The 224,171-nt window shown below is 57.5% G+C and carries 222 protein-coding genes and 2 pseudogenes (2 of these 224 cut by a window edge); 140 read left to right on the forward strand and 84 right to left on the reverse strand.

The features are described 5' to 3' along the window. The 7 genes in view from lepA to pdxJ are tightly spaced (at most 26 nt apart) and all read left to right on the forward strand, a layout consistent with a single transcriptional unit that may run on beyond the window. Positions 1–527, forward strand: partial view of a translation elongation factor 4 gene (gene lepA, locus HP15_RS03920; protein ID WP_014576285.1) — the 3' end only. 1,276 nt of this gene lie to the left of the window's left edge; 527 of the gene's 1,803 nt are visible here — the last part of the coding sequence; its start codon lies beyond the left edge, outside the window; it ends in the stop codon at positions 525–527. Between the two features lie 12 nt (positions 528–539). After that, a complete protein-coding gene (gene lepB, locus HP15_RS03925; protein WP_014576286.1) occupies positions 540–1,346 on the forward strand; it encodes a signal peptidase I in 807 nt (268 codons plus the stop codon). A 26-nt stretch (positions 1,347–1,372) separates the two neighbouring features. Beyond that, complete coding sequence (locus HP15_RS03930; protein ID WP_008176189.1) at positions 1,373–1,762, forward strand: DUF4845 domain-containing protein; 390 nt, start codon at positions 1,373–1,375, stop codon at positions 1,760–1,762. After that, the gene (gene rnc, locus HP15_RS03935; protein ID WP_008176185.1) at positions 1,759–2,448 is read left to right on the forward strand and encodes a ribonuclease III; all 690 of its coding nucleotides are present in this window, start codon (positions 1,759–1,761) and stop codon (positions 2,446–2,448) included. The genes HP15_RS03930 and rnc overlap by 4 nt, the downstream gene beginning before the upstream one ends. Continuing rightward, positions 2,448–3,365, forward strand: coding sequence for a GTPase Era (gene era / locus HP15_RS03940; protein ID WP_008176182.1), 918 nt, complete (start codon positions 2,448–2,450; stop codon positions 3,363–3,365). The genes rnc and era overlap by 1 nt, the downstream gene beginning before the upstream one ends. A gap of 7 nt (positions 3,366–3,372) precedes the next feature. Continuing rightward, positions 3,373–4,101, forward strand: coding sequence for a DNA repair protein RecO (gene recO, locus HP15_RS03945; RefSeq protein ID WP_014576287.1), 729 nt, complete (start codon positions 3,373–3,375; stop codon positions 4,099–4,101). Then, the gene (gene pdxJ, locus HP15_RS03950) at positions 4,091–4,831 is read left to right on the forward strand and encodes a pyridoxine 5'-phosphate synthase (RefSeq protein WP_014576288.1); all 741 of its coding nucleotides are present in this window, start codon (positions 4,091–4,093) and stop codon (positions 4,829–4,831) included. Before recO ends, pdxJ begins: the two co-directional genes overlap by 11 nt. Positions 4,832–4,843: 12 nt before the next feature. On the opposite strand, the gene HP15_RS03955 is transcribed toward pdxJ, so the two are convergent. Then, a complete protein-coding gene (locus HP15_RS03955; RefSeq protein ID WP_014576289.1) occupies positions 4,844–7,717 on the reverse strand; it encodes an ATP-binding protein in 2,874 nt (957 codons plus the stop codon). A gap of 225 nt (positions 7,718–7,942) precedes the next feature. Here HP15_RS03955 and cysM point away from each other — a divergent pair, with 225 nt between their 5' ends. The 5 genes from cysM (at position 7,943) to HP15_RS03980 (ending at position 13,842) form a co-directional block, all read left to right on the forward strand. Next, complete coding sequence (cysM, locus tag HP15_RS03960; RefSeq protein WP_014576290.1) at positions 7,943–8,836, forward strand: cysteine synthase CysM; 894 nt, start codon at positions 7,943–7,945, stop codon at positions 8,834–8,836. Between the two features lie 26 nt (positions 8,837–8,862). Further along, positions 8,863–10,212 carry a 23S rRNA (uracil(1939)-C(5))-methyltransferase RlmD gene (rlmD, locus tag HP15_RS03965; protein WP_049784457.1) on the forward strand — a complete coding sequence of 450 codons (1,350 nt, stop codon included), beginning with the start codon at positions 8,863–8,865 and terminating at the stop codon, positions 10,210–10,212. A gap of 57 nt (positions 10,213–10,269) precedes the next feature. Beyond that, positions 10,270–12,507, forward strand: coding sequence for a GTP diphosphokinase (relA, locus tag HP15_RS03970; protein ID WP_008176168.1), 2,238 nt, complete (start codon positions 10,270–10,272; stop codon positions 12,505–12,507). Further along, positions 12,504–13,361 carry a nucleoside triphosphate pyrophosphohydrolase gene (gene mazG / locus HP15_RS03975; RefSeq protein ID WP_008176166.1) on the forward strand — a complete coding sequence of 286 codons (858 nt, stop codon included), beginning with the start codon at positions 12,504–12,506 and terminating at the stop codon, positions 13,359–13,361. Before relA ends, mazG begins: the two co-directional genes overlap by 4 nt. A 136-nt stretch (positions 13,362–13,497) precedes the next feature. Next, entirely contained in the window at positions 13,498–13,842 is a 345-nt protein-coding gene (locus HP15_RS03980) for a hypothetical protein (RefSeq protein ID WP_008176163.1), read from the forward strand. A gap of 32 nt (positions 13,843–13,874) precedes the next feature. Here the strand turns inward: HP15_RS03980 and HP15_RS03985 are convergent, their stop codons facing one another. After that, positions 13,875–14,108: a hypothetical protein gene (locus HP15_RS03985; RefSeq protein ID WP_008176161.1), complete on the reverse strand. Its 234-nt coding sequence runs from the start codon at positions 14,106–14,108 to the stop codon at positions 13,875–13,877. Positions 14,109–14,212: 104 nt separating this feature from the next. Here HP15_RS03985 and ppc point away from each other — a divergent pair, with 104 nt between their 5' ends. The 6 genes from ppc to HP15_RS04015 all read left to right on the forward strand — a co-directional run bounded on the left by ppc (position 14,213) and on the right by HP15_RS04015 (position 21,224). Continuing rightward, a complete protein-coding gene (gene ppc / locus HP15_RS03990) occupies positions 14,213–16,858 on the forward strand; it encodes a phosphoenolpyruvate carboxylase (protein WP_081449815.1) in 2,646 nt (881 codons plus the stop codon). A gap of 78 nt (positions 16,859–16,936) precedes the next feature. Beyond that, positions 16,937–18,307, forward strand: a complete 1,371-nt coding sequence (locus HP15_RS03995) for an HDOD domain-containing protein (protein WP_014576294.1) — start codon at positions 16,937–16,939, stop codon at positions 18,305–18,307. Positions 18,308–18,508: 201 nt separating this feature from the next. Beyond that, on the forward strand, positions 18,509–19,162 hold the full coding sequence (adk, locus tag HP15_RS04000) for an adenylate kinase (RefSeq protein WP_008176153.1): 654 nt from the start codon (positions 18,509–18,511) through the stop codon (positions 19,160–19,162). Between the two features lie 31 nt (positions 19,163–19,193). Beyond that, positions 19,194–19,889, forward strand: a complete 696-nt coding sequence (gene tsaB / locus HP15_RS04005) for a tRNA (adenosine(37)-N6)-threonylcarbamoyltransferase complex dimerization subunit type 1 TsaB (RefSeq protein WP_008176152.1) — start codon at positions 19,194–19,196, stop codon at positions 19,887–19,889. Positions 19,890–20,022: 133 nt separating this feature from the next. After that, a complete protein-coding gene (locus tag HP15_RS04010; RefSeq protein ID WP_008176150.1) occupies positions 20,023–20,385 on the forward strand; it encodes a hypothetical protein in 363 nt (120 codons plus the stop codon). Beyond that, positions 20,385–21,224, forward strand: a complete 840-nt coding sequence (locus HP15_RS04015) for a class I SAM-dependent methyltransferase (RefSeq protein WP_014576295.1) — start codon at positions 20,385–20,387, stop codon at positions 21,222–21,224. Before HP15_RS04010 ends, HP15_RS04015 begins: the two co-directional genes overlap by 1 nt. A 6-nt stretch (positions 21,225–21,230) precedes the next feature. Here HP15_RS04015 and plsB read toward each other — a convergent pair whose 3' ends face one another. Beyond that, on the reverse strand, positions 21,231–23,699 hold the full coding sequence (gene plsB, locus HP15_RS04020) for a glycerol-3-phosphate 1-O-acyltransferase PlsB (protein WP_014576296.1): 2,469 nt from the start codon (positions 23,697–23,699) through the stop codon (positions 21,231–21,233). 153 nt (positions 23,700–23,852) lie between these two features. Between plsB and nudC the strand changes: the two genes are divergently transcribed. Together nudC and murI are read left to right on the forward strand one after the other, a co-directional pair. Then, the gene (gene nudC, locus HP15_RS04025; protein ID WP_041645010.1) at positions 23,853–24,668 is read left to right on the forward strand and encodes an NAD(+) diphosphatase; all 816 of its coding nucleotides are present in this window, start codon (positions 23,853–23,855) and stop codon (positions 24,666–24,668) included. Next, complete coding sequence (murI, locus tag HP15_RS04030) at positions 24,665–25,528, forward strand: glutamate racemase (RefSeq protein WP_041645011.1); 864 nt, start codon at positions 24,665–24,667, stop codon at positions 25,526–25,528. Before nudC ends, murI begins: the two co-directional genes overlap by 4 nt. On the opposite strand, the gene HP15_RS04035 is transcribed toward murI, so the two are convergent. From HP15_RS04035 to HP15_RS04050, 4 genes are all read right to left on the reverse strand, one after another. Continuing rightward, on the reverse strand, positions 25,506–26,513 hold the full coding sequence (locus tag HP15_RS04035) for a DUF2156 domain-containing protein (protein ID WP_014576299.1): 1,008 nt from the start codon (positions 26,511–26,513) through the stop codon (positions 25,506–25,508). The two genes, murI and HP15_RS04035, sit on opposite strands and share 23 nt — an antisense overlap. A 48-nt stretch (positions 26,514–26,561) precedes the next feature. Then, a complete protein-coding gene (locus HP15_RS04040; protein ID WP_041645012.1) occupies positions 26,562–27,215 on the reverse strand; it encodes a class I SAM-dependent methyltransferase in 654 nt (217 codons plus the stop codon). A 233-nt stretch (positions 27,216–27,448) separates the two neighbouring features. Beyond that, positions 27,449–29,623: an EAL domain-containing response regulator gene (locus HP15_RS04045; protein WP_014576301.1), complete on the reverse strand. Its 2,175-nt coding sequence runs from the start codon at positions 29,621–29,623 to the stop codon at positions 27,449–27,451. Between the two features lie 24 nt (positions 29,624–29,647). Further along, positions 29,648–31,633, reverse strand: coding sequence for an HDOD domain-containing protein (locus tag HP15_RS04050; protein WP_014576302.1), 1,986 nt, complete (start codon positions 31,631–31,633; stop codon positions 29,648–29,650). A gap of 281 nt (positions 31,634–31,914) precedes the next feature. On the opposite strand from HP15_RS04050, the gene HP15_RS04055 reads away from it, so the two are divergent. The 4 genes from HP15_RS04055 to HP15_RS04070 all read left to right on the forward strand — a co-directional run bounded on the left by HP15_RS04055 (position 31,915) and on the right by HP15_RS04070 (position 37,887). Continuing rightward, entirely contained in the window at positions 31,915–33,168 is a 1,254-nt protein-coding gene (locus HP15_RS04055; RefSeq protein WP_014576303.1) for an AAA family ATPase, read from the forward strand. 217 nt (positions 33,169–33,385) lie between these two features. Then, entirely contained in the window at positions 33,386–34,921 is a 1,536-nt protein-coding gene (locus tag HP15_RS04060) for a fatty acyl-CoA reductase (protein ID WP_008176127.1), read from the forward strand. Positions 34,922–35,227: 306 nt separating this feature from the next. After that, positions 35,228–37,177, forward strand: coding sequence for an acetate--CoA ligase (gene acs, locus HP15_RS04065; RefSeq protein ID WP_014576305.1), 1,950 nt, complete (start codon positions 35,228–35,230; stop codon positions 37,175–37,177). 44 nt (positions 37,178–37,221) lie between these two features. Then, positions 37,222–37,887: a response regulator transcription factor gene (locus HP15_RS04070; protein ID WP_008176124.1), complete on the forward strand. Its 666-nt coding sequence runs from the start codon at positions 37,222–37,224 to the stop codon at positions 37,885–37,887. A gap of 74 nt (positions 37,888–37,961) precedes the next feature. Here HP15_RS04070 and HP15_RS04075 read toward each other — a convergent pair whose 3' ends face one another. After that, the gene (locus tag HP15_RS04075) at positions 37,962–38,945 is read right to left on the reverse strand and encodes a D-2-hydroxyacid dehydrogenase (protein ID WP_169702130.1); all 984 of its coding nucleotides are present in this window, start codon (positions 38,943–38,945) and stop codon (positions 37,962–37,964) included. 239 nt (positions 38,946–39,184) lie between these two features. Here HP15_RS04075 and HP15_RS04080 point away from each other — a divergent pair, with 239 nt between their 5' ends. From HP15_RS04080 to HP15_RS04090, 3 genes are read left to right on the forward strand one after another with little or no spacing between them, the layout of a single operon-like run. After that, the gene (locus tag HP15_RS04080; RefSeq protein ID WP_008176120.1) at positions 39,185–40,411 is read left to right on the forward strand and encodes a pyridoxal phosphate-dependent aminotransferase; all 1,227 of its coding nucleotides are present in this window, start codon (positions 39,185–39,187) and stop codon (positions 40,409–40,411) included. A 9-nt stretch (positions 40,412–40,420) separates the two neighbouring features. After that, positions 40,421–40,612, forward strand: a complete 192-nt coding sequence (locus HP15_RS04085) for a CPXCG motif-containing cysteine-rich protein (protein ID WP_008176119.1) — start codon at positions 40,421–40,423, stop codon at positions 40,610–40,612. Further along, positions 40,605–41,177 (forward strand): DUF1439 domain-containing protein, encoded by a 573-nt coding sequence (locus HP15_RS04090; RefSeq protein WP_014576308.1) that lies wholly within the window; start codon positions 40,605–40,607, stop codon positions 41,175–41,177. The genes HP15_RS04085 and HP15_RS04090 overlap by 8 nt, the downstream gene beginning before the upstream one ends. 7 nt (positions 41,178–41,184) lie before the next feature. Here the strand turns inward: HP15_RS04090 and HP15_RS04095 are convergent, their stop codons facing one another. After that, a complete protein-coding gene (locus HP15_RS04095; protein ID WP_008176115.1) occupies positions 41,185–42,339 on the reverse strand; it encodes an isocitrate/isopropylmalate dehydrogenase family protein in 1,155 nt (384 codons plus the stop codon). Positions 42,340–42,532: 193 nt separating this feature from the next. On the opposite strand from HP15_RS04095, the gene HP15_RS04100 reads away from it, so the two are divergent. Together HP15_RS04100 and HP15_RS04105 are read left to right on the forward strand one after the other, a co-directional pair. Continuing rightward, positions 42,533–43,303 (forward strand): EAL domain-containing protein, encoded by a 771-nt coding sequence (locus tag HP15_RS04100; protein ID WP_169702131.1) that lies wholly within the window; start codon positions 42,533–42,535, stop codon positions 43,301–43,303. 29 nt (positions 43,304–43,332) lie between these two features. Next, positions 43,333–43,689, forward strand: coding sequence for a hypothetical protein (locus HP15_RS04105; RefSeq protein ID WP_227499699.1), 357 nt, complete (start codon positions 43,333–43,335; stop codon positions 43,687–43,689). A 3-nt stretch (positions 43,690–43,692) separates the two neighbouring features. Here the strand turns inward: HP15_RS04105 and HP15_RS04110 are convergent, their stop codons facing one another. Further along, positions 43,693–44,586, reverse strand: a complete 894-nt coding sequence (locus HP15_RS04110) for a LysR family transcriptional regulator (RefSeq protein ID WP_008176107.1) — start codon at positions 44,584–44,586, stop codon at positions 43,693–43,695. Between the two features lie 153 nt (positions 44,587–44,739). On the opposite strand from HP15_RS04110, the gene HP15_RS04115 reads away from it, so the two are divergent. The 5 genes from HP15_RS04115 (at position 44,740) to HP15_RS04135 (ending at position 49,551) form a co-directional block, all read left to right on the forward strand. After that, positions 44,740–45,951 (forward strand): acyl-CoA dehydrogenase family protein, encoded by a 1,212-nt coding sequence (locus HP15_RS04115; RefSeq protein ID WP_014576310.1) that lies wholly within the window; start codon positions 44,740–44,742, stop codon positions 45,949–45,951. 188 nt (positions 45,952–46,139) lie between these two features. After that, entirely contained in the window at positions 46,140–46,958 is an 819-nt protein-coding gene (locus HP15_RS04120) for an SDR family oxidoreductase (RefSeq protein ID WP_014576311.1), read from the forward strand. 51 nt (positions 46,959–47,009) lie between these two features. Further along, entirely contained in the window at positions 47,010–48,074 is a 1,065-nt protein-coding gene (locus tag HP15_RS04125) for a phosphotransferase family protein (protein ID WP_014576312.1), read from the forward strand. Then, on the forward strand, positions 48,074–48,763 hold the full coding sequence (locus HP15_RS04130) for a histidine phosphatase family protein (protein ID WP_014576313.1): 690 nt from the start codon (positions 48,074–48,076) through the stop codon (positions 48,761–48,763). Before HP15_RS04125 ends, HP15_RS04130 begins: the two co-directional genes overlap by 1 nt. Before the next feature lie 17 nt (positions 48,764–48,780). Further along, entirely contained in the window at positions 48,781–49,551 is a 771-nt protein-coding gene (locus HP15_RS04135) for an SDR family oxidoreductase (protein ID WP_014576314.1), read from the forward strand. A gap of 61 nt (positions 49,552–49,612) precedes the next feature. Here the strand turns inward: HP15_RS04135 and HP15_RS04140 are convergent, their stop codons facing one another. After that, a complete protein-coding gene (locus tag HP15_RS04140; protein WP_014576315.1) occupies positions 49,613–50,491 on the reverse strand; it encodes a DUF6279 family lipoprotein in 879 nt (292 codons plus the stop codon). Positions 50,492–50,635: 144 nt separating this feature from the next. On the opposite strand from HP15_RS04140, the gene HP15_RS04145 reads away from it, so the two are divergent. Then, a complete protein-coding gene (locus tag HP15_RS04145; RefSeq protein WP_041645013.1) occupies positions 50,636–50,875 on the forward strand; it encodes a DUF2798 domain-containing protein in 240 nt (79 codons plus the stop codon). A gap of 154 nt (positions 50,876–51,029) precedes the next feature. Continuing rightward, positions 51,030–52,445 (forward strand): DUF4397 domain-containing protein, encoded by a 1,416-nt coding sequence (locus HP15_RS04150; protein WP_041645014.1) that lies wholly within the window; start codon positions 51,030–51,032, stop codon positions 52,443–52,445. A 48-nt stretch (positions 52,446–52,493) separates the two neighbouring features. Here the strand turns inward: HP15_RS04150 and dacB are convergent, their stop codons facing one another. Further along, the gene (dacB, locus tag HP15_RS04155; RefSeq protein ID WP_169702132.1) at positions 52,494–54,050 is read right to left on the reverse strand and encodes a D-alanyl-D-alanine carboxypeptidase/D-alanyl-D-alanine endopeptidase; all 1,557 of its coding nucleotides are present in this window, start codon (positions 54,048–54,050) and stop codon (positions 52,494–52,496) included. Between the two features lie 329 nt (positions 54,051–54,379). On the opposite strand from dacB, the gene HP15_RS04160 reads away from it, so the two are divergent. The 4 genes from HP15_RS04160 to HP15_RS21640 all read left to right on the forward strand — a co-directional run bounded on the left by HP15_RS04160 (position 54,380) and on the right by HP15_RS21640 (position 57,458). Beyond that, positions 54,380–54,853: a sterol desaturase family protein gene (locus HP15_RS04160; RefSeq protein ID WP_041645015.1), complete on the forward strand. Its 474-nt coding sequence runs from the start codon at positions 54,380–54,382 to the stop codon at positions 54,851–54,853. Between the two features lie 32 nt (positions 54,854–54,885). Continuing rightward, the gene (locus HP15_RS04165; RefSeq protein ID WP_041646130.1) at positions 54,886–55,656 is read left to right on the forward strand and encodes a glutathione S-transferase N-terminal domain-containing protein; all 771 of its coding nucleotides are present in this window, start codon (positions 54,886–54,888) and stop codon (positions 55,654–55,656) included. A gap of 192 nt (positions 55,657–55,848) precedes the next feature. Continuing rightward, positions 55,849–56,784 (forward strand): aldo/keto reductase, encoded by a 936-nt coding sequence (locus HP15_RS04170; protein WP_014576321.1) that lies wholly within the window; start codon positions 55,849–55,851, stop codon positions 56,782–56,784. Then, entirely contained in the window at positions 56,781–57,458 is a 678-nt protein-coding gene (locus HP15_RS21640) for a hypothetical protein (protein WP_169702133.1), read from the forward strand. The genes HP15_RS04170 and HP15_RS21640 overlap by 4 nt, the downstream gene beginning before the upstream one ends. Here the strand turns inward: HP15_RS21640 and dkgB are convergent. After that, on the reverse strand, positions 57,427–58,236 hold the full coding sequence (gene dkgB, locus HP15_RS04180; protein ID WP_014576322.1) for a 2,5-didehydrogluconate reductase DkgB: 810 nt from the start codon (positions 58,234–58,236) through the stop codon (positions 57,427–57,429). The two genes, HP15_RS21640 and dkgB, sit on opposite strands and share 32 nt — an antisense overlap. 121 nt (positions 58,237–58,357) lie before the next feature. On the opposite strand from dkgB, the gene HP15_RS04185 reads away from it, so the two are divergent. After that, positions 58,358–58,771 (forward strand): GFA family protein, encoded by a 414-nt coding sequence (locus HP15_RS04185; RefSeq protein ID WP_014576323.1) that lies wholly within the window; start codon positions 58,358–58,360, stop codon positions 58,769–58,771. Here the strand turns inward: HP15_RS04185 and HP15_RS04190 are convergent. The 7 genes from HP15_RS04190 to HP15_RS04220 all read right to left on the reverse strand — a co-directional run bounded on the left by HP15_RS04190 (position 58,765) and on the right by HP15_RS04220 (position 67,090). Further along, positions 58,765–59,886 carry a PQQ-dependent sugar dehydrogenase gene (locus HP15_RS04190; RefSeq protein ID WP_014576324.1) on the reverse strand — a complete coding sequence of 374 codons (1,122 nt, stop codon included), beginning with the start codon at positions 59,884–59,886 and terminating at the stop codon, positions 58,765–58,767. The two genes, HP15_RS04185 and HP15_RS04190, sit on opposite strands and share 7 nt — an antisense overlap. 251 nt (positions 59,887–60,137) lie before the next feature. Next, the gene (locus HP15_RS04195) at positions 60,138–60,959 is read right to left on the reverse strand and encodes a (2Fe-2S)-binding protein (RefSeq protein WP_014576325.1); all 822 of its coding nucleotides are present in this window, start codon (positions 60,957–60,959) and stop codon (positions 60,138–60,140) included. Continuing rightward, positions 60,946–62,976, reverse strand: coding sequence for a Fe(3+)-hydroxamate ABC transporter permease FhuB (fhuB, locus tag HP15_RS04200; protein WP_041645016.1), 2,031 nt, complete (start codon positions 62,974–62,976; stop codon positions 60,946–60,948). Before fhuB ends, HP15_RS04195 begins: the two co-directional genes overlap by 14 nt. Next, on the reverse strand, positions 62,966–63,901 hold the full coding sequence (locus HP15_RS04205; protein WP_014576327.1) for an ABC transporter substrate-binding protein: 936 nt from the start codon (positions 63,899–63,901) through the stop codon (positions 62,966–62,968). Before HP15_RS04205 ends, fhuB begins: the two co-directional genes overlap by 11 nt. Further along, positions 63,891–64,664 carry an ABC transporter ATP-binding protein gene (locus tag HP15_RS04210; RefSeq protein ID WP_014576328.1) on the reverse strand — a complete coding sequence of 258 codons (774 nt, stop codon included), beginning with the start codon at positions 64,662–64,664 and terminating at the stop codon, positions 63,891–63,893. The genes HP15_RS04205 and HP15_RS04210 overlap by 11 nt, the downstream gene beginning before the upstream one ends. 68 nt (positions 64,665–64,732) lie before the next feature. Beyond that, entirely contained in the window at positions 64,733–66,535 is a 1,803-nt protein-coding gene (locus HP15_RS04215) for an ABC transporter ATP-binding protein (protein WP_014576329.1), read from the reverse strand. 102 nt (positions 66,536–66,637) lie between these two features. Then, on the reverse strand, positions 66,638–67,090 hold the full coding sequence (locus HP15_RS04220; protein WP_014576330.1) for a YaiI/YqxD family protein: 453 nt from the start codon (positions 67,088–67,090) through the stop codon (positions 66,638–66,640). 284 nt (positions 67,091–67,374) lie between these two features. Here HP15_RS04220 and HP15_RS04225 point away from each other — a divergent pair, with 284 nt between their 5' ends. Both HP15_RS04225 and HP15_RS04230 read left to right on the forward strand, forming a co-directional pair. Further along, entirely contained in the window at positions 67,375–67,947 is a 573-nt protein-coding gene (locus HP15_RS04225) for a histidine phosphatase family protein (protein ID WP_014576331.1), read from the forward strand. A gap of 40 nt (positions 67,948–67,987) precedes the next feature. After that, on the forward strand, positions 67,988–68,326 hold the full coding sequence (locus tag HP15_RS04230) for a zinc ribbon domain-containing protein YjdM (RefSeq protein ID WP_014576332.1): 339 nt from the start codon (positions 67,988–67,990) through the stop codon (positions 68,324–68,326). Positions 68,327–68,329: 3 nt separating this feature from the next. Here the strand turns inward: HP15_RS04230 and HP15_RS04235 are convergent, their stop codons facing one another. Continuing rightward, positions 68,330–69,049: a tellurite resistance TerB family protein gene (locus HP15_RS04235; protein WP_014576333.1), complete on the reverse strand. Its 720-nt coding sequence runs from the start codon at positions 69,047–69,049 to the stop codon at positions 68,330–68,332. 226 nt (positions 69,050–69,275) lie between these two features. Between HP15_RS04235 and HP15_RS04240 the strand changes: the two genes are divergently transcribed. Then, entirely contained in the window at positions 69,276–71,552 is a 2,277-nt protein-coding gene (locus HP15_RS04240; RefSeq protein WP_014576334.1) for a putative bifunctional diguanylate cyclase/phosphodiesterase, read from the forward strand. Between the two features lie 95 nt (positions 71,553–71,647). Continuing rightward, the gene (locus HP15_RS04245) at positions 71,648–72,157 is read left to right on the forward strand and encodes a copper chaperone PCu(A)C (protein WP_041645017.1); all 510 of its coding nucleotides are present in this window, start codon (positions 71,648–71,650) and stop codon (positions 72,155–72,157) included. A gap of 40 nt (positions 72,158–72,197) precedes the next feature. On the opposite strand, the gene HP15_RS21855 is transcribed toward HP15_RS04245, so the two are convergent. Together HP15_RS21855 and HP15_RS04250 are read right to left on the reverse strand one after the other, a co-directional pair. Beyond that, positions 72,198–72,374 (reverse strand): DUF2897 family protein, encoded by a 177-nt coding sequence (locus tag HP15_RS21855; RefSeq protein WP_075267673.1) that lies wholly within the window; start codon positions 72,372–72,374, stop codon positions 72,198–72,200. A 64-nt stretch (positions 72,375–72,438) separates the two neighbouring features. After that, positions 72,439–73,269, reverse strand: a complete 831-nt coding sequence (locus HP15_RS04250; RefSeq protein ID WP_014576337.1) for a M90 family metallopeptidase — start codon at positions 73,267–73,269, stop codon at positions 72,439–72,441. A gap of 146 nt (positions 73,270–73,415) precedes the next feature. Here HP15_RS04250 and HP15_RS04255 point away from each other — a divergent pair, with 146 nt between their 5' ends. From HP15_RS04255 to HP15_RS04270, 4 genes are all read left to right on the forward strand, one after another. Further along, positions 73,416–74,087, forward strand: a complete 672-nt coding sequence (locus tag HP15_RS04255; RefSeq protein WP_041645019.1) for an SDR family oxidoreductase — start codon at positions 73,416–73,418, stop codon at positions 74,085–74,087. Between the two features lie 114 nt (positions 74,088–74,201). Then, complete coding sequence (locus HP15_RS04260) at positions 74,202–75,242, forward strand: GGDEF domain-containing protein (protein ID WP_014576339.1); 1,041 nt, start codon at positions 74,202–74,204, stop codon at positions 75,240–75,242. A 24-nt stretch (positions 75,243–75,266) separates the two neighbouring features. Continuing rightward, positions 75,267–75,722, forward strand: a complete 456-nt coding sequence (locus HP15_RS04265) for a CopD family protein (RefSeq protein WP_014576340.1) — start codon at positions 75,267–75,269, stop codon at positions 75,720–75,722. 25 nt (positions 75,723–75,747) lie between these two features. Next, the gene (locus HP15_RS04270; protein ID WP_014576341.1) at positions 75,748–76,218 is read left to right on the forward strand and encodes a MaoC family dehydratase; all 471 of its coding nucleotides are present in this window, start codon (positions 75,748–75,750) and stop codon (positions 76,216–76,218) included. An 18-nt stretch (positions 76,219–76,236) separates the two neighbouring features. On the opposite strand, the gene HP15_RS04275 is transcribed toward HP15_RS04270, so the two are convergent. Further along, entirely contained in the window at positions 76,237–77,091 is an 855-nt protein-coding gene (locus tag HP15_RS04275; protein ID WP_041646135.1) for a PA4780 family RIO1-like protein kinase, read from the reverse strand. Between the two features lie 106 nt (positions 77,092–77,197). On the opposite strand from HP15_RS04275, the gene HP15_RS04280 reads away from it, so the two are divergent. Both HP15_RS04280 and HP15_RS04285 read left to right on the forward strand, forming a co-directional pair. Then, positions 77,198–78,058, forward strand: a complete 861-nt coding sequence (locus tag HP15_RS04280; protein WP_014576343.1) for a DUF6544 family protein — start codon at positions 77,198–77,200, stop codon at positions 78,056–78,058. Next, on the forward strand, positions 78,058–79,026 hold the full coding sequence (locus HP15_RS04285) for a M23 family metallopeptidase (protein ID WP_014576344.1): 969 nt from the start codon (positions 78,058–78,060) through the stop codon (positions 79,024–79,026). The genes HP15_RS04280 and HP15_RS04285 overlap by 1 nt, the downstream gene beginning before the upstream one ends. A 6-nt stretch (positions 79,027–79,032) precedes the next feature. Here HP15_RS04285 and HP15_RS04290 read toward each other — a convergent pair whose 3' ends face one another. The 4 genes from HP15_RS04290 to HP15_RS04305 form a co-directional block, all read right to left on the reverse strand. Continuing rightward, positions 79,033–79,452 carry a universal stress protein gene (locus HP15_RS04290; RefSeq protein ID WP_014576345.1) on the reverse strand — a complete coding sequence of 140 codons (420 nt, stop codon included), beginning with the start codon at positions 79,450–79,452 and terminating at the stop codon, positions 79,033–79,035. Between the two features lie 138 nt (positions 79,453–79,590). Further along, on the reverse strand, positions 79,591–80,973 hold the full coding sequence (locus tag HP15_RS04295) for a sodium-dependent transporter (protein WP_014576346.1): 1,383 nt from the start codon (positions 80,971–80,973) through the stop codon (positions 79,591–79,593). 56 nt (positions 80,974–81,029) lie between these two features. After that, positions 81,030–82,217: an amino acid aminotransferase gene (locus tag HP15_RS04300; protein WP_014576347.1), complete on the reverse strand. Its 1,188-nt coding sequence runs from the start codon at positions 82,215–82,217 to the stop codon at positions 81,030–81,032. Further along, positions 82,210–85,728 (reverse strand): indolepyruvate ferredoxin oxidoreductase family protein, encoded by a 3,519-nt coding sequence (locus HP15_RS04305; protein WP_014576348.1) that lies wholly within the window; start codon positions 85,726–85,728, stop codon positions 82,210–82,212. Before HP15_RS04305 ends, HP15_RS04300 begins: the two co-directional genes overlap by 8 nt. A 157-nt stretch (positions 85,729–85,885) precedes the next feature. On the opposite strand from HP15_RS04305, the gene HP15_RS04310 reads away from it, so the two are divergent. Beyond that, the gene (locus HP15_RS04310; protein WP_014576349.1) at positions 85,886–86,365 is read left to right on the forward strand and encodes an Lrp/AsnC family transcriptional regulator; all 480 of its coding nucleotides are present in this window, start codon (positions 85,886–85,888) and stop codon (positions 86,363–86,365) included. A gap of 68 nt (positions 86,366–86,433) precedes the next feature. Here the strand turns inward: HP15_RS04310 and HP15_RS04315 are convergent, their stop codons facing one another. The 3 genes from HP15_RS04315 to HP15_RS04325 all read right to left on the reverse strand — a co-directional run bounded on the left by HP15_RS04315 (position 86,434) and on the right by HP15_RS04325 (position 91,718). After that, complete coding sequence (locus HP15_RS04315) at positions 86,434–86,640, reverse strand: cold-shock protein (protein ID WP_008176018.1); 207 nt, start codon at positions 86,638–86,640, stop codon at positions 86,434–86,436. A 202-nt stretch (positions 86,641–86,842) separates the two neighbouring features. Next, positions 86,843–90,604, reverse strand: a complete 3,762-nt coding sequence (locus tag HP15_RS04320) for a DUF1631 family protein (protein ID WP_014576351.1) — start codon at positions 90,602–90,604, stop codon at positions 86,843–86,845. A 142-nt stretch (positions 90,605–90,746) separates the two neighbouring features. Beyond that, the gene (locus tag HP15_RS04325; protein WP_014576352.1) at positions 90,747–91,718 is read right to left on the reverse strand and encodes a ribonuclease Z; all 972 of its coding nucleotides are present in this window, start codon (positions 91,716–91,718) and stop codon (positions 90,747–90,749) included. A 138-nt stretch (positions 91,719–91,856) separates the two neighbouring features. Here HP15_RS04325 and HP15_RS04330 point away from each other — a divergent pair, with 138 nt between their 5' ends. Both HP15_RS04330 and HP15_RS04335 read left to right on the forward strand, forming a co-directional pair. Further along, positions 91,857–92,702 carry a crotonase/enoyl-CoA hydratase family protein gene (locus HP15_RS04330; protein WP_014576353.1) on the forward strand — a complete coding sequence of 282 codons (846 nt, stop codon included), beginning with the start codon at positions 91,857–91,859 and terminating at the stop codon, positions 92,700–92,702. Between the two features lie 30 nt (positions 92,703–92,732). Then, positions 92,733–93,323 (forward strand): CPBP family intramembrane glutamic endopeptidase, encoded by a 591-nt coding sequence (locus HP15_RS04335; RefSeq protein ID WP_008176009.1) that lies wholly within the window; start codon positions 92,733–92,735, stop codon positions 93,321–93,323. Here HP15_RS04335 and HP15_RS04340 read toward each other — a convergent pair. Genes HP15_RS04340 through HP15_RS04350 form a run of 3 tightly spaced genes read right to left on the reverse strand, consistent with a single transcriptional unit; the run spans position 93,314 to position 95,027 of the window. Then, entirely contained in the window at positions 93,314–93,733 is a 420-nt protein-coding gene (locus HP15_RS04340) for a DUF2721 domain-containing protein (RefSeq protein ID WP_008176008.1), read from the reverse strand. The two genes, HP15_RS04335 and HP15_RS04340, sit on opposite strands and share 10 nt — an antisense overlap. Before the next feature lie 37 nt (positions 93,734–93,770). Beyond that, a complete protein-coding gene (locus HP15_RS04345) occupies positions 93,771–94,124 on the reverse strand; it encodes a gamma-glutamylcyclotransferase family protein (protein ID WP_014576354.1) in 354 nt (117 codons plus the stop codon). A 21-nt stretch (positions 94,125–94,145) separates the two neighbouring features. Then, on the reverse strand, positions 94,146–95,027 hold the full coding sequence (locus tag HP15_RS04350) for a LysR family transcriptional regulator ArgP (RefSeq protein WP_014576355.1): 882 nt from the start codon (positions 95,025–95,027) through the stop codon (positions 94,146–94,148). Positions 95,028–95,115: 88 nt separating this feature from the next. Between HP15_RS04350 and HP15_RS04355 the strand changes: the two genes are divergently transcribed. After that, positions 95,116–95,721: a LysE/ArgO family amino acid transporter gene (locus tag HP15_RS04355; RefSeq protein ID WP_014576356.1), complete on the forward strand. Its 606-nt coding sequence runs from the start codon at positions 95,116–95,118 to the stop codon at positions 95,719–95,721. Positions 95,722–95,820: 99 nt separating this feature from the next. Then, the gene (locus HP15_RS04360; RefSeq protein WP_014576357.1) at positions 95,821–96,294 is read left to right on the forward strand and encodes a DUF4442 domain-containing protein; all 474 of its coding nucleotides are present in this window, start codon (positions 95,821–95,823) and stop codon (positions 96,292–96,294) included. A 20-nt stretch (positions 96,295–96,314) separates the two neighbouring features. Here HP15_RS04360 and HP15_RS04365 read toward each other — a convergent pair whose 3' ends face one another. Continuing rightward, positions 96,315–96,815, reverse strand: a complete 501-nt coding sequence (locus HP15_RS04365) for a C40 family peptidase (RefSeq protein WP_041645024.1) — start codon at positions 96,813–96,815, stop codon at positions 96,315–96,317. A 174-nt stretch (positions 96,816–96,989) separates the two neighbouring features. On the opposite strand from HP15_RS04365, the gene HP15_RS04370 reads away from it, so the two are divergent. Further along, positions 96,990–98,018 carry an Acg family FMN-binding oxidoreductase gene (locus HP15_RS04370; protein ID WP_014576359.1) on the forward strand — a complete coding sequence of 343 codons (1,029 nt, stop codon included), beginning with the start codon at positions 96,990–96,992 and terminating at the stop codon, positions 98,016–98,018. Between the two features lie 14 nt (positions 98,019–98,032). Here HP15_RS04370 and HP15_RS04375 read toward each other — a convergent pair whose 3' ends face one another. From HP15_RS04375 to HP15_RS04385, 3 genes are all read right to left on the reverse strand, one after another. Continuing rightward, positions 98,033–98,413 carry a ribbon-helix-helix domain-containing protein gene (locus tag HP15_RS04375; RefSeq protein WP_014576360.1) on the reverse strand — a complete coding sequence of 127 codons (381 nt, stop codon included), beginning with the start codon at positions 98,411–98,413 and terminating at the stop codon, positions 98,033–98,035. 50 nt (positions 98,414–98,463) lie between these two features. Then, entirely contained in the window at positions 98,464–99,033 is a 570-nt protein-coding gene (locus HP15_RS04380) for a DJ-1/PfpI family protein (RefSeq protein WP_014576361.1), read from the reverse strand. Positions 99,034–99,119: 86 nt separating this feature from the next. Further along, positions 99,120–99,788: an SOS response-associated peptidase gene (locus HP15_RS04385; RefSeq protein ID WP_041645028.1), complete on the reverse strand. Its 669-nt coding sequence runs from the start codon at positions 99,786–99,788 to the stop codon at positions 99,120–99,122. A 72-nt stretch (positions 99,789–99,860) separates the two neighbouring features. Here HP15_RS04385 and arfB point away from each other — a divergent pair, with 72 nt between their 5' ends. After that, a complete protein-coding gene (arfB, locus tag HP15_RS04390) occupies positions 99,861–100,274 on the forward strand; it encodes an alternative ribosome rescue aminoacyl-tRNA hydrolase ArfB (protein ID WP_014576363.1) in 414 nt (137 codons plus the stop codon). Here the strand turns inward: arfB and HP15_RS04395 are convergent. Then, positions 100,271–101,341, reverse strand: coding sequence for an alpha/beta hydrolase (locus HP15_RS04395; protein ID WP_014576364.1), 1,071 nt, complete (start codon positions 101,339–101,341; stop codon positions 100,271–100,273). The two genes, arfB and HP15_RS04395, sit on opposite strands and share 4 nt — an antisense overlap. 106 nt (positions 101,342–101,447) lie before the next feature. Here HP15_RS04395 and HP15_RS04400 point away from each other — a divergent pair, with 106 nt between their 5' ends. From HP15_RS04400 to HP15_RS04435, 8 genes are all read left to right on the forward strand, one after another. Beyond that, positions 101,448–101,774 carry a putative signal transducing protein gene (locus tag HP15_RS04400; protein ID WP_014576365.1) on the forward strand — a complete coding sequence of 109 codons (327 nt, stop codon included), beginning with the start codon at positions 101,448–101,450 and terminating at the stop codon, positions 101,772–101,774. Between the two features lie 66 nt (positions 101,775–101,840). Then, positions 101,841–102,533 (forward strand): SDR family oxidoreductase, encoded by a 693-nt coding sequence (locus tag HP15_RS04405; RefSeq protein ID WP_041645030.1) that lies wholly within the window; start codon positions 101,841–101,843, stop codon positions 102,531–102,533. A gap of 30 nt (positions 102,534–102,563) precedes the next feature. After that, positions 102,564–103,322 carry an SDR family oxidoreductase gene (locus tag HP15_RS04410; protein WP_041645032.1) on the forward strand — a complete coding sequence of 253 codons (759 nt, stop codon included), beginning with the start codon at positions 102,564–102,566 and terminating at the stop codon, positions 103,320–103,322. Between the two features lie 4 nt (positions 103,323–103,326). Then, positions 103,327–103,869 (forward strand): RNA 2',3'-cyclic phosphodiesterase, encoded by a 543-nt coding sequence (thpR, locus tag HP15_RS04415; RefSeq protein WP_014576368.1) that lies wholly within the window; start codon positions 103,327–103,329, stop codon positions 103,867–103,869. A 72-nt stretch (positions 103,870–103,941) separates the two neighbouring features. Beyond that, positions 103,942–105,510: a bifunctional GNAT family N-acetyltransferase/carbon-nitrogen hydrolase family protein gene (locus HP15_RS04420; RefSeq protein WP_014576369.1), complete on the forward strand. Its 1,569-nt coding sequence runs from the start codon at positions 103,942–103,944 to the stop codon at positions 105,508–105,510. A gap of 23 nt (positions 105,511–105,533) precedes the next feature. Next, on the forward strand, positions 105,534–107,054 hold the full coding sequence (locus HP15_RS04425) for a YdbH domain-containing protein (protein WP_227499700.1): 1,521 nt from the start codon (positions 105,534–105,536) through the stop codon (positions 107,052–107,054). A gap of 38 nt (positions 107,055–107,092) precedes the next feature. After that, the gene (locus HP15_RS04430) at positions 107,093–107,275 is read left to right on the forward strand and encodes a YnbE family lipoprotein (protein ID WP_014576371.1); all 183 of its coding nucleotides are present in this window, start codon (positions 107,093–107,095) and stop codon (positions 107,273–107,275) included. Between the two features lie 29 nt (positions 107,276–107,304). Beyond that, positions 107,305–107,649 (forward strand): YdbL family protein, encoded by a 345-nt coding sequence (locus HP15_RS04435; protein WP_008175984.1) that lies wholly within the window; start codon positions 107,305–107,307, stop codon positions 107,647–107,649. A gap of 27 nt (positions 107,650–107,676) precedes the next feature. Here the strand turns inward: HP15_RS04435 and rluF are convergent, their stop codons facing one another. Beyond that, positions 107,677–108,615 (reverse strand): 23S rRNA pseudouridine(2604) synthase RluF, encoded by a 939-nt coding sequence (gene rluF / locus HP15_RS04440; protein WP_014576373.1) that lies wholly within the window; start codon positions 108,613–108,615, stop codon positions 107,677–107,679. 134 nt (positions 108,616–108,749) lie between these two features. Between rluF and HP15_RS04445 the strand changes: the two genes are divergently transcribed. The 3 genes from HP15_RS04445 (at position 108,750) to HP15_RS04455 (ending at position 110,822) form a co-directional block, all read left to right on the forward strand. Further along, a complete protein-coding gene (locus tag HP15_RS04445) occupies positions 108,750–109,145 on the forward strand; it encodes a hypothetical protein (protein WP_014576375.1) in 396 nt (131 codons plus the stop codon). Positions 109,146–109,192: 47 nt separating this feature from the next. Then, on the forward strand, positions 109,193–110,179 hold the full coding sequence (locus tag HP15_RS04450; protein ID WP_014576376.1) for a CobW family GTP-binding protein: 987 nt from the start codon (positions 109,193–109,195) through the stop codon (positions 110,177–110,179). 103 nt (positions 110,180–110,282) lie between these two features. Beyond that, complete coding sequence (locus HP15_RS04455; protein ID WP_169702207.1) at positions 110,283–110,822, forward strand: class I SAM-dependent methyltransferase; 540 nt, start codon at positions 110,283–110,285, stop codon at positions 110,820–110,822. On the opposite strand, the gene HP15_RS04460 is transcribed toward HP15_RS04455, so the two are convergent. The 4 genes from HP15_RS04460 to HP15_RS04475 all read right to left on the reverse strand — a co-directional run bounded on the left by HP15_RS04460 (position 110,819) and on the right by HP15_RS04475 (position 114,869). Next, positions 110,819–111,769, reverse strand: a complete 951-nt coding sequence (locus tag HP15_RS04460) for a PA2778 family cysteine peptidase (RefSeq protein ID WP_041645033.1) — start codon at positions 111,767–111,769, stop codon at positions 110,819–110,821. The two genes, HP15_RS04455 and HP15_RS04460, sit on opposite strands and share 4 nt — an antisense overlap. 59 nt (positions 111,770–111,828) lie before the next feature. Then, on the reverse strand, positions 111,829–112,230 hold the full coding sequence (locus tag HP15_RS04465; RefSeq protein WP_041645035.1) for a PA2779 family protein: 402 nt from the start codon (positions 112,228–112,230) through the stop codon (positions 111,829–111,831). A 106-nt stretch (positions 112,231–112,336) separates the two neighbouring features. Beyond that, the gene (locus tag HP15_RS04470) at positions 112,337–113,401 is read right to left on the reverse strand and encodes a carboxysome shell carbonic anhydrase domain-containg protein (RefSeq protein WP_014576380.1); all 1,065 of its coding nucleotides are present in this window, start codon (positions 113,399–113,401) and stop codon (positions 112,337–112,339) included. Positions 113,402–113,420: 19 nt separating this feature from the next. Then, the gene (locus HP15_RS04475) at positions 113,421–114,869 is read right to left on the reverse strand and encodes a phospholipase D family protein (RefSeq protein WP_014576381.1); all 1,449 of its coding nucleotides are present in this window, start codon (positions 114,867–114,869) and stop codon (positions 113,421–113,423) included. A 159-nt stretch (positions 114,870–115,028) separates the two neighbouring features. Between HP15_RS04475 and HP15_RS04480 the strand changes: the two genes are divergently transcribed. The 3 genes from HP15_RS04480 to HP15_RS04490 are packed head-to-tail and all read left to right on the forward strand — an operon-like array spanning position 115,029 to position 117,797. Beyond that, entirely contained in the window at positions 115,029–116,681 is a 1,653-nt protein-coding gene (locus HP15_RS04480; RefSeq protein WP_014576382.1) for a serine/threonine-protein kinase, read from the forward strand. Continuing rightward, positions 116,681–117,436 carry a protein phosphatase 2C domain-containing protein gene (locus tag HP15_RS04485; protein ID WP_014576383.1) on the forward strand — a complete coding sequence of 252 codons (756 nt, stop codon included), beginning with the start codon at positions 116,681–116,683 and terminating at the stop codon, positions 117,434–117,436. Before HP15_RS04480 ends, HP15_RS04485 begins: the two co-directional genes overlap by 1 nt. 10 nt (positions 117,437–117,446) lie before the next feature. Then, the gene (locus tag HP15_RS04490) at positions 117,447–117,797 is read left to right on the forward strand and encodes an FHA domain-containing protein (RefSeq protein ID WP_008175962.1); all 351 of its coding nucleotides are present in this window, start codon (positions 117,447–117,449) and stop codon (positions 117,795–117,797) included. A gap of 21 nt (positions 117,798–117,818) precedes the next feature. Here the strand turns inward: HP15_RS04490 and HP15_RS04495 are convergent, their stop codons facing one another. Beyond that, a complete protein-coding gene (locus tag HP15_RS04495) occupies positions 117,819–118,565 on the reverse strand; it encodes a glutamine amidotransferase (protein ID WP_041645039.1) in 747 nt (248 codons plus the stop codon). Between the two features lie 37 nt (positions 118,566–118,602). Then, entirely contained in the window at positions 118,603–119,328 is a 726-nt protein-coding gene (locus tag HP15_RS04500; protein WP_014576385.1) for a YebC/PmpR family DNA-binding transcriptional regulator, read from the reverse strand. A 204-nt stretch (positions 119,329–119,532) separates the two neighbouring features. Here HP15_RS04500 and HP15_RS04505 point away from each other — a divergent pair, with 204 nt between their 5' ends. Further along, positions 119,533–120,150, forward strand: coding sequence for a tetratricopeptide repeat protein (locus HP15_RS04505; RefSeq protein ID WP_227499702.1), 618 nt, complete (start codon positions 119,533–119,535; stop codon positions 120,148–120,150). A 173-nt stretch (positions 120,151–120,323) separates the two neighbouring features. Beyond that, on the forward strand, positions 120,324–120,776 hold the full coding sequence (locus tag HP15_RS04510) for a hypothetical protein (protein ID WP_169702134.1): 453 nt from the start codon (positions 120,324–120,326) through the stop codon (positions 120,774–120,776). Between the two features lie 86 nt (positions 120,777–120,862). Here HP15_RS04510 and HP15_RS04515 read toward each other — a convergent pair whose 3' ends face one another. The 3 genes from HP15_RS04515 to HP15_RS04525 form a co-directional block, all read right to left on the reverse strand. Continuing rightward, entirely contained in the window at positions 120,863–121,663 is an 801-nt protein-coding gene (locus tag HP15_RS04515) for an oxygen-binding di-iron domain-containing protein (protein ID WP_008175954.1), read from the reverse strand. Positions 121,664–121,810: 147 nt separating this feature from the next. Continuing rightward, on the reverse strand, positions 121,811–122,239 hold the full coding sequence (locus HP15_RS04520; RefSeq protein ID WP_008175952.1) for an SRPBCC family protein: 429 nt from the start codon (positions 122,237–122,239) through the stop codon (positions 121,811–121,813). 103 nt (positions 122,240–122,342) lie between these two features. After that, positions 122,343–123,218 carry an AraC family transcriptional regulator gene (locus tag HP15_RS04525; protein WP_008175950.1) on the reverse strand — a complete coding sequence of 292 codons (876 nt, stop codon included), beginning with the start codon at positions 123,216–123,218 and terminating at the stop codon, positions 122,343–122,345. 162 nt (positions 123,219–123,380) lie between these two features. Here HP15_RS04525 and HP15_RS04530 point away from each other — a divergent pair, with 162 nt between their 5' ends. The 12 genes from HP15_RS04530 to HP15_RS23030 all read left to right on the forward strand — a co-directional run bounded on the left by HP15_RS04530 (position 123,381) and on the right by HP15_RS23030 (position 137,462). Further along, positions 123,381–124,874, forward strand: coding sequence for a CoA-acylating methylmalonate-semialdehyde dehydrogenase (locus HP15_RS04530; protein ID WP_008175948.1), 1,494 nt, complete (start codon positions 123,381–123,383; stop codon positions 124,872–124,874). A gap of 93 nt (positions 124,875–124,967) precedes the next feature. After that, positions 124,968–126,134 carry an acyl-CoA dehydrogenase family protein gene (locus HP15_RS04535; protein WP_014576391.1) on the forward strand — a complete coding sequence of 389 codons (1,167 nt, stop codon included), beginning with the start codon at positions 124,968–124,970 and terminating at the stop codon, positions 126,132–126,134. A gap of 62 nt (positions 126,135–126,196) precedes the next feature. After that, the gene (locus HP15_RS04540; RefSeq protein WP_014576392.1) at positions 126,197–126,976 is read left to right on the forward strand and encodes an enoyl-CoA hydratase; all 780 of its coding nucleotides are present in this window, start codon (positions 126,197–126,199) and stop codon (positions 126,974–126,976) included. Between the two features lie 33 nt (positions 126,977–127,009). Then, the gene (locus HP15_RS04545) at positions 127,010–128,080 is read left to right on the forward strand and encodes an enoyl-CoA hydratase/isomerase family protein (RefSeq protein WP_014576393.1); all 1,071 of its coding nucleotides are present in this window, start codon (positions 127,010–127,012) and stop codon (positions 128,078–128,080) included. Between the two features lie 27 nt (positions 128,081–128,107). Continuing rightward, the gene (gene mmsB / locus HP15_RS04550; RefSeq protein WP_014576394.1) at positions 128,108–128,995 is read left to right on the forward strand and encodes a 3-hydroxyisobutyrate dehydrogenase; all 888 of its coding nucleotides are present in this window, start codon (positions 128,108–128,110) and stop codon (positions 128,993–128,995) included. Between the two features lie 3 nt (positions 128,996–128,998). Beyond that, positions 128,999–129,331 (forward strand): hypothetical protein, encoded by a 333-nt coding sequence (locus HP15_RS04555; protein ID WP_014576395.1) that lies wholly within the window; start codon positions 128,999–129,001, stop codon positions 129,329–129,331. A gap of 132 nt (positions 129,332–129,463) precedes the next feature. Then, positions 129,464–131,584, forward strand: a complete 2,121-nt coding sequence (locus HP15_RS04560; protein WP_014576396.1) for a type VI secretion system Vgr family protein — start codon at positions 129,464–129,466, stop codon at positions 131,582–131,584. Continuing rightward, the gene (locus tag HP15_RS04565; protein ID WP_041645042.1) at positions 131,581–132,375 is read left to right on the forward strand and encodes a DUF4123 domain-containing protein; all 795 of its coding nucleotides are present in this window, start codon (positions 131,581–131,583) and stop codon (positions 132,373–132,375) included. Before HP15_RS04560 ends, HP15_RS04565 begins: the two co-directional genes overlap by 4 nt. Beyond that, positions 132,375–134,492 carry a LysM peptidoglycan-binding domain-containing protein gene (locus HP15_RS04570; protein ID WP_014576398.1) on the forward strand — a complete coding sequence of 706 codons (2,118 nt, stop codon included), beginning with the start codon at positions 132,375–132,377 and terminating at the stop codon, positions 134,490–134,492. The genes HP15_RS04565 and HP15_RS04570 overlap by 1 nt, the downstream gene beginning before the upstream one ends. A 12-nt stretch (positions 134,493–134,504) precedes the next feature. Continuing rightward, positions 134,505–135,464: a formylglycine-generating enzyme family protein gene (locus HP15_RS04575; RefSeq protein WP_014576399.1), complete on the forward strand. Its 960-nt coding sequence runs from the start codon at positions 134,505–134,507 to the stop codon at positions 135,462–135,464. 32 nt (positions 135,465–135,496) lie between these two features. After that, positions 135,497–136,372: a hypothetical protein gene (locus HP15_RS04580; RefSeq protein ID WP_014576400.1), complete on the forward strand. Its 876-nt coding sequence runs from the start codon at positions 135,497–135,499 to the stop codon at positions 136,370–136,372. Between the two features lie 841 nt (positions 136,373–137,213). After that, a complete protein-coding gene (locus HP15_RS23030) occupies positions 137,214–137,462 on the forward strand; it encodes a hypothetical protein (RefSeq protein WP_373274851.1) in 249 nt (82 codons plus the stop codon). Positions 137,463–137,517: 55 nt separating this feature from the next. On the opposite strand, the gene HP15_RS04590 is transcribed toward HP15_RS23030, so the two are convergent. After that, on the reverse strand, positions 137,518–138,369 hold the full coding sequence (locus tag HP15_RS04590) for a formylglycine-generating enzyme family protein (protein ID WP_049784459.1): 852 nt from the start codon (positions 138,367–138,369) through the stop codon (positions 137,518–137,520). A gap of 211 nt (positions 138,370–138,580) precedes the next feature. Here HP15_RS04590 and HP15_RS04595 point away from each other — a divergent pair, with 211 nt between their 5' ends. From HP15_RS04595 to HP15_RS04650, 12 genes and pseudogenes are all read left to right on the forward strand, one after another. Beyond that, positions 138,581–139,279 carry a DUF3592 domain-containing protein gene (locus HP15_RS04595; protein WP_041645046.1) on the forward strand — a complete coding sequence of 233 codons (699 nt, stop codon included), beginning with the start codon at positions 138,581–138,583 and terminating at the stop codon, positions 139,277–139,279. A gap of 141 nt (positions 139,280–139,420) precedes the next feature. Next, the gene (locus tag HP15_RS04600; protein WP_041645048.1) at positions 139,421–140,524 is read left to right on the forward strand and encodes an AI-2E family transporter; all 1,104 of its coding nucleotides are present in this window, start codon (positions 139,421–139,423) and stop codon (positions 140,522–140,524) included. A gap of 100 nt (positions 140,525–140,624) precedes the next feature. Next, a pseudogene (locus tag HP15_RS04605) lies at positions 140,625–141,768 on the forward strand (zinc-binding dehydrogenase). Continuing rightward, positions 141,768–142,829, forward strand: coding sequence for a proline racemase family protein (locus HP15_RS04610; protein ID WP_014576406.1), 1,062 nt, complete (start codon positions 141,768–141,770; stop codon positions 142,827–142,829). Before HP15_RS04605 ends, HP15_RS04610 begins: the two are co-directional and overlap by 1 nt. 173 nt (positions 142,830–143,002) lie before the next feature. Next, the gene (locus tag HP15_RS04615) at positions 143,003–144,652 is read left to right on the forward strand and encodes an AMP-binding protein (RefSeq protein ID WP_014576407.1); all 1,650 of its coding nucleotides are present in this window, start codon (positions 143,003–143,005) and stop codon (positions 144,650–144,652) included. After that, positions 144,649–145,065: a PaaI family thioesterase gene (locus HP15_RS04620; protein WP_008175922.1), complete on the forward strand. Its 417-nt coding sequence runs from the start codon at positions 144,649–144,651 to the stop codon at positions 145,063–145,065. The genes HP15_RS04615 and HP15_RS04620 overlap by 4 nt, the downstream gene beginning before the upstream one ends. Before the next feature lie 129 nt (positions 145,066–145,194). Then, entirely contained in the window at positions 145,195–145,872 is a 678-nt protein-coding gene (locus HP15_RS04625; protein WP_014576408.1) for an alpha/beta fold hydrolase, read from the forward strand. A gap of 78 nt (positions 145,873–145,950) precedes the next feature. Beyond that, positions 145,951–146,754, forward strand: coding sequence for an ABC transporter ATP-binding protein (locus tag HP15_RS04630; RefSeq protein ID WP_008175919.1), 804 nt, complete (start codon positions 145,951–145,953; stop codon positions 146,752–146,754). After that, a complete protein-coding gene (locus HP15_RS04635) occupies positions 146,751–147,473 on the forward strand; it encodes an ABC transporter ATP-binding protein (protein ID WP_008175916.1) in 723 nt (240 codons plus the stop codon). The genes HP15_RS04630 and HP15_RS04635 overlap by 4 nt, the downstream gene beginning before the upstream one ends. 72 nt (positions 147,474–147,545) lie before the next feature. Next, positions 147,546–148,757: an ABC transporter substrate-binding protein gene (locus tag HP15_RS04640; protein ID WP_008175914.1), complete on the forward strand. Its 1,212-nt coding sequence runs from the start codon at positions 147,546–147,548 to the stop codon at positions 148,755–148,757. 105 nt (positions 148,758–148,862) lie between these two features. Next, on the forward strand, positions 148,863–149,750 hold the full coding sequence (locus tag HP15_RS04645) for a branched-chain amino acid ABC transporter permease (RefSeq protein ID WP_041645051.1): 888 nt from the start codon (positions 148,863–148,865) through the stop codon (positions 149,748–149,750). A 2-nt stretch (positions 149,751–149,752) separates the two neighbouring features. Then, positions 149,753–150,748 (forward strand): branched-chain amino acid ABC transporter permease, encoded by a 996-nt coding sequence (locus tag HP15_RS04650; RefSeq protein WP_008175909.1) that lies wholly within the window; start codon positions 149,753–149,755, stop codon positions 150,746–150,748. 81 nt (positions 150,749–150,829) lie between these two features. Here the strand turns inward: HP15_RS04650 and HP15_RS04655 are convergent, their stop codons facing one another. Continuing rightward, positions 150,830–151,357, reverse strand: a complete 528-nt coding sequence (locus HP15_RS04655) for a hypothetical protein (RefSeq protein WP_014576411.1) — start codon at positions 151,355–151,357, stop codon at positions 150,830–150,832. A 113-nt stretch (positions 151,358–151,470) separates the two neighbouring features. On the opposite strand from HP15_RS04655, the gene HP15_RS04660 reads away from it, so the two are divergent. Together HP15_RS04660 and HP15_RS04665 are read left to right on the forward strand one after the other, a co-directional pair. Continuing rightward, positions 151,471–152,640: an efflux RND transporter periplasmic adaptor subunit gene (locus HP15_RS04660; protein WP_014576412.1), complete on the forward strand. Its 1,170-nt coding sequence runs from the start codon at positions 151,471–151,473 to the stop codon at positions 152,638–152,640. Continuing rightward, positions 152,637–155,741: an efflux RND transporter permease subunit gene (locus HP15_RS04665; RefSeq protein ID WP_014576413.1), complete on the forward strand. Its 3,105-nt coding sequence runs from the start codon at positions 152,637–152,639 to the stop codon at positions 155,739–155,741. The genes HP15_RS04660 and HP15_RS04665 overlap by 4 nt, the downstream gene beginning before the upstream one ends. Positions 155,742–155,753: 12 nt before the next feature. Here the strand turns inward: HP15_RS04665 and HP15_RS04670 are convergent, their stop codons facing one another. Both HP15_RS04670 and HP15_RS04675 read right to left on the reverse strand, forming a co-directional pair. Beyond that, entirely contained in the window at positions 155,754–156,527 is a 774-nt protein-coding gene (locus tag HP15_RS04670; protein ID WP_014576414.1) for a DODA-type extradiol aromatic ring-opening family dioxygenase, read from the reverse strand. 24 nt (positions 156,528–156,551) lie between these two features. Next, positions 156,552–156,992 (reverse strand): DoxX family protein, encoded by a 441-nt coding sequence (locus tag HP15_RS04675; RefSeq protein WP_014576415.1) that lies wholly within the window; start codon positions 156,990–156,992, stop codon positions 156,552–156,554. Between the two features lie 105 nt (positions 156,993–157,097). On the opposite strand from HP15_RS04675, the gene HP15_RS04680 reads away from it, so the two are divergent. Next, positions 157,098–157,988, forward strand: a complete 891-nt coding sequence (locus HP15_RS04680; RefSeq protein ID WP_014576416.1) for a LysR family transcriptional regulator — start codon at positions 157,098–157,100, stop codon at positions 157,986–157,988. 24 nt (positions 157,989–158,012) lie between these two features. Here the strand turns inward: HP15_RS04680 and HP15_RS04685 are convergent, their stop codons facing one another. From HP15_RS04685 to HP15_RS04705, 5 genes are all read right to left on the reverse strand, one after another. Then, positions 158,013–158,840, reverse strand: coding sequence for an ABC transporter permease subunit (locus HP15_RS04685; protein WP_014576417.1), 828 nt, complete (start codon positions 158,838–158,840; stop codon positions 158,013–158,015). Further along, the gene (locus tag HP15_RS04690) at positions 158,833–159,762 is read right to left on the reverse strand and encodes an ABC transporter permease subunit (RefSeq protein WP_041645054.1); all 930 of its coding nucleotides are present in this window, start codon (positions 159,760–159,762) and stop codon (positions 158,833–158,835) included. Before HP15_RS04690 ends, HP15_RS04685 begins: the two co-directional genes overlap by 8 nt. A gap of 4 nt (positions 159,763–159,766) precedes the next feature. Further along, positions 159,767–160,885 (reverse strand): polyamine ABC transporter ATP-binding protein, encoded by a 1,119-nt coding sequence (gene potA / locus HP15_RS04695; RefSeq protein WP_014576419.1) that lies wholly within the window; start codon positions 160,883–160,885, stop codon positions 159,767–159,769. Between the two features lie 3 nt (positions 160,886–160,888). After that, the gene (locus HP15_RS04700) at positions 160,889–161,995 is read right to left on the reverse strand and encodes a polyamine ABC transporter substrate-binding protein (protein ID WP_014576420.1); all 1,107 of its coding nucleotides are present in this window, start codon (positions 161,993–161,995) and stop codon (positions 160,889–160,891) included. 302 nt (positions 161,996–162,297) lie between these two features. Further along, entirely contained in the window at positions 162,298–162,624 is a 327-nt protein-coding gene (locus HP15_RS04705; protein WP_014576421.1) for a hypothetical protein, read from the reverse strand. Between the two features lie 255 nt (positions 162,625–162,879). Between HP15_RS04705 and HP15_RS04710 the strand changes: the two genes are divergently transcribed. After that, positions 162,880–164,244 carry a glutamine synthetase family protein gene (locus HP15_RS04710; RefSeq protein ID WP_014576422.1) on the forward strand — a complete coding sequence of 455 codons (1,365 nt, stop codon included), beginning with the start codon at positions 162,880–162,882 and terminating at the stop codon, positions 164,242–164,244. Positions 164,245–164,319: 75 nt separating this feature from the next. Here HP15_RS04710 and HP15_RS04715 read toward each other — a convergent pair whose 3' ends face one another. Further along, positions 164,320–165,837, reverse strand: a complete 1,518-nt coding sequence (locus tag HP15_RS04715) for an aldehyde dehydrogenase (protein ID WP_014576423.1) — start codon at positions 165,835–165,837, stop codon at positions 164,320–164,322. Positions 165,838–166,018: 181 nt separating this feature from the next. Between HP15_RS04715 and HP15_RS04720 the strand changes: the two genes are divergently transcribed. From HP15_RS04720 to HP15_RS04735, 4 genes are all read left to right on the forward strand, one after another. Next, positions 166,019–167,302 carry an NAD(P)/FAD-dependent oxidoreductase gene (locus HP15_RS04720; protein WP_041645057.1) on the forward strand — a complete coding sequence of 428 codons (1,284 nt, stop codon included), beginning with the start codon at positions 166,019–166,021 and terminating at the stop codon, positions 167,300–167,302. A 345-nt stretch (positions 167,303–167,647) separates the two neighbouring features. Continuing rightward, positions 167,648–169,105, forward strand: a complete 1,458-nt coding sequence (locus HP15_RS04725; RefSeq protein WP_014576425.1) for a fibronectin type III domain-containing protein — start codon at positions 167,648–167,650, stop codon at positions 169,103–169,105. A gap of 89 nt (positions 169,106–169,194) precedes the next feature. After that, positions 169,195–169,431, forward strand: a complete 237-nt coding sequence (locus HP15_RS04730; protein ID WP_008175874.1) for a hypothetical protein — start codon at positions 169,195–169,197, stop codon at positions 169,429–169,431. Continuing rightward, complete coding sequence (locus HP15_RS04735) at positions 169,428–170,753, forward strand: sensor domain-containing protein (RefSeq protein ID WP_014576426.1); 1,326 nt, start codon at positions 169,428–169,430, stop codon at positions 170,751–170,753. Before HP15_RS04730 ends, HP15_RS04735 begins: the two co-directional genes overlap by 4 nt. A gap of 46 nt (positions 170,754–170,799) precedes the next feature. Here HP15_RS04735 and HP15_RS04740 read toward each other — a convergent pair whose 3' ends face one another. From HP15_RS04740 to HP15_RS04755, 4 genes are all read right to left on the reverse strand, one after another. Continuing rightward, positions 170,800–171,228 (reverse strand): DUF7282 domain-containing protein, encoded by a 429-nt coding sequence (locus tag HP15_RS04740; RefSeq protein ID WP_014576427.1) that lies wholly within the window; start codon positions 171,226–171,228, stop codon positions 170,800–170,802. Positions 171,229–171,348: 120 nt separating this feature from the next. After that, positions 171,349–172,077 (reverse strand): anti-sigma factor, encoded by a 729-nt coding sequence (locus tag HP15_RS04745; RefSeq protein ID WP_014576428.1) that lies wholly within the window; start codon positions 172,075–172,077, stop codon positions 171,349–171,351. Then, positions 172,074–172,682 (reverse strand): sigma-70 family RNA polymerase sigma factor, encoded by a 609-nt coding sequence (locus HP15_RS04750; RefSeq protein ID WP_014576429.1) that lies wholly within the window; start codon positions 172,680–172,682, stop codon positions 172,074–172,076. Before HP15_RS04750 ends, HP15_RS04745 begins: the two co-directional genes overlap by 4 nt. Positions 172,683–172,789: 107 nt before the next feature. Then, positions 172,790–173,800 (reverse strand): AraC family transcriptional regulator, encoded by a 1,011-nt coding sequence (locus HP15_RS04755; protein WP_014576430.1) that lies wholly within the window; start codon positions 173,798–173,800, stop codon positions 172,790–172,792. Between the two features lie 88 nt (positions 173,801–173,888). On the opposite strand from HP15_RS04755, the gene HP15_RS04760 reads away from it, so the two are divergent. Both HP15_RS04760 and HP15_RS04765 read left to right on the forward strand, forming a co-directional pair. Further along, entirely contained in the window at positions 173,889–175,502 is a 1,614-nt protein-coding gene (locus HP15_RS04760) for an FAD-dependent oxidoreductase (protein WP_014576431.1), read from the forward strand. Between the two features lie 58 nt (positions 175,503–175,560). Further along, positions 175,561–177,219 carry an acetolactate synthase large subunit gene (locus HP15_RS04765; protein WP_014576432.1) on the forward strand — a complete coding sequence of 553 codons (1,659 nt, stop codon included), beginning with the start codon at positions 175,561–175,563 and terminating at the stop codon, positions 177,217–177,219. Between the two features lie 112 nt (positions 177,220–177,331). Here the strand turns inward: HP15_RS04765 and HP15_RS04770 are convergent, their stop codons facing one another. The 5 genes and pseudogenes from HP15_RS04770 to HP15_RS04790 form a co-directional block, all read right to left on the reverse strand. Beyond that, the gene (locus HP15_RS04770) at positions 177,332–177,577 is read right to left on the reverse strand and encodes a hypothetical protein (protein WP_014576433.1); all 246 of its coding nucleotides are present in this window, start codon (positions 177,575–177,577) and stop codon (positions 177,332–177,334) included. A 177-nt stretch (positions 177,578–177,754) separates the two neighbouring features. Further along, positions 177,755–179,061: pseudogene (locus HP15_RS04775) on the reverse strand (short-chain fatty acid transporter). Between the two features lie 106 nt (positions 179,062–179,167). After that, on the reverse strand, positions 179,168–179,881 hold the full coding sequence (locus HP15_RS04780) for an SGNH/GDSL hydrolase family protein (protein ID WP_014576436.1): 714 nt from the start codon (positions 179,879–179,881) through the stop codon (positions 179,168–179,170). 26 nt (positions 179,882–179,907) lie between these two features. Next, on the reverse strand, positions 179,908–180,240 hold the full coding sequence (locus HP15_RS04785; RefSeq protein ID WP_014576437.1) for an SMR family transporter: 333 nt from the start codon (positions 180,238–180,240) through the stop codon (positions 179,908–179,910). A 97-nt stretch (positions 180,241–180,337) separates the two neighbouring features. Beyond that, positions 180,338–181,363 (reverse strand): DUF2235 domain-containing protein, encoded by a 1,026-nt coding sequence (locus tag HP15_RS04790; protein ID WP_014576438.1) that lies wholly within the window; start codon positions 181,361–181,363, stop codon positions 180,338–180,340. A 459-nt stretch (positions 181,364–181,822) separates the two neighbouring features. Here HP15_RS04790 and HP15_RS04795 point away from each other — a divergent pair, with 459 nt between their 5' ends. The 19 genes from HP15_RS04795 to HP15_RS04880 all read left to right on the forward strand — a co-directional run bounded on the left by HP15_RS04795 (position 181,823) and on the right by HP15_RS04880 (position 192,753). Continuing rightward, complete coding sequence (locus HP15_RS04795; RefSeq protein WP_014576439.1) at positions 181,823–182,305, forward strand: hypothetical protein; 483 nt, start codon at positions 181,823–181,825, stop codon at positions 182,303–182,305. 452 nt (positions 182,306–182,757) lie between these two features. Beyond that, positions 182,758–183,447, forward strand: a complete 690-nt coding sequence (locus tag HP15_RS04800) for a VIT1/CCC1 transporter family protein (protein WP_041645062.1) — start codon at positions 182,758–182,760, stop codon at positions 183,445–183,447. 79 nt (positions 183,448–183,526) lie between these two features. After that, positions 183,527–183,982, forward strand: coding sequence for a DUF6998 domain-containing protein (locus HP15_RS04805; RefSeq protein ID WP_041645064.1), 456 nt, complete (start codon positions 183,527–183,529; stop codon positions 183,980–183,982). Positions 183,983–184,061: 79 nt separating this feature from the next. After that, positions 184,062–184,400, forward strand: coding sequence for a barstar family protein (locus HP15_RS04810; RefSeq protein ID WP_041645065.1), 339 nt, complete (start codon positions 184,062–184,064; stop codon positions 184,398–184,400). Between the two features lie 83 nt (positions 184,401–184,483). Next, entirely contained in the window at positions 184,484–185,236 is a 753-nt protein-coding gene (locus HP15_RS04815) for a hypothetical protein (protein ID WP_014576443.1), read from the forward strand. A gap of 102 nt (positions 185,237–185,338) precedes the next feature. Continuing rightward, positions 185,339–185,773: a hypothetical protein gene (locus tag HP15_RS04820; protein WP_014576444.1), complete on the forward strand. Its 435-nt coding sequence runs from the start codon at positions 185,339–185,341 to the stop codon at positions 185,771–185,773. Positions 185,774–185,839: 66 nt separating this feature from the next. Further along, positions 185,840–186,139 carry a hypothetical protein gene (locus HP15_RS04825; RefSeq protein ID WP_014576445.1) on the forward strand — a complete coding sequence of 100 codons (300 nt, stop codon included), beginning with the start codon at positions 185,840–185,842 and terminating at the stop codon, positions 186,137–186,139. Further along, a complete protein-coding gene (locus HP15_RS04830) occupies positions 186,136–186,504 on the forward strand; it encodes a hypothetical protein (protein WP_041645067.1) in 369 nt (122 codons plus the stop codon). Before HP15_RS04825 ends, HP15_RS04830 begins: the two co-directional genes overlap by 4 nt. 83 nt (positions 186,505–186,587) lie before the next feature. Then, positions 186,588–187,034 carry a hypothetical protein gene (locus HP15_RS22290; protein WP_014576446.1) on the forward strand — a complete coding sequence of 149 codons (447 nt, stop codon included), beginning with the start codon at positions 186,588–186,590 and terminating at the stop codon, positions 187,032–187,034. Between the two features lie 116 nt (positions 187,035–187,150). Then, positions 187,151–187,771 (forward strand): hypothetical protein, encoded by a 621-nt coding sequence (locus HP15_RS04835; RefSeq protein ID WP_014576447.1) that lies wholly within the window; start codon positions 187,151–187,153, stop codon positions 187,769–187,771. Positions 187,772–187,854: 83 nt separating this feature from the next. Next, complete coding sequence (locus HP15_RS04840; RefSeq protein ID WP_041645069.1) at positions 187,855–188,331, forward strand: hypothetical protein; 477 nt, start codon at positions 187,855–187,857, stop codon at positions 188,329–188,331. Between the two features lie 31 nt (positions 188,332–188,362). Beyond that, a complete protein-coding gene (locus tag HP15_RS04845) occupies positions 188,363–188,878 on the forward strand; it encodes a hypothetical protein (protein WP_014576448.1) in 516 nt (171 codons plus the stop codon). Positions 188,879–188,981: 103 nt separating this feature from the next. After that, positions 188,982–189,287 carry an NIPSNAP family protein gene (locus tag HP15_RS04850; protein ID WP_014576450.1) on the forward strand — a complete coding sequence of 102 codons (306 nt, stop codon included), beginning with the start codon at positions 188,982–188,984 and terminating at the stop codon, positions 189,285–189,287. Between the two features lie 98 nt (positions 189,288–189,385). Next, entirely contained in the window at positions 189,386–189,964 is a 579-nt protein-coding gene (locus HP15_RS04855) for a hypothetical protein (protein WP_206076548.1), read from the forward strand. A gap of 102 nt (positions 189,965–190,066) precedes the next feature. Next, a complete protein-coding gene (locus tag HP15_RS04860; protein WP_041645071.1) occupies positions 190,067–190,351 on the forward strand; it encodes a hypothetical protein in 285 nt (94 codons plus the stop codon). 99 nt (positions 190,352–190,450) lie between these two features. Next, the gene (locus HP15_RS04865; RefSeq protein WP_014576453.1) at positions 190,451–190,783 is read left to right on the forward strand and encodes a hypothetical protein; all 333 of its coding nucleotides are present in this window, start codon (positions 190,451–190,453) and stop codon (positions 190,781–190,783) included. Between the two features lie 93 nt (positions 190,784–190,876). After that, positions 190,877–191,650 (forward strand): HNH endonuclease, encoded by a 774-nt coding sequence (locus HP15_RS04870; protein ID WP_081449817.1) that lies wholly within the window; start codon positions 190,877–190,879, stop codon positions 191,648–191,650. 104 nt (positions 191,651–191,754) lie between these two features. Then, the gene (locus HP15_RS04875; RefSeq protein ID WP_014576455.1) at positions 191,755–192,219 is read left to right on the forward strand and encodes a GNAT family N-acetyltransferase; all 465 of its coding nucleotides are present in this window, start codon (positions 191,755–191,757) and stop codon (positions 192,217–192,219) included. Positions 192,220–192,381: 162 nt separating this feature from the next. Next, a complete protein-coding gene (locus tag HP15_RS04880) occupies positions 192,382–192,753 on the forward strand; it encodes a hypothetical protein (RefSeq protein WP_041645074.1) in 372 nt (123 codons plus the stop codon). Positions 192,754–192,771: 18 nt separating this feature from the next. Here HP15_RS04880 and HP15_RS22815 read toward each other — a convergent pair whose 3' ends face one another. Then, positions 192,772–192,900 carry a hypothetical protein gene (locus HP15_RS22815; protein ID WP_257903149.1) on the reverse strand — a complete coding sequence of 43 codons (129 nt, stop codon included), beginning with the start codon at positions 192,898–192,900 and terminating at the stop codon, positions 192,772–192,774. Between HP15_RS22815 and HP15_RS21865 the strand changes: the two genes are divergently transcribed. Continuing rightward, positions 192,872–193,078, forward strand: coding sequence for a DUF1272 domain-containing protein (locus HP15_RS21865; RefSeq protein WP_227499753.1), 207 nt, complete (start codon positions 192,872–192,874; stop codon positions 193,076–193,078). The two genes, HP15_RS22815 and HP15_RS21865, sit on opposite strands and share 29 nt — an antisense overlap. Before the next feature lie 33 nt (positions 193,079–193,111). Here HP15_RS21865 and HP15_RS04885 read toward each other — a convergent pair whose 3' ends face one another. Both HP15_RS04885 and HP15_RS04890 read right to left on the reverse strand, forming a co-directional pair. Further along, complete coding sequence (locus HP15_RS04885; protein WP_014576457.1) at positions 193,112–194,311, reverse strand: MFS transporter; 1,200 nt, start codon at positions 194,309–194,311, stop codon at positions 193,112–193,114. 121 nt (positions 194,312–194,432) lie between these two features. Then, entirely contained in the window at positions 194,433–195,281 is an 849-nt protein-coding gene (locus HP15_RS04890) for an MOSC domain-containing protein (RefSeq protein WP_041645076.1), read from the reverse strand. Positions 195,282–196,153: 872 nt separating this feature from the next. Between HP15_RS04890 and HP15_RS04900 the strand changes: the two genes are divergently transcribed. Then, positions 196,154–199,129, forward strand: coding sequence for a DUF3857 domain-containing transglutaminase family protein (locus tag HP15_RS04900; protein ID WP_014576461.1), 2,976 nt, complete (start codon positions 196,154–196,156; stop codon positions 199,127–199,129). Positions 199,130–199,320: 191 nt separating this feature from the next. On the opposite strand, the gene HP15_RS04905 is transcribed toward HP15_RS04900, so the two are convergent. Continuing rightward, positions 199,321–199,824 carry a lactoylglutathione lyase family protein gene (locus tag HP15_RS04905; protein WP_014576462.1) on the reverse strand — a complete coding sequence of 168 codons (504 nt, stop codon included), beginning with the start codon at positions 199,822–199,824 and terminating at the stop codon, positions 199,321–199,323. 94 nt (positions 199,825–199,918) lie between these two features. On the opposite strand from HP15_RS04905, the gene HP15_RS04910 reads away from it, so the two are divergent. The 4 genes from HP15_RS04910 (at position 199,919) to HP15_RS04925 (ending at position 203,386) form a co-directional block, all read left to right on the forward strand. Further along, positions 199,919–200,788 (forward strand): LysR family transcriptional regulator, encoded by an 870-nt coding sequence (locus tag HP15_RS04910; protein WP_014576463.1) that lies wholly within the window; start codon positions 199,919–199,921, stop codon positions 200,786–200,788. A gap of 77 nt (positions 200,789–200,865) precedes the next feature. Continuing rightward, positions 200,866–201,252 (forward strand): GFA family protein, encoded by a 387-nt coding sequence (locus HP15_RS04915; protein ID WP_041645078.1) that lies wholly within the window; start codon positions 200,866–200,868, stop codon positions 201,250–201,252. Continuing rightward, positions 201,249–202,463, forward strand: a complete 1,215-nt coding sequence (locus tag HP15_RS04920) for a serine hydrolase domain-containing protein (protein WP_014576465.1) — start codon at positions 201,249–201,251, stop codon at positions 202,461–202,463. The genes HP15_RS04915 and HP15_RS04920 overlap by 4 nt, the downstream gene beginning before the upstream one ends. After that, the gene (locus tag HP15_RS04925) at positions 202,460–203,386 is read left to right on the forward strand and encodes a M14 family metallopeptidase (RefSeq protein WP_014576466.1); all 927 of its coding nucleotides are present in this window, start codon (positions 202,460–202,462) and stop codon (positions 203,384–203,386) included. Before HP15_RS04920 ends, HP15_RS04925 begins: the two co-directional genes overlap by 4 nt. Before the next feature lie 22 nt (positions 203,387–203,408). Here HP15_RS04925 and HP15_RS04930 read toward each other — a convergent pair whose 3' ends face one another. Then, positions 203,409–204,218 carry a substrate-binding periplasmic protein gene (locus tag HP15_RS04930; RefSeq protein ID WP_156484286.1) on the reverse strand — a complete coding sequence of 270 codons (810 nt, stop codon included), beginning with the start codon at positions 204,216–204,218 and terminating at the stop codon, positions 203,409–203,411. 167 nt (positions 204,219–204,385) lie between these two features. Between HP15_RS04930 and HP15_RS04935 the strand changes: the two genes are divergently transcribed. Continuing rightward, complete coding sequence (locus tag HP15_RS04935) at positions 204,386–204,694, forward strand: hypothetical protein (protein ID WP_008170638.1); 309 nt, start codon at positions 204,386–204,388, stop codon at positions 204,692–204,694. Between the two features lie 27 nt (positions 204,695–204,721). On the opposite strand, the gene HP15_RS04940 is transcribed toward HP15_RS04935, so the two are convergent. Beyond that, on the reverse strand, positions 204,722–205,813 hold the full coding sequence (locus HP15_RS04940) for a TauD/TfdA dioxygenase family protein (RefSeq protein WP_014576469.1): 1,092 nt from the start codon (positions 205,811–205,813) through the stop codon (positions 204,722–204,724). A gap of 231 nt (positions 205,814–206,044) precedes the next feature. On the opposite strand from HP15_RS04940, the gene osmF reads away from it, so the two are divergent. From osmF to HP15_RS04965, 5 genes are all read left to right on the forward strand, one after another. Beyond that, positions 206,045–206,911 carry a glycine betaine ABC transporter substrate-binding protein OsmF gene (gene osmF / locus HP15_RS04945; RefSeq protein WP_049784460.1) on the forward strand — a complete coding sequence of 289 codons (867 nt, stop codon included), beginning with the start codon at positions 206,045–206,047 and terminating at the stop codon, positions 206,909–206,911. Between the two features lie 36 nt (positions 206,912–206,947). Then, the gene (locus tag HP15_RS04950; protein WP_014576472.1) at positions 206,948–208,102 is read left to right on the forward strand and encodes an ABC transporter permease; all 1,155 of its coding nucleotides are present in this window, start codon (positions 206,948–206,950) and stop codon (positions 208,100–208,102) included. Positions 208,103–208,122: 20 nt separating this feature from the next. Continuing rightward, positions 208,123–209,070: an ABC transporter ATP-binding protein gene (locus HP15_RS04955; protein WP_014576473.1), complete on the forward strand. Its 948-nt coding sequence runs from the start codon at positions 208,123–208,125 to the stop codon at positions 209,068–209,070. Further along, entirely contained in the window at positions 209,070–209,813 is a 744-nt protein-coding gene (locus tag HP15_RS04960; protein ID WP_014576474.1) for an ABC transporter permease, read from the forward strand. Before HP15_RS04955 ends, HP15_RS04960 begins: the two co-directional genes overlap by 1 nt. Positions 209,814–209,899: 86 nt before the next feature. Beyond that, positions 209,900–211,171: an MFS transporter gene (locus tag HP15_RS04965; RefSeq protein ID WP_014576475.1), complete on the forward strand. Its 1,272-nt coding sequence runs from the start codon at positions 209,900–209,902 to the stop codon at positions 211,169–211,171. An 18-nt stretch (positions 211,172–211,189) separates the two neighbouring features. Here the strand turns inward: HP15_RS04965 and HP15_RS04970 are convergent, their stop codons facing one another. The 10 genes from HP15_RS04970 to HP15_RS05015 all read right to left on the reverse strand — a co-directional run bounded on the left by HP15_RS04970 (position 211,190) and on the right by HP15_RS05015 (position 223,547). Beyond that, the gene (locus tag HP15_RS04970; protein ID WP_014576476.1) at positions 211,190–213,175 is read right to left on the reverse strand and encodes a hypothetical protein; all 1,986 of its coding nucleotides are present in this window, start codon (positions 213,173–213,175) and stop codon (positions 211,190–211,192) included. A gap of 21 nt (positions 213,176–213,196) precedes the next feature. After that, on the reverse strand, positions 213,197–213,883 hold the full coding sequence (locus HP15_RS04975; RefSeq protein WP_008170621.1) for a DUF2959 domain-containing protein: 687 nt from the start codon (positions 213,881–213,883) through the stop codon (positions 213,197–213,199). Positions 213,884–214,035: 152 nt separating this feature from the next. Continuing rightward, positions 214,036–215,724 carry an AMP-binding protein gene (locus HP15_RS04980; protein WP_081449819.1) on the reverse strand — a complete coding sequence of 563 codons (1,689 nt, stop codon included), beginning with the start codon at positions 215,722–215,724 and terminating at the stop codon, positions 214,036–214,038. 52 nt (positions 215,725–215,776) lie between these two features. Next, positions 215,777–216,352 carry a peroxidase-related enzyme gene (locus tag HP15_RS04985; protein WP_014576479.1) on the reverse strand — a complete coding sequence of 192 codons (576 nt, stop codon included), beginning with the start codon at positions 216,350–216,352 and terminating at the stop codon, positions 215,777–215,779. A gap of 14 nt (positions 216,353–216,366) precedes the next feature. Then, positions 216,367–217,272, reverse strand: a complete 906-nt coding sequence (locus tag HP15_RS04990) for a hydroxymethylglutaryl-CoA lyase (RefSeq protein ID WP_014576480.1) — start codon at positions 217,270–217,272, stop codon at positions 216,367–216,369. After that, on the reverse strand, positions 217,272–219,266 hold the full coding sequence (locus HP15_RS04995) for an acetyl/propionyl/methylcrotonyl-CoA carboxylase subunit alpha (protein ID WP_014576481.1): 1,995 nt from the start codon (positions 219,264–219,266) through the stop codon (positions 217,272–217,274). The genes HP15_RS04990 and HP15_RS04995 overlap by 1 nt, the downstream gene beginning before the upstream one ends. Before the next feature lie 2 nt (positions 219,267–219,268). Next, positions 219,269–220,075, reverse strand: a complete 807-nt coding sequence (locus HP15_RS05000) for an enoyl-CoA hydratase-related protein (RefSeq protein ID WP_014576482.1) — start codon at positions 220,073–220,075, stop codon at positions 219,269–219,271. A gap of 14 nt (positions 220,076–220,089) precedes the next feature. After that, positions 220,090–221,697, reverse strand: a complete 1,608-nt coding sequence (locus tag HP15_RS05005; protein WP_014576483.1) for a carboxyl transferase domain-containing protein — start codon at positions 221,695–221,697, stop codon at positions 220,090–220,092. A gap of 207 nt (positions 221,698–221,904) precedes the next feature. After that, entirely contained in the window at positions 221,905–223,074 is a 1,170-nt protein-coding gene (locus HP15_RS05010) for an isovaleryl-CoA dehydrogenase (RefSeq protein WP_008170605.1), read from the reverse strand. 29 nt (positions 223,075–223,103) lie between these two features. After that, positions 223,104–223,547 carry a MerR family transcriptional regulator gene (locus HP15_RS05015; RefSeq protein WP_014576484.1) on the reverse strand — a complete coding sequence of 148 codons (444 nt, stop codon included), beginning with the start codon at positions 223,545–223,547 and terminating at the stop codon, positions 223,104–223,106. Positions 223,548–223,651: 104 nt separating this feature from the next. On the opposite strand from HP15_RS05015, the gene HP15_RS05020 reads away from it, so the two are divergent. Next, on the forward strand, positions 223,652–224,171 hold the 5' portion of the coding sequence (locus HP15_RS05020; RefSeq protein ID WP_014576485.1) for a 3-hydroxyacyl-CoA dehydrogenase. 242 nt of this gene lie beyond the right edge of the window; only the first 520 of its 762 coding nucleotides appear in the window; the start codon lies at positions 223,652–223,654; its stop codon lies off the right edge, out of view.

Raw genomic sequence — 224,171 nt, forward strand, 5'->3', positions numbered from 1 at the left:
GTGAGGAAAAGCGTGGCGTCCAGAAGAACATGCACTTCATGACGACCCAGGTCCAGCTCACCTATGAGCTGCCGATGGCCGAGGTGGTGATGGATTTCTTCGATCGTATCAAGTCAGCCAGCCGCGGCTTTGCGTCCCTGGACTACCACTTTACCCGGTTCCAGACCGCCAACCTGGTTCGCCTGGACGTGCTGATCAACGGCGAGCGTGTAGATGCCCTGGCGCTGATCGTGCACAAGGAGCAGGCTCACCACAAAGGGCGCCAGTTGATTGAAAAGATGAAAGAACTGATTCCGCGGCAGATGTTTGATATCGCGATTCAGGCCGCCATTGGTAATCAGGTTGTGTCGCGGGTCACCGTGAAGGCGCTACGCAAGAACGTAACCGCCAAGTGCTACGGTGGTGACGTTAGCCGGAAGAAGAAACTGCTGCAGAAGCAGAAAGAAGGTAAAAAGCGTATGAAGCAGCTGGGTAATGTCGAGGTGCCTCAGGAAGCGTTTCTTGCCGTACTGAAAGTGGATAAATAAAAGGCCTCCTGGATGGATATCGATTTTCCCCTGGTACTGGTGGTACTGACCTTTGCAACGGGTCTGATCTGGCTGGCGGACAAGCTGTTTCTTCGTGAGCGTCGTCTGGCTGCCTACCGTGCCAGCGGCACCGGAGACGCAGTGGATGAAGGCTCCCCGGCGGAATCGGAGGAGCCAAAAGAGCCCTACCTGGTTGACCTTAGCCGATCGTTCTTTCCGGTGCTGGCGATTGTTCTGGTCCTCCGGTCCTTCCTGGTTGAACCGTTCCAGATTCCGTCGGGATCCATGTTGCCCACCCTGGAAGTCGGCGATTTCATTCTGGTGAACAAATACGCCTACGGGTTCAGGCTGCCGGTTGCCGGCACCAAAGTGATTCCGGTCGGCGATCCCCAGCGCGGCGATGTGATGGTTTTCCGCTACCCGGAGGACGGCCAGACCAACTACATCAAACGGGTGATCGGTTTGCCCGGCGACCATATCCGCTACCGTGACAAGCAGCTGTTCATCAATGGCGATCGGGTGGAAACCCGGTTTATCGCGCGGCTACCGCCGATGGAACTGCGCCGCGAGGATCTCGGTGAAGTAGAGCACGACATTTTCCTGACCATGGGCCGGTCTGGCGGCGGTGGTGAGGGCGAATGGCTGGTGCCCGAGGGTCATTATTTCGTCATGGGTGACAATCGCGACAACAGTAATGACAGCCGCTATTGGGGCACGGTCCCGGACGAGCTGGTGGTGGGCAAGGCCTTCGCTATCTGGATGCACTGGAAATCCCTTACCAGTCTGCCATCCTTTGATCGTGTAGGCGGAATCGAGTAACTCGGACTATCTGGAGCGCAGTCGTAATGAAGAAAAATAATCTTTCCGGCATGGGCCGTCAGCGCGGTGCCTCGGCATTGACCATGATGGTGATGGTGCTGTTTTTTGGCGGCCTGCTGACGCTGGTGATCAAGCTTGGTCCCGCCTATCTGGATGACATAACCATTCAGGAAGCGCTGGAAAGCCTTGATGGCACCGAAGGTCTCTCCCAGATGGGGCCTGCCCAGGTCCGTACGTTGATCAACAAACGGCTCAGCGTGAACAATGTCCGGGGATTCGACGCCAAGAATATTTCGGTCGATAAAGACGGCGATCTGGTCGTCATCAATGTTGATTACGAAGTGCGCAACAACCTGTTCAGCAATGTGGATACGGTGGTTCACTTCAAGCACAAATATGAGATGAAGGGCAAGTGAGTTCACAACCGGATCTGGATCAGTTACAGCGGCGCATCGGCTATCAGTTCAAATCGCCAGAGCGGCTTCTGCTGGCACTCACCCACCGGAGTTATGGAAATCAGAATAACGAGCGCCTAGAATTCCTCGGCGATTCCATTGTGAATATGGTGATTGCCGAGTATCTGTTTCTGCACTTCGAAAAAGCCCGGGAAGGCCAGTTGAGTCGTCTGCGGGCCCGGATGGTAAAAGGCGTTACACTCGCCGAAATTGGTCGGGAGTTCCAGCTCGGCACATACCTCCGATTGGGCTCAGGAGAGCTTAAAAGCGGAGGCTTCCGCCGGGAATCCATCCTGGCCGACGCCGTGGAGTCCATCATCGGCGCCATCTACCTGGACAGTGATTTCCATACCTGCCGGGAACAGGTATTGCGCTGGTTCGAGCACCGTCTGGAAAAGCTCGACCTGCAGGATACCCAGAAAGATCCCAAGACCCGTTTGCAGGAATATCTCCAGTCGCGTCAGTTTCCGCTGCCACGCTATGACGTCATTTCCGTGGACGGCGAGGCCCACAACCAGACATTCCATGTATCCTGTGCGCTGCCGTCGCTGGACCGAAAGACCACCGGGACTGGCAGTAGCCGCCGGGTGGCCGAGCAGCAGGCAGCCCGTAACGCCCTGAAAGAACTGGGCGTGGAGAACCAGTAATGAACGATATCACCCGTCCGGAAAACCCGGATAGTCGCTGCGGTTTTGTGGCCATCGTTGGCCGTCCGAACGTGGGCAAGTCCACGTTGCTGAACCATATCCTCGGGCAGAAGCTGAGCATCACTTCCCGCAAGCCGCAGACCACCCGTCATCAGGTGCTGGGTATCAAGACCGTGGGGCCGGTGCAGGCGATCTATGTGGATACACCGGGCATGCACGAGGAGGAGCCCCGTGCCATTAACCGCTACATGAACAAGGCGGCCACGTCGGCGCTCATTGATGTCGATGTGGTGGTGTTTGTGGTGGATCAGCTTGCCTGGACGACCGCGGATGAGATGGTGCTGGAGAAACTCAGTCGCCTGAAATGCCCTGTGATCCTGGCGGTGAACAAGGTCGACAAGATCGAAAAACGGGAAAGCCTGCTGCCGCATCTGGATATGCTCTCGAAAAAGCGTGAGTTTGCCGAGATCATTCCGCTTTCGGCCCTGAAAGAGACCAATCTGGAACCTCTGGAAGAGGCCGTGGGGCGTTTCCTGCCGGAGAGTATTCATTTCTATCCGGACGACCAGATCACCGATCGCAGTGAGCGATTCCTGGCCTCCGAGATTGTCCGGGAAAAGATCACCCGGCAGCTTGGAGCAGAGCTGCCATACTCGGTGGCGGTGGAGATCGAGGAGTTCAAGCGCGAGGGCAAGACCCTGCACATATCCGCCCTGATCCTGGTCGAGCGCGAAGGTCAGAAGAAGATCATCATCGGCGAGAAGGGCGAGCGGATGCGCCGCATTGGTCAGGAAGCTCGTACGGATATGGAGCGTATGTTCGACAGCAAGATCATGCTGAGGCTCTGGGTAAAGGTGAAGCGTGGCTGGGCAGACAGCGACCGGGCCCTGAAAAGCCTGGGCATGAACGACCTCTGAGGCAGCTATGAAGGGGCCTGAGCTGCAGGAGCCCGCCTATGTCCTTCACCGACGTCCCTGGCGGGAAACCAGTCTCATGGTGGATCTGTTTTCCCTGAACCATGGCCGGATGACCGTCATCGCCCGGGGAGCCAACAGCGCCAAAAGTCCCCTGAAGGCCCAGCTACAACCTTTTCAGCCTCTGATAGTGGATTGGGCTGGCCGGGGCGACCTGAAAACCCTGACCCAGGTCGATGTTCGGGCCGGCCCCACAATTACCCGGACAGTGTCGCTCTACAGTGGCCTTTACCTGAATGAACTGTTGCAGCGGATTCTGCCAGCTGCAGATCCCCATCCCACGCTCTTTGCAGCCTACATCGATGCCATCGGGCAACTGTCTGACACCAGGGATGTGGAGCCGGTACTTCGGCGGTTCGAACTCGCCTTTGCCTCCGCCCTCGGCTATGACTTTGCCTGGGATCGTGCCACGGATACCGGGCAATCCGTCGAGCCCGGCGGGGAGTATTGTTATGATCCGGAGCAGGGCATAGTGTCCGGGCTGTCGCCCGGTGTGCGCCTGCGACATCTTCCGGGCGATGTTTTGCTCAATCTGGCCGCGGAAGATCTGCAATCTGAGCGCTGTCGGCGACTGGCGAAACGGGTCATGCGAGTCCTGATCGATTACCTTCTCCAGGGGCGTCCCCTGAACAGTCGCAGCCTTTTCATTCATCTTCGGGGAGAATCCCATGAATCCTAGAGTACTGCTTGGCGTCAATATTGATCACGTTGCCACCCTCCGTCAGGCGAGGGGTACCCGGTACCCTGATCCGGTCCAGGCAGCGCTGATGGCCGAGGAGGCCGGTGCAGACGGCATCACAATCCATCCCAGGGAAGACCGCCGTCATATTCAGGATCGGGACGTGCTGCTGCTCAAAGAGGTGCTCCAGACCAAGATGAATCTGGAAATGGCGGTAACCGATGCGATGCTGGCGTTTGCCGAACAGGTGCGGCCGGAATGTGTTTGCCTGGTGCCAGAGAAGCGTGAGGAATTGACCACCGAGGGCGGTCTGGATGTCGAGGGTCAGGAATCCCGGGTTGCCAAGGCCTGTGAGCGCCTGGCCCGGATTGGTGCCGAGGTGTCACTGTTTATTGATCCGGATCCGGTCCAGATTGATGCCGCGGTCCGCTGTGGCGCGCCGGTAGTGGAGCTGCACACCGGAGAGTATGCCGAGGCCGAAACACCTGACGCCGAGAATGCCGCCTTCAAAACCATTGCCGACGCCGTCGCCTACGCCCGCAAAAAGGGTTTGATTGTGAATGCGGGCCATGGCCTGCATTACCACAACACAGAGCGAGTGGCGGCAATCCATGGCATCAATGAACTGAATATCGGTCACGCCATCATAGCCCGCGCGGTCTTTACCGGTCTCAAAGAGGCGGTCCGGGATATGAAAGCCATCATCGATCAGGCCCGAAGCCGGGTCTGAGACGGGGCAGCCTCAGGTCGTTTCGGCGGCCTCATGGCGTTCCCGGAACAGCTGCTGCCAATCGGTCTGGTCGCTCCAGATCTGCAGGCGCTCCATGGCCGAGAGCAGCTGGTCTTTCTGGTGCTCCAGATCCGGAGCAGAGCATTTGATGGCCGTTTCCAGATGGTTGGCTGCGGCTCTCAGTTCCGGTACGCCGCAGTAGCGGGTAGCGCCATGGAGCTTGTGAACACATTCCAGTAGCTCATCCATGCTGTGGCTGGCCCAGAGTTCCGAAATCCGCCCGCGATCCACATGTACCTGCTCCAGCAGCATGCTGAACAGCTCTTCGGCCAGGTCCGCCTTGCCGGCGGCCAGTTGGATGCTTTCGTCCACGCTGACGCAGTCCTGCTGCATTTTGCGTGTTGAAGGCCGGAGCGCCCGACGGGTGTCGCGAACTTCCGGAACGGGAAGCCGGCCGTCGCTGCCGTTCTTCGGGCACACGTAGCCGGTGTACTCATGAATGATGTCGTTGAGCTGGCCACTGCTGATGGGTTTGGGCATGTAGCCATCGAAGCCCTGCTTTGTCAGTCGTTCCTGCTCGTCTGCCAGGGCATGCGCAGTCAACGCAATGATCGGGGTCCGGTGATTGCCGGTATCCATCTCCCTCAGCCTTGCAGTGGTTTCCACCCCGTCCATGCCGGGCATCTGAAGGTCCATGAAGACCAAGTCGAAGGGTTTCTGTCTGGCCTTGCTCAGGGCTTCAAAGCCGCTGGAAGCGCTTTCGGCATCCAGTTGGCAGTCTTCGAGCAGTGTCATCACGAGCTTGAGGTTGGCATCGTTATCGTCCACGGCCAGCACTCTCGGCACATTGGCGGTCGTTGCACGGTTGGCGGAAATCTCGTACTCGGGGACCCGCCCGCCGGAATTGATGCCGTGCACCAGCAGCAAAAGCTCATCGTACAGGGAATCCCGGCACACCGGTTTGGTGAGGTGGCCGCTGGCAAGTCCCGATAGCGGTGTGTCGTGGGTTTCAAGGGTGGGGGTCAATAGCAGTGTCCGGCAATCCCGTTCAATCTCGAGGGTACGGACAAGCCCGCAGTACTGGCTGGAATTGAGAAGGTGTCGGGTGATGCCCAGAATCGCTACGGCATAGCCCGCCTGGCTTTTCTGGGCCTCTTCAATGTGTTCCTGCAGGGCGCCCGGTGACGCTACCCGGTCGACCACCATGCCCCAGTCCCTTAACAGGTGTTCCACGGCCAGCCCGGTGGTTTTCTGTTGCTCCAGGTAAATGACCCTTTCCCCTCTCAGGGCATCCCTTGGGGCAATGGCTTCACCGCTGGTGGCAAGCTCCGAGGTGAGGGTAAACCAGAAGGTGGAGCCTTTACCCAGCTCGCTTTCGAGCCCGATCTTGCCCCCCATTTCTTCCACCAGACGCTTCGAGATGGCCAGCCCAAGGCCGGTGCCACCATATTGACGGGCGGTGGAGGCATCGGCCTGGCTGAAGGCGTTGAACAGGGATTGCTGTTGGGCCCGGGACAGGCCCACGCCGGAATCGGTAATGCTCAGGCGCAGGGTAACGCGGTTGGTGTCAGCTTCTTCCTCTTCCAGGCTCGCCCGCAGGACCACCTCACCGGTCTGGGTGAACTTGATGGCGTTGTTGACCAGGTTGGTGATCACCTGTTTGACCCGCAGGGGATCGCCCATGATGTTGTCCGGCACATCGTTATAGACCAGTGGCACCAGATCGAGATTCTTGGCGTGTGCCGCTGGCGCCAGCATGACCATGACTTCCTCGACGATATCTCGTAACTGGAACGGTACCCGGTCGAGGATCAGCTTGCCGGCCTCAATCTTCGAGAAATCGAGGATGTCGTTGATGATAGTGAGCAGGATCTCCGACGATTTCCTGATGGTGCTCAGGTGGTCCCGTTGCTGGCGTGGCAGCGGACTCTTCAGGAGCAGTTCGGTGAAACCTATGATGCCGTTCAGCGGTGTGCGGATTTCGTGGGACATGTTGGCCAGGAACTCGGATTTGATCCGACTGGCCTCGAGTGCTTCTTTTCGAGCGAAATCGAGCTCGATGTTCTGGATTTCGATGGTCTCCAGCGTTTCCCGCAGATCTTCGGTGGCCTGATCAATGTTCTGCTGCATTTCAGCCTGGGCCTTGCTCAGCTCCTCCGCCATGGCATTAAGGCCGGATTCCAGTTGCTCGAACTCAGGGCCTGCGCCGGTATAGACGCGGGTATCCAGCTTACCTTCCTTGAGCCTGGCTACGGCTTCGTTGAGTTCGAACACCGGATTGGTGAACGCCCGGCTCAGCCGCAGCGCAATGGCCATGCTCAGAATCACGCCGCCGAGAATCAGCAGCAGCGAGATCAGCAGGGCTTTGTAGGTCTCTTTTTCCGTGCGGATATGGGACATTTCCACAACTACCCAGCCCAGAGGCTCCCGCAGATTCGACATCGACTGGCGAGCATCCGGGTCCAGCATGCTCTCGATCATCAGATCCTGGAGAAAAACGGGGGTAATGAAGCGGGTGCTGTTTTCCCGGGATATCCGGGTTGCGTGCTCGGCAGTGAGTTCAGTGGCTTGCACGGTCTCGGAGCTACCCGGCCCGGTATGGAGAAGTCGGGAGCCGTCGCTGCCAAAGAACGTGATGGAGCGGACGTCCTGCTCTTCCAGAAGGGCATTGGAGAGGCTGCTGAGCAGGCTGCGATTGGCGGTAAACAGGCCATATTCGGAACCGGCGGCGAGCTGACGGGAGAGTGATTCGCCCCGATCCTTCAGCAGGCTTTCTATATTGTTAACCCAGCTGTAGGTGAAGAACAGCCCCAGCATCAGGGTGGTCAGCAGGGTGGGAACCAGCGTTACCACCAACACTTTCTTGCGAATGCCCCAACGTCGCATACCGTGATCCTGAATTATTGCTTTTGTCCGCGTCGCAGAGCGGAAAACGTCCGTGTTAAGAATAGCTGATCCGGAAAGGGATAACTGTGGTATCAGTCCCGACAGTACCGGAAAATCCCGTGGCGGATATAGCCGCCGGTCATGGATATAGCGAGAAGCTGTATTGGGAGACCGGGGCGATAACGCGTATCATGCGAAGCCAAAAGTGTACCACAGGGTTATCATATGCATTTTCCCACCATTGAAGATTATGTCGGGCACACCCCTCTGGTTCGCCTGCAGCGTCTCCCCGGTGAGACGAGTAACGTGATTCTGGCCAAGCTGGAGGGCAACAACCCTGCCGGCTCGGTTAAGGATCGCCCGGCCATCAGCATGATTCAGGAAGCGGAGCGCCGGGGCGACATCAAGCCAGGGGATACCCTGATTGAGGCGACCAGCGGCAACACCGGCATCGCTCTGGCCATGGCGGCGGCGATCAAGGGATACCGCATGGTGCTCATCATGCCCGCGAACATGAGTGAGGAGCGCCGGGCATCCATGCGCGCCTATGGTGCGGAGATTGTCACGGTCACCAGGGAAGAAGGCATGGAAACGGCCCGTGACCTGGCCCTCAAGATGCAGGCGGAAGGCAAGGGTACCGTGCTGGACCAGTTCAGCAACCAGGACAACCCCCTGGCGCACTACCGTACCACCGGCCCGGAAATCTGGGAGCAGACCGGTGGGCGGGTTACCCATTTTGTCAGCTCCATGGGCACCACCGGCACCATTATGGGGGTGTCGCGCTACCTCAAGGAGCGCAACCCGGATATCCGCATCATCGGTTTGCAGCCAAAAGAGGGCGCCTCGATCCCCGGTATCCGGCGCTGGCCTGAAGCTTACCTGCCGAAAATCTACGACGCGGCCCGCGTCGACCAGGTGCTGGACGTAGGTCAGGAAGAAGCAGAGACCACGATGAGGGCCCTGGCTTCCGAAGAGGGCATTTTCTGTGGCGTATCCTCCGGCGGTTCGATTGCAGCCGCGCTCAAGCTCTCCCAGCAGGTTGAAAACGCCATCATCGTGGCCATTATCTGTGACCGCGGCGACCGCTATCTTTCCACCGGTGTGTTCCCCGGCGCCTGAATACGACTTTATCAAGAGACCCAAGTATGAGCAGACGACGCAGGAAGGTTCTTCCAAAAGAGCCCGTGCGCTGTGAGATTGAAACCCTGAGCCATGATGGCCGGGGTATTGCCCGTCAGGACGGCAAAACCCAATTTGTCGATGGCGCCCTGCCAGGCGAAACCGTGATGGCGAAAGTGGTGTCCAGTCGAAGCAAGTTCGATGAATTGCGTACCGAAGAGGTTCTGGACGCTGCCCCCGGTCGCCAGACTCCCCCCTGCGAGTTTGCCGACCTGTGTGGTGGTTGCAGCCTTCAGCACATGAGTGGCGATGCCCAGATCGAGTTCAAGGAAAACACCCTGCGGGAACATTTTGCCCATTTCGGGGGCATCGAGCCCGAGGAATGGATTGCCCCCCTGCGCTCGGAAGAGAGTCTGGGGTACCGTCGAAAGGCTCGCCTCGGGGTTCGTTACGTCAAGGCCCGGGAGTCTGTCCTGGTTGGCTTCCGGGAGAAACGCAACAGTTTCCTGACCGACATCGATCGATGCGTGGTGCTGGATCCGCGCATTGGCGAGCGGATATTGCCGCTGCGCAACATGCTTCACGATCTGGAGGCCTACAGCCGAATCCCTCAGGTGGAAATTGCCTGTGGCGACGACGTTGCCGTGATGGTGTTCCGTAACATGGATGAGCTGTCGGTTGGTGACCGGGAAAAACTCATCGCCTTTGGTCAGGCCCACGAATTGCATATTTACCTGCAGCCGAAAGGGCCCGACACCGTCCATCGGATCTGGCCCGAGTCAGCGGGCCGGGATGAGGAACGGCTGAGCTATCGACTGGATGAATTCGACCTGACCATGAGATTTCATCCCATGGACTTTACCCAGGTCAATGCAGGCATCAATCGCGCAATGGTACACAGGGCCGTGGAATGGCTGGATGTCCAGCCTGGCGAGCGAGTCCTGGATCTGTTCTGCGGTCTGGGGAATTTCACTCTGCCGCTGGCCACGCGAGGCGGGCAGGTTGTTGGCGTGGAAGGCGACGAGACCATGGTCGTACGGGGCCGGGAAAACGCGGAACTAAACGGTCTCGACAATGTCGCTTTTCACGGTGCCGACTTGCACGGTGACTTCACGGGCCAGAGCTGGGCCAAAGAAGGGTTCGACAAGATTCTGATTGATCCGCCCCGTTCCGGTGCCGAGGAGATCTGCAAGTACCTCACGGCCTTCGGGGCACAAAAGATAGTCTATGTCTCCTGCAACCCGGCCACCCTGGCGCGCGACGCAGGCGTAATGGTGCGCAACGGCTATCGACTGGTGCGCGCAGGTGTGATGGATATGTTCCCCCACACCACCCATGTGGAATCCATCGCGTTGTTTGAGAAGGATTCCGGCTGACGATGTTGCGGGCAGTCAGGGATGGCTGCGGAAACCATCAGGAATAACAAGACCGATATGGTAAAAGTTCGCGAAGACTACGCAATGACTGGCGATGGCCAGGTGGATATCGAGGGCTGGGTAAACCAGATAGCCTCGCAAACGCACCTGGACGACGCTGACCAGTTCCGGTTGGCCTGCGAAAAGGCAGCGGAAATCGATCTTCAGGCTTTCCGGCAGGATCGCCAGTGGGCACCTGGTTCCAGCAGCTTCCGGATTGGCATCGAGATGGCCCAGGTTCTGGCGGAGCTGCACCTGGATCAGGCCAGTCTGGTGGCGGCGATCCTTTATCGGGCCGTGCGTGAAGAGCGCGTTCCCCTGGAGACAATCCGCAAGGAATTTGGCGATGAGGTGGCAGGCCTGATCAACGGCGTGCAGCAGATGGCGGCCATCTCGTCCATCCACCACCCGCTGAAGGGTAACGTTCTGGGCCAGAGCGAAGGCCAACTGGACAACGTCCGGAAGATGCTCGTCACCATGATTGACGATGTCCGGGTTGCCCTGATCAAGCTGGCGGAGCGTACCTGCGCCATTCGGGCGGTAAAGGATGCTCCGGAAGAAAAGCGCATGCGCGTCGCCCGGGAAGTGTTTGATATCTACGCGCCCCTGGCCCACCGGCTCGGCATTGGTCACATCAAGTGGGAGCTGGAAGATCTTTCTTTCCGGTACCTGCATGGTTCCGCCTACAAAAAGATCGCCAAACTGCTGGACGAAAAGCGCCTGGATCGCGACGGTTACATCAAGCGGGTAATTGAGACCCTGCAGACCGAACTGAAAGCCTATGGCATTGAGGGCGAGCTGTCCGGACGTGCCAAGCACATCTACAGCATCTGGCGAAAGATGCGCCGCAAGGGCATCGACTTTTCCCAGGTTTACGATGTTCGCGCCGTACGTATCCTGGTTCCGGAGGTTCGCGACTGTTACGCCGCACTGGGTATTGTCCACACGCTGTGGCGCCACATCCCCAATGAGTTCGACGATTACATTGCCAACCCGAAGGAAAACGGTTACCAGTCCCTGCATACCGCCGTGATCGGGCCCGAGGGCAAGGTCATGGAAGTGCAGATCCGAACCCACACCATGCATGAGGAGGCGGAACTGGGCGTTTGTGCCCACTGGTTGTACAAGGGCATGGACAAAGGCAACAAGTCGACGGGCTACGATGCCAAGATCAACTGGCTGCGCCAGGTTCTGGAGTGGCAGGAGGAGTTGGGCGACCTGTCCGGGCTGGCCGACCACCTGAAATCCGATGTCGCATCGGATCGGGTGTATGTATTCACACCCGAGGGCCACGTGGTGGATCTGCCCCAGGGGGCAACGCCGGTGGATTTCGCCTACCGGGTTCACACGGAGATCGGCCACGCCTGCCGCGGTGCGCGGGTGAACAGCCGAATCGTTCCGCTGACCTATCCACTGAAAACCGGCGATCAGGTGTTTATCCTGACCTCCAACAATCCGGCCCCAAGCCGCGACTGGCTGAACCCGAGCCTTGGTTACATTCAGACTTCCAGGGCGCGCGCCAAAGTAACCCACTGGTTCAAACAGCAGGATCGTGGTCGCAATATCGTTGACGGTCGTGCCATTCTCGAGGACGAGTTCAGGCGTCTGTCCCTGTACGATGTAGATCTTGGTGAGCTTGCCAGGAAGGTTAATTATCAAAGTGCGGAGGACATGTTTGCAGCTACTGGAGCCGGTGACCTTCGCCCCACGCATGTCGCCAATGTGGCCCAGCAGATGCTGGAGCCCAAGTCCGAACAACTGGATCTGAAACTCAGCGCCCAGCGCCGCAAGCCCTACGATACGGAATCAGACATCCAGATCCTGGGCGTCGGAAAGCTCAAGACTCAGGTGGCGAAATGTTGCAAGCCGCTGCCCGGAGACGCGATCGGTGGCTACATCACGGTTGGCCGTGGGGTTACGGTCCATCGCCAGGACTGCCTGACGTTCCTGAATCTGCGTGAGTTCGAGCCCAACCGGATTATTGAGGTCAGCTGGGGTGGCCGGCAGGCTGCTGTTTATCCTGTCGACATTGAAATTGAAGCCTATGACCGATCCGGGCTGCTGAGAGATATTACCCAGGTGTTGTCGGCCTCCAAGAGTGATGTGCTGTCACTGAATACCCTGAGCAACAAGGACGAGAACACGGCTACCATGACCGTGACGGTGGAAATTTCCAGTCTGGAGCAGTTGGCGCGGTTGCTGGCGCAGATTCGCAACCTGCCCAATATCATTGATGTAAGGCGTAAACGCGGATGAGCTATACCATCGAGGATCTGAAAACCCTGATGGCCAGGCTTCGGGATCCGGAGACGGGCTGTCCATGGGATACCAGGCAATCCTACAGGACCATCGTGCCGCACACGCTGGAGGAGGCCTACGAAGTCGCCGATGCCATTGAGCGAGAGGATTACCCGCATCTGAAAGACGAGCTGGGGGACCTGCTGTTCCAGGTCATTTTCTACACCCAGCTTGGTCGGGAAGATGGCCATTTCGATTTTGACGGTGTGGTCGATCATCTGGTGCGCAAACTGGTAAGGCGGCATCCACACGTTTTTCCGGAAGGGACCCTGGAAAGCAGCATTGATCCGGATAATCGGCCGGATGAGGCCTGGATCAAGGAAAGCTGGGAGCGCATCAAGGCCGAGGAGCGGGCAATGAAGCCGGCACCGGAAGCCAGCGCCCCAGTAAGTCGGCTTGACGGCATTGCCCGGACCCTGCCTGCAATGGCTCGGGCCGAGAAGCTCCAGAAACGGGCAGCCAGGCACGGTTTCGACTGGCCAAATGTTGGCCCGGTTTTCGACAAACTTCACGAGGAAATCGACGAGCTCAAGGAGGCGTGGGAAGCCGCACAGACGGGCGCCGGTGATCCCGATGCCGTTGAAGATGAGCTCGGCGATCTCCTGTTCGTCTGTGTGAACCTGGCACGGTTCATGAAGGTTAACCCAGAGCAGGCACTCAATCGAACCAACCATAAATTCGACGCCCGGTTCCGGGCGATTGAACGTGTGCTGGAACGGGAGGGCCGCGATATGGACGAAGAATCTCTGGAGGCGCTGGATGCCGTGTGGCAGGCGGTGAAAGGCGTGGAGCGGGGAGAGAACGAGCACTGAAAATGGCGGATCGGTAAGTACAATCCGTTACCAATTTTCTCGCCCCCGGACCGACGGCTTCGTCTACACTTCCGGAAACGGATGCACAGTTTTCGTGCGCCGTGCGCCATCAATAAGATGCAGGAGTGAAGGCACCATGAAAATCAAAGATCTGGTCAACTACTGGGACAAGCATGCACGTGGTCGGCTTACCCGAGACGCCTACTTCATGGCGTTGTCTGACCAGCATCACAAGCGTCTCGAGAAACTCGCAGCGCTCTATCCGATGAAGTCACCTCAGGATCTGATGCGGGATCTGATTTCTGCAGCACTGGACGAAATGGAGACCAGCTTTCCGTATGTTCAGGGCACCAAAGTGGTGGCGTACGACGAGGATGGCTTCGAGATCTACGAGGATCAGGGCCTGACTCCCAAGTTTGTCAGCCTGAGCCAGAAGCACATCCAGCGCCTCAAGGCCCGTCAACTGGAATCAGTCGCCTGACGACACGGGCAGCGAAAGCTGCCCGCCGCTATTTACTTGTCTTTCCCTTCCAGCTTGTCCTTCAGTGGGCTCTGGCGTACCAGATCGTCCAGAGCTGCACCAATCATGTCGTTCAGAATATCGCTTTCACTGCGGTCCGGGTAAAGTTCCGCCAGTGCAGCCACGCGTGCGGCATCTTCCAGCGGCAGGCGCAGGTTATAATCGTGGGTACGCTCCACGGGCTCTTTTTGCTGTTCCCAGTGTTTGGGCAAATCAGTGACCTTCATGATAACTCCTTGCAGCTACAGGCTTGAATCGCCAATAGACTTTCTCGACTGTTCCTTAGTATCGTAAGTTTACTTCGCCTCCGTCAATTCAAAAGGACGTCAATGTGACTGAGCTACATCCCGAACTCCGAGAAAACGTACGAATGCTGGGTGAACTTCTGGGCCAGAGCATACGGCGGTATCCCGGACAGGAATGCTACGAGCTGATTGAGGAAATCCGGGCGGCTGCCAAGTCCGACCGTCGCCAGGAAAGCGGGTCCGGCCAGCGACTGGTCAATCTGCTGCGCAAGTTGAGCGATGATGAGCTGCTTCCGGTGACCCGTGCTTTCAACCAGTTCCTGAACCTGGCCAACCTTGCCGAGCAGTACCATGGTATTCGTCGCAAACGCGGGCACCAGTCTGACCTGATGGTCGAATCGCTCGGGGAGGTGTTTGAGCGGCTCAAGCAAGGTGATGTCACGCCGGAGGAACTGCATCAGAGGGTGGCGGATCTGCGAATTGAGTTTGTGCTCACGGCCCACCCCACTGAGGTGGCGCGTCGCACCCTTATTATGAAATACGACGAGATGTCGGACTGCCTGGCGCGTCTGGACCATGACGACCTCATGCCCGCTGAACGGGAGGAAATCGTCAATCGCCTGTCTCAGCTGGTTACTGAAGCCTGGCACACCGACGAGATTCGTCAGGAGCGACCAACCGCAGTGGATGAGGCCAAATGGGGCTTTGCGGTCATTGAAAACAGTCTGTGGCAGGCCCTGCCACAGTTTCTGAGGAGCCTGGATACGTCGCTGGAAGACGCGACCGGAAAGGGCCTTCCCCTGCAGGCATCCCCCATCCGCATTGCATCCTGGATGGGCGGTGATCGTGATGGCAATCCGAATGTCACCCACAAGGTGACCCGCCGGGTCTTCCTGCTTGGCCGCTGGATGGCAGCGGATCTCTATCTTCGTGATATTCAGGCGCTGCGGGCCGAACTGTCCATGTGGCAGGCCAGCGACGAGCTCAAGGCCGTTGTTGGTGACTCCCGGGAACCCTACCGCCATGTGCTCGCCGAACTCCGTGAGCGGCTGATCAGAACCCGGGACTGGGCAGAGGCGAGCGTCAACGGCGAGACCGCGGATGCCAACGGTATTCTCTTTGAGAACGAGGATTTCACCGGTCCCCTGGAGCTCTGTTACCGATCCCTGGTTGAGTGCGGACTCGAGGACATCGCCAATGGTCCGCTGCTGGATACCATCCGCCGGGCGCATACTTTTGGCCTGCCTTTGATTCGTCTGGACATCCGCCAGGAGGCCAGCCGCCACGCGGAGGCGGTTGCCGAAATGGTCGATTATCTTGGCCTGGGGGATTATCTGTCCTGGTCAGAACAGGAACGCCAGGCATTCCTGGTGAAGGAACTTCAGGGCCGGCGCCCACTGGTCCCCCGAAATTGGGAGCCCTCCGAATCGGTCGGCGAGGTGCTGGCAACCTGTGAAGTGGTGGCGCAGCAAACGCCGGAAGCCCTCGGGTCCTATGTTATCTCCATGGCCAGCAAGCCCTCTGATGTATTGAGCGTGATTTTGCTGCTCAGGGAATCCGGAATGAAGTTTCCGATGCGGGTCGTGCCTCTGTTTGAGACCCTGGATGACCTGCGTGGTGCTCCAGACAGCATGTCTGCGCTGTACGAGGTTGAGTGGTATCGGGAGTATTGCCAGGGCAGGCAGGAAGTGATGATCGGTTATTCGGATTCCTCCAAGGATGCCGGCCAGCTGATGGCGGCCTGGGCCCAGTACCAGGCCCAAGAGAAACTTACCCATGTTGCCCGCCAGTATGGCGTACATCTGACCCTGTTCCACGGCCGGGGCGGTACCGTTGGCCGTGGCGGCGGACCAGCCAACAGGGCGATACTGTCCCAGCCGCCGGGCTCGGTAAACGGCAGTTTCCGGATTACCGAGCAGGGCGAAATGATCCGCTTCAAGTTCGGTTTGCCGAGGCTGGCGGTTCAGAGCCTGACGCTCTACACCACGGCGGTTATCGAAGCTACCCTGGCCCCGCCACCCCAGCCCGAAGACAGCTGGCGTGAAACCATGGACTGGCTTACCGAGCGGTCCTTGAAAGCCTACCGCGATGTGGTCCGGGAAAATCCCGACTTCGTGCCCTATTTCCGCCAGGTCACGCCGGAACAGGCGCTGGGGAAACTGGCACTCGGAAGTCGCCCGGCCCGGAGGAAGGCCACCGGTGGCGTGGAAAGCCTTCGGGCCATTCCGTGGATATTCGCCTGGACCCAGATGCGGCTGATGCTGCCCAGTTGGCTGGGCAGTGACGTGGCGCTTGAAGAGGCGGCCCGGGACCACCGGCTTCCGGTATTGCGTGAGATGATGCAGGGCTGGCCGTTCTTCCGTACCTATGTAGATATGCTGGAAATGGTGCTGGCCAAGGCAGACCTGCGCATCGCCAGCTATTATGAGCAGACGCTGCTGGACGATGATCGGTTGAAAGCCCTGGGGGAGAGTCTTCGCGTGCGCCTCCAGGGTTGTATCGAGCGACTTCTGGAACTCAAGGAGCAAACGGATCTGCTGGAGGGAGAACCCGTCTTTGCGCATTCGATGAGGGTGCGTAACCCATACACGGATCCGCTGCACTACCTTCAGGCCGAATTGCTACGGCGGGACCGGGAAAGTGAAGGCAAGGGCGAGGTGCCGGAACTGGTGGAAAGAGCACTGAAAGTCACCATGGCAGGTATCGCTGCGGGCATGCGGAATACTGGCTGACCTTGCAGCAGAATAGAAAAAAGCGCCGGGACAAGGCCGGGTAGTCTGGCCACCGACCAAGAACAAAGGGAGTAAGCTGTGGCTCTGGCTGCACGATTGGAACGTTTTCTCGCCCGCAAGGGCATCACTTATCGGGAGTTGCCGATAGATCAGATCACCAGCCTGGATGCGGCAGTGATTGCCTCGGGGATGTCTCAGGACAGCTTTGTACAGGCCACTCTGCTGATCGACATTACCGGTGTCGTGATGGCCGTGCACAAGTTCGACAGTTCCCTGGACCCGGATGCCGTTCACCAGCTGACCGGTCGCCGTCTCCAGCCGCTGACCGCACGGCAGACCATGCGCCTGTTCAGTGACTGTGATCCCGGCTTCACCCCGCCCATCGGACAGGCTTACGAGCTGCCCGTTATCGTGGACGAGGATGTGATGCTGGCGGATCAGGTCGTGTTTTCCAGTGGCACTGATCATTCCCTGCTAGAGATGGATGGCCGATCCTTCCGTCTGGCCCTGGCCGGTGCCAGGGCGGGCCACCTGGTTATCCGGGGGCCGGGTAACGGCAACCGCGAGGCGCTGACGCTCGAGGAAGTGGCCGACAAGCTACAGAAACTTTACCGTCTGCCCCCCATGCCGGCCCTGGCACTGCGTATTTTGCGGCTGACTGCCAACACCGATGCGACGGCTCGTGAGCTGGCAGAGCTGATCGAGTTTGATCCCAGTCTCACGGCACAGATCATGCGTTACGCCCGTTCTGCACTGTTCAATTATCCCGGCCAGGTCAATTCGGTGCAGGAGGCGGTCACCCGTGTGCTGGGCTTCGATCGTGTGGCCCACATCGCCCTGGGCATCGCCTCCGTTCGTGCCTTTGAAGTACCCCGTCACGGCATTCTGGGCATGGACAATTTCTGGCGCCACTCCCTGTACTGCGCGTTCCTTTGCCAGATCATTGCGCCGCGATGTGGCGCCGAAAAGGGGCTGGGCTATCTCTGCGGCCTGTTGCACAACTTCGGCCTGTTGCTGGTCGGGCATCTGTTCCCGGCCGAATTTGATGAGCTCAATGAGCTTCGCGAAGCGAATCCTGAAGCCAGCATGCACTCGCTTGAGCAGCAGGTGTTCGGGCAGGGCAATGGCCAGGAAATCCTGTCGGTGGGCCATGGCGCTATCGGCGGTATCCTCCACCGTTTATGGCAACTGCCTGATCCTGTGGTCAAGGCGGCCGGTGTGCATCAACAATCAGGTTACCATGGCGAGCACGAGAACTATGTTTTGATGGTACAGCTGGCCAACGCCCTGTTGAAGGACCGCGGTATTGGCGATGAATTCAATGCCGACGACGTGCCCGCTTTGCTGGAAGGCCTGGGACTGACGCCCAATGTTGTGGAAGAACTGAATGCTGAACTGGATCGTGTGGCTCCGGATCTGGACGCACTGGCCAGCTCCCTGTCATCCTGACACCCTGTCGTTATTCGCTGGGAAATACGGACTTCCGGTGCATGATACGGAGGTCGACTTTCTCTGACGTGGCTGACTTCGTATAATGCGCCTTCGCCGATTTCGGCTGACACCTGTTCCGTGCAGGAGAGGCTGTCGCAAAGGCACGGGTTTTTGCCACAGCTTTTCAAATGATAATGACTAAAACGGGAGCACAGCGTTATGCGAATCATCATGTTAGGCGCGCCGGGCGCAGGCAAGGGAACTCAGGCCCAGTTCATTACTGAACGGTTTGATATTCCCCAGATCTCCACCGGTGACATGCTGCGTGCGGCGGTGAAAGCCGAGTCCGAGCTGGGCAAGCAGGTAAAGGAAGTCATGGCAACGGGCGGCCTGGTGTCTGACGACATCATCATTGCGCTGATCGAAGAGCGTATTCAACAGCCTGATTGCAAGAACGGTTTCCTGCTCGACGGTTTCCCGCGGACCATCCCCCAGGCTGAAGCTCTGAAAGACCAGGGAATTGCCATCGACTATGTGGTCGAAATTGCCGTGGATGACGAAGAAATTGTCAGCCGTCTGTCCGGTCGCCGGGTGCACGAGGGAAGCGGTCGTATCTACCACGTGAAATACGATCCGCCCAAGGTCGAGGGTAAGGATGACCAGACCGGAGAACCGCTGGTTCAACGTGAGGACGACAAGGAAGAGACGGTTCGCAAGCGTCTGAAAATCTACCACGACCAGACTGCACCGCTGGTTGGCTACTACCAGGACTGGGCGTCGAAAGAGCCGGCCGCGGCACCGAAATACGTCCGTGTCGAGGGCGTTGGCAGTCTGGACAGCATTCGCGACCAGATCCTGTCTGAACTCAAATAAATTGGCATCCTGACCTGAGGTTTTCACACCGGTGAAACTGTTGGCACTGGATACGTCATCGGAGGGCTGCTCGGCAGCCCTTCTTGTTGATGGCGAAATCTCCGAACGCTTTGAGCTTGCCCCCAGAGGCCATACCCGGCTATTGATGCCGATGGTGCGGGAGCTTCTGGCGGAGAAGAATCTTGCTCCGGCAGAGCTTGATGCCCTGGCCTTTGCCTGCGGGCCGGGCTCTTTTACCGGTGTCAGGATCGCGACCGGTGTTGTGCAGGGTCTTGCCTGGGGGCTGGACATTCCGGTGGTGCCGGTGTCTTCACTGCAGGCCGTGGCGCTGGGTGCCATGGATGCTCTGGATCCTCACGAGGAAACCGGTATTGCGGTAGCCTTTGATGCCCGCATGGGCGAGGTGTATTGGGGCTGCTTCGCTGCCCGGGCAGGACTGCCTGAGGCGTTGGCTTCGGAACAGGTCTGTCCACCCGAGGCAGTCACACTGCCAGCGGGCCCCGAGCGCTGGTGCGGAGCAGGGCCGGGCTGGCAATACCGCTCCGCCATGCCAGCGGAGGTGTCAGGGCGCGTTGATCCCGTCGATGAAACCCTGGTGCTGCGAGCAGCCTGGGTTGCGCGCCTGGCGGTGATCGCATTCGGGCAGGGCAAGGCGGTGCCGGCGGAGCAGGCTCAACCTGTCTACATCAGGGATGAAGTGGCCTGGAAAAAACTGCCTGGTCGATAGTGACCCCGGCCGCCCGGTCTGATCCGGGCAATCCGCTTTGGGTAAAAGCTGACCAGCTGTCTTTTCTTCCGTGCGATAATCTTCCATACTTCCATTTCACGTTTTCCTGTCATCCGGCCAGCGGTATCTGAACATGATTGGCGGAATTAACCCGGGTAACAATTTCAATTTCCAGACCGGCAACAACAGTCTGGTCAGGGAGCGCAGCGATGCGGCCCGTGCGCCGGCATCAACGCCCGAAAAAACACCTGACGCGGCCCGCCGTGACCTTGCCGATGGCAATCAGGGTGTTGTCAGCGACCGCAATGCGACCGAAAGCCTCGAGCGGCGTGTAGAAGCCCGTCGTGCCGCTGAAGACGCCCGTCTGGAGCGGTTCCGAGCAGACGAAGTGTCCCTGCCAGCCGCCAGGGCGCTGTCGACCTTTGCCTCTGTTGCCGCAGCCGGTCAGGAAACTGGCGGCAATGGTAGCCTGGCCGGAATTGATATTCTGGTCTGATGCCTGACTCGTCCCCGTCCGCTCCGTACGCCCGCTCTGAACGTTTCCAGAACATCGTCGCTGTTGCCCGCAGTGCATTGGGTGACCGATTGCAGGCCGATGCTCTTGCCGATTCGCTCGGGGTCCCGAATCTTGGTGTCGTCCGCCCCAGAGACATCCGCGACTTCCCGGTTTTACTGTTCCTGGATGAGCAGGGCCTTGGCCTGCAGATGACTGGCAAAGGTGCGCCGGGACCGGTGCGTGCAGAATTCGTGACCGGCAAGATGGGGTATCGGCGGGAGCACGGCGGTGGCGCGGGCCAGTTGGTGGCCAAGGCGGTCGGCTTGCAGAAAACACGGGCCGCATTGCATATCGTTGATGCGACGGCAGGGCTTGGCCAGGATGCCTTTGTGCTTGCCAGCCTTGGCTGCACGGTTACCCTGTTCGAGCGTAACCCGGTCATTCACGCTCTCTTGGCCGATGGTCTTGCGCGCGCAGCCCTGAATGTGGATTGTGCGGCCATTGTCGAGCGCATGCGACTGCTGGAGGGCAGCAGTATTGACTGGCTGGCCCGACCAGGCACCAAGGCGGCGGATGTTGTCTACCTGGACCCGATGTTTCCGCATCGGGACAAGTCGGCCCTGGTAAAAAAGGAAATGCAGGTTTTCCGCACTATCGTAGGAGACGACGAGGATTCCGCACAATTACTCGCGGCCGCTCTGGAGCGCGCCCGTTACCGGGTGGTGGTCAAGCGGCCCCGTAAGGCATCGGCCATTGAGGGGGCGGAGCCAACCACCCGCATCGAGGGCAAGAGCAGCCGCTACGATGTGTACGCCATCCGGGCGCTGCCACCGCAGTAAATGCCATCAGGCACCCAGCATGGTGACCTGCTGGATTGCCTGTCGCTTCTCGACACTCAGCACCAGGCGGGCATCGTCCGCCACCTCATCCAGCCCCTCCCCATAGCAGAGCAGGCCATTGTCATCGGTGGTGATAACGCCATTGTTCTGCATATTGGCAATGAAGTTGCGGAACAGGCTCTTGTCGAAAAACTCCGGCGCATTCAGGCCGAACAGGATCGACATCCGCTCGGCCAGCAGCGCGCTCTGTTCCTCCAGTTCAGCGGCGCTGATCTTGCCCGAGCCGTATTTGCGGAGAATGCCCAGAGCGATGTGGTAGCGCTCAACCGTCTGGATGATGAAGCGGGACAGAACCCTGAGCCTCAGCATGGCTTCGGTACCTTCCTCGGGTCGACCGATCCGGTCATCTTCCAGGGGCTTCAGCAAGTCATGTTCGATGAGAACATCAATCCACTGATTGATGACCTTCCTGGCTTCATCGGGCTGGTATTTCAGGAACAGTTCCGATTGCAGGTAGGGGTAGGCTACGCTGGCGAGGAACACAATCTTGTCCCGGCCCAGCGAATCCTTGTTCTCGAAAAGGCTGGCGATCAGTGAGGGCAGCGCAAACAGGTGCTGGATGTTGTTCCGGTAATAGGTCATCAGGATTGCGTTGCTGCCTTCGAGGGCAATAATGTCGCCCAGCTTCTGCGGCTGGCGCGTCACCAGGCCCATGCCTTCACAGTAGGCGATCCAGTCTTTGCCGGACCCCTCGGGCAGGGTTACCGTTTCCGCATACGGGAAAGCCTTTAGCAGGGCGGCGTATTGATCCATCAAGCGGATCAACTGTCCCTCGTCCATGGCCAGTCGCTCGGTACCAAGAAGAACCGTGGCGGCCATGCCGATCGGGTTTACCGCAACCGACGCGTTGATGTTCGACGCTACCCGGAAGGACAGCTCTGAAACCGCGCTGTTAAGCCACTTCGGACGATACTCGGCGTCGTAGGCCTCGTCGCGCCAACTACCGTGAACATCGTCCAGAACCTCAGACAAATGAATGGCTTCGCCAAAGTTGACTGAAACCCGACCAAAGGAGTTACTGAGTTTGCGAACGGTCTTGGCAAGACCGAATACGCTTTCTTTTTCCTTTTTCTTGCCACGAAGTTCACCCAGGTAGGAGCGGCCTTCCATCACTTTCTCATAGCCGATGTACACGGGCACGAATACGATGGGTTTGCGATGGTCCCGAAGGAAACTGCGTACGGTCATTGCCAGCATGCCGGGGCGGGGCTGCAGCATGCGGCCTGTGCGGCTTCGGCCGCCTTCGATGAAATACTCGACGGAATAGCCCCGGGAGAACATCACGTGCATGTATTCATTGAACACGGTGGCGTACAGCGGGTTGTCCTTGAAACTGCGGCGCATAAAGAACGCCCCGCCACGGCGCAGGATCGGGCCGACAATGGGCATGTTGAGATTGATCCCTGCGGCGATGTGCGGAGGCATCAGGCCATTCTTGTAAAGCACGTAGGACAGCAGCAGGTAGTCGATGTGTGAACGATGGCAGGGCACGTAAACCACGGCATTGTCTTGCGCCACTTCCTTCACCACCCGGATATTGTTGATGGCAATGCCGTTGTAGATCCGGTTCCAGAGCCATGACAACAGCACCTCCATGAATCGAATCGTGACAACGGACATGCTCGCCGCAATCTCATCCGCATATTTGTAGGCCTTGGCGCGGACTTTCTCAGGTGGTATGTCGTCTCTGGCAGCGGTCTCCCGGATGGCTTCCTTGACCGCCTGGGTGCGCACCAGACCTGCCACCAGGGTACGGCGATGGGACAAGTCTGGCCCCAGTACCGCCTGGCGAACCCGGCGGAAGTGGGTTCTCAGGATCCGGGCCAGCTTGCGGTTGGCCCGCTCCTCGCTGTGCCGGTATTCGTCGATCACCTGTTTCAGTGAGAGCGGCTGGTTAAACTGAACGTAGGTGTTGCGACCATGAACCATGATGATCAGTAACTTCTGAAGCCGGCCGGCGATGGACCAGGTGTCGGACAGCAAAAGTTTTACCAAGGACTTTTCCTTGTCCGGGGAGCGCCCCCAGAACAGGGACACTGGAACAATCTGTACGTCCTGGTCCGGATGTTCGAGACCGTAGCGAACCAGGGCCTGAAACTCGTTCGTGGGTGCCGGCGCCTGACGCCCCCTGAAAAAGCCACCGATCCGGCGATAGAGGAAAAAGAAGGAGTGGGACGGGCCGTTCTTCACCGGAAGGGCTTCGGTGGCGCCAGGAAGTCCTGCACGGATAACTTCCTGCTCCAGAACCAGGCGGCTCGACAGCGAGCTGTATTGCAGCACGTAGCAAACCGGTTTGTCGGGATCCAGAGCGAGGGCTTCAACGCTGTTGCCGCTGACATCAGTCCGGACCCAGATAAACAGTATCTTGCGAAAAAGGGTCAGGATCAGGCTGCGAATGCCCTGGTAAAGACGCATAAATGGCAACTCCGTTGACGAAACAGGTGCCAAGTTTACTTGGTTGAGTAGAGGGCGGAAAGGTGGACCTTTCATTCTTGGCCGGTGCGGCAATGTGGTACATTCTCGATTGATCTTCCAATAACCCAGTTGATGCATCGAATGGTGATCGCAATGACTCAGTGGATACCGGGCTGGACGACCCGCCGGCCGGAAAACGGCGATCTGATCCTCGCGCTGTCGGGTTCGGGTGTGGTCAAGCCCGATAACGGCTGGCTGCACAGCGGCGACAGCAGCCTTTTCCGGGGCGAATTGTCCGATTCCGTATCTCTGGGCAGTTACAATGGGCGCGGTGTATTCGTGACCGAACTGCCGGACACCGACGTCGGTAATCAGGAGGTTGTACCGCTGCGGGATGCGCTTTTGATGGTTAGCGATGCGCCGGCGGATATGCTCAGTACCGGCTTTCAGGTCTGGCAATGGTGGCGCGACCACCGATTCTGTGGCCGCTGCGGCGAGGAAACCGGTTTCCATCCGCGTGAGCGGGCCAAGTGGTGCGAACCCTGTGGCATTCCCTGGTACCCGAGGCTGGCGCCCTGCGTGATTGTCGTCATACGCCGGGATGATCGGCTTCTGCTCGCGAAGTCCTCGCGGGTCAAACGGCACTTCTACAGCCTCATCGCCGGTTTTGTTGAACCGGGCGAGAGTCTGGAAGGCGCTGTGCACCGTGAAGTGAAAGAGGAGACCGGGCTGGACGTCACCAATATCCGCTACCACGCCTCGCAACCCTGGCCATTCCCCCATCAGCTCATGGTCGGCTTCTTCGCCGATTACGCCGGAGGCGAGCTGGTTCTCCAGGAGGACGAGCTTGCCGATGCCGACTGGTTCCTGCCGGGCGATACGCCACCGGTACCACCGGAAACCACCATCTCTGGCCGATTGATCCGGGCCATGGAACACGAGATTTCCCGGGGAGGCATTCCGGTTTGAGCAGGCAGTCACCTCCAAGGGTTCTGGTGTTTGACTCCGGTGTCGGTGGTCTGAGCGTTGCGGCCTGCATTCACCGGCAACTGCCGGGACTGGAGATCGTCTATCTGGCAGACAACGCAGGCTTTCCCTATGGCGAAAAATCCGAGGCGGTTGTGATCGACCGTTGTTGCAGTCTGATCACCAGAGCGCTCGAGCTCTACCCGTCAGACGCCATCGTGGTTGCCTGCAACACCGCCAGTACCGTGGTTCTGCCGCATTTACGTGCGATGACGGCGGTGCCGGTTGTGGGGGTGGTGCCGGCCATCAAACCGGCGGCAGCAAAGTCCGTGAATCGGCGAATGGGGCTGCTGGCGACACCGGCAACGGTTCGCAGGCCTTATCTCGACAGGCTGGTCGAGGAATTCGCTGGCGATTGCAGGATTGAGCGTATTGGCCATCCGGGGCTGGTGCGCTGGGCAGAGGACCTGGTTTCCGGAATCGAGGTTCCGCTTGCCGAGCTGAGCGAAGCCATGAGGCCTTTTAAAGAGGCCGGTGTGGACACCGTGGTGCTTGGTTGCACTCACTATCCACTGTTACTGGAGAGTCTGAGGGCGAGTCTGCCGACGGTTCGTTTCTGGGTGGACTCGGGTGAGGCCATTGCCCGACGGGTAGCCTGGCTGCTGGAACAGACCGGTCGGCTTGATGTTGCTCAAGGCCCAGTTGCCAGCGCAGGGAAACAACCTGTGAGCGCTGCGCTGTTTTCAGGGCCGGCACCGAAGGGCATCGCGCCCTTCATGGCGGGCCTGGGGCTGGAGGCCAAACGGGTGAGCGAACAATGGCCGGGAGAGCCTCTGGGGGCTACAGCAACCGGGTCAGCTTGAACATGGCGAGAAACTCCAGCGCCGGAATCGACCGTTTGTGACAACAGTAGGTCTTGAAGTTGTCTCCCCTAAAGCGCGACTTTGTAAACTCCAAGCCTTTGAAGTTGTATAGAAAATTGCCCTTCTCGTAGAGCCCGTGCAACAGGCGTTTCAACAGCCTGCTCTCCTGATGCTCTGTTGCAGGATCCAGTGAAAGGGGTATCAGTCCGAGATCCAGATAAGGCACGCCTTCCGCCTTGAAGACCTCCATCGCATGAGCCATCAGGGTATAGAAAATGCCCTGTCGGAAATCGGCGTTGGCCCGGGAGATATTGGGCACGTAGCTGATAATCTCGTTGTTGCGATAAATCGGGTCAAAATAGATAAACCCAACGGCCTTGCCGTCCTGATAGGCGTAGAAATGCCGTTCGTTTTCGCGATAGTCCATTTCCATGGGACGTATCAGAAAGCGGATTTCATTGCTCTTGCATTTGCGGGTTCGAATCCAGGCCTCGGATATTTCACGGGTGTGATCGTCACTGAAACGCTCTTTCACCGTAATACCGTTTTTTTCTGCCTGGTTCAAAGCGGTCCGCAGGATCTGTTTTTTCTTTCCGCTGAGGGACCAGCGGCCCAGATCGATACGGGATTCGCTGCCAAACTGGGTGCCGTAGAGACCAAATCGCAGGTGCAGGAAATCGACGACGGGCTTGGAGACCTGGATGTAACTGGCGTTTGGAAAGCGCTGGTGGAAGCTCTCCAGCAGGTTGCCAAAGTCTTCCGGCGCACAGACGGGATCCGAGAGCACGAAGGTGCCGCCCCATTTGCGCATGTAGGCGATATACCCCATGCCCGGTACATCAAAATATTGCATGCCCGGTTGGAGCGTTGAAAACGATTGGGAATGGGTACCGTACTTCTTCAGGAAGCCGACCCGCTCGGTAAACGTGAATGAGCCGCTCTCAAGTGTGCCAACCCTGTCCAGTGCGAGTATCTGATCCGACATGCTGCTGCTCCCTGATTGTTTTTGTTGGGTGAATCTCTAGCAAAGTGCTCAGGCCTGCTTGCGTCCGAGAATGGACCAGTAGCAGTTCATGTTCAGGAGTTTGAAGTGCTTCTTGTCCGTGACCTGAAGGCCCAGCCGCTGCATGTGCTCGGGATAGTTGTAGATTTTGTGGAAGGCATTGTTGGCGAACAGCCAGAAAATGAAGACGGCCATGTACCAGTAAAGCTTCTTGAACATTCTGGAAAGCAGGTTGCCAGTAGGGTAGGAAAAGTCACCAACAACAACCCGGGCGTCGGCTTTGCCCAGCCGTATCAGATGTTCGAGGACCCGGACCATCATGTCTTCATCGAACACGTTCAGGAAGAAATTGGCCACGACCATGTCGTACTGCTCGAACTCATCCACTTTCATGATGTCGCTGTGGATGCGTCGGATCGTGAGGTGTGGCGCCTCTTTTTCCTGAGCTTCGGCAAACTTCCGCAGCATGGTTTCGGACAAATCCACCACGGTCACGTCTGCACCCAGCTCGGCCGCCCGAATGGCGTCCCGGCCATGGCCAACTCCGGCAAACAGAATCCTGTCTCCGGGCCGGACTGTTTCCACATCCAGCATGGCGGTTTTGCAGCGGTGAATATTCTTGCCGCTATAGAGATTGCTGAGAAAATCGTAGACGGGACCGATGTATTTGTACTTGTCGCGCATGATGACTGCTGCCTGTTCTTGTTCCTTGGATGCTGTCACCGTTTTTGTCGTTATTGGTCCGAGAATGTCGGACATTCCGGTAATCAGCGCCTATGGATTCGAGCTTAGAGAACAGGGTGGGAGAAATATGTGCAGTAATGCGCATTTCAGGATACACAACGTAACGTACTGCAATACTTTGCAAACCCTATCGCGCTTTTATATCGGAGTGTCTGACAATCGATAATCGTATGTCAGAATGAGGCAGCTTTGGCTCTGGTGGATCCGAGAGTTCTGGAAATCTCGGCGGCGGGCCTGGCAGGGCCGTAGAAGAAACCCTGGACCTGATGGCAACCCAGGCTCCGCAGATAATCCAGTTGCTCGTCGGTTTCTACGCCCTCAGCAACGATCTCCAGCTTGAGTCCATGGGCCATGGCGACAATGGCGTTTACGATGCACGCACCGTCGTCGCCACTGCGGATGGCTTTCACGAAAGACTGGTCGACTTTGAGGGTGTGAATGGGTAGGCGATGCAGGTAATTCAGTGACGAATAGCCTGTGCCGAAATCGTCGATCGCGATCCGGACACCCAGAGCTGCCAGTTCCCGGAGCTTCTGGGAGATCTGTTCCAGATCGTTCATGATCACGTTTTCAGTGATTTCGATTTCCAGGTTGCCGGCCGGGAAGTTGTGGGCCTTTACCTGCTGCATCAGGGTTTCTACAAACCGCGGATGCTCAACCTGTATGGGGGACAGATTGACGGCCAACCGGAGGTGGGTGTGGCCCTCCTGGATCCAGCGGCCGACATCCTGGCAGGCCTGGTCGAGAACACGCTCACTGAGCTGGCCTATCAATTTGGTTTCCTCCGCCAGGGGCAGGAAGTCTCTCGGGTAAAGCAGTCCCCGCTCCGGGTGCTGCCAGCGAACCAGGGCCTCAAGACCCACGACCCGGTTGGTTGTTGAGCACACCTGGGGCTGATAGAACACTCGCAACTCGTCCCGTTCAAGGGCCTGACGCAGATCCCGCTCGAGGTTCAGCCTGTTGGCTGTATCGATACTCATGCTGTCAGAATAGAAGCGGTAACCGTCCTTGCCCTTGCCTTTGACGTGGTACATGGCAATGTCGGCGTTCTGGATCAGCTGATCCATGGTCTCGCCGGCCTCGGGGAAGATTGCGATGCCGATACTGACACCCACAAAGACTTCGTGATCCCCCAGTTGAAACGGTGCCCGCAGGGCATCAATCAGCTTCTTGGCGATCTGTCTCGCGTCTTCGTGATTGTGGATGGAGGGCAGGAGCAGGGTAAATTCGTCGCCACCGAACCGGGAAAGGGTGTCGCCCTTGCGCAGGCATTTCTCGAGCCGGTGAGTCACTGCCTGCAACAGCCGATCTCCCATCGCGTGGCCGAGGGTGTCGTTGATGACCTTGAAACGGTCAAGGTCCAGAAACATAACCGCCAGCTTCTGGCCACCACGGTTGGCGTGGGTGATCGCCAGCTCAAGTCGGTCCTTGAAAAGTGCACGGTTCGGCAATCGCGTTAAAAGGTCATGGTAGGCCTGGAAATTGATGAAGGCCTCGGCTTCCTTCCTCTCGGTAACGTCACGAGCGGTCCCATAATAGGTGGCGCCGTTGCCACTGCCGCCTCCTTGCGTGTTACCGGAGTGCGGCCAGGTTTGCGGATCGATGGGAAAAGCGGTTATCTCGAAATGACGGGTTGCTCGCCGGCTGCCACGGGTTTTAAGGCGGACTTCCAGGGTTCGAGGGTTATCTGCAGTGATGTTTGGTCCCTTCAGGGCCAGTGTCCCACGGGTCACGTCCCGGTCGTCGAGAATGTGGCGGAAATGCTGGCCGCAAAGTTCCGCTGGCTTATATCCGAGCAGGCTTTCTACCTTGCTGTTCACGAAGCAAAAGTGACCGTCCTGATCAAGCATGAACACGATGTCAGGAGAGCTGTTAACGATGTAACGATGCAGCGCCTCGGATTTCTCCAGCCGCATCTGGATATGCTCGTGGGCTTCGAGGAGTGACTTTTTTCCGATCACGCTCTCAACGGTGGCCAGCAGTTCCTCAGGATCAAAGGGTTTACGGATGTAGTCCAGGGCGCCCCGCCGCAGTGCGCGGCTCACAGCACTGAACGAACTTTCGCCGCTGACCACGATCACGCCGCAATCCGGCTGCCCGATGGCAAGGTGTGCCATAACGTCGAAACCTGTGACCTCGGGCATCCGGAGATCCAGCAAGGCCAGGTCGAAGGTTTGCTGGTCGATTAGCTCGCAGGCTTTTCGGCCCCCGTGAGCTTCCGCAACGTCATAACCCCGGCTACGCAGCAGCGAAGCCAGTGTATTGAGCAGGCGGGGTTCGTCATCTGCTACCAGTATCCGTGCCGTTAACCCGTGACTGAAAGGCTGATCAGTATGTTCAGGTGCCATCGGTCTGTGTCCGTTGTTTCTGCGTCAGTCGGTCTCATTCTTTTTGTGGCTGGCCGCTGGCAGCAGAATCCTGAAGGTGGTCCCTTCCTGCCCCGTGCGACAAGCAATGATGCCCTCCATGTCATCAACGAGCTGTTTCACAATGCTCAGGCCCAAACCGCTGTGGCCCTCTCCCTTTGTGGTTTTCACCGGTGAAAACAGGGCGTCCCTGACCTCACCGGGTATTCCTCTGCCTGTGTCCGAGATTTCCAACTCAACCCAGGTTCGGTGGTTCTGCCACACTGGCGAAGACGTCCGTATTTCAACCGTGCCGCCATCATCCGCCAGGCTCTCCGCCGCATTTCGAACCAGATTGATCACAATCTGCCGAATCCTTGTGGGGCCAGCCGCAACCCGCGTTGGCTCGCTGCAAAGCGATAACCGAAGGCTGCGGCTATCTGAGCTGAACAGACTATCTTCAAGGATACGAGCCAGACTTTCCAGTTCGGCATTTAGCTCAACCCCGTCATCGCCCTGATCCACGGTGTCAGTATGGCTCATTTGCAGTAAAAGATTGCCCGCCCGATCCAGCTCATCCCGGATTACGTCCAGCTCCTGCTGGACACCCGCATCTTCAAGCCTGCCTCGCAGCTGGTAAATATACTGTCGGATTATGGTCAGTGGGTTGCTGACTTCGTGAACCTGTTTACGCAGCCGGTCGCGGGCGATCTCCTGATCCAGGCTCTCTGTACTGGCTTCGGCACCGGTTTGGGCCGGCACCCGGTCTGCCAGTACCGATGCCAACTGAGCCGTGAAGATATCGGCCAGTTCCAGGGTTGTTGGCAGATGCTCGTTGTCTGTGCCCAGGGCGAAGACACCAGGGCAGTCCCCGCCATTGTTAACCGGTACTGCAAGTATGGAGGGCGTATGGAGCAGTGACAGCAACTGTCGGTCGAGTACTGTCGGGGATCGATCACCAAGGCTGACTGGCAGGCCAGAAATAAAGGCTTCCGTAAGGACGCTGCCGCCGGGCTTGGCGGTGACCGCCAGGTCAGGAATGTCGCCAATGGTCCCGGACAGGAGCACAAGGTTTTCACCTGTGTGCCCAAAGCACAGCGCCGGCAGGCCGGTGATCAGCGTTAGACTGTTGACCGTCTCGGCGAGAATGTCCTCGGTTTCTCCGGTCAGATCGGCAAGGTTGATCGCCTGGTTCGCCATGGCCTGGCGCAGAATTGTCTGTTTCAGCTGTCGAGAGGCGCTCTCGCCGCAATAATTCTCGTCCAGAGGAATCCCCAGCGATGCAGCCATACCCGAGACTTCGTGGCCGATGCGGCGATTTATCTCCCGGGTCAGCTCCTCGTTCAGCCCGAATACCGTGCCTGCCGCTGCAATGCCGGCGGCATCGGAGAGTGCCAGTCGGGTGGCCAGGCTGATCAGCTTCACCAGATGTCCGGCATCCCGTAGCTCCGAGGGCAGTGCCTGCTGGTAGCGCATGGCATCGGAGGCCATTGGCCCGAGGCCCCAGGAGGCAACGAGTTCGGCTGCGATGTCGGACTGATGATCAAGATAGTGTTGCTTCGCCTCGGTGGCTGGCGTTTTAATAGCGATCAGCTCGCCAATGTTGTGAAGCATGCCCAACATAAAGGCTTCGTCAGGCTCCGGATAACGGGTCAGCGTTGCCAGGGCCCGGGCGGTCAACGCGGTGGTCAGCGAGTGTCGCCAGAAATCTCTGAGTTGTTGCCATTCGTCACCGCCCAGTTCGAAAAGCAGTTGGCGCAGGGCTGCGGTCAGCACCAGCGTGTGGAAACGTCGGGTGCCGAGTCTCAGGAGTGCCTGGTCAACAGAGCGGATCGGAGTAGAAGGGCCATAAAGTGCGGAATTGGCCAGCGCAAGAATACGAGCTACCAGCGCGGTATCAGCAGAGACAATTTCGCTGATTTTTCTGTAGCTCTCGTCCTGATGACAAGCATCGAGCGCCCGCAAGGTAACTTCCGGGAGACTCGGGAGCTGTAAATCAGGCGCAATGTGCATGGGCTTACCTGCCGTGCTGCGAAACAAGTCAGTAACTGACGGAGCGTTCATTCTTATTGTCCGAAAAGAGCTTAGACAATAATCCGTCGTTATTAAATACTTATTGCTCTTTTTTTAAGCAATATATTATCTGATTCGTGATATGTGTAGAATTTTTACAGGTTAAAATACAGAAAACCGAAAAATCAGGGACCTAGATTGCCGGTGATGAACGCCAGAGAACCTGTCAAGCACAATCCGAACCAACCTCGCACCATGGCCATAACGGGTGGCAAGGGCGGGTGGGCAAGACCTCGGTCGCCCTGAATCTTGCGCTCACCCTCGCAAGGCAGGATAACCGCGTTCTGTTGCTGGATGGCGACACCGATCTGGCCAACGTCAGCATCATGGTTGGCCTTTATCCGAGAAAAACCCTTGCCAATGTGATGGCCGGAGAGTGCCGTCTTGAGGATATCATCCTGGAGACCGACTACGGCCTGCATATTGTTCCGGGGGCCTCCGGCGTGCAGGAATGCATGGATATGGGGCCAACGGAGAGCCTTCGCATACTCCGGGCACTGTATAACCTGGAAAACCGCTACGATTACGTCATTACCGACACGGCTGCCGGGCTGCAGGCTGCCGGGCTGCATATGATTGCCGCGACAGAGCTGGCCTGCATGGTCGTGACCCCGGACCCCGCGTCCCTGACCGACGCCTTCTCCCTGATCAAGGTTCTCCGGCGCAGGGGCTATAACCGGATTCCGAGCATTCTGGTTAATATGGCCCAGGGCGCCAGCCAGGCACGGTCCGTGTTCCAGCGCCTGGACGCCGCTGCCCAGCGCCACCTGGGAATCTCGCTCCACTACATGGGTGGGATCTGGCGGGACGAGACCCTTCGGCAGTCGGTTCTCAACCAGAAGCCGGTCGCGCTTCTGCCAGTTTCAGACCCTTCCTGCCGCCAGTTTCATACCCTCGCAGATATGCTTGATGTGCGGCTGTCCCAGTTGCCGAGACGAAAGGCTGGCATTGCAGCCTACTGGCATAAGGTGTCCAAACGAGGATCCGAGAGCCCGCTCAAAACAGTGACCAAGCCGGAGCCTGAAACCGAAAGTGAGGCTCATACCCTGAAAGATCGGTGCCTGCAGGCCGTAGGCGAGATTGAGTCTGTTTTCAATGCAGGGCCGATCGATCCCATGCTGCGTTATGAAGCATTTACCCGTCTTTTTGCACTGCTGGGGAGCACGCTGGACAGTGATGCCGTCGAGATTGTGCAAACCGGTCTCGGGTCGTTCCAGTGGGAGAGTCTCAGCCCCGAGCGAAAGAATCATCTGGCCATTCATCTTCGCGAGCTGGCGGACCAGATTTCACCCCTCGAACATAAAGCGGAGCCTGCCGAGCCGCCCCAATCACTACTCCGCGAGCCGTTTTACGATCGGATCAGCTTTGGTGAGCAGGATCGCCTGGTGCGCGTACTGAAGGAACAGCCTGCAGATATCTCGCTGGATCAGCTTCTGCGATCTCTCTCCGGCAATGACCAGGGCGGCTCCCGATAGGCAGAAATACCCACCCTTTTTTCCGTCATTTTTTTACGTTTTTGTAGCGTAACTTTGCTGTGTGTCACCGCTCTGTCACCGAAGTTGTGCAAGGATTGAGCATAAATCTGAATCGTGGCCCGCAATATGCAGCACATCTGTCGAATCTGATTCGCAAACTTTCCTCTGGTTGGCGGGTGTGCGGCGACAACGAATTGAAATGAGAAGGAGTTCTCCCATGGCAACACAGCAGCTGAATCCCGATGCATCATCAAAAGTACTTGAGCGGCTCCGGGGCAAGCACGTTCTGATTACCGGCACCACGGGCTTTCTCGGCAAGGTGGTTCTGGAAAAGCTCATTCGCGCCGTTCCGGACATAGGCGGCATTCATCTGCTGATCCGTGGAAACAAACGTCACCCCGATGCGCGGGATCGTTTTTTTGAGGAGATCGCCACGTCGTCAGTCTTCGATCGTCTGCGCCAGGACGATAACGAGGCTTTTGAAACCTTCATTGAAGATCGTGTGCATTGCGTAACCGGGGAAGTGACCGAGCCTTTGTTTGGTCTGTCCGCTGACCGTTTCCGCAAGCTGGCTGGCGGCATCGATGTGGTTGTCAACTCCGCAGCCAGTGTGAACTTCCGGGAAGAGCTTGATAAAGCGCTTGCCATCAATACCCGTTGCCTCGACAACGTGGCCGAGCTTGCGCGACAGAACAAGTCGCTGGCGGTGCTGCAGGTTTCCACCTGCTATGTAAACGGCATGAATTCCGGACAGATCACGGAGACCGTGATCAAGCCGGCAGGTGAGGCCATACCCCGGAGCACTGAAGGTTACTATGAGATCGAAGAACTTGTCCGGCTGCTGGAGGACAAGATAGCGGACGTGCGTTCCCGCTACTCCGGCAAGGCACTGGAAAAGAAGCTGGTGGACCTTGGCATCCGTGAAGCCAACCATTATGGCTGGAGCGATACCTATACCTTTACCAAATGGCTCGGTGAGCAACTCCTGCTCAAGGCCCTGTCCGGGCGGGCACTGACCATTGTGCGCCCATCCATTATTGAAAGTGCACTCGAGGAACCCGCGCCAGGCTGGATTGAAGGTGTGAAGGTGGCGGATGCCATTATCCTTGCGTATGCCCGCGAGAAGGTCACGCTCTTCCCTGGCAAACGCGCTGGCGTCATCGATGTTATTCCCGTGGATCTGGTGGCCAATGCCATCATCCTGGCGGCGGCTGAAGCCGTTGCTGATTCGCCACGTCACCGGATTTACCAGTGTTGCAGTGGCAGCTCCAACCCGGTTTCTCTCGGGCAGTTTATTGACCACCTCATGGCGGAATCCAAAGCCAACTTCGCCGAATACGATCAGCTGTTCTACCGACAGCCGACCAAACCCTTCATTGCAGTCAACCGCCGGCTGTTCGATGCCGTCGTAGGCGGGGTGCGCATTCCACTGAGCATTACCGGGAAGGTTTTGCGCATGCTGGGCCAAAATCGCGAGTTGAAAGTGCTCCGGAATCTGGACACGACACGCTCGCTGGCGACCATTTTCGGTTTCTACACCGCGCCAGACTATATCTTCCGGAATGATGATCTGCTGGCCCTGGCATCGAGGATGGGTGAGCTGGACAAGGTGCTGTTCCCGGTAGATGCCCGCCAGATTGACTGGTCGGTCTATCTGCGCAAGATCCACCTGGCAGGCCTGAACCGATACGCCCTCAAGGAGCGCAAGGTATACAGCCTGCGCTCTGCCAAGGCCCGAAAAAAGGCAGCGTGAACCCAGGAGCCCGGTCGCAACGACCGGGCTTTTTTATGCGTGGTCGTTTCCTTCCCGGGTTTGCCATCGGCTCCAATCCAACTATCCTTTAAAAAGCTTCTCGTTCGGCGCAATTTACCGTTGTTTTCTTGCGGGTTACCGACCTTTTTGGGCTAAAAGTTCAGGCGGATTAGGACGTTAGTCTAATTCATTGTGTAGTGGCTAGCATGGTGAACTACCACTATCCGTCTAAAGGGCCGGAGAGGCCTCAACGTCTGAATTCCAAAACCGACAATGACAACAGACTCTGACTAAAGGGGGAGCACAATGACTGGTAAACAGGTATATCCGGTAAGCCCGGAAGTGGCCAAACAGGCCCTTCTGAACCGGGAACAGTATGAAGAAATGTATCGTCAGTCAGTCGAAGACCCGGATACCTTCTGGGGTGAGCACGGCAAGCGCCTTGAGTGGATCAAGCCTTACACCAAGGTGAAAAACACGACCTACGATTACAACAATCTGTCCATCAAATGGTTCGAAGATGGCCAGTTGAACGCCTCAGCCAACTGCCTGGACCGTCATCTGGAAAAGCGCGGCGACCAGACAGCCATCATTTTTGAGGGCGATGATCCCGCCGATTCACGCAACGTGACCTACCGCGAACTGCACGAGGAAACCAGCAAGTTCGCCAACGTCCTTAAAGGCCTGGGCGTGAAGAAGGGCGATGTTGTTACCATTTACATGCCGATGATTGTTGAGACAGCCGTCGCCATGCTGGCCTGCGCACGTATCGGCGCGATTCACTCGGTGGTGTTCGGCGGTTTTTCTCCGGAAGCGCTTGGTGCCCGGATTGTGAACGGCAAATCCCGCTTCGTAGTCACCGCTGACGAAGGCGTTCGTGGCGGCCGCAAGATTCCGCTGAAGAAGAACGTGGATGCGGCCCTGAAGAATGAAGATGCCGCCAATGTCGAGAAGGTGGTGGTTGTTACCCGGACCGGCAATTCCGAAGTGCCCTGGAATGAGGCCCGCGACGAGCGTTACGAAGACCTGATGAAGTCCGCCTCTGCCGACTGCCAGCCAGAGCCGATGAACGCCGAAGATCCGCTGTTCATGCTGTATACTTCGGGTTCCACTGGTGCGCCCAAGGGCGTTCTGCATACCACCGGTGGCTACATGGTCTATGCCTCCATGACCCACGAGTACGTGTTCGATTATCATGAAGGTGACGTGTACTGGTGTACTGCCGATTTCGGCTGGGTCACAGGCCACAGCTATATCCTGTACGGCCCGCTGGCTAACGGTGCCATCACCGTTCTGTTCGAGGGTGTGCCCAACTATCCGGACAGCTCTCGTATGGGGCAGGTTGTCGACAAGCACAAGGTCAACATCCTGTACACCGCTCCGACCGCAATTCGCGCCCTGATGGCGGAAGGCGAGTCCTGCATGAACGGCACTACCCGTGAAAGCCTGAAACTGCTGGGCTCCGTGGGCGAGCCGATCAACCCCGAAGCCTGGGAGTGGTATCACCGGGTTATCGGCAACAGCAAGTGCCCCATCGTGGATACCTGGTGGCAGACTGAAACCGGTGGCATCCTGATTTCCCCGCTTCCGGGCGCGATTGATCTGAAACCCGGCTCAGCCACGGTACCGTTCTTCGGTGTTCAGCCGGCACTGGTAGACAATGACGGCAACATCCTTGAGGGCAAGACCGAGGGTAACCTCGTCATCCTGGACAGCTGGCCGGGCCAGATGCGGACGATCTATGGGGATCACGAGCGTTTCGCTCAGACCTATTTCAGCACTTACAAGGGCATGTACTTTACCGGTGACGGCGCCCGTCGCGATGAAGACGGCTACTACTGGATCACAGGTCGTGTCGACGATGTTCTGAACGTGTCAGGTCACCGTCTGGGTACCGCCGAAGTCGAAAGCGCCCTGGTTTCCCACGAGAAGGTCGCAGAAGCTGCCGTTGTTGGCTATCCGCATGACATCAAGGGTCAGGGCATCTATGTCTATGTAACCCTGGTACATGGACAGGAACCTTCTGACGAGCTGAAGAAAGAGCTTGTCCAGTGGGTGCGCAAGGAGATTGGCCCCATCGCCTCTCCAGATGTGATCCAGTGGGCACCTGGACTGCCTAAAACGCGTTCTGGCAAGATTATGCGGCGTATTTTGCGTAAGATTGCCGCTAACGAACACGACCAGTTGGGTGATACCTCTACGCTGGCAGATCCGGGTGTAGTCGATGACCTGATCAGCGGTCGTGCGAACCAGTAACGCCTGTGTGTTACCAGGCCATGTACCTGTAAGGAATCTGTTGAATGGCACAAACAATTATCGTCGCTGATGATCACCCGCTGTTTCGCGCAGCATTGAAGCAGGCGGTCAGTCAGGCGGTGCCCGATGCCGAGACGGTGGAAGTCGACAGCATCAAGGCACTGCAGGCGGCGGTAGAGTCGCACCCGGATGCGGATCTGGTTCTGCTGGATCTCAATATGCCGGGTGCCCACGGCTTCTCGGGGCTCGTCTTCATGCGAGGCCAGTACCCGGGGCTGCCGGTGGTGGTTGTGTCAGGATCCGAGGAATTGCAGGTAATGCGTCGCTCGATTGACTACGGTGCTTCCGGTTTCATACCGAAGTCAGCGCCGCTGCCAACCATTACCGAGGCGATTCAGGCGGTTCTGGAAGGCGACGTCTGGTTGCCGCAGGGAGTGGCCGACAAGATCGAGCGAATGCATTCAGATGCCACCGACTTTTCCGAGAAGCTGGCATCGCTGACGCCTCAACAGTTCCGGGTGCTGGGTATGCTGGCCGAGGGGCTTCTGAACAAACAGATCGCCTATGATCTGGATGTGTCGGAAGCCACCATCAAGGCCCATATCACGGCGGTGTTCCGGAAGCTTGGGGTGCGGAACCGCACTCAGGCGGTGATTGCGATCCAGCAGATGGAGATTGATCCATCGGATCAGTCCTTGTCTGGTAGCTGATTGGTTTTGATGGTTCGAATATAAAACGGGAGCCCTTTGGCTCCCGTTTTGTTTTGGATGAGTGCCAGGCACGGTTATTTGCTGCCAGCGTAACCCAATTCCTTGTCGACCAAATTGAACAGCTCGTCACCCTTGTGCCAGCGGTCGAAGTTCTCCAGGAACTGATCCGTCAATGCACGTTTCCAGCCGATGAAGTCGCCGGCCATATGGGCGGTCATGGTGACATTCTCCATGTCCCAGAGCGGATGATCTTCTGCCAGCGGTTCCTCTTCGAAGACATCGAGTCCTGCGCCGGCAATTTCGCCATTTTCGAGGGCCGTGATCAGGTCATCGGTTTTGACGATCGGGCCACGTCCAATGTTGATCAGACGGGCAGAATTTTTCATGGCCTTGAAGGCTTTTTCGTCAAACAGGCCTTCGGTCTGGGGTGTTAGTGGCGCCGCAATCACTACAAAGTCCGCATGCCCGAGCTGCTCGTAAAGATCGTCATTGCCGTGTACCGCCACAAAATCGGGGTCCTCCTTCCTGGGCTTGCGAGCGATGCCGTGTGCTTTTAAACCGGCGGCGCCGACCAGGCGGCCGATCTGCCGGCCGATCGAACCTGCGCCAACAACCAGAACCTGCTTGCCCTCTGCCCGCTCTGTGTCCCGATGTTTCCACTGGTGCTTCATTTGCAGCCGGATGGAATTCGGGAAATCCTTGGCGAACATGAGGATGGTGCACAGCACGTATTCGGCAATGGTACGGTCGAAAATGCCCCGCGCGTTGGTGACGGTTACATCGCCCCTGATCAGATCGGGGAACATCAGGGCATCGACGCCGGCACTGGTGGCGTGGATCCATTGGAGCTTATCTGCGGTGTGCCAGGCGGCCGCGAGGGCCTCCGTGCGAAAGTCCGTCACCATCATGATATCGGTGCCCGGCAGGGTGTCGCGAAGGGTTGGCTCGTCACAGGCAAAGCGCACATCGGCGCGGGCCCTGACTGCGTCCATTCCCGGCGGTTCCTGCTCTCCCGGCGCGGTGAGAACGGTAACAACAGGTTTGCTGTGCTGAGTCATTGAGCCTCCGCCTTTTTGATGAATGACTTCGTTGAACTGGTCGTTGCCCCGAGGGGTAATAACAGTCTGGTCGGCAGGCTCTGTCGGGTCAACTTGCGAGGCACCGGAATTTCCACTCACAGCGTTGATGGCGGTACTTTCACGTACATCATCTATATGATTTTTTGTCTTGTAGAGGCCATCCATACTGACTAACCTGCAGGGGTAGATCTTATTTGCCCCGTTTGCAGGAGGTGTTTATGGCAGAAGCCGCCAACAAAGAAACTGGTCAGGAAAAACCGCGTAGAGTGAAGTACCGGAAAACCAAGGCCAGTTGGAACCCTGCCATGCAGGCGATCCCGGTGCCGGGTATCCGTCGCATGGTGAATATGGCGGCCACCATGAAGGATGTTATTCATCTTTCCATCGGTCAGCCTGATCTGCCGACCCCAAAGCACGTCATCGATGCCTACATCGATGCGCTCAACGCGGGGCAGACCGGCTATACCATGGATGCCGGCCTGCCTGAATTGCTGGTTGCCCTGCGCGACTACTACGGCAAGCGCTACAACCGGAAACTGACCCGGGACAATATCCTGATCACCAGTGGCGCTACAGAAGCCATGTACCTGGCTATTTCAGCCACCTCTGCGCCCGGGCGGCAGTTTATCGTGACGGACCCGTCGTTTTTGCTCTATGCGCCCCTGATTCGCATGAACGGTGGTGAAGTAAAGTTTGTGCAGACCCGGGCAGAGAATAACCACCAGCTGGATCCGGATGAGGTCATCAAGGCCATGGGGCCCAGGACTTATGCGCTGATCCTGAACAACCCCAACAACCCGACCGGAGCGGTTTACCCGCGTAGCACCGTGGAGACCATCCTGGAGGAATGTGCCTATCGGGGAATTCAGGTGTATGCCGATGAAGTCTACGACCACCTGATCTTTGATGACGAAGACTTCGCCAGCGTGCTGAACTGCTCGATGGATCTGGACAACATCATGTGCATCAGCAGCTTTTCAAAAACCTACAGCATGGCGGGGCTGCGGGTTGGCTGGGTGATTGCCAGTCAGGCGGCCATCAAGTCTCTGCGTCGCTTCCACATGTTCACCACCTCCGTGGCTAACACGCCGTCCCAGTTTGCCGGCGTCGCTGCACTGACCGGTGACCAGCAGTGCGTTCGCGATATGGTAGATATCTACCGTGAGCGCCGGGACAAGGTGGTCGAGCTGGTCGATCAGACCCCCTACATGACCGGTTATAAGCCTGGCGGTGCCTTCTTTGCTTTCCCTGACCTTCCACCTCATGTCGATGGCTCTGATCTGGCCTTGCGAATGCTGAAGGAAACCGGCGTCTGCATGGTGCCCGGTGACGCCTTTGGCGAGGGATGCACCAACGCCGTTCGGATCAGTTTCTCCACGACCTGCGAGAAGCTGGAAGAGGCGTTCGATCGCGTCATCCCCTGGATGGCCAAGCAACAGTTCTGAGGTGATGCCATGTCCGCCCTGGATTCGGTACTGATTCAGTGCCCGTACTGCTGGGAGACGCTGGATGTCAGCGTCGACCCGTCGGTACCGGAACAGGAGTATGTCGAGGATTGCCAGGTCTGCTGCAGACCCATCTTGATACACGTGGTTTTTGACGACACTCTTACGCCTCATGTCGAGGCCCGGGCCGAAAATGAATAGAACGCCGATTTACGCCCTCCGTGCGCTTCTGGCCCTGCTGCTGGTGCTCGCCAGCGGTTGCGCCAGTCTGTCGCCCTATTCCATCTCCGAAGGCGAGCTGGAACGGCACCTTCAGGATGTGGTTCGCGACTTCGACCGCAACCAGCTGAATAGTGGTTCGCCATTGAGTCTGAGTCTCGACGACGCCGACATTACCCTTGGGCCAGATGGTCGCGATGTGGCGGTGATCGATGTGAGAGGTCAGGTGGCACTGAATGCGCTGATGGCGAAGCTGCCCGTGGACATTGCCTTGAAGGTCGAAGGGGCGCCGGTTTACGACAGCACTGAGAAAGCCATCTTTATCCGGCGGTTGCAGCTTCTTGAAAGCAGTATTGACTCTCCGTTCTTCAAAGGGGATTTGAAGCCTGTAACCGATACGGTCATGCGGCTGGTTGCCCAGATGCTGGAGACCATGCCGGTGTACCGACTGGACGAAACCGACTTCGCCCAGCGTATGTTCGGTATGATGCCGGTAGATGTGCGGGTAGCGCCTGGCCGGCTCGAGTTTGTCATGGCCGACCAGTAACCCGGATCTATCGGGACAGCCGCTCGCAGATCGCAGAGCCGATTTCGTGGGTGCCTCGTCGGCTGCCTGAGTTTTCGGCAAGGTCTGCAGCCACTGCATCGAACAGCTCCTTGCCAGCTGCGGCAATGGCAGGGTCCTTGCGGCCCAGCCACTCGAGCATGCGGGCGGCGGTAAAGAGCATGGCGGTGGGGTCAGCCAGGCCCTGGCCGGCAATATCCGGCGCGCTGCCATGGGTAGGTTCGAACATAGACGGCATATCCGGATCCGTCGGGTTCAGGTTGCAGGAGGGTGCCACGCCCATGCCACCTGACAGAACCGCAGCTAGGTCGGTAAGAATGTCCCCCTGGAGGTTGCTCGCGACGACCACGTCAAAGGCCCAGGGGCTTTGCACGAACTTCATGCAGGCCGCGTCCACCAGCTCATGATGCGTGGCCACGTCCGGGTATTCCTTGCTTATCTCGTCGAACGCTTCGGTGTACATGTCGCCCCAGTAGCGCAAGGCATTGCGCTTGGTGACCAGGCACACCTGGCTTTCACAGGTTCTGCCATCCAGGGTCCGGAATGTCCGTGTGCGGCCCTCCGAAACCCGGTCCGCGGCTCGGTTTCGGGCCTGTTCAAACCCATAGCGGATGATCCGGTCGGTTGCCTTGCGTGTGAACACCTCCATCTGGGTGGCCACTTCATCCGGCGTGCCCTTGCGCAGACGTCCACCCTGGCTGACGTACTCACCCTCGGAGTTTTCCCGAATCACCAGCATGTCGATGTCCTTGGCGCGCTCATCGGCCAGGTACTGGCGGGCACCGGGCAGAAGCCGGGCCGGACGTTCGCAGACCCACTGGTCGAACCCTTTGCGCATGTCCAGCAGTGGCGCCAGTGAGATGCTGTCTGGAAGCAGGTATCGGTCCGGATCGTCCATAGGGCCCGGATCGCCAAGGGCACCCAGAAGGATGGCATCGTACTTCTGTAACTGCGCCAGGGCATCCGCGGGCATGGATTCGCCATGCTCCTCGTGCCAGGCGTGGGATGGCCAGGGGAATCGAGTCCACTCAAGGTCCAGGCCGTGTTTGGCGCGCAGGGTCTCGAGGCAGCGCACAGCCTCGGCCACCACTTCAGGACCTATGCCGTCGCCCGGGGTTACAGCGATGCGGGTAGTTTGGGCCATTAGGGAAACTCCTTTTGTGGACAGACACGTATAAACGACAAACCCCAGTTTAGTCATGTAGGCAGGGGATGCCACCGTTTGACACGCTTTAACCAGAAAGTGGTTTTACCGGGGAGGGGATCGCGGCTATATTGGGTGAAAAATACGCCATATAAACATAGCAAAACCGCCAGAAGTGAATTCAGGAGTTGAAGTGAACCAACCCGCCGTACTGTTTGACGAGTCTCATTGCGAGCAATGTGCATGTGGAGAGGGGTTGGATTTTTCCTTTACCTTCGCGTTCCAGCCCATTGTTGACGTTCTCAACAAATCTGTTTACGCCTACGAGGCGCTGGTGCGAGGCACCGAGGGTCAGGGGGCGATGAGTGTCCTCTCGAAGGTAACCGAGCAGAATCGCTACGCCTTCGATCAGGTTTGTCGGGTCAAGGCGGTCAAGCTTGCCGCCAGGCTGAACATGGAGCCGATGCTCAGCATTAATTTTATGCCCAACGCGGTGTACCGGGCCGAGTACTGTATTCGCACGACCCTGGCGGCTGCCAAGACCTACAATTTCGATACCCGGAAAATCATTTTCGAGCTTACTGAGGACGAACAGCTGACCTCCACATCTGTCGACCACCTCGTGTCGATTATCGAGGCTTATCAGGAGATGGGTTTCAGCACCGCCATTGATGATTTCGGGGCCGGTTTCTCACGGTACAATGTCATGATGGCCAGCCCACCCGATCTGTTGAAGCTGGATATGGCATTGATCCGTGATATTGATCGGCAGCCGAACAAGCAGGCCGTTGTTGCAGGCATCATTACCATGATGACTCAGCTTGGCGGTCAGATCATCGCTGAGGGCGTCGAAACCAAGGAAGAATACTTCTGGTTGCGCTCCCAGGGGATCAATCTCTACCAGGGCTATCTATTCGCCAAACCGGGGTTCGAGTGCCTTCCGGAGCCCGTGTTTCCGGCCTGACGGGCCTCTAAACTGACAGGAACGACACCTTGCTATACCGAATGATCACCATTGTCGGCGGACTGGTTTTTGTCATCATCCTGTTCGCCCTGATCTGGTTTTTCTGCAAGAAATTTCTTGAGCACCACGGTGTTACCGACCAGGTCAAAGACCGGGCCATGGTTCTGGCCACCTGGACCTTTGCCGGTATCAGCGTCGGACTGGTATTTGCGGTGGTTGGTGCATTTGTCCTGGGCCCCTGGGCTTTCTACCGAACCCTGAGGGGCCACGATGTGGAGATATCCGATGGTGCCGCCGTCTGGTGGGGCCTCGGCATCGTAATGGCGTCCCTGGGGATCACGGCTATCGGATTCTTCGGTTTCCTGATGGTGGTTGGCGCCTACTGAGGCTCAACTGATTGCCTTCAACTGCTCCCGGAACCAGATCAGCGCCGGCTCCCGCTCGTAAGCCTTGTGCCAATACAGGTGTACGTCGATAGACGGCAGGTCCGCCGGCGGATCCATAATCCGGATGTTGGCCCGCTCGGCGATAATTCTGGCGTAAGCTTCCGGCATGGTCAGCAGCAGATCGGTCTCTTCCACCACTCTGCAGGCGGCATAGTAGTGCTGACACCTCAAGCGGATACTCCGTTGTACCCCCAGTCGCGATAGTTCAAAGTCCTCGATCCCGGGTCCTTCGGTCCGCGAGGATACCAGCACGTGTTTTGCGGACAGGTACCCCTCCATATCCAGCGACTCTGTTGCCAGCGGGTGCCCCTCCCGGGCCAGAACCACCAGGCGGTCGCGCCTCAGCAGTTCGTGGGACGTCTGGTTACTGACGGGCAACAGCACATCCACGGCAAAATCCAGTTTTCCGGCCGCCAGTTGCGTCTCCATGTCGCGCCTCGCGATCCTCTGGCTGACAATTTCCAGTTCCGGATAGGCGTCCAGGCGCGCCATCAGGCGGGGCAGGAAGGTCGATTCCAGAATGTCACGTAGCCCGAGCGAATAGGTTTTACGCTGGGTGGCCGGATCAAAGGCATGAAACTGGTTTACCGCGCCCTGGATCTGGGTGAGGCCCGGCCGCATGGACTCAAGGAATCGCCGGGCCAGTGGTGTTGGCACCATCTGGTTGCCCTGACGGGTAAACAGGGGGTCGTCAAAATGGTCCCTTAGCCTCGACAGGGAATGACTGACAGCCGGCTGAGTGAGATGCAGTGACCTGGCTGCACGAGTCAGGCTTCCCTCCCGGTAGATGGTGTCGAACACGTGCAACAGGTTCAGGTCCAGGCGGTTGAGGGCCATGAGCGGGATCCGTTTCTGGAGAATTTGAATAAGTTTGGTTAATAATAAACGATAAGAATAATTCAGTCGCGTAATAGTTAAGTCATCCCTAGACTGGTCTCAACGTGATGATTCCGTGCACGCCACCGTGCAACCGTTAGCGAGGAGACGGCGATGGATTTCAATATTTCCGAGAAAGGGCAGGATTATCTCAACCGCGTGAAGCAGTTCATGAAGGATGAGATTTTTCCCATCGAAGAGCAGTACCACAAGGAGCTTGCTTCTCTGGATAACCGCTGGGTTGTGCTGCCGATCATCCGGGAGCTAAAGGAAAAAGCCAAAGCCCAGGGCCTCTGGAACATGTTTTTCCCGGATGAAAAATACGGCTGTGGCCTGTTGAACTCCGACTACGCCCTGATTGCCGAGGAAACCGGCCGTAGCTTCATTGCCCCGGAGATTTTTAACTGCAACGCGCCAGACACCGGCAATATGGAAGTATTGATCCACTATGGCTCTCAAGAGCAAAAAGCCGAGTGGTTACCGCGTCTGCTGAGCGGCGAGATCCGCTCCGCCTTCTGTATGACTGAGCCGGCGGTTGCCTCTTCCGATGCCACCAATATGGAGGCAACGGCCGTTGTTGAAGGCGACGAAGTGGTTCTGAACGGTCGCAAGTGGTGGAGCACCGGTATCGGGCATCCCGACTGTAAGGTTGCCATCTTCATGGGTCTGACGGATCCGGATGCGCACAAGCATCGCCGTCATTCCATGGTGCTGGTGCCTCTGGACACGCCTGGCGTCAAGATCGAGCGTATGCTGCCGGTATTCGGTGAATATGATGAGCCCTATGGCCATGGCGAGGTGCTTTTCGACAACGTGCGTTTGCCCAAGAGCGCATTCATTGCCGGTCCGGGTCGGGGATTCGAGATTGCCCAGGGCCGTCTTGGGCCGGGCCGAGTGCACCACTGTATGCGGGCGATTGGTGCGGCAGAGCGCACGCTGGAGATTCTGATCAAGCGGGCAACGACTCGTGAGGCCTTCGGGCGGCCGATCGCCAAGCTGGGCGGCAATCCGGATATCATTGCCAATGCCCGCATGGCCATTGAGCAGGCCCGTCTGCTCACGCTGAAATGCGCCTGGGCACTGGATACCAAGGGCATCATGGGGGCGCTTCAAGAGGTCTCCATGATCAAGGCGGTGATTCCATCCATGCTGCAGACCATTGTGGATCAGGCCATTCAGATTCACGGTGGTGCCGGAGTCAGTGATGACGATTTCCCGCTGACACAGCTGTTTGCCTATGCCCGTGTTTTACGCCTGGCGGATGGCCCGGATGAGGTGCATCGGGCTATGGTGGCCCGTCTTGAGCTGCGTAAATATAAAAATTGAGAATCTGAATCGGGAGTCTGGATTCGGCGGAAGGGTGTTTCTGAAACACGCTCCTTGCGGCACGTCCCTGTGACGCTTGGGCTCCGCCATCCATCGCTCCGCACAGTTTCAGAAACACCCTTCCGCCAAATCCGTCGTACTTCGGAGTTGGTTTCAGTTTTTAGCAAGATAACAGCGGGGAAGCATTGATGACTCAGAGAGTATTCATAACCGGAGGCGCCAGCGGACTTGGCCGCGCCATAGCACTGCGTTATGCCAAAGAAGGCGCCAAAGTCTGCATCGGCGACATTAACCCGGAGCAGGGTGTTGGCGTCGAGAAAGAGATTAATGCGGCCGGAGGCGAAGGCTATTTCGTCGAATGCGATGTTCGACGCCTGACCGATTTCGAAAAGGTCCGGGATGATCTGGTGAAGAAGTGGGGTGGCGTTGATGTGGTGGTGAACAACGCTGGCGTTGCCTCTGCCGGTTCCATTGAAGATACCACAATGGCGGATTGGGAGTGGATTCTCGATATCAATGTGCTGGGGGTGGTTCGCGGCTGTAAGGCGTTCACGCCGCAGTTCAAGCAGCAGGGCTCCGGGGCATTTGTGAATGTGGCCTCCATGGCCGGGCTGATGCTGGCGCCGTTGATGGATAGCTACAATGTGACCAAGGCCGGGGTGATTGCCCTGTCTGAAACCCTGAGTCAGGAGCTTCGGGATGCCGGTATTCATGTGAGCTGTGTGTGCCCCGCATTTTTCCAGACCAATCTGACCAGCAGCATGCGTTCAGATATCCCTGGCATTCAGCAGAATGTGAACAAGCTGATGAAGCGCTCCACGGTAACCGCCGAGGACGTGGCCGAGGATATTTTCCGGTCGGTGGAGAACAAGAGCTTCTGGGTATTGCCCCATGCCAAGGAGCGCCGCATGTGGATGCTCAAACGCCATGCGCCCAAGGCCTTCGACTGGCTGATGCATCAGGAAAGCAAGCGCTGGATGAGCAAGATGGGTGGCAGCAAGGCCTGAGGGCGCGGTTTTTTACTGTTTTAAACTGAAGATTCAAAAGGAGAGTCCTGAATGACCCAGATCGACGAGGCCGTGGACATCCGGGAAGGCGAGGAACTGGACACTGGCGCCGTAGACCGGTTCATGAAAGAGGCGATCCCGGATCTGCAAGGCGAGCCAGAGATTCGTCAATACCCGGGTGGCGCCTCAAACCTGACCTATCAGGTGGATTACGGCGACCGGTCCTACGTCTTGCGCCGGCCGCCGTTTGGCAAGATTGCCAAGTCTGCCCACGACATGCTGCGTGAGGCGAAGGTCATGCGGGCGCTCAAACCGGTTTATCCCTACGTACCCAACATCATTGCCATTTGCGATGATCACGACGTGCTGGGTTGCGATTTCTACGTGATGGAACGGTTGAAGGGCATTATCCTGCGCCAGGACTTTCCCAAGGATTTCGAGCTCAGTGAAGCCGATACCCGCAAGCTTTGCCTGAACGTGATCGACAAACTGGTGGATCTTCACCGTGTGGATGCCAAGGCAGCAGGCCTGGACAAGCTGGGCAAGGGCGAGGGCTACGTTCAGCGCCAGATTGGCGGTTGGAGTGACCGTTTCCGCAAGGCCCGCACCGACGATGTGGGTGACTTTGAGCAGGTAATGAGCTGGCTCAATGACAAGATGCCAGAAGACATTGCCCAGGTGGTGATCCACAATGATTTCCGCTTCGACAACGTGGTGCTGAACCCGGACAACCCGTTCGAGGTTATTGGCGTACTGGACTGGGAGATGGCCACCATCGGTGATCCGCTGATGGATCTTGGAAACAGCCTGGCCTACTGGATTGAGGCGGACGACGAAGGCCCGTTCCAGATGCTGCGCCGCCAACCGACCCATCGCCCGGGCATGCTTACCCGCAAGGAAGTGGTGGCATATTACATGGAGCAGTCCGGCTTCAAGGTCGACAACTTCGACTTCTATGAGATCTACGGCCTGTTCCGGCTGGCAGTGATCATCCAGCAGATCTATTACCGTTTCTACCATGGCCAGACCAAGGACAAGCGTTTCGCCGCCTTTGGCCATGCCGCTAATTATCTCGAAAAGCGCTGCCAGCGGTTGATTGCGGAGAGCTCCCTGTAATGGCGACGATTTATCTGGTTCGTCACGGCCAGGCCAGTTTCGGGAAAGAAAACTACGATCAACTGTCTCCCACGGGCTGGGAGCAGGGTAGGGTGCTTGGCCGCTGGCTGGCGGGCAAAGTGGAACCGGCAGCGGTTTTCGGAGGCGATCTGGAACGCCACCGCGAAACCGTTGAAGCCATCGCCACCGGGTACGGATCCAAACTGCCCGATATGCAGGTGGTTCCCGGCTTCAACGAGTTTGATCACACCACTGTGGTGGCCCGGTACCGCCCGGAGTGGAGTGACCGCGCGGTGATGGCGCGGGACCTCAAGGCGTTTCCCAAACCGGCCAAAGCGTTCCAGGAGGCCTTTGTGCACGCGGTGCATCGCTGGGCCTCGGGCGAGTTTGACCACGAGTACGAGGAAAGCTGGCCGGACTTCAAGGCCCGCGTTCTGGCGGCCTTCGAGGAAATGATTGACTACGCCGATGGCGGCGATGTGCTGGTGGCGACCTCCGGCGGACCAATTTCCGTGATCGCCCAGCACCTGCTCGGTCTTGATGACGCCCGGGCACTCGGTCTGAACGAGGTGATCGCCAACACCAGCGTGTCGCGGGTCCTGTATTCCGGCCCCCGGCGAAGCCTGGCCGTTTTTAATAACTACAGCCACCTGGAAGCGGATGATCCCGCCCTGGTGACATTCCGATAGTGAATCGAGGTGAACGAATGAGCAGCAAGAACCTGTTTGATCTGACTGGCAAGGTTGCCCTGATTACCGGTGCCAGCCGCGGCATCGGCGAGAGCATTGCCCGGACCCTGGCCGAGTATGGCGCCCACGTAATCGTCAGCAGCCGCAAGATTGATGGTTGCGAAGCGGTTGCCAGCAGCATCCGGGATGCCGGCGGTAGCGCCGAAGCCTATGCTTGTCACATTGGCGATATGGATCAGATCGAAAGCATCTGGGCGCACATTGACCAGACCCACGGCAAGCTGGATATTCTGGTGAACAATGCTGCTGCCAACCCTTATTTCGGGCCGGTGGAAGACACCGACCTGGGCGCGTTCAACAAGACCGTGGATGTGAATATCCGGGGCTATTTCTTCATGTGCGCCCGCGGCGCCCAGATGATGAAAAAAGCCGGTGGTGGCTCTATCGTGAACGTGGCTTCCGTGAACGGCGTCAATCCGGGGCACTATCAGGGCATTTACTCGGTCACCAAGGCCGCCGTAATCTCCATGACCAAGTCCTTTGCCATGGAGCTGGGTCAGCAGAAAATCCGCGTGAACGCGCTGTTGCCAGGGCTGACCGATACCAAGTTTGCCAGCGCCCTGACCACCAACGAAGCCATCAAGAAGCAGGCCATGGCCCATATCCCCATGAAGCGGGTGGCCGATCCGGGCGAGATGGCGGGTACGGTGCTGTATCTGGTTTCCGATGCTTCCAGCTACACCACGGGCGCCTGCATCAATGCCGACGGTGGCTACCTGACAGTCTGAGTAATCGTTGGGGTCGGATGACCGCTTTCATCCGACCCCGCTTTCACTACGTCCGAGCCTGTCAGGCCGGCGAACAGGTCAGTGCCGCGAAGTCATCGTTCAGCTCCACCGCCCGATCCTGGAGCTGGGCCAGTGTTTCCCTGTCACCTGCCATAATCAACTCGTGCATCAGGGAGGACATGGCAGCCCGACTTTCTGCCATCATGACTTTATAGGCCTCACCACGCACCTCTTCGGAATTCAGAATCAGGTATTCCAGCTCCGCCTCGAACGTCGGCGCGTTTCTTTTTTCCAGCAGTTCCAGCAAGACCAGTTGCCAGTTCCTTCGACCCCGCAGCCAGATCTCAGTCTGCTCGCCCCGATTGGCGGACCATTGCCGCACGATGTCGCGCTGCTCGCTGTTCAGGTCCCCCAGCCATTGCTCAACCCGCTCTGCGGTTCTCTCTGCGCGTGCTTCGGCTGTTGCCTCCGGGGAGTCGGCCAGGAATTCGTCTTCCATTTCCCGCTGGCTTTGCGCCATGTTGTTCGCCAACTCCTGCACCTGTTCATCGCTCAGGCTTGAGAGAAGGTTTACCGCGACAGGCGTTGCCTTTTCCAGAAGACTCGGGAAGAAACTGAAAAGCTGTTGTTGATGGTAGTCGACGGTGGCCTTGTCGGGTGGGTTGCTGGAAACATCAGACTCGAGTTCATCCAGCCAGGCCTGGTAGCGGGGCAATTCGGCACTGCAATGCCATTGCCGCAATTGAACAATGTCGCTGTTGAGCTGCTGTTTCTGGTCGGCCGTCAGTGTCACGTAGTCTTCTACCCACCACACGATGCCCCAGTCCGCGTATCGATAAGCCATCTTGGTCGAACTGCAGCCAACCAGTCCAAGGGCCAGTAACAGAATGAGGACAAACGGTTTGATAAAGCCGGGTGTCCAGTCTTTGGCAGTATTCATGGCGCACCTGTCTTGGTAAAAAGGCTTATCGAAAAAAGATTGCAAGCTCACTATCATTTCAGCTTTGAGTGATATCAGTGTACGACATATCACGCCTTTCAGATGCTGCTCCGGGGAACCCTGGAGCATTGTTCAGGAGAAGTCATGAGCAAAATGAGACTTTCACGTCTACGCCAGCTGATCTTTGGCTTTTACATGTCCGGAATTATGTCGCTGCTGATGTCCGGGGTGATCACCTTCATCAACACGGGCATCGACGGCGAATTCCACTACCGGTGGGGGCCGGCTTTTCTCGTTGCCTGGGCCGTTGCTTTTCCTCTCGTGACCTTCATCGCGCCGCTTGCCGGGAAGATGACTGAGTTCACCATGCGCCGGTTTGATTAATTGCGTACATCTGTAAGCTTAAATGTCAAAAGATGCAAATCCGTTCTTTCTGACTCCCCGTAAATGCATTGACGCATGATTCATGGACGGAAATTGTGCAGGTTCGAACCACTCAAATCCTGGTAAACAACCTCAAAAGTGGGGAGTTTGAAAAATGAAGACAAAATATGCTTTACCGATGGTTTTGGCGGGTAGCGTTGTGCTATCCGGGTGTTGGCTTGATGACGATGATGATCCAGCAACAACCAGTGTTCGGGTCCTGCATGCGTCCTCTGATGCACCTGCGGTGAATGTACGGGTGAACGGTGATGTTGTCGTTTCAGGTGCTGATTATAAGCAGGCTGCCGTCCTCACTCCGGGTGCCGGTCTTGCCGATATCGCGGTTGATGGATTGCTGCCGGGCGGCGCGACCGCGACTGTAATTTCCGCTGACGGCGTGTCGCTGCGTGCGGATACCAACTATGACGTGATCGCAGTTGGCAAAGTTGGTGACGAGACCATTGAGCCGCTGATCTTGACGGATGATGGTGCTCGTGACGATGCCAACAGTGCGCGCCTGAGGGTAGCGCATTTGTCGCCTGATGCTCAGACAGCTGCAGGCGGTCCAGTGGATGTATATGTGACTGCGTCCGGTGATCCGCTTCCTGCCGAAGCTACCTTTAGCTTCTCCTTCAAGGAAAGTGTAGGTCCACTGGAGCTTCCCGCTTCAGACGATTACCAGATTCGGGTTACCCCTGCGGGTTCCAGTACCGTTGTTTACGACAGTGGCCAAATTGGCTTGCCAGCCGGGTCTGATCTTCTGGTCGGCGCCGTTGACAACACGGGTGCAAACGGCGATGCAAGCCCAATCAGTCTGGTCGTACTGAATGGCAGTGAAGTTGCGGAGATTTTCGACGCAGGTCAGGACGCAGGAGTACGCGTTGTGCATGCCTCTTCTGATGCACCTAACGTAGATGTTTTTGTTGGTGAAACAGGTCCGGCGGCATTGTCCGATATCCCGTTCGGCAGTGTTTCTCCGTTTGCCTTCCTTGATGGTTATGCTGCTTTGCCGGCCGGGGATACCCGGGTTCGGGTAGCGGCTGCTGGAACCGGCCTAGGTGGCGGACAGGTTGTCATTGATGAGACATTGCCCCTTGCCAACGGCCAGGGTTATAGCGTTCTTGCGGTCGGTCAGTTGGCGAACATCGAGGCGCTTGTCGCAGAGGATACGGTGCGCAGCATTGCTACCCAAGCCTCCCTGAGAATCGTTCATGCTTCAACTGCGGCCGGCAATGTCGACATCTATCTGGTTCCGGGCACTCAGAACGGTATCGGTAACTCAGCCCCGGCGTTGTCAGACGTTCCCTTCAAAGCGGTAACTGACTATCTTCCGATAGCTGAGGGCACGTATAACGTCTACATTGCACCGACAGGAACGGGCACACCGGCAATCACCGCCGAAGGTGTTGAGCTTAATGCAGGTGGAGTCTACACGGTAGTTGCACGGGATGCGGATCCAGCTAATGCAGATCCGGCATTGCAAGCGCTAGGGCTGATCTTGTTCGATGATTTCGTTGGGCAACCTCAGTAAGGCACACTGTTAAATCTTTGAAAAAGCCCCGGCCACGGCCGGGGCTTTTTATTGAATGCTAGTCTCAGAAGTGCCGGAAGCCGCATGTGAAATAGCGGTCCCGGTCGGCGGCCTGAAATGCAGCGAATACAGAATGCGGTCCAGCACGGCCTGGCCATTCCAGGCAGGATCGTTATTGACCATCCCGACCACGGCCCAGGTGGTGTTATTGGAATCGCGGGTGAATCCGGCGATCGATCTCACATTTTCCAGGTAACCGGTCTTGATGCGACCCTCGCCATCCATGCCGGTGTTGCGCAGGCGGCGTGCCATGGTTCCATCCATCGCGATGATAGGCATTGAGGCCATGAGGTCTGCCGAGTAGGCGCTGTTCCAGGCGTGTTCCAGTATTTGAGCGCCCTGGCGTGCGGTGATCCGCCCGTGTCGGGTGAGGCCAGCGCCGTTGTCGATCACCATGCCGGCGGTATTGATGCCCTTGTTTTCAAGCCAGTCGTAGATCACCCGTATACCGGCAACCCGGTCATCGCTTTCATCTTCCTGGCGGTTTTCCGCACCAATGGTGAGGAGCAGTTGGCGCGCCATCACGTTGCTGCTCCACTTGTTGATGTCCCTCACCATGGTAACCAGGTCCGGCGAGGTGGTTTTCATCACCAGTCGGGCATCCTCAGGCGTTACGCCATTCAGGTCTCCACCTGACACTACGACGCCAAGGTCTGCCAGCAAGGAGCGAATCAACGAGGCGCTGTACTGATCATGGGACAGCAATGAAAGATAGGTGGTGGTTCGGCAGCCCTGGGGAAGTTCACCGATTACCCGAACGGTCACCCGGTGGTCTTCATGAATGATGGGCTCCCATTCAAAGTTTCTTCGTGATGGGCACGGGCCTTCTGCAGTGGCAACCACACGGTTGTCGATGACAACTTCGCCCAGGGAGGGCGTGCTCCAGGCCTGGGTGCCACGCTCATCGGCACGAACCTGGAAATGCATCAGGTTCAGGTTGGTCAGATAGGCGGACGGTTCCACCAGAAACGGCGCGTGGGGGTTGTCGCCGTTGTCTTCAAACGCAGGAAAACCACCGTCTACCTGAAAGTAGGAACCATCAAGGATCAGGTCTCCCTCGATTCTGGTAATTCCCATGCTGCGAAGCTCACCCAGTGTGGTCCAGAGGCGTTCAATAGTGAGCTTGGGATCGCCTCCGAAGCGGACGTAGAGATTACCCTTGAGAGTGTCGCCGACCATGACACCGTCGGTCAGGAAATCGGTATCCCAATGGTGGTTGGGCCCGAGAACCTCCAGCGCCGCAAAGGTTGTCACCAGCTTCATGATGGAACCGGGGCTCATCAGCGCATCGGCATTGATGTACTGATTAATGCCGGGACCATTCAGCGGAATGGCGGCCATGCTCATGGCATCTTCATTGTGGAGGGACTTGAGCGCGTAATCCTGAAGCTGGTTCGTCCAGAGGCGATTTCCCGAGAAACCGGAATTATCGTCTTCGGCGAATACAACGGACGGGGTGGTAATCACGGCAAGGGCCGTGAGGGATGCCAAAAGAGACCGTCTGAATCCAGAACCTGTTTTTTCTCTACTTTCAGAACGCCGCATACCCGGGGCTACCATGATCGCTATCCAGTGAGTTCCTATAGTCCAACAATAGCCCATCCTGCCGGTTTGTACTATGCAGAAAAGCTCTACATGACGTTAAAAAATGGCAGTAGTGTCGTTGTTTGTATTGAACTTTTGTGACGCGATGTAAGTGCCCTTGCGAATCATGGAGTTAGGTGGATAAAAATTAACCTTCGGGTTGTCAATGACTTTGCTATCGGATTTATGGGTCCTTTTTCCGGCGTTTGAGTCATGGAATTCGCGGCCGAAAAGGCGTTTCCTGATGAATGTGTAACCAAGTGTTCCGAAAACAACAAAAGGAGGACACCATGATTGGTATTCCACTGGGTCTTTTGACCGCCAATGGCGTGGAATGGGTATTCCATAAACACGTTCTTCATGAGCTGGGCCGGAACCGGGCAAGTTTCTGGTCGTTTCACTGGCATGATCATCACCGAAACGTACGCCGGAATGGCTTCCTGGATGATGACTATCGCAGACCGCCCCTGACCTGGAATGCCCAAACCAAGGAGGTGGCTGCCCTCGTTGCGGGGGCTGCAGCAGTCACCCCGCTGCTGCCATTCGCACCATTTTTTGTGGGTACTCTCTACTACAGCGCCTGGAATTACTACCGGGTACATAAGCGCTCACATCTGGACCCGGAATGGGCGAGAAAGAACCTGCCCTGGCACTATGATCATCATATGGGACCCAACCCCAATGCCAACTGGTGCGTGACCAAACCCTGGTTTGATCACATCATGGGTACCCGGGAGCCAATGGAAAATCGTCAGATTGCGTGATAATGGCGTGGTCTCCAAAAAAAGGTTTGTTTATGTCGAATATGCTTTCTCATAACGTCCACGTGCTGGGCTCGGTCGCCACATCGTCGCTCACTGCCTGGCGTGGTTGCCTGGTGGTAAAAAATGTTCCCCAGCCGGAAAAGCCGATCGTGCTCTATGACATGGAGGGCTGTCCGTACTGCCGTCGTGTTCGTGAAGCCCTGACTGCCCTTAACCTGGATGTGGAAATCCGGCCCTGTCCGAAGGGCGGGTCGGTTTTCCGGGCCCAGGCGGAGGCGCTGGGAGGCCGGCAACAGTTCCCTTTGCTGGCGGACCAGAACACGGGCATGGTCATGTACGAATCCGAGGAGATCATCGAGTATCTGTTCCGGCAATATGCCGGCCGGTCGGTACCGTCCTACTATCGTGGTCGGGTCTGGCAGCCGGTCCTGGGCTCAGTAGCCTCGGTAACCAGCGCCATGCGGGGGCTGAGGGTCAGCCAGGGCAAGCGGCCGGAGCGGCCTTTGCACCTCTGGAGTTTCGAGGGCAGCCCGTTTTCACGTTTGGTGCGTGAGCGGCTGTGTGAGCTGGAAATTCCGTATACCTTGCACAACCTCGGGAAGGAGCACTGGACAGAGATCGGGCCAGCGAAGCAGCGCATCAAGCCGGGGCCTTTTACGCCGATTCCCGGTGGCAAGCGGGATGCGTTTTTCCAGGTGCACAAGCGGGTTCAGGTGCCCTATCTTGAAGACCCCAATACCGGGGAAGGCCTGTTCGAGTCTGCCCGTATTCTGAAATATCTTGATGCCCACTACGGGAACTGAGTTGTTGGTAAGACTGTCAGCCATGTAGCTGCCGCCCGGGTGGGTCATCCCTTCTCCAGACACGCCGTAAATACTTCCATGTAGGCTCGGTCGGGCCATCCGTGGCCCTTCACGGTCTGGAGAAGGGATGACCCACCCGCGCTGTTTGAACATCATGCTATTCGCACTGAAATTTCTGTCAGTGGGGGCGCTATGGCGAATCAGATTACTCGAAGGAAGTTCCTGATCAGTTCCGGCCTCGCCGGAATTGCTCTCAAAGCCCCGATGCTGTTCGCAAACACATCGGGAAGCACTGCATTATCTCCCATCATGCGCCGGATTCCCGGCACAGACGAATCCATCCCTGCAATCGGTATGGGCACGTGGATCACCTTCAACGTTGGTGGTGACGAACAATTAATCACCCAGCGCACTGAGGTTTTGAAAACCTTTTTCGAGCTCGGAGGCACGGTGGTCGATGGCTCGCCGATGTATGGCAGCGCTGCAGATGTAATGGGCGAGGCGCTGAACGCTCTGGACGGCCACGACCGGATTTTTGCAGCTACCAAGATCTGGACCGGCGATGAATCAGCAACCCGGGCGGAGGCGGCGCGTTCGAGCAGGCGTTGGGGTGTTGATCGGTTCGATTTGTTGCAGGTGCACAATCTGTTGGGGTGGCAGGGGCATCTTGAAACGCTCAAGCAGATGAAGGCGAACGGTGAGGTTCGGTATATCGGCATCACCACATCCCATGGTCGTCGGCATCGGGAATTCGCGCAGATTATGGAGCGGGAGCCTCTGGATTTTGTGCAGCTGACCTACAACGTTCTGGACCGGGAGGTTGAGGACCGGCTGCTGCCATTGGCCCAGGAGCGCGGAATCGGGGTGATCGTCAATCGTCCATTCCAGGGCGGTTCGCTGTTTCGGCGATTCCAGTCGGAGCCACTGCCCGATTGGGCCGGGGAGGCCGGTGCTGGCAACTGGGCGGAGTTTTTCCTCAAGTACATTATTTCCCACCCGGCGGTGACCTGTGCCATTCCGGCGACCAGTAAGGTCGAGCACATGAAGGAAAACATGGGGGCGATGTACGGTGCATTGCCTGATGCCAGCCAGCGCCAGCGGATGGCGGGTTACGTGAGGTCGCTGTGAGTGGGGCTGACTGGCTGAGCTACTCGCTACAGGATTTTGTGATGTTCGGGCCGCAGGTGTTTCTGCGGCTGTTTGTCCGGATCAACCAGGATCTATGGCCCTGGCAGTTGCTGGCGGTGGTGATCGCCATTTTTATACCGGTGCTGATCTCCAGACAGAGCAGGGTGGCACGGCGTTTGGCCGTCGGCCTGATGTCGCTTGCCTGGATTGTCAGCGGTTACGGGTTTCTGGTGGGCTATTTCGGCCCCATTAACTGGCCGGCGGCGTGGTTTGGGTGGGCCTTCGTGGCCCAGGGCGCGTTGCTTGCGGCTGCCGTGTTTTCAGGCGGGGTTCATGACAGCAGGCTAGCGATCGGAAGACTTGCCGTACTCTGGCTGCTTGCTGTCTGTGTCTTGCCCTGGTTTGCAATGGCTGATTCCGGCCAGTGGGAGGCCGTCGGATTGTTTGGCGTAGCACCCGGCACCACCGCAGCGGCTGGCGCGCTCGCTCTGGCACTCGTGACCAGGACCTGGCGCTGGGTCTACCTGCCGCTGCTGGTGTTGTGGAGTCTGTTCAGTGCCGCCCTCTTATGGGTGCTTCAGACCTGGTGGTTGCTTGTCACCCCGGTGGCTACGCTCTTGCTGGTTGGAGCCGGGTTCTGGCTCAGTCCCAGGACGGCGCAAAGTCCGGATTAGCGATGCGTTCGTTACGGTCCAGTTCGTCAATCGCGCGGATTTCCTCCTCGCTCAACTCAACCTCCAGCGCCTCCAGGTTAGCCTTCTGGTGGCCGGGCCGTGTTGAGGAGGGGATCGGCACAACGCCTCTCGATGCCACCCAGGCAATAGCCACCTGGGCCGGCGTCAGGTTTCGCTCAGCGGCAATGCGCTGCAGTGTTTCGTCCTCCATCACCTTACCGACTGCCAGCGGCATATAGCCGGTCACGGTAATGCCGAGCTTCTGGGCATGTGCCACCACCTTGCGGTTGGCCAGGAACGGATGCACTTCTACCTGGTTGGTGAAGATGGGCGTGTCGCCCAGTATGGCTTTCGCCTCATCCATCTGGGCACAGGTAAAGTTCGAAATGCCGATGTGCTCTGCCAGACCCTCGCGCTGGGAATCCCTCAAGGCACCCAGATACTCCTTCATGGGCACTTCGTCACCGGGCGATGGCCAGTGGATCAGCGCCAGATCCACATGGTCGGTTTTGAGCCGTGCGAGGCTGTCATGGAGGCTGTTGATCAGGTCACTTGCGTGCAGCTGGTCGTGCCAGATTTTGGTGGTCAGGAAAATTTCCCGGCGCGGAATACCACTGGAGGTAATGCCATCACCAACTTCCGCTTCGTTTCCATACATCTGGGCAGTATCGATATGGCGGTAGCCCAGGGACAGGGCGCTCTTGACGGCGTCCCGGGCGTCGTTGCCCTTGAGCCGGAACGTTCCCATGCCGATCTTCGGAAGTGCGCTGAATGACATAATGTCCTCCTTAGCGAGTGGTGTGTTCTTAAAGTGGTGCCGGCAGACTGGTTCTTCAAGTGGCCGCCCGGTATCATCGCGCCTGAATAAACCTCTGAGCCGAACCAGTGAGGCCCGCACCATGTACACCGGTCGTTGCCTGTGTGGCGATATCTGTTTTGAATACGATGGCCCTATCGGCCCGGTTGCCCTATGCCACTGCAGCCAGTGCCGGCGCGCCCACGGTAGCGCGTTCTCGGCCAGCGCGCCGGTGCAGAAGGTGAGGTTCCGGTTCGTAACCGGCGAAGACAAGATTACCGAGTTCGAATCGCGTCCCGGCAAGTACCGGGGCTTCTGCAGCCGTTGCGGCAGCCAGCTTTACAGCCGTGTTGACGCCATTCCCGGCATACTGCGCCTGCGGGTTGGCTGTATCAACGAACCCCTGAATAAGGGGGCGGCCCACCATGTGTTTGTGGGCTCAAAATCCGACTGGTTCGAGATTACCGACGAGCTGCCACAGTTTGAAAAGACTGAACGAACCAACGATCCTCACTGAAGCGGTACCATCCGATAGACCTTTCCCCTTGGTGAATCTGTCAGTAACCAAAGGGCGCCGTCGGGGCCCATGCGTACGTCACGAATACGCTCGCCGAGATCGGTCAGCAGATCTTCCTCTTCTGTCACTTTGCCATCCTGAATGCGCAGGCGAACCAGCTTGCGCATTTTGAGTGCTCCCACGAACAGATCCCCCTGCCATTCCGGGAACAGGTCACCGGTATAAAACGCCATGCCAGATGGCGCAATGGACGGATCCCAGTAATGAAGTGGCTGGGCCATGCCTTCCTTTTCGGTGTCGTCAGTGATGGGCAGGCCAGAATAGTCGATGCCGAAGGTGATTGTCGGCCAGCCGTAATCGGTTCCTGCCCGGATGATGTTGATTTCGTCGCCACCTCGGGGACCATGTTCGTGGCTCCATATTTCGCCCGTTTCCGGGTGGATCGTCATGCCCTGGATATTGCGGTTACCGGTTGTATAGAAGGTATCGTTAACGCCGCTGGTGTCGAGGAAAGGATTGCCGGGCGCGGGACCGCCGTCAGTCGTAATCCGGTGAACGCCACCGGCATCATCACCATTGTTCTGGGCCCGGTCCATCTCGCCACGGTCTCCAACGGAGATGTAAAGATTGCCTTCCCGATCAAATTCCATCCGACCTGCAAAGTGCCTGCTGGTGTTCGAGCGGGGTAGCGCTTCAAAGATGACGTCAACGCCGGTAAGGCGCTCTCCGTCCAGTCGGGCGCGTGCCACGCGGGTGGTCATGCCGTCCCGGTTTCGATGGGCATAGCTCAGGAATAGAATCTGATTCTGTTCAAATTCCGGGTGCAGAATCACGTCCAGCAGCCCGCCCTGGCCGGATACAACGAGCTCTGGTAGCCCGCTGATAGGGGTACTCAACAGCGCACCGTTACGGATCATTCGCAGCCGTCCTTCCCGCTCCGTCACCAGCATGGAGCCATCCGGCAGGAACGCCAGGCTCCAGGGATGCTCGAGGCCTTGTGCAATGGTCTCGAGCCGGAAATCGGTTTTGTCGGAGGAAAAGGTCGGGTTTGCCATGCTGGTAACGGCAACCAGCATTAAACTGCCTGTCAGTACAAGGTGTTTGAGTATACCCATTGGAGCCTCCGTTCCTACCGGTGCCGTGTGAACATTGAGAGTAGCAGTTGAAGCGGGCTTCGCCGAAGCGTGTCCCATTACCAAGAGTATAGGGCTTCCTTTGGATTACAGATCAGTGGCCTTCTATTTCAAATAATAATGATTCGCAATAAAGTAAAGGCCACTGGGTTCACCTCAAACGGGAGAAAAAGGAATGGCACCCGAACAGGAAATGATCGAAGGGTTGAAACTGGCGGCAGGGGCTGGTGTGCTTATTGGCCTGGCTGCCATTGGCCTGGTGTTGTCGTCCGCTCTTGGGGCATGAGTGCGGCGAATCGTTCCTTGCGATGTACGCCACAGGTACCGCAGTAACCGCCCTCCGGCAGCAGGTATTTCAGGCAACACCCCTTTCGCTGGGGGATTGCCGTGGCCTGCTCACCGAACACCGCAGGAATCCAGTCAATAAACTGGTTTGCATCGTTTTGAAATTGCTCCAGCCAGCCTTGCGCCAATTGGCAAAGCGCTTGCGGTTCGACCCGGTTCCACACGGCTGAAAACGGCGCCCCCAGTCCAAGACCTGTACTGCTCCAGTAGGCGCCCGGGCTGACTCCCAACTGGCGCCGGAAGACAGGGTACCACTCAGCTGTCAGAGCTCCTGCTGACCTGACAAACGTTTCTTCATCAACACCCTCGCCACCCGGCAGCTGAAACCAACGGGATACCGGTTGTTTCGATTGGTCGGCCGGAGCCAGGAAGATTCGTTTGGCATCCGGTAAAGGCGCGTGGCCGTCGCGAAATAGCCTTAGAGTCAGAGGTGCAATCACGCTGAGCGCCAGATCCTGCTGAAGCACAGAAACAAACGCGCGCACGGCCCGGGGCCCGGCATTGTGGGGGTATTCGATGCCAACCTGGCGTCGCAGTAGCGACGGTTGCTCCAGGCACTGGGCCAGAGAAAAGAGGCCGCTTCGCGCACCAGCTTGCGTTTGGAGAGCCTCGCCAAGAACTGTTTCACCATCCAGCCCTGACTGACTCAGCAGACGGTAGTATTCCCGACCCCGGGGACCGACTCCCGGGTTACGCTCAGGCTCTGCCATGGCGACTCAGCCCCCAGAGGAAATACAGGCCACCGACCAGAGCTGCCAGAAGTCCCGCCGGAAGCTGATTGGGGTAAACCACAATCCTGGACAGGTAGTCTGCCATGCCGAGCAGAAGACCGCCGGCAAGGGCAGCAACAACGAGCTGCCGCCCAACGGTCTGCTGGCCCAGAACACGGGCCAGGTGGGGTGCAATAAGGCCCACAAAACTCAGTGGGCCGATCACGACCGTCGCCGAAGCGGTCAGCAGCGCTGCCAACAGAAGCAACATCAGACGGACTTTCGTCACCGGCAAGCCCAGTGAGCTGGCCGATGTTTCTCCCAGGGGAAGAATGCTCAGGGGCCGGATAATCACCAGAAGGCCGGCCGAAATCAGCACAATGAGTGCCAAAAGCCCCAGGGCTTCGACTTCTGAAACCAGCCAGGTGGACCCGTACATCCAGTTGAGAAGCTGCGAGGCGACCGTGCCACCGGAAGCCATGACCAGGCGAAGGCCCGCGTCCATGAACACGTATAACGCGAGCCCGCCAAGCAGGAGCTGGTTGCCGGCAAACCGGTGCTTGCGGGCAAGCATAATCAGCAACCCCAGCGCAGCTGCCGCACCCAGGGTGGCCGCGCCCAGCTGTCCAGCGCGCCCAATATCGGCACCAAGCAGCACGATTAGAACCATGACCACCGCCGCGCCGCCGCTGATGCCGAGCATCTCCGGGCTGGCCATGGGGTTGCCTGTCATGCGTTGGATCAGTGTGCCCGCAAGGCCCAGGGCCACGCCGGCAAGAATGGCGGCCAGTAATCTGGGGCCGCGCCAGACCCACGCCTCGTGCCACTGGGCGGTCGGAGTCCAGCTCCATTCGTCCAGTCCCGGAGACCACCCCATGGAGATTACAATGGTGGCCAGCAGAAGAGCCGCTATGCCCCCAGCAGTCAGAAAAATAGAGCGCCTCTTTGGCAGGAAACCGGCGGGGCTGTCATCCTGCCCTGGCATATGATGGGTGTTCTTCAAACTCTGCAGGGCCAGCAGGATAATCGGCCCGCCGATCAGGGCGGTGGTCGTGCCGGTTGGCACCAGCGATCCGTCGCCCCGGGTGGATGCCCAATGGGCGAGGGTATCTGCCAGCAACAGCAGACCCGCGCCTAGGAGACTGCTCCAGATCAGGCGCTCAGAGAGGGTGCGAGCGCCCAGGAGCCTTGCCAGCACCGGTGCCGCAAGACCGATAAAGGCCACGACACCGACCCGGCTGACGACGGTAGCACTCATCAGGACCACCAGAAATAGCGCCAGCACCCGAATCAGACCGACCTTGGCACCGAGGGACCGGGCAGAGGTCTGCCCCAGTTGCATGATCTGCAGCGGGCGCATCAACAGGACCATGAATACGCCCAGCACCAGCACCCGGGGCCAGAGTTCCATAAACGGTTGCCAGTTGTTCTGGACCAGCGAACCCGCGCCCCAGATAAACAAGTTCCCCAGCCATTCGCCTTTGAGTAACAGGAACGCCATGTTTACGGCGCCGAGGAAAAAGGTGACAACAAGCCCGGCCAGTATCACGGTGACCGGTGAAAAGCCCAGGCGCCAGGTGAGCGCGATGACCAGCCCGATGGCCAGTAGCCCGCCGGAAACCGCCACAAGGTCTGGACTGAAGGCGAGCAGGCCGGGAAAGAACATGGTCGCCACCGTTATACCGAACTGGCCGCCTGCCTCCACGCCCAGGGTTGTGGGGGAGGCGAGAGGGTTACCAAGGATCTGTTGGGTAACCGCGCCGGCGAGACCAAGACCAAAGCCAATGAGGACCGCAATGGCGACCCGGGGGGCCCAGCTGTAATGGGCCAGTACCGAAGCGTAATCGCTGCCCTCAAACGTCCAGAAGGCGGCGATGAGAGCGCCCGGGTTGAGCTGACCAAGCCAGGGTGCCGCACTCGCGAGAAATGCGCCACACCAGATCAGTGCTGCCGCCACTGGTAGTCTTGCCGGTAGAGAAGGCTTTGCGACCGGGTTGTTGGCAGACTCAGCGTACATTGTCTGATCCTCCTGCCAGCAGGCCTTCGGCGAGTAGTGTCGCCAGTCGCTTGACCGGGAATACCCCGCCAAACGGCCAGACCGGATCAATCTGGTACACCTGATTGCGTTGGACCGGTGGCAGATAAGTCCAGAAAGGGCTGTTGGCCAGGGTGTCAGACAACCCGGGCAGGGTCGGAGAAATCACCACAATCCGGCTGTCCTGATAGGGCGCAATTGCCTCAAGCCCGACGACCGAGAACCCCCAGTAATTCCCGGTATGGGGCCAGGCGTTCTCAAGGCCAAGGGCGTCCAGGGCACTCTGGAAAAGGCCGTTGGGTGCGTATACGCGAACGTGGCGGACGTCCAGAAAGTTTACGAGTGCTACCGGTCGTTCGGTGAGGCCGGCATTTTCAAGACGACGGCGTTGGGTCTGAAGTGTCTGGTCAATGTCGTTAAGAACTGCCTTTGCGCGTTCCTCCCGGTTCAGCATCTCACCGAGAGTTGTAAGCATACCGCTGGCCTTTTCGAACGGTCGGGAGCCCTGCTTGTAAACGCTGACAACATAGGTGGGCGCAATGCGCTCTAACAGGTTGGCTGCGGGCGCCATCTCGGAGCTGGTGACGATCAAATCCGGTTTGAGCTCGGCAATGGCTTCCAGACTTGGCGCCACGCGGGTGCCGATGTTGGCGACCCCCTCTGGCAGTTCCGGTTCCCTGACCCAGACGTTATAGCCATCCCGATCGGCAACGCCGATGGGCGTGACACCGAGTAACAAGAGCGCCTCGGTGGCGGCCCAGTTGAGAGCGATCACCCGTTCCGGAGTCTTGTTCAGGGTCAGGGTGCCCTGTTCGTGCTGCCAGCTTGCAGCGCCGGCAAAGACCGGCAGCAGACTCAGCAGCAGCGCCGCGCCGTATCGCCAGGAGCGTTCAGACCTAGTGAACATAGGAGACCCACTGTCCGGGCGCGCGCTCCATCACGCCCATGGGCACGCCATATATGGATTCCAGGATGCCGGAATCCATGATGTCCCGGGGGCTGCCATCGGCAACCAGTTGCCCGGATTTCAGAGCGACCAGACGGTCGCAGAACCGGGCCGCCAGATCCACGTCGTGCAGCACCACGATAACCGTAAGATCCCGCTGTTCTGCGAGACGATGGACCAGGCGCAGGGTTTCCACCTGATGTTTTACATCCAGGGCGGATATGGGCTCATCCAGCAGCAGGCATCGTGTTTGCTGAGCCAGCAGCATGGCAATCCACGCGCGCTGGCGTTCACCACCGGAGAGCGTGTCGACAGAGCGATGCTGGAACTGGCCGAGTCCGGTGTCCTCAATGGCCCGGGTTATCAGCCGGTGGTCTTCCTCGTTATAGCGTCCCAGCGGTCCGCGCCAGGGGTAGCGCCCCAGGGCAACCAGCTCGCGAACCGTCAAACCGTCGGTTCCTGGCGGATGCTGGGGCAGGTAGCCCACATTGCGGGCAAATTCCCGTGCACCCGTGCTCCGGAAGGATTTGCCCAGAAGCCGGACATTGCCGGTTGAGGGTGCAAGCTGGCGGGCAAGCACCTTGAGCAGAGTGGACTTGCCGGAGCCGTTATGCCCGAGCAGGGCTGTTACCTCACCCTCACCGAAACCGAGGTTCAGGTTCTGAAGTATGGTGGTGTCTCCAATGCGGACATCAAGATTGGAAACGTCGAAGAAAACAGGCATGCAGGCTCCCGAAATGCTGAGGGCCTGCAGAATAATTTAAATGCGAATCACTATCAATATATATTGCGTTAAATGGCTGCCTGTATTTGCCCGGTCTGCACCCGCCATTGGTTGGCATAAGCGCCGTCCTGGTCGAGCAGCTCCCGGTGAGTTCCCTGTTCCAGCACTTTGCCGCCTTCGATGACCGCGATGGAGTCGGCATCAACGATGGTGGAGAGCCGATGGGCAATCATGATCACGGTCCGGTTATGGCCGATACGCTTCAGTGACCGCTGGATGGCGGCTTCTGTTTCGTTGTCCACCGCGCTGGTGGCTTCATCAAGCACCAGTATCGGCGGATTTTTCAGCAGTGCACGGGCGAGGGACAGTCGCTGGCGCTGTCCCCCGGACAGACGAACGCCCCGTTCACCCACCGGTGTGTTCAGGCCCTCGGGCAGCGCTTCAATAAACGACCAGGCTTCCGCGGTTTTCGCTGCATCTATGATCTCGGTATCGGACGCCGCCGGATTTCCATAGGCAAGGTTTTCCCGAATGGTGCCCTCGAACAGGTAAACATCCTGACTCACCAGCCCAATTGCGCCGCGCAGGGATTGCAGGTTGAGATCCCGAATGGGTTGTCCATCGATTCGGATTTGGCCGTTGCTCGGATCGTAGAACCGCAGCAACAACTTGATCAGAGTGGATTTGCCGGAACCGGTTGCGCCGACCAGCGCAAGGGTATTACCAGCTGGCACGGTCAGGCTGATATCCTGGATTCCTGCGCCGCTGGAGGGATAGTGAAAGCTTACTTTGTCCAGCTCAACATCGCCTTTCACCGGCTCTGCCAGTGCCTTGCCACCCTCGTCACGCACGTGCACGGGCTCGGCCAGAAGGTCCAGAATCCGACGGGTGCTTGCCATGGCCCGTTCGAACAAATCAATCACTTCGGCAAGCCCGGTCAGGGGCCACAGCAAGCGCTGGGTAAGAAAGACCAGAACGCCATAGGCACCCACGTTCAGGTTTCCTTCAAGGGCCATCATGCCCCCCACCGTGAAGGTGGCCAGGAAGCCGGCCAGAATGGCCATCCGGATCACCGGAATAAACGCAGAGCTGATGCGGATGGCCCGGCGGTTGGCCTCCACGTAGGCTTCGCTGCTTTCTTTCAGACGCTTTGCCTCTCGCTGTTCAGCGGTAAAGCTCTTGATGGTGGCGATGCCGCCCAGATTGTTGGCCAGCCGGCTGGACAGGTCACCCACTTTTTCACGAACGTCGGCGTAGAGCGGCCCCGCTTTGCGCTGGAAGTAGAAGGCGCCCCAGATAATCAGGGGAATGGGGGTGAATGCGAGCAGTGCAATGAGCGGCGAGAGCACGAAGAATACGGCGCCGACGGCGACCACGGTTACCAGCACCTGAATCATGGCGTTGGCGCCGCCGTCGAGGAAGCGCTCGAGCTGGTTCACGTCGTCGTTCATGGTGGCCACCAGTTGGCCGGAGCTGCGGGCCTCGAAGAAGCTCATGTCGAGGCGCTGGGCATGTTCGTAGGCATCCTGCCGGAGGTCCGACTGCAAACGCTGGGCGAGGTTGCGCCACAGGATCTGGAACAGGTATTCGAACAGGGATTCGCCGGCCCAGATGAAAAAGGTGAGTACGGCCAGAATGGTGATTTGCTCCTGGGCCGTTTCAAAGCCGAGGCCAGCCACAAAGCTCTCTTCCTGGTTGACGACCACATCAATGGCGACACCGATCAGGATTTCCGGGGCAATATCAAAGAGTTTGTTGATGATCGAGCAGGTGGTGGCAGCGATGATCTGTCGGCGATATCCCCGGGCGTATCTCAGCAGGCGGGCCAGCGCAGCAAAGCTGCTGGTGGTTTGGTGGCTGTGTGAGGACATACTCCGCTTCTCTCCCTTGAATCAGGCAGGCCCGCGTTGAGCCTGAAAATAATAAGGCGGGAAGGGTAGCGGATCTGCCCGGGTTTTAAAATAGAATCATTATCAACTGCGTTTGTTTCTTTGCAGCCAGCGGTCAAGCTTGTCGGCAAATTCCTTGCGGTCGGTCTGCCTGAAAGGGGCGGGGCCTCCGGTGACCTGGCCGGCATTGCGCATTTCTTCCATAAAGTTGCGCATGGCCAGGCGCTGGCGAATATTCTCTTTGGTGAAGGCCTGGCCGCGTGGATTGAATACGTCGGCGCCTTTTTCAATGGCTTCGGCGGCCAGGGGGATGTCCTGCGTGATCACGAGATCGCCTTCGTGCATCTGGTCCATGATTTCGTTGTCGGCCACATCAAAGCCCTGGGGGACCTGTCGGCGCTTGATGTAAGGGCTCGGTGGCAGGGTGATGGCGTGGTTGGCAATGAAGGTGGTGTCGATTTGCCAGCGGGTGGCGGCGCGGCAGAGGATCTCCCGGATTGGAACGGGGCAGGCGTCGGCGTCGACCCAGATTGGCATTATGGTTCCTTCTTTTGGCTTGGCTCTGCTGGGAGTTTACCTTTTGTTTATATGAGCCTGATAGGTATTGTCCGCGTATCTCTTGGTAAGCCTTCGAGGTTGGTGCTGGAGGCATTGGGAGAGCCCTTCCAAAAACCGCTACGAGCACGTCCATGTGCGCTTGTTTCAGGCCATCCTTGGCCTTCAACATTTTTGGAAGGGCTCTCCCAATGCCTCAAGCGGACATCGTCAGTTCATCCGCGCATTGCACAGCTGCATAGGATTTTTTTCAGGAGGTAACAATTATGCTTGCCAGATCTATCCTAACCGCATTTCTGGCGGTCGCCATGTGTTTCAGCGTTTCCGCCGCCGATAACAACGAAGAAGCCTGGGAGGCTCTGAGAGACGGGCGGGCTGTTCTGATGCTCCGCCATGCCTTGGCGCCTGGAACCGGTGATCCGGGCAACTTTGATATCAACGATTGCAGCACCCAGCGGAATCTGAACGACGTCGGTCGTGAGCAGGCTCGGGCGTGGAAGCCGTTTCTGGCGGACCATGGTATTACGGAGGCGCGGGTGTTCAGCAGTCAGTGGTGCCGTTGCATGGATACCGCAACCGGGATGGACATGGGGAAGGTAACGGAGTGGCCGTCGCTGAATTCTTTCTTTCGCAATCGTGGCGATGGTCCGGCGCAGACGCGGCAGACGATTGCTCTGGTGAATGAGTTGGAGGACGGGGCACCGGTGATCATGGTGTCGCATCAGGTGAACATTACTGGCCTGACCGGGATTTTCCCATCGTCGAACGAGGGCGCGATTATCGCTTTGCCTCTGTCGGAAGATCCGACGGTGCTGGCGAGGGTCTCGCCCGGGCGTTGATGGTATAATCCGGCGCCCATTCAATTAACAGGAAATGATAATGTCGCAGCTTCCGCCATGCCCGCAGTGCAGTTCCGAGTACACCTATGAGGACGGCGTTCAACTGGTTTGTCCCGAATGCGGGCATGAGTGGTCTGAGGCGGAGGCTGCGGCGGCTGACGCCGCGAAGATGATTCGCGACGCCAACGGCAATGAGCTTCAGGATGGTGATACGGTTACGGTCATCAAGGATCTGAAGGTTAAGGGCTCCAGTTCCGTGGTTAAAGTTGGCACCAAGGTGAAGAATATCCGCCTGGTAGACGGCGATCATGATATCGACTGCAAGATCGACGGTATTGGTGCCATGAAACTGAAATCGGAGTTCGTCAAGAAAGCCTGACGACTACCCCGCTGTTGCGCTCCGGATCTGTTGTTCCAGTTCCCTGGCAAGACCCGGGTCGAGCTGGAGGGCGCTGGCGAGTTGATCCAGCCAGGCCCGCTCCATGGGGTTCTGTTCGTCGATCATGACCGCGCTGACGATGTAGATTTCCCGGCTGGCCTGGGGCGAGTCGGCATTGCGTGCCAGGGCAGTGGCGTCCAGCGGGGCGTCGAACTGCTGCTGAATCCAGGCGTGAAGTTCGTCATCTGGCCCCAGTTTTTCAATCTCCTGGGTAAGCAGCGCGCGTTCGTTGGCGTCTATGTGGCCGTCAGCGCGGGCTGCCATGATCATGGCCTGGAGTATTTCAAGTCCCCGTTGTTCCTGCGCCTGGCCCTGCAGTTGCTCCAGTGGCTGGCCCTGCTGTGCCAATGCCGGTTGCGCCGGGCTCTGACTGTTGGTCTGATAGTTCTGATAGGCTTTCCAGGCAAGGACACCCACGCCTGCAAGGGCACCGTATTTGAGGGCTTTGCCGCCCATCTTTCGGCCGCGCTTGGAACCCAGCATCATGCCGAGGGCTCCGCCGCCCAGCAGGCTCTTTACGTCGATGCCTGAACCGGATCCCTGGCTGCCCTTGAGTTGACTGCCAAGGCTGTTCATCATTTTGTTGACGTCCATGCCACTGCCCTGGGACTGGCCACCCTGAGCCTGCTTCATTACCTGGTTCAGTACAGACATCACGTTCATAAACACACTCCTGTAAGATCGACAGCCGTTCAGCTTTTCAGAATAGTACACCCGATACCCTGATCGGTGATGGACGCGGAATTACTCTGTTGTCACGAATCGACGCATTTAGTTCCATGGGAATTAACAGCCTACAAATTAGCGGTAAATAGTAATGCGCTTTTCAGGCTCTCCCGTATACTGACGCGAAGCCGTTGTTCAACCTCCTGAATTTCTGGAACTGCTTTTGGCAATTCTCAAACGCAATCTTTGGACACTCTTCGCTCTTATCCTCCTCGGTGGTGTGTTGCTCCTCAGTGCCGTTCTGTTCTTTCGTTGGCAGGGCCTTATTTCGGACGAGAAGCTTTACCAGACCGCCCGTGTCGAGCTGGTTGCTCAGTCTGTCGACAGTATCCTGAGAACCCAGGAGCTGGTTCTCGATGTAATTGGCCGCGAGTTGCTCAATCAGGACAACCTCCTGTCAGGTAGTCGACAGATCCCCTTGCTCGACAGCATCCTCGCCGCCAACCCCATGCTCGTGGGCTTTGGATTGGCCAGGCCGGACGGCACGCTGGTTCGTGTCAGCACCAACCTCGATCTGTCGACTCTTCCAAATCTGAGAACCGATCCCGAGACCCGTGACAGTTTCCTGGGAGCACTGTCTTCCGATGCGATGGTCGTGGGCCGGACCTATTTCGTAGACGCCCTGGGCGCGTGGGTTATACCGATCCGAAAAGCGATACGTTCCCCGAGTGGGGAAGTCGTTGCCGTCATGACAGCCGGCATGCGGCTTGATGGCCGTGGTTCGGTTTTCGGCAAGACACTGCATGACGGCGACTCTGACACCGTAATGTTGTTCCGGGAAACCGATGGCTATGTTCAGTTCATGTCGGCTGACGGCATTGGCCCGCAACAGTATTCGCAAATCCGGGTGCCGATGGACCAGAGGGAGATAAATCGGGCAGCGTTTGAAAAGGAGCTCGGCAAGAGCGTAGAGGAGGTCATGCAGGGCAGTGATTCAGTGGTTATCCGAACCCGACGCCAGGGTGAGGATTATCTGACGGCTGCTGTCTTCAACGCCCGTTACCAGTTGTGGTCCATCTCGGAAACCCGGTTCGCTCCGCTTTACCGGGAATTTCTCCAATCCCTGTTGCAGTATCTGCTGACTTTCCTGGTTTTCGGGATTGTTTTCTACAAGGGGTTCCGGATTATCGACAACGCCGAGAAGAAGCGGCGTCTGGAGCTTTCTTACCTCTCACGGCACGATGATTTGACCGGGCTGTTGAATCGCAATGGGCTGCTGGACCGCCTCGACAACCTGGTTCCGGATAGAAAACCGTTCTGCCTCATTGTGATCAACATTGATAACTTTAAAGGCATCAATGACCGGTTTGGGCTGGAGACCGGCGATGAAACCCTTCTGGAGTTCGGTCGTCGGCTCGCCGAACTGGTTGAAAGCCGGGACGATCTTGCCCGGCTCGGTGGCGACGAGTACGCCATTGTGACCCCGAACACCAATCTCGACGATGTTGAAAAAGCCTGTGTGTCGCTGGCCGGCAACCTGTCCCGCACCTTCGAGGTGGGCCGACTGAGGTTGCAGGTAACGGCGAGTATTGGTGTGGCCTGTTTTCCGAATGACGGAGATTCCCTCAGCAAGCTGATTCGAAGTGCCCATCTTGCGCTGTACGAGGCGAAGCAGAGCCGGAACGACGTCTGCATTTACCGCAGCGAGATGGAAATGGCCTATCTTCGCAGGCTGTCGGTCGAGCAGCGTCTCAGGTATGGCCTGGCATCGGGCTCACTGTACATGGTCTACCAGCCTCAGGTAGATCAGACCGGAAAAGCGGTCGGGCTGGAAGCGCTTGTTCGCTGGCAGGATGAGGAACTCGGCTTTGTTTCGCCCGCGGAATTTGTCGAGGTCGCTGAGAAAAGCGGGCTGATGGTTCCGCTCGGGCGCTTTGTGCTTGAAACCAGTATTCGGGAATACAGCCTGTTTCGTAACGAGGTCGGCGGTTCCGTGGACCTGTCTATCAACATCTCTGTTATCCAGTTTCGCCAGCCAGACTTTGTTGAAACAGTGCTTGAGGTTCTGGCAATGCACCGTGTGTCGCCTGGAGAGCTGGTTCTTGAGATCACCGAGAGCCTGTTCATGAGTGACTTTGAGAGGGTGCTGAAAACGATCGAACGATTGCGAGAGAAAGGGATACGGATCTCGATGGACGATTTCGGAACGGGTTACTCCTCGCTCAGTCTGTTGCGTAAGCTGCCGCTTGACGAGTTGAAAATCGACAAGAGCTTTGTCGACACCATTCTGGAAGACGAAAAAGCCGCGAACATGATCCGGAGTATTATTGCCATTGCCCGGAGCCATAATATGGAGCTGGTTGCCGAGGGTGTTGAAGAGGAGGCCCAGGCCAGCGCCCTGGTCGAGATGGGCTGTCGACGTTTTCAGGGTTATTACTTCAGTCGTCCGGAGACCCTGGACAGACTGAAAGCGAACCCGGCTCTCGCCATCGGGCATTGACCCGGTCTGCGACCATTCGTCGCACTGAAAAGCTTGGATCCGGGACCTACCCTTTCTATCCTTTGGTTTTGAACCATCGACAAGGAACACTGGACATGAAGTATTGCCTGAGCGTGTTTGTGCTGGCACTGGCCCTGGTTGCCCCGACAGCATTTGCCCATGATTACAGCCATGGCCCGGTCACGGTCGATCATCCCTGGAGTCGGCCTACACCGCCTGGCACGCCCATGGGCGTGGGTTACATGAGTATCTCCAACAGCGGCAGCAGTGATATCACCCTGGTTGGGGCCGCAACCCCGAGGGCAGGTAACGTATCGATCCATGAGACCAGCATGCACGATGGTGTAATGCGAATGGCACCGGTCAAGGGCGGGCTCGCCATACCGGCAGGTACCACCGTGGAGTTGAAGCCCCACAGCTTTCACCTGATGCTGGAGAAACTGAAAAGTCCGTTGCGCGAGGGTGAGAGCATTCCCTTGACCCTGACTTTTGAGGGTGCCGACGAAATGCAGGTTGAGCTGAATGTCGAGTCGCTGGATGGCGAGATGATGAAAAGCGAGAGCATGGATCACTCGGGCAAAAGTATGGACCACAGCGGACACTGATCGAACCTGCCCGGGGCAGTCTTTGCGGCTGCCCCCAAACCTACCACTCTCTGTCTTCGGCGCTCTCCTCGGCCTCGATCTCCGCCTTCCGGGCCTGGATTTTCTTCATCTTTTCATCGGAGATTTTCATGCTGTGGGCATTGTCACGCAGTATCATCAGGCTGCCCACGATCAAGGCAAGGGCAACAACTATGAATATCCATCCTATGGCTGGCATGTATACCTCCACCAACTGATCCGCTTTCCTACATAGTGGACCACGCATTGATTTGCCACAACTGTCATGCATCCTCCCAGAAAGCCGTTGGATCGAGCCGGTAATACCCTTGCAGGGCCTTGTAGACCTCGGGCTGTTCTCGCTTGAGATGGCGCGGCTGCTGGAAAAATGCCTCGGTCAGCACTGCGAAAAATTCTGCCGGTTCGGTAGCGCCGTATGGATCAAGCCAGGATCTATGGTGGTGCCGGAGGGAATGCCTGAGGTCTTCGTAGGCCGTCGTCATGGAACTTTGCCAGTGCCGGGCCTGCTCTCCACTCAGCGGCGGTGCCCCGTCTGCGGTGCCGTCCAGGTAGTCCAGCTGGTGTGCAAACTCATGGAGCATGACGTTATGGCCGCTGTGCGGGTTCCGGCTGGCCTCCTGACATTCTCGCCAGGCCAGCACTACCTGGCCCCTGCTTGAGGCCTCGCCGGCCCGTATTTCATTACTTTCGCTGACAATCATGCCATCGCTTTCAATGTCTCTGACGTGATAGGCATCGGGATAGACCAGAATGCTGCTTACCTCGTCAAAATCTGAATAGGGGCGGGCAAGAATCAGTAAACAGGCGTGGCCGGCAATGGTCACTCTCACCGCGTCGTCCACCTCAAATCCGTCACAGCCATAGAATTCCTTCTCGGAGAGAAAAAGCTGGACCCGTTGCTCCAAGGTTTGCTTGAGGGCTTCAGGAAACCGTCGGTAAAGCGGCACGTTCGCATCAAGATGCTCGCGCCAGGATGTTGGAAAGGGGGCTCTCAGTTCCCGTTCCCTCCGCCAGGCGCGGTAGAAGAAGAGGTAGAATACGGTTGCTGCGATCAGGGTCACTGCGAAGACTGCGAAAACAAGTGCTGCTGACATGCTGCTCCCGGCGACCATTGATTGAATTACCCCGTATCTTACAGAAAAATTGGATCTGCACGCAGTCAGGGCCCGTATTGCTGGTTGTTCTACATTGCAGGGGATGTGAAGCTGCATGAACCGTATTGATCGTTGAGGAGGCTGATATGTCCGATAATTCCACTGTTGTAATCACCGGGGCAAACCGGGGCATTGGTCTGGAGCTCGCCCGGCTCTATGCAGGCCGCGGCTGCTCGGTAATCGGCGTGTGCCGGGAGGCCTCGCCGGAGCTGGAAGAGGTTGCGGCGAGGATCATCGACAGTGTCGACGTGACGACCAATGAGGGTGTGGCAAGGCTCCTGGCCGGTCTTGAGGGCCAGTCCATTGATCTGCTGATCAACAATGCCGGTCTGCTGCAGGACGAGAAACTGGGCAGTATCGATTTTGATTCCATCCGTACGCAGATGGAAATCAACGCCTACGCTCCACTGAAAATCGCTGAAGCCCTGTTTGAAAAAATCCCCTCCGGAGGCAAAATCGCCAACATCACCAGCCGCATGGGCTCTATCGCCGACAACGACTCTGGCGGCCGCTATGGGTACCGTGCTTCAAAGGCGGCGTTGAATGCCTTTGGCAAGTCCCTCGCGATGGATCTGAAACCGAGGGGTATCGCGGTGGCCCAGCTGCACCCGGGTTATGTTCAGACCCGAATGGTGAATTTTGGTGGGTTGATTACTCCGGAAGAATCGGCAAAAGGCCTGGCAGAGCGGATTGATGGCCTTACCCTGGAGAATACGGGATCGTTCTGGCACAGCAACGGCGACGAGCTGCCGTGGTGATCCTGAAAACATTTTCATTTGTTTGCATTGGAGTGAGGCAGGATTCTGTTTTAACGAGTACTCTTGTTACCTAAAAAAGGAATTCTGCTGTCGATGAAAAGTGCGAGTGCTCCAATGAATTATGAGCCTGAGCGGGAACGCAGGCCCCAGTTCTGGCGTTTGGCCATGCGATGTGCCCAGATCGCCGGGACTGTAGATGTCATCTTTTTCTTTCTTTTTCATGCATTGGGTTCGCCGGTTCTGGCATGGATCAACGTGGTTAGCGTGGCCATGTATGCCGGCGCCTACTACGCACTCAAATACCATAAGAACAAGATTGCGGTCGTACTGATCTGGGCGGAAGTGCTCGGGCACGCCGGCCTCGGTACCGTTCTCATCGGCTGGGAGAGCGGTTTCCATTATTACCTTCTGATGTTCATACCGGCGATCTGCGTTTCCGCGTCCCGAAGATGGGCGGTTTATGCGCTACTCACTCTCTGGGGATACTACGTCGCGCTCGATGCCTTGATGTGGTACATCGAACCGTTGCAGCCAATCCCGCAGACAGCCCTGAACATAGTCCATCTGTTCAATCTGAGCGTGGTCTTTGCAATGTTCAGTTACCTGGCTTCCTATTACCTCAGCATGGTTGTTTCGGCACAGCGCAAGCTTCGCGAAATGGCAACAACGGACTCATTAACCGGGCTTTTCAATCGTCGTCATATGACCTATCTGGCTGAAAAAGAGGTATCGCGGTTCCGGCGCAGCGGACACCCGGTCGGTTTCCTCCTGCTGGATGTCGATCATTTTAAGTCGATCAATGATGCCTTCGGACATGAAGCCGGTGACAGGGTACTCGGCTGTGTTGCCGATGTGATCCGGGAAGAATTAAGGGCTCAGGATCTGATAGGTCGATGGGGTGGTGAGGAGTTTCTGGTCATTCTTCCGGATACGAATGCTGATAAAGCGCAAGCAAGCGCGGAGCGGATACGAAAAGCGTTTTTGGCAAGGGACTGGCGCGCAGTTATCGGCGGTGATATCGATGTTACGATCAGCATCGGCGTAAGTGAGCTGCGAACTGGCGAAGACCTGAGTGCCGCGGTCAGCAGGGCTGATGAAGCGCTTTACCGCGGTAAAACGGGCGGCCGTAACCGGGTAGAACTGGAAACCATCTGAAGGCCAAAGCAAGGGGGTAGGTTTATGAGTCTGGCAATTGCACTGCATGTTCTGGCTGCGGTTATCTGGGTTGGCGGTATGTTCTTCGCCTACATGGCGATGCGTCCGGCCGTGGTTGAGGTGGTAGAGGCCTCCCAGCGTGGCCATCTTTGGTCGAAGACGCTTGAACGGTTTTTCCGCTGGGTCTGGCTCGCGGTTGTGCTGCTCCTGGTTACCGGCTACTGGATGATTTTCAGTGTGTTTGGCGGTATGGCCGGTGCTGGCTGGCACATTCATGCCATGCAGACGCTCGGGCTGGTGATGATGCTGCTCTACTTTCACGTGTATTTTGCGCCTTTCCGACGGCTCAAGCAGGCGGTTGCAGACAAGGATCCGCAAGCTGGTGGTGTTCAGGTGGGAAAGATTCGCCGTCTGGTCGGTATCAATCTGATTCTCGGCCTGATTGTGGTCGCCATAGGGTCTGGCGGTCGGTACCTGTAAGGCTGAGCGATCGGGGACCGATACCATGTCTGATATTCGAAAGAGAGCCATTGCCGGCCTGAAAGCCGGCGACTCGTTTACCCTGGTACGAACGTTCACCGAGGATGAGACCCTGTCCTTTGGCGAAATCAGCCGCGATCAGAATCCGGTTCACTACAGCGATGAGTTCGCCCAGGCCAAGAACATGCAGGGCAGGATCTGCCATGGCTTGCTGGTTGGCGGGATGATCACGGAGGTGGGTGGGCAGATTGGCTGGCTGGCGTCCGGGATGAATTTTCGCTTCCGCCGGCCAGTGTATTTCGGGGATACCGTCACCTGTGTGTTCACCATCACCGAAGTGGACTCAAGGAATAGGGCCCGGGCCGAAGCGGTGCTCTCGAATCAGCATGGTGAGCCGGTTATCGAAGCCACGTTAACGGGTGTTCTACCCGGGCCGAAGGAACAGCAGTTGATGTCAGCAATGATCAGCGAAGAGAAAACCACGTCTGCCGGCTGACCAGCGCCGGCTAAGGCGTCAGTCCTCCTCGGCGTCCCTCATCCGTTCCTGTCGCTCCCACTCTTCCTCTTTTGCCGCATCGATGATTTCCATCAGTTCGTCGACGTTGGCAGCGGTGTCATCGTGCTGGAAGCAGCCCGTGAGCTTGCTGTCCGGGTGCAGGTCGCCGGACTCGTAGAGCGCCCAGATCTCCTTGCCATAATCGGTGTTCAGCAGTTCCGGCGCGAAGCGTCCGAAATAGCGGCGCATATTGTCGACGTCGCGCTCCAGCATGCGTTCCGCGTTGTTATTGCCGGAGGCATTGACGGCCTGGGGAAGATCAATAATGACAGGTCCGCTGGCATCGACCAGAACATTGAATTCCGACAGATCCCCATGGATCAGACCGGCACTCAACATACGGACAACCTCTCGGATGACCTGATCGTGGAAGTCGCGGGCCTGTTCCGGGGACAGGATGACATCATCCAGCCTGGGTGCAGCCTTGCCATCTTCGTCCGCCACCAGTTCCATCAACAGCACACCGTCCACGAAGCCCAGAGGCTCGGGAACCCGGACACCGGCAGCGGCAAGCCGGTACAGGGCATCCACCTCGGAGTTGAGCCAGGCTTCTTCCTGTTCCTTCTGGCCGTATTTGGTTTTTTTGCTCATGGCCCGGGCGCGCCGGCTGTTCCGTACCTTGCGGCCTTCCTGGTATTCCACCGCCTGCTTGAAGCTTCGCTTGGAGGCTTCCTTGAAGACCTTGGCGCATCGTGTCTGATCGCCACAACGCACCACATAAACCTGGGCTTCCTTGCCGCTCATGAGCTGGTAGAGCACTTCGTCCACCATGCCGTCATCGACAAGTGGTTGTAATCTTTTCGGTACTTTCATAAAACCTTTCAGACGGACAGTGAGTCGGCCAGCCACGTTCATTGATCTGGAACAAGACTGGATGCGGACAGGGCAGGGACAATGACTGCTACGGAGCATAGCTTACATGAAAATCTTTTTCCTGATCCTGTTGATTCTGGTGGTGGCGGTCACTTTAGCTCTGTGGTTCTGGCGACAGGCCGACCACAATGCGGACCAAGCCGCCATGGCGAAGTTGGCGGCTCTGCAGCCAGCTTCACCGGAACGGTTCGATCTTTCTCTCCTTGAGGGGCTGCCGGAGCCCGCCCGGCGGTATTTCCGATACACCATTCAGCCCGGTACACCGCTTTATACTGTCGCCCGGATATCAATGACCGGAAAATTCGGCATGGGCAATCGGGAATCGCCCGACTACATGGACATGCAGGCCACGCAGATGCTGGCCATGCCCGAAGGCTTTATCTGGAAGATGAGCGCCAGCCGCGGCGCCCTCCGGGTTTCCGGCTCAGACACCGGGCAGTGGACGCGGTTCTGGCTGATGGGATTGCTGCCGGTGGCCCGGATGGGCGGCGACCCGGATCACACCCGTTCGGCATTCGGCCGATATGTGGCGGAAGCGGTTTTCTGGACGCCAGCCGCCCTGCTGCCAGGCCCGGGGGTCGCGTGGCAGCTTGTGGATGTAAATACGGCCAGGGTGATTGTCCGCCACGAGGGTATGGAGCAGGCGGTGGATGTTGTGGTGGCCGAAGACGGTCGTCCCCTTCAGGTAAGTTTCGACCGCTGGAGCAATGCGAATGCGGAAAAAATCCATCGTTTGCAGCCGTTCGGTGGATACCTGTCAGAGTTTCGGGAGTTCGAAGGCTTTATCTTGCCGACCCACGTGGAAGCCGGGAACTTCTTTGCCACGGAAGATTACTTTCCTTTCTTCATTGCCGAAGTGACCAATGTAGAATTCCCTCGATCCAATTTGATCCCGAGTGGTGATTGATGTCGCTGATGGTAATGCTTACCCAGATTGTTTTACCGGTTGTCCTGCTGGTTTGGCTGGCAAGGTTCCCTGCCCGGGGATGGCTTGCACTTGGCGTGCAGGCACTGTCGGTGGCAGGCGTGCTCGTTGGTCTCGGTCTGGCCGCCCTGTGGGTCATGCCGCCGTTCTGGGTGCCGTATCTTTATTACGGCGGGTTCCTGTTCATCGTGGTGCGCCATCTATGGAATGGACGGTTCCAGCGCGACGGCTTATGGCAAGTCTCGGCCGGGCAAACCCTACTTGTCCTTCTTGGGTTTGCCCTTGGCTGCCTGGGCGGGTACATGGCGTATATGGCATACCAGGGTAGGGCTTTGCCGGCGGTTGAAACTGTCGATATCGCCCCACCGTTCGGGCCTGGCACCTATCTGGTGGCCCATGGTGGTTCCAACGCCATGGTGAATGTGCATTTGAAAACGCTGGATACTGCGCTTGAGCGTTTCAGACCCTGGCGGGGACAAAGTCGCGCCCTCGATATTTTCCGGATTTCGCCGTTGGGCATCCACAAGCATGGCTGGCTGCCATCCGATCCGGCCCGTTATACAACGTTCGGCACCCCGGTGCTGGCGCCCTGCGATGGGGAGATCGCGAAGGTTGTCGATGGCCTGGAGGATATGCCGGTTCCAGTGATGGATCGGGAACACATGGCGGGAAATTATGTGGCGATCAATTGTGGCCAGTTCTTCGTGATTTTAGCCCATCTTAGGAAAGGTAGCGTCTCGGTCTCTGCTGGCGATCGGGTGGATGTCGGTGGTTTTCTGGGAGAAATGGGTAACTCCGGCAACAGTTCAGAGCCCCACCTGCACGTTCACGCCCAGCGAGGGCTGCCGGAGCAGGCGGCATTCGGAGGTGAGCCTCTGGCGCTAACTATCGATGATGCTTTTCCGGTGAGGAACGACAGGATACGGGTTGCAGTGCCTGTCGACCGATAGCTTTCTTTACCGCACAACGAATACCGAAATATCACTGTGTCTGACGATATTGGCGCCGTTGGAGTGGAGAATGTGGAGCCTGTCGCCGATTCCCGGCGGATGAGAAGCCATCACCACCAGGTCTGCACCTGTGGTTTTAATAGCTTCAAGCAACTTGTCTTCAAGTTCCACTGCCGTATCGGCGGTCTCCATGACGATGCTGTCCGTACTGATGCCGTGGGATTTCCCCTGCTCCTCCGCGAAGACGGCGAGTTTCTCCCTGAGCTCTTTAGGATTGTGGGCGGCCGCTCCCGGTGTGCTGTTGGTGACGGTGACGTAGCACAGGGTGGCGTTGTAATGCTTGGCAATATCAATGGAGGTATTGAGCGCCTTCACCATTTTATCGGTATGGGCGAGGTCGACCGGAACGAGGATCTTGGTGTACATAAGAGTTCTCCTTTTCCGCATGCGATACAGACATAGGTCTGTTGTCCTGAATTCAGATTGGCAGTGCCCTGTTGGGTATGTCAAAAAAAGCCCGGTGAAGTTCACCGGGCTTTTGCGGTTGGAGAAGCCGGGATGGCCTTACAACAGGTTGTAGAGGAAAACCACGGCGATACCGGCAGGCGTCAGATACCGGAGTACGAACATGAATGCCTTATAGCTGCTTCCTTGCAGACCAATATCGGCCGGCAGACTCTCACGTTTCATCGCCCATCCGGCAAACAGCGCAATGGCGAGTCCGCCGAGAGGCATCATCAGGTTGGAGACGAGGAAGTCGAGCAGGTCGAAGACCGTCTTGCCCTCGAAGAACGGAATAAAGCCAAGCGGGTGCACACTTTCCCAGACGTTGAAGGACAACACGGTACCGATACCGATAAACCAGATGGCGAGCCCGCCACCAATGGCGCTTTTCGCTCGACTCACGCCTTTGTGTTCTTCCAGCCATTCGACCACCGGTTCCAGCATGGAAATGGCCGAGGTGATGGCTGCTACCAGTAGCAAAGCGAAGAAAATGGTGCCGAACAGCGCACCACCACTCATCTGGCCAAAGGCCAATGGCAGGGTCACGAAGATCAGGCCGGGCCCTGCCCCTGGCTCAAGGCCATTGGCAAATACCAGGGGAAAGATGGCCAGCCCCGCGAGAAGCGCAACGCTGGTGTCCACGACGGCAATGGTCATGGCGGTCCGCGCAATGTTTACGGTTTTTGGCAGGTAGGAGCCATAGGCCATCAGAACACCAATACCGATACTGAGCGTAAAGGCGGCGTGCCCCAGGGCAGTCAGAACCCCCGCCGTTGTCAGTTTGCTGAAATCCGGCGAGAACATGAAACTCACGGCCCGGCCAAAGCTGCCGCTGTTCATGGCATAGATCACCATGGCAACCAACAGCACGAACAACAGAGGCATCAGCATATTCACAGCTTTCTCAAGCCCCGAGCGAATGCCCCTGCCAACGATGAACACCACAATCACCATGAACACCGAGTGCCACATGAGCAGTTCCCAGGGGTTGGCAAGGAGCCCGCCGAACTGGCCGCCGATGGCTTCGGCATCTGCTCCGGTAAACAGCCCGGTTGCGGCCTTGCCGATATAGACCAGGGCCCAGCCGCCAATCACGGCGTAAAAAGAAAGCACCAGGAAGGATGCAATTACCCCGTTCCAGCCGATGGCTCGCCAGCCCCTGGCTGTGCCTTCGGTTTTGGTCAGGGTGCGCATGGTGGCCACAGGGCTCTGGCCGCCGCGCCGACCAATCATGGTTTCGGCAATCAGTACCGGCACGCCGATCAGGAAGATACAGGCCAGGTAGATCAGAACGAAGGCGCCGCCGCCGTTCTCGCCAGTAATGTACGGAAACTTCCAGATGTTCCCGAGGCCAACGGCTGAACCAGCCGCAGCCAGGATAAAGGCCATCCGTGAGGACCAGAGGTTATTGGCCTGCTGGTGTGGTTGGGTACTCTCACTCATTCTTCTCTCCGGCTAATTGTTTTTGTCGGATTGATTGGTTGTTGTCGAAAAAGTATTTACTTGCCGAGCACCTCGCGCAGGGCGGAAGCGACTTGTGGCAAGACGTGGTCGTTCAAACCGGCAACGTTTACGCGGCTGCTTTCCAGCATGTGGATGCCGTGTTCCTTCCGTAACCGGCCCACCTGCTCCGGACTGATTCCGAGGAACGAGAACATGCCCCGCTGACGGGCGATGAAGTCGAAGTCGCCTACTGGCGAGAGTGCATCCGCAAAAGCGTGACGCAGATGCAGGATGCGCTTACACATACCGTTTAGCTCCTGTTGCCACTGGGCTCGCAGGTCGTCATCGCCAAGGATGGTCTCCACGATTGAGGCGCCGTGGGCCGGTGGCATTGAGTAATGCGACCGGATGACGCTCAGCAGCTGGCTGGTGGCGGCGGCATTCACGGTTGCGGTTTCCGAAACCAGGGCGAGGGCGCCGGTGCGCTCCCGGTAGAGGCCAAAGTTCTTGGAGCACGAGGCTGCGATCAGCATTTCAGGTACCGCACTGGCCAGGTGCCTCAGGCCAGCTGCATCCGCGTCCAGGCCTTCGCCAAGGCCCTGATAGGCCATGTCCACGAAGGGCAGCAGGCCTTTGCGCTGGATCAGGCTGGTCACTTCCTGCCACTGGGCCAGGCTCAGGTCCGCGCCCGAGGGGTTGTGGCAGCACCCGTGTAGCAACACCACGTCGCCCGCATCCGCCCGTTCCAGGGTTTCCAGCATGGCGCCGAAGTCTACCTGCAGGGTCTCTGGATTGAGGTACGGATATTCGCGAATAGTCAGGCCGGCGCCACCGAGCAACGGCAAGTGGTTGGCCCAGGTGGGCGTGCTGACCCAGACTTTTGTATCGGCCTTGCACAGACGCAGAAACTCGGCCGCCATACGCAGGGCGCCGCAGCCGCCCGGTGTCTGGATGACCGATACGCGACCGTCGCGGACCAGTGGGCTGTTGCTTCCCAGGATCAGCTCCGCCATGGCGCTGTTGAAGCCGGCGGAACCGGCAGGGCCCACGTAGCTCTTGGTGGTTTCGCCCTCAAGCAGGCGACGCTCGGCTTCGTGAACGGCGGCCATGATAGGCGTATTGCCGGCGTCATCCTTATAGACACCGATGCCCAGATCCACTTTGTCCGGTCGATCGTCTTCAAGGAAGGTCTGCATCAACTGCAGGATCGGATCCTGGGGCAGGGGCTGGAGTGCTTCAAACATGATTGGCCTCCTCGTTAGCCTGTTGGGTGCGAATCAACGTCGGGCGACCGGTATCCAGCGCCTTGATCAGTTGCGTCTGCTTTTCACGAATGCTTTCTGCCGCTTGCTCCCGCACAGGGCCGTACCCGCGGACATCGGCAGGCAACTCGGCAAGCTGCAGGAAGGTTTCGTAGTTGCTGGCGTTGAGCTCACGACCGATCCGGTCTACCAGGCTCTGATAATCCTTCAGCATGGCCCGATCCAGCTTGCGGTCGGCGGAATAGCGGAACGGATCGATTGCGGTTCCGCGCAGGCCGCGAAGTTTCGCCAGCAGCCGGAAGGCCCGGAACATCCAGGGGCCGAACCGGCGTTTTTTCGGGCGGCCCTGGGCATCGGTCTCGCCGCTGAGCAGGGGCGGGGCCAGATGGAAGTGGACTTTGAAGTCACCCTCGAAGGTTTCATTCACCTCTTTCATGAAGTCGGTTTCGGCAAACAGTCGCGCGACTTCGTATTCGTCCTTGTAGGCCATGAACCGGTACAGCTGCTGGGCTACTGCACGAGTCAGCAGCAGGTTGGTTTCACCGAGGGACTCCTCAGCCTTCCGGACCCCTGCAACTGCATCCCGGTATTGGTCGGCCCAGCGCTGGTTCTGATAGTTGACCAGATGCTTGTGACGGGTGTTGATGAGCTCGTCCAGGGTTGGTTCGGGTTTGACCTCAACAACCTGAGCATTACTGTCGTCCAGCAGATCCGTGACTGCGCTCGGATCCACGGCCGACAACCGTCCCCAGCCGAAGGCTTCCTTGTTCCGGTCGATGGCGACGCCGTTCAGCTCAATCGCCTTCATCAAAGCCGCTTCGGACAGGGGCAGCAGGCCTTTCTGCCAGGCAAAACCGAGCATCATCACGTTGGAGAACACGGTATCGCCCATTAGCTTTTCGGCGATGCCATTGGCGTCCAGCTGATCAAAATGATCCTCGCCAACGGCATTCTTCAGTAGCCCAAGGCGCTTGTCGGCCTTCATATCGGCGTCGCGGAAGAGCACGTAGTCGGCAGTGGGCAGTTCCGCTTCGTTGGCAACGATCCGGGTGTGGTTTGGCCGGAGAACGCTCAGGGCCTTCTGGGAAGACGCTACGACCAGATCGCAGGCGATGACCGCATCGGCCTGGCCATTGCTGATCCGAACCTGATGGAGCTTGTCCGGGGACGGTGCCATACGAACGTAGCTCAGCACCGTGCCGCCTTTCTGGGCGAAGCCCATGAAATCCAGTACCGAGGCGCCGCGCGACTCCAGGTGGGCCGCCATGGTGATCAGCTGGCCAACCGTCACCACGCCCGTACCGCCAACGCCGCCCACCAGCAGATCATAGGAGCCGGTCATTTCCGGCAATTTGGGAGCTGGAATATCAGCCAGCTTGCGGGTGAGTACGGAGCCGGTGTCAACGCCGCGGGATTTGCGCAGCTGGCCGCCTTCGATGGTCACGAAGCTTGGGCAGAAACCGTTAACGCAGGAAAAGTCCTTGTTGCAGGATGACTGGTCGATCTTCCGCTTGCGTCCCAGCTCCGTCTTGCGGGGAACCACCGAGAGGCAGTTGGACTGCACCGAGCAGTCGCCACAGCCTTCACACACGTGATGGTTGATAAAGGCCCGCTTGGCCGGATCCGGGAACTGCTTGCGCTTGCGACGGCGGCGTTTCTCGGCGGCACAGGTCTGGTCGTAGATCAGTACGGTACAGCCGGGGATATCACGCAATTCCCGCTGCACCTGGTCGAGCTCGGACCGATCGTGGAAGGTGACGTCCTTGGGAAACAGGTCATGATGGCCATCGTATTTCTCGGGCTCGTCGCTGAGAACAACAACCCGATTGACCCCTTCTGCGGCCATTTGCTGGGCAATCCTGTCGACGGTGATCTGCCCGTCGACGGGCTGACCGCCGGTCATGGCGACGGCGTCATTGAACAGAATCTTGTAGGTAATATTGATGCCGGCAGCTACCGCCTGACGGATAGCCATGGAACCGGAGTGGAAATACGTGCCTTCACCCAGGTTCTGGAACACGTGGGGGTTGCCGGTGTACCGGCTCTTGCCAATCCAGTTGACGCCTTCGCCACCCATCTGGATGAGGGATTCGGTGTTCCGGCCCATCCAGGACGCCATGAAGTGACAGCCAATGCCGGCCAGGGCCTTGCTCCCCTCCGGGACCTTGGTGGAGGTGTTGTGTGGGCAGCCCGAGCAGAAATAGGGCATACGCTTGACGCCGCCCGGATCCTGGGCGGTGGTCATGGCACTGATTTCAGCCATGCGCTCGCTGAAGTCCACCTCGAAGAAGCGACCAAGACGGGCTGCGAGGAAGCCGGCAACCAGTTTGGGGCTCAATTCGCCAACGTACGGGATCAGCGGGCGGCCCAGCTCATCCTGTTTGCCGGTAATCAGAACCTCGCCGGGACGGTCCGGCTCGGACATGTACTCCTTGATCTGGCTCTCGATAATGCCGCGCTTTTCCTCGATCACGAGGACTTCTTCCTTGCCGTGCACGAAGTCCAGGATGCCGCGGCGCTCCAGGGGCCAGACCATGCCCACCTTGTAGATATCCAGACCCATGTCCCGGGCCTTGTCTTCGTCAATACCGAGCAGATCGAGGGCTTCCAGCAGGTCAAGGTGCCCCTTGCCGGTGGTGACAATACCAAAGCGGGCTTCCTTGTTGTCGAACAGGCACCGGTCAATGCGGTTGGCCCGGGCAAAGGCCTGAACGGCCGCGAGCTTGTGTTCGATGCGGGTTTCCAGCTGGGGGCCGGGCAGATCCGGCCAGCGGTAATGAAGGCCGCTTTCCGGCGCGGTGAAATCGTCCGGAGTGACAAAATCCGGTGCTGGCGGAATTTCCACAGAAGCCGCGCTTTCCACGGTTTCCGATATGGCCTTGAAGCCGACCCAGCAGCCACTGTAGCGGGAAAGGGCATAACCCCAGAGACCGAATTCCAGGTATTCCGCGATGTTGGCCGGGTTGATGGTGGGCATGAAGAAGCTCATGAATGCCACATCGGACTGGTGGGGCATGGACGATGACACGCAGCCATGGTCGTCGCCCGCTACCACCAGCACACCGCCATGGGGGGAGGATCCGTAAGTGGTGCCATGTTTCAGGGCGTCGCCGGCTCGGTCCACGCCCGGGCCCTTGCCATACCAGAGGCCGAATACGCCCTCTACCTGACGGTCTTCATCGGTTTCTACCTGCTGGGTACCCAGCAGGATCGTCGCGGCAAGATCCTCGTTGATGGCGGGAACAAAATCGATCCGGTTCTCGTCCAGCAGGTCTTTCGCCTGCCAGAGCGCCTGGTCGACCGCACCGAGGGGGGAACCACGGTATCCACTGACCAGGCCGGCGGTATTCAGGCCTTGCTTGCGATCCAGGGCAGCCTGCATCAACGGAATTCGGACCAGGGCCTGTGTGCCGGTCAGGAACACCCGACCGGATTCCCGCAGGTAGCGGTCTTCGAGTTTGTAATCGTCGAGTTGTGGGGTATCGGCGGACATGGCGCCCTCCTTTTTGTCGATTTTATGACCAAAATTCTAGAGGGAAGTCCGCAAAAGGTGCTTGCTTATTGGAAGGAGGTTTTCAGGGTTTGCGAAAGAATGTTTGATAAAAGACAATAAAGAGAAAGAACCTTTGATAAAAATCAGGTGTTACCAAATGAAACAGGTGGAGCTGGACAAGCTGGATCGGAAAATCCTATCGGTGCTGCAGCAGGATGGGCGCATCAGTAACCAGTTACTGGCCGAACAGGTGGGTTTGTCACCGGCTGCTTGCTGGCGCCGGGTGCGCACACTTGAGGAAAGCGGTGTGATTCAGGGATACAGCGCAAGAGTGGATCCGGAACGCATTGGTCAGGGGCTGTGTGTGCTCGTCAATCTGTCACTGCAGCGGCACAACATCGACAGCACGGCGGAGATTGAGCAGCAGGTGAGCAGTTATCCGGAGGTGCTTCAGTGCTTTGCGGTGACCGGTAATGCCGATTTCGTGCTCAGGGTAATCGTGCCGGATATGGCCAGTTACGACAGGTTCCTGAACGAAAAAATCTTTACCCTGCAGGGCATTGCCCAGGTGAATTCGAACTTTGCGTTGCGGGAGATAAAAAATACCGAGACGATCCCGGTGGAAGGTATTCTGTAGTTTCGGCAGGGAGCAACAACGAAAAAAGGCAGCCGAAGCTGCCTTTTTCTGAACGTGTCGTCTGTTATTTACAGAGCGACAACGTTTTCCGCCTGAGGACCTTTCTGGCCCTGGGTAACGGTGAACTCGACCTGCTGGCCTTCAGCCAGAGTCTTGAAACCGCCGCCCTGAATAGCGCTGTAGTGAACAAAAACGTCCGGGCCGCTTTCGCGAGTGATAAAGCCAAAACCTTTTGCTTCGTTGAAAAACTTAACGTTGCCGGTAACTGTAGACATAGTATTCTTCCTGATTTCAATCATTTAATGTGCCGTCACGTCATCTTATTGATGGCTGATCGGCGGTATGCGGAAACAAAAAACTGGCGTGATCAAAAACAGGACGTGCTACTTATTACAGCTGAGCGGTCTTATTGATGAAATGCTTTGCTAAATCTTTCCAACGAGGCCCACTGTACTCCTGCCACGGGGAAAAGCAAAGCTATTTCTTGTAGGCATAAACCGGGGGAGTGGAATTCGCGGTTCCAAGGCTGTCCAGCCTGCGCGGCTTGGCAATGGCGAAGCCCTGAGCGTAGTCCACCTGGATCTCTCTCAGGGTGTCCATGATTTCCATGTCTTCCACGTATTCGGCGATGGTCTGAAGATCCAGAAAATGACAGAGCTCGTTGATCGACCTCACCATGGCGTAGTTCGTGAGGTTGGTCGCCATGTCCTTTACAAATATGCCGTCAATTTTCACGAAGTCCACTGGCAGTTTCTGGAGGTACGCATAGGAAGACAGGCCGGTGCCGAAATCATCCAGTGCGAACCGGCAGTTCAGCCGCTTCATCTCGCGCATGAAATCCGAGGCAAAATGGAGGTTGGCGACGGCAGAGGTCTCGGTTACTTCAAAGCAGAGCTTGTGGGCCAGCTCCGGATTCGCCCTGAGATTGGATTCCAGGCCGAGCATGAAGCTGTCATCGCTCAACGACGAGCCTGACAGGTTCACGTTCAGAGTGGCAATCCTGGCGAGCGCCGCGGGATTATCTCGCATCCACGTCAGCACCTCGGAAATGACCCACAAATCAACCCGCGTGCTGCGTTTGAACTGTTCGGCTGCCTCGATATAGCCCTGGGGCGAGATCTCCTTGCCAGAACTGTCTTTCAGGCCGAGCAAGACTTCATACATCGTGCCTTCGCCGTCTTCCGGTTCGAGGGCAACGATGGGCTGGGCCCGAAGGTAGAGGCTGCCATCACGGATGGTCCGGTCTATTTCGGTAACCCATTGGGGGGTGCCGAGCCGGGACTGGTCCCGGTTTTCCCTGGCCAGTTCAATCCGGTTCCCGCCCAGCTTCTTGGCTGCTTTAAGCGAGAGGCTCGCAAGGTTGAGAAGGTCTCCAGGTGACTGTCCCGCCCCGGTTACCGGCCGGATACTGATGCTGACGGTTGCCCGATATTCCGCCTGCCCATGCCGGAACACATGTTGCTCGAAGTTGCGCCGCAGGGACTCTGCAAAATCCAGGCAGTCTTCTGTACTGATGTTATTGATGAGCACCGCAAACTCATTGCCGCTGATCCGGCCAACGTGGGACTCCGAGAATCGGGATTCGCTCTGCTTACGGAGTGTGTCGGCGACGTGCCTCAACAGGGCGTCGCCGGCGTCCGCGCCATAGGAGGCGTTGATGACACTGAACTCGTCTATATCCAGAACCATAAGGGCGGCGGCATGGTCTTCAGCAGATGACGGCAGGATGCTGATCAGCTGAGAAACCTGTTTCTCGAAGTCATGGCGGTGCATACACCCCGTCAGGGCATCGTGGGTTGCCTGAAAATTGAGCTTCCGGTAAACATCTTCAACGATGCTGAAGAGACTTTGGTCAAGGAATGGGACGTCTCCGCTCTCAACCAGCCAGGCTTCGCCTTCAGCGAGTTTCTGCACAAACTCGGGAAATCCGTAACTGACCTCGCTCATGCCTTTGGGCGAAAGAAAAACAAACCTGAGTGAATCCTCGCTGCCCCACACCAGCCGCAACCGGCGGGTCTCGCCGGTATCCAGACGAACCTCAACCCAGTCGCCTACGGAAATCTCCTTTGCCCTTGAGGCCCAACGACTGTCTTCAAGCTCCGGTGGCAGCGGGGCCGGCGCTTCATCGGCGTCACCGTACTCATCAACCCATGTGGTTTCTGCTTCCCCGTTGCCCTCGAGAATTCCGGATAGCTCGTCAATAACCGGCCTTACGCGCGAGAATTCCCCGGCGGTTTTCAGCTCCCGCTCGATGAACTGCAGCATGACGCTGCTCTCCAGCTCCCGTTCAAATGCCAGCTCTTCGGAGGTGTCGGCAGGCGAAAGCCAGGCCTGGAGCTGTGCAACCACATCAAGCAGTTCCTCACAATGCCGGCTTTCCGGACCTTCTCTCAGCATGGTCAGTACGATCAACTGCTCCCAGCCCGCCTGAAGAATGCGGATCAGAATGTTCGGAACCTGTCTGTTGCTCAAGAGCGAGTTCAGCCTCTGCCTTGCCTCCTTGCGGGTAAGGCGCAGGCGCTCCTTGCCCTCCAGGGTTTTTGCCAGCCGTTCCGAGTTGCGGAGAAACGATTGGTCCTGACGCTCGACAAGCTGTTTCAGGCGTTCGCCCAGGCTTCCCATCAGGTCCGGATCCGATACCTCGATCTCTGTCAGCTCCTCAACGATATCGGCAACCGTTGCTTCCAGCTTCTTGCTTGAGGCTCTCTCGGCAAGACAGATGTGCATCAGGTTATTGATGATATCCCGGGCCGGGTGGTCGCCGGCATTCAGAAAATCCGGTGTTTCAACCAGCGTCTCGAATACGGGTAGTCGAAGCTTTTGCAGTTGGTGGCGAAGCGAGCCCGAGAGTTCATCGTGGGTTTTCAGAGGCTCGAACAGTCGGTCCACCAGGTTGGCCTTCTCAACGGCCGTGTGATCCAGGGAGCTGGCCAGGTCGGAGTCCGAGTTGGCCAGTTCCCGAAGCAGTCCCGCCATATCGGGCTCGTCGCCGTGCAACCGGTCCAGCAGTTCCCGGCGCCGGGAGCGGAGGTTTTCCGAAAGCCTTGGATTGGGCTCCTCCCAGTCTGAAACTTCAGACGAGGGGTTTGACTCCAGTGCCATCAATTGAAAAAGGGAACGACCAACCGAAGGCGGCCCGGACGCCTCGTGCCTGGCGTGATTGGTTTCCGGAGTTTCTTCGGATGAGTCTTCTGTGGCTGCCGTCGCTGAACCCGAGTCGTCCGTTGCGTGCTCCCGGTCGCGGAGTGACCAGTTTGCGGGTAGCTCGGTGATATCTATGGCCTCAAGGCCAGCTCGTCGGCAGTCATTGATCAGTGACCGGATGGCCGCGGGCCAGACCCGGACCAGAGCATTTTCCCAGGCGCGATAGATGGTCAGGCGGTGCTCCCGCGCAATGCCCAGATGATCGACCATATACTGCAGGCAGACGCACAGGGCCCGGGGCGTCAGAGGATTGTTGTCATCGTTGACGTCCTGTCGGAAAATCTGGTTGAGAAACTGGTTGAGCAGGAAGTTGGCCCCGGTATTTGCTTTGTTTACGCGGGTGGCGATGGCCTGCAGGTCCAGCCAGTCTTCGAACTCGTGCTGTTGCAGCAGGTGCAACTCCTTGTTGCCGGCCCGGGACTCGGCGGCGGGCTCAAGGGTTGCCTGATTGGCCTGGAACTGGGCCTGGAAATCCTGGAGCATTCGTTGCTGGCGACTCTGAAAAATGAAGCGCATGTCCTTGAGCCGGGTAATCTCACGCAGCTCTGCAGCCTCTTCCAGGTCGGCTTCAATGCCCTCGAAGGTGCCTTCCATAAATTCCGGAAGCAACTGTTCCAGAAGCCGACGGCAATGCTGGTGGTAGAGCTGTTTCAGTGAAGGATCCGGAGTCGCGGCTTCGAGCCGATTCGTTCCAGTGTGCTGTAACAAACGCTCAATGTCGTTGCTGAGTTCCTCGGTGTTCCCAGCTATGTCCAGCGAAATGCCGCTACTGCGGCCAACCTGAACCGTGCCTCTGTAATGGATATGCTGTTTTTCACGGTCATTATCGAGGAAAACATGAAGATCGGTCTGTGCAGCGGCAGACGATGACAGCTGGTCGAGTACCGCGGGCGACGAAAAGTGCTTCAGGGTGAGGCGCAGCCCTTCTTTACCCAGAGCCACGCTGTCAATGACACAGCCACAGGGAATGAGGCCGGGCGCGACGACAACCGCATCCTTGCTGAGTCTGGAGTGTTTTGCGTTGAGCCGGGTCATTGACCGCCTTCCTGAGCAGTGAAAAATGAATCGTTGTTCAATTTATTGTGGGTTCAGTTTAATTTGAACTTCAGCAAACGCAAAGTGAATCTATAAAAGCGACACATATAAGCTTGGGCGGCTCGTTTAATCCACGCCTGTATTATAGACGCTCGATGGGCTTCAGCATCAGATCCCTGTTGAGCTCATAACAGGCAAAATCCTTTGCCAGATAAAGGTTTCCCCGATAAATGCCTTTGGCTTCGGATTCGATCTCACCAATGTGCGGATAAGCATCCGGATTGAACTGGTAACGGGAACTGAAGTGGGTAAGGACGAGATTGGGAACGCCTGCGGCCTCGGCGAAGCGGGCTACCTGGGCAGCGGAGCTGTGTTGCGGCCAGGGTCCGACCCGGTCAGAGACTTCCTGGGTGTAGGTCGCTTCGTGGATGACCACCTGAACACCCGTGCACGCTGCCAGAAGCAGGTCGGGCTGGTCGTTGTCGCCGGCTACGATAACCTTGCGAGGTTTTCTGGCAATTCGGGTGTAATCATCACAACGGGCGAGGCGCCCATCTTCCAGTACCACGTCGTCGCCCTGTTGCAGGCGGCCCCAGGCGGGACCGGCCTCAATACCATCCGCTTCGAGCCTGTCCCGGACCAGCTGGCGTTCCAGATTCTTTTCCGTGAACACAAAGGCCCTGCAGGAGACACGATGGGACAGGGGGACTGCAGTTACCGACAGGGAGTCGTCTTCCCAGTGGAAGTTCTCTGCTTCGGAATCGAAAAATCTCAATTCAAAACTGAGGCTGGAGTCACTATTACCGATGGCGGCCTCTATGAAGGTTTTTACCGGTCTTGGCGCAACCAGGTACAAAGGAGCGGTGCGGCCGAGCATGGAGGCGCTGGTCAGCAGTCCCGGCAGCCCGAACGTATGGTCGCCATGGATGTGGGTGATAAATATTGCCTGCAGCTGCATCACGGAATGATGGGTTCTCAGCAACTGGTGCTGGGTGCCTTCACCGCAGTCAATCAGGTACCAGTGTTTTGGTCCGCCGTGGCTCAGCGCCAGACCGGTTACGTTGCGCGATTTTGTCGGCGTTCCGGCTGACGTGCCGAGGAAGGTGAATTCCATACCAGGCCTTTTCGGGTTAACGTGTCGTCTCTCTGTTCGCCATAATACGAAGGTAGCAGAATTGACGATACATTAGCCGGGGCGACCGCTAATGAGCCGGTTAGCGACATTTATATAAGGAGTGCTGTCTTGTCTGAGTTGTCCAGTTACGAGAGTTTTTCGATTGAGGTTAAAGACTACATCGCCCACGTTCAGTTCAGTCGTCCGGAGGCCCTGAACACCATGAACAAGGCGTTCTGGCTCGAGTTGCCCCGGTGCATGCAGGATATTGAGGCCAACACCGATGCCCGCGTGATCGTCATTTCCTCCACCGGCAAACACTTCTCTGCGGGCATGGATCTGGGTGTATTCAGCGATCCCAAAGCCGTGCCCATGAACGGTGACCCCGGGCGCATGGCGGAAAACCTTCGCAGAGTTGTGCTGCAGTTGCAGGATACTCTCACCTCTCTGGAAAAAATCCGGCTTCCCGTGCTGGCAGCCATCCACGGTGGCTGTATCGGTGGCGCTCTGGATCTGGTGTGTGCCGCCGATAGCCGTTATTGCACGGAAGATGCCTACTTCACCATCAAGGAAACCGAGCTGGGCATGACCGCCGACGTCGGCACGCTCCAGCGCCTGCCCAAACTGATGCCCGAGGGCGTGGTTCGTGAATTGGCCTACACCGGCCGAAAATTCTCCGCCACTGAAGCGCAGAATCTAGGCTTCGTGAACGCCGTTTACGCCGACCAGGAATCCATGCTGGCAGGCGTTATGGCCATTGCCGGCCAGATTGCGGCGAACTCTCCTCTGGCCGTAACTGGCTGCAAGGAAATGCTCAATTACAGTCGCGACCACAGTGTGGAAGACAGCCTCAAGTATATGGCCACCTGGCAGGCCGGCATGTTCCGCCCGACGGACATGATGAAATCGTTCCAGGCCAAAGCCCAGAAGCAGGCGCCAAAATACGATGCGCTGTTTCCAGTGAAGCCCTTGTTCGACCAGTAAATGGCGTTGGGTAAACGACGAAACTCGGGTATGTCCTCCAATGCCGCTCTGTTATTCCAGGGCGCCATTGGCGTTATCGGATTAGTGGCGATACTGCTATTCGGAATTCCGGTGCTGCATGTTGGGCCAGGCCTGTGGCCCAGCATCTTCCTGGGGACGGTTGGAGCCGCTCTTACCTACGCCGTTTTGCTGTTGCTTACGCGGGTGCCCGGCTTGTTCCCGGAGAACCTCGAGCGGCAGATGCAGGGTTTGTATGACTTTGCCTCCAGCTACTCCCCGGCTGTACTCATTCTGCTATCCCTCCTGGCCGGAGTCGGTGAGGAACTGTTATTCAGGGGCGCAATCCAGGGCTGGCTGATGACAAAGACGGACCCTGTAACGGCCGTGCTTGCGGCATCGGTGTTGTTCGGTCTGGTGCACTATGTCTCATTTACCTATTTTCTGGTGGCTACCGGCCTTGGCATGGTTCTGGGGGCGGCCTACCTGTTATCCGAAAGCCTTGCTCTGGTCATGGTCTGGCACGCCCTTTACGACATGATTGCCCTGTTTTGTCTGCTCCGGTTTCCGCGCTGGTTTGGTGTCCGGGTCGTGAATTCCGGCGCAAACAGGCCTCACGAATAGTCGACATCTTCCCGGCCGGCACTCTTGCGGGCCTCAAAGCTGGCCAGCTCGACATTGATGGCATTGGTTGAGATCTGGATTTCGTACAGCGAGTACAGCAGCGAGAAAGACAGCAGTACCAGGCTGGCGCCAAACGCGATCACCCCCGGCAGGTCGGCACCCAGGAAAAGCAGGAACATGGAAACCGTACACAGGAAGAAACTGAGTACGCCGAACGCCTGCATGCGTTTGGTCAGCACAATCCGTTTGCGCAGCATGCCGATCTGTCGGGCAATCAGGGCGTGGTCTTCCTCGGTGTCCATCTGCTTGAGTTGGCGGATCAGCTGCGCCAACACCAGAAACCGGTTGGTGAAGGCCAGCAACAGCAGTGAAATCGCCGGGAAGAGCAGGGCAGGCGTTGTCAGGTCCAATCTGGTGTCCTTATGGTGAAGGTGTGTGGGCTATGGTCTACCAGCTCCCGGAGCGCAGCCGCTGGATCGTTTTAACCGGCCGATTGTAAATGTACACCCAGGCAGACCCGTGGCGAGTGTCCATGGTCTGGCGGATATACAGGCTGCTTTGCGGGCGTTCAGGAAAGAAGTCTTCCAGTTCGTCCAGTGCTTTCAGCATCGTATCGGTAACCGCATAGACTTCCACGCGGACGCCCGGGGAAGGTTCCTCTATGGCACCCGGGTAGGGGCCCAGGTGATACAGGCTCAGTTCGGGCATCCAGTCTGTCCCGACAAGCCGGGCGCCTCGCAGAATATGGCTGTTGTTCCGGCCACGTTTCAACGTGCCGTAAACCGCCACAAGGTGCTTCATACTGATCGTTGCTCCCCCTGTTTACACGTTTGAATTCAACGTGGCCGCAGACCGCAAGGCGTTGGTCAGACGGTCCATCACGCCGCCGCCATGGCGCCAGAAGTGCCAGTATAGCTGCACTTCCAGGGTTTGTTCAGGCGCGATGCTCACCAGGCGCTCGGCAGATATTTCCGGGCGGGCCTGCATTTCCGGAATCATGCCATACCCCATGCCGGCCAGCGCCAGTTTCACAAAACCTTCCGAGGATGGGCAAAGGTGGTGGGGGAAGGTGCCGTGATAGCCGCACTGGGCCAGGAACCGGTGTTGCAGTTGGTCATTCGGCCCGAAAACAATGGCCGGGGCATTCTTCAGGCTGGTTTCGCTCAGGCCTTTCCCGAAGTATCGGCGCACATAGTCCGGAGTTGCCAGTGGCATGTAGGTCATCGTGCCAATGGGCACGCAGCGGGCACCGGCAACAGGCTGGGGGCTGCTGCACAGGCAGGCAGCCACATCCCCTTCCCGCATCCTGCGAAGGCCAATGTCCTGGTCCTCGACCACAAGATCCAGCAGCAGGGTCTCCTCCGCACAGAAGTTGCCTACCGCGGCCGCCCACCAGGTGGCCAGGCTGTCGGCATTCAGCGCGATGCGCAGTCTTGCTGTGGGTTCCGAGAGTGCCGGGATGGACTTGGTCAGGTCGCGCTCCAGCAATTGCACTTGCTGAACGTGGTTGAGCAGACGCTGTCCGGCCGGTGTGGCCTTGAGTGCCGGGCTTCGCACCAGAACCGGTTGTCCGAGCCGGATTTCAAGGGTGCGAATTCGCTGCGAAATGGCCGACTGGCTCAGCCCGAGCGCCAGGCCGGCACGTTCGAATCCTCCGCACTCAATGACCGTCGCCAGGGCTTCCAGCAATTTGTAGTCAATCATAAGTAAAACTGATGCAGCATTATGAGTATGAATTTCAAGTATAGCTGGGAAGCGGTAACCTTGCGCCATTCATTAAGGAGAGATTCACGTGCTTGAGAGTTACCTGACCGGTCTGATTGTGTGTGGCGGCATTATCGTGGCGATCGGAGCGCAGAACGCCTACCTGCTGAGCCAGGCAATACGCCGGGAACATCATTGGTGGTCAGCCGGGCTGTGCATAGTGGCCGATATCACCCTGTTTACCCTGGGCATGTTCGGCATCAGTGCTGCCCTGATGGCCATGCCTGAGGCCCTGGAGATTCTCCGGTGGCTGGGTGTGGCCTTCCTTGGCTGGCTGGCGATTCAGTCCTTCGTTCGCGCCAGCCGCGGCAGAGCGGCTCTTGAAGCGGGTGAAGTAACCAAACGAAGCCTTAAAGCCGTGGTGTTCACGACCCTGGCAGTCACTCTGCTCAACCCTCAGGTTTATCTGGATACGCTGCTGTTGATTCCTGCCATCGGAGCCCAGCAAGAGGACGCGACCACCTTTGTGGCCGGTGCGAGCAGTGCCTCGATTCTCTGGTTCGGCCTGCTTGCCTGGGGCGGCTCGGCGCTGGCGCCCATTCTCTCCCGGCCGCTGGCCTGGCGGATTATCGATGGTGTCATTGGAATCATGATGGCCGCCATCGCCCTGCATCTCACGTTCAGTGGTCTTTAATATTCAAACGATCGTATGAATTTCTTGCATCGGCGCGCGTCGGATTGGAAGATAGCGTGCTACTGAATTTGCAGTCATTTATACCATCGAGGATGTTTGATGAACGCCACTCTACGTCGCTGGCTTGCCAGTGCCGGGGCCATGCGCCGTGTTCTTTCCACGTTTGCTCCCTACATCGGTGCTGGAATCCGGGTGACCCACATTGCCGAGGATTTCAGCTCGGCCCGGGTGGAGATGGGCCAGCACTGGTACAACACCAATTACGTGGGCACGCACTTTGGCGGCTCGCTCTACAGCATGGTTGATCCCATATATATGCTGCTGCTGATGCGACGGCTGGGCAATGACTACATCGTGTGGGATAAATCGGCGAGTATTGATTTTATCCGTCCCGGCAAGGGCAAAGTGATGGCACGCTTTGAATTGACCGATGAGCGTGTTGAAGAGATCCGCGCCGCAACGGCAAACGGAGACAAAATGCTGCCAGAGTGGGACGTGGATATTGTTGATGAATCCGGTGAGCTCGTCGCGCGCGTCCACAAAGTACTCTATGTGCGCCGGAAAAAGCGTTGAAGCGGGCTGTTCAGCTTGGCTCAGTCAAAGCGTCTCGCTTCGGTCAGGCGGCCTTTCCAGTAGTAGCCGCTGATCGAGGACTGGATTACGCCGGCCGATGTTGATGCGTGGATAAAGCGGTCCCCGCCCATATAGATACCGGCGTGTTGTTCCTTTCCGCCAATCCGGAAGAACACCACATCGCCCGGTCGAATCTCGCCGGGATGAACCACGTCACCACTGGCAAGCATTTGAGTCGTTGTCCTGGGTAATTGTTTGCCCAGACCTTCCTGGTAGGCGGTAAGAATGAATCCTGAGCAATCGAAGCCATTGCCGGAGGTGCCACCGTATTCATAGGGGGTGCCCCGGTAACGCTCGAACACCTGCCAGAGTTTTTGGGCCTTTTCCGAACTGGATGCCTCGACAGGAACGGTCTGTAGTCCAGGCGTAGAACCCGACTGCAGCTTTCCGCTACTGGCGCAACCGCCGAGCGCAAGCGCCACGAATGCCAGAAATAAGATGTTTCTGAAGGAATAACGCATCTCAGACCCTGTGCAAGTTTTCACTGTCTTCACTTTAATTGTCGCGCCCGGGAATGTCAGGTTACGGAGCGTGAGATTTTGTTGATGCGGCTCAACGATGTCGCCGGGCATCACCGGCTATCTTTTCCTTTCACGCAGGAATAGTCTGTCACGAGACCATTCGGGAGAGCTGCAATGAGCGAAGGAACACGCAACACCCCCATACCGCGAGACACCCTGGCGGCCATCCTCGAGAGCGCAACATTGGCGCCATCAAGCCACAACACCCAGCCCTGGCGATTTGAACTCGGCCAAACCGGGATTTCCCTGTTTGCGGACCGGTTACGGGCATTGCCGGTCAACGACCCCGACGACCGGGAACTCACCATCAGCTGCGGGTGTGCCCTGTTTAATCTTCGGATTGCCGCTGCTCATGCAGGATTCAATACCGAATGCCAGCTTTTGCCGGATCCGGGCGACGAGGATCTGCTGGCGACCGTCTCGTTTTCACCGGTATCCGGGGAGGAGGGCCGGCAAACGGAACTGTTCCTGGCGATTGCCAGGCGACGCACCTATCGCAAGCGTTTTGAGCCAAAGCAGGTGCCTTCCGAGGTGCTGGGCATCCTTGAGGAGTCGGCGGAGACCGAAGGAGCATGGTTCCAGGTTCTGGAATCGGAGCATGCGCGTCATCAGGTGGCCGATCTTGTGGCGGAGGGCGACGCTGCCCAGTGGTCCAACCCGAGCTGGCGACGGGAGCTGGCTGCCTGGATGCATCCCCGCCGCAAGGGTGACGGTTTGACGGTTCCCGGCATGGTTGCGCCCGTGGCCCAATTGGTGGTGCGCACATTTGATATGGGCAACGGCGTTGGCGCCAAGGACCGGCAACTGGCGGATGAATCACCCGTGATTGCTGCGTTGGGAACGGCCGGGGATGGCGTAGAAGACTGGCTGAAGGCAGGGCAGGCGCTGGAGCGGGTTTTGCTCCGGTCCCTGGGGCAGGGGCTGCAGGCTTCCTATCTGAACCAGCCAATTCAGGTCGCCGTGCTTCGCCCGAAACTCCAGCACCTCCTCGGGCGTTCGGGGTTCCCGCAGATTTTGCTCAGGTTGGGTTACCCGGCGACAGATTTGCCCGCGGCTCCGAGGCGGAATCTTCAGGAGGTTGTAGAAACCGCAGACACCCGGGATATCAAGGCAAAACAGGCGGGTCAGGGACGCCAGCGCTGACTGGTCTCCTCTGATCAGTGCCTGGCCTTGGTTACCACCTCCGGTGTTGCCGGCTCACCGGATTTGCTGGCAAGAATGCGGTCTGCATCCAGCGAGGCAATCGGAACCCGGGTATCCCGGGGAACGTCGCCGCTCAGCTGGAGCTCCAGATAGCGGAGCGCACACACCCGAAGGAAGGACGTGAAGTTACCGAGGTCGTGGCCGGCATCAATGGATTCGTGGTAAAGCCGTGTGATCATCTGGGGCAGGTTCATGCCATCCCGTTCGGCCAGCTCGGCCAGTACCTGCCAGAAGGCGTTTTCCATTCGCACACTGGTCACCATGCCATCGATTCGCAGGGAGTGGGTCCGGCTGACCCAAAGCTCCGGATCGGCGTTGATAAAGAGCTTGCACATGCGGGCCTCCCTGAGAGCGTGGCGGGGCCGGAGGGCCGGCCCCGTTTGCATTACTGATCCAGCAGCTTGAAAAACTGCGCCAGCCAGGCCGGATGAGCGGGCCACGCAGGCGCTGTTACCAGATTAGCATCGGTGACCGCCTGATCAACCTCGATACCGGCGAACGTGCCGCCGGCCAGTTCCACCTCCGGCTGGCAGGCAGGATAGGCCGAGCATTTGCGCCCCTCCAGAACCCCGGCTGCGGCCAACAGCTGGGCACCATGGCAAATCGCTGCCACTGGCTTGTCAGTCTCGAAAAAATGGCGAACCAGATTCTGTACATCCTGGTTAAGCCGCAGGTACTCAGGTGCGCGACCGCCGGGCACCACCAATGCGTCGTAGTTCGCGGGGTCCAGCCCGTCAAAATCCGCGTTCAGGGCGAACCGGTGCCCCGGTTTTTCGGTGTAGGTCTGGTCTCCCTCGAAATCATGGATGGCGGTGGCAACCGTGTCGCCGGCTTTCTTGTCGGGGCAGACAGCGTGAACCGTGTGCCCGACGGCCTGCAGTGCCTGGAACGGCACCATGGTTTCGTAATCTTCGGTGAAGTCACCGGTAATCATCAGAATCTTCTTCCCGCTCATGGCTGTCTCCTTGTGATTGTCGTGCCAAGTCTGGAAACAGTATCAGCGTCGGTGAAGAAGCGGGTATTAGAGGATTACTACAGGCCTCAGGCTTCCCGGATTAGGTCCGGCGAGTTATGCCTCGGATTATTCACCTCCGGCGAAACGGGAATGGCTTTCAGCTGTCCAGGATCCAGGCGATGGGTCACTGTCCGCAATTGTGTCCGGTCGGTGATTTCCGGATTCAGCCAGTCCCTCAGACAGGCCGGATCAAGCACCACGGGCTGACGTTCATGGATATGCTTCAGGTGTTCGCTGGCCGGTTCGGTGATGATGGCGCAGGCGGTGGTCTCGTCGCCTTCTCTCGGGGTCCAGAGGCCGGCGAAGAAAATCGCCGGATACTTCCCGGAATTCGCTGGCGTTATGTAGTGAGGTTCTTTGCCATGTTCCGTTTGTTGCCATTCGTACCAGCCATTGGCCGGTATCAGGCAACGGTGATGGGCAAAGGCGTCCCGAAAGTATTCTGATGTGGCTGCTGTCTCTGCACGGGCATTGATCGGAGCCGGCGCTTTCTGATCCGCCCAGGCCGGCCGGAAGCCCCAGTGGGAGTGAGCCATGATCAGGCTGCCGTTCATGCTCATCCGGATCATGGGAATACCTGTGCCGGGAGGGATGTTGTAGCCGGGGTCAAAATGCCCGTCCACCTCCATGCCCTCGGGAAAAAACTCGAGGATCAGGGTGTCGGGTGGGGTATAAAAGGTGAATCGTCCGCACATGATAACTGGTTGTTCCTCACACAAATCCCGGTGCTGAAAGCCCACGGTTCTGGATTCTGTTAACCTTAGCAGATGCTGAAACTATCCAACGCTGTTGAACTTGCTGACTGGGAAATCGAAATCACCCAGATCCGGGCCCAGGGTGCCGGTGGCCAGAACGTGAATAAAGTCGCCTCCGCGGTGCACCTGCGCTTCGATATTCCTAACTCCTCTCTGCCACCGTTCTACAAGGAGCGACTGATGTCGCTCAATGATCAGCGAATCAGTAAAGAGGGTGTGCTGATCATCAAGGCGCAATCTTTCCGAACCCTGGAGTTAAACAAGGAGGATGCGCTGGAGCGGCTGAAAGAGCTTATCCAGGAGGCCGTCAAACCCCGCAAGGCCCGACGTCCCACCAAACCGACCCGGTCCTCACAGCGCAAGCGTGTGGACAAGAAGACCAAAAAAGGAAAAACCAAGGCCCTGCGGGGCAAGGTCCAGGTTTAGGCCGAAGCCTGTGCGCTACCCCGGGACTCCAGCTGCTCCAGGAAAGCCCTGATGTCATCGAAAGCCTCCTCCGCTTCGGGAAGTAAGGGCACAAAGATCTGCCATACGTGCACCATTCCCGGCCAGGTATGGAGGGTAACCGGAGAACCTGCTGCTTCTGCCCGCGCGGCGTAACGCCGGGCGTTGTCCAGCAGCATCTCGGTGTCGCTGGCCTGTATCAGCGTTGGGGGCAGGTCCTTCAGATTCCCGCGTAATGGTGAGGCGACAGGGCTGGTCGGGGAGACCCGGAATGCCGCCAGAGTGGCCCACCAGATGACCGGCAGCGGGATTTTCGACAGGCCACCAAACACAGGCCCGAGCAGTGGATCGGTACCGATGTTGTTGCGGTTGCTCGGCGCGGTCAGGGTCAGATCGGTGGATGGTGAGAACGCGATGGCGGCATCCGCCTGGCGCAGGCCATTGTCACGAATCCACGCAATCAGCCCGAGAGTATGGCTACCGCCGGCAGAATCCCCGGCGACCACCATGAAATCAGCCGGTTCGGCGCCATCAGGGCCGTGTTTCAGGAGCCATGTATAGGCTTCGCGGCAATCCCTTACACCGTCCATAAACCGGTTCTCCGGCATTAAACGGTAGTCCAGTGCGAACACTGCGGCTCTGGTTATCTGCGATAAACGGTCGGTAATGGCCCGATGGCTTCTGGGGCTGCCAGCGGCCCAGGCGCCACCATGAATGTACAGGATTCGGCGGCGGGTATCACATCCCGGGGCGAGAACCCATTCGCCACGGGGTGACTCGCAATGGCGCAGCTCCGAGGCGAGTTCAATGCCTTCACTCAGCCCGTCCATGTGTTTTCGGAGCGCCATCAGCCGCGCCTTGCCGCGCAGGCCTTTTGAAGATTGCCCAAGCTCGCGGATGCGTCCCAGCACTTCCCGGTTGGCTTCGCTTGGTGTTGCGTCTTTGATCGGGTAATCATCCCGATCCAGATGAGACAGATCCTCAAGCCGGAACAGAAGCAGGGTTGCGGCAACGATGAACACGATGATGGCGAGAATAATCCAGAGCATGGTCGATCCGTATGTTATTGGCCCCACCGGGCAGGTCGAACTATCCTTCAAATGATACTCGCAGATTTGTCCCGGTTCTGCCCGGAACGGTCACAGAAGGAGTTGCGTGTTGCAAATAGCCTATCGGGCCAGAGACATAACCGAAGCCCACATTGTGGCTGGTCTGTTGGAAGCCAACGGTATTGAAGCCCATGTCGGAGGCCATTACCTTCAGGGTGCCATGGGTGATATTGGTGCCGCGGGCTTCAGCAACGTGCATGTCGATGATGAGGATCTCTACCGGGCGCGGCAACTGGTGTCCGAGTATGAGCAGACGTCAGGCAGCAGTCTCAGCCGGGCTGCCAGCGACCAAGAGGATCGCCCCGACCACTACGCCCGCTGGTTTCTGTTGGCCCTGGCCATCGTCGCTCTCATCCTGCTGCAGATCTACTGACTGATCGGTCTGGGGTCACCGGGCGTAGCCCTAGCCACACTTCCCAAGCAACAGGAGAAAAAGCTTATGGCAGATCAACCTGTAATGCTGATTACTGGCGCGTCGTCAGGCATCGGCGCGGAAACAGCGCGAGCGGCCGCGAAACAGGGCTATCGGCTGGTTCTGGCCGCGCGCTCTGAAGACAAACTGAAAGGCCTGCAGCAGGAGCTGGGTGGCGAAGAAAAGGTGTTGACGGTCCAGTGCGACGTCCAGAGCGGTGATGACCAGAAAAACATGGTCGACCAGGCCCTGAAAACCTTTGGCCGCATTGATGCGGTGTTTGCCAACGCCGGCCGCGGTGGTGAGCCTGGCGGATTCAGCGGTGCTGACCCGGACGTCTGGAAGGATATGATCCTGACCAATATCTACGGTGTGGGCCTGACCCTCCAGCATTGCATGCCGGCGCTCAAAGAGAGCAAGGGCCACTTGCTGTTAACCGGCTCTGCGGCAGGCCGTGCCACCATTCCCGGTTCCATGTACAGTGCGACCAAATGGGCGGTAACCGCCATTGGCTATGGTGTTCGTGAGGAGCTCCGTGGCTCCGGTATCCGCGTTACCCTGATCGAACCGGGCATGGTGGACACGCCCTTCTTTGATGAACGTCCTGGCCATGCATTGAAGCCGGAGGACATTGCCAATGCGGTCATGTATGCCGTGGCTCAGCCGGCACATGTCGATGTAAATGAAATTCTTGTCCGGCCCACGCCCAAGGTTGAGTAACCGGTAGGGGCGGTCGTAACGGAGGTTGTTTTGAGTCAAACCGATCGCGTCGCATTGGTGACCGGCGGCGCCAAAGGCATCGGCCGGGGCATTGTGCTTCACCTGGCCGCTGCTGGCTGGAAGGTGGCGTTCTGTGACACCGACAGTGCCGTCGGTGAGCGGTTGGCCGCCGGTGCAGATTATGCACTGCACTTTCTGCCCGGCGATGTGGCTTCGGAAACCGATGTGGAGCGCATCGTTGCCGAAGCCCTTCGCTGGGGCGGCCGTCTGGACGCCGTTATCAATAATGCCGGAATCGCCAACCCCGAGACGGGGCCGATTGAGGAACTGAGCCTGGATCAGTGGCAGCGCCGACTGGACGTGAACCTGACCGGGCCGTTCCTGGTCACCAAGCATGCGGTGCCGCACCTTCGAAAAACGAAAGGCGCTATCGTTAATATGGCCTCCACAAGGGCGCTTCAGTCCGAGCCGGACACCGAGGCATACGCCGCTACCAAGGGTGGCATTGTGGCACTCACTCATGCCCTTGCTGTGAGCCTGGGGCCCGATGTCCGCGTTAACTGCATCAGTCCCGGCTGGATCGATACCCGGGCCTGGCAGGGCGGCGCAGAGCCGGTTGAACCGCTTTCCGAAAACGACCACCTGCAGCACCCGGCGGGCAGGGTAGGGCAACCTGGGGATATTGCCTCCTTGGTGGCCTACCTCATTTCGCAGGAGGCCTCGTTTATCACTGGCCAGAATTTTGTGGCCGATGGCGGCATGGTGCGCAAGATGATCTACGAGGAATAGAGCGTTGCCACGGCTTTTTTTCGGGCTGGAGCTTCCGGCTGAAATCAAGGCCCGGTTGTTGAAGGTCAGATCACCGGTGACAGGCGCCAGATGGCAGAGTGCTGAGCAATTGCACATCACCCTCCTGTTTCTGGGGAAGGTGAGCGGGGAAGGTCTCGAAGCCGTAGCCAGTTCAGCCCGTGAGATAGATTCGGAATCCTTCCCGCTTGAGGTTGCCGGCGTTGGTTGTTTCGGCCAGCCCGAAAGGCCGAAGAATCTATGGGCCGGTGTTCAGCCGGCGGCACCGGTGGCTGCGCTGCACCAGACTCTCGGGCGGCGACTGGAGAGTCTGGGCTTTGTGGCTGAACGTCGGGCATTTCGCCCGCACATTACGCTGGCCCGTTTCAAACGCCAGCCGGGTTCTGTTGAACCGTTGTTGGTTGAATATGGTGACAATGGATTTGGCCAGTTCCAGGTTACTGAATTTGTGCTTTTCGAAAGCAAACCTGGCCCGGCCGGTTCCGTGTATTCAGTGGTCGATCGCTTCTCCCTGCGCAACGCCGGATAGCCGATTTGTCTTGACGAATCCCTGTCGTCCCACCAAAGATGAGGGGAAATCAACGCCTTTCCTGAGGTGTCTATGTGCCCCCCGTTTTCCGATCCTGATCAGCGTCTGTACGTCCGCAATGCCACGCTTGCAGATATCCCAGGCATCATCCAGCTCAGTCGCCGGGTTTATGAAGGCACGGGCATGTACGGCTATACCAAGGGGCCGTTGACCGGGCAGATCAATACCTTTCCCGACGGCCAGTTTGTTGCCATGCTCGGAGACACCGTGGTCGGCTACTGCGCCACGTTTCGGATTGCGGAAGAGATCGCACTCGCTGCCCACGACTGGACCTCCATCACCGGTAACGGTTATGCCTCGCGGCATGACCCGGAGGGGGACTGGTTGTACGGGATGGAAGTCTGTGTTGATCCGGAATGCCGTGGTTACCGCATTGGGGAGCGGCTCTACAATGAGCGCAAGCAGTTATGCCAGGCCCTGAACCTGCAGGGCGTGGTGTTTGCCGGCCGTTTGCCGAGCCTGCGCCAGCGGTTGAAGAAGTTCACGAGCGTCGAGGAATATGTGGAGGCCATTCGAAGCAAGGAACAGAAGGATCCGGTGCTTTCCTTCCAGCTTCATCAGGGCTTCGAAGTGCACGGAATTATTCCGCATTATCTCGATGCCGACCACGATTCCATGGGCTATGGTATTCATCTGGTCTGGCGTAACCCGAAAGTACCCCAGTCGGAGAACAACGGCCGTCGGAAGCGCTACGGTCAACGCATGCGCGATACCGTTCGCATAGGCACGGTTCAGTACCAGCAACGCCCGGTGGGATCGTTCGACGAATTCAGCGAGATTGTCCGCTATTTTGTCGATGTTGTTTCCACCTACAAGGGCGACTTTGTGGTGTTCCCCGAGCTGTTCACCCTGCAACTGCTTTCCATCGAAGCCCGCAAGGGCAGCCCAGCCGAGACCTTTGCCGCAGTCACCCACTACGCAGAGCGTTATCGTGAACTGATGCGGGATCTGGCTCTGCGCCACAACATCAATATTGTCGCCGGCTCAACGCCAGTCCGTGAGGAAGACGGCACCATCCGGAACATGGCGTACGTGTTTCTCAGGGATGGCCAGGTGTTCAGCCAGCCCAAGATCCATCCGACGCCCAACGAGGCGTTCTGGTGGAACGTTCAGGGCGGCAACCGGGTCAGCGCCATCGAGACGGACTGCGGCACCATCGGTGTGCTGATCTGCTACGACGCGGAGTTCCCGGAATTGACCCGCCACCTGGTGGACCAGGGGGTGCATATCATCTTTGTGCCTTTCTGTACCGATGAGCGGCAGAGCTACCTGCGGGTTCGCTATTGTTGCCAGGCCAGAGCTGTAGAGAATCAGGTTTACGTGGTGATGTCCGGCAACGTCGGCAACCTGCCGAATGTCCCGAATATGGAAATCCAGTACGGCCAGAGCTGCATCCTGACGCCGTGCGACTTTCCCTTCGCCAGGGATGGCATCGCCGCTGACACCGAGCCCAACGTGGAGACGGTTGCCTTTGCGGATCTGCGCCCGGAAGTACTGATCACTGCCCGCAACAGTGGTACCGTTAAAAACCTTCAGGACCGCCGGCACGATCTGTACAGCGTGTCCTGGCGTGGTGAGTAAACCGAGTCGACAGGAGCGTCGTTTTGCCCAGTAGAGGGTCTGTAAAGCCTGAACGCATCGGCCGCGGGCTTCTCTGGGCCGGTGGTATGGCTCTGGTGGCCTGGCCCCTGGCGGTTGCAGGCTGGTCCTTTGCCATTGAACAGAGCTCGGTGGGTATGGCATTGCCGGATATACGGTCCGGCGGATGGGAAGTAACAGGCAGCCGTGCAGATGTCCGGCCTTCTGTGACCGCCAACGGTGATGTCGCAACCATCGATTTTGCCCCTTCGTCTCTTGTTCTGACGGAACATCTCACGTTTGTCGGTGTAGACCAGCCGCTGACGCTCAACAACCTGCGCACGGATCTCAGCAACGCAACGGTTACCCTGAACTATGGCGCAAATGGCCCCTGGGCGCAGCGCATTTCCATTGATGGCGACATCAGGGTCGATGCCGCGCGCGTCGAACATCCGCAATTACTGCCGCAAACGTGGAACTTCCAGGGAAGGGCAAAGGGCCGCCTGGCAGATCTCAGGGTGCAGGGCACCTTGGCTTCCGAGTCCGGCTTTACGGCTGATCTCGATATCCAGCTCAATCCCGAAGGCGGCGTATCCGTCGCCATCGACTCTGTTATCGACGGTAAACAGGGCGTTCAGGCCCTGGCAGAAACCCTGGTCGGATGGCCGGATCTGCTGACAGTGGATTCTGGCAATGCCCGGTTGTCGATGGAAGTTTCGACCGGTCAGGGTGGTGAAGTTGCCGCCAGTGGCAGTGCCGAGCTGCAGGGTGTTGGTGGTGTTTTTAACCGGACCGCAGTCTCCGGACTCACCGGCCAAGTGCGAGGATCGCTGGAAAATTCCCGGATTACGACCCGTTTCAGGGACATGACCGTTGGCGAGATTAATGCCGGCATTCCCGTCACCTCGGTTCTTTTTTCCGGGAATTACAGCGCGCCGGTCACGGAATTGCTGGCCGGCACTCTGGAGGTTCAGCAGGCCAGGGCCCGGTTCCTCGAAGGTACCCTCAGAGTGCCTCCCGCCAGGTACGAGTTGGGAGGTGGGTCTGGCCGCATCCCTGTGGAGGTTGAGGACGTCTCCCTCAGCCGTCTGATGGCCGTGTATCCAGCCGAAGGACTGTCTGGAAGCGGGTTGCTTCGTGGGCGAGTTCCTCTGGGCATCAGTGGCGATGGGGTGCAGGTGAGTGCAGGCAGTATTTCCGCAATAGATCCTGGTGGCCGTTTGCAGTTGCCGGCGGACAAGCTCCAGGCGATGCTCGGTGGCAACCAGGCCATGGACATCGTGGTCCAGGCGTTGCAAAACTTTCACTATTCAGTCCTCAACAGCACGATAGACTACGATGAACAGGGTAAGTTGAGCCTTGGCCTTCGCCTCGAAGGTAAGAATCCGGACCTGAGGGGTGGGCAGCCGGTGGTACTCAATGTCAATCTTGAGGAAGACATTCCCGCGCTGCTCACCAGTCTGCAGTTGAGTGGCAGGGTCAATGAAGCTGTTACCAGGCGCGTCCGGAAATTGCTGCAGGAATCCGGTGAGGAGAAAGCACCATGATAAAACTCGTGCGGCCCTGGTGGCCTGAAAGGTCGCCCATGGCAAGAACACTGATGATACTGATGCTTCCTCTGGCGATGGCTGCCTGCACGCCGACAGTGCAGATGGCGGCGCCAAAGGAGCCGATTACGGTCAACCTGAACGTGAAAATCCAGCACGAAATCTACGTGAAAGTGGATAAGGAAGTGGATGACCTGTTCAGCGAACAGGGCTTGTTCTGACTGTGTCCGGAAAGTTTGAGGGGTTGAAGATGAAACGATTGATACAGATGTTTGCGCTGGTTTTGGCGTTCGGTATCAGCGCCTCCGTGCTTGCCATGGGGCTGGATGAAGCCAAACAGAAACTGGACTCGGTCAAGCAGCAGGGGCTGGTTGGAGAAACACCGACGGGTTATCTGGAAGTGGTGCGCGCCGAAGGGCAGGCGAAGGAAGTGGTGGAAGCCATTAACAGCGCCCGTCGGGATGAGTACAAGCGCATTGCCGAAAAACACAACATTCCGGTAACCCAGGTGGAGACGGTTGCAGGCAAGAAGGCGATTGAGAAGACTCCGTCCGGCCAGTATGTGCAAATGGGCGGTAAGTGGGTGAAAAAGTAGCCCGGCGCGGCCAGGTGCAAGCCCCGCTTACCGTTTAACGCTCTTTTGCCTTGGCTTGCCGCCTTTTGGCCGTTTGCCCGATGCCGGCTTTTTGCCAGGTGCGGGCTTGCCTTTCGGGCCGGGGCGCCTGGCGCCACCGGGCTTACCTGGTGTGGATGCAGAGCCAGGCTTGCGATCAGGCTTTGGTTTGGCCTTCGTTCCGGACTTCTTTTTTGCTGGCTTGCCAGCGCCGGGCGGGGCTTCGGAAGACGAATCCCGGATGGCATCGAACAGCCCGGCCAGCTCTTTCTCGCTCAGGTCCCGCCACTGGCCCACCGCAAGCCCTTTCAGGCTCACGTTCATGATCCGGATCCGTTCCAGTTTGGTAACCTCGTAGCCAAAATACTCGCACATGCGACGGATCTGGCGATTGAGGCCCTGAACCAGGGTGATCCGGAAGACAAATCGTGACTCCCGCGACACCTTGCACTTTTTCGTCATGGTTCCGAGGATCGGCACACCATTGGCCATACCCTCCACGAATTCCCGGGTGACCGGCTTGTCGACGGTAACCAGGTATTCCTTTTCGTGGTTGTTGCCCGCCCGCAGTATCTTGTTGACCAGGTCGCCGTTGCTGGTCATAAAGATGAGGCCCTGGGAGTCCTTATCCAGGCGTCCGATCGGGAAGATGCGTTCGCTGTGACCCACAAAGCGCTGGATATTGTGTTTCTCCGCGCTGTCCGTGGTGCTGACAATCCCTACCGGCTTGTTCAGTGCAATGAACACGAGATCTTCTTCAGCCCGTGGCTCGATCACCTGGCCGTTCACCTTGACCGTGTCACCCGGAAGCACCTGGTCGCCCACGGTTGCTCGTTTGCCGTTGATGTAGACGTTGCCTTGCTCGATATAGCGATCGGCCTCCCGGCGGGAGCACATGCCGCTTTCGCTGATGTATTTGTTGAGCCGGGTGGAATTGCCAGTGGTCATCGGGTGTCCGGTTGCCAGTGAGAATGACGGGCATCATATCAGTCTGGAACCCCGGTCGCAGCAGGGGTGGTTCTTTCCGGGCGTCTCTGCCATTCTTTGCGCCTATCCTTAAAACCAACAAACCCTGAGCCGCCATGGAAAAGACACGCATCACCATTGTTGCCGTTACCTGCATTGCCCTGTTCTTCCTGACCAACTACCTGTTCCGGTATCTGATCGGATTTACCGGGTTGCTGGCCTCATTGGTCATTGCGGCACTGATTGCCGTCTACATGAGCTTCTCAATCGCACGGACCCTTGAGCGTTTGCCGATGCCGGAGGAGCGCTCACGGGCGCTATGGATCTATGGCGGTTTTCTGGGCGCCCTGTTCGTCGCCTTCGGGGCCTGGATGTTCCTGGATGCCGGCATGGATGCAGTCACACTCGCCACCCTGTTTGTTCACTATCTGCCCTATCCGGCACTTGCTCATGCCCTGCTATCAGACAAGGCCGTCGGACTGTTCCTGAAAGAGGATCGTTCCGGCGGATAAATTGTTATAGTATAACATTTGATTCCTAGAGGAGTGCCTCCGGCGCCATGGCTCAACCTATTCCTACCAGTCTGATACTTGGTTTTCTGGGTGTCGGTAAAACCACCGCCATTCTGGATCTTCTGAAAAGCAAACCGGAAAACGAGGTCTGGGCGGTTCTGGTCAACGAGTTCGGCGAGGTGGGCATCGATGGCGCCATGCTGAAGACCGAAGGCGCCTTCATCAAGGAAATACCCGGCGGCTGCATGTGCTGTGTTGCCGGCCTGCCGATGCAGATAGGGCTCAACCAGCTGATTCACAAGGCAAAGCCCGATCGTCTGTTGATTGAGCCGACGGGGCTCGGTCACCCCTCTCAGATTCTGGACACCCTGACCAGCGAGCACTATCAGGATGTGCTCGCCATGGGCCCTGTAATCTGCCTGGTGGACCCCCGAAGGCTCGAAGAACCGAAGGTGCTCGGCAATGTGCAGTTCCGGGATCAGGTGGCTGCGGCGGATATTCTCGTTGCCAACAAGACTGATCTTTGCACCCCGGAGCAACTGACTCATTTTGATGAGTGGGCCGCACAACTGGAACCCGCCAAGCGGGCGATTCACCACACGCGGTTCGGGCATCTGGCACCGGGCTGGCTGGACGGCCAATCGGATGCCCTGCCGGTGACCGATCCGGAAGCTCACCATCACCACCATCATAAGACTGCATCGCCGGCCCCCGCTATTGATGACGAGCCCTGGCAACAGATTACCAATCAGGGACAGGGGCATTTCAGTGTTGGCTGGCGCATACATCCGGAACTGATACTCGATGAGAACGCATTGCTGGTGATGGCCATGGACTCAGCCTTTGTGCGCTTCAAGGCTGTCGTTCAGACCGTGGACGGCTGGCGGGCGATCAATGTGGTTGATGGAGCCCTGACCGTTATTCAGGGTGAGCCGCAAGCCTACAGCCGGGCAGAGATCATAGCGTCCGATCAGATTGACGCCCGGGAACTCGATGCCCGCATGAGGGCGGCCGCGGGACTTGATCCGAGGTGAGGGTGTGAGTCATTGTCCGGTGTGCGAGCAGGGCAGTCTCTCGGATTTCCGTGTAGTGAAGGCCCAGCGTTACCTTCGATGTGATGTCTGCGAGGCGACGGTGATGGATGCGTCCTGCCGGTTATCGCCTGAGCAGGAGCGGGAAATTTACCAACTGCATGATAATGACCCGTCTGATCCGGGGTACCGGACATTTCTCTCGAAACTGACAGAACCTCTGCTTGAGCGCCTGCCATCGGGCGCCAGCGGCCTGGATTTCGGCTGCGGCCCCGGCCCTGCACTGGCGCAGATGCTTGAGGCGGAAGGCATGGCAGTCAGTCTCTACGATCCCTATTTTTATCCCTCAGCAGTGGCTCTCGATCAGACCTACGATTTCATAACCTGTACCGAAGTGGTAGAGCATCTTTACGCCCCCGCTGGCGTTTTCAGGGAACTCGACCGGATGCTGAAGCCCGGTGGTTGGCTGGGTGTGATGACCTGCTTCCAGACCGACGATGACCGGTTCGACAACTGGCATTATCGCCGTGACCCGACCCATGTGGTCTTCTACCGGGAATTCACCTTCAAGCTGCTCGCCAACCGGTTTGGCTGGCACCTGGAAATACCGAGAAAGGATGTGGCTCTGTTCCGGAAGCCAGCCTAGGGGGCTTCCCTTGGGCACTCGGGAAGTGCAGGACACTGTTCCGCGGATGTGGTGCCTTCTTGTTTGAGCAATTCTGATTCACCGAAGCGGACCGGTGTCAGTGCGGCGGCGCATCTCGCCGCCTGGGTCGCAATGTTTGTGCAGCCGCTCGCCTGCAGCGCGAAAGCGAGATTGTTCCAGCCTTCGGCGAATTTCGGAAAACGTTTCACCGCGCGCAAGAAATGCTCCTGTGCTTCGTCTTGGTGGCCCAACTGCCAGTCAAGGTTGCCTCTGGCCATAGTGGCCGTCGGTTGGTCCGGCCAGGTCGTCTCGGCTGTCTTATAGGCAATGCCGGCGGCTGTCGTTCGTCCGGTTGTTTCGAGGTCATGGGCGGATTGCAGAAAACGAAGCGGTGCTGCGGTAGCTGGAACCCGATCCGGCGGCAGAATAGTGACGGCCCAGTTGTCGGTCCGCCCCCAGGTATTTGTGAAAACCTCCAGATCGATCGCTTCACGCTTGCGGGTATCGGTGTGGAGTATCAGGTCTCGCTCGCCGGCGTCATAGCCGATGACGACCGCAAAGTGCCATTGGGGCCACCAGCCAAACCTCAGATTTTGCATAACCAGGACTGGATTGCCTGCTGCGATCTCGGTCAGGACACTTTCTAATCTACCGTCCAGCGGGTAAACCAACATGCCATGGGCGCGTGCGCCAGCGATCATTTCGACCTGAAGGGAGCCTTCCCGGCCCGGAATATAAACCAGCTCCTTGAGAATATCGGGATTGGATGAAAGGCCCTGGCTGTTCAGCATCATTGCCAGCGACGCAGGCCCGCACTGATACCTTTCCTGGGGGTAGAAAGGTACGTCGTCCAGCACAACCTTGTCGGGCAGCATGGCCTGGTAAGTTTCGGGCGCTGGCCATTTGGGAGCACTGGCGCAACCGGCCAGCAGGCTGACCAGTAACATCAGGATCAGCCTGCTGGATGTCGCTTCTAGAGAGGGAAAAATGACAGCCACTGATCCCGCTATCGAATGCAGTTCACGAACGGGAAGACATTCGTAGCACAGAGCATATCGGTGATAATGAATACCAGCAGGAACAACACAATGATGCCGACCACATCCTGCCCTGCAGGGGCCTCGGCGAGCTGACGTTCAAAATCCGCCAGTTCCGCGGGCGTGAGGTTCTGGATGCGTTCCTTGACCTGGTCCTGGCTGACCCCAAGGTCTGCCAACTTGGCCTGCACATCCTGTCTGTCGAGCATGCTGATCAGCTCCTGCCGGTCCAGCTGAACCTGTTGTTGCCCGATCATTTCGCCGGTTCCAACCATGCCGGCGGTAGCGGTGGCCGACCAGACGGAACCAAGAGCCATCATCATGGCCATAAAAAAGGAAACGTACCTCAAGTGCTTGCGAATGCCTGACATGGGTCACTCCTGTTCGTTGGCTACTTCCGGTGTAGCGGTTTGTTAGTCATCTTGCACTAACCGGACGATAAAACAGTCGGTTGCGTTCCCTCAACATACGAATCGTTCAGGATTCACAAACCTGCAGCTTTCGTTCCGGCCAATGGAGTATAGCCGAGCGTGCGACCATTCGGCTGGCGAGGTCTGGGTACGCCTGGCGGATAACGTTGGCACCGAACTCTGCCAGGAACGCCGATTTCAGTTCTGCCCGGGCCTTCTGGGTGCCCGGTTCCTGGTAGGGCGCGGAGCAGAGCAGCAGGAAACCATCATCCGGAACACGTCCATTATCCATGTTGCTCTTTATGATCCCGGCGGCCTGGCGGATGGGATGGGACAGATCCGGGCTGTAAGGGCCGATGATCAGGGCTACGTTGGGTGCGTGCAGGAAATCGAACCCCCTGCCAAGGCAGATGACCCACTCCCGGTGCTCTATGTTCAGTTCCCGGTCAAAACGCCGAATCTCGTTCACGTGCCGGATATTGCCCTCAACCAGTGGCAGCAGATCACGCTGAACCGGTTCCGGCATATCCGGACAAAGGGAGGCGATTTCGGAGGCCATATCGGCAAGTCGCGTTACAGGAACGGTAGACAGATCCAGCGTTCGCTCCTGGCTACCGTGCAGAACCAGTGCATCCTCGTCGCTCTCGAAACCACATACCAGGGGATAGACCGTTCGGTGGCCGTTTCCGAACAGCTTTTCCACCTGGCTCCGGATCTGGAACGCATGGCGCATGGCGGCCTCACGGTCGCAGTCAAAGCCGGCGCAGCCCCGTTCCCGTGAACCTTTTGAATAGTGGTAGGTAATGATGATCAGCACTCGTCGTCCCTGGGTTACGGCTTGCTGGACCGTGTCCGCCAGCATGTCGCCAAGGTAGGGCCAGCCCAGCTCAAAGATCCCGCCAAGGTTCCGGAACGGGTGAATGACACCAAGAGGCGTCTGGGTCACGTAGGGCAGGTGGATGCGGCCATCCATGCACTTCATGGCAATGATCTGGGTATTGTGCTCTGCCAGGTAGCGCTGCCTGGCCAAATGGTTTTCCGGGCTACAGAAGCTGGCCGAATGGGCTCGGCTGAGCTCCATCAGCCAGTCGATACGCTCTGCGATAGGGCGCGCATGCACGGGTGTTGTCATGGCTTTTGTCCTGTTCTGTTCAGAAGGTCGACAGGCCGGTCGCCTCCATAATCCGGTAGCGCCAATAGCGAAGTCTGGATTCGTCGGCCCAACGCTCGTAGGGCAGGCTCATCACCGGATCGTCGCCAGGGCCTTTTTGCCATTGCTCGTCAAAGAATCGCCGGGCTCCGCTCGCAACCTGTGACTGCTCCACCACCGATACCCAGACATCGGTCTCGAGATTCAGATCGTCGAGATTGCGCCGGGTAAAATTGGCCGAACCCAGGAGCAGTTCTGTTGCGCCGTTTTCTCTGGCCAACATCAACAGTTTAGTGTGGCATTGCTCACCCAGGGTATTACACCAACGTACCGGAACGCCTGCGCGAACCAGTTCCATGGCGACCTGCCTGTTGGGAATGCCACTCTTCTGGTGGCCGAAGGCCTCGTTGTTGGCATCAAGCAGAACTCGCAGTGCAACGCCCCGTCTGGCGGCGTCGACCAGGGCTGTGACAATATCGCGATGTGAGAGATAAAACATGGCCATGTCCAGCTGATCACCGGCCGAGGCCTCTTGAATCATGGACAGAGCCTGATCCCGGATTTCCGATTCGGTCAGCACTGCCACCAGGGGGATTTCGGATTTTTGCGGTTCTCCAGTGACTTCGGGAGCCATGCTGATTCGCTCATCAATGGGCGTGGTGTCCGCTCCCGACATGGCGAGAACCGCCCGCTCGCTTTTCAGCAGATCAAAGACCGCCGGCCCCGTGAAGCTAAGCCCCAGGTTGCTATGCCGGCTGCTGCCGTCGTGGGGGTTGGCCGAGGTAACGATGGCCCTCAAGGAGCCCGCCTCATCCGCGACCATAAGCTTGCGATGGTTGGCCTTGAAGTTCAGTAGGGCGAGATAACTTCGAAGGGTAACAGGCCTGGTGCCCAGGGCGTTGTCCAGCCAGCCTCCGTCGGGGTTGTTGCCGAACCACTGACAACACAGCCGCCAGATTGAAGACCAGGTGGGATTACTGTCCCGTAGCGGCCGGAGTGCCGTCTCCACAACCGGAATGCCACCATCGCGCAGGGCTTGAAACCAGGGTGACGTCGTGCCGCCATACATGGTGTTCAGGGGGTCGGAGATAACCGTGATGGATAGCTCCGGTTTCTCCGCTTTTCTCGCCAGCAGGGCCTCTGTGAGCTGTTGAACCAGAGGCCGGTGGGCTACATCCTCCGGCTTGGTGCTGTTGAACAGAAACATGTCAATGAGAATGAACTCGTTGGCTTGTCCCACAAGCCGGAACACCTCGTCGAAGATTTCATGGTCTCGCTCCTCACGGCCGTTCTGATAGTGACGGGTGACGTCTGTCAGCAGGACGGGTTCCTCCAATGGCACCGGGGTTCCACGATAGCTGATGCCTGGCGGCAGTGGCTTTTGGGTGTGGTAAAGGCCGATGCCGGCCAGGGTGAGCAACAGCAGGAGAATCAGTAACTTCAGTGTCATGTGTGTATTTCCATCATCCCTGAGGTAAACGACGGCATAACTATACGTGACCTCTCTCTCAGGTAAACAAACACTTACAAAAAACACCCCGGTCGTTGTATCGAAGTTCCGCCACGCTTTCTAAACTAGCCAGATCAACCATTTATAACAAAGTTGCCTGTGAACGCCATACTCTCTTTCATACCGCGCCTGTTCAGTCTGCGGGCCGTTATTCTCGTTCTGGCTGTTGTGTTTGCCCTCATGGGGGACCAGCTTGCCCTCGTTGGCTGGGCTGACCGTGCGCTATTCAGCATTCTCGGCGTGCCAGAGGGCGCGACCCCGGCCACGATTCTCCCGCAGGAGGCATTCGGGCCGGCTATGGCTGATCGGGGGCTTTCGGAACCACTCTGGTCCGACATGGCGGTGACCGCCGGGCTGGCAATTGCGGCACTGTATCTGGTGCTTGCAATTCCGGCGATGGGCGCGGCCGTTTCCCTGCCGGTCACTCTTTTGCTTGGTGGCTCGCTCGTGGTGATCCAGGCGGCTTTGATGTTCTACCGCAACGCCTGGGTGCCGTTTGGCGTGGTGCTCACGTTGCTGGTGGTCGGTTACGTGGTGATGCTGTTCTGGCTGCAGCCCCGCAAACACATCCGTGCACTGACAGATAATGTGCGGGATGCGCGGCTGAAGCTGGCCAAGGTATTTCTGCAACAAGGTCATACAGACGAGGCCCTCGAAGCGCTGGATCGCTGCCCCGACTGTGAAAGCGAGATCGAGCTGCGCTACGACGTCGCCATCCAGCAGGAGCGCAAGCGCCAGTACGACAAGGCGGTCAGCACCTACCGCAGTATTCAGGAGCGAAAGAAAGGTTTTCGGGATACCGCCGCGAGGCTGTCGGCATTGGAAAAGCTCGCGCCGGATAACTCGTTGATGCAGGGAGGGAGTTTCGACAATACCCGCACCCTGTTGATGCCCGAGCCCGCCGTTAGTCGCCCGACCCTCGGAAGGTACGAAATCGAGCGGGAGATTGGCCGAGGGGCCATGGGTGTGGTTTATCTGGGCAAGGATCCGAAGATTGCCCGTACCGTTGCCATCAAGACTCTCAGCTACCAGGCGTTTGATGATGGACAGCTTCAGGATCTCAAGGAGCGATTCTTCCGGGAGGCAGAAGCCGCTGGCCGTCTGAGCCACCCGGCTATCGTCACCGTGTATGACGTTGGCGAGGAGGCAGACCTCGCCTATATCGCCATGGACTATGCGAAAGGACGTCCGCTCAGTGAATTCGGCAGAACCGGACGGTTACTGCCCCTGCCCAGGGTTCTGGATATAGTTGCCCGCGTGGCGGACGCTCTGGCCTACGCTCACAGCCAGAAAATCGTCCACCGCGACATCAAGCCCGGGAATATCATCTTCAATCCCGACAATGGCGATATAAAGATCACCGATTTCGGCATTGCCAAGATCTCCGATGACTCGCGAACCCGCACCGGCGCGGTAATGGGCAGCCCATTGTATATGTCGCCGGAGCAGTTGAAGGGTCAGAAGGTAACCGGTGCCTCCGATATCTACAGCCTGGGCGTAACGCTTTATAAGCTGGTGAGCGGCGAAACACCCTATCAGGGCGATACCCTGGCCAACCTGACCTACCAGATTCTTAACAAGCGCCCACGCAGCGTCCGCGAGTTCAACGCGGATCTGCCAAACGGGGTGGTCCGCCTGATCAACAAGGCTATCCAGCGCGAGCCGGACAAGCGCTTTGCCAGTGCCGCCACCATGGCCGAGGCCGTGCGTCGTCTGGCCGTTCGTGAGGCTGGCCAGGAGGTGTCGTCCTGATGCGATATCACGTTGCCGGCCAGAGTCATCGCGGGGCCGTCCGGGAATCAAACCAGGATGTGGTGGACTGGCGGATCAATGATGCGGGTGACCAGGCGTTGTTGGTGGTTGCTGACGGTATGGGCGGTCACCAGGGAGGCGAGGTTGCCAGTCGCCTTGCGGTTGATGCCATCATCGAATCCCTTGAGCCTGAAATCGCCGATGCCTCGAGCGGCACCACGGATGCGGATATCCGGGGAAAACTGGATCGGGCCTTCAGGTTGGCCAATGAGCGCATAGTGAGCCGCCGTTCCGGGGATCCAAGACTTGAAAAAATGGGCACGACACTGGTGGTGGCCTGGTTGAGTGGCAATCAGGCGCATATTGCTCACATTGGCGATTCCCGTTGCTACAGCCTGCGTGGCAGCCAGGCGCTGTGTCTCACGCGGGACGATACCGTGGTCCAGAACATGCTGGAAGACGGCAGCATTACCAGGGCCGACGTGCCCAATGTGCCGTTCCGGAATGTCCTGACCAGGGCCGTGGGAACGGTGGAGCAGGCGGCCCCCAGTTATCGGCGTGAAACGCTTGATGAAGGAGATGTGCTGCTGCTGTGTTCCGATGGGTTAACTGATTCGGTTCCGGAATACCGGTGGCTTGAAATCCATAAGGAAAGTGACGGCATGGAGCGCACGGTTCAGGCAATGATTGATGCCGGCCTGGCAAACGAGGCGGGTGACAATGTGTCTGTGGTATTACTGACGTTGGAGTATTGAGGAAACTGACATGGCTTCGCTTTCGCAACTGGTGGATAACGTTGTTGTTAACACCTTTGAACTCGGGCAACCGGAAACGCGCATCGGTCGGCGCCCGGACAACGATATCCAGATTGATGAAATTTCTGTGAGCGGCCAGCACGCCCTGATAGAAGCGGTGCCCAATGCCTATCTGGAAGGTACGGTGGATTACTACATTACCGACAGCAACAGCACCAATGGCACTTTTGTGAACGAATTGCGGGTTGCTGACCGCCAGCGTCTCAACAGCAACGACATGGTGCGCATTGGCTGGAATGAGTTCCGTTTCATCGATGAAGAAGAGCAGGCAATGGAAAAAACCGCCTATATCCTCGACTGACCGTGACGGTTGGCCCGCGAATTACCGGAGCCGATCCTGAACAAATCTGCTGAAACGGGAAAGCAGCGAGGACGCATCCGGTGCTGGCTTCACGCCCGCGATCAGGGCCTCCGCATCAAGCCCCTCCCGTGTCAGGTCGGGCGCCTGGACCTTCAGGTAAGCGCTCATAATGGCGTCCGTGAACTCCGGATGGAACTGCACGCCCCAGGCGCAGGGACCAATTCTGAAAGCCTGATGAGGCTCGAACTGGTTGCGTCCCAGCAACACCGCTCCTTCAGGCAGGCGCAGCACGGACTGCCGGTGTGTCAGCTGGGCCGGAAATTTTTCCGGTAGCTCCCGGAACAGGATATCGGAAGCTGCCTCGGGAAGGAGTTCAACCTCGTGGGTGCCGGTTTCCCGGCCATTCGGATGGTAACCAGCTTCCCCGCCCAGCGCGTGGGCCAGTAACTGGTGGCCATAGCAGACACCAAGCACCGGCACTTCGCTTCTGACGGCTTTTACCAGCCAACGCCCCGCGTTCTCGCTCCACTCGGCCCGGTCGCTCACCATGGCAGGGGAGCCCGTCACCACGATGCCGTCCCAGTCTTCAGGATTCCCCGGCAGTTCACCGGCCTCGGCATTGGCAACGGTGATATCCAGCTCGTCTGACAACCCGCGCAGGAACCACTCGTCAAAATCGCCAAACCTTGCCCGAATGTCCGGGTAGGTGGTGCCTGTTTTAAGGACCACCACGCGCGCCTTGCGGTTTGTGGGAGCGTTCTGTTGCATGGTGCTATCTTCCTGCGCGGCCGGCGGCCCGGGTTGTTTACTGCTCTGGCAGTTCGGCGTTGTGGAACACGTTCTGCACGTCGTCCAGTTCGTTCAGCATGTCGAGGAATTTCTCGAACATGGGGATGTCGTCGCCTTCCACCATTGTGGTGGTTTTGGGCAGAAACTGGATTTCATCCACTTCAAAATCGATGTCTTCGATTGCGTCCACGAGTGCCTGGCGAGCCTTGGCGTATTCGGTGTTCGGTGTGAACACGGTAATCAGGCCATCTTCGTTCTCGATGTCGGTTACATCGACATCCGCTTCCATCAGCGCCTCGAGTACGGCCTCTTCATCCTCGCCCTTGAACGCAAAAATAGCGCTGTGGTCGAACATGTGAGACACGGCTCCGGGCGTGCCGATCTTGCACTTGGTCTTGGTGAAGGCCAGGCGCACGTCGCCAAAGGTGCGGTTCGGGTTATCGGTCAGGCAGTCCACGATCACCATGCAGTTGCCCGGTCCGTAGCCTTCGTAGCGAGCTGCAGCATAGTCTTCGCCGGCGCCACCCTTGGCCTTGTCGATGGCCTTTTCGATGACGTGCGAAGGCACCTGGTCTTTCTTGGCCCGCTCGATCAGTCCGCGCAGGGACAGGTTGGCCTGGGGATCGGGGCTTCCGGACTTGGCGCTCATGTAAATCTCGCGGCCATACTTGCTGTAGACCTTGGTTTTTGCCGCAGCCGTCTTGGCCATGGATTCTTTGCGGTTCTGGTAGGCTCTGCCCATCTGCGCTGCCTCTTGGTTCTCTGGAAAAGGCCGGATTTTACTCAACATTGCCGGTTTGGGACAGGCTTATTTGGCCCCTGTTCCGGGATGGTTTTCACGATCCGCCAATACCAAGGTGCCAGCAGGACAGCACTTTTGATGCACAGACCTATCGGCAAGCCACTGCTAGCGTGAGAGGACAACTGGCAGGCGTCGGGGAACAGAATGCAAAGACAAAGCGCAACGCAGACAATGGTTCGGATGCTGTTTCTGTGCCTGGTCTTTTCATGCTCGTTGGCGAGTGCCGGGGGTAACGAGAACGGCGATCAGGACCAGGTGGCACGGGACATGATCCGGGTTCTCAACGCTTATGTCGTCTACAAGATGGGGCAATATGAATCGGCCTTCGAGCAGTATCTGGAGCTGGCAGAGGAGGGCAGCCGCCAGGGCATGCTGAATGTGGCCAACATGTATGCCCAGGGGCAGGGCGTTGAACAAAACCAGGAGAAAGCCTTCCAGTGGTACCTGCGGGCAGCCGACAGCGGTGATTCCATCAGTATGGTCGAAGTGGCCATGGCCTATGAAGAGGGCAAGGGAACGGTCCTGGATAAAAACGAGGCACTCCGTTGGTATCGGCGAGCTGCGGGAGCGGGAAACAGTGATGCCCGCTGGCGGCTGGGGAAGAACTTGTATGAACAGGGGAGGATCGCTGAGGGGCTATGTTTGATCAGGATGTCTGCAACGAGCGGTCAACCCAGTGCGCAACAGTTTCTTGCCGGCCTTGCCGACAGCTTACCAGCGGCGCCAGGACGGCGTGAGTCGGATACCTGTCTGGAGAAATGAACAGAGGATGAATTTGTGTTCATGAAGGTCCGGAATTGATTTTGGTCAGATTTCTGACGGCATCTCCGGGAGTATTCTCAAACTATGGAGCTTCCGCCGTAGGGCGGATACCCCAGGTTTGATCAGCAGTTCCCGAAGCCGGGGATTTCCGGGCTGATAGTGGAGGTGCACTCATGAAATTGACAACTTTGTACTCAGCATCTTTGGCAGTGTGCCTGATGCTACCTCTGTCCTCTTCCTTTGCGCAGGATCAGGACCGGGACATGGACCAGACGAGGGATCGCCTGCAGACCCAAACGCAGGACCAGGAAATGGATCGTGACGGTTACCCCATCTCCGGCTACGGCATGATGTCAGAGCAGGAAAGGGCGCAGTTCCGGGAGCAAATGCGCTCAATGACGCCCGAGCAGCGGCAGGCATTCCGCCAGGAGCATCATCAGAGGATGGTCGAGCGTGCGCGCGCCCGTGGTGTTGATGTGGAAAATCTGCCACCGACGGCTGCTGGCCAGAAAAAGGGCCAGGGCAAGGGCATGATGAATGACGGCGAGAAAGGCATGATGAATGGCGGCGGAATGAACAAGTCGCAGGAATGGAAAAAGAACGGCGGAGGAGGCGGCAAGCAGTAGTTCCAGAAAATCGGATACTGGTAACTGCCTGACTGAAGGCATCGTTCTTAAAGTGGCAGCCTTATGGCTGCCACTTTTATTCCTAGCTACACGTAATCGACCGGGCGCCGGTAGTTTTCCTGGGTCATCAGGTCGATGCCACACTCCATATCGCTGACCCAGTTCAGGAAGCGATCAACCATCACCGGTCCTTCGAAGCGTTTGCCGTGCTGGGGCACAATCATCGAAACATCCATGTCGCGGACCATATTCGCCCAGAGTTGGCAAACCTTCCGGGAGGCAATGTAGCGCCGATGGAAGCCGATCATGCTCGGTATGTGCTTGTCGAAGTCCTTTACTGGCAGGTGATCGTCCTCGCCACCCATGGAGGCGCCCAGGTCGCCCGAGAACAGAATCTTCGAGACCGGATCATAGAACTGCAGGTTGCCGACCGAATGCATGAAGTGGGCTGGCAGACATTGCAGATAGGATTCCCCGAATTTCACATTGGCGCCGGCATCCGGAACGCTAACGATGCGGTCGTAGACGCTGCCGCTGAGCTGGTTGGTCACGTAGCTGGAAACCAGGTGCGGAAGGAACCGGGCCCAGAGTTTCGAAGTTACGATCTTCGCGCGGGTGTGAACGATCCAGCGGTCGATGGCGCCGATGATGTCCGGGTCCTGGTGAGAGGCGAACACGTAATCCATGTCGCGGATGTTCATGTAGCGCGATGCTGCTACCGACAGCGGGGTGTAGGTGAGGTCACCACCCGGGTCGATCAGTGCTTCATGTTTACCGTCGACAATCAGGAACTGGTTGGACTGGACGCCCTCTCCGGTTACCAGGGAATCGAACATCAGGCATTTGTGGTGTCCGTTATCGAACAGGACAATGGGTTCGGCTGCCATTTCGGTCTCCCGCAAAATACAGTTTGATCCGGCCGGAATGGCCGGATATTGCAAGCTGCGCGGAGATTACAAAATTGACAAAAGCCAACTCTTGCCTCAGGTCAATTCTCTGATATTCCTCAAGTAACGATTTGTTGTTGCCGTCTCTCAGGCCAGCTGTGGTACCCGTTTGATCCCGCGGCGAATACCCTGTTCAAGGGCGCTGCTGACGACCTTCCCGGTGAACGGTACGATGTCTTCGAAGGTGATGGTGTAGTTCACCCGGGTGTGACCTTCCGGTGTGTCCTCGAAACGGATTCTTCCCAGATGGTTGCGGATCGGGCTCATGCTGGTGATGGTGTATTCGATCAGTGAATCCGGCTCGAAGCTGGTCACCGTTTCTTCCAGACCGACCGGCCCGATGCCGATTTTGCGAACGGAGCCGATGCCGTTGGGATCAGCCTGATCGCTGTCCTTGATTCGTTTGACCGGTGCTCCCAGCAGTTTTCCGAAACGGTAATGGTCGGCGAACAGGGCGAAAACCCGTCGTCGGGGTACGTCAAAGGTTTCATCAATTTCAATGGTGTACATGGCCATGGGCTCACTCTTTTTGTCATTCGATGCCCCCAGCCTAACCCCTTGGCTCCTACAACAAAAGTCGTAGAAGGCGGCAGGTTTCAATCTGGCCCGGGTTGACCGTTCAGTGTCGGGCGGTATGCCGGTAGTCCCGGGGTGACTGACCCATTACCTTTTTGAAAAGCCGCGAAAAATAGTAAGCATCGTCATAGCCCAGGCGTCGGCTTATGTCTGCGAAGCTCAGGCTGCTGGTGTCCAGCATCTGGCAGGCGCGTTCCACCTTCAGGTGCAGGAAGTGCTGGATCGGGGAGGTGCCGGTCTGTTCCCGATAGCGGGTGGCAAAATGAGCCGGAGAGAGGCCGGCGAGATCGGCCAGTTGCTCCAGGCTGATACGCTCATCCAGATGCTCCCGCATATAATTGTGAATGGTTTCCAGTTCGGCCTGCCGCTCGTGCCCGGTTTCGTCGGCGTTGATCGGAACCGCAGCCAACAGTTGCCGAAGCCGGTTGGCCGCGTGGATCAGGCCGCGGGCCCGGAAACCGGTCTGTCGCACCGATAGCAGGCCATTGAAGTCAACCAGAAGCCGGGGTTGCCGGCCCAAATGACGAATCCGGGTCGGGCCGTCGAACCCCATGTAGTGTTGAAAATCCGCTGCCAGTGGTCCGGTGTAGTGCACCCAGTGAATGGTCCAGGGGTTGTCCGGATCGGCGGTATACCGATGGTTGGCACCGGCCGGCAGAAGCAGCAGATCGCCAGCCTCCACCGTGTAGGGCTCCCCGCCTACGTTCAGGAACGCACGGCCTTCCGTGCAGTAGATCAAAAGATTGTCGTGATGGTGTTCCCGATGCATGTGATGGCCGACGGCGCGCCGGTAGTGGCCGAACGCCAGCGGATAGAGATCCCGGGTAAGTGGATGGCTCGCGAGCAGTCGAATGATCGGCTCAGGCACCACGTAGCGAATGCTGTCTTTGGGCACCGGCCACTGTGAGGTTTGGGTCATTTCTGGTCTTGTTTGTTTGAGCTTTATCGAAAGATAGTCCATTACGGGCGAAATTTAGTCAATCACCCATTGGTCAATCCCGTGCTAGCCTTTGGGTAAACGTGGCAAGGAACCCTCAGGTTCCGGCCGGCTTCCCGCACAACAACAAACAGGGACATCAACATGAAAAATGTACCGTTGTATATTGCAGGTGAATTCATCCAGAGCCAGACCAAGGACTGGATTGAAGTTACCAACCCCGCCACCAACGAAGTGATCGCCAAGGCTCCGAACACGACTCATGCGGAAATGGAGCAGGCCATCAAGTATGCCGGTGAAGTATTCAAGACCTGGAAGGAAGTGCCGGTTTCCGAGCGCGCCCGGGTTATGCTCCGCTATCAGGCACTTCTGAAAAAACATCATGACGAGATTGCTGAAATCCTTTCGCAGGAAACCGGCAAAACGTTTGAAGACGCCAAAGGGGACGTCTGGCGCGGTATTGAAGTAGTTGAGCACGCTGGAAACGTCGCTTCTCTGATGATGGGCGAGACGGTTGAGAACGTTGCCCGTGAAGTGGATACCCACTCCTGGATCCAGCCGCTGGGTGTGTGCGCCGGTATCACGCCGTTCAACTTCCCGGCCATGATTCCGCTGTGGATGTTCCCAATGGCGATTGCCTGCGGTAACACCTTTATCCTCAAGCCTTCCGAGCAGGATCCGTTGACCCCCATGCGCCTTGCCGAGCTGTTTGAAGAAGCCGGTGCGCCCAAGGGCGTTCTGCAGGTGGTTCACGGTGGCAAGGAGCAGGTTGACGTGCTGCTGACTGATCCCGCCATCAAGGCCGTTTCTTTCGTAGGTTCTGTGCCTGTTGGCCGTTACATCTACGAGACCGGCACCCGCAACATGAAACGTGTACAGAGTTTCGCCGGTGCCAAGAACCACATGGTGATCCTGCCGGACGCTGACAAACAGCAAGTGATCAATGCCCTGGTTGGCGCCTCGGTTGGTGCTGCCGGCCAGCGCTGCATGGCAATTTCGGTCGCGGTCTTTGTGGGCGAAGCCCAGCAGTGGATTCCGGAGCTGAAAGAAGCCATGGCGAAAGTTCGTCCAGGCGCGTGGAACGATTCCGGTGCCAGCTATGGCCCGATCATCTCCGCGAAAGCGAAAGACCGTATCGAGTCCCTGATCGCGACCGGTGAAGCGCAGGGCGCTAACCTTCTGCTGGATGGTCGCGGCTGCACCGTAGACGGACTGCCCGATGGCAACTGGGTTGGCCCGACTCTGTTCTCCGGTGTTACCACCGAGATGGATATCTACAACGAGGAAATCTTCGGTCCCGTGCTCTCCTGCATGGAAACCGACACCCTCGGTGATGCCATCGAGCTGGTAAATAACAGCCCGTACGGCAACGGCGTCTCCATCTTTACCAGTTCCGGTGGTGCCGCGCGTCGCTTCCAGCATGAGATCGACGTAGGCCAGGTGGGCGTGAACATCCCCATTCCTGTGCCCCTGCCGTTCTTCTCGTTCACCGGCTGGAAGGGTTCCTTCTACGGTGACCAGCATGCCTACGGCAAGCAGGCGGTTCGCTTCTACACCGAAACCAAAACGGTTACCTCCCGCTGGTTCTCCAGTGAAGCGACCAGCTCGGAAGCCAACTTCTCTATCCAGTTGCGTTAATTGCGTTGAAGGTGGGGTATTTGGGCCGGAACCTGTTTCCGGCCCCTTGTTTTCCCCGCCCAATGCCAAGCCCTCTCTATCTGGAGCGTAACGATGGACTTTAACCTCACCGAAGATCAGCTGGCGTTTCGCGAGGCCGCGCGGGCGTTCGCGGAAAAATCCATGGCGCCCCACGCTGCGAAGTGGGACAACGAGCATATTTTCCCGGTTGATATGATGAAGGAAGCCGGCGAAATGGGCTTCATGGGTATGTACACCCCCGAAGCGCTTGGCGGTATGGGGCTGTCCCGGCTGGACACCTCGGTTATCGTGGAAGAGCTCGCTGCTGCGTGCCCTTCAACCGCCGCGTTTATCACCATCCACAACATGGCTACCTGGATGGTCGCCAGCTTTGCGTCGGATGATCTCAAGCAGGAAATCGTGCCTAAACTCGCCAGCGGCGAATGGCTCGCCTCCTACTGCCTGACCGAGCCGGGTGCCGGCTCAGACGCGGCCAGTCTTCGCACCAAGGCCGTGCGCGATGGCGACAGCTACGTAATCAACGGCAGTAAAGTATTCATTTCCGGCGCTGGGGCCACCGATATTCTGGTCTTGATGGCCCGAACCGGAGCGCCGGATTCCGGCTATAAAGGCATTTCCACCTTCGTGATTCCCGCAGATGCCGACGGCATTTCCTACGGCAAGAACGAAGAAAAAATGGGCTGGCACAGTCAGCCTACCCGGATGATCAGCCTGGAGAATGTCCGCATTCCGGCCAGCAACCGAGTTGGTGACGAGGGCGACGGGTTTGCCATCGCCATGAAGGGGCTCGATGGCGGGCGTCTGAATATCGCCACCTGTTCCCTTGGTGGTGCCCAAGCGGCTCTTCTCCGTGCCCGTAACTACATGCACGAGCGGGAACAGTTCGGTAAGCCGCTGGCGGCTTTCCAGGCTCTGCAGTTCAAGCTGGCCGACATGGCCACCAACCTGGTTGCCGCGAGGCAGATGGTTCGTCTGGGCGCGTTCAAGCTTGATAACGCCGATCCGGAAGCGACACTGCATTGTGCCATGGCCAAACGGTTCGCCACCGATGCCTGTTTCGAAGTGGTCAACGAGGCCCTGCAGCTTCACGGCGGTTATGGCTACATTCGTGAATACCCGCTTGAGCGCTATCTGCGTGACCTGCGTGTGCACCAGATCCTGGAAGGCACCAACGAAATCATGCGTCTGATTGTTGCCCGTCGCCTGCTCGATGACGGCGTGGCTGAGGCAATTCAATAAGCATAAAAATGGGGTCTGATGAAATCGTCATCCGACCCCATTTTCAGTATGAGGAATAGCAAATGAGTGACCTGATTCAGCTCGAAAAACGCGGACATATCGCGGTACTGACCATCAACAATCCACCGGCCAACACCTGGACCAAGGATTCCCTCATTGCCCTGACGAACATCGTCAAGGAACTGAACGAAGACCGGGACATCTTTGCCCTGGTAATGACCGGGCAGGGCGAGAAGTTCTATTCCGCCGGCGCCGATCTGAAAACCTTCGCCGATGGCGACAAGGCCCGGGCGAACGAGATGGGCCAGCTTTTTGGCGAGGCCTTCTCCACGCTGCAGCGGTTCCGCGGTGTTTCTATCGCGGCGGTGAACGGCTACGCCATGGGTGGCGGCCTGGAGTGCGCCATGGCCTGTGACATCCGCATTGCCGAAGAGCATGCCCAGATGGCACTGCCCGAAGCAGGCGTTGGCCTTTTGCCCTGTGCCGGCGGCACCCAGAACCTGCCCTGGCTGGTGGGTGAGGGCTGGGCCAAGCGGATGATTCTGTGCGGTGAGCGGGTAAAGGCCGATACGGCACTGCGAATTGGCCTCGTTGAGGAAGTGGTGCCGAGCGGACAGGGCCTTGATAAGGCGCTGGAGCTGGCGGAAATGGCGTGCCAGCAGAGCCCGTCGTCAACGGCTCGTTGCAAGACCCTGGTGATGAGCGCCCGCGATGGCCGCAGCCACGACGACGGCTGGCGCATGGAGCGGGAACTGTTTGTTGAGCTGTTCTCTACCGAAGACCAGAAAGAAGGCGTAAACGCGTTTCTCGAAAAGCGCAAGCCGGAATGGAAAAACCGCTGAAGCCGGCTTTGAAGGCTGGCTCAAGGACCTGTTATGAGTGATCAACCCATTATCTTCGAAGAATGGAAGACGGGCGATGGCGCGCTGATCGCCGTGGCCCGGCTGAATACGCCCAAAGCGCTGAACTCGCTGTCTCTGGAAATGATCCGGTTGCTGACTCCGCAACTGAAGCGTTGGGCGGAGGACCCCGTAATCCAGGCCGTCTGGCTGGAATCCGAGGGCGACAAGGCGTTCTGTGCCGGTGGCGACATCGTTGCCCTGTATCGCAGCATGACCGAGCCACAGGGTGCCAGTGAGGGTGAGGCATTCTTCACCGAGGAATATGAGCTGGATTACCTGATCCATACCTTCCCGAAACCGCTCGTTTGCTGGGGACACGGCATCGTAATGGGTGGCGGTATGGGCATTATGGAGGGCGCGTCTCACCGGGTGGTGACAGAAGGATCGAAGCTTGCCATGCCCGAGATCACCATCGGCCTCTACCCCGATGTTGCGGCGGGCTGGTTCCTGAACCGCACCCCCGGGCGCACCGGCTTGTTCCTGGGTCTGACCGGTGCTCGCCTGAACGGCGCTGACGCAATTTTCACTGGCCTTGCCGACCGCTTCATCCGGCATGATCTGAAGGCCGATGTTATTGCCGAGCTGTGCAAGCGTAACTGGCAGGGCGAAGATCCTCATGCAGTGGTCGGTAGTGTGTTGCGTCGATACGAGCGTGAGAGCGCCGACGCCATGCCGGAGTCGCCTGTTCGCACTCATTTCGATGAGATCAATCGGGTTACCGATGCTGACTCCCTGGAAGCGACCGTTAACCAATTGAAAGAACTGTCTGGTGGCGACGGCTGGGTGGCGAAAGCGACCCGCTCCCTGGCTGGTGCGTCACCCACATCCCTGGCTTTGGTCTGGCGGCACCTGCACGGCTGCAAACACGACAGCCTTAAAGAGGTGCTCGACAAGGAACTGGTGCTTTCCACCAAGTGCCTGACCAAGGGCGAGTTTGCCGAAGGCATCCGCGCGCTTCTGATCGACAAGGACCAGCAGCCCCGCTGGCGCTATGCGTCCCTTGCCGAAATGGACAGCGCCTGGATCGACGATTTTTTTAGCTGATCTATTACAAGAACAAGGAGAAAAGACATGGCAAAGATTACCTTTATCGGTCTCGGTAACATGGGCGGCCCAATGGCCGGAAACCTGGTAAAAGCCGGCCACGAGGTCACCGTATTCGACCTGTCCAAAGACGCTGTTGCCGCCCTGGTGTCCGAAGGCGCGAAAACAGCAGGCACCGCCCACGAAGCAGCCAGTGGCGCGGAGTGTGTCATCACCATGCTGCCTGCCGGCCAGCATGTGGAAGCGGTATACCTGGGAGACGATGGTCTGCTGGCAAAACTGCCGGCCGGCACCCTGGTGATTGATTCTTCCACCATCGCTCCGGAAACAGCCCGGGGCGTTGCCGAAGTTGCACGAGCCAAGGATATCCCGTTCCTCGATGCGCCCGTCTCCGGCGGTGTTGGCGGTGCCAAGGCCGGCACCTTGACCTTCATTTGCGGCGGCTCGGAAGAGGCCTTCAACAAGGCCAAGCCGATTCTCGACACCATGGGCAAGAACATCTTCCACGCCGGTGATCATGGGTCCGGCCAGGTGGCCAAGATCTGCAACAACATGCTGCTGGCCATCCTGATGTCCGGCACCAGTGAGGCACTTGCGCTCGGCGTGAAGAACGGTCTGGATCCGGCGGTTCTCTCGGAAATCATGAAGCAGAGCTCTGGCGGCAACTGGGCGTTGAACGTCTACAACCCCTGGCCTGGTGTGATGGAGGGCGTACCCGCGTCACGTAACTACGAGGGCGGCTTCCTGGTCAATCTGATGACCAAGGATCTGGGGCTGGCGTTCGACAACGCCGTCAAGAACCAGGCTTCCATTCCCATGGGCTCTCTGGCCCGCAACCTGTTCCAGCTTCATGCTGGGCAGGGCAACGGTAGCCTGGATTTCTCCAGCATTCAGCGGCTTTATAAGCCTGAATAAAGGTTGGGTAAAGACACGATCAAAACGCTGGACGGGCGCTACCTTGTGGTAAAGGGGCGCCTGTGGCGTTGTTCGAATCCCGATCTTCCGGAGCAGGTGTACCGGGAGCAGGTCAAGCACCTGATGTCTGCTCGCCGGATGGTGCGGGATGCGAAAGCATCCGGCGACGAGGGTCAGGAGCGTGAGGCCCGCCAACAGGTGGATCACGCCAAGCGTGCCCTGGGTGAGCGCGGGCCGGTATGGTGGTCTGATGGCGAACCGGACTACACCCAGTGCAAGATCGAGAACACGCCGTACGCCGAATGGTATCGTTCGCTTCAGGAGGCGAGTGAGTAACGTCTGGTCTTTTCGTTGAATAACCGCGGCTACGCTGTTAATGTTTCACCCGCTACGATGGAAGAACTGCCAGGGATAGTGCAGTTTTTGTAGCAGAATCATCCGGATTGATGACTTCAAAGGATTGAAGACATGCCCCAGGCAAATGGATTGCAGTTCACCGTCCGCGTTGGCGGTCTCCCCTCTGATATTTTTTCACTCGTCGGTTTTACCCTGACCGAATGCCTGTCCGAGGTGTTTCACGGTCGGCTTGAGCTGGCCAGTACCGATCCCTCAATTCAGGCAGCGGAAATTCTTGAGCAACCGGTGGATCTTGTGGTCTGGCAGGATGGCGAGCCGCTAAGGCGCTTCACCGGTGTGGTCAACGAATTTGTTCGGGGCGATGCCGGTCACCGGCGCACCCGCTATGAACTGAATATTCAGTCGCCACTCTGGCGTCTGGGGCTGATGCACAACAGCCGGATTTTCCAGACCCAAAGCAGCGATACCATCGCGCGAACCTTGCTGGAAGAGCGCGGCATTATCGACTCGGTTTTCGATCTGAAACGCACTCCCGAGCAGCGGGAGTATTGTGTTCAGCATCGAGAAAGCGACCTAGCCTTCCTCGAACGTCTCGCGGCTGAAGAGGGCTGGCATTACAGGTATGAACACGGGAGCGTGGACGCAGACACACAGCCGGCGCTTGTAATCGCCGACCATCATGGCGATGCGCCGAAGCTGGAGCCGGCAGAATATAAAGCCAGAGCCGGCGGCAGCAGCAGGCGCCCGGTCGTGTACCGATTTCGATATGAAGAGCGGGTGCGGGTGGCCTCTGTGGCCATGAAGGATTATACCTTTAAGAATCCCGCCTATGCTTTGATGCATCAGCATGCTTCCGGCGACCTGAAGCACCGGGAAGATTACCAGCACTACGATTACCCCGGCCGCTTCAAGGCCGATGCCAGTGGCCAGCCGTTTACCGAAGCCAGACTGCAATCCCTCCGCAATGATGCCAGTACCGCATCCGGTGAGAGCAATCGCCCGGACTTCAGCGCCGGCGCCAAAGTTGAGCTGAAGGAGCACGACAGCGACGCCCTGAATCGGGAATGGCTGCTGACCGCAGTCACTCACACCGGCACCCAGCCCCAGGCCCTGGAAGAGGAGGGCGGCAGCGAACCCACCACCTATCACAACCGGTTCAATGCCATACCTGCAGACCTGACCTGGCGTCCCCGAACGCCCCATCGTCCTCTGATGGACGGCCCGCAAATTGCGATTGTCACAGGCCCGGAAGGCGAAGAGATTCACTGCGATGAACATGGCCGGGTCAAAGTCCGTTTCCCTTGGGATCGCTACTCGAAAAACGACGAACACAGCAGCGCCTGGCTCCGAGTCAGTCAGGGCTGGGCCGGCGGCCAGTATGGCTTCATGGCCTTGCCACGAATCGGCCACGAAGTAATTGTCTCCTTCCTGGACGGCGACCCGGACCAGCCCATCATCACCGGGCGAACCCATCACATCACCAACACGCCACCCTATGGGCTGCCGGAGCACAAAACCCGCACCACCCTGAAAACCAAGACCCACAAGGGCGAGGGCAGCAACGAACTGCGGTTTGAGGATGAGGCGGACCAGGAACAGATCTACGTCCACGCCCAGAAAGACCTGGACCTGCTCACCGAGAACAACCGCACGGAGGTGATTCGGAACGACAGTCACCGCACGGTCGAAAACAACGAATTCAGTCATGTCAAAGGCAATGAGCACCGAACTGTCGATGGCGAACAGCGTGAGTCGGTCGGAAGTGATTACAGCCTCTCCATCGGTGGCAGTCTTCACAGCAAACAGGGCAAAAACCAGCTCGTTGAAGCTGGCACCGAGATCCACCACAAAGCGGGTATGAAAGTCGTAATCGAGGCGGGCGCCGAACTCACGCTCAAGGCGGGTGGCAGCTTTCTGAAGCTGGATCCCAGTGGCGTTACGGTCTCCGGGCCTTCGGTGCGCATGAACTCTGGCGGTGGGCCTGGGAGTGGGAGTGGGGTGTCGGCCCAAGACCCGGCGCTTCCGGCCAGCCTGAGTGAAATTGCCGATACGAATAAACCGGCACAGCTTGCTGAAACCGACACCCGGGCTTTAGCAGGTCCGACTCCAAGTTCGGTGCAGGCCCTGAAAGCGGCGGCCAGGAACGATGTTGCACTGGTCAAGCAATGCGGGCGCAAGTCGGATGGCACCTGCGCCCTCTCATCCTGTTCATGCGAGGATGTGACTGCATGATAGGGCTGGATGAAACAACCAGGGCGAACGCCTACATTCTTTTTGACGGTGCATTGTTTGATGCACCGCGCTTCACCTACGAGCATGATGATCAGCCCCAACTGGAATATCTGTTCTTGGGCACACCACATGAAGCGGCTATGGAAGTAACCCCTTGCCTGGTCAAACCCTCCGAGGGTACACGGCTTTGGCGTGCCCAGTCTGAGTGGCAGGATAAAGCCATTATCCTTCTATCGGATCAAAGCCTTCCCCTTGTGGCGGGCCATTTGCGCAGTTTGCTCAGTGTGCGGATGCCGAATGGGGGATTCTCCTACCTGCGCTATTACGCACCCAAGCAGCTCACGCGGCTGATGTCTGCACTGAATGAGCAGGAACGCGCTCGCTTTAGTGGGCCAGTCAGAGAGTGGCTGGCCTTCCAGCCGAACGGAGAGCTATCCCGGTTCGATTCAGATGGCTCGCAACACTTCAGGAAAGCGGCTGAGGAAGGCTGGTTTCTCCTCACTGAAAATCATGTGGCAGTGCTGTCACAGAGCGCCAGGCATGAATTCGTCGAGAAGTTGGGCCGTTTTCTCGACATCACGGATCGAGCACGGTTGGAGCAACTCATCAATGAGGCAACCGCGCTGGGTTTTCGAACCGAAAAGGAGGTTAGCCGTTACTCAGAGCTGGCCGTGGTTCACGGGGAGCGGATCAAGCTTGCCGAAATCCGCACCATTCTGTCTGACTCTGAGGTCTCGGCTAGCGCACGTCTGAAAGCAGTGGATAACCATTTGGCATACGGAGTTGCCTGATGAATTCTGAATACACCGTTCGCTCCGGCGACACCCTCAGTGCGATTGCACAAAGGCATCAAACAACCCTGAGCAGCCTGATGCGGCTGAATCCTGCAATTGAGAACCCGGATCGTATCTTCCCCGGACAGCTGCTCAAGCTGCCAGCGGCCAACGAGGCTGATTTCTCCAACTGCGAAGTGGGATCTGTTGCTCAGGAGCCTCCCTGTTCCGAAGAAATCGTGGAAGTTGTCCATGTAACCGGGTCTGACGAACTGATTCTCCTGACTGAGGCGGAATTGGCGGAGTGGGTCGAAGAAGAGGAATTCGTTTGTGGCCCCATCACTGAATTTTACGGGAAGCTTGACGGGCTTGATGAGGGTGAGACCGACTCTGAACTGGGCGTGAGTGAGGGCGAAGGGCGCTTGCTGTCGGAAGTACAGGAGGAGAAAGAACGGCTGATAGACGAACTTGAGGCACGCTCAGTCCTGACCAACGACATGCAATCCATTCCACCGATTACTGAAATAAAGCGGTTGGCCGGCAATAAGCACGTCACATTTGTTCGCTCTGACAAGATCGCGAACCACCCTCGCCGGTATTCGATGGCATCGCGAGACAGGGAGCGCAGTAAGGGTTGGCTAACCGAGAACGGCGTTGATCCGGCTAAGCTACGAGATGCTATCCGAAGCGAACTTAACATCAAGTTCAACGCAACCCTCTGGGAGCCGGATAAAAATGGCGCGCTGATGACGACGTTGAACAAGTTTTACGATGAAGCATCCTGGTCTATCTGGGGAGACGCGGAAGCCAGGCGGGAAGCGGTCGATGAGACCGGGTTTGATGCCTCTGCGGAGGCACAGTTCATGCGCTTTGCTGCCGGCGCGGCGGCCTCGGGCGAATTTGATCCGCGCAAGGGGAAAGTGCATTTCCAGGCGAAAGCGGAAGCGCAGTATGCCCTGGCGCAGGGCAAGGTTGGTGTTGAGCAGGCGTTTCCGGTGAATAACCGGTCCGAAATCCGGATTCCTTATCGGGTTGGAGGCTGGGATGGCGAGCGCAAGATCGCGTCGCTCGGCCATTTCCAGGCAGCGATCAACGCCTCGCTGACCGGATTTGCCGGCGCCTCGGCTCTTATTGCTGGAAATGTTCACGTGTCCACCAAGGACGGCCTCCCCACTCTGAAGGGCATTGCTTCGAGGAATAACGGGCAGAGGGCGGGGGCTGAGGCTGGGGTATTCGCAGGCATTCGTGGCGGATGTGAGGTGGCAGGTGAGCTGCGTTGGAAAGACGTACTGACCGAGAAGCGAGAGTGGGAAAGGCTTTGTAGGGTAGGTAAGAAGGTCGAGGCAGCGTTGGGGGCTGGGGCAGAGGCCGAACTCAGGCTGTTATTCAGCCCGGAGACTGGCAAATTTTATGTAAACGCACACGCTGGGCTTGTGCTAGGCGTGGGGCCATCTGGAAGCTTTCTCTTGGAGATCGAGACTCAGAAAGTCATTCGGATGCTCCATTTCGTCTACAACGCACTATTGGATGTGGATTTCAGGTATTTAGAGCTCTTTGATCAAAGTACCGACGCTTTCGAGTGGTATAAACGAATGGGGCTATATGCTTTGGCGAGAGGGTTGTCGGCATTTGAAGTGGCTAACGAGTTTGCTGGTTCTATCGCAAATGAGCTGGCTACATACGCCCAGGAGGTTTTTGTTAATCGTTACCGAGAAAAACAAAGCACTGACATCGCGCAAAACATACTCACTGATCTGCAATTGAAGGAGAATTCCGTTTTCCTGCATGCCCCACCTGAGGTCAAAGGTACGGTTCTGGATAATATTCTTTATGACTGGTGGGTGACACCCGATTTGTGGGATGACGATGACATCAAAATTACGGCTGTTAAGCAGATAATGGAAACTTTCCAGGGGTGGCGCGATTTCGAGGAAACCGTTGTGCGAATGAATCCTGAAGGTTTTGCAATGCAAGAGGAGTTTGACTCGAACGTTGAACGACTTTTTGCGTTCATTGGAAAAAACAAAGCGGATCAGCGCATGTTCATGCTCGGGCTTCAGGGTCAAACAGCAATAGCGGGAAGGCCTGTGAGAATGGATCCTTTCGACGTCTGCCGTATTTGTAGGATTGGCTAAGGAAAACCACATATGGTTCTGAACAATGGTTTGCAGTTGGGGTTGTTGGTGTTGCTTGCAACCTCATTATCTGCTTGTGAGAGGTTTGGTAACGGCTCGGCCGATGCGGTTTCTCGAATCAAGCAAAAAGCGATTGAAAATCTGGTCTTTGTTGACGGAGGTACTTTTAAGCTGGGTGATGTGGGACACCCGAATGGTTCGCCTTATGTAGTTTTAACCGATCATGCTCGGCCTGCTGTCGAGGTTAGTGTCGATAGCTACTCAATCTCCAAATACGAGACAACTTGGGGAGAAATGCATGTCTACTACGAAAAACTTGGACGCTTTTCCTTGTATGAGGGCTCTGTCTATGACGAGAAATTTATCGCCGAACCAAGTGAAGATCCCTTTTCTCCTTATTTTTATCTTAAACCTGCCAGAACGCCAAACTACCATGAAGCGGAAGGTTACTGCGCCTGGTTAGGCGATCAAACCGGCTTGCCTTTTGCTCTCCCTACGGAAGCGCAATGGGAATTCGCTGCCCGAAGCAGGGGCAGTAATGTTCCCTTCGCCACAAATACTGGCGTTGCAGATAACGATACATATTTGCAGAGGCCCAGGCAGTATATTGATCCAAGTATCCCGCCTTCCGGCAATATGCTTAGCCATTCTTCTCTAGTCATGGAGAGGAGACCTGTTGGTAGTTATCCGCCCAATCCGATAGGACTTCATGACATGTCGGGGAATGTTGCGGAATGGACTCAGGACTGGTTTCAGAAGGACTATTATCAGCATGCGCCGCGCAACAATCCCAGAGGTCCGCTGAAACCCATTGACCCAGATAGTCCGGAGAAAACTGTAAGAGATTGGGCTGGCCACGGAGACCACGTAGGTGGCAATGCTACTGTGTTTGCGCGATCCGGTGTGCCTGTTTCCGCTGGCGGCAACGGCTTCCGCTGTGTCGTTAATCATCCGAAGCCAATCAATCGATAAGCTTAGTCATATGAACAGGGAAGTTAGGCTAGATGCAGTATATTGCAGCTTTTTTACTCATACCTTCGACTCTCATTCTTATTAGCTACATTAGAGTTTCGGTTTTTGAAGGTGCCGAGGCATCCTTTCTAGAAATTGAGAATGGAATCCTGAACGTTGGGTTCATGATCGCATTTGCCGTTAGCACCCTGGCCGGTTGGTTGGCGGTTCTCTTCAGTGTTCCTTTCCGGGATAACAATCGAATTACTCTTGTGGGAAAAGGGGTGTCTCTGGGCTTTTTGACCTGGCCTTGGGTTTTTGTTTGGTTATTTTTTACCGAGCGGATTGCTCTGGCGGCGTGTTTGCTTTCGGGCTGGGTCGGTTTGCTTACTCTGGCAATGCCAGCGTTGAGCGACTCCTCGAATCAGCGATTACCTGCTTTCGGTCTGGTCGCTCTCATGGCGTCTTTTCCGATTGTGGTTAGTCCGCTTTTATGGGCCGATCCACAACCCGATGGGCTGAAAGAGGCTAATTGGGGAGTCTATCACCCGGACTATGAGGTGGAAGAGGGTGAGGAGTTCGTAGCACACTACCAAGAGCATGGGCGGCGCTTTAACAAACAGGCGAGGCTCATCATATCGAAAACGACCATGTTTATGGCTAACCTACTCGGGCAACCTCTCTCCAATACCTTCAATTTTTGTGATTATAACGACAACTATGCGCTGTTCATGAGCTCCTTTGGTGATGGGTGTGCCAGCCAAAAATCGAATAACAGAGGGGCTTTGCTCGAAATTGAGTTTTACGAACCTGGCAAGTTGCGTTGTATGAATTGCCGAAAATTCGGTAAGCCGAAGCACTGGGTTGTGGTTCAGAGCTTGCGGCAATGGTATTCCTCGATGGAGCCACCAATACCCTATCCTGAATGACGGTTGCTTTCTTGAAGGAACCCGACCACCAATAAAGAATGGGGGTCTGGATTTACCAGACCATTTCATTTCCAAGGTGCGCAGGGTTCATCATGGAAGAGCAATTAAAAATTGTGAGTCGGCAGGTGAGAGCAAGCGCCCGCTGATTTCATCGGATCTTGCCACGCCGATATACGGCTTGTTCGGCTTTGGGACCCTGTACACCCAGTACGTGGCTAATCAGATTGTTCTGCGCATCATTCTCGCGGTAATGACCAGCCCGCCATGCTCGCCTCTGGTCAAGAAGGCATACGTTAAGTGGCGGATTCCCCGGATGATCAGTTCTCTTCCGGGTTGGAGGCTAGGATGGGGTGCGCAAGATTGCGTCACTCGGTCATTTTCAGGCTGTGTTTAGTGCCTCGCTTTCGGGTTTCGCCGGTGCTTCGGCTCTCATTGCCGGAAATGTTCACTTGTCCACAGCCGATGGCCCTCCCACCCTGAAGGGAATTGCCTCGAGGAAGAACGGGCAAAAAGCGGGGGTGAATTAGGCGTACTCGCACGCATTCGTGGTGGATGTGTGCTGGAAGGTGAGCTGCGCTTGCAAGACGTACTGAGCGATAAGCTCGAGTGGGATAGGCTTTGTCAAGTGGGGATGAAGGTCGAGGCAGCGTTGGGCGTTAGGGCTGAAGCTGAGCCCAAACTTTTATTCAGTCCGTAGACTAGAAAATTCTACGTAAACGCTCACGCGGGGCTTGTGCTAGGCGTGGGACCATCCCGAAGCTCTCTCTTCGTCCACTCATCGTTAGAAACAGAATGGCGACCGCTAGGCTCTTATCCTCCGAATCCACTCGGTATACACGATATGGTAGGTAACGTCTCGGAGTGGACCCGGGATCGATACTATTCCGGATTTGGTCACCTGGGTACCGTTAATTCCGTTGCAGCTGAGCCGAACGAGTCCGAAGCGGATAAGAAAACTGTCCGCGATCTCGCCGGTTACGGCGATCACTCGGGCGGTTTGGCAACGGTCTACGGTCGAAGGGCTGTGAGTATTGACTCTCCAAACCAAGGCTTCCGCTGTGTCGTCAATCATCCAGAACCGATAAATTGAGCGCCCTACAAATGTGGGGAACATTTGAAAAGGCAAGTGTCATGGGTTCCGGTAGTTAAATTTTTAAGAGGGAGCACCGAAAACCGGTGGATTCATTTGTTGCCCGTTCTATCGCTTTGCGTCTTGTGACTGTTGTGTTCCCTGAGAAGTCTCTAAAATCGCCGCCTCGGAGGACCCGGAAGGGTTCGTTGCTCCAGCTTTCTATGATTGGGCTCTCGGGTCCCTTAGGGTTATTTACGGGGGAGCGCTCATAATAATCGGCGTGATAATAATCTCTCACCCATTCCGCAGCATTCCCTGACATGTCGTACAGGCCAAGCAGGTTTGGAGGGTAGCTCCCTGGCGGCTGCGGAAGTGATTTATTCTGTCGTCTGTACTGTGATGGGCGTGCTGCCATTGTTACACCTTCTTTCGCGTCTCCGTTCTCAGTAGCATAGCGAAACGGTTTGCCACCGCTTCGGGCTGCATATTCCCACTGTGCTTCCGTCGGGAGTTCAACGGCTTTGCCAGTCTGAGATCCAAGCCATTCGCAAAAATCCGACGCATCTTTCCATGACACTACTGCCGGGAAGCTTGATTGAAAGCGATCCGGAGAATGATCTCTAAGGCTTTCGTAGGAACTGTTCGAGTGTTCATACCCCGTCACCGCCATAAACAGCTCAAAGTCCCCCTGAGTGACCTCATACTTCTGAATATAGAAATCGTCCAGAACTACTTTATGCGGCGGCCAGCTGTCGTTGCTTCCATCCCACCCCCCAGGATTCCCCATCATAAACTCCCCACCTTCCACAAAAACCATGGCGTCCATCTGACGCTGAATCATGTCTTTTGCCTGGGACTCGTAATAAAGGCTACAACCGGAAAGGGCAGAAGTGACAACAAGAGAAGAAAAAACGAGGTAACGCATGCTTGCTCCGTGCAATGGGGTTAACACTCCATGTGTTGGGAATATTCTATCAACTTGCTTGGAGCAACAGAATTACCATAGAGATAGTTTGTATGGATTGGAGGAACCGCGTCTCATCTTGTGACTTTCAAGCCTTGTTGAATCGAGTATAATTCTGAGTTCCGAAAACAGGGTGTTTTCGGGCAAGGAAGCAATCTTCAAGGGAACTGATATGAAAACCTTCAATACGCTGCGGGTGATTTTTTCACTCGTGGGTGTCGGCATGCTTGTCGGCGCCTTTTTCTCTTTCCAGAGCACTTCAACCTTTCTTGAAACCGCGACAGCCAAGCCGGGCGTTGTAACCGACCTGATTCGATCACGATCCAGTGATTCCAATGCCTACTATCCTCTCGTCCGTTTTGAAGACGAAAAAGGCAGGCTCACAGAGTTCCTCTCATCCAGCGGCAGCAACCCTCCGAGTTACAGTCGCGGAGAGACGGTTCGTGTGTTGTTCATGCCCGGCAATGCTGAGTCTGCAAGAATCGATGGATTCTTTTCGCTGTGGGGAGTCACCCTGATCGTAGGCGGTTTGGGCGGTGTTTTCTTTATGGTTGGAGCCGGTATGTTTGTTGTGCCCGCTGTCAGGAACAGTGGGGCTGCCAAACTTCGCAAAACCGGGCAACGGGTTCAGGGTATGTTTCAGGGTGTCGAAAAGAACCAGATGATCGTCATGAACGGTAAGAGCCCCTATCAGATCGTTTGCCAGTGGCAGAATCCGGTCACCTCCGATATCCATGTCTTCAGGAGCGGCAACCTCTGGTTTGATCCTTCGGACCATATCCAGAGCGAGTCCATTCCCGTTTACATCAATCCCACAAACCCCAAGCGGTATTGGGTGGACACCTCCTTTTTGCCAAAGATGGCGAGCTGATCGGGCGCTGAATACGACTCAAGTGAACCCCGCGTAACCCTCTCCCGGGTGCGCTCGCGCCATGGTGAAGGTAGACTGACCGTTTTTAACACTGGCCTGGAGTTTCCGGGCCAGCTTTTTTCACGGTACACAGGCTTCATCATGGAAGACCAATCCACAAATAAGGAACCGACGGGTGAGAACAAGCGCCTGCTGATCTCATCGGATCTTGCCACGCCGATATACGGTTTGTTCGGCCTGGGAATCCTGTACACCCTGTACGTGGCTCATCAGATTGTCCTGCCCATCATTCTTGCGGTAATGACGAGCCTGCTGCTCTCGCCCCTGGTCAAGAAGGCATACGTTAAGTGGCGGGTTCCCCGGATGATCAGCTCCCTGGTGTTTGTGCTCCTGGTGCTCGCCGGCATCGTCGGCATTACACTGGCCGTCGCGACGCCTGCCCTCAAGTGGGTTGAGGAAGTGCCCCAGGGGATATCGAGGCTGCTGGTGGGCGAGAGCGAAATCAGTCGCCAGATCGCCAGAGTCTCCGAGTCTGCGGAACAGGTTGAAAAGTCCGTTGAGGAGCTCTCGGAGTCAGAAAGGCAACAGCCAACGACGGTTGTTCTGCAGACGGATTCCTGGCGCAACCAGTTGATGACCAAAGCCCGGAACGGCATCGCTGGCCTGGCTTTGGCATTGGCATTGACCTATTTCCTGTTGGTGAGCGGTGATCGTCTGATCAAGAACTTTGTCCGTCAGTTGCCCATTGATCAGCGGAAAACCGTGCTTCGGATTACCCACGATTCTCAGCATCAGATTGCCCAGTACCTGGGCGTTCTCGGCCTGAGTAATCTGGCCGTCGGCACCACAACGGGCCTGATCTGCTGGGCCGTCGGGCTGCCGGATCCGGCTGTGTGGGGGCTGGTCGCCGGGCTTGCCCGGTTCATTCCCTACCTCGGGGTTATTCTCTCTATCTCCATGCTGACGATTGTCTCGGCCATTAGCCTTGATGAGTTCTGGATGATGGCCATTGCGCCACTGGGCTTCCTCGGTTTGACCACGCTGGTCGGGTTCTTTATCGAACCCTGGATTCACGGCTTTCGGATGGCGATCAATCCGGTGATCATCTTCGTCTCGATCTTCTTCTGGGGCTGGCTCTGGGGGCCGGTGGGCGTGCTCCTGGCGGTGCCGCTGATGACGGTCATCCAGGTGGTACTCAAGCAGATTCCCAAGCTGCGTCCTGTCTATAAAGTGATTGCCCGGTAGTCTGATAATGGATACCCGCAACACGCACTGACACGCCCGGTAAACTCACCTATCCTCTTTGAATACCCGAAATTCAGCAAACAGGGAGGATCGTCAGCCCATGATCCCGAACACCATGAAAGCCATGGTTCTTACCGGTCACGGTGATGTCGATAAACTGGAGTACCAGGACGTGCCTGTTCCTGCGCCCGGAGCCGGTCAGGTGCTTGTTCAGGTTACGGCAACGGCGAAGAACAACACCGACCGCAAGGCACGGGAAGGGCTGTATCCCACCAAAAAAAGGCGAAATGACATCCTTCCAGATGGGCGGCAAGCCCACGCTGGTTTTTCCGCGGATCCAGGGGGCAGACATCGCCGGGCGCGTTGTGGCTGTTGGTGACGGTGTGGATGAGTCCCGCATTGGAGAACGGGGCCTTCTGGATTTCAACATCTACGCCAATGACCGCCGAGACATCAATCTCACGCCCGATTACTACGGCCACGGTGCCGACGGCGGTTACGCGGAATACGTAGCGCTGCCGGCTGACCAGTTCCATCACATACCCAATGCCGAACTGGCGGATGCCGAAGTGGCGTCCATGGGCATGTGTTCCTACCAGACCGCCATGCACATGCTTACCTCGGCCAACATCAAGGCCGGAGAGCGGGTCCTGGTGACCGGCGCGAGCGGGGGCGTTGGCACGGCCCTGATCCAGCTTTGCCGAATTATGGGGGCTATTCCCTATGCTCTCAGTAAACAGGACAAAGCGGCAGCGCTGTTGGAACTGGGCGCCGAGGCGGTGCTGGATCGCTCCGATATGGACAGCTTTGTAGATCGGGTGAAAGCGGAAACCGGAGGCAAGCCCATTGATGCGGTGATGGACCTGGTGGGCGGAGAGATGACCGATGTGTTCATCGACACCATGATCTTCGACATGAACGCCCGCAGCACCTACCCGCGCCTGAGTATTGCCGGGGCCAGTGGCGGCAACATAAGCGAAATCCTGTGGACCCGGATCTACCTCTATCAGGTACAGATTTTCGGGGTGTCTCATGGCACCCGCGAAGAGGCGGAACAACTAATGGCCTGGATCCGGGGAGGGCAACTGAAACCGGTTCTGCACGGTGCGTTTCGGCTCTCTGATCTGCACCGGGCAGAAGAATATTTTGTGAACCGGGGTAGTAATTATCTCGGCAAGATCGTGATCGTTCCCGACTCACAATGGGAAGAACACGGCCAACCCTGGTCACTGGAGAGCGCTTGATGAAACCGGAACTTACCATTCAGTTGATGGATACCCATGCCGGCGGTGATGTCAGCCGGATCGTGACCGGTGGCATTGATCTGTTGCCCGGCGATACCGTGCGAGCGCAGATGGAGTACCTGCGGGATGACGCCGACGGTCTACGCCGGCTTTTGCTGGAAGAGCCCTACGGGATACCGGAAATGTCTGTGGATCTGTTGGTGCCGCCCACGGATCCGCGAGCTGCCGCCGGTTACATCATCATGGAAGTCATGGGCTACCCTATCTACTCGGGCTCCAACACCATCTGCACGGCTACGGCGGTGCTGGAAGCGGGCATTGTGCCCAAACAGGAAGGCCAGCAGAGTTTTATACTGGAGTCGCCCGCCGGACTGGTCCAGATTGAGGCGACGGTGCACGACGGAGTGGTAGAAGCCATCACCTGTGAAGGTCTGCCCAGCTATATCCACACCTACAAGGCCACCATCGACGTGCCTTCGCTGGGCGAGATTACCTACAGCGTTGCATACAGCGGCGGCTTTTATGCCCTGGTTGATGCAGCCAGCATGGGCTTCGATCTGACCCTGGACGAAGAACGCAAACTCGCTGAAACCGCCCACGCCATTGTCGAGGCGATTCAGGCAGAGCGGGGCTTTTCCCATTATACGCTTGGCGACGTAGGGCCACTGCCGTTCCTGCACTTCATGGGCCCTGTGGAACATGTGGCAGAGGGCTATTACCGGTCCCGCTCGGCAACCTATGTGCATCCCGGTGTGATCTGTCGGAGCACAACGGGCACCGGCACTTCCGCCCGTCTGGCGTTGATGAACTACGAAGGCAGCATCAAGCCGGGCGACAAGCTGGAAACCGTTTCCCTCAGAGAGACGGGCTTTATCGGTGAATTCACTTCGGTTGAGGAAGAGGGTGAGTACCAGGTGATCAAAAACAGCATCACCGGCAAGGGCTATGTCATTGCCCGCTCCGACATCGTGGTTAATTGCGATGATCCCATGGTGGAGTGCGGCTCCCTGCACCACATACTTTCAAGCCGCCATCCCGGAAAGATCACACCGAAATCCTGATTTTTGTGTTTGATCCCTTCTAAGGGTGCGGCAGGCCTGTCGCACCCGCTTTTCCTGCTCATAAAGCCCCGCAGATTTCTTCCTTTTTGGTCTAAAGTTTACCTTTACGTAAAGTGAAGCCTGTGCTAAACCTTGACCCGTGCTTTCAATGATAAAAACAACAGGAGTTGAGAATGAGCCTTCCGGAATATACCGACGTTTACAACAACTTCGATCCTGCTGCTCTGGAAGCGGACATCCTGGATGGACGTCTGGATAGCGGGCTCAACGTATGTCACGAAATCTGCGACAAATGGGCAGATGACCCGAGTCGGGTTGCGCTTTACTACGAAACCGAAGATGGCGGTGACGGCACTCTGACTTTCGCCGAGCTGAAAGAGGCCTCTGCGCGTTTTGCCAATTATCTGAAATCCCAGGGCATCGGAAAGGGCGACCGGGTGGCTGCACTCCTGCCGCGCACTCCGGAGCTGCTGATCGTTATCGCCGGAACCCTGCGTGCTGGTGCCGTGTATCAGCCGCTGTTCACGGCCTTTGGTTCCGGGGCCATCGAGTACCGGTTCGAGCGAGCCAGCACCAAGCTGGTGGTTACCAACCCGGAGAACTATCCCAAGCTGAACGATGTCAAAGTCTGCCCGCCGGTTGTGGGTGTAAATGCCAGTGAGATTGGCGCGGACATCCCTGACTTCGAAGAGACCCTGGCGGCCCAGTCGAGCGATTTCGAGCCTGTCATGATCAAGGGCGACGATCCGTTCCTGCAGATGTTCACTTCTGGCACCGTGGGTAAGTCCAAGGGGGTTGCGGTACCGGCCAAAGCGCTGCTGGCGTTCTACGTTTACATGAAATACGCCATTGATCTGCAGGATGGTGACAGGTTCTGGAACGTGGCCGATCCCGGTTGGGCCTACGGTCTTTACTATGCCGTGGTTGGGCCGCTGCTGATGGGCCACGCCACGCACTTCAACCCGGGTGGTTTTACCCCGGAATCCACCTACGACATGATCCGCAAGTACAAGATCACCAACCTGGCTGCGGCGCCTACGGCTTACCGTTTGCTCAAGGCAAACGATCACGTGCTGCCGGAAGGCGAGAACCTGGGCCTTCGGGTTGCCAGCAGTGCCGGCGAGCCTCTGAACCCGGAAGTGGTGAACTGGATTCGCAACCGTCACTACTGCCCGGTTAAAGATCATTACGGCCAGACCGAGACTGGCATGACCTGCTGCAACTTCCACGGTCTGGCGCATCCGGTCCGTGAAGGCTCCATGGGCTATGCCTCTCCTGGCCACAAGGTGGTCGCGCTGAACGAGAAAAACGAGGTTGTAGGCGAGGGTGAAGTTGGTCAACTGGCGGTTGACGTAAAAGCGTCCCCGCTTTTCCACTTCGACGGTTACACCTGGGGTGAAAAGGACCCGTTCGTTAACGGCTACTACCTCACCGGTGACATGGTCATCAACCACGGCAATGGCAACTTCTCCTTCAGTGGCCGGGATGATGACATCATCACCACGGCCGGCTACCGGGTGGGACCGGCAGACGTCGAGAGCACACTGCTCGAGCACGCCGCTGTGGCGGAGTCCGGCGTTGTCGGCAAGCCGGACGAAAAGCGCGGTTCCATCATCAAGGCTTATGTGGTGATCAAGGGCGATTACGCTCTTGGAGACGAACAGGCCCTGAAAGACGAACTGCAGGAGTTGGTGCGTCGCAGGCTCTCGACCCACGCCTTCCCCCGGGAGATTGAGTTTGTCGATGAGCTGCCGAAGACTCCCAGCGGCAAGATCCAGCGGTTTGTCCTGCGTAATCAGGCCAAGGAAGAAATCGGCGCATGATCATTACGTTCGAAGAGCTGCAGGCCTTCCTTGACGAGCAGTTTCCGCAGGGGGAGGCCTACGGCACCCTGCAGAAGCTCGGGGATGGCTGGGCAGAAATGAAACTGGAAGTGGATGAGGCGCATCTCAGGCCCGGGGGCACCGTCTCCGGGCCGGCCATGATGGGGCTGGCGGATGTCACCCTTTATGCGGCGCTGTTGAGCAAGATTGGCCTGGTTCCCCTGGCGGTGACCACCAATCTGAACATTAATTTTCTGCGCAAGCCGGTGGCGCATCAGCCTATCTGGGCCCGTGCCACCATGCTGAAAGTCGGCCGTACCATGGGCGTGGGCGAAGTGTTCGTGTACTCGGAAGGTGCCGAAGAGCCGGTTGCCCACTCCACCATGACCTATTCAATTCCGCCAAACCGGTAATGCCATGCAGATTCGTGACATGATGGTGCCGATAGGCGACGGTATTGAGCTGGAAGTCAGGCGAATCCAGCACGCGGAACCGAAAGGGCCGGTGCTGGTTTTCTCCACGAGTCCCTGGGCAGCATCGCCTTGTGGCGTAAGTTTCCGGAAAAGCTCGCGAAAGCAACCGGCTGCGACGCGCTGATCTACAATCGTCAGGGCTATGGCCATTCTCCCGATGAAGAGCTCCCGCGCCCACACGATTACCTTGAGACAGCTGGCGAACAGTGGTTGCCCCGTCTCCTGGACAAGCTCGAAATCAGGGATGTGGTGCTGATAGGGCACAGCGACGGTGGTTCCATTGCCCTCGTGACTGCCGGCACCATGGGGGGCCGTGTAAAGGCGCTGGCGACCATGGCGGCGCACATCTATGCCGATCACCTGACCCTCGCTGGTATCGAGGAAATGGCCGTGCGTTACCGGGAGACGGATATCCGGGATCGGTTGGCGCGCTATCACGGCAACCGGACTGACGATCTTTTCAACGCCTGGCAGACAGTCTGGCGTGACGAAGGGTTTCAGGCGGCGATGGATTTCAGTCGCTGGCTGGCGGCAATTGAATGTCCGGCTATTATCATTCAGGGAGAAAACGACGAATACGGAGTGCCGGAGCAGGTCACGGATATCGTTGCCGGCATCGGACCAAAGGCCCGCGGCGTTCTTCTCGAGGATGCGGGGCACTCGCCACACCTGGAAAAGCAGGACCAGGTAGTAGAACTCCTATACGACTTTTTGCGTAGCGAGAGTGTACTTAAAAACTGCAATTAAGTGTTGACGTTTACGTATACGTCAATCTAATCTGGTAGTCAGATAAAACGCACAACAATAACAAAGGTAGATTGGCTCATGAGTGAACAGTACGTTCTGGAGACCCGTAACCTTGTCAAAGAATTCAAGGGCTTTGTTGCGGTCGACGACGTGAACCTGAAGGTCCAGAAAGGCCACATTCACGCCCTGATCGGCCCCAATGGTGCCGGCAAGACCACGGTCTTCAATCTGCTCACCAAATTCCTGATCCCGACCCGGGGCCAGATCCTGTTCAAGGATCAGGACATCACCACCATGAAGTCCGCCGCCATTGCCCGCCAGGGCATTGTTCGCTCGTTTCAGATCTCAGCCGTATTCCCACACATGACCGCGCTGGAGAACATCCGGGTAGCCTTGCAGACGTTCGAGGGCACCTCCTTCAGTTTCTGGAAATCCGGTAACTCCCTGCACAAGCTCAACCAGCGTTGCATGGAGCTCCTGGACGCCGTGGGCCTGGCTGAATTCGCCAACACCACCACCGTTGAGTTGGCGTACGGGCGCAAACGGGCGTTGGAACTGGCCACCACGCTTGCCATGGAGCCCCAACTTTTGTTGCTGGACGAGCCAACCCAGGGCATGGGTTCGGAAGACGTTGATCGCGTTGTGGAACTGGTACGCAAGGCTGCCGAGGGACGAACTGTCCTGATGGTTGAGCACAACCTCAGCGTAGTCAGCAAACTGTGTGATCGCATCACTGTACTGGCTCAGGGCGCTGTTCTGACCGAAGGCGATTACGCGACGGTTTCCGGCGATCCACGGGTTCGCGAGGTGTATATGGGCAGTGATGGTAGCGGCGAGCGCGGCACCACCGCCGACAATGATCAGGCGGAGGCGGCGCAATGACCACGAAATCCGACCGCGAGTACGAACAGCTGCGACTGTCCGGATTGCACGCCTTTTACGGCGAATCTCACATCCTCCACGGCATCGACATGGTGGTGAACCGCGGGGAACTGGTGACTTTATTGGGTCGCAATGGCGCGGGCCGTAGCACAACGCTCAAAGCCATCATGAATATGGTTGGCCGGCGCACCGGCTCCATTATGATCAATGGTGAGGAGACAATGTCCTGTGCACCTCATCATATTGCCAGGTTGGGTGTCGGGTATTGCCCCGAACATCGGGGCATTTTTTCCTCACTCAGTGTCCAGGAAAACCTGACACTACCGCCAGTTGTGCGTAGCGGCGGCATGAGCCTGGAAGAAATCTACAACATGTTCCCCAACCTTTATGAACGTCGCTTCAGCCAGGGCACCAAGCTGTCCGGCGGCGAACAGCAGATGCTGGCCATGGCGCGTATTCTGCGCACCGGCGCCAACATGCTGTTGCTGGACGAGATCACAGAGGGCCTGGCCCCGGTTATTGTAGAAAAGCTGGGAGAGGTCCTGATTGCCCTGAAAAACAAGGGCTTGACCATTGTCCTGGTTGAACAGAATTTCCACTTCGCAGCACCGTTAGCCGACCGTCATTACGTTGTTGAGCACGGTCAGATTGTGGAAGAAGTCAGCGCCAACGAACTGAGTGCAAAACAGTCGGTGCTGGATGGCTATTTGGGGGTCTGATCCCGGATAGGACGAGAGCAAGAAAAGTAACAACAACCCGAACCAACGCAAGACAGTAGCGGAGATACAACAATGACAATGATGAAAAAGCTTCTGACATCAGCCGTTGCATCAGCCATGATGGTAGGCGGAGCCCAGGCGGCCATTTCCAACGACACGGTCAAGATCGGTTATCTGGCGGACATGTCCGGCACTTACCGTGATCTGGCAGGCCCCAACGGGCTGAAAGCCCTGGAAATGGCGATTGCCGATTTTGGTGGCCAGGTAAATGGCGCCAAGATTGAAGTGGTGAGCGCCGATGACCGTAACAGCCCGGATACCTCATCCAGCACCGTACGTCGCTGGGTTGAGAACGAGGATGTCGATCTCGTAGCCGGTATGGTGGCTTCCTCTGTTTCCATCGCCGTGAGCAAGATTCTGGAAGAGCACGATCGCCTCGGTATCATTTCCGGTTCAGCGGCTTCCAGCATCACCAACGAGCACTGTACCCCGAACCACATCCACTACGTTTACGACACCTATCCGCTGGCCAACGGCACCGCCAGTGCGGTCGTTAAAGAAGGTGGCAAAACCTGGTACATGCTGACTGCCGATTACGCTTTCGGTCATGCTTTGGAAGGCGACGTGACTCGCGTGGTCGAAGCCAACGGTGGTGAAATCATCGGTTCAGTGCGTCATCCGTTCCCCACTCAGGACTTCTCATCGTTCATCCTGCAGGCTCAGGCATCCGGTGCTGATGTTATCGGTCTGGCAAACGCCGGCGCCGACACAACCAACGCCATCACCACCGCCAGTGAGTTCGGCGTAACCCAGTCCGGCCAGACTCTGGCGGCACTGCTGCTGTTCCTGACTGACGTACATGCGCTTGGCGCTCAGACGGCCCAGGGTATCCAGCTCACCACCGGTTGGTACTGGGACATGAACGATGAAACCCGTGAGTGGTCTGATCGCTTCATGGAAGAAACCGGCGTGCGTCCGACCATGGTTCACGCTGGCATCTACTCCAGCGCCATGCAGTACCTGAAAGCCGTAGAGGCCACCGGTTCTGACGATGCCCAGACTGTGCGCAAGCAGATGATGGACACTCCGATCAACGACATGTTTGCCAAGAACGGCAAGATCCGCGTTGACGGCCGCATGGTGCACGATATGTACCTGGCGGAAGTGAAGACCCCGGCCGAGTCCAAGAACGAGTGGGATCTGTACAAGATTCTGCGGACCATCCCGGCCGAAGAGTCCTACCGTCCGCTCTCCGAGAGCAAGTGCAAGCTGGTCAATAACTAAAAGCGACCGTTATGGGTTCGTCCTGCAACAGGGCAGGGCGAACCCATGAAAACGGAAAAGAATAAAGCCAAAAACAATCCCTGTGCTGCTTCTGGAGTTAGCCCAATGTCCATGATTTTCGGCGTCCCTTTAGCTGTGCTATCCGGCCAGCTCCTGATCGGGATAATCAACGGCGCCTTTTACGCCCTTCTGAGCCTTGGGCTCGCGGTCATCTTCGGTCTGCTGAAGATCATCAATTTTGCCCATGGCGCCATGTATATGCTCGGCGCCATGACCACCGTCCTGATGTTCGACTATCTGGGCGTGAATTACTGGGTCGCCTTATTGCTGGCGCCACTTCTGGTTGGTGCCTTCGGTGTCGCCATTGAATATTTTCTGCTGCGTCGCATTGCGGGGCAGGACCATATCTACAGTCTGCTGCTGACGTTCGGCGTCGCGCTGATCATCTCGGGTGTTCTGGTGAACTGGTTCGGGGTTTCCGGGCTACGCTATACCATGCCGGACATGTTCAAGGGTGGCGTAAACCTCGGCTTCATGTTCATGCCGTACTACCGGGCCTGGGTCATCGTAGCGGCACTGGTCGTCTGCTTTGCAACCTGGTTCGTGATTGAGAAAACCAAGCTGGGCGCCTACCTGCGTGCCGGCACGGAAGACTCTCAATTGATGCAGGGTTTTGGCATTAACGTGCCGCTTCTGATTAGCCTCACCTACGGGTTTGGTGTTGCGCTGGCAGCCTTTGCAGGTGTTCTGGCCGCGCCCATCTACTCGGTGACACCGGTCATGGGGTCGGCCACACTGATTACGGTCTTCGCCGTGGTGGTTATCGGCGGTATGGGCTCCATCGGCGGCGCCATCATCACCGGTATTCTGATGGGCGTGATTGAAGGGCTCACCAAAACCTTCTACCCGCCGGCATCCTCGGCGATCATCTTCCTTGTCATGGTTCTGGTTCTTATGTTCCGGCCCAGTGGCTTGTTCGGTAAGGAGGCATAACCATGAATCAGCCAGTCAATTCCGCCGACATTCACAAGGCTATCGTTCAGGAACAGGCCGCTCAGGATCGCAAAAAGATGATGCTGAACGGTGTCCTGCTGCTCCTCCTGCTAGCGGCACCGTTCATGATCTATCCGGTCTTCCTCATGAAGATCCTGTGCTTCGCGCTGTTTGCGGTGGCGTTCAACCTTCTGTTCGGCTTCACCGGCCTGTTGTCATTTGGCCACGCAGCCTTCCTGGCCACAGGGGGCTACACCACCGGTTATCTGCTCAGTAATTACAGCGGGCTAAGCACCGAGATGGGCATCATCGCCGGTACGCTGGCGGCCACAGTGCTTGGTACTGGCTTTGCGTTGCTGTCGATTCGTCGCCAGGGTATCTATTTCGCGATGGTAACTCTGGCGCTTGCCCAGCTTGTGTTCTTCTTCTTCGTCCAGTCTGAATTCACGGGTGGTGAAGACGGTATGCACGGCATTCCCCGTGGCGAGTTGTTGGGCTTCATCAATCTTGAAGACAACCTGAACATGTATTACTTCGTCCTGGCGGTGTTCATCGCCTGCTACCTGTTGGTACAGCGTATCGTCGGTAGTCCGTTCGGCCAGGTGCTGAAGGCGATCAAGCAGAACGAACCCCGTGCCGTCTCCCTGGGCTACAACGTGGATCGCTACAAAGTGCTCGCGTTCGTCATCTCGGCGGCCCTGGCCGGTCTGGCCGGTTCCATGAAGTCTGTGGTGTTCCAGCTTGCCTCCCTCAACGATGCGCACTGGCATATGTCGGGCGAGGTCATCCTGATGACTCTTGTTGGTGGTATGGGAACACTGTTGGGCCCGGTGGTTGGTGCCACCTTCGTGGTGAACATCGAGTACCAGTTGTCCCAGGGTGCCCTGCGTGACTGGGTGGACCCAATCCTCGGCGGGATCTTCGTCCTGACGGTACTGGCATTCCGTAGCGGTATCGTGGGAGAGATCCAGAAGTTCGTGAAAAAGAACCTGGGCTGACGCCTGCTTTAGCCAGGAAAACAAAAAGGGCCACCTCTGGGGGTGGCCCTTTTTGTTGTTCAACTGGCAGGGTTTCTCGGGTTAGAACTCCGCCAAACGACTGGGTGTACCCACATACACATAAACCGCTGAATCGCCGCGGAAGGCCACCTTGTGAACCGATACATTCGGTTTCCCAGCCTCAGCCGCGCTGAACCGGGTGACCATTCCTGCATTCATCCCATCCCTCGTTCTTTCCCCTTCCGTGCTTGACCAGCTATCACCCAGGCACTGCCCCATCCAGTTTACAGCCGTGTCGTACCTGGTGGTCGCCACCTCGTCGTTGGGAGTATTGCCGGAGCAGACGTAGGCGCTGTCGTTATTGGCCCAGCTCCAGACTTCGCAGTGTCCGCGGATTATCTGTTCTTTGGCATTGTAGACAGTTACCGAGCTGAAACTATTGGAGCTGCCACGGTAAGCCTCAAAACCAGAGGGGTAATCAGCAACGATGCCTTTCAGTGAGGCGCAGGGATCGTCAACGCCCAGTGACAGCGTGTTCTGAATTGAGCATCCCGCCAGGGAAAGCCCGATGATGACGGAGGTAAATTTTACGGTTTTGGGGATTTTCATTGAGTGGATCTCTGAAACGAACGATTCAGGGAAATATAGCAAAGATTCGACTAATCTTATTTTCGACTTGATTGAACCCCGCCAAGAGACTGCCATTTCAGGGAAGACAGACGATGGAAGGCTATAAAAATTTCCGCATTGCCGTAGTTTCAGTGTGTGCAGGTTTGTTGTTGGCAGGCTGTTCCGAGCCTCAGGAGCCAAAGCAAACCAGTCCCGTTGCCGTTTCCGTGGTGGTACTTGAGGCCAGTGAAATCCGGCCTTCCCGGGAGTTTGTTGCCAGAACGGCCGCTTCTGCCAAAGCGGATATCACGCCGCGCATAGAAGCGGAAATCCGGGAAATTCTTTTTACCGAGGGCGCGAAAGTCAGCCAGGGCGAGCTCCTGATCCGGCTTGAGGACACTCGCGCAAGCGCTGATCTCCAACAAGCTGATGCTGAACTGGCTGCGGCCCGCGCCGAAGTGGATTCTGCGAGCCGAAATCTGAAACGAGGGGAAGAAGTGTCGGAGAAAGGCTTCCTGTCGGCTGCGGACCTGGACAAACTCAAAGACCGCTTCAGCGCAGCTGAAAGCCGCCTCCAGGCTGCCCAGGCGGCCGTTCAGAAGGCCGGAAGTAACCTCGAGTACGCTGAAATACGCGCACCCTTTGATGGCTGGATCGGCCGCCTGAACTATGACGTAGGAGCCGTGGTCAGTCCCTCTTCTGGAGCAATAACCTCTATCCAGGTGACCGACCCTGTCTACGTCGAATTCCAGATCAATGAGGCTGACTTTATCAACTTCCGCCGCAGGGGAGCGGAATCTGCTCAAGCGCTATCCAGATCCCTGGGGCTCTATCTTACCCTGCCAGACGGCGAACGCTATGAGCAGGCTGGTGTGCTGGACTTCGCCGACGTGCAGACGGACGCCAGCACCGGCACCGTTGCGATGCGAGCGGTCTTTCCCAATCCCGACGCGGTGCTCGTGCCAGGCCTCTACGTAACGCTCCGGGTTGAGGGGCAGTCCGGAGAACCGCAGGTGCTCGTTCCTCAAGTGGCGGTTCAGGAAACCATTGAAGGCAAGTTTGTTCTGGTGGTTGATGACCAGAACCAGGTTGCCCAGCATTTTATTCAGACCGGCTCTCGGGAAGGCGCGCTGCTGGTCGTCAATTCAGGGCTCGAAGCCGGTGACCGGGTGATTGTCGAGGGTCTGCAGAAAGTGCGGCCCGGGGTTACGGTCAGCCCCGTTGAAAAACAGATTGACCAGCAAACCGGAGCGCTCATCCAGATGGGTGGGGCTGGCCAATGATCAGCCGGGTTTTTATTCATCGACCGAAGTTTGCGTTTGTTATTTCCATCCTGATCACCCTGGCCGGGTTGCTGGCGTTACGCATTCTGCCGGTCAACATGTATCCGGACATGGCCCCGCCCCAGATCCAAGTGAACGCCTCGCTTCCCGGCGCCAGTTCCCAAGTGGTGGAGGAGGCGGTTATCCGGCCGGTAGAGCAGCAGCTGAACGGCGTGGAGGGCATGATCTATATCGAATCCACCGCGTCCAGCGATGGCACGGCCAAGATCACCCTTACCTTCGAGAGCGGCACCGATACAGACATTGCCCAGGTAAACGTCCAGAACCGCGTTGCCCTGGCGGAACCGTTTTTGCCCGATGAAGTCCGTCGACAGGGCGTGGTGGTCAGCAAGCAGGCTGGCAACATGCTGATGGGTATAAACCTGACCTCCGAGCGACCGGATCTCGACGGCGTCTTCCTCAGCAACTACGCCTCCAATAACCTTGTCGAAGCCCTTGGTCGGGTGCCAGGGGTAGGGTCGGCGGAAGTGATGGGCGCGAAAGACTACAGCATGCGAGTCTGGCTGGATCCCCGCCGGATGGCTTCGCTGGATGTGACCGTTGCGGAGGTTGCCGCTGCGCTCCGGGAGCAGAATCAGATTGTCGCGGCGGGTAAACTCGGCCAGCCGCCCGTGCCTGCGGGCCAGCAGTTTGTCTACAGTATCCAGACCCGGGAACGCCTGTCAGATCCCGACGAGTTCGCTCAGACCATTCTCCGCTCCAGGCCCGATGGCGGATTTGTGCGCCTGAGGGATGTGGGGCGTATCGAGCTGGGTTCCCGTTCCTATACCTCCACCGCGAAACTGAACAATCAGGACACCGCATTCCTGGTGATATACCAACTGCCCGATGCCAATGCGCTGGAGGTCGCGGAGCGGGTAAAGGCCCTGGTTGAAGAGGCCTCAGTCAGTTTTCCGGCAGGCGTGAATTACACTGTTCTGTACGACACCACCGAATTCATCAGCCGCTCCATCAGTGAAGTCATCGTTACCCTGTTCCAGGCCGTCGGCCTGGTGATCCTGGTGGTGTTCCTGTTCCTGCAGAACTGGCGTGCCACGCTGATTCCGAGTATTGCCATCCCGGTTTCCCTGATCGGCACCTTTGCGGTTATGTCAGTGCTTGGCTATTCCATCAACACCATCACGCTGTTCGGGCTGGTGCTGGCGATCGGCATCGTGGTGGATGACGCCATTGTGGTTATCGAGAATGTGGAACGCATCCTTGCGGAAGAAAAGCTGCCCATCCGCGAGGCGGTCACCAAGGCGATGGCGGAAGTCACAGGGCCGGTAATTGCCACCACGCTGGTATTGCTGGCGGTGTTCGTGCCTGTTGCGTTCATGCCCGGAATAACCGGCAAGCTTTACCAGCAGTTTTCGGTCACCATTTCGGTGGCCGTGATCATTTCCTCAATCAATGCGCTCACACTGAGCCCGGCCCTTTGTGTTGCGCTGCTTGGCAGGAGCGGGGACAAGGCCATTGGCTGGCTCCGGCCTTTCGAAGTGGCGATCACGCGAACCACCAGTGGCTATTCAAAGCTGGTTGTGCAGCTCCTGCGCAAAGGGGCGCTCGTGGGCGTTGCCCTGGCGGTGATTCTGGTTGCCGGTGCCGGCCTGTTCAAATCAGTGCCTTCGGCGTTCGTCCCGCCGGAAGATCAGGGCTTCCTGTTCGTGGATGTGCAGTTGCCCGATGCTGCTTCCCTGGAGCGCACGGAAGCCGTGCTAACCAAAGTAACGGACATGGTTCTGGAAGACCCGGCAGTAACGGACTTCATTACGGTATCCGGCTTCTCGCTGCTGGGTGGCGCATCCTCAAACAATGGCCTTGGCATTGTGATGCTGAAAGACTGGGAAGAGAGGGAAGATGCCAGTCTGGGTCTGGGGGCGGTCATTCCCAGACTGTATTCCAGGCTCTGGACAATCCCCGAGGCACAGGTGATGGTCTTCAATCCGCCTCCGATCCCCGGGCTGGGAACCTCATCCGGCTTCGACTTCCGCCTTCAGGATAATCAGGGCAGGGACGTCTCGGAGCTGGCGCAGGTTATGAATGGACTCATCTACGAGGCCAACCAGAGTGAAGCGCTTTCCCGGGTATACAGCACCTACCGCGCGAACATTCCGCAGTACCTGCTGGAAGTCGAGAGGAACAAGGCCAAGGCTCTGGGTATAGAGCTCTCCGATATCTTCTCTACCCTGCAGACCCAGCTTGGCTCGCTTTACGTGAACGACTTTACCCGTTTCGGCAAGAACTACCGTGTGCTTCTGCAGGCGGAAGGCGAGTTCCGACAGCGCCCCGAAGACCTGTCCCATTACTTTGTCCGCAACCGGGATGGCGACATGGTGCCGCTGACCACGCTGGCCTCGCTCAAACCCGTGCTCGGGCCCTCAAGCATCCAGCATTTTAACCTGAAGCGCTCGGTAACCATCTCCGGGGAGGCGGCGCCGGGCTTTGCCAGTGGCGACGCCATTGCGACCATGGAAGAGCTGTCACAGAGCCTGCCTCAGGGGTATGAGTTCAGTTGGGCCGGCCAGAGCCTGCAAGAGATTCAGGCGGGTAACCTGGCGGGGGTTATCTTCCTGCTGGCCCTGGTGTTTGTGTACCTGTTCCTGGTGGCGCAATACGAAAGCTGGACCCTCCCGGTGGCGGTGCTTGGTGCGGTGCCACTGGCCCTTGCCGGCGCCATGGCGGGACTCTGGCTGGTGGGGCTGGCGAACAACATCTACGCCCAGGTGGGCCTGGTGCTGCTGATCGGACTCTCCACCAAAACCGCGATTCTCATTGTGGAATTCGCCATGCAGTTGCGCCAATCGGGCATGTCCACCGCGGAGGCAGCCCAGAAAGCCGCTGTCCTTCGCTTCCGGGCGGTATTGATGACAGCCCTGTCTTTCGTGCTTGGCGTGCTGCCGCTGGTCTTTGCCAGCGGCGCTGGTGCGGCAAGCCGGGTTAGCCTCGGTATCACGGTTCTCAGTGGCATGGTTGCCGCCACCGTTCTGGGTACATTGCTGGTGCCGGTGTTTTACAAATGGATCCAGTCTGTCCGGGATCGCCGCCAACCGGCGGCATAGTCCGCTGATAGTTCAGGCCGAATGCCGGAAAACAAAGGCATCCATGGCCAGCACACCGTGTTCGATCCCGCCATCAATCAGCACGCCGGGTTGCTGCTCCCCGGCTGCACCGGCAGCCACCAGCAAAGGCAGAAAATGCTCGGTGGTCGGGTGCGCCCGCGTGGCATGGGGAGCCTCCTCCAACGCTGATATCAGTTGCTGATGGTCGCCGTCCTGCACTTTGGCACGGACCCAATCCGTGAATTCCCTCGCATACCCGGATGCGTTCGGGTCACCCCAGCGAACGTCGTACAGATTGTGGGTAAGGCTGCCTGATCCGACAATAAGCACACCCTCATGCTCGAGCGGCTGCAGGATCTGACCCAACCGCCAGGCAGACGCAGGCCCAAGATCCGTTGGCATCGAAACCTGGAATACCGGCACCGAGCAATCGGGGAAAAGGTGCATCATTGGCACCCAGGCCCCGTGATCCAGCCCCCGGGTCTCGTCAGCCCGGGCGCTCCAGCCCACTGCCTCCAGCAACGCCAGGGCGGTGCGCGCCAGTTCCGGGTGGCCGGCTGCCGGATACTCAAGATCATAGAGTTCGGCTGGAAAGCCGCGAAAATCGTGAATCGTCTCGGGTGTTCCGGAAACGCCTACCCGGATTTCCGGCGTCATCCAATGCGGTGAAACCACCAGCACCGCTTCGGGCCTGGTAAGGCGTTTGCCCAGCTCCGTCAGGGCCGGGCCAGCCAGGCCCGGCTCCAATGCGAAGGTGGGAGCGCCGTGGGAAACAAACAGACTCATGATTGCTCCTCCGGTGGGTCCCAGTTATCGGGCGGCAATCGCGCGATCAATGGACGCGCGGCCTGCGCCGCTGAATACCAGGGATACGGATACGGCGAGCAAAGCCAGGCCAAACTCGTACCCATTGTTGCTCATGAACAGGCCGTTGCCGATATGAACGCTGAAAATAGCGATCAGCATGGCGAATGCCAGTACCGCGCTGGCAGGGCGAACCAGCAGGCCGATGATCAGAGCCAGGCCACCAAAGAATTCCGCACCACCAGCCAACAGCGCCATCAGGTAGCCGGGGCTGAGCCCGATGGAATCCATCCACTGACCGGTACCCTCCAGCCCGTAGCCGCCAAACCAGCCGAACAGTTTCTGGGCACCATGGGCGGCAAAAATGATACCGACAGGGATCCGGAGGGCCAAAGCGCCCCAGCCTGCGTCAGTGGCGATCAGTTTGTTCAGAAATGCGTTGTTCATGATGAATCTCCTTGGAGTGTGTTTTGAGCATGGGAATACTTTACAAATATCAATAAACGGGATAAACGTAGCTTTAATGAATTAACTGTTCCGGAATTTGAAACAATGGATCGATTGCTGGAGATGCAGACGTTCTGCAACGTGGTTGAGGCTGGAAGCTTTGTGGCTGCGTCGGAGAGTCTGGGGATGTCCAAGGCCGCTGTCTCGCGTTATGTCAGCGAACTGGAAAGTCGTCTCGGGGTTAGGCTGCTGCAACGGACCACCCGCCGCCTGTCGCTGACGGGGGAGGGCGAAGTGTTCTATGTCCGGTGCCGGGAGTTACTGGCTGGCGTTGAGGAGGCAGAAGCGGAAATTACCTCCCGCAATGATGTCGCGCGGGGCACGCTCAGGGTGAACGCGCCGGTCAGCTTCGGAATAAGCCACCTGGCGCCTTTGTGGGGAGAATTCCACGCCCGCTATCCGGACGTGGAGCTGTCGATTGATCTATCAGACCGGCTGGTAGACATTGTTGAAGAAGGCTTTGATATGGCCATCCGCATTGCCACACTGCAAAGCTCCACGCTGGTCAGCCGACGGATCACCTCCACCCGGCTCATTGCCTGCGCCTCTCCGGATTACATCGCCACCCATGGCTCCCCAGCCAAACCGGAAGATCTGGCCAGCCACCGGATCATCGGTTATAGCAACTTCACTACCGGCAATGACTGGCCCTTTGAAGGCCCGGAAGGCGCCACCAGCGTGCGGGTGCGGCCGTGGATGTACGCCAACAACGGTGAAACCTGCTGCGGTGCTGCCCTGGCCGGCCAGGGCATTGTTCTCCAGCCCGGCTTTCTGGTGCATAAAGATCTCGAAGCCGGGCGGCTGGTGGAGCTGATGCCGGCGTACCGTTCCACTGAGCTTGGCGTATACGCCGTCTATCCCACCCGCAAGTTCGTCACACCCAAAGTCCGTGCTCTGGTTGACTACCTAGTCTCTGCTTTTCCCGATTCCCTGTGAAGGCAAGGGCCAGCCCCCCGGACGCTAGGCGTCCGGTGTCTGAAGCCGCTTATGCTCCGCCCGGCGCATCAGGTACCAGGCAATAAACGCGATCAGCGATACCGCCACGATAATCAGCGTAGCCAGTGCGTTGATCTTCGGCGAAACCCCCATCCGTACGGAGGAAAACACCACCATCGGCAGCGTGGTTGCACCCGGGCCGGACACGAAGCTGGCAATCACCAGGTCATCCAGCGACAGGGTGAAAGCCAGCAGCCAGCCGGACACCAGTGCCGGCGCAATGACTGGCAGCGTGATCACGAAAAAGGTTTTCAGGGGCGTGCAGCCCAGGTCCATGGCCGCCTCCTCGATAGAGCGATCCACCTCCTGTAAACGGGCTGATACCACTACCGCCACATAGGCACTGCAGAAGGTGGTGTGGGCAATCCAGATGGTCGCCATGCCACGATCCACTGGCCAGCCGATGGTCTGGGCCATCTGGACAAACAGCAGCAACAGTGACAAACCGGTGATCACCTCCGGCATAACCAGCGGTGCGGTAATCATGCTGGATAGCAGTGTGCGCCCTCGCATCTTCTTGAAGCGGGTGATCACGAACGCACACAGCGTACCCAGGCACACCGCCATGCTGGCGGAGTAGAAGGCAATTCGCAGGCTCATCCACACAGCAGAGAGGATCTGTTCATCTCGGAACAGCTCGCCGTACCAGTGGGTGGAAAATCCGGCCCAAACCGACACCAGCCGGGACGCGTTGAACGAATACACGATCAGCACAAACATGGGCAGATACAGGAACAGCAGGCCGAGAACCAGCATCACTTTCGAGAAACTGAACGAACGTGATTTAACCATGCTTTTCCATCTCCCGGGCCTGGAACCGATGGAACAGCACGATCGGCACCAGCAGTAACAACAGCATCACGATCGCGAGGGCAGACGCCACCGGCCAGTCGCGGTTGTTGAAGAACTCCTCCCACAACACCTTGCCGATCATCAGCGTATCCGGCCCGCCCAGCAGTTCCGGGATCACGAACTCGCCCACCGCGGGAATAAACACCAGCATCGAACCGGCCAGAATGCCGGCCTTCGACAGGGGCAGGGTAATGGCCCAGAAGGTGGTCAGGCTGCGGCAGCCAAGGTCTGATGCCGCCTCCAGCAGGCGCACATCCAGCTTCACCAGGTTGGTGTAGATGGGCAGCACCATGAATGGCAGATAGGCGTAGACAATGCCCAGCACCACCGCGAAGTTGGTGTTCAGCATCTTGAGCGGCTGATCGATAAAACCCAGCCACATCAGAAAACTGTTCAGAAGCCCCTGATTGCCGAGGATACCCATCCACGCATAAACCCGGATCAGGAACGAGGTCCAGGAGGGCAGCATTACCATCAAAAGCAACACCAGTTGCCAGTGTTTTGGAGTCCGGGCCATGGCGTAGGCCATGGGGTAGCCAATGAGCAGGCACATCACCGTTGCCAGGAATGCTGTCTTCACCGACCCCCAATAGGCGGCGAAATACAGGCTGTCTGAAAGCAGGAACAGGTAATTGCCAATGTTCACCACCACCGACAGGGTGTTGTCCACCCACCGGAATACGGGCTCGTAAGGGGGGATGGCCATGACCGCCGAGGTCAGGCTGATCTTCAGCACCAGCGCAAAAGGCAGGAGGAAGAACAGCAGCAGCCACAGGAACGGGATACCGAACACCACCCGGCGATTAAACAGCACTGCACGCACCCGCTCGGTAAGAGGGGTGGGTAAAAGTTTCCGTCTCATTGGCTCAGTTCCAGAGCAGGATGGGGCTGGAGGCTTCCCAGGATACGAATACCCTGTCGCCCCAGGTTGGCCGCTCGCCACGGCGTTCCACGTTCGCCATGGTCGCCTGAACGCGTTTGCCGCTGGCCAGCTTTACGTAGTAGGACGTGATGTCGCCCAGATAGGCGATGTTGTCCACCGTTCCGCAGCTCCAGTTGTTCTCGCCGTCCGGTTTGTCCGGGGTCAGGTAGATCTTCTCTGGGCGCAGGGCCACCAGTGTTGCGGTACTTTCCGCCGGCGTGGTCACGCCGCGATCAATAAAAACCGGGGCGTCCAGCAGGTCGCTGGTCAAAGTAACGCTGTCGGCCTCGTCTTCCCGGATGTGGGCCTCGAAAATGTTCACCGAGCCAATAAACTCTGCCGTCATGCGGCTGTTCGGGCTCTCATAGATGTCGATGGGCGAGCCGATCTGGGCAATCCGGCCCTGCGCCATGATGGCGATGCGGCTGGCCATGGTCATGGCCTCTTCCTGGTCGTGGGTCACCATCAGGCAGGTGGCACCCACATTTTCAAGAATTTCCACCAGTTCCAGCTGCATTTCGGTACGCAGCTTTTTGTCCAGGGCGCCCATGGGCTCGTCCAGCAACAGCAGCTTGGGACGTTTGGCCAGTGAGCGGGCCAGGGCAACGCGTTGCTGCTGACCACCGGAAAGCTGCTGGGGTTTGCGCCGGGCATAGGGTTCCATCTTGACCAGCTTCAGCATGGCGGCCACCCGGTCGCGAATTTCGCTTTTCGGCAGCTTGTCCTGTTTCAGGCCCATGGCAATGTTCTGCTCCACCGTCATATGGGGGAACAGAGCATAGGACTGGAACATCATGTTGGTCGGGCGCAGGAACGGTGGCAGAGCTGTAACGTCCTGGCCGTCGAGCATGATGGAGCCGGCGTTGGGCGTTTCAAAACCTGCGAGCATGCGCAGCAGGGTGGACTTGCCGGAACCGGAACCACCCAGAAGGGCAAAGATCTCGCCTTTGTGGATGTCCAGGTTCACATTGTCCACGGCCAGCGTGCCATCAAAGCTTTTGGAGATGCCCCGAATGCTGAGTAACACCTCCGCTTGCGCGGAGGTGTTGTTGCCGTTTTCCACCGCTTAACGACCAGACTTCACGTTGGTCCAGGTGCGGGTCATCAGACGCTGGGCGTCCTGAGGCCGGCCTTCCATGATGTACAGCTTCTTCATCACCTCATCGGTGGGGTAGATGCTGGTATCGCTCAGAATCTCCGGATCAACGAATTCGTTGGCCGGCTTGTTCGGGTTGGCGTACCACACATAGTTGGTCACGTCCGCGATGATTTCCGGACGCATCAGGAAGTTCATCAACTTGTGGGCGTTCTCAACGTTTGGTGCGCCGGCCGGGATGGTCATCATGTCGAACCACAGCACTGCACCTTCTTTGGGAATGGTGTAGCGGATCACGTTGCCGTTCTCGGCTTCCTCGGCGCGTGCGGCGGCCTGCAGGATGTCGCCGGAGTAACCGGCAGCCACACACAGGTCACCGTTGGCCAGGTCACCAATGTAACGCGACGAATGGAAGTAGGTGATGTTCGGGCGAATGGCCTTGATCACCTCACCGCCTTTTTTGATGTCGTCGGCGTTGTTGCTGTTCGGGTCCAGGCCAATGTAGGCCATGGCAGCACGAACCATTTCCTCGCCGGAATCCAGCATGGCAATACCGCAGCCGCCGGTGGCAAGCTTGCCGGTGACTTCAGGATCGAATACCAGGGCCCAGGAATCGGTGGGAGCGCTGTCACCCAGGATTTCCTGGATACGGCCTTCGTTATAGCCATAGCCGTTGGTGCCCCAGAGATAAGGCAGAGCAAACTGGCTACCCGGGTCAACCTTTTCCAGATCGTCCATCAGATCCGGGTTGAGGTTGCTCATGTTCGGCAGCTTGCTGTGGTCCAGCGCTACGAAGGCGTTGGCAGAAATCTGCTTGGCCACATAGTGGTTGGACGGCACAACAAGATCGTAGCCGGAACGACCGGAAAGCAGGGCGGCTTCGAGGATCTCGTTACTGTCGTAAACGTCGTAGATCACCTTGATGCCGGTTTCTTCCGTGAACTTCGCCAGGGTGTCCTCGGCGATGTAATCGGACCAGTTGTAGACACGCACTTCCTCGGCGGCAAACGCGGAAGAGGCACACAGAGACAACGCAACAGAGGCGGCCAGCGCCTGTGGCTTACACAACTTCAACATTGGATGATGTCCCTCACTCAAAAGGGATAAATACAAAACGTGCAGGACGCACGCGGTGTTGTGCAGGTCTGCTGAGGGTGGCCGCAGGTGGCTGTTGTCCCGGGAAGAACCGGTCGCCGCCTTTTGACTCCTTTAAGGCTTGTCCTGGAAACGGCGGTGGGGAACCTGCCGAATTCTCGCGATATTTATCATGAGATCGCGGAATGCGCTACGGAAATTTTTGCTGACCGATTCGGAGTTATGCGTATGCGGCGCGCGCTTTGCTTCAGAACAAAGGCGCTTTCCGGGTATTCCTATTCAAATCAGTCTTGTATGCAGACTTCCTGGCTCCGTGCAGACAGGCTCCGCCATTTCTCTGTGTCGCTGTCGCGCACCCGCTCCAGGTAACGAATAACATCCAGGAAATGCTTCCGGGTCGCACCCATGGCCTGGGCTTCTTTACGGTGCATGCCGGAGAGATAACGTAATGCCTGGTATTCCTCAGAGCCTTTGTCCGCAGACTCGCTGATAACAGCCAGGTGGGAAGAGCAGAAAATGTGGGCGTTGCGTTTATTAAAGTCGACCGGCTCAGCCCAACTGCCGGTGCTGAAGGTGGCTAGAATCAGGGTCAGGCCTGCGAGAGTTTTCATGGAACGTGGCTCCCTTGCGTGGCGTTAAGTGGCTGCGCTGCTCGGTATGCAACCTCTGCATGCTATCACATCGGGAAAGGACGGTTTCCCCGGGACCGGCTTTGGGCAGCTGTCGTCTTAATTGCCCGGAATCCGGGCAAAATACGGTATGTGCGTATCTTGCCAAATGCTCAGGAAACCGGGATAAAGGAGTGTTGAAACCCCTGCGCCGGCTCCTCGGCACCAGGCCTGTTTGCGTTGTGGATGGCTTCCCTTATGGCTTCTGGTTCTTCGAGTGCCGACTCGTTCCTTCAGGCACACCCCGAACTGCAGTTTGTTGATCTGCTGATCCCGGATATGAATGGCATTGTTCGCGGCAAGCGGGTAGACCCGTCTGCGCTGGCGAAGGTGTTTGAGCGCGGTGTGGCTATGCCGGCGTCCATCTTTGCCCTTAACATTCAGGGCACTACGGTGGAAGAAACCGGCCTCGGCCTGGATATTGGCGAGGCAGACCGTGTCTGTCTGCCCATTGAAAATACCCTCACTATGGAACCGTGGCAGAAGCGGCCCACTGCGCAACTTCTGTTGACCATGTATGAGCTGGATCGCGAGACACCGTTTTTCGCAGATCCGCGGGTGGTCTTGCAGAACATTATCAAGCGCTTCGAGGATTTGGGGCTGACTCCCGTGGCGGCCTTTGAGCTGGAGTTTTACCTGATTGACCAGGAAAACCTCGCCGGTCGGCCTCAGCCACCCAAATCACCCCTCTCTGGCAAGCGCCCGGCGGGCACGCAGGCCTATTCCATTGATGATCTGGACGAATATGCAGAATTCCTGGCGGACGTGCTGGATGCCGCCCATGAGCAGGAATTGCCGGCGGATGCGCTGGTAGCCGAGTCCGCGCCCGGGCAGTTTGAGGTCAACCTGCACTACGTGGATGACGCCGTGCAGGCGTGCGACCACGCCACTCTGCTGAAGCGTCTGATCAAGAACATGGCCTACGACCATGAAATGGACACCACGTTCATGGCCAAGCCCTATCACAACCAGGCCGGCAGTGGCATGCACCTGCACGTGAGCCTGGTGGATGGCGAAGGCCGAAACGTGTTTGCCGGCGACGCCGAGCAGCCAAACGACATGCTGCGCTGGGCCGTGGGTGGATTGGTCGCCACCATGAACGACGCCATGGCCTTGTTCTGCCCCAATATCAATTCCTACCGCCGGTTCAGTCCGGAGTACTACGTGCCCAGTGCTGCCACCTGGGGCGTGGACAACCGCACTGCATCGCTGCGTCTGCCGGGCGGTGATCCGGAGGCCCTGCGGATTGAGCATCGGGTCGCCGGTGCCGATGCCAACCCGTATCTGCTGATGGCTGCGGTGCTGGCGGGTATTCACTACGGCATCTCCAACAGGATAGAGCCACCACCGGTCACCGTGGGTAATGCCCATGAACAGCACGAAGCCTCACTGGTGAATAACCTGCGGGATGCCTTGCGGGAGCTGGGGCAATCGAAAGTGATGGCCGATTATCTCGGCAGCCAGTTTCTGGATGTGTTCGTCGCCTGCAAGGAGCATGAACTGAACGAATTCGAGATGACCATCTCCGATCTCGAATATCTCTGGTACCTGCACACGGTCTGATCAATTCCGGGATAAAAAAACGGCGCCTTGAAGGCGCCGTTTTTCGTTTGCGGGACTGCGACTAACTATTCCGAACTACTCCAGCACCAGCCAGGTGGCTTTCAGTTCCGTGTACTTGTCGAAGGCATGCACAGATTTGTCGCGCCCGTTGCCGGACTGCTTGAAGCCACCGAAGGGTGCGGTCATATCGCCGCCGTCATAGTGGTTAATCCACACGCTGCCGGCTCGCAGGGCCTTGGCTACCTTATGGGCGGTATTGATATTGGAGGTCCACACCGCCGCAGCCAGGCCGTAGATAGAATCGTTGGCAATGGCAACGGCTTCGTCTGCGGTATCGAACCCGATGACAGAAAGCACCGGCCCGAAGATTTCCTCCGAGGCAATGCGCATCTGGTTATTCACCCCGTCAAACACCGTGGGCTGAACAAACAGGCCGCCCGTGTTTTCCAGAATCCGCTGCCCACCTTCCACCAGGCGTGCGCCCTCAGATTGCCCGATGCCGATGTAGTCTATGATCCGATCAAGCTGGGCCTGATCCACGATCGCGCCACAGGTAGTCGCCGGGTCCAGCGGATGGCCGGGACGCCAGGTTTTCAGGGCCTCGCATATCAGCCTTACAAACTCGGCACGAATGCTGTTCTCGACCAGCAGGCGACTGCCGGCAGTGCACACTTCGCCCTGATTGAAGGCAATGGCACTGGCCGCCTCGGCAGCGGCCTTTTTCAGGTCTGGCGCATCGGCGAAGACAATGTTGGGGCTCTTGCCACCGGCCTCCAGCCATACCCGTTTCATGTTGGATTGGCCGGCGTAGATCATCAGTTGCTTGGCCACATTCGTGGACCCGGTAAACACCAGGCAGTCCACGTCCATGTGCAGCGCCAGGGCCTTGCCCACGGTGTGACCATAGCCTGGAAGCACATTGAAAACGCCGGCGGGAACGCCCGCTTCCCCGGCCAGGGCGGCCAGGCGAATGGCGCTCAGGGGCGATTTCTCGGAGGGTTTCAGTATGACGGAATTACCAGTAGCCAGGGCCGGGGCAATTTTCCAGGCCGCCATAATCATCGGAAAGTTCCAGGGCACGATGGCCGCCACCACACCCATCGGCTCACGGGAAATCATGCCGATCTGGTTGTGAGGCGTGGGGGCAAGTTCGCCGTAGACCTTGTCGATGGCCTCTGCGGTCCAGCGGATTGCCCGGGCGGTGGCCGGCACATCCACGTTGCTGGCGTGGTTGATGGGTTTGCCCATGTCCAGGGTTTCCAGCAGGGCAAGCTCGTCGCCGTGGGCTTCGATAAGCTCAGCGAACCGGAGCAGCACCGCCTTGCGTTTTGCCGGTGCCAGCTGGCTCCAGATGCCTGCCTCAAAGGCGGCCCTTGCAGCCATAACGGCCTGGTCGGCATCGCTCTGATCGCAACTGGCAATAGAGGCCAGTTCGCGCCCGTCAATCGGGCTGACCGAGGTAAACGCCTCGCCGTTGGCCGCCCATTGATAGGTGCCGTTCAGATAGGCGCGGCCCTCCAGAGTGAGGTTTGTGGCCAGGGCCTGCCATTCGGCCTGGCTGGTCGGTGTGGAAGAGCTGACGGGTTGATTCATGGGCGCCTCGCAGGCTGTAGAGTTGAGCAATCATAGCAGCACTTTTATCCCCAGGCGCCGCCCGCGATATAGGTATAAGAACGTGTCTTTCCGAACGCGCGGCGCTGGCATAGACTTCCTGCGGCGCGCATCGTTGCAGCCTGATCCTGAACGTCTCTATCACCTTTTCTGGCGTCACATAATGATCGAGTATCCCCCGGTTCCCTCGTATTACGCAGCTTCCGCCAATTCGGCCCCTGTGCGCCCGGCGCTGCGAGGGTCTTGCGAGGCCGATGTTTGCGTCGTCGGTGCCGGTTACACCGGCCTTTCGACAGCACTGTTCCTGGCGGAAGCCGGTTTCCGGGTGGTGGTTCTGGAGGCAGCGACGGTCGGCTGGGGTGCTTCGGGGCGCAATGGCGGCCAGATCGTTAACAGCTTCAGCCGGGATCTGGACAGTATCGAACGACAGACCTCTCAAGACCACCTGAAACTGCTGTCCGAGATGGCCTTTGAGGGCAGCCAGATCATTCGCCAGCGGGTGAAGAGTTACGGCATTCGGTGCGACCTGAAAGAAGGCGGTATTTTCGCAGCGCTCAATCCAAAGCAGCTCAGGCACCTGGAGTCTCAGCAAGCGCTTTGGCGCCGGTTCGGTTATGACCAACTGGAACTGTTGGATAGGAATGCCATCCGTTCCCGGGTTGGCACGGAACGGTATGTCGGCGGCGCCATTGATCACACCGGCGGCCATATTCATCCGCTCAATCTGGCTCTCGGCGAAGCCGCGGCCCTCGAGTCGCGTGGCGGCGTGATTCACGAGCACTCCACAGTAACGAGCATCGCCCCCGGTAAAACCGTAACCGTTAGAACCGACATGGGCGAGGTGAGAGCGCAAACGGTTGTCCTGGCGGGCAACGCCTATCTTGGCGGCCTGGTGCCGGAGCTGGGGGCCAAATCCATGCCCTGCGGCTCGCAGATTATTGCTACCGAGCCGTTGGAGGAGGCCGTTGCCAGGCAATTGCTGCCGAACGACAACTGCGTCGAAGACTGCAACTACCTCCTGGACTACTTCCGGCTGTCGGGTGACAACCGCCTGATCTACGGCGGTGGCGTGGTCTACGGCGCCCGCGACCCGGCTAACATCGAACGGCTGATTCGCCCGAATATGCTGAAAACCTTCCCGCAACTGGCGAATGTGAAGATCGATTACGCCTGGACCGGCAATTTCCTGCTGACCCTGTCGCGCCTGCCACAGCTCGGGCGCTTGCACGAGAATGTGTTTTACTCCCAGGGTTGCTCCGGCCATGGGGTTACCTTCACACATGTGGCAGGCAAGGCATTGGGACTGGCAATCCAGGACCAGGCGGAACGGTTTGATGCGTTCGCCAGCCTGCCGCATTACCCGTTCCCGGGTGGGCGCGCCTTCCGGGTGCCGTTGACGGCGATGGGAGCCTGGTACTATGCGCTGCGGGACAGGTTGGGCGTTTGAGTCCCCGGAAAACTGTGAAACGGTACCCATTTCATCAACGTTTAAATTTGTAATCAGTCGGCCCGCTATTCGCTCCCGGTCCACAGCCGGGATTTAAGCGAATTGTGAAAAGCGGATCTAAAACAATGCCTTATGTTCGGAAGTCCGGGCTCCATGCTGTAACCTTCCATCACAACGTGTATCCCTCCGTAAACGCCAATTTTCTGACGTAATCCCGCCGAAAAATCCGGAACTGCGCCGCATATAACCGAAAACTGCCGCTGTAATATTCGCTCAAATTCGTCAAATAAATGGTGTGAATCAATGTCAAATTGCGGCAAGAAATTAACGAAGCAAGGACTGCTGATGTTACCTGCGGTCGTTTTGCTTTCGGGCTGCGGTCTGGACATTACGAGTGAAGAGAGCACCACGGCGGCGCAGGCTGCTCCCGCGACGCCTGAGCCCACAGTCCAGATCGCCGGCGCGGCCGTTAAAGGAATCATTCAACAAGGCCTGGTGGTTGCAAATCGGCTTATTGCCGACAAAGACGGCTACTACGCCCCGCAGCGTCAGGCAGCCAAACCGGTATTAACCGCAGACGATGGCAGCTATACCTGGCAGCTTCGCGGTAAGGCCGAAGGCTGGGCGCTGGTTGAGCTTTCTGCGGACGGCGGCACTCGCATGGTCTGTGACGTTCTGCCCCAATGCGATCAGGCCGGTGCCGAGCCAGTGCCGTTTGGGCAGGTAATGCCGCTGGATAGCAACTTCAGTCTGTTGGGTGCTGGCGATTTGCGGAACGAAACGGTAAACCTTACGCCGCTCACCCACCTGGCTGTAAAACTGGCTGAGCGCAGTTCAGAAGGTCTCTCACCGACAGCGATTTCCAGCGCTTACACCACCGTTGAAAACTGGTTCGCCCTTCCGGCCGGTGCGTTGCGCCTGACTCCCCCCGACCTGACCAATCTGGACGGAATGACCGGCGTAACCGCCGATGCCATTCAGGTGGCGATTGCCAATGCGTCATTCCTGGCGCTGGTCAATGACAACGCCCAGTGGGATTCGATTTCAGCTGTCCTGGATGACGTTACTTCACAGGTCAGTGCCACCGGCCAGATCAGCGTTATGGGCGATGGTACCAACGTGGCACTGGCAGATCTTGTCAGCGCGGCGGCCTTGCAGTCTTCTGAACTGCAGAACGTGGTGAATTCAAGCGTCATTAGCCAGAAGCTGGTGGTGGTCGAATACCGCAATGTACAGCGCTTCAAAACCATTGCCGATGTTAACGAAGAAAGTAATACCGACGTCGCCGATTCCGGTGATACCACCGACGGAACCACTGGCGGCGATGAAACCGCTGGAACTGATTCCGGCAGCACCACTGACGCCTCAACCGATACCAGCACCGATACCTCGACCGATACCTCAACAGGTTCAACCGACGAGCAGGTTGCCGGTACAACTGAGCCCGATACAACCACCGACGAAACCGTAGCGGACACAGGAACAGAGACTGAAACCAGCGAGCCCGTCACCGAGACGACGCCTGAGGGAACCGCTCCTGCAAACACAGCACTGCTGAGCTGGACCGCGCCGCTGACCCGCGAAAATGGCGACAGCCTGGCCATGGGCGAAATCGCAGGCTTCGAGGTGGTCTATGGCACCAGCGCTGAAAACCTCGACCAGAGCCTTGCCATTGGTGACGCCTCCGTCGACGAACTGCTGGTTGATGAGCTGACTGAAGGCACCTGGTACTTCGCTATCCGTACCCTGGACACCGATGGTAATCGCAGCCGGTTGTCTGAAGTGGTCTACAAGCAGATCTGATTTGGCGGTAAAAGGCAGCGACCCCCTCTGGGGGCTTCGCTGCCAGCCTGCTACTATGTGCTGGTCCATTGCTCCATACCAGGTACATCATGGCCGGTTCAGACTACTCCCGCACTCTCCTTGAAGTGATCCCTGACGCCAGAGACGGCCTTACCCGCACTGAAAGAATCATTCTTTACGTCCTGCATGAAACTCAGAAAGAGCTGAAGGGCCGCAATGTCCCGACCGCCATGCTGTATGGCAGGGTGCTGGAATATGTGGACATGAGCGAGGCGGATCTTCATCTCTATCTGGACCGCCTGGGCGTAAAGGGAGACGGGATGTGACCATCGATTTCAGTCCTCTCTATCCCAAGCTGGTCAATCTCATACTCGACACGATCTTCGTGGTGGACGAGTCTAGCCAGATCGTTTTCGTCAGCGAAGCGTGCCAGCGGTTGCTCGGTTACTCGCCTTCGGAAATGATCGGAACGCCACTGCTGAACTACATTCACCCGGAAGACCAGGAGCGCACGCTGGCTGCTGCCCGCAGGGTCATGAGTGGGCACACCCACACGGATTTCGAGAATCGCTACCTGCACAGGGATGGTCATGCCGTGCATATCCTCTGGTCGGCTCGCTGGTCTGAGGAAGACCGTCTCCGGATTGCGGTGGCCCGGGATGTCACCGCATTGCGACGGGGCGACCAGACCCGCAACGCGCTCTACCAGATCTCCGAAGCAGCTCACGAGGCAGAGACGCTCCGCGATTTGTGCGATGGTGTTCATTCAATTATCGGTGAGCTTTTCCCCGAGTCCGACCTCTACCTCGGCTTCAATCAGTCGCACTCCGGTCGGCTCAGCTTGCCCGACTGGCGCACGAAGAGCGGTTGGATCGACTGGCAGGTGGCCCCGGGATCGGCTCTTGAAGACGTCATCCACACCCGAAAATTGTCTATGGCAGTGCGGGATCCGGCGCATCCGGGATTGGGGGTGCACCCTAAAACCGGCTCTGAGGTTGCCAACTGGCTGGGGGTGCCTCTGGTTTTTCACGAGTCCACCATGGGCGTCCTGGTTATTGAGCGTGGTACGGCGGCCGTGTCTTTTGATGAGGCCGACAAGTCGCTTCTGGAGTTCGTGGCAACCCAGGTTGCGACGGTTGTAGAGCGCAAGCGTTCGGAAGAAAACCTCCGATTCCTGGCGCACCACGACGGGCTCACCGGGTTAACCAATCGTTCCCTGTTCTACGATCGCCTGGAAACCGCGCTGCGATCAGCCAGCCGGAACGAGGGGCGGCTGGCGCTGCTGTACCTCGATGTGAATGACTTCAAGCAGATTAACGATACGCTGGGTCATGAAGCCGGCGATGAACTGTTGATCGAGATGGCCCAGAGGCTCAGGGACTGCACCCGTGGGACAGATACCGTCGCACGGATGGGCGGTGATGAGTTTACTATTCTGCTCACCGATGTTCATGGGCGTGAGTCAGTTGAGAATGCCATAGCCAAGATTCGCGAAATTTTGAGCTTGCCGGTTGCCATCGCTGGCAAAACGGTTCGCGTTTGCTGCAGTATCGGTTCGGCCGTGTATCCGGAGGATGGTGAAACCGCCCGGCTGTTGTTCAGCAAGGCCGACGCGGCCATGTACGCGAGCAAGCGCCAATCAGAGTAGCGCTGGCTGCATGCGCCAGATGTGCAGGCAGCCAGACCGTGGGCGATTATTTCGCGGTAATAGTCGACATCACCAGCTTGCCGTCCTTTTTGATCGGGCCGTCTTCCTTGGCGCCCAGGGTGTATTCAAAAATACCCGTTTTCATCCCGCCGTCTTCGCTGTGAACCATCAGCATCAGCATGTCACCGGATTGCACTTCCTCGGTCAGGATGGCGGCGACGTCCATGTTCATACCTTTGCGCAACGGCGCGTGGGCGACAACAGGGCCCGGCTTCATGGATTCGTCGGTGCGGTGAACCACCAGCCACCCATTCTGTTCGGCAACCACCTTTTTGGCGGATACAACGCCGTTGGCAACAGACTGATCGTTGGTCCAGACACCGGCCTTGTGTTCAGCGGCTAACGCTGAACCGGTTGCGAAAGCGCCGGAAACGAGGGCGGCCAGAAGTGCGGAAGTTTTTGCGTGCTTGATCATTGCGTTCTCCTGAGTGTCAGTGTTTCCCGCCCGTCGGGTTGTTTTTGGGCGGGTTAACTGCAGCTACGTGAGCCGATGCGCAAAGTTTCAGGCACGGAAGATTTTTTTGGCACCTGCCTATTAATTGTTTCCGTCGGTGGGGTAGAGGTAACCGTGAATCGCCGGTCCCGTGGGCTGTCCGGTGGGTGAGCCGCCTTCGGGCTCGACGCTGATGCCGAACGTGGCCTCCTTGAGCAGGGCAGGGTCGTAATTGCTCAACGCCCCTTCATCCAGCGCGAAATCGTTGCCCAGAACGCCCACGGAGCGGGGGTTTGGACCCAGCTCGTCGGCCTTGATCCACAACTGATAGGATTTTCCGGGTCTTGGCTCGGCAGTTACCGGCCGGATGTTGAGCCGTTGCTCCTTCAGGTCCACCGTCAGCAGGAAGGCCGGCTGCTCATCGTTGTTCTGGAAAACCGCAACAAACGACTGGGCTTGAGGCTCGGGCTGCGGCTGGAACGCCAGAATGGCCACGAGAACCAGGGCGGCCGCCGAGGCAATCGCTGTGCTCCAGCGCCAGCGGTTCAGCTGGCTGCGCAGCGCAACCACGTTGGACGTTTCGGCAGCCTCTCGAGGCGTCGATTCCACCCGGTCCAGAGCCTTCTCGATTTTTGCGAACAGCGCCGGTGAGGGCTGAACGGGCTCGGTTTCCTCGGCCAGCTTACCCAGGCGCTCTTCCCATTGCAGAATCAGCGCATTTACCTCCGGGTCCTCATTGCGCCGGCTTTCAAGATAGGCCCGCTCCGAGGCTGGCAATGTGCCCAGAACGAACTCTGCAACCAGCATGTCCAGGTCGTCGCGTTCAGTCATGATTCGAGGCACCTTTTGAGCTGTTTCAGGGCGCGGTGAAGCCAGGTCTTTACCGTGTTGACCGGCTGTTCAAACTGGCTTGCCAGGTCCTCCCGGGACCATCCGTTAAGGTAGGCCAGGCGCACCATGTCCTGTCGGTCTTTTTCCAGTTGATCGATGCAGTGATTCAGTTGAGTTGCCGCCCGCTGGTCTTCCAGCTGTTCCTGAGCTGATGTCTGCCACCCTGGCATCTCATCCAGCTCGTCGCTGTTCGTGGTGCGTCCGGCGGGGTGTTTGCGCAGCTCATCAATGGCACCGTTACGGGCAATCGACACCAGCCAGGTAATCGGCGAGGATTTGCCGTCCTGAAACTGCTCGGCTTTTTGCCAGATTTTGAGATAACTGTCCTGGATAACATCGTCTGCCCACCCTTTGTCTCTGAGGATACGCAACACGGTGCCCAGAAGTTTCGGGGCAGTTGCCTGGTAGAGGAGGGCGAAAGCCTGGCGGTCTTTCTGAGCCACGCGGTGAATCAGCTCAGCAATACGCTCCGGGGTGTCTGGGGGCGCCTGAAAACTCTGTGCATCATTGGCATTGTCTGGGAGCTGATCGGGGTCAGGCTTCATGGGGCCTCAGGCTCTAATGTCTGATCAGCAGGTTACTGCTTGGACTGCTAATGCTCAACATGAAATTACGCTGGCGGTGTTACCCTGCATGTCAGTTTGGGCCCCAGTCAGCCCGAATACCGCTGCTTGCGCCACCGCACCGGTGGCATGCCGGTCCAGCGCCGGAATGCCCTGTAAAACGTGCTGACCTCGGCAAACCCCAGCGCTTCGGCGATTTCAGGTAGGGAGGCGCTGGAATCGGCGACCGCCTGTAGGGCTTTTTCACGGCGTACGTCGTCAACCAGCCCATCAAAGGTCTGGCCCTGTTCCCGGAGCCGCCGGGCCAGGCTGCGTTCGCTGATGCCCAGGGCTTCGGCTGCGTCTGCCCGGCGGGGCAGAACCGGTCCTATCCGGGCGTTCAGCCATCTGCGTATTTCTGGCACTGAGGCACTGTTGATGGAGAGGGCGGCAAGGCGGGCATTGGTGTAGCGCTCGTGCACCTGGGCAAGCTGGGGGTCCGCCTGGGGCAGGGGCTGGTCCAGAACGGCGTTGTCGATCTGTACACCGCTGAACGCCTGCTCAAACTCCACCGGGCAATTGAATACGGTCTGGTAACCGGCCAACGGCCCCAACCGGGGTTGGCTGAACTGCACCCGGGATGGTTGCATCCGGGTGCCGGTAACCCAGCTTCCGAACCCCACCACTGAGGCCAGCACCGCTTCGATCTGGTGCGGGCTGAAGGCCAGTCGCCCCTGCCTGGGGTGGTAGACCAGCCAGGTGGCTGTGTTGCCGGCAACAATCTGGAACCGCCCGCCATCGGAGATCAGCCGCTGAAAGCGCTGCACCATCACGATGGCCTCTCGCAGGGTTGCGGCAGATTGCAGTGCAAACCCCACGCCACTGATGCTCATCGGGGAGAACTCCGCTCCCACCTTCAAACCAAAGCCCGGGTCGCCGGTGCAGCGTTCGGCGGCGTGCCAGAGCCGGGTAATATCGTCGATCGGCCAGCGCTCCAGTTCGCAGGCGGCTTCCGGAATGCCGGCTTCAGCCAGCAGTTGGTTTGCGCTTAAAGACAGCCTCTCGGCAGCACTGATGACGGTGTTAACCCAGCCAATGGAAACCGTGGCCTCTAATGTCAATTTTGTTGGCCTCTGAAGTCAATTTTAAAGCCATGGTACCGGTATATCTTTAAACCTGACAACTCATTGCAATCGGGTCGGATGCGATATGGCCAAGGTGATTTCCTCAGACATTCTGGTGGTCGGCGGCGGGCTGGCCGGTATTGTCGCGGCTCTGGAAGGATTGCGCGCCGGCAAGTCCGTAACCCTGGCAGACCGGGACGCGGAAGAACGGATGGGTGGCCTGGCGCTGTGGGCCTTTGGTGGCATGATGCTGGTGGGTACGCCGCTGCAGAAGCGCATGAAAATTGCCGACACACCGGAGATTGCCCTGGAAGACTGGCTGAGCTTTGGCGAGCTGGCCCCCGACGATGAATTGCCCCTGCAATGGGCCCGTTACTACGTTGAGCATTCACGCTCCGAGGTCTACGACTGGCTCAGCAACGAAGGCATCAAGTTCCTGCCTGCCGTGAACTGGGTTGAGCGCGGCCGTTTCGGCGATGGTAATCGGTTGCCCCGTTACCATGTGGTGTGGGGCACCGCCCGGGAACTGGTCCGCTGCCTGATGACGGCGCTGCACCGGGAGAACACCAGCGGCAAGCTCACTTTGCTGCACCAGCATCGCATTACCGAACTGGACCACCAGGCGGGAAAAGTCAGCGGCGCCCTGGCTATCAACGAGGCCACGGGTGAGGAGGTTCGCTTCGCCGCGTCTGCCGTGGTGCTGGCCACTGGCGGCATCAACGGCAGCCACAGGGAATGCCGCGCGAACTGGCCGGTGGATCGCCCGCAACCCACCCGCATGCTGAATGGTGCCCACCCCTATGCCGATGGCCGCATGCATCACTGGGTGGCCGACACCCTCGGAGGCCGGATTACCCACGCTGGCGAAATGTGGAATTACGCGGCCGGCTTCCCGCATCCGTACCCTCATTTTCCGGGCCACGGCCTGTCCACCATTCCCTGCAAATCCGCCCTGTGGCTGAACCATCGCGGTGAGCGTATTGGCCCGGAACCCCTGGTGACCGGCTTTGATACCCACTGGTTGTGCCAGCGCGTGGCCGAACAGGAAAAGCCCTGGACCTGGCACCTGCTCAACTGGCGGATCGCTGCCAAGGAATTTGCCATCTCGGGCGCCGAGCACAACGCCCGCATCCGGGATAAACAGTTCCCCCAGTTTGTGAAAGAGCTGTTGCTGGGCAACCACGCCCTGATTCGGCAGATGCAGCATGAAAGCCGGGATTTCCTGGTGGCCGACAGCCTGACGGATCTGGCCGGCAAGATGAACGCGCTGACCTGCTCCAACGACATCAACCCGGCAACACTCAAGGCCACCGCGGATGCCTTTGATGCCAACTTCGCGGCAGGTACCAGCCTCCACGACGACCCCCAGATCCGGATGATCCAGCATGCCCGGGAATGGAAGCCGGACCGCCTGCGCACCTGCAAGCCGGCCCCGCTGCAGAAATCCGGCGCATGCCCCTTTATCGCCATTCGCATGCAGCTGATTACCCGCAAGAGCCTGGGTGGGCTGCAAACCGACCTGCAGAGCCGAGTGCTGGGCGCCCACGGGCAGCCGGTTGAAGGCCTTTATTGTGTCGGCGAGGCGGCAGGCTTTGGCGGCGGCGGTGCGAACGGAAAACGTTCCCTGGAAGGCACCTTCCTGCCGGGCTGCATCATGACAGCCCGGGCGGCGGTGCGGGCCATCGTGGCCGGAGGCTGAATCCTGTGGGCAAAACACATAACCAAAACCCCGAACCCGGAAAGCTTGGAGAACAACAATGACAAACGGCGCTCAAGCCCTGATGAAAACCCTGGTGGATGCCGGCGTTGAGGTCTGCTTCAGCAACCCCGGCACCAGCGAGATGCATTTTGTGGCCGCCCTGGATGACGAGCCCAAAATGCGGGCGGTGCTTGCCCTGTTCGAAGGGGTCGCCACCGGTGCCGCCGACGGCTATGCCCGCATGGCCGACAAACCTGCCGCCACCCTGTTGCACCTGGGCTGCGGGCTGGGCAACGGCCTGGCCAACCTGCACAACGCCCGCAAGGGCAAGGTGCCGGTGCTGAACATTGTGGGCGACCACGCCACCTACCACGTGAAATACGATGCCCAGTTGCAGTCGGATATCGAGACCGTAGCCCGCAACGTATCCCCGGGGTTTGTGCGCACCGCCAAGAGCACGGAAACCCTCTGCCAGGATGCCGCCGAAGCCATTGCCGCTGCCCGTACGGCGCCGGGGCAGGTCGCCACACTGATACTGCCTGCGGATGTGTCCTGGGGCGAGGGCGGTGTGCCCAGCGCGCCCCTGGCGCCGCCGACACCGGAGCCTGCAGACGATGCCACGGTGGAAGCCATTGCCAAGGCCATCCGCTCCGGTAAGAAAACCGCCCTGTTGATGGGCGGCCATTCCCTGCGGGAACCCAGCATGCTGGCGGCCGCCAAACTGGCCGCCCACAGTGGCGTTACCCTGCTGGCGGAAACCTTCCCCACCCGCATGGAGCGGGGTGCCGGCCTGCCTTACATCGAACGAATCGCCTACCTGGCGGAACTGGCCACGGTGCAGTTGACCGATATAGAACAGCTGATCCTGGTGGATTCGAAAGCGCCGGTTTCCTTCTTCGCCTATCCCGGCAAGAAGAGCTACCTGGTGCCGGATACCTGCCAGGTACACACCCTGGCCGCCCCGGACCAGGATATTCTGGCCAGCCTCAACAAACTCAATGACGCCGTTGGCGCCAGCCAGGCACAGCCGAAGCTCCAGCCAGAGAAACGACCGGGCCGGCCACGGGGCAAGCTGACTGCCGAGAAAGTCTGCAAAGCGGTAGGCGAGTTGATGCCCGAGAACGCCATCATCGTGGATGAAGGCATTACTTCCAGCCTGATGCTTTCGGTGATGACTGCCGGCGCGCCGCGGCACGACATGATCACCCTCACCGGTGGCGCCATCGGCCAGGGCCTGCCCAATGCCGTGGGCGCGGCCGTGGCCTGCCCGGACCGGCCGGTTATCGCCCTGATCGGCGATGGCACCGCCATGTACACCATTCAGGCCCTGTGGACTATGGCCCGGGAACAGCTGAACGTAACCTCCATCATCTTCAACAACGCCTCCTACTCGGTGCTCAACATCGAGCTGGAACGGGTAGGCGCCGAAGAAGCCGGTGAGAAAGCCAAATCCCAGCTGGACTTGCGGGGCCCGGTGATCAACTTCGCGGAAATGGCTAACGGTATGGGCGTTCACGGCGTGCGGGTACACACCGCTGAGGAAATGGCAAAAGCCCTGGAATACGCCCAGAGAATGCCGGGGCCGCACGTGATAGAGGCCATGATTCCCGAGTCACTCAGCGGCGTGAAACGCCGAGTACTGCCCTGGATGCTGCGGGCACTGCCGAGCCTTCCGGTATCAGTTTCCCGGGCGCTGAAGCGCAAGCTTGCGCCTTAACAGGATTGGCGAACGCCTACATTAAATCGGGTGAAGAAATCGGGCCTGTCTACTGCGGAGGAGACAGGCCCTTTGCTTACTGGGGCTCAACGGTCCCGCTCAGCCGGGTGTATCAGAGCTTGGCGAGCTCCGCATCGAATGCTTTGGCACCCGCATCGGTAAACTCATAAGCTCCACGAATATACTTCAGCGTTGCCATTTCTGTATCTGTAACGCCTTGTCCATCCTTGGCGGACTTGAACAGGTCTTTTGCTTCGTCCACTGAGATTTTGCCCTCGCCCCGACCCGTAGTGTGTTTTACGGCGAGATCAATGAGCTCTTTCTCATATTTGTTGCCATCAATTGTCACATAAGCCATAAGAATATCCTTCCGTGAGGTATTGGATCGTTCTTTCCGGAACGTTAATGCTTATGCCGGAGAATGTGCCGAGGGTGGCACATTCCTTAATTTAGCCCCTTGTTCAAAGAATGAACAGATTTTAGTGGTGAGATCCGGGGAGCTCTCAAGCCCCCGGATTCAGTGGTTGGGCAGGCGTTACAGCCAGGTCAGGCCAGCGCTGATGATGATGCCGGTGATGATCAGCAGCATCAGGCAGTAACCCATGATGTCCTTGGCCTTCAGCCCGGCAATGGCCAGCACCGGCAGGGCCCAGAACGGCTGGAGCAGGTTGGTCCAGGCATCACCCCAGGCAACGGCCATGGCCACCCTGGGAATATCCGCACCCAGCTCCTGCGCCGCAGGCAGCATAACCGGAGCCTGCACCGCCCACTGACCGCCACCTGAGGGAACGAAGATGTTTACCAGGCCGGCACTGATGAAACTCCAGAAGGGTAGGCTCTCGGCACTGGCAATGGAAACAAACCCACTGGAAATGCTGGCCGCCAGACCAGAGGCCGTCATCACGCTCATAATGCCCGCATAGAACGGGAACTGGATCACGATACCTGCACCGCCCTTGACCCCTTCGTTGAGGCTGGCCAGCAGGCGCTTGGGGGTCTGGTGCAGGATGATGGCAATGAACAGGAACATGAAGTTCACGATGTTCAGGTTCAGGCCGCCCCCGTCCATGAAATACTGGAAGATAAACGCGATCCCACTGAAGCCGATCAGCCAGGCTAGGGTGCGGCTGTTCTCCAGGTAGTCGGCAGGGCGATTGATTACCACAGAAGTGTCTGGCTCGTCGTCCAGGATCTTCGGGTCGGCATAAATGCTGTCCCTTTCCTCAGGCAGCATCAGCCGGTTGACCAGCGGCACAATGATGAACAGGGCCGCCACAATGGCCAGGTTAAAGAACGCAAAGATGGTTTCCCCGGTTCCGATAATGCCGATGGTGTCCTGGGTGAAGTGCCCCTCGGTAGCAATGGTCAGAGGAATAGAGCCTGCGAGGCCTCCGTGCCAGACAATAAAGCCAGAGTAAGCGCTGGCAATCAGAAGGGGGTAGTGGACGCGGATCTGGCGAGCCAGCGCCTTGGCGAACAGGGCGCCCACAACAAGGCCAAACCCCAGTTAATCCAGCTTGCAATCAAAGCAATGAAGGTCACTAGCACAATTGCCTGGCCAGGCGTTCTGGCGAGCATCGCTATACGGTTCAGGATGCCTCGCACCAGCGGTGTGCTGGCCATCATGAAGCCGGTGACCAGCACCAGCAGCATTTGCATGGAGAAGGTGAGCAGGTTCCAGAAGCCGTTACCCCACATCTCAACCACGGCCATTGGGCTGTGGCCCTGAAAAACCATGGCAGCGATAAAGGCGACCAGGGTAAGAATGATGACAAACAGGTACGGGTCTGGCAGATATTTATCCACCAGGCTGACCATCGGTTTGGACGCTCTGTCTAGCATTTGTTACCTCGTTGTTTTGTTTAGACTCTGTGCGAGTGTAGCAAGCTAAACGTAAAGCGCTTCCTTAACCCATTATTCTTTCGGAGCATTGTGTTTAAGAGGGGACTCAGGATGCCTGGATACTCGAGGCAATGGCATCAGCAATAAATGCGTAGCCTTTTGGGCTGGGGTGGTAGCCATCGCTGGCGAGAAGATCCGGATCGGTCACAGTCGGGTAGTTAAGGTGCCCAAAATCTGCAGCGGCGTCCCTGGCCAGCTGTTGGTAGATCTTGTCCAGCTGCATTGCGCGCCACCCCATTACGTAACGAAGCGGCGAGGGCAGCGCCGTAAACCGATGCATCGGCGGCACGCTCAGAAGCAGAATAGGCCCTGAATATCGTGGCGCCAGCAACTGACGCAATGCCCGCAACTGCCGGCGGAAACGAAACCGGGGCGTGAAGCCCGTGGTGTCGTTCACCCCCATGCTCAGCAGCACCACATCCGCCTCCGGCAGTTCGGTGGTTTCCAGCTTGCGAACCAACGCCCCAAGCCGGATGCCGTTGACCCCGAAGGTATGCCAGGCAATGGTCTGGCCCGTGCGCCCGTGGATTTCCCTTGCCAATTGGCTGGCCAGGCCCTGATCGTGGGTTTCAACACCTACGCCGGCCGCCGTGGATTCGCCAATCACCAGCACTCGCCTGGCGGGAGCACCTTCGCCATATTGACCGCACGGAGCGCCCCCGGCCTCCGGCAACCTGGGCGTTGTACGGCGCGCCCGCTTGCCCTGGTAAAGCAGTACCGGAAAGAGCAGGGCGGTGGTCAGCCAGAAAGGGAGGTGCATCGTGAGGCTCCGGTTTTACCGTCGGGTTAGTGAGCGACTGACTTGGAAAACAGATTGATCACTGCAACCCCGGTGATGATCAGCGCCATACCAATCACAGTGGCGGCATCCAGAGCCTGCCCGTAAATCAGCCAGCCGATAAGTGCCACCAGCACAACGCCCATCCCCGCCCAGATGGCATAGGCTACGCCCACGGGAATTTCCTTCAGGGTCAGCGAGAGGAAGTAAAAGGCAATTGTATATCCGGCAATCACCAGCAAGCTGGGCCAGAGTCTGGTAAACCCTTCACTGGCTTTCAGGCCGGTGGTGGCAATCACTTCCGCTACGATGGCAACGCCCAGAAAAATCCAGCTCTTCACAACTTACAGCCCTCATTGGTGAACAACCGCCCGTCAAGATCGAACGACACTCTGTGGCTGCGGAGTCTATCAAAAACCAGGCCGATAACGCGCGGGCTTATCCCGGCCAGAGCGGTGGCCACTGGCCGTGGATCTTGTTGTACCGCTCAATCGGTTCGCTGCGGTAGCCGCCGGCATAGCGCTCTTTCACGCTCGGATGCACCCAGGTGCGATTGGTCTCGGGTGCCGGTATCTCGCGCACCAGCTTGCCCAGCAGCTTGTACTTGCCCTTGTACTCATTGTGCTGATCGGCGTTGGCGTGGGTTACGGCGGGCAGGGAATCATTGAACACAAGGGCGTGTTTTTGCGCTTCCCCTTTCAACCACAGCAGGGGGATATCCGCCAGGGTGCGACCCTGCTTGTCTGGCTCGTAACCTCCGCCGACGTCCGAGTGCACCCCGGCAAACCAGACCTGGGCCAGATCGGTGCCGTCTCGCGGGTCCCAGAGCGTGGGCTCGAAATCCTCTCGCTGCTCGTCCAGCGAAAGCGCGTGGCGGGCGACGCGAATGTTGCTGCCGATCTTACAATCGTAGAACAGGTCCCGATCCTTGATCAGGCCGAAAAAAGTAAACGGCAGGCCCAGGGCACCCACGGTATCCCACACCCCGACAAACCGAATGGGCGTGCGCTGCTCCAGTGAATATTTCGCCTTCCAGGCCATGGAGTGGTCGCCGTTGGCTTTGTGCTTCTTGGTTTTGTAAAGCTTGAAGGCCTCCTCGATCCGGCTGCCGTGTTCTTTTCGCAGAATGCTGCAGTTATTGATCATCCCGCACAGGCTGCGGGCCGTGTAGGCACCGCGGCTGAACCCGAACAGGAAAATCTCGTCGCCGGGCTCGTAGTTGTGCACCAGAAACCGGTAGCCGTCCATCACGTTCTTCTCCAGCCCGTAACCGGTGGCGCCGGCCCGAAGTGAATCGTGGTAGGAGCCAATGCCCCAGTCGTAGAACACCACCTGCTCCACCCCGTTGCCGTCGGTAGGCCGAATGGCGCGGGCAAATTGCAGCACGTTGGTTGGAAAGTCCTCACCCAGGATTTCCTCCGGGCGATTCCAGGTGCCATCAAAGCAGACGGCGATGCGTTTCATGGGAGTGACCTCCTGTCGTGTTGTTTCCCTGTGCCCCGCCTGTCGAATGGGGAGCAAGCTTGCCCACCCTCCGGCGCATGGAGACGACCGGTACATCCTGTTCGGTGGGTATAGATGAGTATCTCAGGTATGTGAGTGGGAGGGTAGTGCCGAGGCGCCGGAGTTTTACGCACGCATTCGCAAAACTCCAGATGTCACATGAGAAATACCGGTAACTATCTGATAGGGTTGGAAAGATGGAGGAGGATGGGTGGAGTTATACGCCCTCGGTAGGAGCTGGAGTGGCTCAAAAGAGGGCGTATAACTCCGGCGGTAGCCGTAGTGATTGGCGCTCAAGATGCTGTTTTACGGGAGAAATCCGCCTTTTCTTGAGCGCGCTTGAATGGAGTTTTACGAACGGGTGATATACGAACGCGTTCGTATAAATAGCTGTTATTTGCAAGGAAAGCTCGCAGAATCATGAAAGCTTTAAAGGTTACCGGAGCAATTGTCGTTGCTCTAATCGGAGCTTGGTACCTACTCGAGGATTACTGGTATAGAAAAGCTATTCCGGAAAATATTGGTCTCAGTTACCGCATATCTATTACCTCGGATTCTGGGCTTAGGGAAGGTTGTGGTACGGCCGTCTACAAATTGGGCGGTAAAACAGCAGAAGCCATCAAAGAGCAAGGTGTTAAGTTTTTCGAGGAATCAGGCCAGGCTCGAGGTCATTCTGACCGGTACTATACATATGGCGAGTGGATGGAAACTCCCAGAGATGACTGGACTAGGTCGGAAAATTGGTCATATGAACTGCTTTGCGGCGGGAGTATCGGTGGCTCTTTGTATGACGACATAGTTGAGAGCGGACGAACCGGTGGTTCGTACTATTCGTTCAAGGATGAGGCCGTCCTGATGGTGATACCCGACAAAAAACTGGTGGTTTTCAGTCACAATGGTTAAAGCACATAACCAGTGCAGGCACGGCGACGCCCACTACATTGCGCCTTCGGCTCCATTCCGTGCGCGCGCATGCTGCAAGCGTTAAAGGCCTTTACTCCGGTGCTCTTCGGTTGGGTGTTCGGCCGCTAGCTCATCGGTCGCCGTCAGGTCGAACACAGCCTTTCGTCAGGCAACGGTGCTGATCGGCATTAATTTGTTCTGTTCTCCGGGCAATCCGGCGCGCCCGCGGGGCAGTTTCCGCCAATTCAGTGTTCGGGTTCTTGGCGCCATGGGTCATGCTGGTCCAAAGTATCGGGAGTAGGCATTCGGGTTGGGTGCCGGAATGAATTGCCGGGTAACCGGCATTTAACCAGTCGCATCAGGACGCGGCCTGTGGCCGCTGGACGCCCTTGACAGGGCGCCCCTGTGCTCAGCGTTAGGCGCTACTGCCCACCTTTATATTTGGACTTCGCATGAAGCATGCTGAACGGCACAGAACAAAACGGATCGGCTGGCTGCGTGCTGCAGTTCTTGGTGCAAACGACGGGATTGTATCTACTGCAAGCCTGGTCCTGGGTGTGGCGGCGGCAGGGGCGGACTCCAAGGCTGTGTTGGTTGCAGGCGTTGCTGGTCTAGTTGCTGGCGCTATGTCTATGGCAGCAGGTGAGTACGTGTCAGTCAGCTCTCAAGCCGACACCGAGGGGGCCGATCTTGCTAGAGAGAAGGCCGAGCTGGCTGATGCGCCCGAACAAGAGCATGCGGAGCTTGCCGAGATTTACGTCAGGCGCGGGTTAGACCGGGCGCTCGCAGACACAGTAGCAAGTCAACTGATGAAACAGGATGCACTGGGCGCGCATGCCCGCGATGAACTTGGCATTTCAGAAGTCTCTACTGCCCGTCCAATCCAGGCTGCGTTTGCATCGGCAGGCACATTCTCGGTAGGTGCGGCCCTTCCCCTATGCGTCGTCCTGTTGTTTCCAGCGTCGTTGCTTATGTGGGCCGTCCCCGGCAGTTCACTGCTTTTCCTTGCCTTGCTAGGCTCATTGTCAGCGAAAGTCGGCGGCGCTCCTGTTTTTAAGGCTGCCTCTCGGGTTACGTTTTGGGGGGCGTTGGCAATGGCTTTGACGGCTGGGGTCGGTGCGCTTTTCGGGGTGGCCGTATGATGTGCTGGCGGTGCATTTTCTCGCCTAACAAGGCGCTGCTGTCGGACAAATTTGCCGTAGAGCGCGGCGTTAAATGTCTATGATCGATCACGATAAATTTCGGGCTTTGGTCAAGCAGCTCTACGCCACGGTCAACGAATTGGAGGCCATGTTCCCAGGTAGGCACTTCACCCCGGATGGCCATATGGTTGGTAGTTTGGGTGAATGCCTCGTGGCCGACGCATACAATTTGGAGCTGAAGACAGCGTCCAACAAAGGCTATGACGCGGTAACCGAAATTGGCTTGGAAGTTGAGATCAAGGCCACGCAATCCAACTCTGTTGCGTTTCGGAGTCAGCCGCAGCATACGATCATCATCAAGATCCTGCGTGATGGTACATTCGAGGAAATCTATAACGGGCCGGGAGCCCTTGTTTGGGAGCAATTCAAAGGTAAGCGGCTACCGAGTAATGGCCAGTTCCAAGTCTCTCTAAACAAGCTCCGGCAACTCAATCAAACAGTGGCTCAAGCGGACCGTGTGCCCAGGGCCATTTAACAAGGCGCAGCAGGTCGCGGCCGATGGCCGCCGGACGGCTTTCAGCCGCCGCTGTGCTTGGCGTTATGTGTAGGAAGTCATGACCGAGAACTTGGTTGTCGTTAATGGAAAAAAGTTGATTGATTGGGGCTCCTTCCATCGAGAGTTCGCAGCAGCTTTTGGCTTCCCAGACTTTTATGGCAACAACATGAATGCATGGATCGACTGCATGTCGTCACTTGCAGACCCTGATGAAGGCATGACCAAGATTCACTGTGCAAAAGGGCGGGTGGTGACGCTCCAGATTGATCATGCAGCTGATATGAAAGCTGAGCATCCAGAGCTGTTTTCCGCACTTTTAGAGAGTGTGGCGTTCGTTAACTGGCGGCTTGTTCAGGTGGGTGAGCCTCCCGTGCTGGCATTGGCTCTTGATGTCTAAACTCCCACATAACAAGGTGGTCAACGGGACGCCAACTACGCGTTGCTCCGTTGGCGCCCATTACCACGGCGTTAGGGAAAGGCATGAAAATAACTTACAGCTCAGTCAGAGAGCCGCGATGGGCTAACCACGAAAAGACGGCGATAGACTGCTTAGTGTATTTTGAACACCTGAAGTCTGAAGTGCCTTTCATAGCCTCTGAAACTGACGTTGAACCGCACGGTCGAGAAATATTCGGCCGTTGTATGCAGGGCGAGTTTGGAGAAATTGCTCCACCGATAGCCAGGACTGAGTCCCCTGAAAACTTTGAGGCTCCGCAGCTCCCTGCTGCATGGCATGACATTAACCAATTTCTTGATGAAGCGAATCGAGAGAATGCAAGTGGGACCGAACGGGGTCTCGTTCTTGTGTGGGCTGCAATGCTCGACGAGATGCTATGCAGGTTGTTAGAGCGTTTTTTGGTCGAGGACAAAGTGACTCAAGGAGTTTTGCGTGGTGGGCCTGGTGATCCACTGACGTCGTTATCGTCTCGGACCAAGGTTGCTTTTTCGTTGGGGTTGATCGCGAAAGATGAGCTGCAGGCAATTGATAAAGTGCGAACCATAAGAAATGACTTCGCGCACAGAGTGGGGATTTCGCTCGAGCATCAAAGCTTTCGAAGCAAGTGCGAGGATCTCTATAATAGGACGGTTGGTGATGGTGCTACGTTTGAGGCACGACATTTTTATTCAGCGGGCTGCGCACGTTTATTGATGGTCCTAAGCAACCGTATTGCTGAAATTGAAGGCGAGCGTTGTCAAAAGAGGAATGAATCAAAGCCTTTACAGCAACGATAGCGTGTGGGGACAGAAATCCCTAACAAATGGCTGTTGCCGGACGCACCTACGCTAGCGCTCCGGTGCGCAGCAAAACCAGGGCGTTAGGCATCAGGGAGAGGTATGCCACGACTAGATACTAGGCTTGAAGCTGAAGGCGCCGAATTCTTGGTGTTGGGCCAGCTCCTATTGCACAAGATAGCGTCTTACAAGACTTACACGAATATGCCTGGCTATGACTTGGTAGCGACCAATCCCGAATCCAATAAATCAGCAATGGTTCAGGTGAAGAGCCGGTGGCGCACTGGTGCAGCGGCTTTTCCAATAAAAAACTTTGGCTGTGATTTCGTTGTCGTTGTCTTGCTGAATCGTGGCTCCAAAGACGGGAAAAAAGAGGTGCTACCTCCTCGATACTATATATTTCCCGTCGAAATAATTCGCTGCGCACCACGTAGCAAAGACTGGGGAAAGGTGAATCTAAAAGACATTCCGAACTTCCAAGAGTACGAGGAGAAATGGCATTTGATTTCTGATTTCCTCGGTGATCAGAATGCCTAACCAGTCACGGAAGGCGGACGCGTGAGACGCGCCGCTTCGTTTTCGCGTTACGTATAAGGGCAATTAATGAGTAATATTATCGAAAACCTCTCTTATGTTCTGCCAGTATTCATTACTGCAGTTATGGTTATCTTTCTATGGTTTAGGAGAAAAACCGAAGTTGAATTCAGGGAAATATCCAGAAGTATTAGCTACCTAGATGACGAAAAAGATAATAAAAATAGTAATATAGAGAAACTAGTGACTCGAGGGGATGTAGAGCTTCGCGTGCTAGAGGAAATTACAGACGCAAGTTCGAGACATTATTTTTTGGTAGAGGGAAATCGCCAAGAGAAATTAAGCTTGAGCGTGTCCAAAATGATTTGAGAGAAATTTTACGCGATTCTATTGAGGCAGAAAATTTTACTGAAATTAAGGAGCGTATCCTAAAGCTCTTGGACGAAATCGCCGCTGACCTTCACGAAATTCGGCAGCGGGTTCCATTTGAGGGCCTTGAAGACCCTGAGCGTTCTCTGCTTATCGACCTAATAGAAGAGATTGAGCCGTCCAAGGAAATACCACGACAGAAAGCTCAACAGCTCGCAGACATCATCAAGTTGAAACACCAAGATATAAAGAAGTTGCAGCTTGAAAACTCAAAAGCTGCTGGATGGACCAGGTGGGGTACAGTAGGCACGGTTTCTTTCGGGCTTTTATCGTTAGCTTTGTCTATTTATACAATATCTACGTAACAAGGCAATCAAATTCGTTCCGGCCTCTGGCCTCCACCGGACGCCCTTGTCAGGGCGCCGTTTATTGCTGGCGTTAGGTGAAAATGAGACGTCTACCATTATCAATTTTGTTGAGCTTTCTTGTTCTAGGATGTACTGAAAGTTTCTCTAAAACAAAGGCTTGCTATTACCCCGAAGGTGCAATAGAGCAGTTTGAGAACGAACTGAACAGACAGGGTTACACCTATGAAAGCTCTGATGATCCTCACTGTGTGTTAGTGATTGGACTGTCGGATGAAGATCATAAAAGAATTAGAGAAAGTTTGTTTGGTGTGTCTCCACCAGAGAACCTCAGCGTTGGGTGGCCTATCACAACTTATATGATCTACGATGGTAAAAAATACGCGAAAAATAATAGTAAGCTTTACCTGAAACGGCTTGAAGATCAGGGTGTTAAGGTGCGTTTTATGACCTATTTCGGCAAAAGGTTTCTTGTTTGGCAAGAGAAGGATGATGCTACGGTTCGTAAAATATTGCTCCTATCCAACTAATGATTCAAATACCTAACAAAGCCATTAAGTCTGTTCCGGGCCGATGGCCCTCCACCGGACGCCCTTGTCAGGGCGCCGCTTATGGCTGGCGTTAAATAGTGCCAAGGGATCGTGGTATGAGTCAGAAAAAGTTCGAGTGGGGGAAAGAGGTTCTTCAGGCTGGAAATGATGTGGCGGGCCTCGCGAAAGACGTTGGTATACCCGGCATTGGTCTTCTCGCTCGATTTGCGCAAGAATTCTACGATACACATCTCCAGAGACGATTCGAACGGTTTGTTTCAGATGCTGAGATCGACGAGGAGTTCATCGAAAGTATCTTAGATAACGAAACGTACTCAAACTGCTTCTACGCTGTGCTGGAAGCTACGCGTCAAACTCATTCACGAATTGGGCTTACAGCATTGGCTCTCATTTATCGCGATCACTGGAAAGATGAGGACTACTTGATTGCCGCAGTGCAGGCGTTCTCCCAGATAAGCGATAAGACAATTCTGGCATTCATTGAGCTTTATGAGTCCATACCATCCGATGAAAATTGGCTGAGTTTGAAGATGAAAAAGGATGAAGAGGAACAATTTCACGATTTATACAATGAAGCGGTCGAACTGATACGAAGAAACTTCTTTGTTATGAGCACGTACGGATCGATGCACGCCAATGCGCCTGTACAAGGGATGAAGTGGCACCACACGGATTCGTATTACAGCTACTGCGTCAAAGCAAAAGAGTTGATTTAACCAGTGGCTGTTGGCGGACGCACATACGCTGCGCTCCGGCACGCCGCAAAGCCAGGCGTTAAAACGAATACACAGGAGGTCACATGCAACGGATCGCATCGAAAATTACTCTGCTTTTTCTATCTTTGATCCCCAGTATTGCTCTTGCCGAAAACCCGGTTCCTGGGGACTATCTCGCTAATAAACCGCTGGTATTGGAGGTTCGGTACTGTGAGTGCCTGGCCACCAAAACCGATGGCGCACCCTCCGACCTGCTGCCAAGTTTTCTCAGGGAGTCCAGTCTCTTAAAGTTTAGTGTGTCGAGCGAGGATAAAGGCTTTGCTTCTTCGGGTGATTTGTCCATCGGTTATGAACTTAAGCCAGTCGCAGGCTCGCCCGGCCAATTTCAGTTCAACTATTCTGGAAGCTACACAACGAGTTATGGGCGCAGTGCAGGCAACGGGGAGTTACTGCTCGTTCAGGGACAATGGGTCAATCTTTTCGGTTCGCGGCATAAGAACGAATCTGGAGTGCAACACAGCAATGTTGAGGTGCGACTGGCTGAGTCCGGTGGTTCCTGATGGCCGGTTTTAACAAGTCAGGTCAGCGGACATGTTACACACGCCGCTGCCTTTAGCGTTACATGCCATGAAAGTGTCTGAATTGCAGAACATGTTTATCGAAGAATTGAAGTACCTTTTGGCGGACTGGAAGTTCGTTAAGAGCAAACGTCAGTTCCAATTAACTGAGAACGATCTTGTCTGGTTTCTCCATATAGGTTGCATTAACCATGTAGAAGATTTCGATGCAGTTGCCGACATTGCTGTAGAGTTTAGAGCGGGTAGGGAGAGAGTTTGTATCGTCGGAGCAGAGCTAGGAAATATTCAAGGCGCTGGGCAGCATCGATTTCCTGTGTCCAATACAGAGGAAACTAAATCATCGGCGATTGAACTTTATAAGTACTTTCAGGAGCATGGTGTGCCTTTTCTACGCAAATACAGCGATCCAGCAACTGTTCTGAATACTCTATCTAATGGTGGCAAAGATGCATTGTTAATAAGCCCCTTCCTGAACCAACACCAAAACCAAATTGACCGTTTGAGAGCTCAATATGGCATTGGCATGTAACAAGGCCATGAAGGTTGTTCCGGGCCGATGGCCCTCCACCGGACGCCCTTGTCAGGGCGCCGCTTATGGCTGGCCTTACAAGGCCAACTGAAAGGGAGTTCAAGTGTTTACCTGCTACCTAAAGTACGTTATAGATCCCTATAAAGCCGCCGAGTTCGAGCGCTATTGCAAGATGTGGATACCCCTGGTCCAGAGGTTCGGCGGTCAGCACCATGGGTATTTCTTGCCTTCCGAGGGTGCCAACAATATCGCCATCGCACTTTTCACGTTCCAGTCTCTGGCAGCCTATGAAAAATACCGTGAGGCTTCGTTCCAAGACTCAGATTGCCAGACCGCATTCAAATACGCCGAAGAAACTCGTTGTGTACTAAGCTGTGAGCGCAGTTTTATGAGGCCGGTCTTTGAATGAGAGCTTGTAACCATTCATTCAAGTACGTTCCGGCCTTCGGCCTCCACCGGACGCCCTAGTCGGGCGCCGCTATACATTGGCGTTAAGTGTGAGGGAGTATGAGCGAAGAATTTACTAGGCCTCGGTATCTCGAGGTTTCAAACCATTTCTTCCACGATGCCCGGGATTTTTACATCCGATATAAGCATTGTATGGAGAGCGATGGCCCTCTGTTTTATACGCCTCGTTCGATGCGAGCCAAATCCTTCATTGATTTGCGGATGGGTATGGAGTCAGTCCTGAAATCCTTGATCTGTTACTTTGAGAGCGAGGACAGGAAAGGCAGGAGACTCCTAAATTGGATACAGAAGTACGGTCATGACATTGGGAAAATGATGAGGAAAGTTCGCCCTCATCTGCCAGAGAACATCGTTACCGAGTACGAAGGCGATATCCTCAAAATGGATGGCTTACCAGTTGGGCTACGCTATAGATTGGATACTTGGGACTTCCGTGGAAATAAAGAAGAATATTACTACGATACGATAGGCAGTGATTACTGGTTAAACAGGAACCTAGAGGCACTTTCAAAACTCATTGATTTCGCGAATGAAAACCTAAAGCCCCACAGTCGAGTAGTCGGGTCTTCTGAGTTATTGGCCGAAATGATGGAGTCAAGGTACGAGAAATACACTTAACCAATAGTTGCAGTTCGTTCCGGGCCTAATGGCCCACCACCGGGCAGCCTTGTCGCCCCTTCGCTCTGCCAAGGCTGCCGCTGAACAACGGCGTTAAATGCCATGAAGAACAGAAAGTTTGTGCTCGTATCCAAGACCGGCTATCACCAGAAACATGACGGCCTTTTACGCTCCCTTCTAGATGAGGGGTATGAGTTGTTTTGCGTGGTGGGTGTGGATTGCGAGTTGTGGGAAGAAGTTATGGATGAGATAGCAGTGGGCGATGGCAGTGACCCACGGTATCTGACGACGACGAGTCATCCAGGCGAAACTGAAAACGACGTGATTGAGTTTGCAAAAATGTTCAGCGTCTCAAACACCTCAGAAGTGGATGTTGTCCGCATTTAACCAGTCATTCCATTACGTTACGGCCCTAAAGGGCCTCCACCGGACGCCCTTTTCAGGGCGCCGCTGAATATTGGCGTTATAAGCATTAGGGAAATCGGCATGATCAACAGGGCAGTTTTAATTCTTTTATTTTTATTATCAGGATCAGCTCTCGCTGAGGAAAAACCGCCTGAGCTTTGGTCATGGTTTAAAGATCTCAGCAAATCCAAAGAGGCTTGCGAAATACAAAGCTCATATGCCCTGCAAGTCCTGGGGCTAGAGAATCAGGTTGAGAATGAGTACGGAATATACGGGAACGTAAAGTCGAACCGTGTTGTAGTTAAATGCATAGAAATATCACCTAACCAAAGCAAACTCATGGTTGCGGTTGCCGGCTACGATAGGGATTCGGTTGAGCTTGTGAGAAATAAAATTATTGATTCAATTCAGTAGTATAGAGCTTATAACAAGGCGCAGCAGTTCGCGGCCAATGTCCGCCGGAAGCCACTGTCGTGGCGCCGCTGTGCTTCGGCGTTAGAGGTGAAAATGGCATTTACTCCAAGATTGGTAGAGAGGGTAAGGAAGCGGGCTCATTTCCAGTGCTGTTTATGCAAAGCAATCGGAGTAGAAATACACCACATCGTGCCGCAAGCTGAGAGCGGTCCAGATACAGAAGAAAATGCGGCACCGCTATGTCCTTCCTGTCATGAGACATATGGCGCCAACCCGACGAAGCGTAAACTTATTCGCGAGGCGCGAGACCATTGGTACGAGGTTTGCGACAAACGTTACGCGCCTGATCAATCCGTAATGAAGGAAGTTCAGTCAGCCGTTTCAGCAACGGCCTCCAAGGAAGATTTGCAGTCATTAAAGAAAGACCTAATTGAAGGCCTTTCCATGGTAATAACTGCACCGAACCAAATCTCGGTCGGAACACCATCTGACTCGTGCCCCGGAGCGACGCATTTGCTGAGCACGAACGATTTGCTAATCACTCTTTTCGATCATAAATCTCAAAGAGACGATGCGCAGGCTAATCTTTTGTGTTTAGAGGGGCTTTGGCCAGAGAAAGGAGGCCTCAGGAGTATTAGAGATGACTTTGTTGTTCAGTTCGGAGAATTTGCCCTGCGACGCCAAGCAATACGGGTTTTGGACGAGCTAAAGATAGAGAAACGACAAGGGCTATCCGAGGAAGAAGTAATTCAAGCCATGCACCTTTTGTCTATCCAAGTTGCACTTATGGTAATGCATTCAAAGGGCCAGGTTTTTGCAGGCCTCACGGAAGATCGAGAAATCCTTTGGCAGAACGGGAACAAATAGAATCCTCCAACAAGTGCAGGCACGGCGACGCCCACTACATTGCGCCTTCGGCTCCATTCCGTGGGCGCGCATGGCTGCAAGCGTTACATGGTGAAGCTAGGACTATGATTTCGGTGAAACTGAGGAATCTTTGTCACCAAGACAAAAAGGCTGTCATTGCCATGCTTGGAGATCCCAAGGTGATGAGGTTTCTTGGACCTCGTCGCGCCCTGGCAGAAGGCGAGGCAGGTTCATGGTTCGAGAATGCGGTCGCTAACCCGACCCGCTTCACTGTTGCCCACGCTGATACTGACGAGTTCATCGGGTTCTGCGGCATTAAACAGATAGATGGTGTCCCGGATTTCGGCTATTTCATCAGATCGGAGCTTTGGGGAAATGGCATCGCTGCCAAGGCCTGCGAGTTGGCAGTTGAAAAGCTATCTTCAGAGATCGATTTATCGACCATTCAGGTTTTCATCGCGGATGACAATTTGGCTAGTCAGAAAGTAGCTCAAAAATTGGGTTGGCAGGCCACGCACAATGGCTCTAAGGATGGAGAGTATGGTCGTTATTACCGAATCACCATCTAGCCAAGCGGTCAATTGGGCGCCAAAAGCGGTAATCTCTAAATACAGGGATCAGTCAATTCATCAAGAAAATCTGAAACGTTTACGAGCAAACTGGTCCTCGGCTTTTTTCTCAGGTGACATTGAGCACCTTGCACGGCGTTAGCAGCAATAAAGGAGTCAATTTTGAGAAAGGGAATCTTCGTCGTATTTATTCCTCTGCTGGTTGGATGTGCAACCTATGAACAACCCATGCCTGCAGAACCAAGCACGGGCGAAATCGTCGAGCCGTCTTTAGAACAAAAGGCCGTTGGCGAGGCCTCGCTCATGACGAATCAGGCGCTGAAGTCATATCGCGAGGGATATGTCCATGCCACCAAACACAAAGCTTTTGCTCAATCAGATGTGGGAGCCTGGTCTTGGAAGTCAAATAGAACCTCAATCAAGTACGCGATAGAGAACTCGTTGATAGATTGTCAGAAAAATAACAAAAAACACGAGGCTGAATACCCGTGCAAGATTATTAATGTTGACGGGAAATGGGCCGGGGAGCGCTAGATCAGTTGTAATTCCTCATCACTGCACGACAAAGCCGCCCATGCTGGCGGCGTTATGAATCAGCAGGGAGAACTCTATGCTCGAGTTAAGACCCAATTGCGAGTGCTGCAACAAAGATTTGCCACCGGATTCCAGTGAGGCTGTCATCTGCACATTCGAGTGCACGTTCTGTCAATCGTGCGCATCGGGTGTTTTGGCTAACCAATGCCCCAACTGTGGTGGTAATTTTTCAACTCGTCCGATTCGCCCTGCGTCACTGCTTGGTAAGTATCCGGCGTCAACCAAACGTGTGCTTAAGGCCGGTGGTTGCAGTGCCAATTCATAACCAGTCGCAGTAGTACGCGGCCGTTTGCCGGCCTTATCGCGCCTCTGCCCGTTCCCGCCGAATCAACAGTACCAATGCCAGAGCCGCCAGTGATCCCATAACAGCGGCGAAACTGACCCCGGTTGTCGTCAGGCTGGTCACGGTTGCCATCACGCCCAGGCCGATTACCGGCACAGAGATCGCGATATAGGCCATAACAAAGAAGGCGGATGTTACGGCGGCCTTCTCCGTAGCCGGGCTGGCTGAGGCGATGGCGCCCATGCCGGCCCGGAATGAAATACCCTGGCCCATGCCGGCAATCATGGCCCCGGTTATGAAGAGTGCGAGGGATTGGGAGTAGATGCCCAGTGCTATTGGGATTACCCCAAGCATCAGAGACACGCAGCCCAGGGGAAGGCGCAGCCTCAGCGGCAGGGCGCCTTGCAGGAACTGGCCCAGGGTTGAGGCGATGAAAATGCTGCCGGCCACAACACCGATCAGCAACCGGTTGTCATAGCCCAGGACCTTACCCATCATCGCCGGCGCGATGGAGGTGAAGAAGCCGCACATGGCAAAGCCGGCAAAACCGGCAATGGCGGCGGGAATGAATACACCTCGAACTTCCGGTGGCACGCTCAGGCGCTGTATGGTCAGTTTTGGGCGTGCGGGTTTCGAGACGGTCTCCGGCGCCGCCCAGATGCAGCACACGGCCAGCAGGGCCATGCCCGAGTGCACCAGAAAGGTCAGGTGCAGTGGCCAGGGAAGGTACTCGGAAAGGGCACCGGCAAGCATTGGGCCAAGGCCAAGCCCGCCCATGTTCGCCGCCGTGGCAAAGAAGGTTGCCTTGTCCCGCCAGTGGGGTGGTGCCAATTCAAGCACGGCCACCGTGGCCGTGCCGGTAAAGATCCCCGCAGACAGACCGGACAGCACCCGGCCGGTGAGTATCATTCCCAGCCCATTGGCCTGCCAGAACACCAGGTCGCTGATGATGGAACAAGCCAGGCCCGCGAACAGCATTGGCCGGCGGCCTATCTGATCAGACCAGCGCCCCGTCATGACCAGTGCGGCGATCACACCAAAGGCATAGGCGGCAAAGATGATGGTGATCATCAGATCGGAAAAGCCGAACCTGTCCTGGTAGATGGGGTAGAGCGGTGTCGGCATGGTAGTGCCAATCATGGTCACGCTGAAGGTAAAGGCCGCGCCCAGGAAGATGAGTAGCGGAATCCATGGGTGCTGCTTGGAGGGGGCCATGCCAGAGTTCCAATGAACGGTTACTGAAAGGTCGATTACACTATCAGATGCGTTGGGCGGAATCGAAGCATCCTGATATCAGAGACAATCGTTCAACCGCTCTTGTTGGGGGTCTCCAGATTTAAACGAGGTAGATTTGATCGCCTGCGTGGATGGCACCTTCGGCAAGGATATCGCCGTAAACTCCGAGATTCTGGTGGGCATCACGAACAATACTGCGCAGTATGCTTCTATCCTCGGAAAAGCCCTGTTGTTTCCTCACCACGGCTCCACAACGTGGTGCGGCTTCACCAAGCTTGACGGTGACGTCACCAATTACCAGCGAGCGCCCGAGCCATTCCTGTTCGGCCAATCCAGATATCTCCGGCAACGTTTCAATGATCAGGTTGGGCCGAAACCGTTCCACGTTCCAGTCGGGGCCGGGGTGGATTGATCGCATATGCTTGAGGCTGGCGGTGGTGATGATGTGAAACGGGGACACCAGGAAGAAAGTCCCGAGTAACGACACATAGGTTTGCATCTCGTCAGGCAGATTATCCAGGTCCGGCAGTGGCTCGCCGGGCTCTCTCGCGAAGGTTGCTTTCAATTCAGTCAGCCATGAATGATCATCCCGCTTGAAACGCTGATAGAACTTCGAGTCACTTTTGGGGCGTAATGATTGCAGCTTGCTCTTATGGCCTACCAGTTGGGATATTTTGTCATTCACATCGCGATCAGAGCTTAGTTTAACCTCGCCATCCGGAAAGAGAATTTCCACGGTTTCCGCGTTATCAACGGCCTTGCAACGGCACTGCAACAACTCCGGGCGGAACTTGCAGCTCTGAATCTCCTGGCGGGCAACGTCCTGCACCGCAAGAATCCGATCTCCGGAAACCCCCATTGATCCGATATCTGCCCGTGTTAACGATTCGCCAGCCATTCCTTTTACAGGGTATCGCCATATGGATGAGACGGTCCCAATCCTGATCATCGCTTCCTCCTTATCCGCAATCAAAGTAAATCAGGGAGAAGCTATGGCCCATACGTCATTTACCCCATGCACCAAATTACTTCGAGGGGCGTGGCGTTGAGCTACCAGGCGCTAATGAGCTTAGCGTTACTGGAAGAGAGCGTTGCAACCAGGAGGCAAATGTCTAAGCTGCAGCTAAGAATCAACGGTTACAAATAAGCCCTCAATGGTCCATCAACTGCGTGCCGCACTGCTGTGTTCGGCTTCAAGCACGAAAGGAGAGAGCGTGCATCAATCAGCCGCCGAGTGGATTGTGTCGCTACTGAGGGAAAGGAACATTCCCTTCCTCATTTGTGGCGGGCTCGCCGCAAGGGGATATGGCTCTCAACGCGATCTGCATGACATTGATCTCTTTGTCCCTGGGGAGCACTTTTTGTCTGTGGTCCAGGCAGGGCAGCCGTTTGTATCCAAAGCGGCTGCCCACCGCCAGGAAGAGGGCTGGGACCTACCTACGTCCAGTTCAAATATGAGGGTGTCAAAGTGGAAGTGGGTAACGCCGACGGTGCACAAATCTTTGATGCTGGCAACAAGACCTGGGTTCCGCTCAATATAGATTTTTCTCGCTATGCGACGGTGCAGTTGCTGGGTCTGAATCTCCCCCTTATGTTGAAGGACGACTTGGTCCAGTATAAGACCTTGCTCTCACGTCCAGTGGATATCGAGGATATCCGTGCTATCCGAGCGAACGCATAACTTTGCCATGCACCTGCCCCCAATGAGAAACAGATCCCGCTCAATCAGTACTTTGAAGTGCTAGACTCCAAACGGTCTAAATGACAGCGCGTGGCTGCCGCCGCGGGCCCTGCTCAAAAAAACACTAAGAGTTTCAACATATGAAAGGCCTGTCGATTCCAAGACCCGGCTCACCGGGCGGCATCCTCTTGTTTCTGGTTTTCTGGTTCCTGGTCTCCGGCAACGCTGTCTCCGAGTCGGCGACGATCAACAAACGGGCCCAGCCCGGTTGGGTCACCAATATGGAGATCCCACCGTCCGAAGCTTCCGGAGGAGTGGGATTAGGCGGAGTGGAGTACCTGCTCTACGACCTTCAAACCGATCTGCGGGACGCAAAGATTCGTCAGTACTTTCGAATTGCCAGCCAGATCCGTAATGAAGAGGGCCTTCGGGAGCTGTCCTCGCTTTCCGTTGTGTTCGATCCCGACTATGAATCATTGTCCTTCCACAGCCTCAGGATTCACCGCGGTGACCTTGTCATCGATCGTCTGGATGAAGCCCAGTTTCAGATTCTCCAGCGTGAGTCCAACCTTGAGCGGCAGATATACGACGGCTCGCTAACGGCTCACCTGATACTGGAGGATCTCCGCGTCGGTGACGTCGTGGAATACAGTTATAGCCTGGAGGGTAACAACCCCGTTTTTGATGGTCGTTTTTCTGGCCATTACTCGTTGCAATGGCAGGTACCGGTGCTTCGGCACCGACTACGTTTTCTGACCGACGAGGGCAGCCCGCTGCACATTCAGCCCTCGTCTCCGAATTTCCGATTCACCCGCACTGCTGAAACTGAAACCGTGGAATATGTCCTGCGTCAGGAAGCGACGGAGGCCCGGCCAGTCGAAGGTGGTACGCCCAGCTGGTATCGCCCGGTCGCCCATGTGAGTGTGAGTCAATTCCAGAGCTGGGAAGATGTGCAGCAATGGGCCGCTCCCTTGTATGCCGTGTCTACCCCGGTATCGGAGGAGGTCCGGGAAATCGCCGAGACCATCGCCCAACAGCATCAGGCACCAGAGCAACGCCTGCAGGCCGCCCTGGATTTTGTACAGCGGGAAATTCGTTACGTCGGCATAGAGATGGGCGCGCATTCCTATCAACCCCGCCCGCCTGAAAAAGTTCTGCAGCGCCGCTTTGGTGACTGCAAAGATAAAACGCTACTGCTCAATACTCTCCTTGGCCAAATGGGCATTACGGCCCACCCCGTTCTGGTTAATACCGACCTTCGGCACAAAGTTGCCGAGTCCGCTCCCTCGCCTTTCGCCTTTGACCATGTTATTACCCAGGCTCACATCGGTGATTCACTCTATTGGGTGGATGGCACCAACACTCATCAAAGAGGTGCTCTGAATCGCCGGACCCTGGCCGACTTTGCCGCCGGCCTGGTTCTTGACGGGCAGAATAACGGCATCACGTCCCATTACCCCGATTCGTCGACGCAGACGACACCCCGACTTGATATTGAACAAAAACTGTTTCTGGAAAAGGATCGCGATCAGCCTCTCGCGTTGCACATCAAAACGCAGATGAGTGGTGACGAAGCAACGACCATGCGTGGCCGCGTGGCGCAGGGCGGTGATGAGTTTCAGCAGGAATACATCCGTTATTACGAGTCGCTCTTTCCTGAATTGGAAGTCATCCAGAAGCCTGCCTATGTCGATCGGACCGGAAAAAACCAGATTGTCATCGATGAGCGTTATCGAGTGGCGGATTTATGGAGCACTGATGAGGGGGGCTTTACACAAACCCTTTGGCTGGAAGCAGATCAGATAGACGATTTTGCCGTGCCACCGAAGGATCAGAATCGAAGCGATCCCTATCATCAATACCACCCCATCACCGTGCAACAGAAATGGGTCGTGGAGGGCCTCGATGAAAGCTGGTCTCTGCCCGCTGAACATGAGGTTGTGGACAACCCCTATTTCCGCTACGAGCGAGAGGTTTCCTTCAATAGCTATCGATTGGAAGTGACCCATCGATACCAGTCGAAGACTGACTTTGTGCCGGCGCAGGACATCACCCGCTACAACTCGGATATCGAAAAGCTGAAGACTCTGAGCTACTACGGACTGCAGGAACCGATGCCGCAGCTTGTAGCCGAGGAGGAAGATCATCGCATGATGATCATCAGCATTTTAGCCGGTGTGCTCTTTCTTCTGGTTTTGCTCATTATCATCGATTACATCATCGATCGGCGTCGTGAGAAAAAGCTCAATCTGGAAAGCCACTATTATCCAGTCTCATCCACCAAGTTCATTGCCCTCAGTGTAATTACGATCGGCCTTTATCAGGTCTTCTGGGGGTACCGTAATTGGCGCTACATCAGCGAGCGTGATTCCCGAAGCCTGTGGAGCTGGGCACGTGGGCTGTTTATCACGATTACCTGCTACGGTTTGTTCGCCCACGCGCGAAACAATGCTGTGGGCAGCTACCATTTGCCACTAGCCGCGCTATCGTGCGCATTATTAGCGATAGCGTTTTTCGTGCTTTCACTGATTCAGAGTGCAGACCAGACCCCGGCGCTCTTGATGCTGGTCACATTGATACTGGGGTCGCTCTGTCTGTTGCCTTTGCAGAACTATGTAAATCGACTTCCGGAGAACCGTGAGGCATTTGCATTCAACTCCCGTTGGCGCCTGCGGCATGCAGCCGCTGCACTCATTTTCTCGCTCATCATGGGCCTTATGGTGGCTGAAGAACTAAGCATCATTCCATCTGACCAAGTCGTTTCAGGCGAGGAACTCCCAGCTGACCTCAAACTGTTTTTATCCCGGCAATCGGTTATTGGTCCGCAAGAAGAAATCCTGAAGTTTTATTCCGACGCGCTTTGGGACTTCAGGCAGGATGGCAATGCGCTCACCAATGAGGGTGTTTTTTCGTATTGGCAGGACAACACTGGTGGATTCCAGTTCGTCAAGGCAAGGTATGAGGATATTGCTGATTTGGAGGTTAAAAAAGGCGGTGCTCTGGAATCGACAATGCTCAAGGTCTTCCTGAAGGACGGCTCCTTTTTCTGGCTTGTACTTTCGGTCGACGGCGACGAATCTTTTGTTCAGAGTCTTGAGTCACGGCTGGCAACTTGATGGAGGAAGCCGTGGAGAGATTCAAAGTATTCTCGTATCGTTGAAGATTGCGAAATAGTTATCCTGCTTGGCGGTACGGCTGTCTGACAACCACGGTCTTGCTTTGGTTAGCCTCTGCGCCCAGTTTCACGATTGTTGAATCAGGAGGACTTTCCGCAGCGGAAAGCCCCCTAACTAAAACGCCTTGGCACTTATTGGTATGCGCCCGCACTGTAAATCAACTCGTAGCTGTGGCTGTAAATTTCCAGGATGTTGCCAAACGGGTCTTCCATGTAAATCATGCGGTAGGGCTTTTCGCCGGGGTAATAGTAGCGCGGTTTCTCCATGCGCTTTTTACCGCCCGCAGCCACAATCCTCTCAGCCAGTTCCTCTACGTTCGGGTCTTGCACACAGAAGTGAAAAACCCCGGTTTTCCAGTACTGGAAATTGTCTTCCGGGTTGGTCTGGTTCTTGAACTGAAAAAGCTCCACTCCGATTCGATCACCTGTTGATAGGTGAGCGATACGGAAGCTGCCCCAACCTGCGCCGAATACATCAGTGCACATCTCTCCGATGGCGCTGTCGTCCTCTTCGATCTCGGTTGGTTCCATAATCAGGTACCAACCCATCACCTCTGTGTAAAACTTTACGGCTTGCTCAAGGTCGGGCACGGATATGCCGATGTGTGAGAAATTTCTCGGGTAAACGTTGTTCATGTCCTGTCCTCCTCTGTTGGGACTGAGAGCAGGTTACATTCGCTGATTGATCATTTAAAATTATCATTTGTTCTCGCAAAGATTATGGATTTTAATGATAAATACGACCTGGTTGCGCACCTTTTGCACGTTGGTGGAAGTTGGTCATTTCACCCGTACGGCTGAACGCCTGCACATGACACAGTCAGGCGTTAGTCAGCATGTGCGTAAACTCGAGGAGCAACTGGGTGCCGAATTGCTGGTGAGGCAGGGCAAACAGTTTTCTCTATCCGGTGCCGGCGAGAGGCTTTACACGGAGGCTCAGGGCATCCTCTTCGCATTGTCTAATCTTGAACAGACAGTGGGAGAAGACCCGCCCTTTCAAGGAAGTGTGCGAATCATGTCCCCGGGCAGTGTCGGGCTGAAGCTCTATCCACATCTGTTGGCGCTTCAGAGCAAACACCCGAAGCTGATTATGGATTACCGCTTTGCGCCAAATCCCGATGTGGAAACTGCCATTGCCGGGTCGGCTGTTGATCTCGGATTCATGACGTCGAGATCGACGCTGGCCGACGTAAGCTGCACGCCCGTCGCCCAGGAATCGCTGCTGTTGGTAACACCGGCCACCGTCCAGGAACCGGGTTGGGACACACTGATGAACCTCGGGTTTATCGACCACCCCGATGGCAGTCATCACGCAAGCTTGCTTCTGGGTGCCAATTATCCCGAGTTTCAGCACAGCAACCTGTTTCCGAAGAAAGGCTTCTCAAACCAGATTGGTTTGATTCTGGAGCCGGTGAGTATGGGGTTGGGATTTACCGTTCTGCCCGCCCATGCCGTTGAAGCCTTCGAGAAGCGTGAGCACATCAGAGCTCATCGTCTAGCTAACCCGGTGAGTGAAACGCTGTATCTGTGCGTGCCACGGCACCGGGCACTTGCGGCGAGAATGCGGACTATAATTGCGGAAGCCAAAAAATGGCTTTGAACCGACCTGGAATTTGGCACGTTGCACCACTCGCGTGAGCTGTGATGTTGCCATTAACTGCTTAGTAAGGGATTGAGATGACAGCGCATTCTGGCTCTTGCCTGTGTGGCACCGTGACATTTGAGATTGAAGGCGATTTCGAGAACTTTTACCTGTGCCATTGCCAGCACTGCCAAAAAGATACGGGTTCTGCGCATGCAGCCAATCTGTTTTCGCAATCCGCCAAATTGACGTGGCTGGCCGGTGAGGATGCCGTGACGTCCTACACGCTTCCGGGTACTCGCCACAGCAAGAGTTTTTGTAAGCTGTGTGGTTCCGCACTGCCAGGCACTCAGCTTGAAGGGTTGCTCGTGGTTCCAGCAGGGTGTCTGGACACTGAAGTCTCCATCAAGCCAACGGCGCATATTTTCACGGCGAGCAGGGCAGCCTGGGATGAGGCGCTCGAAGAGGTACCCGTGCAATGACGGAACTCACACAGGTGGCAGGCCTGTCTACGGAACAGCTTCCAAATATTGAACGTCATCTTGACCGCTGCTATCTCCAGCCCGGGAAGTTACCTGGCGCGCTGACACTTGTCGCCCGGCGAGGGGAGATTGCCTATGTGAAAGCCCAGGGGCTGATGGACGTGGAACGCAACAAGCCGGTCCGCCGGGATACGGTGTTCCGCATCTATTCCATGACCAAGCCGATTACGTCTATCGCCATGATGCAGCTCTATGAGCAGGGGCGGTTTTTACTGGATGATCCCGTACACAAGTATATTCCTGCCTGGAGGCATCAGCGGATTTATAAAAGCGGGGTTTATCCGAACTTCCTGACCACGCCTGCATCCAGCACCATGACGATTCGCGACCTGTTCACGCATATGTCAGGCCTGACCTACGGATTCATGCAGCGCACCAACGTTGACGCTGCCTACCGCGAGCTCAAGCTGGATGGCAGCCGGAGTATGTCGCTGGAAGCCCTGGTCGATCACCTCGCAGAGCTGCCGCTGGAGTTTTCCCCGGGCACAGCCTGGAATTATTCGGTCAGCACGGATGTGCTGGGGTATCTGGTGCAGTTGCTGTCGGGCAAGCCGTTTGATGAGTATCTGCGGGAGCATATTTTTGAGCCTCTGGATATGACTGACACCGGCTTCCATGTTCGGGATGATCAGCTTGACCGCTTCGCTGCCTGCTATCAGTACCAGGCCGGAGATCAGTTCACGCTGCAGGATGACCCCGAGACCTCTCCCTTCCGGCGTAAGCCCCAGTTCATGTCCGGCGGTGGCGGGCTGGTTTCCACCATCGACGATTATTTCCACTTCGCCCAGGCCCTGTGTCAGGGTGGCGAGTTCCGGGGGCGGCGGATTATTGGTCGAAAAACCCTGGAATTCATGTGTCGTAACCATCTGCCCAACAATCAGGACCTGCCGGGCCTGTCTGTGGGTGCATTCAGTGAGACTCCGTTTGCCGGGACTGGCTTTGGTCTGGGTTTTTCGGTAAAAACGGACGTCGCCAAATCCCAGACCAACGGATCGGTTGGTGAGTACGGTTGGGGTGGCCTAGCGAGCACTAACTTTTTTGTCGATCCCGTTGAGGAACTGGTGATGATTTTCATGACGCAACTGATTCCGTCGTCCACCTACCCCATCCGTCAGGAGCTGCGGGCGATCGTTAACGGAGCTCTGCTATGAACACAGCTTCAACACCCTATCCAATCGGCACGCCCGGCACTCCATGGGGCGAGGCAGAGCGCGCCAAGTGGTTGTCGCGACAGACCCGTCAGCGCAGTTACGAGGCGGAGGTGTTGAGTGTGATCGAGCGCCTTGGCGCGCGGTTTGATGTGGAAGAATACGGCGGGCTGGATTACGGTCCGGATTATTATCCGCTCATGGCGATTCGCAGCCGCGACTGGAACAACGACCTGCCCGTGGTGCTGATCACGGGCGGCGTTCACGGTTACGAAACCAGCGGCGTTCATGGCGCGCTTGAGTTCCTCGATAAGCACGCGGCGGATTATGCGGGGCGCGTGAACCTTCTGGTTGCGCCCTGTGTCAGCCCCTGGGCATACGAGCGCATTCATCGCTGGAACCGGAATGCGATCGACCCCAACCGGTCGTTTCACGAGGACAGCCCGGCCGGGGAGTCTGCCGCGCTGATGCGGTTGGTGGCGCCTGTGCGTGAGCATGTTTTGATTCATATCGACCTTCACGAAACCACCGATACCGACGAGTCGGAGTTCCGCCCGGCGCTGGCCGCTCGCGATGGCAAGCCATTCGAGCCGGCCGGCATTCCCGATGGCTTCTATGTGGTGGACGATAGCGAACACCCGCAGCCAGATTTCCAGCAGGCACTGATCAAGGCGGTGGAGCAGGTGACGCACATTGCACCGGCCGACGAGAAAGGCGAGATTTTCGGCTCACCAGTCGTTGCCCGGGGCGTGATCCAGTATCCGCTCTCGCAGTGGGGCCTGTGCGCTGGCATGACCCGCGCTCCCTACCGCACCACCACTGAGGTTTATCCCGACAGCCCCCGTGTGACCTCCGAGCAATGCAATGCTGCGCAGGCCGCGGCGGTGTGTGCTGCCATCGACTATGGGCTTACTCACTCTCAATAGGCCAAATAAGTGGGAAAGCTGACTAGCCGGACTCGGATAGATAGGGCTGCGCCAGGGCCTCAAGCTTTTCTTCTCTGAGTTCGCCGATGGCATTCCATATGTGCTCTGCAAGCTCTGGGTGTGCCGCTTTGAATTCCCGCGAGAGCATCAGGTAGTAGGGCTTGGTTTTGAGAGGGGGATCAATCCGGACAATGCCCGGGAGCTGCCTGGCGTTCTGGCGTAACAGAAAATCGGCGGTGACCGATTGGAGTGCAACGGCATGAACGCGTCTGGCAGTCAGTAACTGCAGGCTCTGCCTGGAACTCCGAACCTTGATTACGGAAACGCCCAGGTTTTCCAGATCGTTCACGATTGAGTAGCCCAATGGGGCGCCAACTGACAGGTCCGTGTCTTCGAAAGCCTTGCCGCTCCAGCCCAGCTCTGTATCTGGCAGGGCATAGAGATTGTAGCTGATGGTGGTTAGTCGGCGGGTAGGGTCAACCTGACCGTCCCGCCAAGGGTATTCGCCAATTCGGGTGCGGGCAGCATTGTAAGAAGCATTGAAGATACCATCCACCTGGCCGGTTTCGAGCATGGCCAGGCATCGTTTCCAGGGGTATCGGCTGAACTTGATCCGCAAATCCGGTACCCGCTCTTCCAGCAACTTGACCAGCTCTACCGCTGCGCCGGGTTTCTCCAGAACCTCCTGGGTGTCGCCCATGTAATAGGGGAATTGCGTTTTATCTTCGTAGGCAACATGCAGGACGGTTTCTGCATGGCCAATTCGGGCTGGACTCCAGAGAAGCAGAATGGATAGCGCGAGAGCGAGAACTGCATGAAGACACGCTTTCATGGGCATGCTCAAAAGAGTGAAGAGACAGGAATAGCTTAGTTTGTGGCGAGGAATTTTCAATACATCTTTCCATTGAGACCAGCAGGTCTGGCATCGGGCTGGAATGTATAAGACCATGCTCTCCATACTTTCGAAAAGAGGCCATTACGGCCTGGGAGACCTGATCAATGAAGTACAAGAGTCTTGGGTTTTTGTTGGCGGTTGGCGCTTTGACGGGCTGTCAGACGTCCTCTCATGTTTCTTCCGCAGCTATGGATGGAGACGGCATTACCTGTAATGAAATCTACCAGGCATTTTCAGCCTATGAGAGCGACCGGCAATCCGCTGCGGCCTGGGCCCAGCTGGGCACCCTGATCAGCCCCAGTGCCGGGAACTACGCAGATATGGGCGTGAAAACGGCCGCCAAATACTACGATCAGATCAAGGCGGCAACGAATATTTCTCTCGCTGTTCGCGGTTGTCAGCCGGTGCAGTGATGCATGGCCGCATGCAAAACGGGTGCATCAGTTCTGCATGCGGATATCGTCTTTCCACCGGAAGCCCACGCCACCGGCCTGCCATACGCCGTCTTTGTTGAACGGGTGGGGGCCGGCCATGTTGATGTATTGGGGCAGCCCGAAATGGGGCGACAGGTTTCGCGGTGCCTTGATGGTAACCCGGTCCATGATGCGCAGTCCCTGTTGCTCTGCCGGCAGATGCGCTTCTGGCGCGGCGCGGTGGGCGACGGCCCAGTTATCGATAAATAACAGATCGCCCGTTTCGTATTCGTAGCGAATTCCGTAACCACCCTCGAAGGAATCGTTCAGCAGATCGTTGTAATCGTTGAACAGTTCCTTCATAGCGGCCTCGTCCAGCAGGTAGAAGCTGTCCGCAGGTGCGGGCAGGGTTTTCAACTGGTCGAGCGTCAGACCTTCTTCCGGCAGGCGCTCCAGCACGGCGCCGGTCATACCCAGATGCAGCCAGACACTCTTGCGACCGGAAATAGGGTGGGTGTGAACCACGGGGTGGGTCACACTGGATGCGGAGTTTACCGACACCAGTCGTTCCCAGAAATCCTGTTTCTCCGGAGGGAGTGCGTCAAAGGCCGCACCCTGGTGCGCGAAGTGGGTGCCGCCGCCATTCTCGGGCGCACGGGCCATGTAGTAGGCGCTGTGGGAGAAGGTGGCGGCTTCGAAACTGCCGTCGTTGTGCCATTGCGGGCCAACGCCGAGAATGCCCTGGCGGCCATCGTTAGAGCAGCGGAAAATGTGCCGGTTACGGCCGGGTGTTGCGGGATGCACGCCGTGGGTGGAATGGATCTCGCGCCCGCCCCACCATTTGCAGGCTTCAATCAGTTCATCGGGGGAAAGGCCGGCCTGGTGCTTGAATACGATGAACCCGCGATTCGCCATTTCCTCTTCCAGGGCCTTGATAGCCGGCTCTGGCAGCTGGATGCGCACGTCGGATCCGTAGATCTCAACACCAATAGGATCCAAAGGCTTGAGGGTTAAACCTTCCTGTTCGAGCAGTGCCACGTTATCAGGGTTCAGGGGCGCTACGGTGGAGGTGGGTTCGCGGGTCTTTTCCAGGGTCTGTGCCATAACCTTCACTACCATGCTGCTCGCTTTTTAGACAGCCTAACCCGTTGGGTTTCCGGATTTCAAATACGATGTCCGTTCCGCCCGATATTGGAACTGGCTTCCTGCGGGTCGGCGCAGGCAAGACCAAATCCCGTTTGCCTTCGTAGATGCGGCCTCTAGACTGATAGTGGTAACCAAAAACCGAGAGGAATAGCCGTGACTCCCAAATCCCTTTTGCGCCGCACAGCGGCATTGATAGCGTTCGTGATGTCCGGATCGGTAATGGCTGCTGATCCCGTGGTCGTGTCTTCCAAAATCGACACCGAAGGCTCGGTACTGGGGCAGATGGTGTTGCAGTCTCTGGAGGGGGCCGGTATTCCGGTTGAAAACAGGCTCCAGTTGGGGGGCACCAGCATCGTCCGCAATGCGATCAAGGCCGGCGAAATCGATATCTACCCCGAGTACACCGGCAATGCTGCGTTCTTTCACGATCAGGCGGATCTGGATATCTGGAAAGATGCGGATAAGGCCTACCAGGAGGCTGCTCGCCTGGATAAAGAGGCACATAACATTGTCTGGCTGGAACCCGCCGAAGCGAACAACACATGGGCTATGAGCGTGCGGGGCGATCTGGCGCGGGAAAATAACCTGGCCACACTCGAAGATCTTGCGGATTACATCAATGAGGGCGGTGCCTTCAAGTTTGCGGCCAGCGCCGAGTTTGTGGAATCCGCCAGTGCCTTGCCGGCGTTCCAGGAGGCTTATGGCTTCAAGCTGGAATCCGACCAGCTGCTGATCCTTTCCGGTGGCAACACGGCGGCGACATTGCGCGCGGCGGCCCTGAATAACAACGACGTAAACGGCGCGATGACTTACGGCACCGATGGCGGGCTGGATGCGCTGGATCTGAAGGTAATGGAAGATACCGCAGGCGTTCAGCCAGTGTATCAGCCAGCGCCGATCGTGCGTGGCGAGGTGCTGGAAGCCTATCCGCAGATCCGGGAAGTGCTGACGCCGATCTTCGAATCGCTGGATCTCGAAACGCTGCAGCGCCTGAATGGCCAGGTGGCGGTGAACGGGGTACCGGCGGATACCGTTGCCCGGGATTACCTGGATTCCCTGGCCCAGGACTGAGGTTTGTCGATTTACAGCTCTGTTGTCTCGAACACCATGCCGAACCGTGTCCTGCCTGTGCTGGGGTGTCTTGCCCTGGCGCTGGTCTGGCTCCTGGACCTGGGCGTCATTCAACCCAACCGCATCGTTCCGGGTACCGGTCACGGCCTTCTTTCGGCAGTTGGCGGGCTCTGGGCTGGCCTGGTGTCACTGGTTCTGGCTGGCTGCGTTCTGCTGTCTTTTCTGCCGTTGCGCCGGCGGTACCTGCCGCTTCTGGGCCTGGTAGGCCTCTCCCTGGCGCTGCTGCCCCTATTGTTCGAGGTCTTCGCAGGCCGGCACCTGCCGGAAGACGCACCTTATGCGCGTTCATCCATCGGAGCCGGTTTCTGGTGTTTGCTGTTTTTGCTGTCGCTGATGCTGATCGAAATTCTCGGGCGCCTCGGGAGCGGGCGAGGGCTGCAGCTGATGATACTGGCCGTCATTGTTGGCAGCTGGCTGTGGATCCTTCGAGGCGGTGGGCTGGAAAGTTTGTCGCTGGTTCGGGAATTCAACGCCCGCCCCGACAAGTTCGAGCAGGCCCTGTGGACTCATCTGGCACTGGCCTTTGGCGCGGTCGGTATCAGCGCCGGACTGGCTTTTTTACTGGCCCTGAAGATGATTCGTAGTGTGGCCTGGCGCCGTCCCATTCTTGGCGCGGTCAGCTTTCTTCAGACTATTCCCAGCCTGGCGGTATTCGGGTTACTGATTGCGCCGCTCAGTGCCCTGGCGGCCGCTTTTCCCGCACTGCAGGCCATGGGGATTCGTGGCATTGGCTGGGCTCCGGCCTTGTTGGCTTTGGTGGCTTACAGCCTGTTGCCCATGGTGCGCAACACCTTCGTCGCGCTTACCGAGGTGCCCGAAAGCCTCGCCGATGCCGGGCGGGGCATGGGAATGAACGAGCGACAGCTGTTCTTCAAACTCAAGTTGCCACTGGCGCTTCCCGTGATTGTGGAAGGCGTGCGCATTACCACCATCCAGGCCATTGGCCTGACCGCGGTTGCCGCGCTCATTGGCGCCGGCGGTTTTGGCAGCTTTATCTTTCAGGGCCTGGGGCAGGCGGCGATGGATCTGGTACTGCTTGGTGCGCTGCCCACCATTGCACTCGCGCTGCTGGCGGATGCTCTGCTCACCATGCTGGCGGCCAGTCTCAAGCCGACACCGGCGACGGCCTGACAGGAGAGGGATAAGCCCGGATGATCGAACTGAAAAACGTTACCCGCCGCTTTGGCGATGCCGTGGCGGTGGACCGGATAAACCTCACGGTCGAAACCGGCGAAGTGTGCGTGCTGGTGGGAAGCTCTGGCTGCGGCAAGTCGACCACCCTGCGGATGATCAACCAGTTGCTGCCCCACAGTGAGGGGCAGATCCTGGTGGACGGTAACGATGTTACCGCCATGAACCCTGAGCAGCTGCGGTTGAACATGGGCTATGTGATTCAGGGCACGGGGCTGTTCCCACATTGGACGGTGGCCCGCAATATCGCCATGGTACCCCAGCTTCTGAAATGGCCTCGGGAGCGGGTCGACGAGCGCGTGCATGAGTTGCTGACGCTGCTGGATCTGGACCCGGCCACCCACGCCAACAAATATCCCCAGCAATTGTCCGGCGGGCAGGCTCAAAGGGTAGGCGTTGCCAGGGCGTTGGCCGCCAACCCCAATATTCTGCTGATGGACGAACCCTTCGGTGCGCTGGATGCCATCACGCGGGAAAACCTGCAGCTGGAAATGCTGCGTATCCAGAGTCAGCTGCGGAAAACCACGGTCTTTGTAACCCACGATATTGACGAGGCCCTGCGGCTGGCGACCCGCATTGCCGTGATGGACCAGGGCCGGATTATCCAGCACGACACGCCGGAGAACATTCTCCGGCGACCCGCCTCCGTTTTTGTAGAGAATCTCGTGGGCAAGCAGGACCGCGGCCTGAAACTGATGAGCCTGCATACAGTGCGTGATCTGATGGAGGCTCACCCTCAGCCCAGAGAGCCGGAACCCGGCGCCGACGGCCTCAAGGAAGACGACAGCCTGCGAGTGGCTCTTTCAATCATGCTCTGGCAGAACTGGAGCCAGGTGCCGGTGTTCAATGCCGATGGCCAGGAAACCGGAACCATCACCCGTGACCGCATTATCCAGGAAGGTGCCTGATGCGGGTCTGGTTGCCGCCTGTGATGCTGACTGTGCTCCTCTGTGCCCTGAGCGCGGGCATGCCGGCTCTCGAACCGCTTTTCGAGTGGGTGCAGCCCGATAAACAGAATGTGATCTACGAGCGGGAGAGCTTTCTTTTTCTGCTCCAGAACCATCTGATGCTGGTGGTGATTTCCGCCCTGGTTGGAACCGTCGCTGCGGTTGCCGGAGGTATCTTCGCCACGCGCCCGGCTGGGCGGGACTTTCTGCCGCTGGTTAGCCAGATTGCCTCTATCGGCCAGACCTTCCCGCCGGTGGCGGTTCTTGCCCTGGCGGTGCCGGTTCTCGGGTTTGGTGAGGCGCCGATTCTGGTGGCGCTGATTCTGTATGGATTGCTGCCCATTCTGCGCAATACCCTGGCCGGCTTGGAGGGTGTCGATGCCACAGTGAGGCAGGCGGCGCTGGGTATGGGCATGTCGCCTTTTCAGGTGCTGTTGCAGGTGGAGTTGCCGCTGGCGGGCAGGGTGATCCTGGCCGGTATTCGGACCTCGGTAACCATCAATATTGCAACGGCCGCCATTGGCTCAACCATCGGTGCCCGAACCCTGGGGGATCCGGTGATCGCCGGTCTCGTCAATGGCAACACAGCCTACGTGTTGCAGGGCGCGATTCTGATTGGCATGCTCGCGCTGACGGTGGACAGCCTGTTCGAGGCCGCTGAGCGGGTCTGGGACCGCCGGTTTCTGCCCCAGACCGCAGGCTGATCGCTGGAGCAGGCCATCCGCTGCTTTAAAAATCTTGCTTTGATGTCTAGTCTGACGAAGATGGACAGCGCAAGGAGCACAGCGGAATGAAGTTTCCTTCGAGCACGTCATTTGCACTCCTCGGCGCAGCACTGATCGCGATCAGCTATGGTCTGGCGCGCTTTGCGTTCGGTCTGTTCGTTCCCCCGATCCGGGATGACCTGGGGCTGGCGCCGGATGTGATCGGTGTGATCGGTGCGCTGCCGCTGATCAGTTTCGTATTCGCTACCCTGGTGGCTCCGCTCTCGGCAAATCGTCTTGGTGCCCGCAATACCGCCATGGCATCCGGTATTTTTGGTGTTGTTGGCCTGGCGCTGATTAGCCAGGCCGTGGGGGCCGTCTCCCTCGGGGTGGGTGTTGTTCTCTGTGGTATCTGCACGGGCCTGATGATGCCGGCTCTCACAGCCGCCATGCAGGCGTTGGTGAGACGCTCGCTCCACGGCCGGGTAAGCTCGGTGATGAACGCGGGCACCAGTATCGGTGTCGTCGTTGCTGTGCCGACGATCCTGTTCCTCGCCGGGGCCTGGCGCTATGCCTACGCGTCCTTTGCCGTGCTGGCGGTAATTGGCGTGATTGCCACCTGGTTCTTCATTCCGTCTGTATCCCGTGTTGTGCCCGCCAATGCTGCGCCGGCGCAGCCAATCAGTGCGGATCAATGGTGGCGACTGCTCAGGCTCTCGCTGTTCGCGTTCATGATGGGCTTTGTCTCCGCCGCCTACTGGATTTTCGCACCCGATCTCGTGGTTAATCTGGGATCCATGCCATCCGATGCCACGGCATGGCTGTGGCTGGGGGTCGGTATTGCTGGCCTTGGCGGCGCGGTGGTGGCCGATCTGGCTGACCGGAACAACCCACCGGTTACCCAGGCCCTGATGCTGATGACACTGGCCGCGAGCCTGGCGTTGTTGGCGGCCAGCCCCGACAACCTGATGATTTCGGCGTTTTCAGCACTGGTGTTTGGTCTGGCCTACATGAGTCTGACCGGGCTGTACCTGATGACCGGCATTCGCCTGCTGCCGGGGCGGCTGTCCATGGGCCCCGTACTGCCTTTCATGGCAGTATCACTGGGCCAGGCGGCCGGCTCGCCGATAGTCGGTATGCTTGTGGGCAAGGTGGGTTACGCCGATGCCTTCGCCATGTTCTGCGCCATCGGCATTATCGTGGCCATGTTGTCGCCGCTCTATCCAAGGCATCTGGAATACGAACCGGATGATGAGACCGAAGAGGATACCGGTCTGCAGGCCGCCTACGACTATCAGCTGCAGAACGAGGAGGGCGAGCCCCTGTCGCCGGTCACCGGTAAGACCGAGAGCTATTAGGGTGGATAGCCGAGAGTGTTATTCCTCGGATGTATCTCCCGGCGCCGCCCAGCTTGTGTAGCCCAGGTCCATAACCCGGGCGACTTCCTCATCGGGTATCGCCGAGAGGTCGCCCAGTTCCAGCGGGTCATAGTGGAAGGCGTACAGTCGAGACGTGAATTCGGCCACGGGCAGGGAAGCTTCACCGCGAAACTCGCCATTGCCATGGGTTGAGCAGGTAATGCCCTGGCCCCAGTTCTGGCCGCTGTCGTTGTTGGGGTTGAAAAAGTACACCCGCATCTCGTTCTTCGGGCTCAGGGCAACCCGCAGGATATTGATGGCGTGCCGGCCAACAAAGCGGGCGGCGCTGTCTGTTACAGCAATCCCTGCAGGCTGGGCGTGAATGACCGGTATGTTGCCGTTGTAGAAGGGGTGATAGCTCGCGTAGAAATGCCGGATAAACCCCTCGTAGTCTTTCACCTCGCCGGTTTTTACGTCGGCGACCACGCGAAAGCCGTGGCTGACCCACCAGCCGTAGAACTCCGGGTTGATCCAGCGATGGGCGTCGTCGTCCCGGGTTTCACAGCGGCGCCACATCTCGCCGTAGAGGCGATCAAGATGGGGTATGAGCACGAGCGATACCGGGTCCACATCCACCGGCGTGCCCTTCACCAGACCGGGTTCCAGATCGCGGGAAGAAACCTCCTGCCCTTCAAAGCGGCTCAGTACTTCGTTGTCGCGTGCTGCCCAGGCCAGGACTTGCAACAGGTAATCCGCCTCGTTTGACGCCCACATGGAGAGGCCAATGGCAGACTGGCAGGTGGGGTTGTTGCCCTGACCAACGCCCAGCGGCTGGCCCAGCAGGTTGATAACCCCGGCCAGCAGGAATACCCGGGGTGGCCGGGCATCGCCGAACGCCTCTCTCAGGGCTTGATCGGTTTCCGCAGAGGGCTTCAGTTTGATTTGCCGCCACAGGGCCTGGGCCACCGAGGGTGTAAACAGCGATCCACGCTCCAGCATCATGGTCAGGCCATAGACGGCCTGGCAGGTTTCCGGATAGATGGCCTCGTCAATCAGGGCATGGACCAGATCGGTGTAACAGTAGAGATCGTCCAGCCCGGTCATGGTCAGCCCCAGTGTGTTGGGGATGAGATCGTCCTGGCCGCTGGCGCGCAGGAACCGGAGCATCACCGCGTGGTAGGGAGAGGCAAGGCCGGTGTCGAACATGCTGCGGGCAAAGTAGGTGGCTTCGGAGGAGAGCGCCACGTCGTCCATGTCTTTCAAACGCTGCTCGTAAACGGCAAGGCCGGGGTCCTCGGCGCTGGCAGGTGTGGGGGCAAAGAGGGCCTTCACCAGCCGCGTGGCATCGGCATTGCGTCCGGTTTTGATGTCGGGGTCGTAAAGGCATTTGGCGATCTGCCCGATCATTTCCCGAATACTGTCGACCTGCACCGGCCCCTGGTCCAGCAATCGCCAGACTTCCGCCACCAGGCTGTCCAATAGGCTTTCATAACCGAGGTGGGAGATCAGGTACCGATAGAGTTCCTGAACGATGGTGCCAAGTTGCTTGGGTCTTTCACGATCGGCTTCGGTGAGCTGGCCAGACAGCAGGTCCAGGTTTAATGCCATCACCTGGGTGAGAAAGTGGCGTGCCTGCTCAGCAGAAATTCCGGGATGGAAGTATTTGCCACGGGTGACGGCCAGCATGCGCAGTTCGCTGATCGCCTCGACAATGGTGGTAACTGCACCCGCCTCCCTCAGAGAGTGTTTGGCGAGCGCCGGTTGCAGCAGGGCTGGCCGGGCCCAGTCGCTGGTGCCGAAAATGCCAGCGGATTCGAGCGACCTTACGCGCCGGTAGATGGCGTCGAAGCCGCCTGGCAGCGTCATTAGCATCCGTGTGCGCTCCAGGAGACTGAGACTGGAGGCTTTGGGGTCCGATTTGCGGGCGCGGGCAAATTCTGCCAGCGCCATGTCGAATTGTATCAATGCCGGCTTGAGCGCAGGATCTGCGTCTTGGCGCTCCATAGCGTTGGCTCCCTTGAGGTATTACCCGCCCTGGCGAAAGCGTTGAATAAAGGCTTCAGACTCCGCGATTGATTGTTCCATATTGCGAATCAGGGAATCCACATCCTGACGGATGCTCACCAGTTCGTTTTCCAGCGAACCGATCGCCTGGGCATTCAGATTATGCTTAAGGTACAGCACCTGATCCTCAAATGCCTGCAGCACCGGTTCCATTCTGTCCTCGGCGTCGTGCATCCGGCTGATCAGCTGGCCGTACTGGACGCGGGTCTCTTTCAGCTGCTGTTCGCTGCTGCGGCGCAGTGACGCGCTTTCGTACAGGCTGAGCTCGTCTTCCCATTCATCGAACAGGTCCTCGGCGACTTCTTCTACTTTGTCGATCCGGTCTCTAACCTCTTCGGCACTCGCCAGGCTGTCTTCGTAGGCATCGCTGATTTCGGCATATTGTTCCTTGAGCTCGGTGTCAGGCGTGTCCACCACACTCTGGAAACGCTCAAGCGACGAACGGAAGGTTTCCTGGGCGTCGTTCTGGCTGTCCCGGGCATCTTCGACTCTATCCACCAGGATGTCTCGCTTTTCATACCCGAATTTTTCCATGGTTTTGTAGTACACCGTGGAGCACCCGCCAAGGAGCACCGCGCTGAGCAATAGCACCCAGACACGTTGAAGGCTGATTTTTGTTTTCGAGTAGTCGGTTGCGGGGCTGGGCATAGGGGCGTCTCCGGTTGCATGCTAATCACAGAAGTGAAGCATGGCGGTGGAGCGCTGACAAGCACGTATTCGGCCTTGATTCGCTGGAGCGGAAAACGACAAACCCCGGCAAGTGCCGGGGTTTGTCGGTTCAACAAAAGCAGGGACCGTGGTTATTTCTTGAGTCCCATCTCCTCGATTGAAATCTCCCGCATCTTGAATTTCTGGATCTTCCCGGTGACGGTCATCGGGAATTCGTCCACGAACTTGTAGTTCTTCGGGATCTTGAAGTGAGCGATCTTGCCCTTGCAGAAGGCCTGCAGGTCCTCGGCTGTGACTGGCGCCGCGTCTGGAGCCAGCTTCACCCAGGCAATAAGCTCTTCGCCGTACTTGTCATCGGGAATGCCGGTTACCTGCACTTCTTCGATGGCCGGGTGGGTGTAGAGGAACTCTTCGATTTCTTTCGGGTAGATGTTCTCGCCACCGCGGATGACCATATCCTTGATGCGGCCAACGATCTGGACATAGCCTTCTTCGTCCATGGTGGCCAGATCGCCCGTGTGCATCCATCCGGCGCTGTCGATGGCTTCGCGGGTTTTCTCTTCGTTGTTCCAGTACTTCAGCATCACGCTGTAGCCACGGGTGCAAAGTTCGCCGATCTCGCCACGCGGAACCACGTTGCCGGTGCCCGGATCAACGATCTTGGTTTCCAGGTGCGGCTGGGTGCGGCCCACGGTGGTGACCTGCTTCTCGAACGGATCCAGGGAGCTGGTCTGGGTGGAAACCGGGCTGGTTTCGGTCATGCCGTAGGCAATCTGAACCTCTTTCATGTTCATCTTGCCGTTGACCTTCTTCATGACCTCTGCCGGGCAGATGGACCCCGCCATGATGCCGGTGCGCAGGCTGGAAAGGTCATAGGTCTCGAATTCCGGCTCGGCCAGTTCGGCAATGAACATGGTGGGCACGCCGTACAGGGCGGTGGCCTTTTCCTGGTGCACGGCCTGCAAGACGGACTTGGGCTCGAAGCCTTCGCCGGGATAAATCATGGTAGAACCGTGGGTGATACAGCCCAGGTTGCCCATGACCATGCCGAAGCAGTGGTAAAGGGGCACCGGGATCACCAGGCGGTCTTTCTCGGTCAGGAGCTGGCTCTCGCCCACAAAGTACCCGTTATTCAGGATGTTGTGGTGGGTGAGGGTAGCGCCTTTCGGGTTGCCGGTGGTGCCGGAGGTGAACTGGATGTTAATGGGGTCATCAAACTGCAGTTCGCCCTGGCGTTTTACCAGATCGTCCTGGGACACGTCGCTTGAGAAGCCGAGGAATTCCTTCCAGGTCCACATGCCGTCGTGCTTGTCTTCGTGCACATTGATCACAGCCCGCAGTTCCGGAACGTGGTCGGCCTTGAGCTTGCCGGGGGAGCTTCGCTTCAGCTCCGGGGCCAGCTCGTAGATCATCTCGCGGTAATTGGAGGCTTTGAAGCTGTCGGCCGTCACCAGGGTGGTGATACCAGCCAGGTTGAGGGCGTATTGCAGTTCGTGGACACCGTAAGCCGGGTTGATGTTCACCAGGATGGCACCGACTTTGGCGGTGGCGAACTGGGTAACGGTCCACTCATAGCGGTTGGGTGACCAGATGCCCACGCGGTCGCCGCGTTTGACGCCAATGGCCATGAAGGCACGGGCGGCTTCGTCGACTTTTTCAACAAACTCTTTGTAGGTCCAGCGAATGTCCTGGTGCAGGCACACCAGGGCTTCGTTGTCCGGGTATTTCTCGGCGGTGCGGTCGAGCATTTCACCGATGGTCATGCCCAGCAGGGGCACTTCCGCGGTTCCGCTGGTATAACTTGGTAGAGTCTTGCTCATATCTCTGCCTCCATTGTTTTTGTATTCGAGGGCGAGCAGGGTGGTTTACCTGCTAGCGACTCTGACTGTGATATTCGGGGTTCGGTTGCATATCGCTGGCAATCGCCACCCGGTTGGACATGTTGTAAAAACCGATCAGGTTGCTGAGATCCCAAATGCCGCGGTCACTCAGACCGGCATCCCGCAGGGCCTGGATGTCGTCTTCGGTGACGGTGGCCGGGGAGCGGGTAAGGTGGGATGCAAAATCCAGCATCGCCCGCTGGCGCTTGTCGAGTTTGGCGCTGCGGTAGTTCATCACCATGTGCTCTCCCAGCTGGGGATCGCCGCTCAGCACCCGCACGGCAGCGCCGTGGGCGACCAGGCAGTAGAAGCATTTGTTCTCGGAGGAAACCACCACGGCCACCATTTCCCGCTCCAGCTTGGAGAGTTCACCTTCGCCGAGCATGAGCTCGTTGTACAGGCGGGTGAAGCCGTCCAGCTGTTTGAGGTTCTGGCTGTAGGCGGTGAGTACGTTCGGGATCATGCCCAGCTTTTCCTGGCAGATCTGGAAGTACTTCTGAGTGTCCTCCGGCATGTCGCTGATCTCGGGAATCGGCAGATCCAGCGCGACCACATTCTTGTTGCTCATAACTACTCCTGGTTTTAACAGTTACCGCCCATTGCCTGGCCGACTTTTGAACCGTTGTGACGGTTCAGCTGGCTGCAGATCCAGTCGCCTGTGGCGACCAGTTTTTCAAGATCGACGCCGGTCTTGATGCCAAGGCCGTTAAGCAGGTATAGCACGTCCTCGGTTGCGACGTTGCCCGAAGCGCCCTTGGCGTAGGGACAGCCGCCGAGGCCGGCGACGGAGGCATCGATAACGCTGACGCCTTCTTCCAGCACTGCATACAGATTGGCCAGTGCCTGGCCGTAGGTGTCGTGGAAGTGCGCAGCCAGTTTATCCATGGGCACGTGCGCGGCGACGGCTTCGAGCATGCGTTTGGCTTTGATCGGAGTGCCCACACCAATGGTGTCGCCCAGGGAAATCTCGTGGCAGCCCATGTCGTACAGGGCCTTGGCCACGGTGGCCACCTGCTCCGGGGCAATGTCACCTTCATAGGGGCAACCCATCACGGTTGAGACATAGCCGCGCACGGGGATGCCGTGTTTGCGTGCTTCCTCGACGACCGGCGCAAAGCGCTCGAGGCTCTCGGCGATGGTGCAGTTGATGTTCTTTTTGGTGAAGGATTCGGACGCAGCGCCAAAGACGGCCACTTCGTCGGCCTTCGCCGCCAGTGCCCCCTCAAACCCTTTCAGGTTCGGGGTGAGCGCGGAGTAGCGGACGCCAGCCTTGCGGGTGATGCCGGCCATCACCTCGGCGGCGTCGCCCATTTGTGGCACCCATTTCGGGGACACGAAACTGGCGGCTTCGATGTGGCTCAGGCCGCTGTCTGCCAGGCGGTCGATAAGCCCGGTTTTGATGGCGGTGGCGATCACCGGGCCGGGCTCGTTCTGGAGTCCGTCCCGGGGGCTCATCTCAACCAGGCGAACCTGTTTGGGAAAGGCCATCAGCCTGCCTCCTCTTCATTCACTTCAATGGCAATCAGTTCAGCACCTTCAGAAACCTGGTCGCCCTCGGCGAAGAAGATTTCAGTGACCACGCCGTCGGCCGGGGCCTTGATGGCGTGTTCCATCTTCATGGCTTCCATGATCACCAGGCTCTGGCCCGCGGTGACCTTGTCGCCAACCTTGGCCTGCACAGCGACGATGGCGCCGTTCATGGGCGCGGCCAGGCTGCCTTCGCTGGCCATTTCCTCGAAGCCGTAGCTTTCCTTGTACACGGTGCAGTTGAAGGTGTCGCCTTCGTAGAACAGCATCAGCTGGTCGTTGTGCAGGTTGCCGTGGATGCTGATGCGATGGCCGTTGATGACCGCCTGCAAGTAGTCGTCATCCAGACGGGCAGTCAGGTTGTAGACGCTGTCACCAACGAATACCTGATAGCGATCGTCGCGCTCCAGCACCTTGAGATCGTGAATCTCTTCACCCACCTGCAGCTGCAGCGGCTGGGCAAATTCCGAGTTCATGCGCCAGCTGTTCTGGCGACCGAAGGGCGACCAGGGGTCGGTGCTGACCACTTCCCGGGATTTGCGCTGTTCCAGAACAAAACCGGCGGCAAGTACCAGGGCTTTATGGGTATCCAGCTTGGATTTCGGGAACAGCAGTTCCCGGTGATCGTCGATAAAGCCGGTGGTCAGTTCCGCTTCCCGGAACGGTTGGGCGTCCGCCAGGGCGTGCAGGAACCGGATGTTGGTCTTCACGCCCGCGATGCGGTAGTGCTCCAGGGCCTGAACCATGCGGTTGATGGCCTGGTCGCGGGTCTCGTCCCACACGATCAGTTTGGCGATCATCGGGTCGTAGTGGATGCTGATGTCGTCGCCCTCGGTCACGCCGGTGTCGACGCGCACATGGGCGCTTTCATCCGGAGTGCTCAGGTAGCGCAGGTTGCCGGTGGCCGGCAGGAAGTCCTGGTCCGGGTCTTCGGCGTAGATCCGCGCTTCCAGAGCGTGGCCCCGGGTTTTCACCTGGGACTGTTCCAGCGGCAGGGCATCACCCCAGGCCACTTTCAGCTGCCATTCCACCAGATCCTGGCCGGTGACCATTTCGGTAACCGGATGCTCGACCTGAAGGCGGGTGTTCATCTCCATGAAGAAGAAGGAACCGTCGACGTCGTACAGGAATTCAACGGTGCCGGCACCCACGTAGTTAATGGCCTGGGCGGCGCGCACGGCCGCCTCCCCCATGGCCTTGCGGGTTTCTTCGCTCAGGCCCGGGGCCGGGGCTTCTTCCAGGACTTTCTGATGGCGGCGCTGCACGGAGCAATCACGCTCGGCCAGGTACACACCCTTGCCGTCCTGGTCGCAGAAGACCTGGATCTCCACGTGCCGGGGCTGGGTCAGGTAACGTTCGATCAGCATGTCCGGGTTGCCGAACGCGTTCTGGGCTTCGCGCTTGGCGGCGGCCAGGGCGTCGTCAAACTCGCCCATGTTGTTCACGACGCGCATGCCTTTGCCACCGCCGCCGGCAACAGCCTTGAGCAGCAAGGGGAAGCCGCATTTCTCGGCTTCGGCCCGCAGGGTTTCAACCGACTGGTCGTCGCCGTGGTAACCGGGCACCAGCGGAACGCCGGCCTTTTCCATGATGGCCTTGGCCGCGGACTTGGAGCCCATGGCAGCGATGGCCGAGGAGGGCGGGCCGATGAAGACAATGTTGTTGGCTTCACAGGATTCGGCAAACCCGGTGTTTTCCGAGAGGAAACCGTAACCCGGGTGGATGGCCTGGGCACCACTCTTTTTGGCAATCTCAATGATCTTTTCGGCACGCAGGTAGCTTTCGGAGCTAGGTGCAGGGCCGATGTGGAAGGCTTCGTCAGCCATGGCCACGTGCCGTGCATTGGCGTCGGCCTCGGAATAGACGGCGACGACGCGAATGCCCATGCGGTGGGCGGTTTGTATGATCCGGCAGGCGATTTCGCCCCGGTTGGCGATCAGTATCTTGCTGAACATTGTTATTCTTCCTCCGGAACCCAGTTGGCCTTGCGCTTGTTCAGGAAGGCGCTGAGCCCTTCCTGCCCTTCTTCACCCACCCGGATATCCGCGATGCGGTGTGCGGTGTCGTCAATCACGTCGTCGTTGATGGGCTTGTGGCTGACGGCGAATACCAGGTCCTTGGCGGCTTTCATGGCCTCGGGCCCGTTCATGGCCAGTTGCTGGAGCATCTCGTTGCAGCGGGCTTCCATGGCATCGACATCGTCACAGACGATGTGTACGAGGCCGTATTCCTGAGCCTGCTTGGCAGTGAATACTTCGGCGGAGATGAAGTACCGCCGGGCCTGGCGTTCGCCGATGGCGCGCACCACGTAGGGGCTGATCACGGCCGGAATCAGGCCGAGCTTCACTTCGCTGAGGCAGAAGCTGGATTTCTCGGTGGCGATGACGATGTCGCAGCAGGCGGCAAGGCCCACAGCGCCGCCGAAAGCGGCGCCCTGCACCAGGCCGATCACGGGCTTGGAGAGGTGGTTGAGTACGTTCATCAGTCGCGCCAGTTCCCGGGAATCATCCAGGTTTTCCTGGCGGCTGTTCTCGGCCATGCGGCGCATCCAGCCAAGGTCGGCCCCGGGCGGAGAAGTGCTTGCCTTCGGAGCGCAGATGACGACTTTCACGCTGTTGTCGGCATTCACCTCGGTGAGGGTGCTGATCAGCTGCTGGATGATCACGTCGTCGAAGGCGTTGCGTTTGTCAGGGCGGTTGAGAACCACCTCGGCAATGCCTTCGTCGCGACGTTTGAGCAGAACTGCGGATTCGTTGTCTGTCATGTCAGTCTCCCCGATTACATCCGGAACACGCCAAAGCGTGTCGGCTTGGCGGGTCGGTTAAGGGTGGCAGACAGGCTCAGGGCAACCACTTCCCGGGTCTGGGCCGGGTCGATGACGCCGTCGTCCCAGAGGCGGGCACTGGCGTAGTACGGGTGGCCCTGGTGTTCGTAGGTGTCGATGATCGGCTTCTTGAATTCAGCTTCTTCCTCGGCGCTCCATTCCTGGCCCTTGCGCTCCATGCCTTCACGGCGAACGGTGGCCATAACGCCGGCGGCCTGTTCGCCGCCCATCACCGAGATGCGGGCGTTCGGCCACATCCAGAGGAAATCCGGGCTGTAGGCACGGCCGCACATGCCGTAGTTGCCCGCGCCGAAGGAGCCACCGATCAGTACGGTGATCTTGGGCACGTTGGCACAGGCCACGGCCATAACCATCTTGGCGCCGTGCTTGGCGATGCCTTCGGATTCGTATTTCTGGCCAACCATGAACCCGGTGATATTCTGCAGGAACAGCAACGGGATGTTGCGCTGGCAGCACAATTCAACGAAGTGGGCGCCTTTCTGGGCGGCTTCGCTGAACAGGATGCCGTTGTTGGCGATGATGCCCACCGGGTAGCCGTGGATATGGGCAAAGCCGGTGACCAGGGTCTGGCCGTAATAGCGTTTGAATTCGTCAAACTCGGAACCGTCGACTGTGCGGGCGATGACGTCACGCACGTCAAACTGCTTGCGCAGGTCGGTGCCAACGATGCCGTAGATTTCCTCGGCGTCGTACAGCGGTGCCTTGGGCTTGCGGATTTCCACATCCGTTGGCTTGCGACGGTTCAGGTTGGAGACGCTGCGCCGGGCGATTTCCAGGGCGTGTGCGTCGTTCTCGGCGTAGTGGTCGGCCACACCGGAGATTTTACAGTGTACGTCGGCGCCACCCAGGTCTTCGGCGGTCACTACTTCACCGGTGGCGGCTTTCACCAGCGGCGGGCCGGCCAGGAAGATGGTGCCCTGGTTGCGGACGATAATGGATTCATCCGCCATGGCGGGCACGTAGGCGCCACCGGCGGTACACAGGCCCATGACGACGGCGATCTGCGGGATGTCGTCGGCAGACATGCGGGCCTGGTTGTAGAAGATGCGGCCGAAGTGCTCACGATCCGGGAAGACTTCGTCCTGGCGGGGCAGGTTGGCGCCGCCGGAGTCGACCAGGTAGATGCACGGCAGGCGGTTCTGCAGGGCGATTTCCTGGGCGCGCAGGTGTTTCTTGACGGTCAGCGGGTAGTAGCTGCCGCCTTTCACGGTGGCGTCGTTGGCAATGATCATGCATTCGGTGCCAGAGACGCGGCCCACGCCGGCGATGACGCCTGCAGCGGGGACTTCTTCATCGTAAACGTTGTAGGCGGCGAACTGGCCAATTTCCAGGAACGGGGAGCCGTCGTCCAGGAGGCGGTTGATGCGCTCTCTGGGGAGCAGCTTGCCACGGGCGATGTGGCGCTCCTGGTAGGAGGGGCCGCCGCCTTGCTGGATGGTGGAAACTTTGTCGCGCAGGTCGGCTACGGCCTGGGCCATGGATTCCTGATTGGCCTGGAACTCTTCGGACCTGGGATTAATCTTGCTTTGAAGTATTGTCATTTTTTCGGGCCTCGAGGTTCGGGGCGGCGGGACTGGCAGGGAATCTTTCCGGGAACCGCTACGAGCACATCCATGTGCGCTTGACGTCGGCCATCCATGGCCGCCGACATTCCCGGAAAGACACCCTGCCAGTCCCTCGTTGTACTTTGGGTGCAAGCCGTCCCCGGCTTATCCGGCTGCGGACGGCTACTGGCTTGAAGCTGCGCGTTATTTGTTCAGGTACAGCTCACGGCCGATCAGCATCCGGCGAATCTCGGACGTTCCGGCACCGATCTCATACAGCTTGGCGTCCCGCAGCAGGCGGCCTGTCGGGTATTCGTTGATGTAGCCGTTACCGCCGAGCAGCTGGATGGCGTCCAGGGCGATTTTGGTGGCCATTTCGGCGGAGTAGAGGATCGCGCCGGCGGCGTCTTTACGGGTGGTTTCCGCGCCACGGTCGGCAGACATGGCAACCATGTAGACGTAGGACTTGGCGGTGTTCATCCAGGTGTACATGTCGGCGACTTTGCCCTGGACCAGTTCGAATTCACCGATGGCCTGGCCGAACTGCTTGCGCTCGCGGATGTAGGGTACGACCACGTCCATAGCGGCTTGCATGATGCCCAGGGGGCCGCCAGAGAGAACCAGGCGTTCGTAGTCGAGGCCGCTCATGAGGACTTTGGCGCCGTTGCCAACACCGCCCAGCACATTTTCCTTGGGTACTTTGCAGTCCTGGAACACCAGTTCACAGGTGTTGGAGCCGCGCATGCCGAGCTTGTCGAGTTTCTGGTGACGGCTGAAGCCCGGGGCGTCGCGCTCTACGATGAAGGCGGTGACACCCCTGGAGCCGGCGGAGGTGTCGGTCTTGGCGTAGATGACGTAGGTGTTCGCATCCGGGCCGTTGGTGATCCACATTTTGTTGCCGTTGAGGAGGTAGTGGTCACCTTCATCTTTGGCGGTCAGTTTCATGGAGATGACGTCGGAGCCGGCGTTGGGCTCGGACATGGCCAGGGCGCCAATGTGCTCGCCGCTAACGAGCTTCGGCAGGTATTTCTGTTTCTGTTCTTCGGTGCCGTTGCGGTGAATCTGGTTCACACACAGGTTGGAGTGGGCACCGTAGGAGAGGCCAACGGAGGCGGAAGCACGGCTGATTTCTTCCATGGCGATGACGTGCGCCAGGTAGCCCATGTCGGAGCCGCCGTATTCTTCGCTCACGGTGATACCCAGCAGGCCCATGTCGCCCATTTTCCGCCACAGGTCCATGGGGAACTCGTTGTTGCGGTCAATTTCCTCGGCGCGCGGTGCGATTTCGGAAGCAGCAAAGCCGTTGATCTGCTCGCGGAGCATATCGAGGGTTTCGCCGAGGCCGAAGTTGAGCTCTGAGTATTGTGATTTCATCGTTGGCTACCTTTGATTTCTGTCATTCATTAGTTTTCAGCGGTCTGCCTGGCTTCTTCTTTCGCCGGCGCCTGCTGTTTCTTTTTCTTCTGCAGCTCGGCCAGGGCTTCTCGGCACCGGGCTTCGGCTGTATCCATTTCCATTTCTGCCTGGGCAATGTCGTTTTTCTGCTGTTCCAGCTGAGCCCGTTTGTTTTCCAGGATGGTCAGCATCTTCAGCAGCTGTTTTTCATTGCCGCTGAGGGTTTCGTCCCACAGATCGAACAATTCTTTTGTTTCCGCGAGGGAAAATCCCATTCGCTTGCCGCGGAGAATAAGCTTCAGACGCACTCGGTCTTTTGAACTGAAGATCCGTGTCTGCCCGCGCCGCGTGGGCCTGAGCAGCTCCTGATCCTCGTAGAAACGAATGCTCCGGGTTGTCACGTCGAACTCTTTGGCGAGCTCGCTGATGCTGTATGTCTGTTTAATGTCCATTGGGATTTCCTTTTTAGACTTAGGTTAGATAAAGTTTACGTAAACGTAAAGTAGTTTTAGGGTCCGATTTTTAACAAACAGAATCCTGAAAAGGGGAGTGAACGATGGAATTCAAAAATGTGGCAGCCATTGTAACAGGCGGTGCTTCCGGGCTGGGCGAGGGTGCAGCCCGTGCGCTGGCGGCATCCGGATGCAAGGTGGCGATCCTGGATCTGCAGAAAGAGCAGGGCCGCAAGGTAGCCGAGGACATTGGCGGGATTTTCCTTGAGTGCGATGTAAGCTCCCCCGACAGCGCCGAAGCGGCCATCAACGCTGCCCGTGAGGCCCATGGCCCCTGCGGTATTGCTGTGAACTGCGCTGGTATTGCCACGGCCTCGAAGATTCTGGGCCGCGAGGGCGTGATGCCGCTGGAGAACTTCAGCAAGGTTATTCAGGTCAACCTGATTGGTACCTTTAACATCCTGCGCCTGGCGGCAGCGGATATGGCCCAGCGCGAACCCAACGCCGATGGTGAGCGCGGTGTGATTATCAACACCGCGTCGGTGGCCGCCTACGAGGGCCAGATTGGCCAGGCGGCCTACAGTGCCTCCAAGGGCGGTGTGGTATCGCTGACCCTGCAGTCCG

The organism is Marinobacter adhaerens HP15, from assembly GCF_000166295.1.
GTDB lineage: Bacteria > Pseudomonadota > Gammaproteobacteria > Pseudomonadales > Oleiphilaceae > Marinobacter > Marinobacter adhaerens.

What these genes read in the sequence shown, in the direction of transcription:
- HP15_RS04630 (WP_008175919.1), top strand. Translation starts at nt 145,951, where the DNA reads ATGAGTGAACAGTACGTTCTGGAGACCCGTAACCTTGTCAAAGAATTC.
- mazG (WP_008176166.1), top strand. Translation starts at nt 12,504, where the DNA reads ATGAGCTATACCATCGAGGATCTGAAAACCCTGATGGCCAGGCTTCGG.
- HP15_RS04140 (WP_014576315.1), bottom strand. Translation starts at nt 50,491, where the DNA reads ATGAATACTGCCAAAGACTGGACACCCGGCTTTATCAAACCGTTTGTC.
- HP15_RS22815 (WP_257903149.1), bottom strand. Translation starts at nt 192,900, where the DNA reads ATGACAGCCTCACTGGAATCCGGTGGCAAATCTTTGTTGCAGCACTCG.
- HP15_RS04530 (WP_008175948.1), top strand. Translation starts at nt 123,381, where the DNA reads ATGAAAAATGTACCGTTGTATATTGCAGGTGAATTCATCCAGAGCCAG.
- HP15_RS04870 (WP_081449817.1), top strand. Translation starts at nt 190,877, where the DNA reads ATGGCATTTACTCCAAGATTGGTAGAGAGGGTAAGGAAGCGGGCTCAT.
- HP15_RS04680 (WP_014576416.1), top strand. Translation starts at nt 157,098, where the DNA reads ATGGATCGATTGCTGGAGATGCAGACGTTCTGCAACGTGGTTGAGGCT.
- HP15_RS04455 (WP_169702207.1), top strand. Translation starts at nt 110,283, where the DNA reads ATGGATGCGTCCTGCCGGTTATCGCCTGAGCAGGAGCGGGAAATTTAC.
- HP15_RS04505 (WP_227499702.1), top strand. Translation starts at nt 119,533, where the DNA reads ATGCAAAGACAAAGCGCAACGCAGACAATGGTTCGGATGCTGTTTCTG.
- HP15_RS04960 (WP_014576474.1), top strand. Translation starts at nt 209,070, where the DNA reads ATGCGGGTCTGGTTGCCGCCTGTGATGCTGACTGTGCTCCTCTGTGCC.
- HP15_RS04270 (WP_014576341.1), top strand. Translation starts at nt 75,748, where the DNA reads ATGTCTGATATTCGAAAGAGAGCCATTGCCGGCCTGAAAGCCGGCGAC.
- HP15_RS04910 (WP_014576463.1), top strand. Translation starts at nt 199,919, where the DNA reads ATGATAAATACGACCTGGTTGCGCACCTTTTGCACGTTGGTGGAAGTT.
- HP15_RS04760 (WP_014576431.1), top strand. Translation starts at nt 173,889, where the DNA reads ATGGCCAAGGTGATTTCCTCAGACATTCTGGTGGTCGGCGGCGGGCTG.
- HP15_RS04885 (WP_014576457.1), bottom strand. Translation starts at nt 194,311, where the DNA reads ATGGCCCCCTCCAAGCAGCACCCATGGATTCCGCTACTCATCTTCCTG.
- HP15_RS04635 (WP_008175916.1), top strand. Translation starts at nt 146,751, where the DNA reads ATGACCACGAAATCCGACCGCGAGTACGAACAGCTGCGACTGTCCGGA.
- HP15_RS04235 (WP_014576333.1), bottom strand. Translation starts at nt 69,049, where the DNA reads ATGAACGTGATGTCTGTACTGAACCAGGTAATGAAGCAGGCTCAGGGT.
- HP15_RS04905 (WP_014576462.1), bottom strand. Translation starts at nt 199,824, where the DNA reads ATGAACAACGTTTACCCGAGAAATTTCTCACACATCGGCATATCCGTG.
- HP15_RS04725 (WP_014576425.1), top strand. Translation starts at nt 167,648, where the DNA reads ATGTTACCTGCGGTCGTTTTGCTTTCGGGCTGCGGTCTGGACATTACG.
- HP15_RS04855 (WP_206076548.1), top strand. Translation starts at nt 189,386, where the DNA reads ATGAGCGAAGAATTTACTAGGCCTCGGTATCTCGAGGTTTCAAACCAT.
- HP15_RS04125 (WP_014576312.1), top strand. Translation starts at nt 47,010, where the DNA reads ATGACCCAGATCGACGAGGCCGTGGACATCCGGGAAGGCGAGGAACTG.
- HP15_RS04315 (WP_008176018.1), bottom strand. Translation starts at nt 86,640, where the DNA reads ATGTCTACAGTTACCGGCAACGTTAAGTTTTTCAACGAAGCAAAAGGT.
- HP15_RS04145 (WP_041645013.1), top strand. Translation starts at nt 50,636, where the DNA reads ATGAGCAAAATGAGACTTTCACGTCTACGCCAGCTGATCTTTGGCTTT.
- HP15_RS04345 (WP_014576354.1), bottom strand. Translation starts at nt 94,124, where the DNA reads ATGAAGCACCTTGTGGCGGTTTACGGCACGTTGAAACGTGGCCGGAAC.
- HP15_RS04130 (WP_014576313.1), top strand. Translation starts at nt 48,074, where the DNA reads ATGGCGACGATTTATCTGGTTCGTCACGGCCAGGCCAGTTTCGGGAAA.
- HP15_RS04620 (WP_008175922.1), top strand. Translation starts at nt 144,649, where the DNA reads ATGATCATTACGTTCGAAGAGCTGCAGGCCTTCCTTGACGAGCAGTTT.
- HP15_RS04915 (WP_041645078.1), top strand. Translation starts at nt 200,866, where the DNA reads ATGACAGCGCATTCTGGCTCTTGCCTGTGTGGCACCGTGACATTTGAG.
- HP15_RS04820 (WP_014576444.1), top strand. Translation starts at nt 185,339, where the DNA reads ATGCCACGACTAGATACTAGGCTTGAAGCTGAAGGCGCCGAATTCTTG.
- HP15_RS04070 (WP_008176124.1), top strand. Translation starts at nt 37,222, where the DNA reads ATGGCACAAACAATTATCGTCGCTGATGATCACCCGCTGTTTCGCGCA.
- HP15_RS04770 (WP_014576433.1), bottom strand. Translation starts at nt 177,577, where the DNA reads ATGGCTTATGTGACAATTGATGGCAACAAATATGAGAAAGAGCTCATT.
- HP15_RS04600 (WP_041645048.1), top strand. Translation starts at nt 139,421, where the DNA reads ATGGAAGACCAATCCACAAATAAGGAACCGACGGGTGAGAACAAGCGC.
- HP15_RS04930 (WP_156484286.1), bottom strand. Translation starts at nt 204,218, where the DNA reads ATGAAAGCGTGTCTTCATGCAGTTCTCGCTCTCGCGCTATCCATTCTG.
- HP15_RS23030 (WP_373274851.1), top strand. Translation starts at nt 137,214, where the DNA reads ATGGTAGGTAACGTCTCGGAGTGGACCCGGGATCGATACTATTCCGGA.
- HP15_RS04305 (WP_014576348.1), bottom strand. Translation starts at nt 85,728, where the DNA reads ATGTCCGCCGATACCCCACAACTCGACGATTACAAACTCGAAGACCGC.
- HP15_RS04405 (WP_041645030.1), top strand. Translation starts at nt 101,841, where the DNA reads ATGGCAGATCAACCTGTAATGCTGATTACTGGCGCGTCGTCAGGCATC.
- HP15_RS04800 (WP_041645062.1), top strand. Translation starts at nt 182,758, where the DNA reads ATGAAGCATGCTGAACGGCACAGAACAAAACGGATCGGCTGGCTGCGT.
- HP15_RS04460 (WP_041645033.1), bottom strand. Translation starts at nt 111,769, where the DNA reads ATGTTACTGGTCAGCCTGCTGGCCGGTTGCGCCAGTGCTCCCAAATGG.
- HP15_RS04060 (WP_008176127.1), top strand. Translation starts at nt 33,386, where the DNA reads ATGGCAACACAGCAGCTGAATCCCGATGCATCATCAAAAGTACTTGAG.
- HP15_RS04290 (WP_014576345.1), bottom strand. Translation starts at nt 79,452, where the DNA reads ATGTACACCAAGATCCTCGTTCCGGTCGACCTCGCCCATACCGATAAA.
- HP15_RS04955 (WP_014576473.1), top strand. Translation starts at nt 208,123, where the DNA reads ATGATCGAACTGAAAAACGTTACCCGCCGCTTTGGCGATGCCGTGGCG.
- HP15_RS04230 (WP_014576332.1), top strand. Translation starts at nt 67,988, where the DNA reads ATGTCGCAGCTTCCGCCATGCCCGCAGTGCAGTTCCGAGTACACCTAT.
- HP15_RS04575 (WP_014576399.1), top strand. Translation starts at nt 134,505, where the DNA reads ATGGTTCTGAACAATGGTTTGCAGTTGGGGTTGTTGGTGTTGCTTGCA.
- HP15_RS04385 (WP_041645028.1), bottom strand. Translation starts at nt 99,788, where the DNA reads ATGTGCGGACGATTCACCTTTTATACCCCACCCGACACCCTGATCCTC.
- cysM (WP_014576290.1), top strand. Translation starts at nt 7,943, where the DNA reads ATGCATTTTCCCACCATTGAAGATTATGTCGGGCACACCCCTCTGGTT.
- HP15_RS04080 (WP_008176120.1), top strand. Translation starts at nt 39,185, where the DNA reads ATGGCAGAAGCCGCCAACAAAGAAACTGGTCAGGAAAAACCGCGTAGA.
- HP15_RS04685 (WP_014576417.1), bottom strand. Translation starts at nt 158,840, where the DNA reads ATGGTTAAATCACGTTCGTTCAGTTTCTCGAAAGTGATGCTGGTTCTC.
- lepB (WP_014576286.1), top strand. Translation starts at nt 540, where the DNA reads ATGGATATCGATTTTCCCCTGGTACTGGTGGTACTGACCTTTGCAACG.
- HP15_RS04445 (WP_014576375.1), top strand. Translation starts at nt 108,750, where the DNA reads ATGGAAAAGACACGCATCACCATTGTTGCCGTTACCTGCATTGCCCTG.
- HP15_RS04865 (WP_014576453.1), top strand. Translation starts at nt 190,451, where the DNA reads ATGATCAACAGGGCAGTTTTAATTCTTTTATTTTTATTATCAGGATCA.
- arfB (WP_014576363.1), top strand. Translation starts at nt 99,861, where the DNA reads ATGCTGAAACTATCCAACGCTGTTGAACTTGCTGACTGGGAAATCGAA.
- HP15_RS04615 (WP_014576407.1), top strand. Translation starts at nt 143,003, where the DNA reads ATGAGCCTTCCGGAATATACCGACGTTTACAACAACTTCGATCCTGCT.
- adk (WP_008176153.1), top strand. Translation starts at nt 18,509, where the DNA reads ATGCGAATCATCATGTTAGGCGCGCCGGGCGCAGGCAAGGGAACTCAG.
- HP15_RS04920 (WP_014576465.1), top strand. Translation starts at nt 201,249, where the DNA reads ATGACGGAACTCACACAGGTGGCAGGCCTGTCTACGGAACAGCTTCCA.
- HP15_RS04590 (WP_049784459.1), bottom strand. Translation starts at nt 138,369, where the DNA reads ATGCGTTACCTCGTTTTTTCTTCTCTTGTTGTCACTTCTGCCCTTTCC.
- HP15_RS04365 (WP_041645024.1), bottom strand. Translation starts at nt 96,815, where the DNA reads ATGCGTTATTCCTTCAGAAACATCTTATTTCTGGCATTCGTGGCGCTT.
- HP15_RS04050 (WP_014576302.1), bottom strand. Translation starts at nt 31,633, where the DNA reads ATGCACATTGCGCCTGATTTACAGCTCCCGAGTCTCCCGGAAGTTACC.
- HP15_RS04670 (WP_014576414.1), bottom strand. Translation starts at nt 156,527, where the DNA reads ATGAGTCTGTTTGTTTCCCACGGCGCTCCCACCTTCGCATTGGAGCCG.
- HP15_RS04160 (WP_041645015.1), top strand. Translation starts at nt 54,380, where the DNA reads ATGATTGGTATTCCACTGGGTCTTTTGACCGCCAATGGCGTGGAATGG.
- HP15_RS04075 (WP_169702130.1), bottom strand. Translation starts at nt 38,945, where the DNA reads ATGACTCAGCACAGCAAACCTGTTGTTACCGTTCTCACCGCGCCGGGA.
- HP15_RS04545 (WP_014576393.1), top strand. Translation starts at nt 127,010, where the DNA reads ATGAGTGATCAACCCATTATCTTCGAAGAATGGAAGACGGGCGATGGC.
- HP15_RS04995 (WP_014576481.1), bottom strand. Translation starts at nt 219,266, where the DNA reads ATGTTCAGCAAGATACTGATCGCCAACCGGGGCGAAATCGCCTGCCGG.
- HP15_RS04280 (WP_014576343.1), top strand. Translation starts at nt 77,198, where the DNA reads ATGAAAATCTTTTTCCTGATCCTGTTGATTCTGGTGGTGGCGGTCACT.
- fhuB (WP_041645016.1), bottom strand. Translation starts at nt 62,976, where the DNA reads ATGTACGCTGAGTCTGCCAACAACCCGGTCGCAAAGCCTTCTCTACCG.
- HP15_RS04375 (WP_014576360.1), bottom strand. Translation starts at nt 98,413, where the DNA reads ATGTGCAAGCTCTTTATCAACGCCGATCCGGAGCTTTGGGTCAGCCGG.
- HP15_RS04320 (WP_014576351.1), bottom strand. Translation starts at nt 90,604, where the DNA reads ATGACCCGGCTCAACGCAAAACACTCCAGACTCAGCAAGGATGCGGTT.
- HP15_RS04225 (WP_014576331.1), top strand. Translation starts at nt 67,375, where the DNA reads ATGCTTGCCAGATCTATCCTAACCGCATTTCTGGCGGTCGCCATGTGT.
- HP15_RS04150 (WP_041645014.1), top strand. Translation starts at nt 51,030, where the DNA reads ATGAAGACAAAATATGCTTTACCGATGGTTTTGGCGGGTAGCGTTGTG.
- HP15_RS04640 (WP_008175914.1), top strand. Translation starts at nt 147,546, where the DNA reads ATGACAATGATGAAAAAGCTTCTGACATCAGCCGTTGCATCAGCCATG.
- nudC (WP_041645010.1), top strand. Translation starts at nt 23,853, where the DNA reads ATGACTCAGTGGATACCGGGCTGGACGACCCGCCGGCCGGAAAACGGC.
- HP15_RS04015 (WP_014576295.1), top strand. Translation starts at nt 20,385, where the DNA reads ATGCCTGACTCGTCCCCGTCCGCTCCGTACGCCCGCTCTGAACGTTTC.
- HP15_RS22290 (WP_014576446.1), top strand. Translation starts at nt 186,588, where the DNA reads ATGAGACGTCTACCATTATCAATTTTGTTGAGCTTTCTTGTTCTAGGA.
- HP15_RS04085 (WP_008176119.1), top strand. Translation starts at nt 40,421, where the DNA reads ATGTCCGCCCTGGATTCGGTACTGATTCAGTGCCCGTACTGCTGGGAG.
- HP15_RS04205 (WP_014576327.1), bottom strand. Translation starts at nt 63,901, where the DNA reads ATGTTCACTAGGTCTGAACGCTCCTGGCGATACGGCGCGGCGCTGCTG.
- HP15_RS04045 (WP_014576301.1), bottom strand. Translation starts at nt 29,623, where the DNA reads ATGGCACCTGAACATACTGATCAGCCTTTCAGTCACGGGTTAACGGCA.
- HP15_RS04370 (WP_014576359.1), top strand. Translation starts at nt 96,990, where the DNA reads ATGAGCGAAGGAACACGCAACACCCCCATACCGCGAGACACCCTGGCG.
- HP15_RS04860 (WP_041645071.1), top strand. Translation starts at nt 190,067, where the DNA reads ATGAAGAACAGAAAGTTTGTGCTCGTATCCAAGACCGGCTATCACCAG.
- HP15_RS04765 (WP_014576432.1), top strand. Translation starts at nt 175,561, where the DNA reads ATGACAAACGGCGCTCAAGCCCTGATGAAAACCCTGGTGGATGCCGGC.
- HP15_RS04875 (WP_014576455.1), top strand. Translation starts at nt 191,755, where the DNA reads ATGATTTCGGTGAAACTGAGGAATCTTTGTCACCAAGACAAAAAGGCT.
- HP15_RS04665 (WP_014576413.1), top strand. Translation starts at nt 152,637, where the DNA reads ATGATCAGCCGGGTTTTTATTCATCGACCGAAGTTTGCGTTTGTTATT.
- era (WP_008176182.1), top strand. Translation starts at nt 2,448, where the DNA reads ATGAACGATATCACCCGTCCGGAAAACCCGGATAGTCGCTGCGGTTTT.
- HP15_RS04220 (WP_014576330.1), bottom strand. Translation starts at nt 67,090, where the DNA reads ATGCCAATCTGGGTCGACGCCGACGCCTGCCCCGTTCCAATCCGGGAG.
- HP15_RS04795 (WP_014576439.1), top strand. Translation starts at nt 181,823, where the DNA reads ATGAAAGCTTTAAAGGTTACCGGAGCAATTGTCGTTGCTCTAATCGGA.
- HP15_RS03985 (WP_008176161.1), bottom strand. Translation starts at nt 14,108, where the DNA reads ATGAAGGTCACTGATTTGCCCAAACACTGGGAACAGCAAAAAGAGCCC.
- HP15_RS04535 (WP_014576391.1), top strand. Translation starts at nt 124,968, where the DNA reads ATGGACTTTAACCTCACCGAAGATCAGCTGGCGTTTCGCGAGGCCGCG.
- HP15_RS04720 (WP_041645057.1), top strand. Translation starts at nt 166,019, where the DNA reads ATGATCGAGTATCCCCCGGTTCCCTCGTATTACGCAGCTTCCGCCAAT.
- HP15_RS04730 (WP_008175874.1), top strand. Translation starts at nt 169,195, where the DNA reads ATGGCCGGTTCAGACTACTCCCGCACTCTCCTTGAAGTGATCCCTGAC.
- HP15_RS04475 (WP_014576381.1), bottom strand. Translation starts at nt 114,869, where the DNA reads ATGACACTGAAGTTACTGATTCTCCTGCTGTTGCTCACCCTGGCCGGC.
- HP15_RS04560 (WP_014576396.1), top strand. Translation starts at nt 129,464, where the DNA reads ATGCCCCAGGCAAATGGATTGCAGTTCACCGTCCGCGTTGGCGGTCTC.
- HP15_RS04335 (WP_008176009.1), top strand. Translation starts at nt 92,733, where the DNA reads ATGTCCTCCAATGCCGCTCTGTTATTCCAGGGCGCCATTGGCGTTATC.
- HP15_RS04940 (WP_014576469.1), bottom strand. Translation starts at nt 205,813, where the DNA reads ATGGTAGTGAAGGTTATGGCACAGACCCTGGAAAAGACCCGCGAACCC.
- HP15_RS04190 (WP_014576324.1), bottom strand. Translation starts at nt 59,886, where the DNA reads ATGGGTATACTCAAACACCTTGTACTGACAGGCAGTTTAATGCTGGTT.
- HP15_RS04570 (WP_014576398.1), top strand. Translation starts at nt 132,375, where the DNA reads ATGAATTCTGAATACACCGTTCGCTCCGGCGACACCCTCAGTGCGATT.
- HP15_RS04805 (WP_041645064.1), top strand. Translation starts at nt 183,527, where the DNA reads ATGATCGATCACGATAAATTTCGGGCTTTGGTCAAGCAGCTCTACGCC.
- HP15_RS05005 (WP_014576483.1), bottom strand. Translation starts at nt 221,697, where the DNA reads ATGACAATACTTCAAAGCAAGATTAATCCCAGGTCCGAAGAGTTCCAG.
- HP15_RS04565 (WP_041645042.1), top strand. Translation starts at nt 131,581, where the DNA reads ATGATAGGGCTGGATGAAACAACCAGGGCGAACGCCTACATTCTTTTT.
- HP15_RS04520 (WP_008175952.1), bottom strand. Translation starts at nt 122,239, where the DNA reads ATGGCCATGTACACCATTGAAATTGATGAAACCTTTGACGTACCCCGA.
- HP15_RS04165 (WP_041646130.1), top strand. Translation starts at nt 54,886, where the DNA reads ATGTCGAATATGCTTTCTCATAACGTCCACGTGCTGGGCTCGGTCGCC.
- HP15_RS04675 (WP_014576415.1), bottom strand. Translation starts at nt 156,992, where the DNA reads ATGAACAACGCATTTCTGAACAAACTGATCGCCACTGACGCAGGCTGG.
- HP15_RS04660 (WP_014576412.1), top strand. Translation starts at nt 151,471, where the DNA reads ATGGAAGGCTATAAAAATTTCCGCATTGCCGTAGTTTCAGTGTGTGCA.
- HP15_RS04845 (WP_014576448.1), top strand. Translation starts at nt 188,363, where the DNA reads ATGTTACACACGCCGCTGCCTTTAGCGTTACATGCCATGAAAGTGTCT.
- HP15_RS04120 (WP_014576311.1), top strand. Translation starts at nt 46,140, where the DNA reads ATGACTCAGAGAGTATTCATAACCGGAGGCGCCAGCGGACTTGGCCGC.
- HP15_RS04835 (WP_014576447.1), top strand. Translation starts at nt 187,151, where the DNA reads ATGAGTCAGAAAAAGTTCGAGTGGGGGAAAGAGGTTCTTCAGGCTGGA.
- HP15_RS04525 (WP_008175950.1), bottom strand. Translation starts at nt 123,218, where the DNA reads ATGACCCAAACCTCACAGTGGCCGGTGCCCAAAGACAGCATTCGCTAC.
- HP15_RS04935 (WP_008170638.1), top strand. Translation starts at nt 204,386, where the DNA reads ATGAAGTACAAGAGTCTTGGGTTTTTGTTGGCGGTTGGCGCTTTGACG.
- HP15_RS04285 (WP_014576344.1), top strand. Translation starts at nt 78,058, where the DNA reads ATGTCGCTGATGGTAATGCTTACCCAGATTGTTTTACCGGTTGTCCTG.
- HP15_RS04210 (WP_014576328.1), bottom strand. Translation starts at nt 64,664, where the DNA reads ATGCCTGTTTTCTTCGACGTTTCCAATCTTGATGTCCGCATTGGAGAC.
- HP15_RS04195 (WP_014576325.1), bottom strand. Translation starts at nt 60,959, where the DNA reads ATGGCAGAGCCTGAGCGTAACCCGGGAGTCGGTCCCCGGGGTCGGGAA.
- HP15_RS05010 (WP_008170605.1), bottom strand. Translation starts at nt 223,074, where the DNA reads ATGAAATCACAATACTCAGAGCTCAACTTCGGCCTCGGCGAAACCCTC.
- HP15_RS04295 (WP_014576346.1), bottom strand. Translation starts at nt 80,973, where the DNA reads ATGAGTGAGAGTACCCAACCACACCAGCAGGCCAATAACCTCTGGTCC.
- HP15_RS04595 (WP_041645046.1), top strand. Translation starts at nt 138,581, where the DNA reads ATGAAAACCTTCAATACGCTGCGGGTGATTTTTTCACTCGTGGGTGTC.
- HP15_RS04500 (WP_014576385.1), bottom strand. Translation starts at nt 119,328, where the DNA reads ATGGGCAGAGCCTACCAGAACCGCAAAGAATCCATGGCCAAGACGGCT.
- HP15_RS04970 (WP_014576476.1), bottom strand. Translation starts at nt 213,175, where the DNA reads ATGGAGCGCCAAGACGCAGATCCTGCGCTCAAGCCGGCATTGATACAA.
- HP15_RS04495 (WP_041645039.1), bottom strand. Translation starts at nt 118,565, where the DNA reads ATGCAACAGAACGCTCCCACAAACCGCAAGGCGCGCGTGGTGGTCCTT.
- HP15_RS04900 (WP_014576461.1), top strand. Translation starts at nt 196,154, where the DNA reads ATGAAAGGCCTGTCGATTCCAAGACCCGGCTCACCGGGCGGCATCCTC.
- HP15_RS04300 (WP_014576347.1), bottom strand. Translation starts at nt 82,217, where the DNA reads ATGTTTGAAGCACTCCAGCCCCTGCCCCAGGATCCGATCCTGCAGTTG.
- HP15_RS04690 (WP_041645054.1), bottom strand. Translation starts at nt 159,762, where the DNA reads ATGAGACGGAAACTTTTACCCACCCCTCTTACCGAGCGGGTGCGTGCA.
- HP15_RS04380 (WP_014576361.1), bottom strand. Translation starts at nt 99,033, where the DNA reads ATGAGCGGGAAGAAGATTCTGATGATTACCGGTGACTTCACCGAAGAT.
- HP15_RS04515 (WP_008175954.1), bottom strand. Translation starts at nt 121,663, where the DNA reads ATGGCAGCCGAACCCATTGTCCTGTTCGATAACGGACACCACAAATGC.
- HP15_RS03930 (WP_008176189.1), top strand. Translation starts at nt 1,373, where the DNA reads ATGAAGAAAAATAATCTTTCCGGCATGGGCCGTCAGCGCGGTGCCTCG.
- pdxJ (WP_014576288.1), top strand. Translation starts at nt 4,091, where the DNA reads ATGAATCCTAGAGTACTGCTTGGCGTCAATATTGATCACGTTGCCACC.
- HP15_RS04975 (WP_008170621.1), bottom strand. Translation starts at nt 213,883, where the DNA reads ATGCCCAGCCCCGCAACCGACTACTCGAAAACAAAAATCAGCCTTCAA.
- HP15_RS04420 (WP_014576369.1), top strand. Translation starts at nt 103,942, where the DNA reads ATGTGCCCCCCGTTTTCCGATCCTGATCAGCGTCTGTACGTCCGCAAT.
- HP15_RS04815 (WP_014576443.1), top strand. Translation starts at nt 184,484, where the DNA reads ATGAAAATAACTTACAGCTCAGTCAGAGAGCCGCGATGGGCTAACCAC.
- HP15_RS05000 (WP_014576482.1), bottom strand. Translation starts at nt 220,075, where the DNA reads ATGACAGACAACGAATCCGCAGTTCTGCTCAAACGTCGCGACGAAGGC.
- HP15_RS21855 (WP_075267673.1), bottom strand. Translation starts at nt 72,374, where the DNA reads ATGCCAGCCATAGGATGGATATTCATAGTTGTTGCCCTTGCCTTGATC.
- HP15_RS04185 (WP_014576323.1), top strand. Translation starts at nt 58,358, where the DNA reads ATGTACACCGGTCGTTGCCTGTGTGGCGATATCTGTTTTGAATACGAT.
- HP15_RS04980 (WP_081449819.1), bottom strand. Translation starts at nt 215,724, where the DNA reads ATGAGCAAGACTCTACCAAGTTATACCAGCGGAACCGCGGAAGTGCCC.
- HP15_RS04170 (WP_014576321.1), top strand. Translation starts at nt 55,849, where the DNA reads ATGGCGAATCAGATTACTCGAAGGAAGTTCCTGATCAGTTCCGGCCTC.
- HP15_RS05015 (WP_014576484.1), bottom strand. Translation starts at nt 223,547, where the DNA reads ATGGACATTAAACAGACATACAGCATCAGCGAGCTCGCCAAAGAGTTC.
- HP15_RS04350 (WP_014576355.1), bottom strand. Translation starts at nt 95,027, where the DNA reads ATGATTGACTACAAATTGCTGGAAGCCCTGGCGACGGTCATTGAGTGC.
- HP15_RS04840 (WP_041645069.1), top strand. Translation starts at nt 187,855, where the DNA reads ATGCAACGGATCGCATCGAAAATTACTCTGCTTTTTCTATCTTTGATC.
- HP15_RS04255 (WP_041645019.1), top strand. Translation starts at nt 73,416, where the DNA reads ATGTCCGATAATTCCACTGTTGTAATCACCGGGGCAAACCGGGGCATT.
- mmsB (WP_014576394.1), top strand. Translation starts at nt 128,108, where the DNA reads ATGGCAAAGATTACCTTTATCGGTCTCGGTAACATGGGCGGCCCAATG.
- HP15_RS04095 (WP_008176115.1), bottom strand. Translation starts at nt 42,339, where the DNA reads ATGGCCCAAACTACCCGCATCGCTGTAACCCCGGGCGACGGCATAGGT.
- HP15_RS04215 (WP_014576329.1), bottom strand. Translation starts at nt 66,535, where the DNA reads ATGTCCTCACACAGCCACCAAACCACCAGCAGCTTTGCTGCGCTGGCC.
- HP15_RS04035 (WP_014576299.1), bottom strand. Translation starts at nt 26,513, where the DNA reads ATGTCGGATCAGATACTCGCACTGGACAGGGTTGGCACACTTGAGAGC.
- dkgB (WP_014576322.1), bottom strand. Translation starts at nt 58,236, where the DNA reads ATGTCATTCAGCGCACTTCCGAAGATCGGCATGGGAACGTTCCGGCTC.
- HP15_RS04260 (WP_014576339.1), top strand. Translation starts at nt 74,202, where the DNA reads ATGAATTATGAGCCTGAGCGGGAACGCAGGCCCCAGTTCTGGCGTTTG.
- HP15_RS04745 (WP_014576428.1), bottom strand. Translation starts at nt 172,077, where the DNA reads ATGACTGAACGCGACGACCTGGACATGCTGGTTGCAGAGTTCGTTCTG.
- HP15_RS04470 (WP_014576380.1), bottom strand. Translation starts at nt 113,401, where the DNA reads ATGACAACACCCGTGCATGCGCGCCCTATCGCAGAGCGTATCGACTGG.
- HP15_RS04990 (WP_014576480.1), bottom strand. Translation starts at nt 217,272, where the DNA reads ATGGCCTTTCCCAAACAGGTTCGCCTGGTTGAGATGAGCCCCCGGGAC.
- HP15_RS04610 (WP_014576406.1), top strand. Translation starts at nt 141,768, where the DNA reads ATGAAACCGGAACTTACCATTCAGTTGATGGATACCCATGCCGGCGGT.
- HP15_RS04790 (WP_014576438.1), bottom strand. Translation starts at nt 181,363, where the DNA reads ATGAAACGCATCGCCGTCTGCTTTGATGGCACCTGGAATCGCCCGGAG.
- HP15_RS03955 (WP_014576289.1), bottom strand. Translation starts at nt 7,717, where the DNA reads ATGCGACGTTGGGGCATTCGCAAGAAAGTGTTGGTGGTAACGCTGGTT.
- HP15_RS04810 (WP_041645065.1), top strand. Translation starts at nt 184,062, where the DNA reads ATGACCGAGAACTTGGTTGTCGTTAATGGAAAAAAGTTGATTGATTGG.
- osmF (WP_049784460.1), top strand. Translation starts at nt 206,045, where the DNA reads ATGTCCGGATCGGTAATGGCTGCTGATCCCGTGGTCGTGTCTTCCAAA.
- HP15_RS04485 (WP_014576383.1), top strand. Translation starts at nt 116,681, where the DNA reads ATGCGATATCACGTTGCCGGCCAGAGTCATCGCGGGGCCGTCCGGGAA.
- dacB (WP_169702132.1), bottom strand. Translation starts at nt 54,050, where the DNA reads ATGCGGCGTTCTGAAAGTAGAGAAAAAACAGGTTCTGGATTCAGACGG.
- HP15_RS04825 (WP_014576445.1), top strand. Translation starts at nt 185,840, where the DNA reads ATGAGTAATATTATCGAAAACCTCTCTTATGTTCTGCCAGTATTCATT.
- rlmD (WP_049784457.1), top strand. Translation starts at nt 8,863, where the DNA reads ATGAGCAGACGACGCAGGAAGGTTCTTCCAAAAGAGCCCGTGCGCTGT.
- HP15_RS04115 (WP_014576310.1), top strand. Translation starts at nt 44,740, where the DNA reads ATGGATTTCAATATTTCCGAGAAAGGGCAGGATTATCTCAACCGCGTG.
- HP15_RS04710 (WP_014576422.1), top strand. Translation starts at nt 162,880, where the DNA reads ATGGCTTCTGGTTCTTCGAGTGCCGACTCGTTCCTTCAGGCACACCCC.
- HP15_RS04435 (WP_008175984.1), top strand. Translation starts at nt 107,305, where the DNA reads ATGAAACGATTGATACAGATGTTTGCGCTGGTTTTGGCGTTCGGTATC.
- HP15_RS04490 (WP_008175962.1), top strand. Translation starts at nt 117,447, where the DNA reads ATGGCTTCGCTTTCGCAACTGGTGGATAACGTTGTTGTTAACACCTTT.
- HP15_RS04265 (WP_014576340.1), top strand. Translation starts at nt 75,267, where the DNA reads ATGAGTCTGGCAATTGCACTGCATGTTCTGGCTGCGGTTATCTGGGTT.
- HP15_RS04360 (WP_014576357.1), top strand. Translation starts at nt 95,821, where the DNA reads ATGAACGCCACTCTACGTCGCTGGCTTGCCAGTGCCGGGGCCATGCGC.
- HP15_RS04510 (WP_169702134.1), top strand. Translation starts at nt 120,324, where the DNA reads ATGAAATTGACAACTTTGTACTCAGCATCTTTGGCAGTGTGCCTGATG.
- HP15_RS04275 (WP_041646135.1), bottom strand. Translation starts at nt 77,091, where the DNA reads ATGAAAGTACCGAAAAGATTACAACCACTTGTCGATGACGGCATGGTG.
- HP15_RS04705 (WP_014576421.1), bottom strand. Translation starts at nt 162,624, where the DNA reads ATGAAAACTCTCGCAGGCCTGACCCTGATTCTAGCCACCTTCAGCACC.
- HP15_RS04040 (WP_041645012.1), bottom strand. Translation starts at nt 27,215, where the DNA reads ATGCGCGACAAGTACAAATACATCGGTCCCGTCTACGATTTTCTCAGC.
- HP15_RS04650 (WP_008175909.1), top strand. Translation starts at nt 149,753, where the DNA reads ATGAATCAGCCAGTCAATTCCGCCGACATTCACAAGGCTATCGTTCAG.
- HP15_RS04540 (WP_014576392.1), top strand. Translation starts at nt 126,197, where the DNA reads ATGAGTGACCTGATTCAGCTCGAAAAACGCGGACATATCGCGGTACTG.
- relA (WP_008176168.1), top strand. Translation starts at nt 10,270, where the DNA reads ATGGTAAAAGTTCGCGAAGACTACGCAATGACTGGCGATGGCCAGGTG.
- HP15_RS04250 (WP_014576337.1), bottom strand. Translation starts at nt 73,269, where the DNA reads ATGTCAGCAGCACTTGTTTTCGCAGTCTTCGCAGTGACCCTGATCGCA.
- HP15_RS04750 (WP_014576429.1), bottom strand. Translation starts at nt 172,682, where the DNA reads ATGAAGCCTGACCCCGATCAGCTCCCAGACAATGCCAATGATGCACAG.
- HP15_RS04245 (WP_041645017.1), top strand. Translation starts at nt 71,648, where the DNA reads ATGAAGTATTGCCTGAGCGTGTTTGTGCTGGCACTGGCCCTGGTTGCC.
- HP15_RS04450 (WP_014576376.1), top strand. Translation starts at nt 109,193, where the DNA reads ATGGCTCAACCTATTCCTACCAGTCTGATACTTGGTTTTCTGGGTGTC.
- HP15_RS04465 (WP_041645035.1), bottom strand. Translation starts at nt 112,230, where the DNA reads ATGTCAGGCATTCGCAAGCACTTGAGGTACGTTTCCTTTTTTATGGCC.
- recO (WP_014576287.1), top strand. Translation starts at nt 3,373, where the DNA reads ATGAAGGGGCCTGAGCTGCAGGAGCCCGCCTATGTCCTTCACCGACGT.
- HP15_RS04325 (WP_014576352.1), bottom strand. Translation starts at nt 91,718, where the DNA reads ATGGAATTCACCTTCCTCGGCACGTCAGCCGGAACGCCGACAAAATCG.
- HP15_RS04890 (WP_041645076.1), bottom strand. Translation starts at nt 195,281, where the DNA reads ATGATCAGGATTGGGACCGTCTCATCCATATGGCGATACCCTGTAAAA.
- acs (WP_014576305.1), top strand. Translation starts at nt 35,228, where the DNA reads ATGACTGGTAAACAGGTATATCCGGTAAGCCCGGAAGTGGCCAAACAG.
- HP15_RS04090 (WP_014576308.1), top strand. Translation starts at nt 40,605, where the DNA reads ATGAATAGAACGCCGATTTACGCCCTCCGTGCGCTTCTGGCCCTGCTG.
- HP15_RS04740 (WP_014576427.1), bottom strand. Translation starts at nt 171,228, where the DNA reads ATGATCAAGCACGCAAAAACTTCCGCACTTCTGGCCGCCCTCGTTTCC.
- HP15_RS04395 (WP_014576364.1), bottom strand. Translation starts at nt 101,341, where the DNA reads ATGCTCTGGATTATTCTCGCCATCATCGTGTTCATCGTTGCCGCAACC.
- HP15_RS04780 (WP_014576436.1), bottom strand. Translation starts at nt 179,881, where the DNA reads ATGCACCTCCCTTTCTGGCTGACCACCGCCCTGCTCTTTCCGGTACTG.
- HP15_RS04110 (WP_008176107.1), bottom strand. Translation starts at nt 44,586, where the DNA reads ATGGCCCTCAACCGCCTGGACCTGAACCTGTTGCACGTGTTCGACACC.
- plsB (WP_014576296.1), bottom strand. Translation starts at nt 23,699, where the DNA reads ATGCGTCTTTACCAGGGCATTCGCAGCCTGATCCTGACCCTTTTTCGC.
- HP15_RS03980 (WP_008176163.1), top strand. Translation starts at nt 13,498, where the DNA reads ATGAAAATCAAAGATCTGGTCAACTACTGGGACAAGCATGCACGTGGT.
- HP15_RS04965 (WP_014576475.1), top strand. Translation starts at nt 209,900, where the DNA reads ATGAAGTTTCCTTCGAGCACGTCATTTGCACTCCTCGGCGCAGCACTG.
- HP15_RS04925 (WP_014576466.1), top strand. Translation starts at nt 202,460, where the DNA reads ATGAACACAGCTTCAACACCCTATCCAATCGGCACGCCCGGCACTCCA.
- HP15_RS04700 (WP_014576420.1), bottom strand. Translation starts at nt 161,995, where the DNA reads ATGTTGAAGTTGTGTAAGCCACAGGCGCTGGCCGCCTCTGTTGCGTTG.
- HP15_RS04985 (WP_014576479.1), bottom strand. Translation starts at nt 216,352, where the DNA reads ATGAGCAACAAGAATGTGGTCGCGCTGGATCTGCCGATTCCCGAGATC.
- HP15_RS04430 (WP_014576371.1), top strand. Translation starts at nt 107,093, where the DNA reads ATGGCAAGAACACTGATGATACTGATGCTTCCTCTGGCGATGGCTGCC.
- HP15_RS04950 (WP_014576472.1), top strand. Translation starts at nt 206,948, where the DNA reads ATGCCGAACCGTGTCCTGCCTGTGCTGGGGTGTCTTGCCCTGGCGCTG.
- HP15_RS04655 (WP_014576411.1), bottom strand. Translation starts at nt 151,357, where the DNA reads ATGAAAATCCCCAAAACCGTAAAATTTACCTCCGTCATCATCGGGCTT.
- HP15_RS04715 (WP_014576423.1), bottom strand. Translation starts at nt 165,837, where the DNA reads ATGAATCAACCCGTCAGCTCTTCCACACCGACCAGCCAGGCCGAATGG.
- HP15_RS04010 (WP_008176150.1), top strand. Translation starts at nt 20,023, where the DNA reads ATGATTGGCGGAATTAACCCGGGTAACAATTTCAATTTCCAGACCGGC.
- rluF (WP_014576373.1), bottom strand. Translation starts at nt 108,615, where the DNA reads ATGACCACTGGCAATTCCACCCGGCTCAACAAATACATCAGCGAAAGC.
- HP15_RS04310 (WP_014576349.1), top strand. Translation starts at nt 85,886, where the DNA reads ATGAAACAGGTGGAGCTGGACAAGCTGGATCGGAAAATCCTATCGGTG.
- HP15_RS04645 (WP_041645051.1), top strand. Translation starts at nt 148,863, where the DNA reads ATGTCCATGATTTTCGGCGTCCCTTTAGCTGTGCTATCCGGCCAGCTC.
- HP15_RS04580 (WP_014576400.1), top strand. Translation starts at nt 135,497, where the DNA reads ATGCAGTATATTGCAGCTTTTTTACTCATACCTTCGACTCTCATTCTT.
- HP15_RS04135 (WP_014576314.1), top strand. Translation starts at nt 48,781, where the DNA reads ATGAGCAGCAAGAACCTGTTTGATCTGACTGGCAAGGTTGCCCTGATT.